199 protein-coding genes, 1 tRNA gene and 8 pseudogenes (2 of these 208 cut by a window edge) are annotated in these 230,221 nt (G+C 70.9%); 99 read left to right on the forward strand and 109 right to left on the reverse strand.

The annotated features are described in order from the left end of the window. The 3 genes from ACN28G_RS14865 to ACN28G_RS14875 form a co-directional block, all read right to left on the reverse strand. Nucleotides 1–612 carry the 5' portion of a phosphotransferase gene (locus tag ACN28G_RS14865; RefSeq protein ID WP_421479428.1) on the reverse strand. The gene continues 102 nt to the left of window position 1, outside the view, so the window shows 612 of its 714 coding nt (coding positions 1–612); the start codon lies at nt 610–612; its stop codon lies off the left edge, out of view. Between the two features lie 80 nt (nt 613–692). Next, the gene (locus ACN28G_RS14870; protein ID WP_421479429.1) at nt 693–1,226 is read right to left on the reverse strand and encodes a hypothetical protein; all 534 of its coding nucleotides are present in this window, start codon (nt 1,224–1,226) and stop codon (nt 693–695) included. 1,158 nt (nt 1,227–2,384) lie between these two features. After that, entirely contained in the window at nt 2,385–2,870 is a 486-nt protein-coding gene (locus ACN28G_RS14875; protein WP_421480911.1) for a class IV adenylate cyclase, read from the reverse strand. Here ACN28G_RS14875 and ACN28G_RS14880 point away from each other — a divergent pair. After that, a complete protein-coding gene (locus ACN28G_RS14880; RefSeq protein ID WP_421481004.1) occupies nt 2,753–3,724 on the forward strand; it encodes a hypothetical protein in 972 nt (323 codons plus the stop codon). The genes ACN28G_RS14875 and ACN28G_RS14880 overlap by 118 nt on opposite strands. Nucleotides 3,725–3,766: 42 nt before the next feature. Here the strand turns inward: ACN28G_RS14880 and argS are convergent, their stop codons facing one another. After that, nucleotides 3,767–5,485 carry an arginine--tRNA ligase gene (gene argS, locus ACN28G_RS14885; protein WP_421479430.1) on the reverse strand — a complete coding sequence of 573 codons (1,719 nt, stop codon included), beginning with the start codon at nt 5,483–5,485 and terminating at the stop codon, nt 3,767–3,769. Nucleotides 5,486–5,610: 125 nt separating this feature from the next. Then, nucleotides 5,611–7,014, reverse strand: a complete 1,404-nt coding sequence (gltX, locus tag ACN28G_RS14890; protein ID WP_421480912.1) for a glutamate--tRNA ligase — start codon at nt 7,012–7,014, stop codon at nt 5,611–5,613. Nucleotides 7,015–7,392: 378 nt separating this feature from the next. Between gltX and ACN28G_RS14895 the strand changes: the two genes are divergently transcribed. After that, nucleotides 7,393–7,611, forward strand: coding sequence for a hypothetical protein (locus ACN28G_RS14895; protein WP_421479431.1), 219 nt, complete (start codon nt 7,393–7,395; stop codon nt 7,609–7,611). 4 nt (nt 7,612–7,615) lie between these two features. Then, on the forward strand, nt 7,616–9,109 hold the full coding sequence (locus ACN28G_RS14900; RefSeq protein WP_421479432.1) for an IMP dehydrogenase: 1,494 nt from the start codon (nt 7,616–7,618) through the stop codon (nt 9,107–9,109). Nucleotides 9,110–9,264: 155 nt separating this feature from the next. On the opposite strand, the gene ACN28G_RS14905 is transcribed toward ACN28G_RS14900, so the two are convergent. The 4 genes and pseudogenes from ACN28G_RS14905 to ACN28G_RS14920 form a co-directional block, all read right to left on the reverse strand. Continuing rightward, a complete protein-coding gene (locus ACN28G_RS14905; RefSeq protein ID WP_421479433.1) occupies nt 9,265–9,714 on the reverse strand; it encodes a SitI3 family protein in 450 nt (149 codons plus the stop codon). 15 nt (nt 9,715–9,729) lie between these two features. Further along, a complete protein-coding gene (locus ACN28G_RS14910; protein WP_421480913.1) occupies nt 9,730–10,116 on the reverse strand; it encodes a hypothetical protein in 387 nt (128 codons plus the stop codon). 227 nt (nt 10,117–10,343) lie between these two features. Next, nucleotides 10,344–10,622: pseudogene (locus ACN28G_RS14915) on the reverse strand (DUF6244 family protein); the annotation flags it as partial. 397 nt (nt 10,623–11,019) lie between these two features. Continuing rightward, entirely contained in the window at nt 11,020–11,625 is a 606-nt protein-coding gene (locus tag ACN28G_RS14920) for a DUF6624 domain-containing protein (RefSeq protein WP_421479434.1), read from the reverse strand. 183 nt (nt 11,626–11,808) lie between these two features. Here ACN28G_RS14920 and ACN28G_RS14925 point away from each other — a divergent pair, with 183 nt between their 5' ends. The 5 genes and pseudogenes from ACN28G_RS14925 (at nt 11,809) to ACN28G_RS14945 (ending at nt 14,938) form a co-directional block, all read left to right on the forward strand. Then, the gene (locus ACN28G_RS14925; protein ID WP_421479435.1) at nt 11,809–12,459 is read left to right on the forward strand and encodes an AfsR/SARP family transcriptional regulator; all 651 of its coding nucleotides are present in this window, start codon (nt 11,809–11,811) and stop codon (nt 12,457–12,459) included. A gap of 371 nt (nt 12,460–12,830) precedes the next feature. Then, nucleotides 12,831–13,358, forward strand: coding sequence for a DUF6244 family protein (locus ACN28G_RS14930; protein ID WP_421479436.1), 528 nt, complete (start codon nt 12,831–12,833; stop codon nt 13,356–13,358). 167 nt (nt 13,359–13,525) lie between these two features. Next, entirely contained in the window at nt 13,526–13,954 is a 429-nt protein-coding gene (locus ACN28G_RS14935; RefSeq protein WP_421480914.1) for a hypothetical protein, read from the forward strand. Next, the gene (locus ACN28G_RS14940; protein ID WP_421479437.1) at nt 13,954–14,406 is read left to right on the forward strand and encodes a SitI3 family protein; all 453 of its coding nucleotides are present in this window, start codon (nt 13,954–13,956) and stop codon (nt 14,404–14,406) included. The genes ACN28G_RS14935 and ACN28G_RS14940 overlap by 1 nt, the downstream gene beginning before the upstream one ends. Before the next feature lie 82 nt (nt 14,407–14,488). Further along, a pseudogene (locus ACN28G_RS14945) lies at nt 14,489–14,938 on the forward strand (SitI3 family protein). Nucleotides 14,939–15,090: 152 nt separating this feature from the next. Here ACN28G_RS14945 and ACN28G_RS14950 read toward each other — a convergent pair. Further along, nucleotides 15,091–15,690 carry an excalibur calcium-binding domain-containing protein gene (locus ACN28G_RS14950; protein WP_421479438.1) on the reverse strand — a complete coding sequence of 200 codons (600 nt, stop codon included), beginning with the start codon at nt 15,688–15,690 and terminating at the stop codon, nt 15,091–15,093. A gap of 158 nt (nt 15,691–15,848) precedes the next feature. Next, nucleotides 15,849–16,085 (reverse strand): hypothetical protein, encoded by a 237-nt coding sequence (locus ACN28G_RS14955; protein WP_421479439.1) that lies wholly within the window; start codon nt 16,083–16,085, stop codon nt 15,849–15,851. Between the two features lie 240 nt (nt 16,086–16,325). On the opposite strand from ACN28G_RS14955, the gene ACN28G_RS14960 reads away from it, so the two are divergent. Further along, nucleotides 16,326–16,751 carry a hypothetical protein gene (locus tag ACN28G_RS14960; RefSeq protein ID WP_421479440.1) on the forward strand — a complete coding sequence of 142 codons (426 nt, stop codon included), beginning with the start codon at nt 16,326–16,328 and terminating at the stop codon, nt 16,749–16,751. A gap of 180 nt (nt 16,752–16,931) precedes the next feature. Here ACN28G_RS14960 and ACN28G_RS14965 read toward each other — a convergent pair whose 3' ends face one another. The 9 genes from ACN28G_RS14965 to ACN28G_RS15005 form a co-directional block, all read right to left on the reverse strand. Next, nucleotides 16,932–18,230, reverse strand: a complete 1,299-nt coding sequence (locus tag ACN28G_RS14965) for a hypothetical protein (protein ID WP_421479441.1) — start codon at nt 18,228–18,230, stop codon at nt 16,932–16,934. Continuing rightward, nucleotides 18,227–18,931 carry a diguanylate cyclase domain-containing protein gene (locus ACN28G_RS14970; RefSeq protein WP_421479442.1) on the reverse strand — a complete coding sequence of 235 codons (705 nt, stop codon included), beginning with the start codon at nt 18,929–18,931 and terminating at the stop codon, nt 18,227–18,229. The genes ACN28G_RS14965 and ACN28G_RS14970 overlap by 4 nt, the downstream gene beginning before the upstream one ends. Nucleotides 18,932–19,123: 192 nt before the next feature. Next, nucleotides 19,124–19,600, reverse strand: coding sequence for a hypothetical protein (locus tag ACN28G_RS14975; protein WP_421479443.1), 477 nt, complete (start codon nt 19,598–19,600; stop codon nt 19,124–19,126). Between the two features lie 50 nt (nt 19,601–19,650). After that, nucleotides 19,651–20,070, reverse strand: a complete 420-nt coding sequence (locus ACN28G_RS14980; protein ID WP_421479444.1) for a hypothetical protein — start codon at nt 20,068–20,070, stop codon at nt 19,651–19,653. Between the two features lie 18 nt (nt 20,071–20,088). Next, nucleotides 20,089–20,601, reverse strand: coding sequence for a hypothetical protein (locus ACN28G_RS14985; RefSeq protein WP_421479445.1), 513 nt, complete (start codon nt 20,599–20,601; stop codon nt 20,089–20,091). A 303-nt stretch (nt 20,602–20,904) separates the two neighbouring features. Beyond that, nucleotides 20,905–21,873: a DUF4192 domain-containing protein gene (locus ACN28G_RS14990; protein WP_421479446.1), complete on the reverse strand. Its 969-nt coding sequence runs from the start codon at nt 21,871–21,873 to the stop codon at nt 20,905–20,907. 134 nt (nt 21,874–22,007) lie between these two features. Continuing rightward, the gene (locus ACN28G_RS14995; RefSeq protein ID WP_421479447.1) at nt 22,008–22,913 is read right to left on the reverse strand and encodes a hypothetical protein; all 906 of its coding nucleotides are present in this window, start codon (nt 22,911–22,913) and stop codon (nt 22,008–22,010) included. Nucleotides 22,914–23,292: 379 nt separating this feature from the next. Beyond that, nucleotides 23,293–24,177, reverse strand: a complete 885-nt coding sequence (locus tag ACN28G_RS15000) for a TRM11 family SAM-dependent methyltransferase (protein WP_421479448.1) — start codon at nt 24,175–24,177, stop codon at nt 23,293–23,295. Further along, nucleotides 24,161–24,736: a hypothetical protein gene (locus ACN28G_RS15005; protein WP_421479449.1), complete on the reverse strand. Its 576-nt coding sequence runs from the start codon at nt 24,734–24,736 to the stop codon at nt 24,161–24,163. Before ACN28G_RS15005 ends, ACN28G_RS15000 begins: the two co-directional genes overlap by 17 nt. Before the next feature lie 413 nt (nt 24,737–25,149). Here ACN28G_RS15005 and ACN28G_RS15010 point away from each other — a divergent pair, with 413 nt between their 5' ends. After that, nucleotides 25,150–25,932, forward strand: a complete 783-nt coding sequence (locus ACN28G_RS15010) for a hypothetical protein (RefSeq protein WP_421479450.1) — start codon at nt 25,150–25,152, stop codon at nt 25,930–25,932. Nucleotides 25,933–26,128: 196 nt separating this feature from the next. Here ACN28G_RS15010 and ACN28G_RS15015 read toward each other — a convergent pair whose 3' ends face one another. The 3 genes from ACN28G_RS15015 to ACN28G_RS15025 form a co-directional block, all read right to left on the reverse strand. Continuing rightward, entirely contained in the window at nt 26,129–26,806 is a 678-nt protein-coding gene (locus ACN28G_RS15015; RefSeq protein WP_421479451.1) for a hypothetical protein, read from the reverse strand. A 274-nt stretch (nt 26,807–27,080) separates the two neighbouring features. After that, complete coding sequence (locus tag ACN28G_RS15020; RefSeq protein WP_421479452.1) at nt 27,081–27,659, reverse strand: hypothetical protein; 579 nt, start codon at nt 27,657–27,659, stop codon at nt 27,081–27,083. A gap of 237 nt (nt 27,660–27,896) precedes the next feature. After that, complete coding sequence (locus ACN28G_RS15025; RefSeq protein WP_421479453.1) at nt 27,897–28,340, reverse strand: NUDIX hydrolase; 444 nt, start codon at nt 28,338–28,340, stop codon at nt 27,897–27,899. 412 nt (nt 28,341–28,752) lie between these two features. Here ACN28G_RS15025 and ACN28G_RS15030 point away from each other — a divergent pair, with 412 nt between their 5' ends. From ACN28G_RS15030 to ACN28G_RS15050, 5 genes are all read left to right on the forward strand, one after another. Beyond that, the gene (locus tag ACN28G_RS15030; protein WP_421479454.1) at nt 28,753–29,511 is read left to right on the forward strand and encodes a hypothetical protein; all 759 of its coding nucleotides are present in this window, start codon (nt 28,753–28,755) and stop codon (nt 29,509–29,511) included. 383 nt (nt 29,512–29,894) lie between these two features. Then, nucleotides 29,895–30,182: a pilin gene (locus ACN28G_RS15035; protein ID WP_421479455.1), complete on the forward strand. Its 288-nt coding sequence runs from the start codon at nt 29,895–29,897 to the stop codon at nt 30,180–30,182. 13 nt (nt 30,183–30,195) lie between these two features. Beyond that, nucleotides 30,196–31,104: a conjugal transfer protein TrbL family protein gene (locus ACN28G_RS15040; protein ID WP_421479456.1), complete on the forward strand. Its 909-nt coding sequence runs from the start codon at nt 30,196–30,198 to the stop codon at nt 31,102–31,104. 40 nt (nt 31,105–31,144) lie between these two features. Next, nucleotides 31,145–32,038 carry a PrgI family protein gene (locus ACN28G_RS15045; protein ID WP_421479457.1) on the forward strand — a complete coding sequence of 298 codons (894 nt, stop codon included), beginning with the start codon at nt 31,145–31,147 and terminating at the stop codon, nt 32,036–32,038. Nucleotides 32,039–32,082: 44 nt separating this feature from the next. Continuing rightward, nucleotides 32,083–33,795 carry a VirB4 family type IV secretion system protein gene (locus ACN28G_RS15050; RefSeq protein ID WP_421480915.1) on the forward strand — a complete coding sequence of 571 codons (1,713 nt, stop codon included), beginning with the start codon at nt 32,083–32,085 and terminating at the stop codon, nt 33,793–33,795. Nucleotides 33,796–33,834: 39 nt separating this feature from the next. On the opposite strand, the gene ACN28G_RS15055 is transcribed toward ACN28G_RS15050, so the two are convergent. After that, nucleotides 33,835–34,212, reverse strand: a complete 378-nt coding sequence (locus ACN28G_RS15055) for a helix-turn-helix domain-containing protein (RefSeq protein ID WP_421479458.1) — start codon at nt 34,210–34,212, stop codon at nt 33,835–33,837. A gap of 334 nt (nt 34,213–34,546) precedes the next feature. On the opposite strand from ACN28G_RS15055, the gene ACN28G_RS15060 reads away from it, so the two are divergent. From ACN28G_RS15060 to ACN28G_RS15100, 9 genes are all read left to right on the forward strand, one after another. Further along, nucleotides 34,547–37,009 carry a type IV secretory system conjugative DNA transfer family protein gene (locus tag ACN28G_RS15060; protein ID WP_421479459.1) on the forward strand — a complete coding sequence of 821 codons (2,463 nt, stop codon included), beginning with the start codon at nt 34,547–34,549 and terminating at the stop codon, nt 37,007–37,009. A gap of 215 nt (nt 37,010–37,224) precedes the next feature. Further along, nucleotides 37,225–38,067, forward strand: coding sequence for a replication-relaxation family protein (locus ACN28G_RS15065; protein ID WP_421479460.1), 843 nt, complete (start codon nt 37,225–37,227; stop codon nt 38,065–38,067). A 299-nt stretch (nt 38,068–38,366) separates the two neighbouring features. Further along, entirely contained in the window at nt 38,367–39,056 is a 690-nt protein-coding gene (locus ACN28G_RS15070; protein ID WP_421479461.1) for a hypothetical protein, read from the forward strand. Between the two features lie 76 nt (nt 39,057–39,132). Next, nucleotides 39,133–39,852: a hypothetical protein gene (locus ACN28G_RS15075; protein ID WP_421479462.1), complete on the forward strand. Its 720-nt coding sequence runs from the start codon at nt 39,133–39,135 to the stop codon at nt 39,850–39,852. A 14-nt stretch (nt 39,853–39,866) separates the two neighbouring features. Further along, nucleotides 39,867–40,460, forward strand: coding sequence for a hypothetical protein (locus tag ACN28G_RS15080; RefSeq protein ID WP_421479463.1), 594 nt, complete (start codon nt 39,867–39,869; stop codon nt 40,458–40,460). A gap of 170 nt (nt 40,461–40,630) precedes the next feature. Beyond that, nucleotides 40,631–41,956 carry a helix-turn-helix domain-containing protein gene (locus ACN28G_RS15085; RefSeq protein ID WP_421479464.1) on the forward strand — a complete coding sequence of 442 codons (1,326 nt, stop codon included), beginning with the start codon at nt 40,631–40,633 and terminating at the stop codon, nt 41,954–41,956. Nucleotides 41,957–42,031: 75 nt separating this feature from the next. After that, nucleotides 42,032–43,021, forward strand: a complete 990-nt coding sequence (locus tag ACN28G_RS15090; RefSeq protein WP_421479465.1) for a DUF932 domain-containing protein — start codon at nt 42,032–42,034, stop codon at nt 43,019–43,021. A gap of 113 nt (nt 43,022–43,134) precedes the next feature. Then, nucleotides 43,135–43,524 carry a hypothetical protein gene (locus ACN28G_RS15095; RefSeq protein WP_421479466.1) on the forward strand — a complete coding sequence of 130 codons (390 nt, stop codon included), beginning with the start codon at nt 43,135–43,137 and terminating at the stop codon, nt 43,522–43,524. A 627-nt stretch (nt 43,525–44,151) separates the two neighbouring features. Beyond that, the gene (locus ACN28G_RS15100) at nt 44,152–45,195 is read left to right on the forward strand and encodes a C40 family peptidase (protein ID WP_421479467.1); all 1,044 of its coding nucleotides are present in this window, start codon (nt 44,152–44,154) and stop codon (nt 45,193–45,195) included. Nucleotides 45,196–45,248: 53 nt separating this feature from the next. Here ACN28G_RS15100 and ACN28G_RS15105 read toward each other — a convergent pair whose 3' ends face one another. The 3 genes from ACN28G_RS15105 to ACN28G_RS15115 all read right to left on the reverse strand — a co-directional run bounded on the left by ACN28G_RS15105 (nt 45,249) and on the right by ACN28G_RS15115 (nt 49,025). Further along, nucleotides 45,249–45,923 carry a hypothetical protein gene (locus tag ACN28G_RS15105; protein WP_421479468.1) on the reverse strand — a complete coding sequence of 225 codons (675 nt, stop codon included), beginning with the start codon at nt 45,921–45,923 and terminating at the stop codon, nt 45,249–45,251. Nucleotides 45,924–46,086: 163 nt separating this feature from the next. Further along, nucleotides 46,087–48,258, reverse strand: coding sequence for a hypothetical protein (locus ACN28G_RS15110; protein ID WP_421479469.1), 2,172 nt, complete (start codon nt 48,256–48,258; stop codon nt 46,087–46,089). After that, nucleotides 48,255–49,025: a hypothetical protein gene (locus ACN28G_RS15115; protein WP_421480916.1), complete on the reverse strand. Its 771-nt coding sequence runs from the start codon at nt 49,023–49,025 to the stop codon at nt 48,255–48,257. Before ACN28G_RS15115 ends, ACN28G_RS15110 begins: the two co-directional genes overlap by 4 nt. A gap of 347 nt (nt 49,026–49,372) precedes the next feature. Here ACN28G_RS15115 and ACN28G_RS15120 point away from each other — a divergent pair, with 347 nt between their 5' ends. After that, on the forward strand, nt 49,373–49,759 hold the full coding sequence (locus ACN28G_RS15120; RefSeq protein ID WP_421479470.1) for a hypothetical protein: 387 nt from the start codon (nt 49,373–49,375) through the stop codon (nt 49,757–49,759). Between the two features lie 83 nt (nt 49,760–49,842). Continuing rightward, entirely contained in the window at nt 49,843–50,535 is a 693-nt protein-coding gene (locus ACN28G_RS15125; RefSeq protein ID WP_421479471.1) for a Crp/Fnr family transcriptional regulator, read from the forward strand. A gap of 47 nt (nt 50,536–50,582) precedes the next feature. On the opposite strand, the gene ACN28G_RS15130 is transcribed toward ACN28G_RS15125, so the two are convergent. Beyond that, a complete protein-coding gene (locus ACN28G_RS15130) occupies nt 50,583–53,270 on the reverse strand; it encodes a transcriptional regulator (protein WP_421479472.1) in 2,688 nt (895 codons plus the stop codon). Between the two features lie 168 nt (nt 53,271–53,438). Between ACN28G_RS15130 and ACN28G_RS15135 the strand changes: the two genes are divergently transcribed. The 6 genes and pseudogenes from ACN28G_RS15135 to ACN28G_RS15160 form a co-directional block, all read left to right on the forward strand. Further along, complete coding sequence (locus ACN28G_RS15135; RefSeq protein WP_421479473.1) at nt 53,439–55,367, forward strand: hypothetical protein; 1,929 nt, start codon at nt 53,439–53,441, stop codon at nt 55,365–55,367. 954 nt (nt 55,368–56,321) lie between these two features. Further along, nucleotides 56,322–57,827, forward strand: a complete 1,506-nt coding sequence (locus tag ACN28G_RS15140) for a DUF2637 domain-containing protein (RefSeq protein WP_421479474.1) — start codon at nt 56,322–56,324, stop codon at nt 57,825–57,827. A gap of 435 nt (nt 57,828–58,262) precedes the next feature. After that, on the forward strand, nt 58,263–58,667 hold the full coding sequence (locus ACN28G_RS15145) for a hypothetical protein (RefSeq protein ID WP_421479475.1): 405 nt from the start codon (nt 58,263–58,265) through the stop codon (nt 58,665–58,667). Between the two features lie 51 nt (nt 58,668–58,718). Then, nucleotides 58,719–59,480 carry a hypothetical protein gene (locus tag ACN28G_RS15150; protein WP_421479476.1) on the forward strand — a complete coding sequence of 254 codons (762 nt, stop codon included), beginning with the start codon at nt 58,719–58,721 and terminating at the stop codon, nt 59,478–59,480. Then, a complete protein-coding gene (locus ACN28G_RS15155) occupies nt 59,477–60,943 on the forward strand; it encodes a hypothetical protein (protein WP_421479477.1) in 1,467 nt (488 codons plus the stop codon). The genes ACN28G_RS15150 and ACN28G_RS15155 overlap by 4 nt, the downstream gene beginning before the upstream one ends. A 123-nt stretch (nt 60,944–61,066) precedes the next feature. Next, nucleotides 61,067–61,303, forward strand: a pseudogene (locus tag ACN28G_RS15160) (DUF6444 domain-containing protein); the annotation flags it as partial. Between the two features lie 170 nt (nt 61,304–61,473). On the opposite strand, the gene ACN28G_RS15165 reads toward ACN28G_RS15160, so the two are convergent. Together ACN28G_RS15165 and ACN28G_RS15170 are read right to left on the reverse strand one after the other, a co-directional pair. Next, entirely contained in the window at nt 61,474–61,731 is a 258-nt protein-coding gene (locus ACN28G_RS15165) for a hypothetical protein (RefSeq protein WP_421479478.1), read from the reverse strand. Further along, nucleotides 61,731–62,093 carry a hypothetical protein gene (locus ACN28G_RS15170; protein ID WP_421479479.1) on the reverse strand — a complete coding sequence of 121 codons (363 nt, stop codon included), beginning with the start codon at nt 62,091–62,093 and terminating at the stop codon, nt 61,731–61,733. The genes ACN28G_RS15165 and ACN28G_RS15170 overlap by 1 nt, the downstream gene beginning before the upstream one ends. A 494-nt stretch (nt 62,094–62,587) precedes the next feature. Between ACN28G_RS15170 and ACN28G_RS15175 the strand changes: the two are divergent. Both ACN28G_RS15175 and ACN28G_RS15180 read left to right on the forward strand, forming a co-directional pair. Next, a pseudogene (locus ACN28G_RS15175) lies at nt 62,588–62,989 on the forward strand (recombinase family protein); the annotation flags it as partial. A 236-nt stretch (nt 62,990–63,225) separates the two neighbouring features. Next, nucleotides 63,226–64,263 (forward strand): recombinase family protein, encoded by a 1,038-nt coding sequence (locus ACN28G_RS15180; protein ID WP_421480917.1) that lies wholly within the window; start codon nt 63,226–63,228, stop codon nt 64,261–64,263. Here the strand turns inward: ACN28G_RS15180 and ACN28G_RS15185 are convergent. Beyond that, nucleotides 64,219–64,302 (reverse strand) — tRNA-Leu (locus tag ACN28G_RS15185). The two genes, ACN28G_RS15180 and ACN28G_RS15185, sit on opposite strands and share 45 nt — an antisense overlap. 409 nt (nt 64,303–64,711) lie before the next feature. On the opposite strand from ACN28G_RS15185, the gene ACN28G_RS15190 reads away from it, so the two are divergent. Further along, nucleotides 64,712–65,566, forward strand: a complete 855-nt coding sequence (locus ACN28G_RS15190) for an SDR family oxidoreductase (RefSeq protein ID WP_091440186.1) — start codon at nt 64,712–64,714, stop codon at nt 65,564–65,566. A 27-nt stretch (nt 65,567–65,593) separates the two neighbouring features. Beyond that, entirely contained in the window at nt 65,594–66,217 is a 624-nt protein-coding gene (locus ACN28G_RS15195; protein WP_421479480.1) for a TetR/AcrR family transcriptional regulator, read from the forward strand. A 45-nt stretch (nt 66,218–66,262) separates the two neighbouring features. Here the strand turns inward: ACN28G_RS15195 and ACN28G_RS15200 are convergent. Then, a pseudogene (locus tag ACN28G_RS15200) lies at nt 66,263–66,502 on the reverse strand (hypothetical protein); the annotation flags it as partial. Nucleotides 66,503–66,811: 309 nt separating this feature from the next. On the opposite strand from ACN28G_RS15200, the gene ACN28G_RS15205 reads away from it, so the two are divergent. The 6 genes from ACN28G_RS15205 to ACN28G_RS15230 all read left to right on the forward strand — a co-directional run bounded on the left by ACN28G_RS15205 (nt 66,812) and on the right by ACN28G_RS15230 (nt 77,388). Further along, the gene (locus ACN28G_RS15205) at nt 66,812–68,833 is read left to right on the forward strand and encodes a tetratricopeptide repeat protein (protein WP_421479481.1); all 2,022 of its coding nucleotides are present in this window, start codon (nt 66,812–66,814) and stop codon (nt 68,831–68,833) included. Nucleotides 68,834–68,996: 163 nt separating this feature from the next. After that, nucleotides 68,997–71,621 (forward strand): fibronectin type III domain-containing protein, encoded by a 2,625-nt coding sequence (locus ACN28G_RS15210; RefSeq protein ID WP_229688189.1) that lies wholly within the window; start codon nt 68,997–68,999, stop codon nt 71,619–71,621. Between the two features lie 25 nt (nt 71,622–71,646). Then, complete coding sequence (locus ACN28G_RS15215) at nt 71,647–72,642, forward strand: AAA family ATPase (RefSeq protein ID WP_091440194.1); 996 nt, start codon at nt 71,647–71,649, stop codon at nt 72,640–72,642. 8 nt (nt 72,643–72,650) lie between these two features. Continuing rightward, entirely contained in the window at nt 72,651–73,832 is a 1,182-nt protein-coding gene (locus ACN28G_RS15220; RefSeq protein ID WP_091440196.1) for a DUF58 domain-containing protein, read from the forward strand. Next, a complete protein-coding gene (locus ACN28G_RS15225; protein WP_421479482.1) occupies nt 73,826–76,069 on the forward strand; it encodes a transglutaminaseTgpA domain-containing protein in 2,244 nt (747 codons plus the stop codon). Before ACN28G_RS15220 ends, ACN28G_RS15225 begins: the two co-directional genes overlap by 7 nt. A gap of 107 nt (nt 76,070–76,176) precedes the next feature. After that, nucleotides 76,177–77,388 (forward strand): low temperature requirement protein A, encoded by a 1,212-nt coding sequence (locus ACN28G_RS15230; protein ID WP_421479483.1) that lies wholly within the window; start codon nt 76,177–76,179, stop codon nt 77,386–77,388. Nucleotides 77,389–77,411: 23 nt separating this feature from the next. Here the strand turns inward: ACN28G_RS15230 and ACN28G_RS15235 are convergent, their stop codons facing one another. Further along, entirely contained in the window at nt 77,412–78,299 is an 888-nt protein-coding gene (locus ACN28G_RS15235; RefSeq protein ID WP_175440587.1) for a phosphatase PAP2 family protein, read from the reverse strand. Between the two features lie 87 nt (nt 78,300–78,386). Here ACN28G_RS15235 and ACN28G_RS15240 point away from each other — a divergent pair, with 87 nt between their 5' ends. Continuing rightward, nucleotides 78,387–79,148 (forward strand): DUF3159 domain-containing protein, encoded by a 762-nt coding sequence (locus tag ACN28G_RS15240; RefSeq protein WP_091446670.1) that lies wholly within the window; start codon nt 78,387–78,389, stop codon nt 79,146–79,148. 264 nt (nt 79,149–79,412) lie between these two features. On the opposite strand, the gene ACN28G_RS15245 is transcribed toward ACN28G_RS15240, so the two are convergent. Further along, entirely contained in the window at nt 79,413–82,316 is a 2,904-nt protein-coding gene (locus ACN28G_RS15245; RefSeq protein ID WP_421479484.1) for a glycoside hydrolase family 48 protein, read from the reverse strand. A 908-nt stretch (nt 82,317–83,224) separates the two neighbouring features. Here ACN28G_RS15245 and ACN28G_RS15250 point away from each other — a divergent pair. Continuing rightward, nucleotides 83,225–84,715: a GH1 family beta-glucosidase gene (locus tag ACN28G_RS15250; protein ID WP_421479485.1), complete on the forward strand. Its 1,491-nt coding sequence runs from the start codon at nt 83,225–83,227 to the stop codon at nt 84,713–84,715. Nucleotides 84,716–84,772: 57 nt separating this feature from the next. On the opposite strand, the gene ACN28G_RS15255 is transcribed toward ACN28G_RS15250, so the two are convergent. The 3 genes from ACN28G_RS15255 to ACN28G_RS15265 all read right to left on the reverse strand — a co-directional run bounded on the left by ACN28G_RS15255 (nt 84,773) and on the right by ACN28G_RS15265 (nt 89,326). After that, a complete protein-coding gene (locus ACN28G_RS15255; RefSeq protein WP_175440789.1) occupies nt 84,773–85,186 on the reverse strand; it encodes a roadblock/LC7 domain-containing protein in 414 nt (137 codons plus the stop codon). 8 nt (nt 85,187–85,194) lie between these two features. Next, a complete protein-coding gene (locus ACN28G_RS15260) occupies nt 85,195–87,816 on the reverse strand; it encodes a nitrate- and nitrite sensing domain-containing protein (RefSeq protein WP_421479486.1) in 2,622 nt (873 codons plus the stop codon). 97 nt (nt 87,817–87,913) lie between these two features. Then, nucleotides 87,914–89,326, reverse strand: a complete 1,413-nt coding sequence (locus ACN28G_RS15265) for an FGGY family carbohydrate kinase (protein WP_091440212.1) — start codon at nt 89,324–89,326, stop codon at nt 87,914–87,916. 251 nt (nt 89,327–89,577) lie between these two features. On the opposite strand from ACN28G_RS15265, the gene ACN28G_RS15270 reads away from it, so the two are divergent. Continuing rightward, complete coding sequence (locus tag ACN28G_RS15270; RefSeq protein WP_421479487.1) at nt 89,578–91,500, forward strand: anthranilate synthase family protein; 1,923 nt, start codon at nt 89,578–89,580, stop codon at nt 91,498–91,500. Nucleotides 91,501–91,560: 60 nt separating this feature from the next. Here the strand turns inward: ACN28G_RS15270 and wrbA are convergent, their stop codons facing one another. Continuing rightward, the gene (wrbA, locus tag ACN28G_RS15275; protein WP_091440220.1) at nt 91,561–92,181 is read right to left on the reverse strand and encodes an NAD(P)H:quinone oxidoreductase; all 621 of its coding nucleotides are present in this window, start codon (nt 92,179–92,181) and stop codon (nt 91,561–91,563) included. 117 nt (nt 92,182–92,298) lie between these two features. Between wrbA and ACN28G_RS15280 the strand changes: the two genes are divergently transcribed. The 3 genes from ACN28G_RS15280 to ACN28G_RS15290 all read left to right on the forward strand — a co-directional run bounded on the left by ACN28G_RS15280 (nt 92,299) and on the right by ACN28G_RS15290 (nt 94,856). Beyond that, nucleotides 92,299–92,787, forward strand: a complete 489-nt coding sequence (locus ACN28G_RS15280) for a GNAT family N-acetyltransferase (RefSeq protein ID WP_091440221.1) — start codon at nt 92,299–92,301, stop codon at nt 92,785–92,787. 74 nt (nt 92,788–92,861) lie between these two features. After that, entirely contained in the window at nt 92,862–93,449 is a 588-nt protein-coding gene (locus ACN28G_RS15285; RefSeq protein ID WP_308472670.1) for an HAD family hydrolase, read from the forward strand. Between the two features lie 246 nt (nt 93,450–93,695). After that, a complete protein-coding gene (locus ACN28G_RS15290; protein ID WP_373868309.1) occupies nt 93,696–94,856 on the forward strand; it encodes a winged helix DNA-binding domain-containing protein in 1,161 nt (386 codons plus the stop codon). Between the two features lie 237 nt (nt 94,857–95,093). Here the strand turns inward: ACN28G_RS15290 and ACN28G_RS15295 are convergent, their stop codons facing one another. The 4 genes from ACN28G_RS15295 to ACN28G_RS15310 are packed head-to-tail and all read right to left on the reverse strand — an operon-like array spanning nt 95,094 to nt 99,440. After that, on the reverse strand, nt 95,094–96,296 hold the full coding sequence (locus ACN28G_RS15295) for an ABC transporter ATP-binding protein (protein WP_421479488.1): 1,203 nt from the start codon (nt 96,294–96,296) through the stop codon (nt 95,094–95,096). Nucleotides 96,297–96,305: 9 nt separating this feature from the next. Beyond that, nucleotides 96,306–97,139 (reverse strand): carbohydrate ABC transporter permease, encoded by an 834-nt coding sequence (locus ACN28G_RS15300; RefSeq protein ID WP_091440227.1) that lies wholly within the window; start codon nt 97,137–97,139, stop codon nt 96,306–96,308. Nucleotide 97,140: 1 nt separating this feature from the next. Continuing rightward, nucleotides 97,141–98,154, reverse strand: coding sequence for a carbohydrate ABC transporter permease (locus tag ACN28G_RS15305; protein ID WP_091440229.1), 1,014 nt, complete (start codon nt 98,152–98,154; stop codon nt 97,141–97,143). Beyond that, complete coding sequence (locus ACN28G_RS15310; RefSeq protein WP_091440232.1) at nt 98,151–99,440, reverse strand: ABC transporter substrate-binding protein; 1,290 nt, start codon at nt 99,438–99,440, stop codon at nt 98,151–98,153. The genes ACN28G_RS15305 and ACN28G_RS15310 overlap by 4 nt, the downstream gene beginning before the upstream one ends. Before the next feature lie 241 nt (nt 99,441–99,681). Between ACN28G_RS15310 and ACN28G_RS15315 the strand changes: the two genes are divergently transcribed. From ACN28G_RS15315 to ACN28G_RS15325, 3 genes are all read left to right on the forward strand, one after another. Then, complete coding sequence (locus ACN28G_RS15315) at nt 99,682–100,260, forward strand: DsbA family protein (RefSeq protein ID WP_421479489.1); 579 nt, start codon at nt 99,682–99,684, stop codon at nt 100,258–100,260. A 218-nt stretch (nt 100,261–100,478) separates the two neighbouring features. Further along, nucleotides 100,479–100,652, forward strand: a complete 174-nt coding sequence (locus ACN28G_RS15320) for a hypothetical protein (RefSeq protein ID WP_175440588.1) — start codon at nt 100,479–100,481, stop codon at nt 100,650–100,652. Beyond that, complete coding sequence (locus ACN28G_RS15325) at nt 100,649–101,095, forward strand: type II toxin-antitoxin system VapC family toxin (RefSeq protein ID WP_091440245.1); 447 nt, start codon at nt 100,649–100,651, stop codon at nt 101,093–101,095. The genes ACN28G_RS15320 and ACN28G_RS15325 overlap by 4 nt, the downstream gene beginning before the upstream one ends. Before the next feature lie 16 nt (nt 101,096–101,111). On the opposite strand, the gene ACN28G_RS15330 is transcribed toward ACN28G_RS15325, so the two are convergent. Beyond that, nucleotides 101,112–102,071, reverse strand: coding sequence for a helix-turn-helix domain-containing protein (locus ACN28G_RS15330; RefSeq protein WP_421479490.1), 960 nt, complete (start codon nt 102,069–102,071; stop codon nt 101,112–101,114). A 423-nt stretch (nt 102,072–102,494) separates the two neighbouring features. Here ACN28G_RS15330 and ACN28G_RS15335 point away from each other — a divergent pair, with 423 nt between their 5' ends. Then, on the forward strand, nt 102,495–102,731 hold the full coding sequence (locus tag ACN28G_RS15335; RefSeq protein ID WP_091440251.1) for a GntR family transcriptional regulator: 237 nt from the start codon (nt 102,495–102,497) through the stop codon (nt 102,729–102,731). Here the strand turns inward: ACN28G_RS15335 and ACN28G_RS15340 are convergent. Further along, on the reverse strand, nt 102,623–103,057 hold the full coding sequence (locus tag ACN28G_RS15340) for a hypothetical protein (RefSeq protein WP_421481005.1): 435 nt from the start codon (nt 103,055–103,057) through the stop codon (nt 102,623–102,625). The genes ACN28G_RS15335 and ACN28G_RS15340 overlap by 109 nt on opposite strands. A 317-nt stretch (nt 103,058–103,374) precedes the next feature. Between ACN28G_RS15340 and ACN28G_RS15345 the strand changes: the two genes are divergently transcribed. The 5 genes from ACN28G_RS15345 to ACN28G_RS15365 all read left to right on the forward strand — a co-directional run bounded on the left by ACN28G_RS15345 (nt 103,375) and on the right by ACN28G_RS15365 (nt 107,040). Further along, nucleotides 103,375–104,148 (forward strand): aminotransferase class IV family protein, encoded by a 774-nt coding sequence (locus ACN28G_RS15345; RefSeq protein ID WP_421479491.1) that lies wholly within the window; start codon nt 103,375–103,377, stop codon nt 104,146–104,148. A 64-nt stretch (nt 104,149–104,212) separates the two neighbouring features. After that, nucleotides 104,213–105,142 (forward strand): SUMF1/EgtB/PvdO family nonheme iron enzyme, encoded by a 930-nt coding sequence (locus tag ACN28G_RS15350; RefSeq protein WP_421479492.1) that lies wholly within the window; start codon nt 104,213–104,215, stop codon nt 105,140–105,142. A gap of 184 nt (nt 105,143–105,326) precedes the next feature. Further along, entirely contained in the window at nt 105,327–106,031 is a 705-nt protein-coding gene (locus ACN28G_RS15355) for a VOC family protein (protein ID WP_091440254.1), read from the forward strand. Nucleotides 106,032–106,220: 189 nt separating this feature from the next. Next, nucleotides 106,221–106,652 carry a hypothetical protein gene (locus ACN28G_RS15360; protein ID WP_091440258.1) on the forward strand — a complete coding sequence of 144 codons (432 nt, stop codon included), beginning with the start codon at nt 106,221–106,223 and terminating at the stop codon, nt 106,650–106,652. Nucleotides 106,653–106,758: 106 nt separating this feature from the next. Then, on the forward strand, nt 106,759–107,040 hold the full coding sequence (locus tag ACN28G_RS15365) for a hypothetical protein (protein ID WP_091440263.1): 282 nt from the start codon (nt 106,759–106,761) through the stop codon (nt 107,038–107,040). A gap of 19 nt (nt 107,041–107,059) precedes the next feature. On the opposite strand, the gene ACN28G_RS15370 is transcribed toward ACN28G_RS15365, so the two are convergent. The 4 genes from ACN28G_RS15370 to ACN28G_RS15385 all read right to left on the reverse strand — a co-directional run bounded on the left by ACN28G_RS15370 (nt 107,060) and on the right by ACN28G_RS15385 (nt 112,529). Then, complete coding sequence (locus ACN28G_RS15370; RefSeq protein ID WP_091440266.1) at nt 107,060–107,785, reverse strand: HAD family hydrolase; 726 nt, start codon at nt 107,783–107,785, stop codon at nt 107,060–107,062. Then, nucleotides 107,782–108,564, reverse strand: coding sequence for a TetR/AcrR family transcriptional regulator (locus ACN28G_RS15375; protein ID WP_421479493.1), 783 nt, complete (start codon nt 108,562–108,564; stop codon nt 107,782–107,784). The genes ACN28G_RS15370 and ACN28G_RS15375 overlap by 4 nt, the downstream gene beginning before the upstream one ends. Before the next feature lie 82 nt (nt 108,565–108,646). Beyond that, entirely contained in the window at nt 108,647–109,417 is a 771-nt protein-coding gene (locus ACN28G_RS15380; protein WP_421479494.1) for a L,D-transpeptidase family protein, read from the reverse strand. A 391-nt stretch (nt 109,418–109,808) separates the two neighbouring features. Continuing rightward, nucleotides 109,809–112,529: an MGH1-like glycoside hydrolase domain-containing protein gene (locus ACN28G_RS15385; RefSeq protein ID WP_229688191.1), complete on the reverse strand. Its 2,721-nt coding sequence runs from the start codon at nt 112,527–112,529 to the stop codon at nt 109,809–109,811. Between the two features lie 87 nt (nt 112,530–112,616). Between ACN28G_RS15385 and ACN28G_RS15390 the strand changes: the two genes are divergently transcribed. From ACN28G_RS15390 to ACN28G_RS15440, 11 genes are all read left to right on the forward strand, one after another. Further along, on the forward strand, nt 112,617–114,563 hold the full coding sequence (locus ACN28G_RS15390) for an amylo-alpha-1,6-glucosidase (protein WP_091446673.1): 1,947 nt from the start codon (nt 112,617–112,619) through the stop codon (nt 114,561–114,563). A 144-nt stretch (nt 114,564–114,707) separates the two neighbouring features. Next, nucleotides 114,708–116,036 (forward strand): glycosyltransferase family 4 protein, encoded by a 1,329-nt coding sequence (locus ACN28G_RS15395; protein WP_421479495.1) that lies wholly within the window; start codon nt 114,708–114,710, stop codon nt 116,034–116,036. 85 nt (nt 116,037–116,121) lie between these two features. Continuing rightward, entirely contained in the window at nt 116,122–116,700 is a 579-nt protein-coding gene (locus tag ACN28G_RS15400) for a DUF1707 SHOCT-like domain-containing protein (protein WP_421479496.1), read from the forward strand. A 101-nt stretch (nt 116,701–116,801) separates the two neighbouring features. After that, nucleotides 116,802–118,634: a protein kinase domain-containing protein gene (locus ACN28G_RS15405; RefSeq protein ID WP_421480918.1), complete on the forward strand. Its 1,833-nt coding sequence runs from the start codon at nt 116,802–116,804 to the stop codon at nt 118,632–118,634. A 504-nt stretch (nt 118,635–119,138) separates the two neighbouring features. Continuing rightward, nucleotides 119,139–119,948 carry a metal-dependent hydrolase gene (locus ACN28G_RS15410; protein WP_091440283.1) on the forward strand — a complete coding sequence of 270 codons (810 nt, stop codon included), beginning with the start codon at nt 119,139–119,141 and terminating at the stop codon, nt 119,946–119,948. Nucleotides 119,949–120,181: 233 nt separating this feature from the next. Further along, nucleotides 120,182–121,273, forward strand: a complete 1,092-nt coding sequence (locus ACN28G_RS15415) for a LacI family DNA-binding transcriptional regulator (protein WP_421479497.1) — start codon at nt 120,182–120,184, stop codon at nt 121,271–121,273. 82 nt (nt 121,274–121,355) lie between these two features. Then, the gene (locus tag ACN28G_RS15420; RefSeq protein ID WP_091446674.1) at nt 121,356–122,654 is read left to right on the forward strand and encodes an ABC transporter substrate-binding protein; all 1,299 of its coding nucleotides are present in this window, start codon (nt 121,356–121,358) and stop codon (nt 122,652–122,654) included. A 55-nt stretch (nt 122,655–122,709) separates the two neighbouring features. After that, nucleotides 122,710–123,666 (forward strand): carbohydrate ABC transporter permease, encoded by a 957-nt coding sequence (locus ACN28G_RS15425; RefSeq protein ID WP_091440291.1) that lies wholly within the window; start codon nt 122,710–122,712, stop codon nt 123,664–123,666. Then, nucleotides 123,666–124,559, forward strand: a complete 894-nt coding sequence (locus ACN28G_RS15430; RefSeq protein WP_091440295.1) for a carbohydrate ABC transporter permease — start codon at nt 123,666–123,668, stop codon at nt 124,557–124,559. Before ACN28G_RS15425 ends, ACN28G_RS15430 begins: the two co-directional genes overlap by 1 nt. Beyond that, nucleotides 124,556–126,790: an alpha-xylosidase gene (gene yicI / locus ACN28G_RS15435; RefSeq protein WP_421479498.1), complete on the forward strand. Its 2,235-nt coding sequence runs from the start codon at nt 124,556–124,558 to the stop codon at nt 126,788–126,790. Before ACN28G_RS15430 ends, yicI begins: the two co-directional genes overlap by 4 nt. Further along, nucleotides 126,791–128,203: a GH1 family beta-glucosidase gene (locus tag ACN28G_RS15440; protein ID WP_421479499.1), complete on the forward strand. Its 1,413-nt coding sequence runs from the start codon at nt 126,791–126,793 to the stop codon at nt 128,201–128,203. 116 nt (nt 128,204–128,319) lie between these two features. Here the strand turns inward: ACN28G_RS15440 and ACN28G_RS15445 are convergent, their stop codons facing one another. The 6 genes from ACN28G_RS15445 to ACN28G_RS15470 form a co-directional block, all read right to left on the reverse strand. Then, nucleotides 128,320–128,913: a nucleotidyltransferase family protein gene (locus ACN28G_RS15445; RefSeq protein WP_091440304.1), complete on the reverse strand. Its 594-nt coding sequence runs from the start codon at nt 128,911–128,913 to the stop codon at nt 128,320–128,322. 78 nt (nt 128,914–128,991) lie between these two features. Further along, nucleotides 128,992–130,701 (reverse strand): bifunctional 3'-5' exonuclease/DNA polymerase, encoded by a 1,710-nt coding sequence (locus ACN28G_RS15450; RefSeq protein WP_421479500.1) that lies wholly within the window; start codon nt 130,699–130,701, stop codon nt 128,992–128,994. A gap of 125 nt (nt 130,702–130,826) precedes the next feature. Beyond that, complete coding sequence (locus tag ACN28G_RS15455; protein WP_421479501.1) at nt 130,827–131,777, reverse strand: carbohydrate ABC transporter permease; 951 nt, start codon at nt 131,775–131,777, stop codon at nt 130,827–130,829. A 15-nt stretch (nt 131,778–131,792) separates the two neighbouring features. Further along, nucleotides 131,793–132,734, reverse strand: a complete 942-nt coding sequence (locus ACN28G_RS15460; RefSeq protein ID WP_091440313.1) for a carbohydrate ABC transporter permease — start codon at nt 132,732–132,734, stop codon at nt 131,793–131,795. Nucleotides 132,735–132,774: 40 nt separating this feature from the next. Further along, nucleotides 132,775–134,187: an N-acetylglucosamine/diacetylchitobiose ABC transporter substrate-binding protein gene (gene ngcE / locus ACN28G_RS15465; protein ID WP_421479502.1), complete on the reverse strand. Its 1,413-nt coding sequence runs from the start codon at nt 134,185–134,187 to the stop codon at nt 132,775–132,777. 25 nt (nt 134,188–134,212) lie between these two features. Further along, a complete protein-coding gene (locus ACN28G_RS15470) occupies nt 134,213–135,175 on the reverse strand; it encodes a MurR/RpiR family transcriptional regulator (RefSeq protein WP_421479503.1) in 963 nt (320 codons plus the stop codon). A gap of 229 nt (nt 135,176–135,404) precedes the next feature. On the opposite strand from ACN28G_RS15470, the gene ACN28G_RS15475 reads away from it, so the two are divergent. Together ACN28G_RS15475 and ACN28G_RS15480 are read left to right on the forward strand one after the other, a co-directional pair. Continuing rightward, nucleotides 135,405–136,796: an acyltransferase family protein gene (locus ACN28G_RS15475; RefSeq protein ID WP_421479504.1), complete on the forward strand. Its 1,392-nt coding sequence runs from the start codon at nt 135,405–135,407 to the stop codon at nt 136,794–136,796. A 1,377-nt stretch (nt 136,797–138,173) separates the two neighbouring features. Next, a complete protein-coding gene (locus ACN28G_RS15480; protein WP_139135719.1) occupies nt 138,174–138,434 on the forward strand; it encodes a hypothetical protein in 261 nt (86 codons plus the stop codon). 368 nt (nt 138,435–138,802) lie between these two features. Here ACN28G_RS15480 and murD read toward each other — a convergent pair whose 3' ends face one another. Further along, the gene (gene murD / locus ACN28G_RS15485; RefSeq protein ID WP_421479505.1) at nt 138,803–140,152 is read right to left on the reverse strand and encodes a UDP-N-acetylmuramoyl-L-alanine--D-glutamate ligase; all 1,350 of its coding nucleotides are present in this window, start codon (nt 140,150–140,152) and stop codon (nt 138,803–138,805) included. A 77-nt stretch (nt 140,153–140,229) separates the two neighbouring features. Here murD and ACN28G_RS15490 point away from each other — a divergent pair, with 77 nt between their 5' ends. From ACN28G_RS15490 to ACN28G_RS15500, 3 genes are all read left to right on the forward strand, one after another. Beyond that, nucleotides 140,230–141,573 carry a hypothetical protein gene (locus ACN28G_RS15490; RefSeq protein WP_091440329.1) on the forward strand — a complete coding sequence of 448 codons (1,344 nt, stop codon included), beginning with the start codon at nt 140,230–140,232 and terminating at the stop codon, nt 141,571–141,573. A 186-nt stretch (nt 141,574–141,759) separates the two neighbouring features. After that, complete coding sequence (locus tag ACN28G_RS15495; RefSeq protein WP_421479506.1) at nt 141,760–143,253, forward strand: SulP family inorganic anion transporter; 1,494 nt, start codon at nt 141,760–141,762, stop codon at nt 143,251–143,253. 34 nt (nt 143,254–143,287) lie between these two features. Beyond that, a complete protein-coding gene (locus ACN28G_RS15500) occupies nt 143,288–143,686 on the forward strand; it encodes a MerR family transcriptional regulator (RefSeq protein ID WP_421479507.1) in 399 nt (132 codons plus the stop codon). Nucleotides 143,687–143,801: 115 nt separating this feature from the next. Here ACN28G_RS15500 and ACN28G_RS15505 read toward each other — a convergent pair whose 3' ends face one another. The 11 genes from ACN28G_RS15505 to ACN28G_RS15555 all read right to left on the reverse strand — a co-directional run bounded on the left by ACN28G_RS15505 (nt 143,802) and on the right by ACN28G_RS15555 (nt 156,878). Next, complete coding sequence (locus ACN28G_RS15505; RefSeq protein ID WP_421479508.1) at nt 143,802–144,530, reverse strand: GntR family transcriptional regulator; 729 nt, start codon at nt 144,528–144,530, stop codon at nt 143,802–143,804. Nucleotides 144,531–144,617: 87 nt separating this feature from the next. Next, nucleotides 144,618–145,820, reverse strand: coding sequence for a dipeptidase (locus ACN28G_RS15510; RefSeq protein WP_217628850.1), 1,203 nt, complete (start codon nt 145,818–145,820; stop codon nt 144,618–144,620). Nucleotides 145,821–145,853: 33 nt separating this feature from the next. Beyond that, on the reverse strand, nt 145,854–146,843 hold the full coding sequence (locus ACN28G_RS15515) for an ABC transporter ATP-binding protein (protein ID WP_091440338.1): 990 nt from the start codon (nt 146,841–146,843) through the stop codon (nt 145,854–145,856). Further along, nucleotides 146,827–147,813 carry an ABC transporter ATP-binding protein gene (locus ACN28G_RS15520; RefSeq protein ID WP_091440340.1) on the reverse strand — a complete coding sequence of 329 codons (987 nt, stop codon included), beginning with the start codon at nt 147,811–147,813 and terminating at the stop codon, nt 146,827–146,829. Before ACN28G_RS15520 ends, ACN28G_RS15515 begins: the two co-directional genes overlap by 17 nt. Further along, nucleotides 147,813–148,646 carry an alpha/beta fold hydrolase gene (locus tag ACN28G_RS15525; RefSeq protein ID WP_421479509.1) on the reverse strand — a complete coding sequence of 278 codons (834 nt, stop codon included), beginning with the start codon at nt 148,644–148,646 and terminating at the stop codon, nt 147,813–147,815. Before ACN28G_RS15525 ends, ACN28G_RS15520 begins: the two co-directional genes overlap by 1 nt. Beyond that, nucleotides 148,643–149,818 (reverse strand): M24 family metallopeptidase, encoded by a 1,176-nt coding sequence (locus ACN28G_RS15530; protein WP_091440346.1) that lies wholly within the window; start codon nt 149,816–149,818, stop codon nt 148,643–148,645. Before ACN28G_RS15530 ends, ACN28G_RS15525 begins: the two co-directional genes overlap by 4 nt. Before the next feature lie 3 nt (nt 149,819–149,821). Then, nucleotides 149,822–150,709, reverse strand: a complete 888-nt coding sequence (locus ACN28G_RS15535) for an ABC transporter permease (RefSeq protein ID WP_229688194.1) — start codon at nt 150,707–150,709, stop codon at nt 149,822–149,824. A gap of 115 nt (nt 150,710–150,824) precedes the next feature. Then, a complete protein-coding gene (locus ACN28G_RS15540; protein WP_091440350.1) occupies nt 150,825–151,778 on the reverse strand; it encodes an ABC transporter permease in 954 nt (317 codons plus the stop codon). Between the two features lie 33 nt (nt 151,779–151,811). Then, complete coding sequence (locus ACN28G_RS15545) at nt 151,812–153,443, reverse strand: ABC transporter substrate-binding protein (protein WP_091440353.1); 1,632 nt, start codon at nt 153,441–153,443, stop codon at nt 151,812–151,814. A 2-nt stretch (nt 153,444–153,445) separates the two neighbouring features. Beyond that, nucleotides 153,446–154,648, reverse strand: a complete 1,203-nt coding sequence (locus ACN28G_RS15550) for a dipeptidase (protein WP_091446681.1) — start codon at nt 154,646–154,648, stop codon at nt 153,446–153,448. A gap of 160 nt (nt 154,649–154,808) precedes the next feature. Further along, nucleotides 154,809–156,878 carry a PucR family transcriptional regulator gene (locus ACN28G_RS15555; RefSeq protein WP_373868311.1) on the reverse strand — a complete coding sequence of 690 codons (2,070 nt, stop codon included), beginning with the start codon at nt 156,876–156,878 and terminating at the stop codon, nt 154,809–154,811. A 174-nt stretch (nt 156,879–157,052) separates the two neighbouring features. On the opposite strand from ACN28G_RS15555, the gene ACN28G_RS15560 reads away from it, so the two are divergent. Then, the gene (locus ACN28G_RS15560) at nt 157,053–157,892 is read left to right on the forward strand and encodes a M23 family metallopeptidase (protein WP_421480919.1); all 840 of its coding nucleotides are present in this window, start codon (nt 157,053–157,055) and stop codon (nt 157,890–157,892) included. A 211-nt stretch (nt 157,893–158,103) separates the two neighbouring features. Here the strand turns inward: ACN28G_RS15560 and ACN28G_RS15565 are convergent, their stop codons facing one another. Then, nucleotides 158,104–158,913 (reverse strand): TrmH family RNA methyltransferase, encoded by an 810-nt coding sequence (locus tag ACN28G_RS15565; protein ID WP_421479510.1) that lies wholly within the window; start codon nt 158,911–158,913, stop codon nt 158,104–158,106. A 191-nt stretch (nt 158,914–159,104) separates the two neighbouring features. Between ACN28G_RS15565 and ACN28G_RS15570 the strand changes: the two genes are divergently transcribed. Further along, nucleotides 159,105–160,976 (forward strand): thiamine pyrophosphate-requiring protein, encoded by a 1,872-nt coding sequence (locus ACN28G_RS15570; protein WP_421479511.1) that lies wholly within the window; start codon nt 159,105–159,107, stop codon nt 160,974–160,976. A 45-nt stretch (nt 160,977–161,021) separates the two neighbouring features. Here the strand turns inward: ACN28G_RS15570 and ACN28G_RS15575 are convergent, their stop codons facing one another. The 7 genes and pseudogenes from ACN28G_RS15575 to ACN28G_RS15605 form a co-directional block, all read right to left on the reverse strand. Then, a complete protein-coding gene (locus ACN28G_RS15575) occupies nt 161,022–161,729 on the reverse strand; it encodes a hypothetical protein (protein ID WP_091440363.1) in 708 nt (235 codons plus the stop codon). Nucleotides 161,730–161,955: 226 nt separating this feature from the next. Beyond that, a complete protein-coding gene (locus tag ACN28G_RS15580) occupies nt 161,956–162,870 on the reverse strand; it encodes a hypothetical protein (protein ID WP_091440366.1) in 915 nt (304 codons plus the stop codon). A 78-nt stretch (nt 162,871–162,948) separates the two neighbouring features. Then, entirely contained in the window at nt 162,949–165,150 is a 2,202-nt protein-coding gene (locus ACN28G_RS15585; protein WP_421479512.1) for a transglycosylase domain-containing protein, read from the reverse strand. Between the two features lie 182 nt (nt 165,151–165,332). Further along, nucleotides 165,333–166,106, reverse strand: coding sequence for a hypothetical protein (locus ACN28G_RS15590; protein WP_421479513.1), 774 nt, complete (start codon nt 166,104–166,106; stop codon nt 165,333–165,335). 172 nt (nt 166,107–166,278) lie between these two features. Beyond that, nucleotides 166,279–167,388 (reverse strand): SPFH domain-containing protein, encoded by a 1,110-nt coding sequence (locus ACN28G_RS15595; RefSeq protein ID WP_091440374.1) that lies wholly within the window; start codon nt 167,386–167,388, stop codon nt 166,279–166,281. A gap of 78 nt (nt 167,389–167,466) precedes the next feature. Further along, nucleotides 167,467–167,928 (reverse strand): annotated as a pseudogene (locus tag ACN28G_RS15600) (NfeD family protein); the annotation flags it as partial. 297 nt (nt 167,929–168,225) lie between these two features. Further along, nucleotides 168,226–169,047 (reverse strand): DUF3097 domain-containing protein, encoded by an 822-nt coding sequence (locus tag ACN28G_RS15605; RefSeq protein ID WP_091446682.1) that lies wholly within the window; start codon nt 169,045–169,047, stop codon nt 168,226–168,228. A 240-nt stretch (nt 169,048–169,287) separates the two neighbouring features. Here ACN28G_RS15605 and ACN28G_RS15610 point away from each other — a divergent pair, with 240 nt between their 5' ends. Further along, complete coding sequence (locus ACN28G_RS15610; protein ID WP_091440380.1) at nt 169,288–170,082, forward strand: hypothetical protein; 795 nt, start codon at nt 169,288–169,290, stop codon at nt 170,080–170,082. Nucleotides 170,083–170,107: 25 nt separating this feature from the next. On the opposite strand, the gene ACN28G_RS15615 is transcribed toward ACN28G_RS15610, so the two are convergent. From ACN28G_RS15615 to ACN28G_RS15645, 7 genes are all read right to left on the reverse strand, one after another. Further along, nucleotides 170,108–170,887, reverse strand: coding sequence for an HAD-IIA family hydrolase (locus tag ACN28G_RS15615; RefSeq protein WP_421479514.1), 780 nt, complete (start codon nt 170,885–170,887; stop codon nt 170,108–170,110). A gap of 28 nt (nt 170,888–170,915) precedes the next feature. Then, nucleotides 170,916–171,944: a ferrochelatase gene (locus ACN28G_RS15620; protein ID WP_091446684.1), complete on the reverse strand. Its 1,029-nt coding sequence runs from the start codon at nt 171,942–171,944 to the stop codon at nt 170,916–170,918. 192 nt (nt 171,945–172,136) lie between these two features. Beyond that, complete coding sequence (gene fabI / locus ACN28G_RS15625; protein ID WP_421479515.1) at nt 172,137–172,907, reverse strand: enoyl-ACP reductase FabI; 771 nt, start codon at nt 172,905–172,907, stop codon at nt 172,137–172,139. Between the two features lie 21 nt (nt 172,908–172,928). Beyond that, nucleotides 172,929–173,633, reverse strand: a complete 705-nt coding sequence (gene fabG, locus ACN28G_RS15630; RefSeq protein WP_421479516.1) for a 3-oxoacyl-ACP reductase FabG — start codon at nt 173,631–173,633, stop codon at nt 172,929–172,931. Nucleotides 173,634–173,729: 96 nt separating this feature from the next. Next, the gene (locus ACN28G_RS15635) at nt 173,730–174,680 is read right to left on the reverse strand and encodes a VWA domain-containing protein (RefSeq protein WP_091440604.1); all 951 of its coding nucleotides are present in this window, start codon (nt 174,678–174,680) and stop codon (nt 173,730–173,732) included. After that, on the reverse strand, nt 174,677–175,735 hold the full coding sequence (locus tag ACN28G_RS15640; RefSeq protein ID WP_421479517.1) for a DUF58 domain-containing protein: 1,059 nt from the start codon (nt 175,733–175,735) through the stop codon (nt 174,677–174,679). The genes ACN28G_RS15635 and ACN28G_RS15640 overlap by 4 nt, the downstream gene beginning before the upstream one ends. Beyond that, nucleotides 175,714–176,898: an AAA family ATPase gene (locus ACN28G_RS15645; protein WP_091440612.1), complete on the reverse strand. Its 1,185-nt coding sequence runs from the start codon at nt 176,896–176,898 to the stop codon at nt 175,714–175,716. The genes ACN28G_RS15640 and ACN28G_RS15645 overlap by 22 nt, the downstream gene beginning before the upstream one ends. A gap of 532 nt (nt 176,899–177,430) precedes the next feature. On the opposite strand from ACN28G_RS15645, the gene ACN28G_RS15650 reads away from it, so the two are divergent. The 3 genes from ACN28G_RS15650 (at nt 177,431) to ACN28G_RS15660 (ending at nt 179,948) form a co-directional block, all read left to right on the forward strand. Continuing rightward, the gene (locus ACN28G_RS15650; RefSeq protein ID WP_091446686.1) at nt 177,431–177,655 is read left to right on the forward strand and encodes a hypothetical protein; all 225 of its coding nucleotides are present in this window, start codon (nt 177,431–177,433) and stop codon (nt 177,653–177,655) included. Nucleotides 177,656–177,678: 23 nt separating this feature from the next. Then, the gene (locus tag ACN28G_RS15655) at nt 177,679–178,230 is read left to right on the forward strand and encodes a PH domain-containing protein (RefSeq protein ID WP_373868320.1); all 552 of its coding nucleotides are present in this window, start codon (nt 177,679–177,681) and stop codon (nt 178,228–178,230) included. 404 nt (nt 178,231–178,634) lie between these two features. Beyond that, complete coding sequence (locus ACN28G_RS15660; protein WP_091440619.1) at nt 178,635–179,948, forward strand: PH domain-containing protein; 1,314 nt, start codon at nt 178,635–178,637, stop codon at nt 179,946–179,948. An 80-nt stretch (nt 179,949–180,028) separates the two neighbouring features. Here ACN28G_RS15660 and ACN28G_RS15665 read toward each other — a convergent pair whose 3' ends face one another. Continuing rightward, complete coding sequence (locus tag ACN28G_RS15665; RefSeq protein WP_421479518.1) at nt 180,029–181,183, reverse strand: phosphatase PAP2 family protein; 1,155 nt, start codon at nt 181,181–181,183, stop codon at nt 180,029–180,031. A gap of 115 nt (nt 181,184–181,298) precedes the next feature. Here ACN28G_RS15665 and ACN28G_RS15670 point away from each other — a divergent pair, with 115 nt between their 5' ends. The 3 genes and pseudogenes from ACN28G_RS15670 to ACN28G_RS15680 all read left to right on the forward strand — a co-directional run. Next, complete coding sequence (locus ACN28G_RS15670) at nt 181,299–181,694, forward strand: thioesterase family protein (protein ID WP_421479519.1); 396 nt, start codon at nt 181,299–181,301, stop codon at nt 181,692–181,694. After that, nucleotides 181,691–182,521, forward strand: a complete 831-nt coding sequence (locus ACN28G_RS15675; protein WP_421479520.1) for an MBL fold metallo-hydrolase — start codon at nt 181,691–181,693, stop codon at nt 182,519–182,521. The genes ACN28G_RS15670 and ACN28G_RS15675 overlap by 4 nt, the downstream gene beginning before the upstream one ends. 3 nt (nt 182,522–182,524) lie before the next feature. Next, nucleotides 182,525–183,736 (forward strand): annotated as a pseudogene (locus ACN28G_RS15680) (threonine/serine ThrE exporter family protein); the annotation flags it as partial. 228 nt (nt 183,737–183,964) lie between these two features. Here ACN28G_RS15680 and ACN28G_RS15685 read toward each other — a convergent pair. Beyond that, nucleotides 183,965–184,897, reverse strand: coding sequence for a carbohydrate kinase family protein (locus ACN28G_RS15685; protein ID WP_091440628.1), 933 nt, complete (start codon nt 184,895–184,897; stop codon nt 183,965–183,967). Nucleotides 184,898–185,286: 389 nt separating this feature from the next. On the opposite strand from ACN28G_RS15685, the gene ACN28G_RS15690 reads away from it, so the two are divergent. Continuing rightward, a complete protein-coding gene (locus ACN28G_RS15690; RefSeq protein WP_229688197.1) occupies nt 185,287–186,405 on the forward strand; it encodes a lytic polysaccharide monooxygenase in 1,119 nt (372 codons plus the stop codon). 144 nt (nt 186,406–186,549) lie between these two features. On the opposite strand, the gene asnB is transcribed toward ACN28G_RS15690, so the two are convergent. Beyond that, nucleotides 186,550–188,511, reverse strand: a complete 1,962-nt coding sequence (gene asnB / locus ACN28G_RS15695; RefSeq protein WP_091446696.1) for an asparagine synthase (glutamine-hydrolyzing) — start codon at nt 188,509–188,511, stop codon at nt 186,550–186,552. A gap of 113 nt (nt 188,512–188,624) precedes the next feature. On the opposite strand from asnB, the gene ACN28G_RS15700 reads away from it, so the two are divergent. Further along, nucleotides 188,625–190,106, forward strand: coding sequence for an aminopeptidase P family protein (locus tag ACN28G_RS15700; RefSeq protein WP_421479521.1), 1,482 nt, complete (start codon nt 188,625–188,627; stop codon nt 190,104–190,106). A gap of 569 nt (nt 190,107–190,675) precedes the next feature. After that, nucleotides 190,676–192,373: a hypothetical protein gene (locus tag ACN28G_RS15705; RefSeq protein ID WP_421479522.1), complete on the forward strand. Its 1,698-nt coding sequence runs from the start codon at nt 190,676–190,678 to the stop codon at nt 192,371–192,373. Nucleotides 192,374–192,475: 102 nt separating this feature from the next. Here ACN28G_RS15705 and ACN28G_RS15710 read toward each other — a convergent pair whose 3' ends face one another. Together ACN28G_RS15710 and ACN28G_RS15715 are read right to left on the reverse strand one after the other, a co-directional pair. Beyond that, a complete protein-coding gene (locus tag ACN28G_RS15710) occupies nt 192,476–193,150 on the reverse strand; it encodes a cellulose binding domain-containing protein (RefSeq protein ID WP_229688198.1) in 675 nt (224 codons plus the stop codon). Nucleotides 193,151–193,447: 297 nt separating this feature from the next. Next, nucleotides 193,448–194,164, reverse strand: coding sequence for a hypothetical protein (locus tag ACN28G_RS15715; protein WP_091440639.1), 717 nt, complete (start codon nt 194,162–194,164; stop codon nt 193,448–193,450). Between the two features lie 19 nt (nt 194,165–194,183). Between ACN28G_RS15715 and ACN28G_RS15720 the strand changes: the two genes are divergently transcribed. Both ACN28G_RS15720 and ACN28G_RS15725 read left to right on the forward strand, forming a co-directional pair. Then, a complete protein-coding gene (locus ACN28G_RS15720) occupies nt 194,184–194,354 on the forward strand; it encodes a hypothetical protein (RefSeq protein WP_175440384.1) in 171 nt (56 codons plus the stop codon). Nucleotides 194,355–194,809: 455 nt separating this feature from the next. Further along, a complete protein-coding gene (locus tag ACN28G_RS15725) occupies nt 194,810–195,469 on the forward strand; it encodes a C39 family peptidase (protein ID WP_091440645.1) in 660 nt (219 codons plus the stop codon). Nucleotides 195,470–195,517: 48 nt separating this feature from the next. Here ACN28G_RS15725 and ACN28G_RS15730 read toward each other — a convergent pair whose 3' ends face one another. Beyond that, complete coding sequence (locus tag ACN28G_RS15730; protein ID WP_421479523.1) at nt 195,518–196,306, reverse strand: DedA family protein; 789 nt, start codon at nt 196,304–196,306, stop codon at nt 195,518–195,520. Nucleotides 196,307–196,543: 237 nt separating this feature from the next. Here ACN28G_RS15730 and ACN28G_RS15735 point away from each other — a divergent pair, with 237 nt between their 5' ends. Beyond that, nucleotides 196,544–199,417 carry an aconitate hydratase gene (locus ACN28G_RS15735; RefSeq protein WP_091440650.1) on the forward strand — a complete coding sequence of 958 codons (2,874 nt, stop codon included), beginning with the start codon at nt 196,544–196,546 and terminating at the stop codon, nt 199,415–199,417. 68 nt (nt 199,418–199,485) lie between these two features. On the opposite strand, the gene ACN28G_RS15740 is transcribed toward ACN28G_RS15735, so the two are convergent. The 3 genes from ACN28G_RS15740 to ACN28G_RS15750 are packed head-to-tail and all read right to left on the reverse strand — an operon-like array spanning nt 199,486 to nt 200,881. Further along, a complete protein-coding gene (locus ACN28G_RS15740) occupies nt 199,486–200,085 on the reverse strand; it encodes a GTP-binding protein (protein WP_091440654.1) in 600 nt (199 codons plus the stop codon). Beyond that, complete coding sequence (locus ACN28G_RS15745) at nt 200,066–200,452, reverse strand: DUF742 domain-containing protein (RefSeq protein ID WP_091440657.1); 387 nt, start codon at nt 200,450–200,452, stop codon at nt 200,066–200,068. The genes ACN28G_RS15740 and ACN28G_RS15745 overlap by 20 nt, the downstream gene beginning before the upstream one ends. A 6-nt stretch (nt 200,453–200,458) precedes the next feature. After that, nucleotides 200,459–200,881 carry a roadblock/LC7 domain-containing protein gene (locus tag ACN28G_RS15750; protein ID WP_091440660.1) on the reverse strand — a complete coding sequence of 141 codons (423 nt, stop codon included), beginning with the start codon at nt 200,879–200,881 and terminating at the stop codon, nt 200,459–200,461. Nucleotides 200,882–201,289: 408 nt separating this feature from the next. Between ACN28G_RS15750 and ACN28G_RS15755 the strand changes: the two genes are divergently transcribed. Next, nucleotides 201,290–201,535 (forward strand): DUF2630 family protein, encoded by a 246-nt coding sequence (locus tag ACN28G_RS15755; RefSeq protein ID WP_421479524.1) that lies wholly within the window; start codon nt 201,290–201,292, stop codon nt 201,533–201,535. Nucleotides 201,536–201,642: 107 nt separating this feature from the next. Here the strand turns inward: ACN28G_RS15755 and ACN28G_RS15760 are convergent, their stop codons facing one another. Then, on the reverse strand, nt 201,643–202,578 hold the full coding sequence (locus ACN28G_RS15760; protein ID WP_421479525.1) for a serine protein kinase RIO: 936 nt from the start codon (nt 202,576–202,578) through the stop codon (nt 201,643–201,645). Nucleotides 202,579–202,796: 218 nt separating this feature from the next. Further along, nucleotides 202,797–203,441: an HAD family hydrolase gene (locus ACN28G_RS15765; protein WP_091440672.1), complete on the reverse strand. Its 645-nt coding sequence runs from the start codon at nt 203,439–203,441 to the stop codon at nt 202,797–202,799. A 153-nt stretch (nt 203,442–203,594) separates the two neighbouring features. Here ACN28G_RS15765 and ACN28G_RS15770 point away from each other — a divergent pair, with 153 nt between their 5' ends. The 5 genes and pseudogenes from ACN28G_RS15770 (at nt 203,595) to mug (ending at nt 207,459) form a co-directional block, all read left to right on the forward strand. After that, entirely contained in the window at nt 203,595–204,167 is a 573-nt protein-coding gene (locus ACN28G_RS15770) for a TetR/AcrR family transcriptional regulator (RefSeq protein ID WP_091440676.1), read from the forward strand. A gap of 122 nt (nt 204,168–204,289) precedes the next feature. Then, nucleotides 204,290–205,213: a TIGR04222 domain-containing membrane protein gene (locus ACN28G_RS15775; protein WP_421479526.1), complete on the forward strand. Its 924-nt coding sequence runs from the start codon at nt 204,290–204,292 to the stop codon at nt 205,211–205,213. Then, a pseudogene (locus ACN28G_RS15780) lies at nt 205,210–206,025 on the forward strand (DUF692 domain-containing protein); the annotation flags it as partial. The gene ACN28G_RS15775 and the pseudogene ACN28G_RS15780, both read left to right, overlap by 4 nt. Before the next feature lie 218 nt (nt 206,026–206,243). Continuing rightward, nucleotides 206,244–206,756 carry a hypothetical protein gene (locus ACN28G_RS15785; RefSeq protein WP_373868312.1) on the forward strand — a complete coding sequence of 171 codons (513 nt, stop codon included), beginning with the start codon at nt 206,244–206,246 and terminating at the stop codon, nt 206,754–206,756. Between the two features lie 43 nt (nt 206,757–206,799). After that, a complete protein-coding gene (gene mug, locus ACN28G_RS15790) occupies nt 206,800–207,459 on the forward strand; it encodes a G/U mismatch-specific DNA glycosylase (RefSeq protein ID WP_421479527.1) in 660 nt (219 codons plus the stop codon). Nucleotides 207,460–207,577: 118 nt separating this feature from the next. On the opposite strand, the gene ACN28G_RS15795 is transcribed toward mug, so the two are convergent. The 4 genes from ACN28G_RS15795 to ACN28G_RS15810 form a co-directional block, all read right to left on the reverse strand. After that, complete coding sequence (locus ACN28G_RS15795) at nt 207,578–209,560, reverse strand: ABC transporter ATP-binding protein (protein WP_091446699.1); 1,983 nt, start codon at nt 209,558–209,560, stop codon at nt 207,578–207,580. Nucleotides 209,561–209,733: 173 nt separating this feature from the next. Then, the gene (locus ACN28G_RS15800; RefSeq protein WP_091440685.1) at nt 209,734–210,501 is read right to left on the reverse strand and encodes an enoyl-CoA hydratase/isomerase family protein; all 768 of its coding nucleotides are present in this window, start codon (nt 210,499–210,501) and stop codon (nt 209,734–209,736) included. Nucleotides 210,502–210,544: 43 nt separating this feature from the next. Continuing rightward, entirely contained in the window at nt 210,545–210,772 is a 228-nt protein-coding gene (locus ACN28G_RS15805) for a helix-turn-helix domain-containing protein (RefSeq protein ID WP_007462679.1), read from the reverse strand. Nucleotides 210,773–211,087: 315 nt separating this feature from the next. Further along, nucleotides 211,088–212,692, reverse strand: a complete 1,605-nt coding sequence (locus ACN28G_RS15810; RefSeq protein WP_091440688.1) for an ABC-F family ATP-binding cassette domain-containing protein — start codon at nt 212,690–212,692, stop codon at nt 211,088–211,090. 243 nt (nt 212,693–212,935) lie between these two features. Here ACN28G_RS15810 and ACN28G_RS15815 point away from each other — a divergent pair, with 243 nt between their 5' ends. Next, entirely contained in the window at nt 212,936–213,850 is a 915-nt protein-coding gene (locus ACN28G_RS15815; protein ID WP_421480920.1) for a neutral zinc metallopeptidase, read from the forward strand. An 89-nt stretch (nt 213,851–213,939) separates the two neighbouring features. On the opposite strand, the gene ACN28G_RS15820 is transcribed toward ACN28G_RS15815, so the two are convergent. Both ACN28G_RS15820 and ACN28G_RS15825 read right to left on the reverse strand, forming a co-directional pair. Further along, entirely contained in the window at nt 213,940–214,587 is a 648-nt protein-coding gene (locus tag ACN28G_RS15820; protein WP_091440691.1) for an acVLRF1 family peptidyl-tRNA hydrolase, read from the reverse strand. A 431-nt stretch (nt 214,588–215,018) separates the two neighbouring features. Then, nucleotides 215,019–215,924 (reverse strand): sulfurtransferase, encoded by a 906-nt coding sequence (locus ACN28G_RS15825; protein ID WP_421479528.1) that lies wholly within the window; start codon nt 215,922–215,924, stop codon nt 215,019–215,021. On the opposite strand from ACN28G_RS15825, the gene ACN28G_RS15830 reads away from it, so the two are divergent. Then, nucleotides 215,877–216,488, forward strand: coding sequence for a glyoxalase (locus ACN28G_RS15830; protein WP_421479529.1), 612 nt, complete (start codon nt 215,877–215,879; stop codon nt 216,486–216,488). The genes ACN28G_RS15825 and ACN28G_RS15830 overlap by 48 nt on opposite strands. A 338-nt stretch (nt 216,489–216,826) precedes the next feature. On the opposite strand, the gene ACN28G_RS15835 is transcribed toward ACN28G_RS15830, so the two are convergent. The 8 genes from ACN28G_RS15835 to ACN28G_RS15870 form a co-directional block, all read right to left on the reverse strand. After that, nucleotides 216,827–217,384: a metal-sulfur cluster assembly factor gene (locus ACN28G_RS15835; RefSeq protein ID WP_421479530.1), complete on the reverse strand. Its 558-nt coding sequence runs from the start codon at nt 217,382–217,384 to the stop codon at nt 216,827–216,829. Further along, complete coding sequence (sufU, locus tag ACN28G_RS15840) at nt 217,381–217,857, reverse strand: Fe-S cluster assembly sulfur transfer protein SufU (protein WP_091440698.1); 477 nt, start codon at nt 217,855–217,857, stop codon at nt 217,381–217,383. The genes ACN28G_RS15835 and sufU overlap by 4 nt, the downstream gene beginning before the upstream one ends. A gap of 38 nt (nt 217,858–217,895) precedes the next feature. After that, nucleotides 217,896–219,212: a cysteine desulfurase gene (locus ACN28G_RS15845; protein WP_421479531.1), complete on the reverse strand. Its 1,317-nt coding sequence runs from the start codon at nt 219,210–219,212 to the stop codon at nt 217,896–217,898. Nucleotides 219,213–219,219: 7 nt separating this feature from the next. After that, nucleotides 219,220–219,993 (reverse strand): Fe-S cluster assembly ATPase SufC, encoded by a 774-nt coding sequence (sufC, locus tag ACN28G_RS15850; protein WP_421479532.1) that lies wholly within the window; start codon nt 219,991–219,993, stop codon nt 219,220–219,222. After that, nucleotides 219,993–220,337, reverse strand: coding sequence for a non-heme iron oxygenase ferredoxin subunit (locus tag ACN28G_RS15855; protein ID WP_421479533.1), 345 nt, complete (start codon nt 220,335–220,337; stop codon nt 219,993–219,995). The genes sufC and ACN28G_RS15855 overlap by 1 nt, the downstream gene beginning before the upstream one ends. Further along, on the reverse strand, nt 220,337–221,479 hold the full coding sequence (sufD, locus tag ACN28G_RS15860; protein WP_421479534.1) for a Fe-S cluster assembly protein SufD: 1,143 nt from the start codon (nt 221,477–221,479) through the stop codon (nt 220,337–220,339). Before sufD ends, ACN28G_RS15855 begins: the two co-directional genes overlap by 1 nt. A gap of 67 nt (nt 221,480–221,546) precedes the next feature. Next, entirely contained in the window at nt 221,547–222,977 is a 1,431-nt protein-coding gene (sufB, locus tag ACN28G_RS15865; protein ID WP_091440713.1) for a Fe-S cluster assembly protein SufB, read from the reverse strand. Continuing rightward, a complete protein-coding gene (locus ACN28G_RS15870; RefSeq protein ID WP_421479535.1) occupies nt 222,974–223,744 on the reverse strand; it encodes a helix-turn-helix transcriptional regulator in 771 nt (256 codons plus the stop codon). The genes sufB and ACN28G_RS15870 overlap by 4 nt, the downstream gene beginning before the upstream one ends. A gap of 98 nt (nt 223,745–223,842) precedes the next feature. Between ACN28G_RS15870 and ACN28G_RS15875 the strand changes: the two genes are divergently transcribed. Continuing rightward, nucleotides 223,843–224,823, forward strand: a complete 981-nt coding sequence (locus ACN28G_RS15875; protein WP_421479536.1) for a COX15/CtaA family protein — start codon at nt 223,843–223,845, stop codon at nt 224,821–224,823. On the opposite strand, the gene ACN28G_RS15880 is transcribed toward ACN28G_RS15875, so the two are convergent. From ACN28G_RS15880 to ACN28G_RS15890, 3 genes are all read right to left on the reverse strand, one after another. Next, nucleotides 224,751–225,668: an ATP-grasp domain-containing protein gene (locus ACN28G_RS15880; RefSeq protein ID WP_421480921.1), complete on the reverse strand. Its 918-nt coding sequence runs from the start codon at nt 225,666–225,668 to the stop codon at nt 224,751–224,753. The two genes, ACN28G_RS15875 and ACN28G_RS15880, sit on opposite strands and share 73 nt — an antisense overlap. A gap of 5 nt (nt 225,669–225,673) precedes the next feature. Beyond that, nucleotides 225,674–226,006, reverse strand: coding sequence for a hypothetical protein (locus tag ACN28G_RS15885; protein WP_091440721.1), 333 nt, complete (start codon nt 226,004–226,006; stop codon nt 225,674–225,676). 157 nt (nt 226,007–226,163) lie between these two features. Further along, entirely contained in the window at nt 226,164–227,120 is a 957-nt protein-coding gene (locus ACN28G_RS15890; protein WP_091440722.1) for a heme o synthase, read from the reverse strand. 267 nt (nt 227,121–227,387) lie between these two features. Between ACN28G_RS15890 and tkt the strand changes: the two genes are divergently transcribed. Beyond that, complete coding sequence (gene tkt, locus ACN28G_RS15895) at nt 227,388–229,526, forward strand: transketolase (protein ID WP_421479537.1); 2,139 nt, start codon at nt 227,388–227,390, stop codon at nt 229,524–229,526. 14 nt (nt 229,527–229,540) lie between these two features. Beyond that, nucleotides 229,541–230,221 carry the 5' portion of a transaldolase gene (tal, locus tag ACN28G_RS15900; protein ID WP_091440729.1) on the forward strand. 498 nt of this gene lie beyond the right edge of the window, so 681 of the gene's 1,179 nt are visible here — the first part of the coding sequence; its start codon is at nt 229,541–229,543; its stop codon lies beyond the right edge, outside the window.

The raw sequence follows: 230,221 nt of genomic DNA on the forward strand, positions 1-230,221 counted from the left end.
GGCGTTCCTCACCGCGAAGCCGTCCAGGACCTCGGTGCCGGCCGCCGGCCAAGCGGAGAACCTTGCCAACCAGTCCTCCGCCTGCTGCGGAGTGTGGCCGCTGCCGATCAGCCATGGAACGAGGAGCGCGAGTTCCACCCACGACGCCGCCTTGGTCGTGTACGCCCAGTCCACGATCCGCAGGCCGCCGGCGGTGACGATCAGGTTGGTGGGATTCAGATCGGAATGCACGAGCATGTCCCCGGCCATCGCCGGCAACTCGAACCCGCACCGGGCGGCCGGGTCGTACCAGGTGCCCTCCGGCGCTGGAGTGTCCTGCAGCACCTTCAACCCGACGGCGAGTAGTTCCAGGTCCGGACTGTCGGGGGACAGATCGGGGTGGGGACCCTCGAGGTGATCGGTCCCCACCACCAGCCAACCGGCAGACTCGAAACTCCATCTCACCGCAGGCGCAAACCCGCCGACAGCCCTCGTCGCCGACAGCTCGTAGCGCAGTGACCGGATGCCCACGTCGGTGGAAGCTGCCTTGACGAAGAGCCGACCACCTCGCCCCACGACGGACGCAGCGATCTCCGCGTGATCACCGTGGCAGGCCGGCACCACGTCGATCACTCCGCCGAGACGCTCGGCGATCGCGGTGGTGACGTCCTCCGGCAGAATGGTCCAGTCACGGCGCACCGATCACTCCTTCGTCAGATCATGCCCGGCTGAGGCGGGTTCGGCGGACAGCACGACTCGGCCTCACCACCCCAGAATTCCATGTCGAGTTGGAAACCGGTGGCCTGCAACGCGGCCAGCGTGTAGACGATGGCGGTGCCGTCCCGCATGGCCTCGGTCAGGATCGGCCGGTGATGCACGAAGTGGCCCGCGATCTCCTCGCAGACGGCGGCGTACGGCTCGCTGATCTGGAGCGCGGCATGCCAGACAGCGTCGACCGGGCGGGTCGGGACGACGCGGTACGACTCGCCGGACGGCAGCAGCAATCCGAAGTCGGGCTTGTGCTGCGCGTCGGCATAGGCCTTGAGGAAGACGAGGAACTGCCCGACTGCCCGTTCGGCGTAGAGGTGAGTGACCTCCTGCCTGGCGGCGAAGTAACGGGTGATCTTGTCGAACACCTCGGCCGAGACGAGAGTTCGGGGGTCGGCGGCACTGGGTGCCGGGTTCGATGCGGCAGTGTCCGACAGTGCGCTGCCGATCGTTGTCGGCCTGTCCACGGTGACGGTCACAAGCTCCTCCTTGAATCCTTGCGAGTCGGCAGCTCTGTTGAATCGCGAGGCGAAGCACTTTTCCGATGCGGGTCCAACTCTTGGTGTTCTGCGACGACCGACTTCGCTACGGCTCTTGCAGCAAATTCGAGCAAGTCGCCCCGGCTGTCGGCAAGTCCGCAGCGCACGCTCCGACATTGACTTGACAACGAAAATGCTGCACAAGCGCGAGCAGTTCCCTCACTGAGTCGAACAGGGAAATTGTGATGGTGTTACCCCGGCCTCCACACGCCCGTTCGACCTTGCGGGCCCGGCGTGATCCGTTCGGGCATGACCGCTGTCAGGGACGAGGACAGTTCGGCTGCCGTTGCGGGCGGGACGGTCCAGGCCTTGGGAGTTGGCAGGTCATCGTCGTCAGGAGAGGATGAACGCGTGCGGTCCTTCCTGTCGACGCCACCGGCCATTCCCGCCGGTGCCCTTGCCGCAGATCCGCAACCGTTGCTGTTCGCCCCGGGTGGCTTGGTCCTGCGGCCGTGGGAGGCTTCCGACGCGTCGGTCTTCTTCGCCGCGTACCAGGACCCTGAGATTTAGCACTGGCACACCCGTCAACCCGCCTCCGAGGACCAGGCCCGTGAGTGGTTCGAACGGTACCGCCAGGCCTGGGACAGGAGACGGGCGCAAGCTGGGCGGTGACGCACGACGGTGGGAAGGCACTGGGGCGCATCGCCTTGGGCAGCATGAACCTCGATGACGGCGTCGCGGGGTGCGCGTACTGGGTCCTCCCAGCCGCCCGTGGGGCAGGCGTGGCCTGCCGGGCGCTGACGGCCCTGAGCATCTGAGCACTCGGCAAAGCCGGCTTCCATCGCCTGCACCTGGACCACTCCACCCGCAACCATGCCTCCTGCCGGGTCGCCGTCAACGCCGGATTCCTCCTGGAGGGCACCAAACGCAGCGACGCCATCCACTCCGACGGCCGCCACGACATGCACCTGCACGCCCGAATCCGTGATCACGAATGACTCGGCTCGCTCCGGCTCGGGTCGCAGATGGGCGCCACCTGCAGAATTCTGTCGACAGGGCCCCGTCGACAACACGGCGGTCGACATCGATCTCCAACTCAAGGTCCGCATGTTCGGCGCACGCCCCGACCCTCCGCTGCTGTAGCCGGCGAACCGTTGACTACACCCCGGCCTGGGCCGCCCTGATCAGTGAGTCGTAGGTGTCGGTGATGCGTTCCAGGGACACGCCCAGCGTGGCGGCGAACCGGTCGAGGTCGGCCTGGACCCGCCCGCCCTGCTCACCGGCGGCGACGATCTGCTCGATCTCCAGGAACGCCCCGAGGCCGTCCACCTCGTCGAGGCACAACGACATCGGCCCGAGCACCGCCGTACGGCGGAACTTGCGGATACGTACCGTCGGATAAAAGCCCATCTGCCGGAGCGCGGCGTCCATCTGCTGCCGATCCGCCACCTCGGTCTCATGCTCGACACACGACAACTCATTGACCACCGGCGTCTTGACCGTCAACAGATGCCGCCCCCCGCTCGGTGCGCAGCCGGGCGAACGGAACCCCGATCGATGGCACCGTTGACCTCGCGATGCTCGGGGCGATTGTCGACCAGGGCACCGGAGTCGTCTGCTCCTGCCAGCCCAGGGGTGCCGCACCGTCGGCCGGCGGCGACGGCATCTGGTGGTGGCGTGACGGCCCACCACCGACGACCATCCCCGCCACCGAACCCGGAACCTGGCGCGTCCGGCTGATGCCACTCCTCGAAGGAATCCCGGTACGCCTGCACGGGATGGCCCTCGCCACCAGGATCATCCCGTTTCCGCCCATGGAACTCGTGACGCTTCCCCGCCCCGAGCAGGGGACCTTCCTGTGCGCCGGCGCCGTCCCGATGCTCGGCGACACGGCCGCCCTCGTCACCGAGACCGAGCGGATCGGAGTTGGTCTGCGCGACCGCCTCGGCTACCGCGGTGGCTTCTCCGTCGACGGCATCCTCACCCGCACGGGGTTTCAGCCCACCGACTTGAACGCTCGGCTCACCTCCGCCATGGAAGCGGCACCGTCGGACCGCCGGGTCCTGCTGCACGCGGTCAACCTGCTCGCGCGAGAAGGAAACGAACCCGACACCGGCGCGGTCGCGCAACTCGCGGAGGACATGTTCTCCATCGGCAGGACATGCACGATCTTCGGCGCGGCCTCGTCTGCAGACGAGAGGGCCTCTCGGAAGGCGTGGGTTCGCTGGGACGGCGACCAACTGGTCCCCGCCGCAAGCAATGACGGAGACGGAAACCTCGTCATCCTCCCGTCCCCACGCGGTTGGCTGCTGACCACGACCCTTGCCACCGCCCGGCTCCCCCGCGGTGGCCGGGTCGGACCATGGGCACCCGAGGCCTTCCGGCTCAGCGACGAGACCCTCGGTACCAACTTCGGCCACCTCGCACCGCCATTTGGCACCCGGTCCCGCATCTGTCTGCCGGAAGCACGCCTCAGTGCGGAGTGGGCTCGGGAGTAGACCTGCGGTCCGCCGAGCACACGTGGTCCAGCCGACGATCGGCTACATACGGTCCGGGGTGGCGATGCCCAGCACGTACAGGCCTTGGTGCAAGACCCGGGCGGTGAGGTCGCACAGGGCCAGCCGGCTGTCGCGTACCTCGTCGGCGGCGCGCAGGACCGGACAGTGCTCGTAGAAGCCGCTGAAGGTGGCCGCGAGGGTATGCAGGTATCCGGCGAGCCGATGGAACTCCAGGGTCTGCTCGACGCCGGTGACGACGGTGCCGAAGTTGACCAGCTCAAGGGCGAGGGCGTGCTCGGCCGGATGCGTGATCAAGATCGATGCCGCAGTGAACTGCCCGATCCCGGCGCGGCGGAAGATAGACCGGATCCGGGCGTGGGCGTACTGGAGGTACGGAGCGGTGTTGCCATCAAGGGAGAGCATCCGCTGCCAGTCGAAGACGTAGTCCTTGATCCGGTCGGTGGACAGGTCGGCGTACTTGATGGCACCGATGCCGACCGCGCGGGCGACGTCGGCGACGGCCGCCTCGGACAGGTCGGGGTTCTTCTGCCGGGCCAGTTCGGCGGCCCTGGCCACGGCCTCGTCGAGCAGTCCGACGAGCTTGATCGAGCCGCCGGCCCGGCTGCGTAGCATCTTGCCGTCCGAGCCGAGGATCGAGCCGAAGCCGATGTGCTCGGCCCGCGCGGGTGGGCTCAGCCAGCCGGCCTGCCGGGCAACCGCGTACACCATCTCGAAGTGCTGACGTTGCGGCAGACCCACCACGTAGAGCAGCCGGGTCGCGCCGAGGTCCCGGGTCCGGTGCCGGATCGCCGCGAGGTCGGTGGCCGCGTAGCCGTATCCACCGTCCCGCTTGCGCACGATGACAGGCAACGGCTGCCCGTCGCGGCCGGTGAAGCCCTCCGGGAAGACGCAGGCGGCGTCACCGCTGTCCCGCAGCAACCCGAGCCGGTCCAGTTCCTCGGTCACCGGGGCGAGCATGTCGTTGTAGTAGCTCTCGCCGTGGAAGTCCTTCTCGGTGAGCAGGACACCGAGCTGCTCGTAGACGGTCAAGAAGTACTTCTCCGACTCGACGACCAGCAGTTGCCACAACCGCAGGGTCAACTCGTCGCCGCCCTGCAGGGCGACCACCCGCCGCCTGGCCCGCTCCTTGAACGCGTCGTCGACGTCGAACTTCGCCCTGGCAGCCTTGTAGAACGAGTCCAGGTCACCGACGGACAGCTCGTGGACGGCCTCAGACTCGCCCAAGTCGAGCAGGTGCTCGATGAGCATCCCGAAGGGGGTACCCCAGTCGCCCAGGTGGTTGGCCTTGATCACCCGATGCCCGAGCCACTCCAGCAACCGGACGGCGGCGTCGCCGATGACGGTCGACCGAAGGTGCCCAACGTGCATCTCCTTGGCGACGTTCGGTGCCGAGTAGTCGACGACCACCGTCTGGGGCTCGGCGCTCACCGCGATGCCGAGCCGGGGGCCCGTGGCCATCCTCGACAGCAGGGCGCCGAGAGCCGGGTCGGCGACCGTCAGGTTGATGAACCCCGGGCCGGACACCTCCACGGCTGAACAGAGGTCCGCCAACTCCACCCGGCCGAGGACCTCGGTGGCGATGTCCCGGGGCGGGCGGCCGAGCCGACGCGCCAGGCCCAGGGCGGCGTCGGACTGGTAGTCGGTGTGCTGCGAGCGCCGCACGACCGGGTCGACCGGCATGCCGGCCACGGCTGAGAACGCCTGCGCCAGCCGGTCGGCCAGCAGCTTTTCAAGATCCATCGGGGTACGCCAATCTCGCTCCGATCCGCCTCACGCCGGAGGCGGATCTGCCGGGAAATGCTCGGGGAGCGGATCGATCGACGACCAGGTTGACCGGCGGAATCGATCCGCCGGTCGCGAAGAGGTCAGCTCAGGCGGTCTAGGGCGGCTCGCAGGCGAGCCACGGTTCGCTCACGTCCGAGCATCTCGATCGACTCGAACAGCGGCAGCCCGACCGTGCGGCCGGTCACCGCGACCCGTACCGGAGCCTGGGCCTTACCGAGCTTGAGCCCCCGCTCGGCGCCGATCGCCTCCAGCGTCGACTTCAGCGCCCCGGCCCGCCACTCGCATGTCTCATACGCCTCGACCACTGCGGCCAGCAGCTCCGGGGCATCGGCCTTCATGGCCTTCGCCCAGGCTGCCTCGTCGGTGACCGGCTCGTCGAGGAACAGGAAGTCGACCATCGGCACGATCTCGGAGAGCACCGCGATCCGGGTCTGCGCCAGTTCGGCAACCGCAGCGAACACCTTCGCGTCGTACGCCTCCGGCCGCCACGGCGCGGTCCCGCCAGTCAACCACGGCTGGCACGCTTCGATGAACGCCTCCACCGACAGCGCCCGGATGTAGTCCCCGTTGAACGCGCGGAGCTTCTTCACGTCGAAGAACGCCGGCGACGGGTTGACATCCTCCAGCCGGAACTCCGCCACGATGTCGTCCCAGGGCAGGATCTCCCGGTCGCCGGACGGCGCCCACCCGAGCAGCATCAGGTAGTTCCGCATCGCCTCGGCGAGGTAACCCTCGGCGCGGAAGTCTTCCAGGGCCACGCGGTCGCGACGCTTGGACAGCTTCTGCCGCTTCTCGTTGACCAGGATCGGCGCGTGCACCCACACCGGCGGCTCAGCGCCCAGCGCTTCCCACAGCAGTTGCTGTTTCGGCGCGTTCGGCAGATGTTCCTCGGCCCGGATCACATGGGTGATCCCCATGACCATGTCATCGACGACGTTCGCCAGCAGGAACACCGGGGACCCGTCACCCCGGGCGATCACGAAGTCCTCGACCAAGGCGTTGTCGAAGGTCGGCTTACCGCGCACCAGGTCGACGACCACCGTCGAACCGTCGTCCGGCGTACGGAAACGCAGAGCGCGGCCTTCCCCGGCGGACAGGCCGCGGTCGCGGCAGAAACCGTCGTAGCCCTTGTGCTCGCTGCCCGTACGCGCGACGACCTGCTCCCGGGCGCAGTCGCAGTAGTAGGCACGCCCTGCGGAAAGGAGCCGATCGACGGCCTCCCGGTGGTGCGGGGCGTAGTCGGACTGGAACAACGGACCCTCGTACTCGCTCGGGCCGATGCCAAGCCACTCCATCGCGTCGAGGATGCCCTGGACCCACTCCGGGCGGCTCCGCGCCGCGTCCGTGTCCTCGATCCGTAGCACCATCGTTCCGCCCGACTGTCGGGCCAGCACCCAGTTGAACAGGACAGAGCGGGCGTTGCCCACGTGGAACATGCCCGTCGGAGAGGGTGCGAAACGAACGCGGAGACTCGAGTTGGCCACGAACAGCAGGCTACCCAACGACAGGCGGGCGGCCTCACCGATATCCGGCGAACATCGCCGACCCGCATCATCGAGTCATCACCGTCCGCTTCATGCGGCGCAGTTACGACCGAAGCGTCGAAGCATCTGCAGTACTGGACAGACCTATGGTCGGACTACCACCCCTCCAGCATCCCCGCTCACAGGATTCTCCATCGATGGCGTGTCGCCGATGGCCTTCCGGCAGCCTCATGGTCAAGTCGGACCGTAGGTCGGCACTCCGGCCCGTTCTCACCGGCGAGAGCCCCCACCCAGTCTTTCCTCGTCTACCACTGGCGACCTGGGCACCGTGTTCCGACCGGTAGCGACGACCGACCAGGCAGGCAGGGTGTTGACCTTATGACCACGATGAACGAGAAGGGCACCTCGGCACTGCGGGCAGCGATGGTCTCCGAGTTGCGCGGGGACACGATCTCATCGGCGGCCGTTGCTGCTGCCTTCTCGGTCGTGCCCCGTCACCTGTTCGCCCCCGCCCGGGCGTTTTCGGGTAAGACGCACTTGCCTGATAGCGTCTTCCGATCGCCCACGCTGTGCGGCATCCAGTTCTTCAAGGAGTAAAGCAGTGCGGATCCTGCCCGAGATCTCCCGCACCTTCGGTGAATACCTGCTCCTGCCCAACCTCACCGACGAGGAGTGCACGCCGGACCGGGTGGATCTGTCCGCCCCCGTGGTGCGACACCAGGTCGGGGAACCCTCGGCGCTGCGGATCGCCGTGCCGATGGTCAGTGCGATCATGGGGGCGGTGTCCTCACCCCGGCTCGCCATCGCCCTGGCGCAGTGCGGAGGGCTGGCGTTCATCCACCAGAACCAGCCGATTGCCGAGCAGGCCGAGATGGTGGCCGCGGTCAAGCGACACAAGGCCGGCTTCCGGCACAGCGACATCAACATCAAACCGTCCGCGACCCTCGGTGAGGTCGGTGACCTGCTGGCCGCCGCCGAACGCGATGTCGCGGTCGTGACCGACGACGGAAGCCCCGGCGGCATGTTCCTCGGTCTGATCTCCACCAGCGACTTCAACGTTCACCGCCACGACCTCGGTGACAGCGTCGAGACCCGGATGCGCCCCGCTGCGGGACTGGCCACCGCACCCACCGGCATCTCGCTGTCCGAGGCGAACACCCTGATCTGGGACGCCCGCCAGGACGTCCTGCCGATCGTCGACGAGGACGGTCGGCTCACCTCGATCGTGCTCCGCCGCGACTACGAACTCCACAAGCAGTTCCGCAAGGAGAGCATCGACCAGGACAAGCGGTTCATGGTCGGTGCCGGGGTCAACACCCACGACTACCGTGAGCGGATCCCGGCCCTGGTCGCCGCCGGGGCCGACGTCCTGTGTCTGGACTCCTCCGACGGCTACTCGACCTGGCAGCGCAGCGTGCTCCAGTTCGTCCGTGAACAGTACGGCGACACGGTCCGCATCGGGGCCGGCAACGTCGTCGACGGACGCGGTTTCCGCTACCTCGCCGAGGCCGGCGCCGACTTCGTCAAGGTCGGCATCGGCGGCGGCTCGATCTGCATCACCCGCGACCAGAAGGGCATCGGTCGCGGGCAGGCGTCCGCCCTGGCCGACGTCGTCCGCGAACGCGACGCCTACGCGCGCGAGACCGGCCAGTACGTGCCGCTCTGCTCCGACGGCGGGGTCCTGCACGACTCCCACATGGCCATCGCCCTGGCCTTCGGTGCCGACTTCCTCATGCTCGGGCGCTACTTCGCCCGATACGACGAAAGCCCGTCCCCCCTGGTGAAAGTCGACGGGCAGCTCTTCAAGGAGTACTGGGGCGAAGGCAGCCAGCGCGCCCGCAACGCCGCCCGCTACGGGCAGGGCAAGGCCCTCGTCTTCGAGGAAGGCGTCGACGGATACGTCCCCTACGCCGGCAGCCTCTACGACAACGTCTCCGTCACCCTCACCAAGATCACCTCAACGATGATCAGCTGCGGCTCCACCACCCTGCCGCAGTTCCACGACACGGCGACCCTCGTCGAGGTCTCCCACCAGAGCTACCTGCAAAACCGGGAAGACGTACGGCTACGGGATCGCCCCAGCGCCATCAGCTGAGTTCGCGGCCACGTGTTCGGGCAGGCTTGTACTGGCAGGCCCGCCGCTGTCGCCGGTCGGGCCACGAAGGGCGTCTTCGGCATCGGGTTCGAGGGGCGGCCAACGGCCATCCACGGTGAGCACGTCGGCGTCATCCAAAAACGTGGGGGGTGGGGTCATGGGAAAAGGTTGTTGACGCCGTAGTTGTCCCACCACGAGGGTTGGTGCTTGTGTAGGGCTCTGGCGACTCGGGTGAGCAGTAGCCAGTTGCCGTTCAGAACGAGCGCGGCGTCTCCTGGCTCTTGGGTGAGTATGCGGGCTACCGCCTTGACCATGTCGGGTGTGGATCGGCCGGAGGGGTCGTTCTGCGGCATGTGAAAGGTGATGTTGACGTACTGGTCGGGTTCCCACTCCCAGTGGGATCCGTCGTCGTTCTCGGCGTCGAAGTAGCCGTTGCGGCCTGCGAGGATGCTGATCGTGTAGCCGGAGGTGTCCTGGAGGTCCGCGCTGAGGAGCCGGGGGTAGCCCGGCAGGTTCGACTCCTCGACGCCCGCAGGGGCGACGAGCGCGGCCACCTGTTCCAGCGGGATGTCTCGTGCCAGCGTCAATCGATACTCGATAGCCATGCGCGCGCCGTCCTCTCAGCCTCGCCGGACGATCTGAATGATCTCACCCTTGCGGGTCACCGCCGTGAGTTCCTTGAGCTGCGGAATCGGCCAATCGTCGAACTGCCTCTGAAGGGCTGCGAGGTCGCCACGCCAGTCGTGCAGGTTCAACACCACACGCTGGGTCTGTTGGTTGGCCACCTTCCCCGACACCTCCGTCCAGACGCCCCGTACGGCCTTGGCGGGCGTCGGTGAGTAGCAGTCGAAGACATGGCCCTCGATCAGGTAGTCCGGGTCCTTGTCCGGCTTACCGATGTCGCCGGTGCTCTGCCGCGCCTCGGCGATCTCCCGCCTGGTCGGGTTCTGATGAACCCGGTAGCCGTGTGCGGCGGTCGTGTCGGCGCAGGCGTTCTCCAACTCCAGTGCCCGCTGGACTCTTGCGTCCTCCCGGGGTGGAATTCGGGTTCGCGGGCCGGTCGGTGATCCGCCGACGACACCGGTCGGTGGACGGGTCCATGGAATGCCGCGCACATCGGAGATGCCACCGTCGAGGCTGGGGGCGTGGCGGGTCGGGGCGCTGGTGTCAGGCGGGACCGGGCTGGTCGGTGCGTGGCCGCCAGCCCCAGGAGTTTTCCCGAGGATCCGAGCTGCCGTGCTTCGGCGACCGCTGCTTCGACGTACTGCCGAATGCTGTCGATTCGCTGGACCACCACGACCAGAACCTGCTTGATGCTCTCCAACGACTGCAGCAGTGGCCCGGGCTGCCCACCCTGAAGCACTGCGGCGACGACCTGCTGCACCTCACCGACCAGGGCGACGGCGGCTACCGCCGCGTCACGACAGTTGCCGACCCCGGTCTGGACCACCGCCAACACGGCGACAGCCTCGGAGGATATGACCGCACGATCAGTGGTGGTAAACCGACTCATGGTCTCCCCCACCACTGGTCAGGGCCCAGGCCGACCGGACGCAACGCCAGCGCCCCACCCCGCCGGCACGCCGTCTCGGTGTGCAACCGCAACAGCAGACTGTCCAGCACCGGATCGTCACCGGTACTGGCGCCTACATCAAATCCAATGAGGACACTGGCTTGGATGCGAGGGCAGCGATTGTCCGCAATCTGACAGGATTGCGCCGGACAAGCTCGTAACGCAGTGACCGGACGCCCACGTCGCTGGACGCCGCCTTGACGAAGCCCGACCACCCCATTCCACGACGGTCAGCGGGGTTGTGATCCTTGCCGGCCGTCGTGGCTGGGCCTGGCGTCCGAGCACCCATGGAGTTACCGCGTCGACAGGCACCGATTGGGAAGTCAGGCCAGCCCGGTCATGCGGAGGCTGCATCGGCCCGGCGAGCTCGGGCCCGATCCTCGTCGGGGGACTCACGCTGACGCATGAGGGTTACGTACTCCGCGAAGGGCCCCATCCCGACGCTGCGGCGCCGCTCGTCGAGTTGGTCGGGGTCCTCGATCGGCTGCGGCTGCAACGGCCCCCCACCATCCGGTCCGTACCAGAACTGCGTTCCGTACAACTGCGGCCTCCCGTCGGCTCGACGCATCCGGTCGGTCAGGTAGGCCAAGTGGGAAGGCTGTGCCTCACCGTCCCGCACCGCCTGATCGAGGAGGCTCAGGCAGCGGCGCTGGAACTCCCGGTCACGATCGCCGTGCTGCGCGATCAGCCACGCCGCCGTCGCGGCATCCGAACCCACCTCACTACGCCGAGGCCACCCGTACTCGTCGAGAACCTCGGCGAACCAGGCTGCGTTGTCGGCGTCGACCTCCGCCACCCGCGCCCAGAACTCGTCAGACGGCTCGCGACCCGTCACCTCGGACCTCACCCGTTGGTCAAGACCCATCCGCTCCACCAACTCGGCAGCAAGCCCACCAACTTCCACCCCCTCAGCATCCCCGCCCTCGGACACAATTTGGTACATGATCCACTTGGGTTTCCTGAGCGGACACGATCCGGGCGGCTGGCCGGGTAGGTCACGCCCACCACGGCGACCCCGCCGACAACGGAGTCCGGACGAGCCCAGCTACGGGTCCTCGGCCCACCGCACATCGAGAACATCGCCGCGTCGGGGCGCCCGCTACGGGCCAAAGCGCTGGAACTGGCGGTGTACCTCGCCGTCCACCCCGACGGGGCCACCACCCGCGAGGTCGGCGAATACCTCGAACCCGACGCCCGCCTCAGCCAGGCCGACCAACGGGTACACACCAACGCCTCGAACCTGCGGCACGTCCTCGGCCGAGCCGGCACCGCGGAGTCGAAGAACGCCTACCTCATCAAGTCCTCCGGACGGTACCGCCTCGACCCTGCCACCGTGGACGTCGACGTCTGGCGGCTCCGCGACCTGATGCGCACCGCCACCATCGCCACCGGGGCGCGCCGCCGCGACCTGCTCACCGCCGCCTGCGACCTCTACACCGCACCCCTGGCCGACGGCCAGGACTACGAATGGCTCCAACCGCACCGCGAGACCGTCCGCAGGTGGGGTACCGAAGCCCACCTCCTGCTCGCCGACGACCTGCTCCCCGCCGACCCGCAGGCCGCCTCCGACCTGCTCGACAAGGCCATCGTGCTGGACCGTTACAACGAGGCCCTCTACACCCGGGCGATGCACGCCCGCCACGCCCTCGGCGACACCGACGGCATCCGCACCCTGCTGCGCGCCCTCACCAGAGTCTTGGTCGACCTCGACGCCGCACCGCAGGACGAAACAGTCACCCTGGCCGATCAGCTCCGCATCAGTCTGCAGGCGGAGTGACGAGATCCCCTGTCACCGTGGCGGGATTGGGTGTTCCCGAACGGGCGATCAGTGTGCGGGGTCCACCTCCACGGCTTCACGCAGTCCATCGATGTCCCGAACGATGATCTCGCGGTAGCCGGTTGCCACGATCCCAGCCTTGCGCAGGCTGCTCACCGCCTTCGAGAGGTGTTGAACGGCTCCGCCCAGGCGTGCACGCCGTACGCGGTGCGAGCGTTGACGCGGCCTGCTGCGGCTCGGACAGCCCACCGAGCGAGACAGGTCCGTTCCGGGGGATGCCCTGCCGTGCTGGGGTGTGGGGATCGTCGGGTGTCGAGAGGGCGGGTAGGTTGCAGGCGTCGGAATTCGTTCTCGGTCAGGGTGGCCCGTACGTGTCGAGCATCGAAGAGATCACCGGTGAACTGCGTACCCTGGGCACCGGAGTCGAACGGGCACAGAGCCTGACCGCTGCGGCCGACAACCAGGCCCGGGAGATCGCTGCCCGCGCCGCCGGCACCGGCTTCACGGCGGTCGCCGCCGGCATGGCCCGGGTACGCGCCGCGATCGCCACCATCCACAGCGGCCTGGGCGGCCTCGCGGGCGCCGTCGGTGAGGCGACCACCGCCACCACGAACGTCCCCCGGGAGGCCACCCCGCAGGAGAGCATCGCCGCGCTGGCCCCGGTCGGGCAGGGCATCGCCAGCGCCCGCGAAGCCGCCACCGCGACGATCGGGCACGTCGACCAGGCCCGGCAGCTCGTCGGCGCGCTCCTGCAGGGCGGGCAACCCGGCCCGCTCCTGCAGGCCCTCGACAGCGTCAAACAGGTCCTGGTGCTCCTGATACAGCGCGGCACCGCCGCCCAGCAGGCCGTCGAAGCGGCGATCAGCCAGGCCCGACAGTTGGGGTCGGCGGGAAACTGACCGGGGCTGACCGCAGGGTGGCGGTCAGCCCTTCACCCACCACCAACGGCGACTCGTCTCGCCCGCCGTCCGGACAGGACACCCAGGCTGTGTTTCCGCCCTGGGGCAGGACACCCACGGGGGTTGACAACGGCAGGCCGACCGGGCCGCGTACCAGAATCGGACCCCTGAACGACCAGAGCACGAGACGCGCCCTCGAACTGGAGAACGAGTGCGCCGACACGATCGCCGACAAGGGTTACCGGGTGCACCAGAACCCCACCCCACCGGAGATCGGCACCGCCCGGGAACGCACCGGCGACAGCGGAACCCCGGACAAGGACCCCGACTATCTCATCGAGGGCCACGTCTTCGACTGCTACTCCCCGCAGGCCACCACGTCGGTGCGCAACATCTGGACCCAGGTCCAGGAGAAGATCGACGACGGGCAGACCCAACGCGTGACGCTGAACCTCACCGATTGGCGAGGCGACCCGGCGGCCCTGCGCCGCCAGTTCGACAGCTGGCCTATCGACGGGCTGAAGGAACTGGTCGCGGTCACCCGCGACGGTAGGATCGTCCAGATCATCCGGCAGGACCGAGAAGGGAAGACCTGATGGCCGTCGAGTTCCGTCTGGTCCTGGCCGGCGATCCTCCCGTCGGCGAGGTGGCCGCACTGACCGCCGCCGAGCCCGCCGAGACACCACAGCCGGCGTTCAAGCCGGGCCTGCTCACCGCCCGCCTCTACGACCAACGCGGCTACGCCGTCGCCGTCCGCTCCGGCAGCCACGGCTACTACGAGGCCGAGACCGACGACGACGCCCGCTGGGAATGGGAACCGGACACCTACGTCAACGTCACCTTCTCCATGCGCGCCGACGACCTCGCCGACAAGGGAATCCCCAACATGGTGGCGGCGGTCGGGAGGGTCCTGGCCGGCCGAGCGGAGGACGCCGCACTGATCCAGGACGGCAACTACCTCTACCTGACCCGCATCGACGGCGTCATCCGCAAACACCGCCCAAGCTGGTGGACCCACTACCACCTCGACCACCTCATCACCGGCTGACAGACCTCGGCCATGGATGCGGCGAACCGGTGAGTCTCCTGCCGAGTGGGCCACCGATCCACCAGGAGCGGGAGGCCGGGACATAGGTATCGCCTACCAGCTGACCCTGGCCGCGGACGTTCCGCTGCAACAGGCGGCGGGGCTCGTCGCACCGGACGGGTTCGAGCAGTCGACCGAACCGGGTTACCCCCGTCTACTCAGCGCTGACCTCACAGCGCGGTGGGGATACCACGTCAGCGTCCTCGGGGGTGTCGACGGTTACGTCGACGCCGAGGACGACGGGGCCCAGTAGGAATGGGAACCCGACAGGTACGTCACGGTCATCTTCGACCTGGCCAGGAACGAACCGCCGGAGACCGCGACCGCTCACATGGTGGCCACCGTGGCCCGTATCCTGACCGACCGTCCGGAGAACGCGGCACTGGTCCTCGACCACAACTGGCTCCTGCTCATCCGCACCGACGGCATCCTGCGGAAACACCGATCGACCTGGTGGGACAACTACGGACTGGCTGACGCCTTCACCGAGTAACCGGGTCCCCACACCTGCGGCGGGGCACACCAGAGGGCAGAACCGAGCCCGAGCACCCGACACCGATTCAAGGACGAAGCGGGCCCGAACCGCGCACCCCATCTGATGCGGCACGGACGCGCCGGACCCGCACTCCTCGGTGGGCCGACCTGTCATTCGCAGGCGATGCCGTCGCCGTCGCGGTCCAGTCGGCGAGAATAGCCCGGGTCGCCGCGTCGGATCGGTGCCTTTCCGGCGGCTCGTACCGCAGTGCAGTTGGCGTAGTGGACGCCGCCGTCGTCGTGGTCCAGTTCGCCCCGGTCGCCGTTGCCGCGTCCCGGTTCGCAGGCTTCGCCGTCCCCGTCGCGGTCGAGTTCCGGCCGGTACCCGGGTTCGCCCTGAAACAGGGGTGCCTCTCCGGCGGCCCGGACGGCGTCGCAGTTCTTGTAGAACGGGGCCGGTCGCCGGGTGGTCGGCTTCGTGGCCGGCCTGCGGGTGGTCGGCTCGGAGACCGGCGTCGGTGTCGGTGGCTGTGACGGCTCGGCCGGTTGCGTCGGCGACGGCCGTACCGGGACAGCCGTCGTCGGGGTCGGGCTGGGCGTGGCATCGAGCCCGTCTGCTCCCTGGCGTGCCTGCACCGTCTGCGACGCCGTGGGTGGCTCGTCGTCGTCGCCGAGCAGGGCTGTCGCTCCACCGCAGCACATGATGGCCACCAGAACGGCGAGACCGACGAGTGGACTGGGATTCTTCTTGGCGGGCGGTCTTCTGATCACGCCGTGCAATCTCTGTCCCTGCGGCGGTCGGCCGTTACCGGCCGATCGGACGGCGACAGTGTCAACAAACTGACGACATCGTCAGACGTGAACCGCCGGACTCAGCGGTGGCCGTTACCTCAGCCCACTACGTACACGAGCGGCCACGGCCTGTTCGGCTAGTCCGCAGCCTCGGTGTCATCCTGGGCTTCCACGGGATCGTTGTTCCCGCTTGCCGGGCCGGTGTAGCCGATCGCGAGCAGGTGGCTGTCGAGGATCTCGTAGAGAAAGTGCCCCTCACCGACCCACAACCGGCGGGTACTGCCGTCGGCTCGCGCGACAACAAAGTGAATCTTGTCGGTCTGGTTCCGGTGCCGCCAGGCCCGTAACACCACACGATCCGAGATGATCGGCATAGTAGCCCTCCCTTGTAGATCACAGAGGATGCACGATCCATCCCATGGTCGGCACCAGCCGGGTAGACGGCAGGCCTCGTCCGCTCGGTTGCCTCTCATGGGCTCGATGGGCGCCCATGATGTGAGCGCCACACCACCACCTTGCTGTCGGAGCGAGTCGTCGATCCGACAGTGAACGCTTTGCGGCAAATCAGGGCATCTGCCCTTCCCCTGCCGCGTTGACGAGGCGACACTGGGTCGATGCACTCGGGCCCCTCAGAGATCATCTTCGACGTACCGGGATGGCCACCGCTCAAGAACGAGGCCAAATCCATGCTGGCCGGCGGTCATCCGCACGCCGGCAGTGTTCGGACTCTGTTGGAAGCAGCTGCCGCAGCATCGCAGCGCGTCGGCTGGACGACAGTGGATGTCGACATCGCGCTCGATGTCGTGGTCCGGACGCCGGCGGGCCGTCCTCCCGGAGACGCGACCAACTATCTGGGTGGAATCGGGGACGTCCTGCAGGGCAAGAGTCACCGGGCCGACATCGACCTCTCCCACCTCGCAGCACTCCGAGACGTCGCACTCTACGTGGATGACCGGCAAATATGCCGGGTGACCTACCTTGTCGAGCATGCCGCGAGCGCTTCCTACTCTGTGCGGGTCTCAATCCTGGCCAACCAATGAACGACTCGCGTTAGGGCTGCGACAGGACAGTGAGTGTCTTCTGCTGCTGCCGATGTCCTAGACCCGTGCGGAGCTGGCACGACCTTCACCGAGGCGGCTGGCGCCGAGGTGCTGGTGAAAGGAGAAAGAGGCGTTGTCTGCGTGGTGGTGGGCAAGCCCACCACCACGCCGTGTCGAAACCTAGGAGCCTTCGGTGTTGCCTTCCCTCTCGGTGGTCCGGCTACCGAGTACCCGGACGGTGGTGCTCAACTTGATCGGTAGGTTGTCGTCTCCCTTGAGGAACGGTGCGATGTCGATGCGGCGGCGGAGGGTGCGGCCGGGGCCGTACGCCTGTTGACGTTCGTGTCCGGAGACCCAGAATCGGTGGTCGGGTTTCGCGGGGCCGCCGGTCCCGGGGGCCGGGGTGTGTGGTGGCGGCGTGGTGGTGTTCGAGGCTTTGATCCGGACGATCCTGACGTCGGGGGTTGCACGCCGGTCGCGTCGGTAGGCCCTGGTGGTGCTTTTGCGGAGTTTCGCCGGTACGGCTTCGGCCAGCTGTTGTGTGATCAGCAGCCAGGTGGTGATGAGGGGTCCGAGTGGGTGGCGTCCGTCGATGGTGGTGCGGCGGATGAGGTGTTCGGCGTGGATCGGTGTGAGCCAGCCGATGTCGTGTCGCAGTGCGGGCATCAGGTCGTCGTCCAGGGCGGTGCCGATGCTGCGGTAGCCGATGAGGTGCCAGCCGTCGCGGTGGGGTGTCCAGGAGACGGCTGCGAGGTGCCTGTCCCTGCCGACCGGTTCGGGCCAGGCGAGCAGTCCCGCCGGTGATGCCGTCAGGTCGTGGGTGATCGTTGCCGGGGGTTGTGCGCTGCTGACCTCGTTGACCATGTCGGTGAATTCTTGGTTGATCCAGTACATGGGTGCGAGGTCGAGCTGGTTGGCCAGGGCCTGGCGTTGTTCCCTGTCGTTGAGGGGTCCGGGCAGGTCCGCCGGGCTGTGTAGGAGGCGGGTGAGCCGGTCGCGGATCTTCGGCAGCATGTCGGCGGTGAGCCGGGCCGGTGGCCACGCGGTGGTCGTGAGGAGCGTCCTGCCCTCGCGGCCGATGACGATTCCGCGGTGCAGCGTGCGCAGGACCGTGTACTCGGCGGTGTGGGGCGGCCAGAGCATCGCGGCGGCGCAGTGGGCGGTGAGGGCCTCGGAGTCGTCGGCCTCGATGAAGTGGGCGCACCGGTAGCAGACGTGCCACTGGTCGTTGTAGGTGGCCAGGACGCCGGTGGTGAGGTCGGCGATCTGGATGCGGCCTGTGCGGTAGTTCCAGACCGGCTCGCTGGTGGTGCAGGTGTGGCAGCGGTTGAAGACCTGTGGGACGTGGTGGGCCGCGACGGGGACGACGTCGTGTCGGTCTTCGGTGACCGGGTGCCGGTAGATGGTCCGGTTGCCCTCCGGATGCTCGGTGAGGGCATGGCGGCAGGTGGCGCAGGCCATCAGGGTCGCGAGGTTCATTCGGCGCTCCCCCGCTGCTGGCGGCGCAGGTCACGCAGCCGGAGACCGCGGCGGCGTCGGCGGTCGGGCATGGTCATGCCGGGGGTGTAGATGACGTGGCGGCCTCGTCCCTGGTGCTTGGCGTGGTACATCGCGACGTCTGCCCGGTGCAGTGCGGTGCTCTCCAGCGGGTCGGTGCTGGCTACACGGGCGACGCCGATGCTCGCGGTGACGGTGACCGGGACGGGGCCGGTGTCGGCCTGGACCTGGACGGGCGTGGCGATGGTCTGGCTGATCCGGTGGGCGATGGCGTCGATGGGGTGGGTGTGTACGGGCAGGAGAATGGTGAACTCGTCGCCGGAGAGGCGGGCGACGACTCCGCCGTAGGTGGAGGCGGTGTGGGTGAGCCGGTTGGCGATGTCGGTGAGCAGGTCGTCGCCCGCGTCGTGGCCGTGGGTGTCATTGACCTGTTTGAACTGGTCGAGGTCGACGAGCATGACGATGATCGGCTGTGGTCCGCCGGTGGCGGTGATGGCGGTGTGGACGGCGTGCAGGCCGGTGCGGTTGAGCAGGCCGGTGAGGGGGTCGTGGGCGAGTTGCCAGGACGCGTCGGCCAGTTCGCCGCGCAGCCGTTCGGTGGTCGGCCGGGTGGCCAGGTAGCCGACGGTGGCTCCGAGGATGGCGGCCACGACGGTGGCGATCACGAGGAGTGTGGTGAACACTGGGTTCCTCCATTCGCTGGAGGGCCCGGGACGCGACGTATGAGGCGCGGCGTCCCGGGCCGAAACGACGACGGCCCGCCTGGTGGCGGGCCGTTCTTCGTGCTCGCTGCCCTTGTCGTGCGGGCAGCATGGGCGGGTTCGGCGTTGCGCGGGGTCGACGGGATCCGCCAGGTGTGTGCGGTCGGGAGTCGGTCAGTCGGTGGTGGCCTGCCGTCGTGCGCGCCGGTAGGTGGCCATGGGTGTCGGCATGTCGCGCCGGAGGTGGTGGGTCAGCCACGAGCAGGCGGTGGGCAGGACGATGACGTATGTCGCCCCGAGGCGCTGACTGTGTACCCGGACCCGCGTGTCGAGTGGGTTGACCGAGGCCACGACGAGAAGGCCGCGGCAGGTCAGGGGTTTCCGGACGCGGGCGACGAGATCGGTGCCGACGATGATCAGGGGACGGTGGCGGGCGTAGCGGCGGCCGGCGGCGACGGTGTCGGCGTACTCGATATCGAAGCCGGACTGCTCTTCGACGGCGCGCAGTTCGGCGCGCAGCAGTCGACTACCGGTGATGGCGATGGGCGGGAGCCATTGGGTGGGCATGAGGGGAACCTCCGTGGGGATGCGCCCGGTCGACGTGGTCACCTGGCCACGACGGTGGGATCGGTTGACGACGAGCCGGTGCATGGTCAGATGGTGGGACGGGCACCCGGCAGTGCCGGGTGCCCGCAGGGTGGTCAGGCGGGGCGTCCTCGCCGCAGATGATGGTGGACGGTGTCGGCGGTGAACGGGCCGCCGGTGACGACCGTCGGGACGTCGATGCGCTTCCAGCCGATGGCCTCGCAGGCCAGCCAGGTGGTGTGGCCGTCGGCGGTGACGGCCACGACGTCGCCGGTGGAGACTGACCGCAGGCGGAGCAGCCGGTAGGTGCAGGCGATGAGGAAGTCGGCCTCGCCGGCAGGCGTCGCGCGGGCGTTCTCCAGGTGGTCGAGGTCGATGTTGAACAGGCCGTAGATCCAGGTGGCGGTCTTCTCCGCGGTGGCGGTGTCGGGCAGATGCCGCCAGTGGGAGATGACCTGGGTCAGTGCCTGTCCGGCCTCGTACGGCAGGAACCGGCTGTCGGTGTTGTGGTAGACCGCGATGACGTGCAGAGGCATGGTGGAGCTCCGTTCGGGTCAGTGGTGGTCGGCGGGTCGGGGGCCGATCGGGCGCACGCGCAGGATCTGCTCGGGCAGGACCATCGCGGCGGGCTGGTCGGTCAGCGGGTTGGTGAAGGGCCGGTAGCCGGTGGCCCAGACCAGGTTCCAGCGCTCGGCGGGCGCGGCCGGGCGGGCGCCGGTGGGATCGCCGTGGCTGGTGACACCGAGGTCGGCCAACTGTGCGGCGAGCGGGGTGGCCTGGTAGTGGCTCATCCGGCCGGCCAGCATGGGGCAGCTGGTCGCGGAGTAGGCGGCGCAGACTGGGTGCATGCCCGGCTCGTGGCTGATGAACATCCGCAGGTCGCTGTCGCGCATCGCGAAGACGAGCCGGGCCGGTTCCAGTGGGGTGCCGCAGGTCTGGCAGAGCCGGTCCCGCATAGCGTGGGCCTGGCGGTGGTAGTCGACGTGGCCGAAGCGGTACCGGCCCTGCGGGGTGCGGGCGGTGATCCACGGGACGACGAGCCCTCCGATGACTGGTTGTCGGGCCAAGCACACCGGGACGGCGGGCGGCGCAGCCTCGCTCCCCTGCTGCTCTGCCGCGGCGGGGCGTGGGTCGGATGGGTGGAAGCCGTGCGCTGGCATGGGATTCCTCCGTGTCGGGATGGAGCGAATCCGGGCACGGCTGGCGGCCGTGCCCGGATTCGCGTGTTCGGCTGGGCACTGGCCAGGTAGTACAGACGGTGGGACATCCGGTGCCGGGCCACGAGCCCTCCGGCAACGGCCGGCAGGCTTCCGCCACCGGCCGGCTGGTCGAGGTGTCCGCCGACCGGCTCGGGACGTACGGGCGGTGGCCTACGCGAAGGTGGACGGTGGCAGTCCGACGCGCAGCGCCTCCAGCACCAGACCGGCGAGCTGGTAGTCGGGGTTCACCTGGAGGGCACGTTCGGCTGCCAGGCCGGCCAACGCTCCGTCCCCGCAGCGCCACGCGGCGATGGCCAGCACGGTGGCCGGTGCCGGCACGAGGGCCTCGTCGGCGCGGCGGGTGACCTCGACCCAGAGCGTGACGTGCCGGTCGTGCGGCTCGGTGAGTTGGACCGCGAGATCCCGCACCGACGTACGCGTCAGAAGCACGCTGAGCCAGGCCACCTCGTCGTCGGTCAGACGTCGGGCCCGATCACGCAGCGCCTCCCGGAGCGCTTGCGCGCCGGCCGCTTCCACGGCCCTCGCGCCGACGGTGTTTTCGGTGGCCTGCAATCGGGCGATCGCCACGCGGGTGGCCTCCTGGATGGCGTCGCGGGCGGCACCGGAGACCGGCGCGAACCGGGCCGCGATGGCCGCCCGGTCCGGTAGCGCGACCATGCCGGCGGCCGTGGCCTGCACGGCGACCAACGAGGTGCTCGGGTCGAACGGGATTCCCTCGGGCGAGCAGCAGGCCGGGTCGTGACACACCAGATTGAAGAACCGGGTACCGGCCACCCGCAGCACCTCACGGACGACCATGCCGCTGCCGGTCAGGACCTCATCGATGGTGCGCAGGGCCGCATCGACGTGATCGGCCTCGCCGTAGCCGGTGAGCACCAGGTCGTTGATCGGCTGCTGTCGCCGCAGGACAGGAACCAGGTGCCCCACGAGGTCGAGAAGATGCTGGGTGGGGGCGTCGGCTGCGGGCAGGTCACACCGGGCGGCGAAGACGACCCGGCCGTCCCTGACGGCGATCACGACCACACTGCCGTCGGCAGGATGGAACCCGAGCAGGTACGGCACGGCGGCCACGAAGTCGCCCGGGGAACGGACGGTCAGCTTGTTGTCCGGGAAGGACACGGTGAACTCCCATACGATTCTCGATGGATCAGGCGAGTTGCCCAATGGCGGTGGGCCGACGTACGCCGGCACGGGCCGGGCCCGACGCGCAACGGCAGGAAGACTGCCGGTCCGGGGCGTCCGAGCCGGCCGGTTCAGTCGCGCTCAGGGTCCAGCCACCGGTCGATACCGGCCGGTTCGACGGTGGCAGTCACCATGGTCAGGCGATGATCGACGCCGGCCAACGCGCACGTCAGGTCCGTACGCACGAGAGCTTCGGCCGCCGTTCCGGCGCCCTCCAAGGTGATGTGGCCACGCAGCAGCATCTGGTACTCGTGCTGCCACGGCATCCGCCAACCGTCGCGGTCGCAGGTCACGGCATCGTGAATCGTCCAGCCGTAGGCCGTCCACGGCCGTGCCGTATCAGGAACGGTCCTGCCGACTGCCCGCATCGTGGCCCGGGCCGCGTCGTAGGCATCCTGCACGGTGCCCTCACCGACCCGCAGCATCAGATCCGCCAGCACCGAGACGGGGTACGCCCGAGGCAGCGGATCGAGCCCGAGACCAACCAGGAACCGGTCGACCAGCAGCGCGTAGTGCCGGAACCCGCCACCGAACTCGTCATCGACCAGCGCCCGGATCGCGCGAGCCCGGATGCTGCGCCGCAGCCCGGTAAGCGCCGTGACAGCCGCGTCCCGTGCCGCCGTCGCCGTGGCAAGCTCACGGACGTCAGCACCTGATCCCATCCCTGCCGGGGCGGGCGGGTGGACGTCAACGTCGTTCGGCATGTTGGCGGGTCCGCCGACGGTGTGCGCCGTCAGCTGCGGCTGCGGCTGCGGCTGCGGCTGCGGCTGCGGCTGCGGCAGGTAAACGGGCGGCAGCGGGTCCAGACCCCATGCCGCGAGGGCGTCCTCACAGCTGGGGCGGCAGATCAGTTGCTCGCGAAGCGCGACGATGAGAGCGGAACGGGCTGCGCCTGCCAGGGCCCGCCGCTGCTGGATCGCCGAGGTCGTTTCGATCACCACCAGGCGAAGCTTCTCCGCCGCGGCCGGGCCGGTCATTGCGGTGCCGCCGCATCACCGACGGTGAAACAGTCGTGGGCTCGACGGTGCTCGGTGTCGACCAGACACCACGGGGATTGGGACATGTGTCCTCCTTGGGACATGACAAGACGACCACCCGGAGGTGGTCGTCTGAAGGGATGGGAGGGCCCACCTCAGTCGCACAGAGGCGACGAAGGTCAGGCAGTGAGTGCTGGGGGTAGACGGCGGTGCGTGCGGCGGCCGACCGGGGAAGGTGGGCGCGATGCCGTCGCGGACGCGTCAGAACAGCACAAAGAACAAGAGAAGAGCCTTCAGGCTAAACGCCAGGCGACCGGTGTAGCGGTGCTGTCAGGTTGACCATCCGGACAGGACCTGACAGCACCGCCAGCCTCTGCTGTCAGCCCGCGACGGCCGCCGGCGACGGCCCTTGCAGTCCCCGCCTGAGAACCAGCACGTCCTCGTGCGCAATCAGATGCACGGGGATGCCCGCGTTCCTCGACCTCCGTACGGACATCAGCCCGAACGTCGACGCGCGGTGCACGATCTTCCCGTCCCGCACGGCGGCGAGCAGCGCCGCGCACCGCTGCACCGGCTCCAACCCCACCGACCGGGCCACCGCCAACAACTCACCCGGCAGGTCGATCAGGTCGTCCCGCTGGCGACGTACCGGCCGGCAGCTGATCACCACGAACCCGCCCGGACGCAGCAGCAGGTAACAGGCGGCCAGGATCGCGGCGAACCCGTCGAGAAGGCGGGCCCAACCGCCGTAGGCAAGGTTGCCGCGCTCCCGGTCCCCGTACAGGTGGTCACGCTTACGCAGCCCGCTGCTCGTCATCTGGATCAGACCGTGGGTCCCCCGCCCGTACGGCGGCGAGGTCAACACAAGCCCCACCCGACCCACCACCCAGGCCGGCACGATGTCCAGCAGACCGGTGGCATCGCCCGTGAACACCCGCCCAGACCCGGACGCGCCCTGCCCGGCGGCGAGAGCAACGTTGGCCTCGGCCAGCGCGGTGAACCGGGGCTCGATGTCGATCCCGAGCCCCTGCCGACCCAGATGCATCGCCTCCACCACCGTCGTGCCGGACCCACACATCGGATCGAACACCACATCACCCGGCATCGAGTACGCGCCGATCGCGTACGCGGCCAGATGCGGCAACATCTTGCCCGGATGGCTCGACGTCGCCCGCACATACCGGCCCCGCCGCTGATCCCGCGCCGGCTGCTGACAGGTCAACCACACCGACGTGACCGAAAAACCGTCAGCCACCGACACCACCCACCCCGGAGGCGCTGCTCATCATGATCAGCACGTCGGTATGGATGTCGAGCTGCGTCCGCTGCCCAGGCCGAGGTGGCCGGTCAGCCGCCACGACATGCTGCAGGTACGCCAACCCGACCCGCCTGGCAGCGATGACAACATCAACCGGCAAGGCCACGTCCCCGTGAGGCAGCAGCACCGCCACACAACCACCCGGCACCAGGGCGCCACGGCAACGTTGAAAGAACTCGACCGGACCGGCTGCGTCGTCGACCGGCCAGCCGGTGACGATCAACGCCGCCTGTTCCCTTCCCCACCCGGCCACATGAGCCAGAGGCAGGTGGCTACGGCGACGTGCGGCGATGACCGCGCGGGCCAACTGCGGCCCCGCCGCCAGGTCAACGACCAGATCGGACGGATGGGTCAGGTTGTGGACCAGCCGCACCCCCATCGCGTTGGACATGGTCTCGCCCTGCTGCGGGGCGGGAACCGGCCAGACGGTGATCGGCACGGGCGGATCACCGGGCACCACATCCCCCACAGGGACCGGCGCACGAAACGGAATCTTGTCGGCCATAGGCACGGTGGCCCCCGGACCGGCGGACGTACTGACGACCCCCAGAGCGCCACCGACAGCCCGATCGAACCCACCCCCGCCCTGACAGAACCCGTCAGCGCCCTCACGTCTCAGCCTCGGAGCGAAAGTCAGCTGCAGCTCGGTGAGCGCACCCTGCCACGGATCCGATCTCGGAGGTCGACCGAGCGACTACAAGGCCTGAGGAGGCCAGTCTCGTTGCTCGGTCGGACCTGCACCACCTGGCGATTCGACTTCCGGTAGCCGAGAAGAGTGTGTTGTGGGGTTCCGGGCGCGTCTGCGAGCGGGCGTGCGGGGCGAGCGCCGGTGGTAGATTGCCAGGCATATACGTTCTTGGTGATCCGAGCCTGTCTGGCCGTGCTCGGGCTTTTCTCGCCCGACGTTCTCGCCGCCGGATGCCGCACCTGGCCGCTACCGACATTCGCTCGATAGCCGCCCTGCGCGTCGACGGCCGGATCGAGGCGGTGCCCGACGAGCTGGTCAAAGCGATGATCAGGTTCGAGGAGCGCTTCGGGGGACTTTGGTACCCGGTCATTGGACCTAACGGCATGGAGTACGGCCTTGATGGTGATTCGATGGTTCATCGCAGCCCGCTCGGGCTGGCCTTCACCGGAATCGTGGACGGCGACTGGACCTGGGGCGTCGACGTTCTTGCTGACGGCCGCACCGCTATGGGACCCGGCCAGTGGTCCTACCGCGTGATCGACCGCTCCGTCGATCAGCGTCTGGAGAGCCACGCCATGCTCGTGATGGTCAGTGGCTGGTTCCATCGGACCTTCACCTGCTGCACGCCGCGCGAGGTGGCCCCTGTAGTCGACGAGCGGCGTCTACCCGAGCGCGTGCCGGAAGCGACCGGCCCGACCGAGTCCTGGTGGCTGGACGACGACGCCGGTGTCGCCGTCCAGGCCCAGCTGAGCGCCTGGCCGCACGACCGAGACGAGTGGACCATCCGGTACTTTTCCCGGGCACCGAAGCAGGCTGCCGAGGCGAACCCAGTCGCCTTCCGGGCAACAATCCATGAGACCGTACCGGCGCTGTGGTGCACGCTGTGTTCCCACCGGGTCGAACCGGGAGGCACCTGCCACCGTCCACGATCCCTGATCGATGCGAGTGGAATCACTGGTCCTTCTGCCGATCCTTCCGGCCAGGAGAACGAGGTGCGCAGGTGTCCCACCTAGCAATCCGCCCGCCAGTATCCGGATCTTGCCGCCGGTCGTGCGCGCGCCGGTGCCGGCGCCTTCGGTAGCCGCCGACTTCGGGCGTCGACAGCTGCGAGGGCGCACGAACGAGTCGAGATCCGGGCGGTCCGGCCAACTGACCGGATGCCGATAGCGACCAGCGTGCTGCCGAGGCTGTCCCGGCATGGGCCTGACGTCACACCGGCACGATCGGATATCCAGTTGCGACGATGTCCCCGTGCAGCCTGGCAACGGTTACTTCCGGGTTCAAAGCCTGCACAACGACGTCGGTGAGCGGGCGGTGCGCGACGACGTGCTCGATCACCATCGGGTCCACCTCGATCCCGTAGTGGTCCTTGGCAAAGATGACGTACCGGTCGACGATGTCGTCGAGCAGGATCTCCAGCCGGTGAGAGCCGTCCGGGTCGGTGTCGTACGGTCCGCGGGGCGGGGGGAAGGTGATGTCTTCGCCGGTGTGCCAGCGGGCGTCATCGGAGAGTCGCCAGAGCACAGCGGTGGCGAGGAACTTTCCCTGCTCGTCGCCGAACGCTGGTTCCTCGATCTGCGGACAGAACACCGCCGGGATGCCCTCGAGCAGCCCGGGCCACAGCTCGTGCTCCGGATCGCGGTACGGCGTCATCGCCGACTCGTGGTCGAGCACGCGGATGAAAGCGCCGTCGGCGGTGAACACGACCGCCCACTCGTCGCCGCTGCCGTTGCTCATCAGTGCGGCCTCATCGTCACCCCAGGCGCGGGTGTAGGCGTAACAGGGCTCACCACCGTCGACGATGCACTCGAGAACGGCGAGTGCCCTACAGCGGTCCCGCAGCACGCCGATGGACGGCAGCTTGGCGGCGATGTCGTACACGGTCACTCGGTGAGCCTATGCTGAAAACAGCACGGATGCCGTCACGCACCTTCAGGACATGCACAGGACCTCGGCGACCATGCACGCTCACGCGCGAGCACCTCGCCGTGGCCTCGGAACGACCCTTAGCACTCATAGCGAGCAAGTTTCGCAACTCGGCAGCGTGCCCCGAAGAGTCACCCGGCCAATACGCCTCGCTCTTCAGGTGCCGAGTCCTGCGGCGCTCATGCCGCTGATCGTGCTCACCTGATCCCACCCATGTGCCGATGCGGTAGCGGCGTCACAACCACTGCTCATCGATGTTGCCGGCGTACAGGTAGGCGGTGCGGTAGGACGGCCGCGCGAACAACTCCGACTCACCGGAGTACACAGCAGCGAGTAGACCCGGCCGGTACCACCAGCCGTTCGTGATGCCACCAACCTCTGCGACCGGTTGCATCGCGGTCAGGTCGAGTTGACCGACGGCTGAACCGGTCAGCCTGGTGACCCTGTCCGCGATGTCCATCGCCGCGTACGCCAGAGCCAAGGCCTCCACCCAGCCGTCGATGCTGCGATACAACGGAACCCACTGCCCATCGTCGCCACCGGCGATACCGAACGTGCCGTCCGGACCGATCAGGAACGCGTACGGCACAGCGGTGCGTTGCGGCCCGGCCTCGAAAAACCACCCCGGGGGAACAAAGGTGTCTTCCCACTCCGGCGTGCCCACGCTGAGCATCCGCGGGCCCGCGGCATCCTCGGGCATGCCCGGCGCGGACGGCAGGACAAGGCCACCCCACCGAGCCCGATACGCCTCGCCTCGGTCGATGACCTCGTCAGGAATATGGGCCTCCCGCCACGCGCCCCGAAACTGACTCACCGGCACGTCGAGCCGAACTCCATGAACGCTGACGAACGAGCTGGCCCGGCTACTCAAACCCGCCGGCGACCGACACAACCCCGACACACGCACATGTTATCCAGCTATTGGATGCCCGCTCATACGGCGATTCGCGCTACGCAGCGTCACGTCGAGCGGGGCCCGGTGGCCTTCCGGACGTGCCGATGACCGGATGGAGGGAATGCAACCGGACGGAAGTGCCGAGCGGCGATGGATCTACGGGCCGCTCGGCGATGCGGTTGTCCGTGCCTTCTCGCAACACAACCGGTCAGACCCAGGCAGGGAACGAAGCAGTGCCGGCAGGGCGCCAAACACGAGGGGAAGGCCGTCCAGCTCACCGCTCCCGACCCAGGCGATGTCGTCATGCTCCTCAGGTGCACGGTTGGTGGGAGACCCGACCCAGTCTCTGATCTGCCAGACGCCCACGTGGACGGCGTCCTCGCCACTGCCGGCATGCAGGTCACCCGACCGTGACGAGGATTCCACCACAATGTGAACTCCTAGCTCCTCGTGCATCTCACGCGCGAGGGCCTGTAGTTCCGACTCACCCGCTTCGACGTGCCCGCCGGGCAGATCCCAGAGATCCGGGTATGCCCGGCGCGTCGGGCTGCGGTGCACCAGCAGGACCGCGCGTTCTCCACTGCGCGCCACAGACGACATGCGACGGGATTAGAGCACAGGGATAGGACAAGCTCGGTCCGGCCAGAGGGCAAGGGCAGACATCCGGCTCTGCCGCGATCCGCGTTCCACCGGTACCAGAGCCGTCAATCCTGACAAGACCGGCGGTCGGGGCTGAAGTTGCGCGTCGAGGCTGTCGAGCGCTGTCACCGCACCGCCTGCGCGACGACGACCAACAGCGCCAGTCCGCTGGCGGGGTGGCTCGTACGACGGACGACGTCGCTTGTCGGACCGCGATGAACACGGGCAGCGGCAGACCTGTCGTGGTCGGACTCGACCTGACGCGATCTGACAACGGCGTCCGGTGTCAGGTCGAGGTGTCCCAATCGGTGGCCTCGGAGGCCCACGCAGTCGGCGATGGGCCCCTGTCGAGGAGGACATGATGGTGACGACGATGCGTACCCGCACGACCGACACGGCGTTGACCACCGCCGAGACGGCGTTCGGGTTGTTGACCTGCCAGCCGGCGCCGTTGGTGTTCGATGCCCGGCCGGTGCCGGGGCTGCCGGACCGGACGATGCCGTTGGACGAGCTGCGGGCGCTGCTGGTCTTCGAGCGTCACGACAGCGATACGACCGATGCGCTGTGGCGGCAGCTCGCCTGCCAGGCGCGGGAGTGGGGATCGGCCTGGGTGGCCGGTGCGATCGGTGTCGCGTTGCCGGCGTTGACGCATCTGGCGGCGAAGATCAGCCGTGGGCAGGCCCGGCACGCCGACGACGTCGATTCCGAGGTGCTCACCGGTTTCCTGCAGGCTCTGCGGACGGCGGACCTGGCGGCACCCCGGCTGTGGCTGCGGTTGTGCTGGGCGGCGTGGCGGGCCGGAGTCACGGTCGTCAAGGGAGTCGACAGTGAGGAGTTGCCCCTGGACCTGCCGAGTGGGTCGCGGTCGCCGCGGATGCCGTACGGGCATCCGGATCTGCTGCTCGGCAGGGCTGCCGCCGCCGGCCTGATCAGCGCCGACGCCGCCGAGTTGATCAGCGCGACCCGGTTCGGTGACGCGTTGATCGAGCAGTTGGCCGTCGAGCAGGGTGTGACCGCCCCGGCGTTGCGGATGCGCCGCCGCCGCGCCGAGCGGATCGTTGCCGCTGCGCTCGTGTGCGGTGACCTGTCCAGCCCGTGGCGCTCCCCCGGCCCTGCGGCCGGCATCGTCTGACAGGACTGCGTCGTACGAGACCGAGGGCCGTCCCGGGCTTGCCCGGGACGGCCTCGTCGTGTCCCGACTGGTTCCGCCGATCGGCCCCGCCGAAGCCCGGTGAGCTGGTCCGGCCATGGCGTTGACCGGCGGTGTCAGACCGGGACAGGCAGGGAGCGGGTTCGATCGGCCGGACAGTCGAGATCTGGGCGGTGCATGTCCTCCACGGCATGCCCGCCCGGTGGGGGCCATCCATCGGCGGGGCCCACGGTTCGGCACGGCTGGCGCGGCGTACTGACACCGCGATCCCTTCGTCCTACGCAAGGGAGGAGCGCCCCCACCGGACCAGCGGTTCCGCTTGGCTCCCACCGCGGCGGCCCACCTGATCGCGTGTGGAGCGCCCCATGGATACCACTGTGCATGTCCTGTCCGAACTCGCCGCCGCGCAGCCACTGGCGGTGAACAGCATCAACCAGGTCATCTCCAACATCACTGGTTGGATCATGGGCATCATCGCGTTGGTCGCGACGATGTTCCTGGTCGTCGGTGGCCTGCGGTACATGGCGGCCGGAGGCGACCCGGCCCAGGTCGAGCAGGCCAAGGGCAACGTCAAGTCGGCTCTGGTCGGCTACGCCCTCGCGGTGCTGGCCCCGGTGCTTCTGCAGGTGCTGCAGGGCATCCTCGGCGGCTGACATGACCCCGGCAATGACCATCTGGCTGATGGACGGCCTGGTCATCTGGCTCGCCGAGAAGGTCGTCGACCTTCTCGGCGGCCTGCTGGCCTTCCTGACGACATCTCTGTTCGTCTCGCCGGACGTCACCGTCCTGCCGCAGGTGCAGTCGATCGCCGGCAGGAGCAGTGTGGTCGTCAACGCCTGCTTCGTCCTTGCGATCATCGCCGTGGGTGTCGCCCTCATGCTCGGCGACTCGGTCGGAACCCAGTACCAGCTCAAACAGCTACTCCCCCGCCTCGTCGTCGGGTTCGTCCTGTCAGCGTTCGCGGTCCCCCTGACGAGTCTGCTCATCGGCGTCGCCAACACCCTGACCACGACGATGGCCGGGACGTCGGCACCGACCACCGAGACGCTCACCTTCGTCCGACGGCGCGTCACCTCGGCGTTGATCGACGAGAGCGCCGCCCTGTTGGTCGCGGTCATCGGGCTGATCATCGTCGTGTTGATGTTCATGCTCGTCGGCAGTTGGCTGGCACGCATCGGATTGCTGGTCGTGCTGGCCGGGATCGCACCGGTAGCGCTGGCCTGCTACGCCACCCCGTGGACGCAGGGTGCCGCCGACCTGTGGTGGCGCACGCTGCTCGGGTGCCTGGCCACGCCGGCACTGCAGGCGGTCGCCTTCTCGGCGGGCATCAACCTGATCGTCGGCCCCGACACGAACCTGCCGATCCTGCTCGGCTTACCCGGCTCGGACACCCTCAACCTGCTGCTGGTGATCGTGGTCCTGTGGACCACGATCCGCATACCGAGCCTGATGCGCCGCTTCGCCGCCCCCCTTGGCCGGGGTTCCGGTATCACTTCGCTCATCCTGCGCATCGCACCGCTGCCCAGACTCCCCCGCTCCGGGGGACGGCTCCGGCCTGGCCGTCGGGACATCTGAACCATTACGCCTACCGTCGACCCCTGATCAGGAGTGGCCTGTGCACAGTCTCGACGACACCACACCCCGCGCGGTCGTCCCGGCCGACATCAACGAACCCGACCACATAGCGTTTGGGTTGACGTTCCGGCAGCTCGGCATCATCGGCGGTACCGGTCTGGCCGGCTTCGGCCTCTACCGCAGCCTCGGGCCCCTGCTGCCGCCGGTGGCGTGGATCGCCGCCGGCCTGCTCGTGTTCGCCGTCGCGACCGTGGTGGCCCTCGGCCGCCGTGACGGCCTGCCCCTGGACGTGTGGCTGCGACACGCGGTCACGCTGGCGCACCGTCCCCGGACCCTCACCCCCGGCGCGGCACGGACGAGCACGGTCGCCGTCGTGGCCGGCACGCCGCCACTGCCGGCACCGCTGCGGTCGCCGGCCACGAAGGTCAGCCCGGCCGGCGTCCTCACCAGCGACGGCACCGACAAGGTGCTGATCGCCTGCGGCACCACCAACATCCACCTACGAACCGGCAGCGAACAGAACGCACTGTTGACCGGCTTCGGCCGGTTCCTCAACAGCCTGACCGGCCCGGCGCAGATCGTCGTCACCGCACGCCGACACGACCTGACCCCGTACGCGCAGGCGGTCCTGGACCAGGCAGCCCGCCTGCCGCAGCCGGCGTTGCAGACGGCAGCTGGCGACTACGCCGCCTTCCTGGTCGACCTTGACCACCAGCGCGATCCACTCCGCCGCCAGGTCATCGCCGTCGTCTCCGGCACCCACGCGGCCGACACCGCCGTCCGGGCCCTGTCCGGCCTCGGCGTCGAAGCCACCGCGATGGATGGCCCGGCCGTCACCTCGGCCCTCGCGGGCGCCGTCGACCCCTTCACCCCACCGGTGCCAGGGCCCCGCGCGGTACCCGGCACCCCGATCACTCTGCGGAGCACACCGTGAACCTGCGCAAACACCGGTCGACCAGCAGCACCCCGGCAGACGCCATGCCGTCCCCCGCCGCCCTGTCGGTCACCCCACGCCACGTCCGGGTCGGCGACGGATACGCCGCCACCTACATCGTGTGCGGCTACCCCGCCGAGGTCGGCCCCGCCTGGCTCGACCCGCTGCTGTCCTACCCCGGCCGCGTCGACGTCGCCGTCCACCTGGAGCCCGTCGCACCACCGGTGGCCGCGCCGATGCTCAAACGTCAACGGGCCCGCCTCGAATCCACCCGCCGCCTCGACGCCGACCAGGGACGCCTCGGTGACCCCGCCGTGGACGCCGCAGCCACCGACGCCGCCGACCTCGCCGACCGGGTCGCCCGAGGAGCAGCGAAACTCTTCGAGGTCGGCATCTACGTCACCGTCCACGCCCGCACCCTCGACGAACTCGCCACCATCACCGCCGGCGTCACCTCGGCCGCCGCCAGCGTCCTCCTGGACCTGCAACCGGCGACGTTCCGCCACCAACAGGGCTGGATCTCCACCCTCCCCGTCGGCGTGGACCCGCTACGCATGCGCCGCATCCTCGACACCACCGCCCTGGCAGCAGCGTTCCCACTCGCCTCGGCGGACCTCGCCGCCCCCGCCCCCGGCACCACCGCCACCTCCGAAGGGGTGCTGTACGGGGTCAACACCACCAGCAACGGCGTACTCATCTGGGACCGGTGGGCCCAGGACAACCACAACAGCGTCATCCTCGCCCGCTCCGGCGCAGGCAAAAGCTACTTCGTCAAACTCGACGTGCTCCGCAACCTGTACCAGGGCACCATCGTCAGCGTCATCGACCCCGAAGACGAATACACCGCCCTCGCCGAACACGTCGGCGGCACCGTCGTCCAGCTCGGCAAACCCGGCGTCCGCATCAACCCCCTCGACCTGCCCGCCGACCACCGCCCCGACACCCTGACCCGACGCGGCCTGTACCTGCACACACTGATCACCGTCCTGCTCGGCGCAACCCCGCCACCAGCCGAACGTGCCGCCCTGGACCGGGCCATCACCGCCACCTACCACCGCGCCGGCATCACCACCGACCCCGCCACCTGGACCCGGCCCGCGCCCCTGCTGCGCGACCTGGCCGAAACACTCGCCACCGACACCGCAGACCCGGCCGCCGGGCAGCTCGCCGCCCGGCTCACCCCCTGGACGGTCGGAAACTTCGCCAGCCTCTTCGACGCCCCGACATCAACCCGACCGGAGGGCCACCTGGTGGTGTGGTCACTGCGGCACCTGCCCGACGAACTACGGACCGTCGGCACTCTCCTGGCCCTCGACTCGATCTGGTCCGGCATCGACACACCCGCCCCGGGCATACGCCGACGGCGCCTCGTCGTGGTCGACGAAGCCTGGCTGCTGATGCGCGACGGCGAAGGCGCACGGTTCCTGTTCCGGATGGCCAAGGCCGCCCGGAAACGATCCGCCGGACTGTGCGTCGTCACTCAGGACGCCGCCGACGTCCTCTCCACCGACCTCGGTCTCGCCGTGGTCTCCAACGCCGCAACACAGATCCTGATGCGGCAGAGCACCCAGTCCATCGACACGGTCTCCGAGGCGTTCAACCTCACCACCGGCGAGTCACAGCTGCTGCTGTCCGCACCTCGAGGCGAAGGACTACTCGTCGCCGGACGCAGCCGTATCCCGTTCCGCAGCATCGGGTCCACCACCGAACACCGAATCGCCGTCACAGGCCACGAACTGGAGGAATGCGATCGGTGACCGGGCACCTCATCCGGTTGATGAATGGTGACCTCGGCGTCACGGCCACCTACGAGAATCATGATCCCGATCCTTCGATCTGAGCGCCCTCGCATGCGTGATGAGCTGTTGGACCTGCTCCGGTGATAGCCAGCTGGCGACAGCTACCAGGCTGCCGATCTCCTGACTCGCTTCGTAGGGGCCTTTCCTCGGGCGCAGATCGTCGACCGGCAGCCCCGCAATCACCGTGAGGTCAGCCACCGGCAGTTGCATCGCAGGCGCGATGTCCTGAAGAACTTCGAGGCTCGGCGGGATCGCACCACTGAGAAGTTGCCGGATCGTCGATTCAGCGCGGCCGGAGGCACGGCTCACCGCTTGTGGGGTGAGACGACGGTTCGCCATGAGGCCACGCAGGATCATCGCGAAGTCACGGCTCATCCGCACACGCTACCGCTGGAACATGCTGGTTGATCGACACGGCGCTTCCCGGCTCACCAACAGCGTGCCGGGGTCTGTCTCTTCCTCGATGACCGGTTCGGTGCCACGTGAGTCGCGAGGGCACAGGTCAGGTCGGCTCCGCATCAATCACTAGAGATCGGCAGGAAGTCATGGCGTCAGAAGACACAGTAGAGCCTGCTACCAGTGGGCTGTCTCCCGTCACGTCGACGAGCACGGCCAGATCCGAGGGCTGGCCGCCGGTGGCTCATCCGGCCTGGAGGACCGGTGCCGATCCGCTGGCCATCGGGCCGATACCGGAGTGCGGGGAGAACCGGTGAGTCCGCTGACCAGTCCGGTGTGGCCGGCGCAGGTGTGGCAGTGGGTCGTCGTACGGCCGTGGCTGGGGCTCGTCGCCGCTGCCGTGCTGATCGTCGCGGTCCTCGGCCACGATCTGGTGCTCGCCTGGCGGCACCGGCGGTTGACCGCCGGCGCAAGGTGGTTGACGGTCGCCGCTCCACCCGAGGTCACGGCGGAGTCCGCCGCCGTGTTCTGGACCGTCCTGATGGGGGTGCTGACGCCGTCGGTGTGGCGGCGCCACCTGTTCGGTTATCCGCACATCGGCTGGGAGTACACCTGGTCGGGGCGGGCTCTGACCGTGCGGGTGTGGGTGCCGGGGACGGTGCCGCCCGGCGCGGTCGAGGCGGCGGTGCGGGCGGCCTGGCCGGCGGCGACGGTGACGACCACGGACGCCGCCGCGCCGATCCCCGCCGAGGTTGGGGAGCAGGTGGGTGGGGCGCACTGGCCGCAGCGGCCCGACGGGCTGCCGCTGCGCGTCGACCACGATGCCGATCCGCTGCGGGCCCTGCTCGCCGCCGGGGCCGAGGTCCGCCACCGCGAGCACGCCTGCGTGCAGGTTCTGGCCCGCCCGGCACCGGCACGGCGGATCCGGTTGGCCCGACGGGCGGCGGCCACCGCCGCCCTGCATCCGCACGGGCGCCCTGACGCGGCCACCCGAACCATGTCGGGTGTCGCGCACCTGGTGGTCGAGCCGCTGCGGTGGATCCTGGACGTGTTCACGCCCGGCTCGTCCCGGCCCCGGACGCCGGCACCGTACCAAAGGGGCGCCGAGCGGGATCCGGTGGCCACGGCGGATGCCCGCACGGTGGTGGAGAAGGCGGTGCGGGTGCCGCACTTCGAGATCGCGGTACGGTTCGCCGTCGCCTCGGACCCCACCCGCCCGGGCCAGGGCCGGTCACCGCAGGTCCGGGAACGCCTGACCGGGTTGGCGCACACCGTCGCCTCGGCCGCCGCGGCGTACACCGGCCCGAACCGGCTGCGGCGGATGAAGATGCCACAGCCGGTGGCCACCCTCGCCGGCCGCCGACTACGTCGCGGTTTCCTGGCCAGCGTGCCGGAGCTGGCCGCGCTCGCCGCACTGCCGCAGGATCTGGCGGTGCCGGGCCTGGACCGGGCGCGGGCCAAGGCCGTACCGGCGCCCGTGCAGGTGCCCTCCGGTGGCCGGGGGGTGAAGGTACTGGGTCGTTCGCAGGTCGGCCGGCACAGTGTCGGCCTGCGGGTGACCGACGCCCGCCAGCACGCGCATGTGGTCGGCAAGACCGGCGTCGGCAAGTCCACGCTGCTGTTGAACATGATCCTCGGGGACATCAGGGCCGGCCGGGGCACGGTCGTCATCGACCCGCGTGGGGACCTGATCACCGACGTCCTCGACCGGCTGCCCGTGTCGTACGCGAAGAAGATCGTGCTCATCGACCCGGACCAGGAGAACCCGGCCTGTTTCAATCCGCTCGACGACGGCGGCGACGCCCATCTGGCGGTGGACAACCTGGTCGGGATCTTCGCGAAGATCTTCGCCGGGCAGTGGGGTCCCCGGATGGACGACACCATGCGGGTGGCGTGTCTGACCCTGATGCGCCACGCCAAGCCGACGCTGAGTCTCGTGCCGTCGTTGTTGCAGGACCGGGAGTTCCGGGGCCGGTTCACCCACGGCCTGGACGATCCGGACGGGCTCGGCGGGTTCTGGGTCTGGTACGACGGCATCAACGAGCAGTTCCGTGGCCAGGTCATCGCCCCGGTGCTCGCCAGGCTGCGGGCCTTCCTGCTGCGGGATTTCGTCAAGTCGGTGATCGGCAACGCCCACTCGTCGTTCGACATGGGCGCGGTCCTCGACGGTGGGGTGCTGCTGTGCCGACTACCGAAGGGCATCCTCGGTGAGGAGACCAGCCGCATCCTCGGTTCGCTGATCGTCGCCCGGGTGTGGCAGGCCGCCATCGCCCGGGCGACGGTGCCGGAGGACCAGCGGCGCGATGCCGTGCTGTATGTCGACGAGTGTCAGAACTTCCTGACCCTGCCCGGAAGCGTCGGCGACATGCTGGCCGAGGCGCGTGGCTTCCGGCTCGGGCTCGTCCTGGCTCACCAGGATCTCGCCCAGTTGCCCCGCGACGTGGCGGCGGCGGTATCGGCCAACGCACGGTCGAAGCTGTTCTTCACCGTCGACCCGGCCGACGCCCGGGAGCTGTCCCGGCACACCCGACCGGAGGTGGACGAGCACGACCTCGCCCACCTCGACGTCTACACGGCCGTCGCCCGGCTGCTGGTCGGCAACCGGGAACTGCCCGCGTTCACCTTCACCACCAACCCGCCGGCCCCGATCGTGGGTGAGGCGACCGCGATCCGCCAGGAATGCGCCGCCGCCCACCGCCGCAGCGACGGTGAACCACCGATGCAACAGCTCGCCCGTACGGCGATGAAGCGGCGCATGAACGCCCGAAACCCCTGACCGATCTCGTCCGGTGCGGCCCTCGTGTCAGGGCTCGGCTGGCTACGGCATCGGGGGCTCGCCTGGGGGTGTCAGCGACACGAGGTCCCAGACGAGCCTGCCGGGCCCGGCCTGTCAGGTCCCTGGCCTGCCCGAACCCGCCAGCCGACCGACCCCCGACCAAGATCGACTCATCCAGACTCCCTACGGGATTCTCTCTCCACGGGGTGACCTTCATGCCACCATCGCGTGTCCCCGGCCTGCTGGCCATCTACCCCCACATCACCGACCGGGACCGGCTGCTCCTGCAGCTGCTCGACGACCACCAGGTCCTCACCACCGACCAGATCCACCGGATGCTGTTCCACGCCCGCCGTACCTGCCAGATCCGGCTCAACGAGCTGGCCGCCCTGGGCCTGCTGGACCGGTTCCGGTTCGCCCGCGCCGGCGGCGGCAGCCACCCGTGGCACTGGACCCTCGGCCACCAGGGGCACCGGTTCCAGGCCGCCACCCGCCGCCGGCCCGAACCGACGCTGCGGGCCTCCCGGCAGGCCGTGCACCGGATGTCGGCCAACCCGCGCCTACCCCACCTGCTCACCGCCAACGAGTTCTTCGTCCGGCTCACCGCCCACGCCCGCCACCACCGGCCGGCCCGGTTGGACCGCTGGTGGTCCGAGACGACCACGACCCGACGGTTCCGGACCATCACCGCCGACGGACACGGCGTGTGGAGCGTCGACGACACCACGGTCGGGTTCTTCCTGGAAGCCGACACCGGCACCGAGCCGCTGCCGCGGCTGGTGGCCAAACTCGACCGGTACGCCCAACTGACCCGCCGAGGCGGCCCCCGATACCCGGTGCTGTTCTGGCTCGCCAGCGAACGCCGCGAGGAACACCTCCACCGGTTTCTCGACGGTGACGTGCCGGCCGCCACCGCCACCCACGACACCGACCCGGCCACAGCGGTGTGGCTCCCCGCCACCGCCACCGGCCGGGTCACCCTCACCCGGCTGCCCAGCGACCACGGCCAACCGGTCGCGGACAACCCGAACTACGACGACGGCGTCTTCAACCTCTGACAGACCCTGACACACCTTCGGCGAGCCCTGTCACCGCAGCTCAACAACCCGACCGCCGGACCTGACAGAGCTGCTGCTGTCAGGTCACGGCGCTACGGTGCAGCTTCCTTTCTTTGCTCGCACCGCCGCCCGTCCCCACCCGGACCTGCCCGCGCCAACGCGATCACCCACAGCCCACCCCGGTCGGCCCGTGATCACGCCCGCGTCTTCTGGCAGCCCACCGATTCCGGACGCCGCGCCCGGTGGCACCACCGCGCACCCACCCATGCCCCAGCCTGCCCGCGAAGGGAGCACCCGCCATGCCCACCCACACCCCGACCGCTGCCACGGTGGTCACCGTCTGCTTCGCCCCCGGCGACGACGCCGACTGGTTCGCCGCCTCCGAGAAGGTCAACGACCTCATGCACGCCAACGGCACCCCGGCCCGCCGCTACCACGTCCGCCACCGCCGGCTGATCGGCTGGCTCACCCGCTTCTTCGGCTACTACCTGCTCGACGCCGCCCGCCGCTTCGGCACGGTCACCCTGGCCGCCGGCGGCCGCAAGAGCCGACTCGACCTGACCGGCACCGCCGCCACGGCCACCCACCACGCCGGTCTGCGCTGGCGGGCCTGGAACACCCACATCAACGCCACCACCAAACCCGCCCGCCCGTGGGAGGACTACCTGGCCCAACACCACGCCGACCCCACCAAGGTCACCCTCAACGAAGCACGCCGACGCTTCGAGCAACAGCCCCGCGTCCTGGCGATGCTCGCCCACTCCTTCGACCCCTACGAACTGTCCATCTACCAGGCCGGCGAAGCCACCTACGTCGGCCTGCACTGGCGTACCGCGCTCATCGGCGACGCCCTGATCACCACCGACGGCCGACTCCTCACCCCGGCCAGCAGCTCGGCAGCCGACCGGTTCCGGTTCCTCAACCACGCCTGCGGCTACCTGCGTGCCCTGCGCTCCGACGCGCACCTGTGCGCCGTCACCATCGCCTGACCCACCACCCACCCGGAGGCCGGCCGCCGCACCTGCGACCGGCCTCCCCCGTACCCACCGCCGAAGGAGATTCCCGGTGTTCCTGACCGATCCCGCGTTGCGGCGCATCGCCGCCGACACCAACGACGTCCTACCCGAACAGCTGTGGCGTCACGACACGGCCACCCTCGACCCGGTCGGCGACCTCGCCCGCATCCTGCACAAAACCGCCCGAGAGTTCACCACCAGCAGCGCAGCCCTCGACCAGGCCCTCTCCCGCCTGAAAACACTCGCCACACACGCCCGCCGCCGGCTGGCCACCCACGCCGACCTGCCCGTGGCCAGCTACGACCGCACCGCCGGCGACGCGCTCGCCGCCCGCGAACGCCACATCTTCCTCGGCGCGCTGCTCGTCACCGCCTACCGCGCCTGGCGCAACCACCGGCCGATCAGCACCGGCACCGAGCAACACCTGCTGCTGTACCCCGGCGACCCGGCACACGGCGTCGCCACCCTGCACCTGCACCACGACCGCACCTGGCTGATGGTGCCCGACACCGAGGCCGCCGACGCCTTCGCCGTCGCCCACCCCGGCCAGGTCATCGGCGAGCTCACCGAAACCTCCCAAGGCTGGACACCGACCGCCCACCCCACCGGGACAACGAACCAGCCCGACACGACCTGGCCACTGCCGGCCTGCGACGACCTCCCGTCGGCCTGCCGGTCGCTGCTGCGCTGGCGGCACCTGCACCACTCCGGACGCAAACGGACCCCCGACCAGCTCACCCCCGACGAACTCGCCCAGCTCCGCTCCTGAACCAGGAGATCCCCATGCAGCATCTCGACCCGATCGGCCGCCGGATCACCGAGGCCACCGGCCGCACCCTCGACCAGCACGCCGCCGACCCCGTCCCCGCCGCCGCGCACCTACCCGAAGCCGCCGCCAACCTGCGGCACCTGCGCACCGAACTGCTCCACACCGTCGACGGGCTCCGGACCCTGCTCATCAACGCCGACGACCTCGGCGGACCCGCCACCGCTGTCAGCGGCACGGTGAAGACGATCACCGACCTGAGCCGCGACTACCGCCACGCCCACGATCGAATCGACGCCCTCATCGCCGACGCCGCACGCACCGCGTACGCGAAGGCACACCCGGGCCGGCAGGTGCACCGCCGCTACGTCACCCCCGGCGACACCATCCTGGTCGTCCTGCCGCACACCGACACCTGCCGCCGGCAGAACCTCGCCGGGCAACGCGCCCACATCCGGGTCGGTACCGCCGACGCCCGGCTCCGCCTACCCGGCAGCATCAACCCGCTTCGGCTGTCCCACGCCGACGCCGGCATCTACCGCGACCCCACCGAGAACCGCCTCTACACCCTGCAGGTCGCCGCGCCGAGAAGCACCGTCGACGGCCGCTGAGCCCCGTACGGCGTCGCCCCGGCCCACAACCACCGGGCCGCAGCCCCACGCCACACCGGCACCGCAGCGCGCCCCGCGCCTGCCGTGCCGGCTGCTGCCCACGGCCCGGCGCACCACCGGCCGCACCCCCTTCCGGTGTCGGCCGATACCCCACGAGAAGGGAAATCCTGATGCCACACCAGCCCCTGACACCTGCCACACAGGCTGTCCTCGACGCCCTCACCGAACTCGGGCAGGGCGATGTCCACGCGCTGGCCGATAAGGCCGGCAAAGCCCGTTCCACCACCGAAAAGGCGATCAAGACCCTGGTAGACGCCGGATTGGTCTCCGCAGTGGACACCGGCCCGGAGGCGGCCGACGGCACCCCCACACGGTGGACCCTGACCGAGGTGCCCGAAGGCGCGGACAGTACGTCGCAGGACACCAGCCCCGACGAGACGCCCGCCGGTCCGGACGCGCCCACCGACGCGGGCCCGGCGGCCGACCCGGACACCGTTCACACCGAGCCGGACGCCGAAAGCGGACCGGACGGCCCCGACGATGAGCCAGCGGGGCAGTCCGCCGACCCGGTCGACACCGAGGCGCAGGATCCGGCCGACCGGGAAGCCGAGGCCGACGACCCGCAGAACACGGCACCGGGCACCGAGCCGGGCGACGACGATCCGGAGGGGCCCGACGAGCCGACCGACCCGAACGGGGACACCGACGCCACGGCAGGACCGCAGGGCGAGCCGAACACCCGCGGCGACGAGGTGCTCCGGCCTGTCGCCGCGCTCACCCCGGTACGGCCCGGTGACCGAAAGATCATGGCCATCAAGGGCGTACTGGCCGACCACGGCGATGACGCCGCGACCCTGGACACGATCGTCGCCGAGAGCGGCATCGGCCACGCCACCGCCACCCGGCTGCTCACCGCGATGGAACAGGCTGACGCCGCCCGCCGGCTACCCGGCCTTCCGCAACGGTGGGTCACCGGCCCGACCAAAGCCAGCGAGGTTGACCCGAACCCGGAACCGCCCCGCTGCCCGCTGTGCCGCCAGGTCCTCCGTGGCCTCGCGACCGCACCCCACACCACGACGGCGGTGGAGCCACTGATCCGCCCCGACGGCACCCTGCACATCGCCGGCCCCGACGGCGACATCCACGTCGTCACCCTGCCCGCCCGCACGTCCCCGCGCACGACGGGCCTGCCCCGCTACGCCGGCCGACACGGCGGCGAGGGCACCGTCAACGCCGACGGCAGCCAGCCGTTCGGCCGAGGCGAGCTGGAGAAGCACACCCTCGACGTGCTGACCGGCAACCCCGGCATGGCCATGACCCCACAGGACATCGCCACGGTCCTCTCCGGACAACTCAACCGGGCGGTCAGCAACGGCGCCGTACGCAACAACCTCACCAAGGCCGCCGCAGCCGGGCGCATCCTCCTGGCCTCCGACGCCCCACTGACCTTCGTCTACCCGGCGCAACCCGATTCGGACACCACCACGCAGCCCTGACCCACAATCCCCGACCCGCGGTGGGGGCCGAGCCACATGCTCAGCCCCCACCGCAGCATGGAGAGAAGAAACCCTGTGCCGCACGAACTCGAAACCTTCGCCGACGGGACGACCGCCTTCGCGTCCGCCCGCCTGTCGGCCTGGCACCAGCTCGGCACCGTCACCCAGGACACCATGCGCGCCGAAGAGATCATGGCCGCCGCCCGTCTCGGTGACTGGGGCGTGCGCACCATCCGCACGGTCGGCATCGACGTCGTCAACGGCGTCGAGGTACAGATCCCCGCAGACGACAAGCGGATGACCGTCCGCCGTAACCCCGTCACCGGTGTCACCGAGTACCTGGGTGTCGTGGGCACCGATTACACGGTGGTCCAGAACGAGCAATGCGCGGAACTCCTCGACCGCCTCGTCGACCAGGTCGGCGGTGCCCACTTCGAAACCGCCGGCAGCCTGCGCCGCGGCAAGAGCGTCTTCGTGACCATGAAACTGCCCACCAGCATGCACATCGCCGGCGTGGACCGCCTGGACCTCTACCTGATCGGCACCACCTCCCACGACGGCACCGCCGCCCTACGGGTCGACGCCAGCCCGATCCGGGTCGTCTGCGCCAACACCCAACGCGCCGCCTTCGCCCACTCCGTCGGCCACTACACCTTCCGACACACCTCCAACGTCAACGCCCAGATCAGCCAGGCCCGCGAAGCCCTCGGCCTCATGTGGACATACATGGAGACCTTCGAACAGGCCGCCGAACGGATGATCCAGACCGACCTGACCATGCGCGCGTTCGAGAACGTCGTCGCCCAGGTGTGGCCGGTCAAGGACACCGCCTCCGACCAGACCCGCAACAACGCCAAGCAACGCCTGGGCACCCTCAAGTACCTCATCCGCGAGGCCGACACCCAGAAAGCCATCACCGGCACCCGATGGGCCGGCTACCAGGCCATCACCGAATACCTAGACCACTACCAGCCCGCCAAGAACGCCACCGTCCGCGCCAACCGCGTCGTCACCGGCAACGCCGGCGACCTCAAAGTGACCGCCTTCGACCTGCTCAAGGTCTGACCACTCCGCAACCTGTCGGGGCAGCGGCCGTCGCAGGCCGCTGCCCCGATCTGGCATCGAACTGGGGAACCCGTGAGCACCATCCGGTACGGCACCAACCAGGCGGACAGCCGATGAGCAGCCACATCCGCCACCCCCGCGACCCCCGGCAGTCGGTCTGCGGAGTACCCGCCAGCGACATCCGACGGTGGGAGACCGAGAACCCACCACGCCACGACCACACCTGCGAGGACTGCTACACCCTGCTGCCCGAAGCCGCCCGCCCCGACGACGCCCACCACCCGCCCGGCGACGCCACCCTCATCGACACCCTGCGCCACATCGTCGCCAACCGTCAGTACGCCAAGATCGACGGCGTCCTCGTCGACGTATGGTCTGCCTCCGTCACCATCCTCATCTGGGACCAGCTCCGCGACGACAAACGCCAACGGTTACTGACCCTACTGATTCTGCGCTGCGTCGCCATCTACAGCCGCCTGAGCGAGAACCACGGCAGGCAGTGACCGCGCCCCGACCACCGACCTGACTCGCACCACCCCCACGCACCGTCGTACGCCTCGGACATCGTCCAGCCACGGCGGTGGCCGCAGGCGTGCGCCCGTGCACCACCCCGGGAGGACTCCGATGGCATACACCCCGCCCTGGCAGAGAACCTGCGACTGCCGCTGCATCCTCCACCACCACCGAACGCGCACCAGCTACAACGACCCCGACTGCGCCTGCACCATCACCTGTGCCACCCAGCCCCTCACCCTCCTGGCCGGCCGCCGGAACGGCGCCTTCTTCCTCAACCCCCACGGCGACCACTCTGGCACGTCCCCACCATCACCAACGGCACCTGGGACTGGGCCGGCGCGGCACCAGTCGACAGTCAAGCCGACCTACGCGATCCCAACCGACTCATCGAGCACCTGCTACGCCACATCGCCCCGGTGCTCGCCACGCCCGTCGTCTGACCCGGAGCACGGTGCGCCGCCCACGTGGGCGGCGCACCGCTCTTTCTGCGTATCCGTGACCCGGTGCAATCGCCCAGGGTGCCGCCGCCGAAAAGGCTCCAGTCCGAACCGCGCACCCACCCCACCGGCCGGGAACTCACGCAGACCCGGCCCCTGCCCGAAAGAGCCGTCACCATGACCAGGATCGTCACCGCCGTTGTCACCGTCGTCGTCGTAGCTTGCCTCGGCCTGCCCGCACTCCTACTGCCGGCCGCCACCGGTGGCAGCTCCGGTCGTTGCGGCTCCACCTTCACATCCGTCGCACGCCCCACCGGGCATCCACTCGAAATCGGCAGGTGGGACAGCGAACAAGTCGAGATTGCCGCGACCATCGTCGATGTCGGCGTCACCCGAGGCGTACCCCGCTGGGGCTGGGTCGTCGCCCTCGCCACCGCCATCCAGGAATCCGGCCTCCGCAACCTGCCCCACCTCGGTGACCGCAACGACCACGATTCCATCGGAGTCTTCCAACAACGCCCGAGTCAGGGCTGGGGCACTCTCGCGCAACTGTCCGAACCGGCTTACCAGACCGGCAAGTTCTTCACCAAGCTCCTGGCAGTGCCCGGATGGGAGTCGATGCCGCTCGCCGAGGCCGCGCAGGCGGTCCAGGTCTCCGCCTTCCCCGAGGCGTACGCCACATGGACTGACGAGGCCCTACGCCTGGTGGAACACCTGACCGGCACCCTCACCGATTGCAGCACCGACGCGTTCACCGCGCTGCCGGACGGATTCACGCTACCGGCTGACACCCCGCCGCCCGTGACCACGGCCGTCCTCTGGGCCGTGAACCAGCTCGGCACCCCGTACCACTTCGGCGGATCCTGCACCGACCCCCACTCCGACGACCCCGCCAAGCAGTGCGACTGCTCCTCCCTCATGCAGGCCGCCTACCGGGCCGCCGGCATCATCATCCCCCGCGTCACCACCGACCAGGCCAACAGCGGCCGACCAGTCGCCAACCCGGGTCTCCTCCTGCCAGGCGACCTCATCCTCATCCCCGGCAGCCTGGGAACGCTCTCGAATCCCCGCCACGTCGGCATGTATCTCGGCAACGGACTCGTCATCCACGCTCCGAGCACCGGTGATAGTGTCAAGATCATCTATTTGGATGCCTGGCTGAGCCGGATCGCCACGATCCGGCGGGTTGTTGCTGGTGAGAGCACTACTTCTGTCCGATGACCCCCGGCGTCGATTGGTGCCATCGAAGGCCTGCCTGTCAACTTCGGCCGTCATCACACGGCCCCATTGCGTCCCGCTCCCGCCGCCTTGTGATTGGCCCTCCGCCGCTCGGCGAGAATATCGAACGAGGTGGCCCGTTCGTAGGCGTCGTCACTGTCGAGACGATCGACCAGCAAGTCGTCCAATCGTTGATCGGCAGCGTGGCGTTCGGCGAGAAGATCCTGAACGACAGCCGCCAGAGCTTCATCGGTCAGGCGTGCCGCACCACCGGCCATCGGGCTGTCGACCAGCTTCTCCAGGACCGTCAACCAGTGCTGGCTGAGCCGATCCGCATACTGCGCCTTCATGGTGTCCACATCGTGCTCGCAGTCGAGTTTGATGAGCTGCTCCCAGTAGGGACGGACAGCCTGTTTCACGCCCTCATCCAACTCAACCCAGACGTACGGGTGACACGTCAGGCGCGCACTTCCGCGTTCGAATCGCCAAGGGCCATCCTCGGCCAACCGACGCTGCAGCTCCACCTCCAGCTCTCTCGCTCGGTGGGCCGGGTAGTTACGTGCCCGAGCTGCGGCAAGCCGTGTCAACGCCCGCACCGCGTACGGCGTGCACGCCTGAGCAGAGCCATTCAACACCTCTCGGCTGATGCCATCGGAGGACCACACAAGAGCAGCCCGAATATTGAAGGTGAAGACATGACCTCGGGCAGAAACCACAATCGGTGTCGCCACGGAGTGGCGCTCTTTGAGCCGGCCCGGCGGAGGTGGCGGCGGCGAATGAACGGGCTCGGGCCCCCGCAGTATCAGGAGCATGCGTTGCCACGTGCGGCGCAGCCACCTCGTGACATGACGCCAGCGTCCACTCTGGCCTGATGTTGCGGTTCTCAGGAACATTCTACCAATCCTTGATCGTTGGTTCGAGCCACTCCGGCAGCCCTTCCGGCGATTCCCTCATCCGGCCAAGGTGGAATTGGAGTCGACGACGCAAGGTCAGATCCTCCGCCATCTCGTTGACCATCGCACCCACTGACTTGCTGCAGCTCTCCTCCTGTTCGGCCTGGTGAAGCCACTGACCGAACAGGTGCCAGGCGGTCTTTGACATGCCAGTGGCAACCAGCGACACCCGCCAGAGGCGGACAAGATCTCCGACCTCGATGGCGCCTCGGTTCAGGCCTGCCATCAACTCCGGTAGGTCGCTCGGCAGATCGGCAACCGGCTTGGCAGCTAGCCGGAGGAAGGCATCAGCCGCATGTCGCTGCAGTGGGACATCCGCCGACCACTGGGCAAGTTCGGCGATGATCTGATGCGCCCGCTGGGGCTGGTACAGCTGATGTACGCCCTCAGCGACCGTGGAGTCGTACTGTTGCATCTGATCATGCGCGATCCGACGCAGGTCCGTGAGACTCCAGCTCAGATCAGGTTGCCGCAGTCCACTTGCGTACACCCGCGCGGCGGTGTCCCGTTGGTAGTTGCGCTCACCCTGGGTCCAGTCGCGCAGCTTCCAGCGGACCAAGTGCCCCACCCGACCTCCCATGTCCGCCGTCACCACCGCCCATGCTGCGGCCTGCCGAACCCGCGCCCGAGGCGCGGAGGCCCAGCCGTCAACGAGATCGGCGCAGACGCGGTGGAAGTCATGGTGGAGCAGTACGCCGGCGGTCGCTGCGGCGGCTCGCCGGACCGGCTCATCGGCGGAAGCGAGGGTGTTCAGCCAGCTGAGCAGTGCCGGCCTGGTGCTGTCGAACTCGTGCCATGCCTCGTCGATGATGGCGCCCCTCAGAGCACCGTCCCGCAGCCAGGCGGTCCGCGATGCCCCATCGCGCGGGCGCGCCTTCTCGCGGCCATCGTGCCAGTCCACGGCGAGTGGGCCGAGCAAATCGGCAACTGGATACTGCAGGGCCATCCTGCCCCAGCCGGTACGTTCGGCCTGGTCGTCGATTTCGGTCAGCAGAAGCCCTGCGGCTTCGAAGACGTCATGCAGCGGTTCTCCTACGCACACGGCGTACGCGATTCGGAAAGCACGTTGATGCTGGTCGGTCCGACGCGGTGGCCGTTGGTCCTTCAGGCAGTCCGACCGCAGTATCTCGGCCGCCCGGCTCCGACGCCGGGGTTGCGAAAGTTCGAGGACCTCGTTCAGTTCGTCTTCTTGCGCCGGGAACCGCTCGGCCACCAGTTTTGCCATCTCCACCACCTCGCGGGGCCCGTAGCTGCTGTTCAGCACGGAGGCGAGGATGGTTTGGGACCGGGCCAGGTAGTCGGCCACCGCTTCCGAGTTGTGGTGCCCCGCCTTGTGAAGCAGGTGGCGTAGGCGTCTGCCGAAGACAGCCGAAGGGACTGCCGCTGTGAGGTACACCTCTGCGCTATGCGTCAGATCAGCCGGCCGACCAGCATCACGAATGAGCAGAAAGCTGGCCTCCCGGCGGCGGAACACCTCCCCCACGCGGCGCATCGTCTGCACGTGGTCGTGGTCAAGCAGCCGTAAGAGATACCCGTGATCCGGCTGAATGCTGTCGACGGCACGGTGCAGTACGTCTGGGTCGACATCCGTGGGCAGGAGAATCTCGTGGATGCGGTCCGGTGCGTGCCGCCGAGCCAGAGCGATGCAAGCGGTGCTGAACCGGCCGGTATGCGATCGACCGGTCAAGCAGGCCGTCGATCGGAGGCTGAGCAGGTCCACCAGAGTCTTCTCGGTCGTCGTGTCCGCATACACTTCCGTGAGCTCCGGCACGCCAACGAGATCTCTGATGATCGGTTGCTTCGGTGGTTGCCCCTCCACGTTTATGACGCGGAGGACATTGTTGTTGCCGAAGGCGTTGACGCCGCTGGCATGGACGCCCGAGTAGTAGGCCGAAAACCCTGCACCGAACAGGTCCTCGCCAATCTGGGGATCCAGCCGAAGCGAGTCAGGGGCAATATCATCCTCACGCTCCCTGAGGTGCTCGGGTGCGTCCTGTGACGGCTCTTGTGGATCCTCTTTGCCACCATCGGGCCGGGCAAGCGCCTTCTGCTCCTTATCTTCCTCCGAGGAGGCAGAGGCTTCGTCAGGCTTTTCGGGATCGGGCTCACTCATGAATGAGGCCGCCAGGAATCACTGGGCAGAGCTGCCGGAGCTGAGATCGAGTTGCCGTTGCCGAACACGTTCGTGCCGTGCGAGGTGATGTCGCGAAACACCTGTCCACCGGCGGGCGGATACGAGTGCGACGTAGAGTGCCTCGCCTCGGCCGACTCACCCGCCCTGCCCCTGGGCCCCTGGTCACCGATTCCACTGCCATCCGCCGAGGACAGGGCAGCAGCCGCATTCTCACCAGGGACGTAGATCCAGGCGACTGCCTCGAACCCCTTCTCCGGCAATCTCGCGATCACTCGCAGGAACTGGTCAGGACGGGGGTCCCGGTAGTTCTGCACGATGTCCTGGTAGATCCTGTCGGAGACCATGAGGGCGATCTGCGCGCCGGGATGCCGACGGAGCACTTGTCGCAGCTGCGGCGAATCAACCAGTCGGCAGACGAACACCACCGCGTCGCTGGGAAACCCACCGACGCCGCTCAGGTGTACCGGGCCTTCGTGAACAGCGAGCCGAAGACGGATCCGTGCCTCATCGCTCAGACCCCGGTTGTACTCGCGTAGCAGGCGATCCAGCGTGGGGGTCAACCGTGCGACCACTACCCGTTCACTTGTATGCGGGGGGAGGATTGCAAGTTCTCCGTCCCCGCCGTGTTGGATCTTCCAACTGTCTCGGTCCAGGCCAAGCTCGGCACAGGCGCTCTTCATGATCTCCTGAAAGCCCAGTTGGGCACGGTACTGCAGGACGTTGTCCCGCTTGCTGTAGCTCTCCATGTCCACTGTGATGACGATCCGCCGGTCCGGATCTGCAACCTCAACCACCCGTGACTCCTCCCGTAAGACGACGCTCGATCAGGAGATATATCTACCGGCTACACACCCTGAGAACTCCATACAAATATGGGATATCCACAATCTGTCGACTCGCCGACACCCCGTAATTCGATCGGTTGCCCTGCGCTGCCGTGCAGTTCACTCAAGGTATGAGACCTACTCGGAGCACGGACCGTCATGACGGCTTCGACTGCTGGCGCGACCTACAAATCGGCCTACTGGTAGCCGCATCGGTGCAGAGATCCATCCGACACGCCGACACCAAAGCCGTCGCCCTACTGGGCGTCGTGGGCACCGTGGGTACGGTTGCCATGGACCGAGTACTGCCGGCACTGCCGACCACCACGATCGCCCTCACCGTCACCGCTGGCCTGCTGATCGCCGCAGTGGGCAGCCTCGCAGTCGCCGCCTGGCACCTGCTCCTAGCGGTGCTGCCTCGGCTCGATACACCCGCTGGCACCAACCGCTTCGCCTTCCCCAGCCTGGTAGCAGCAGGTTCGCCGGCACACGCCACGCTCGACCTGCAACGAGACGAGGCATGGGACTACGCCGTGACCATCGCTCGTATCGCCGCCGAGAAACACCAGCGGGTACGCAGAAGCATGTCGTGGCTCGTGGTCACAGCCCTCTCGACCGCCGGCCTCGTGGCTCTCGTCCACATCGCGGCCTCCTGACCCACAACAAGGCAGTATCTCAGGGTGGCGATTTCGACGCGGAACGTGAATCATGGTCTCGCACAGGGAGCCTGGGAGGCAAAGTGCAGGAGAAGACCTGGCTCGCCGGTACGTTCCTCGGGCGCCTCAGCCACACCGCCCGCAAGCAGCTGTTCGCTGCCGGGGTCCGCCGCTCCGTCCGCGAGGCCCAAGTCGTACTACGCGAGGGTGACCTCGAAACCTACGTCGTGGTGCTCGAAGATGCCCTCGCCAAGGTTACCGCCGCGATGTCCGACGGCCGGCAGGCCTTGTTGGCGATACGGATGTCCGGCGACATCGTCGGTGAGACCTCCGCAATCAACGCCACGCCGAGAACAGCCACGGTGACCGCCTGCCGACGATCCACCATCCAGATCGTGCACCGGGACGCATTTCGTGCCTTCCTTCATGCCAACCCGGAGGCGGCCATGGAGGTGGCTGGCATCGTCGCTGATCGGCTGCGCTGGGCCGACACCCGGCGTGTCGACTTCGCATCCTGCTCGGTCAAGGTCCGACTGGCCAGGGTGCTCTTGGAAATCGCTGTGGCTTATGGCCGGCGAAGCACCTCCGGTGTGGTCATCGGTGTCGGGCTGAGTCAGGCGGAGATGGCGACCCTCTGCGGCGCGGCCGAGATCACCGTCCAAAAGGCGGTGAGCAGCCTGCGCAAGGCTGGGATCGTGGCAACCGGCTACCGCGAGATCATCGTTCGGGACATCGATGGACTACGTGAAGTCGCGGAGGTGGACCTCGCGCATTGATCGCCCGTTCGGAAGCACCCGATCCCGGCACCGTGATCGCGATCCCTTCACTCCTCCTGCAGGCTGATTCGAAGTTGGTCGGCCAAGGCGATCGTGTCCGCCTGAGGTTCGGCGTCGAGGTCGGCCAAGGCTCTGGTGAGGGCGCGGAGCAGCGTGCGGATGCCGTCGGTGTCGCCGAGGGCGTGGCGGGCGTGCATCGCCCGGGTGTAGAGGGCCTCGTTGTAACGGTCCAGCACGATGGCCTTGTCGAGCAGGTCGGAGGCGGCCTGCGGGTCGGCGGGGAGCAGGTCGTCGGCGAGCAGGAGGTGGGCTTCGGTACCCCACCTGCGGACGGTCTCGCGGTGCGGTTGGAGCCATTCGTAGTCCTGGCCGTCGGCCAGGGGTGCGGTGTAGAGGTCGCAGGCGGCGGTGAGCAGGTCGCGGCGGCGCGCCCCGGTGGCGATGGTGGCGGTGCGCATCAGGTCGCGGAGCCGCCAGACGTCGACGTCCACGGTGGCAGGGTCGAGGCGGTACCGTCCGGAGGACTTGATGAGGTAGGCGTTCTTCGACTCCGCGGTGCCGGCTCGGCCGAGGACGTGCCGCAGGTTCGAGGCGTTGGTGTGTACCCGTTGGTCGGCCTGGCTGAGGCGGGCGTCGGGTTCGAGGTATTCGCCGACCTCGCGGGTGGTGGCCCCGTCGGGGTGGACGGCGAGGTACACCGCCAGTTCCAGCGCTTTGGCCCGTAGCGGGCGCCCCGACGCGGCGATGTTCTCGATGTGCGGTGGGCCGAGGACGCGCAGCCGTGCCTGGGCAGGTTCTGCTGCCCTCGGCGCGGTGACGGTGGTTGGTGTGACCGGACCGGTGTCGGTGGGGGTGTCGGCGGTACGGCTGTCGTGCAGGGGCACGGTGGTGACCGTGACGGTCGGTGGGGCGGAGGGTTGGCCGGTCTGGGCTTCGCGCAGGGTGGTGAGGATCTGCACGGCGGTGTCCGGTTCGAGGACGGACAGCCGGGAGGGCAGCGTCTCGGCGGGCGGGCCGGCGGTGTGGTGGTGATGACCGGTCGGGGTGACCTCGATGGTGGGACCGTGTTCCCATTCGCCGAGCAGCAGCGCGGTGATGTGCAGGTCTCTGCCGAGGCCGAGCGCGGTGCGGGTGCGGGTGCCGGCTCCGGCGGGTGGGGCGGGGGTGATGAGGACGACCGGTGGTTGCGCGGCGGGGGCGTGCGCAGGTGGGCTGTCCAGGTCGGTCAGGGTGTGTTCGTCGAGGATGCGGCTGTGGTGCAGGAGCCGGGCTTCGATCGTGGTGAGTGCGGCGTCGACGGTGTCGACGATGTGCAGGCGGGGCCATGGTGCGAGGCTGGTCGCGTCGGCGCCGAGGAGGGTGTCGAGGGTGGAGGCGTCGATGACGATCTCGCCTCGGGCGTGGGGGTGGTGGCGGTCCCCGGCGGCCAGGACTGCGACAAGCACGGCCCGGGCGGCGGCGTGGGCGCCGTCGCCGACAACGCCGAGTCCGCCGGCGGGCAGTGTCGCGAGTTCCGGTGGGTCGTCGGTCGGGCCGGCAGGTGCGGGCCCGTTCTCGGTGGGCTCGGCGGGGCGAGCGGCCACGGCGCGGCGCAGTTGGGTCACCGCGGCGGGTAGGTCGGTGGGTGGGTCGGCGTCGGGAGAGCCGGTGTAGCGGCGGCGGCGGTGGAGCCAGACCAGGGTGACGGTGGCGCTGATGGCGGCGGCGAGTGTCCAGGTGAGCCAGGTGGCGGTGGACAGCTGCACCCCGTGTTCGTCTGTGGTCACCGACGGCCGGTGGGTGTCGGTGGCCTCCGGCGCGGGCCGGCGCGGGGTGGCGGGCGGGGCCTGCGCCGACGGTGCAGATTCCTCCGGGGCGGGCGTCGACGGGTGTGAGGGTTCGGGTGCGGGATCCGACGGCGCGGTACTGGGCGGCGGAGGTGGTGCGGGTGTCGAGGGTGGCGTAGGTGGTGCGGCCGGTCGGGCTGTGCGTGGGGGGCGGGCGTCGACGGGGAGTCGGAGTTCCCAGCCGGGGTAGATGAGGTCGCAGTCGCGCAGGGTCCCGCCGACATCCGGGAAGTGGCGGTGCTTGTTCAGGCGGCAGATCTCCGACCATCGGCCGCTGTCGCCGAGCCATTCCTTGGCGACCTTCGACATGGTGTCGTGGCGTTCGACGGTGTAGACGTACCGCTGGTCACCGACCTGGATGACGGCGAGATCCCGAGGGGCTGGTTGCCGGGGGATGTCGGTGCGGACCGTCGCCACGGCGAACGCAGTCGGCGTCTCCGGGGCTGCACTCCGGTCGAGGGGGCCCGTGGAGGTGATCGCGATGGCGGCCGAGCCGGCCAGGCCGAACACGAGCCGGTGCAGCGGCGCCGGCAGTCGGGGTACCGGAATGCGCCAGCGGGTGAGCACCGCGACGATCTCGGCGAGCAGGAGCAGCGCGAGCACAGCCCACAGCAGCCACATCACCCACAGCGCCACGCCGATCAGCACGGTGGGGGTGAACCGTCCGCTGATGTCGTCGAACCAGGCCGGAACCTGCGACCACGTCGGTAGCCGGTGAACGGGGTTACCTCCGACCAGCCACAGCAGACCGGGAACCGCCACCAGCAGTACGGCAGCACTGACCACCGCGCGAGCGGCGTGGGCCAGTCGACGCGACAGGGTCACCCGGCGGGCGGGCGTCTCCCGAGGTTGGTGGACCGTGGCCCGCACCCCGTACTCCGACCGTGGATCGCCTCTGTCTGGGGACATCTGCGGCACCCGTGTCTCCCCACCGTTGATCGTCAATCTTCCCGGGGTACACGAGATCGGCGATCATGGCTATCACACCGAGAGGAATTCTCACTATCCGCGTACAGAAGATCACCGGAGTGGATCGTGGTTGACGGCACCGCGCCCCCACCGGCAAGACTGCCCGTCATGCCGACCGGGGGCGCCAGGGCGTCGATTGACCTCACTTCCTCGGCCATCGCCGTGACCGTGCACCGGCAGGGCGCGCGGGTCCCGATCCTCATCGACGGCCGCGTCACCATGCCCACCGGCGTCGCCGTCGGCCCGGCAGGGCAGCTCTACGTGGGCATCGATGCCGCAGCCGCACGATCCCTGCCTGCCGACCACCGGTACGTCGAGGATCCGGGCCACCTGCTCGGCGCTGCTGCTTCCGCTGACGACACCGCGCGACCGGGTCCGGTGGATCTACTCGCGGCCGTGCTGCGTCACGCCGTCCTGTACGCCGCCCACCAGGTCGGGCAGCCGGTCACCGAACTGACCCTGACCGTGGCTCCACAGTGGGGGCCACGACGCCGGGGACAGCTGGCGGACGCCGCCGCGAGGGCGGGACTGCCGTCGCCCACCCTGGTCACCGCGCCCGCCGCGCTCACCGGCTACGCCACGACGATCGGTCTCACGGTGCCCGATCACGGCTGTGTCCTGGTCTGCCAGGCCGACCGGCAGCCGCCCACCCTCACCGTCCTGCAACGCCACGGCGACGACTACCGTGAACTCGCCACCCGGCAGATCACCACCGCCGACGACGTCGACCACCTCATCATGCAACGGGTCATCGGCGCCGCCACCGGCATCGACGATCCACTCCGAAACACGGGACACCCAGCCTCGGACGGACGGCTTGACCTCGTCGAGTCGGTCCGCGCCGCCCGTCAACTCCTCGCCGGACAAGACCGGGTACCCATTCTGCTACCCGCCCCCCGACAGCCAGCCATCATCACCCGCGACGACGTCACCATCGCCGCCCAGCCCTACCTCGACCAGGTCACCCGCACCATCGACGACATCCTCGACGCCGCCGACGTCGACCGCACCCACCTGGCCGGCGTCGTCGTGCGACCCACCCACGGCCTGCCGGCACTGACCGAACGAATCGCACAGGCCACCGGCACCACCCCCGGCGTCATCGACCACCCGCACGCCCTCGCCGACGGAGCCCTCACCCTCACCACCGCCAGCCAGACCGAACAACGCGCCGCCGCCACCCGGCTGCCCCGCGTCCGGCTGCGCATCAGCGACCTCGCCGGTGTCCTCCTGCTCGGCGCATGCTCCCTGGCACTCCTGCTGCAGGCCGTGCTGACCGCCGAGATCACCACCGTCGACACCTGGATCATCGGCGTGCGCACATCCCTGCCCCAGATCGGCACGGCCGGCGCATTCGCCATGCTGGCCGCGCTCGCCGTCGCCTACCTCACCCCCACCACCTGGCTCGCCGGCACCCGCGACACCGCCGCCCCCGAACCCACCACCGGCAGCCTCATCCGCCAGGGCTACCTCGCCGCCGCCGTCGGCGGCATCATCACCGCCACCCTCTACGGCCTCGCCACCGGCACCGCCTTCGAGTTCGACTACACCCCGTACCTCAAGTGGACCCTCGGCGCAGCCCTACCCCTGGCCACCTGCACTGCACTCATCGCCGTCACCGCACCCCGCATCCCCGCCGAAGCCCTACCCACCTGGCTCACCCTCACCCGACCCGCCCTCACCCCCGCCATCCTCGCCGTCACCGGCATCTTCCTCATGCGCGCCGCCCTCACCCTCACCATCCCGGTCGACCTCACCGGCATGCCCGGCCTCATCGGCAGCCTCGGCGCAGCCCTGCTCGGAGCAGCCACCATCCTCACCCTCACCGGCAGCAGCATGCTCCGGCTCATCGCCGCGCCCGGTCTCGCCATCGGCTACGCGCTCGTCTTCACCCACGCCACCACCAGCGCACTCATCGTCGCCTACCTCGTCACCCTCACCTGGTGGACCATCCGCATCACCACCACCACGCTGCGACTGGCCTTCCCCGGCACCGGAGCAGCACTACACCGCCTCCTCGACCGCCCCAGCAACTGAGACGCCTGCCGACCACCACCTTGCTGCGGCACCGACCGTGGACGCCTTCGACGCCGGCCAGACCCATCAACCGGACCACCCCCTTGCGGCCCCACCGGTGCCCGCGCTCGCGCAACCCGGCGGTGACCCGTCGAACTCCACACACCTGCGGCGTCCTGCCCCGGCATCCCGGTCGAACTCAACTCGGTGATCGTCGTGACGCTCCCGGTCCACGGCACACTGCCGGCCTGCCCGGAGCCACCGGTAAAGAGCGCGGGGGCGATGCCGGAGAAGGCGCCAAAGCAGACGGTGCCTTCCCGCAGTGATGAACCAGCACATATTGGGCCGATTCACCGCTGCATCTCGCGTGCGAAGAAGACCGTGGCTCTTCAGGATCTCCTCCACCGGCTCCCACTGCGCGACCTGACGCCGCGACCGCACCAGGCCGGCCCGAGCACACCCTGGGCGGCTACGCCTCACTCGGCTACGGCAACCTGACCTGCCCCTGCGCCCCAGCAGGGTCGAGCGGTGGCGGCGTGGCTGACCCTGCCCACCCCGAGATGAATCCTCTCCCCATCGAGGCGACCAGCCCCTCGACCGCCCCGATCCGCGCCGTGCACGGCTTGCTCGTCACGGAGTAGGCCCCCGACACCCTCACCGAGGCCGGCCACCGCCGGTTGCCGGAGTTTCCCGCCCCACCGAAGGAACTGCCTTGATTAACCACACCTACAACCGCCCGTCCAAACCGACCGGCGTCACCCCCGGCGACGCCATCGGCGGTGAGGTCTTCGCCGCCCACCGGGACATGCTCCGGCAGTCGCTGCAGCCGGCCTGCTGCAGCCGCGGACCGCTACGCCACATTCACGACCACATCGATGAGCACTGCTGTCTCCACGCCCACCCGCCCTGCCTGAACGGCTACCCCATCGGTGACGGCGACTGCCGCCATGTCCCTACGAACCGAGAGGCCAGCCTATGACCGCCCCCGCCAGCATCTACCCGAGGTCCGTCGAGGAGCTGCTGCCCACCGCCCGGAAGCTGGCCGCCGAGCTGGGCACGATACCCAGCCGGAACAAGCTGATGGGCACCCTCAGGATCGGGGCCGCGAAGGCCAACGAGCTGCGTGACCGGCTGGCCCGGGAGCAGGTGGGCGAGGCGACCGGCGGCGACCAGGACGAGCGGGCAACCACGACCGCCGAACAGACCGCCGATCCGGCCGGCATCGGAGGCGACCAGACCGAGGAGGTACACGCCGTCGTCGCCGGTGCCGGCGGCTCGTGGGACTACGCCGAGCCCATCGGCCCGAACCCGGCCACCGACCGCCACGAGCAGATGCGGAAGCATATCGACGGGAAGCTGGACGAGGCCAAGCAGGCCGGTCAACTGTCGAGGCCCGGCATCCACCCGGACGACCCCGGCGGACCCGAGACGAACCCAGGTACCACCGACGCGAACCCAGGTACGACTGAGGCGAACCCGCTTGGCATCGCCCTCGACGACACCACCGAATCGGACGTCGAACCGGACCGGTCCGAGACGCCGTCTATCCCGATGGCCCCGCCGGGCGGTCTCACCGAGCCCACCCCGGGCAACAACGAGACCACCCCGGCAGACCCGGGTACGGCCCAGCCCGACGCGAAACAGAAGCGCCACCGGAAGTGGTTCCGGCGACGCAAACGGCCACAGGCGTCGCCGCAGATCCGGATGAACGGACACCCGGGTACGCCACCCGCCGCCGAGCCGGCCCCGGCCGCTCCGGCGGCCGAACCCACCCCGCCCGGCAACGGGCCGGCCACTGCCGGTGAACTCACGTCACTGCTACGGATCCGGTGGGCGGTCCGAGCCGTACTCGTCCTCGGCGTCGCCGCCTCCATCGCCGGCAACGTACTCCACGCCCGCGACGAACTGATCTCACAGATCATCTCCGCCTGGTCGCCCCTGGCGCTGCTACTGACCATCGAGCTGATCTCCCGGGTTCCGGTGCACCGCCGGCACCTCGCCATCGCCCGGTGGGCGGCCACCACCCTCATCGCCGGCATCGCTGCTTGGGTGTCGTACTGGCACATGGCGGCGGTCTCCGCCCACTACGGGGAGACCAACGGGGCCCAGTACCTGCTGCCCCTGTCCGTTGACGGCCTCGTGGTCGTCGCCTCGATCTCCCTGGTCGAACTGGGTGGCCGCATCGCAGCCGGTAAGGCGGCGAACGATGACCTGCCGAAGGTATGCAACACGATCACCAACAGCAGACGGCCCGCCTCCAGCATCACACCGGGGCCGTCGAACCCCAGTGGTTCGCGTCGAGGCGATCAGCCGGCGAATGACGTCGTCGGCCAGCAGAGCAAGGCCGACCAGACCGGCCGGCCGGCACACGAAAATGCTCCTGTGAAGTGCTCAATTTGCCGTACCGCGAAGGCCGCCCGCCGCGTCACCGAAACCAGCACCAAGGGTGAGCCCATACCCTCACGCCGATTTCGAGGCTGATCTTGGTCGAGACACCCAGTCCAACCGGATCGCGTGAGTCCATCTGTTCGTGGTCAGGCCCCAGCTTCAGTGGGACGGCGTCCGGCCCAGTCCATCGTGCGCCAACCCCGTCCATCGCGCCTGAGCACCCACGGAGCACCCCGTGAGACGCCGCACGGATGATCACCCGTCAGCCGGCCATCAGTCACGATCGGCCCTGGACCGTCGTGACGCAGCACCATAACAGGGACAGAACCCTCGGCGAGAAACTACCCATCAGCTGCGTCTACAGGGCTCCTGGCATTATGCCTAGTGCCGTGACCACGATCATCCAGGGCGCTGGGGCCAGGGTGTTGAGGCCCGGCTGTGCGGGTCGCCGCTCAAATCACCTGCACCCCAAACCGGTCCACTATGGACCTGATACTGAGCTATGTGACGTCCTTTAGCATTCCAGCTATGGCGATCACTCCGTCGCGTCAGCGCAACGCAGTCTCCGAGGGCATGGCCCTCGGCCTCATCATGTGCGACCGCTTCACGCTGCCGTGGGACAAGGTCGCCATCGACCTGTCCTTCGAGGGCGCATGGCGGTCGTGGGAGTACCGGCTCCGCTTCTCCCAGGTCGACACCGACATCTGCCATGGTAGCGGTGGCGCCCGGGTGATGACTCGTGCCGATGAGGGTAAGCACACCTTTAACTTCTACTGGGACACCAGCGGACGCGAGATTGCCATCTACCCGCGAAACGTCTGGTCGGACGGCGAGGTCGACGTCGACCAAGCGGCGGGTTGGATCGACGGTGACGTCCCGGCCGAAGGCTGGCAGGATCTGGCCACAGACTTCCTCCAACGCTTCAAGAAGTGACCAACAGGCCGACGCGCCAAATCTGTCCGCCTTTGATGATCGGATTGCTCTATGACTGTGAATGTTCGGCGTGCTGTTCTTCAGCGTCTCGGCAGCGGAGGTGCATCACGATTCGGTCGTCCGTACCTCGTGGGCGCCATCCATCAGGAGACTGGCTGCTCCGAGGCAGAAGTGTGGGAAGTACTGTGGGGTCTCGTCGGCGACGGTCTGGTCTACCTAGACACCGCCGGCCAGGGCTCAGGCACTGACAACTGGCAGTGGCGCCTCTCGGCTGATGGGCAGCGAGTCGCCGGGGGCGGCAACTGGGAGCCTCGTGATCCGGATGGCTACCTGGATCGTGTCCGCCACGAGATCCCAGACCTCGACGACCTCATCGAGCTGTACCTCACTGAGGCACTGCGGTCCTTCAACGGGCGGTGCTACCTCGCCACTTCGGTCATGCTCGGCGTCGCCGCCGAGCGCGCTTTCCTGGTCATGGCCCAGTCCTACGCCACCTCCTTCGTGGCCGGCGCACCGGCTATGGCCAAAGAGCTTGCCAAGCCACGCAGTAACTACTTCGCGCTGTGGACGGAGTTCCGAAAGCGCATCGAGCCGGTTCGACAGGATCTGCCGGACGGGCTTGCTGACGCTCTCACGCTCGACGCCATCGCTGACCTGATTCGCTTGACTCGCAACGAGGTGGGTCATCCGACCGGGCGGCAGATCGACGAGGACACGGCTCGGGTCCATCTGACGATCACCCCGGTGTACCTGCGCAAGATGCAGCAGCTCACCGTTCACTTCGCTGGTCCGTATGCCGGAGCTACGGCATGACACAGCTTCCGATCCCGGTCCACGTCGGGGTTGAGCCGCCTGACCACTGGGACGACATCGAGGCCAGGCAGCGCCAGTTCGGTGAGGAAGCAGCACGGTGGCTGCAGGAGCAGCGTCGCCCAACGATTGCCAGTGCGACTTTCGCGTGGGCTGCCCTTGGCTTTGAGCCCCGATGGGTGGGGTTCGACACCGCCGACTGTGCAGTAGCTCTGCAGCCGAGCGTCTACTCCGGGCATGGCGCCGACGAGTTCAACCGCTTCCGGCAGGGTGCTGAGGGCCGGGGCGAGACAGCCCTGGTGATCAGCCCGATCGGTGACCTCGAAGACAAGCCACGCAGTGTTCTCTTCCAACACGATGACTCCGTCTCTATCGGCCAGAGCTATACGAGCGTCAGCAGTCGGCCGATCGGCAAGGGTGCGCGGGTGCGGGCTGCCGAGGATCTCGGTGACGCCGACGGCCAGCTCGCACTACGGATGCTGAACTGCAACCCGGCACCCCGGTGGCGCAGTCTGTCGCTTAGCGGAGCGACGCTTGAGTCATACAACGGGCGAGTCCCGCATCCCGCCGAAGGCACCCTGGTGCCGATCTTGGAGACTGAGCTCGGTGAGCCAGCCGTGGCAGCATGGATCTCGCCGGATGGTGTCGAGCGGCGTTACGTCGTGCCCGTTGAGACGCCGTGGCCACTTCTCCTGCAGTGGTTGCGGGAGCAGGCGCTGCCGGAGTTCGTCCCAGGCGCGATGCGTCGGGCGAGACGCCAGCTCGCGACCGACCAGACCCTTATGACCCGCCGTGAACGTGATGCGCGAACCGCGCTGGCCGCGCTTGAGGCGGACTACGTCACTCGCCGGAGCGCACTGGAGCTCGATCTCGAGGAAGCCCAAACTGGGGCGAGGACAATCCGCGAGGGCCTACTTTACGGCACCAGCAAGCAGCTCGTCGATTCCGTCCGCGCGGTACTGGAGTCGGCCGGAGTCGATGTCGTCGACCTCGACGAAGAGCTCGGCGGCACCACGAACGCTGATCTGCTCTGCACCTACTCCGGTCGCGCACGACTGGTCGAGGTGAAGGGTTTCAGTGGCAGCGCTCCGGAGCGCGCCTACCAGGATCTCGTTCGTCACCTTCGGGAGTGGGAAAAGCTACCAGGTGCCACTCCAGTGGCGGGCGGCGCGCTGATCCTAGGTCACCAGCTCCGGGTCGCCCCGGGGGAACGAAGTAGGCAGCCATACGGCCGCCCGGAGTTTCTGGCCGCTCAGGCCGAACCGGTGATCACGACGCTAGATCTCTTCGATGCCTGGCGTGAGGAGGACGCCGAGGAGATTCGAAGACTGCTGTTCGGTCCTGCAACGAAGGAGGTGGCTCAGCCTCTGCCCGGTGACGCGCAGCCGGTGCCCTCGGCGGGGCAGGATGGTTTACGACGCTGGCCATTGACACTTGGCCGGCGTCGTTGGTTCCGGCGAGGTTAAGGACGACCTGGTGCGCCGGTTTTGACAACACTTGTGATATCCCCCTCTCGTCCCTGGGTAACGAATCAGGTCGTTGGTCGGGCGTAGATTTGATCTTGGTGGGGTGGTCGGCAGGATGTCCGGATGCCCGAGACGCCGTCCATCGTGGAGTTGTTGGAGCGGCTCGTTGCGTTGGAGAGGGCTGTCGCGGAGCGTGATGTCCGGATCGAGGCCTTGGAAGCGGAGAACGCCGAGTTGCGCCGCCGGTTGGGTCAGACTCCGCGGAACTCGAACATGCCGCCCTCGGCGCAGGGTCTGGCCAAGCCTGCGCCGAGTTCGTTGCGGGGTCGTTCGGGGCGCCGTCCGGGTGGTCAGGGCGGGCATGAGGGGCGCACGCCGCGTGGTGGCTGTTGTCGCAGCTCGACGCCACGATGCTGGCCGGCCAGCAGGTCGACGGCCTGGTCCTGGACATCGACGCCACCATCGTGACCTGCGGCACTTTGATGACCTGACCATCCGCTCTTCCGGTGCCTTCGGTTTCTCTGCAGACCTCATTGCCGTTCGGCTGGCTGACTGCGGCTGTTGGCGTATTCCCAAACCGTTCTGGTGGGAATCGAGTGATGGGTGCTCGGTGGTCTTTCGACGAACAGCAGGTGCCGCAGTTCCTCGGCCGGATCCTGTTCCGCCAGCAGCCACGCCCGCAGCAGTAAGTCACCGGACCCCAGGACCTCCGCGGTCTGGTCGAGAACGACCACACGGTTCAGCAGAGGAAGGATCCGAGGCATCGTCTCGTCCAGACGCTGCCCCATTAGTGTAGACACCTCGTACGCGGTGTCGTCGTCTGCAATCCGCCACTGGTCACCAGCCGGCGAGAGACGGTTGAACCCGAGCCCCACAGGCCATTGAAGTGCTGCGGCAGCACCGAAGCGGATCGCCTCGTACGCTGCCGGTCCCACTCCCACTTGGGTGCCAGCACCAAGGCCACATTGAGGTAGAAGACCTTCTCGTGCCTGCTGGAGTGCTCCGAGATCTGCACCTCGACGATCAACGCGTCACCATCAGGGGAGAACCGGCGGAAGACGAGCCCTCCCTCACCCTGCTCGAAGCCGTACCCGGCGAGCTGAGCCGCCAGATCCTCGACGAAGCCGTCAAACGACGTCTGCACGGACATCCGCAACTCCCTCCACGCTCGCCGCGACGGCGACGCGTAGATGACCATCCTGCGGCGGCCAAGGCATCGCCGATGGCGCCGACGTCAATGACGATTCCATACTCGTCCGCAGTAGTGACCGAACGGTAAGCATCCCATGGTTTCTCGAACTGGCTGCGGCCACTCCACGAAAGGAGGCACTCATGACCCTCCCACTCGACTTCACGATTGCGGATTATCCCGCATCCCGGAGCGCCCATGAATCAGTACCAAACAGATTTCCCCGATGACCCGGACAACGAATACAATCACGTCGGCAACCGACAGAAGAGAATCGGAAAATATGCACCACCCACCGTGATCACCCCATCTGATCCACCCACAATGAATCCGGCTGCCGCCCGTGTCCTTCTGCGGATAGTCCTCTCCGCATATCGGCGGCTGCCGCACCCCGACAGTGAGGAACGACCACCATGAACTGGAACACCCATCGCTCCGGCGAACCGCCGGCCCGGATGCGTTTCGCCTTCTACGGGCGGGTCTCGACAGAGGACCAGCAGGACCCGGAAGCGTCACGGGCCTGGCAACTGTCCCGGTCACGAGCCCTGATCGAACCGGCCGGCGGACACGTGGTCGAGGAGTTCTTCGACGTCGGCCTGTCCCGCTCACTACCCTGGAAACGGCGCCCTCAGGCAACCCGGCTCCTCGCGGCGCTGCGAGATCCCCGGCGAGGCTTCGAGGCGGTGGTGATCGGCGAGCCACAGCGCGCCTTCTACGGCAACCAGTTCGGGTTGACGTTTCCCCTGTTCGAGCACTATGCCGTCGGGCTGTGGGTGCCGGAGGTCGGTGGAGCCGTCGACCCGGGCAGCGACGCCCACGACCTCGTCATGGCCCTCTACGGCGGCATGAGCAAAGGCGAACGCAACCGCATCAAGGTCCGCGTCCGTAGCGCCATGGCCGCCCAAGCCGCAACCGAAGGCCGGTTCCTGGGCGGAAGCCCTACGGCTACCGCCTCGCCGACGCCGGCCCACACCCCAACCCCGCAAAAGCAGCCGACGGCCGACGGCTGCACCGCCTCGAACCCGACCCACTCACCGCAGACGTCGTCCGACGCATCTACACCGAGTACCTCGCCGGACACGGCTTCTTCGCCATCGCCGAAGGACTCACCCGCGACGGCATCCTCTCCCCCTCGGCCTACGACCCGCGCCGCAACCCACACCGCACCACCACCGCGTGGAGCAAAAGCGCCGTCCGGGTCATCCTCACCAACCCCCGCTACACCGGCAGGCAGGTCTGGAACAAGCAACGCAAGACCGAGATCCTCATCGACGTCGACGACGTCGCCCTCGGACACGAAACCAAACAACGCTGGAACCCCAGCGACGAATGGATCCACTCCGCAGCCCTGGCCCACGAACCCCTCGTCAACGACGACACCTTCAACCGCGCCCAGACCCTGATCACCGCCGCCGGCAGACGCCCCGACGGAATCAGGAAACCCCGGGCCAGCAGCCGCAACTACGTCCTGTCCGGCCTCCTGCACTGCGGCATCTGCAAACGCCGCATGATCGGCAGCTTCAACAACGACCGCAACAACTACCGCTGCACCTACGCCGCCGAGTACGCCGACGCCAACCGCGTCGCCCACCCCCGCAGCGTCTACGTCCGCGAAGACCACATCCTCGAACAACTCGACCCGTGGCTCGCCAAGGTCCTCTCACCCGACCGACTCACCGACACCGTCCAGGCCATGACCGACGCCCAACACGACGACACCGACCACCAGGCCATCGCCGCAGCCCGGGAAACCCTCGCCACCTGCACCACCCGACTCGACCGCTACCGCGCCGCCCTCGACACCGGCGCAGACCCCGCAGTCGTCACCCGATGGATCGCCGACGTCCAAGCCGAACAGGTAACCGCCGAAGCCGACCTACGCCGCCTCACCGGACGCCGCACCATGAACCCCGACGAGATCCGCCACATCGTCAAGAGCCTGGGAAACATCACCAACGTGCTCCGCGACGCAGACCCCAAAGACAAGGCACGGATCTACCGCGAACTAGGGCTAACCCTGACCTACCGGCCAACCACCCGGATCGTGTCCGCTCAGGCAACCCCAAGTGGATCATGTACTAGTTTGTGTCCGAGGGGGGACTTGAACCCCCACGCCCTATACGGGCACTAGCACCTCAAGCTAGCGCGTCTGCCATTCCGCCACCCGGACCTACTCGCGCAGCCTACCCTGTCGGCGACAGGTGATTTCACCGCCTGTCGCCGGCCCCGGAAAGCCGCACGGGGCATTACTGTACACGTCCCGGTGTGGCCGCGCACATCGCCTTCAGGCCTTCCGGACGGTGTCGGATCCGTCGTGCGCCCACGGCGCACCGGCACCGGTTCCGGCGCCCAATCGGGGTGCGTTCGTGGCCGAAGGCCTACCCGCCCGGACGCTGCGAGCGGGTCTACCCCCGCCCGTTCACCGCCGACGAACAGGACGTCGTTGGCGACGTGGACGGCCATCGCCGGTAGCACGGGTGGGTTCCCCCGCCTCGTCAGATCACAGCCACCGCGAGGCAGGTTCGCGACACAGTGTCGCAACCTTGACGACAGGTTGTCGCATAAGGCAGGGTGCGGGCATGCAGAAGCTGATCGTGGTCACCGGTGCTTCCACCGGCCTGGGTGCCGCCACCGCCCGTGACCTGGCCCGCCGAGGTTTTCACGTACTGGCCGGTGTGCGACGCGATCGCGACGCCGACGCCATCCGCGCGGCCGGCGTCGAGCCGGTCATCCTCGACATCACCAACTCCGAGCAGGTGGCGGCGCTCGCCGCCCGGATCGGCAATGACCCGCGTACGTTGCATGCCCTGGTCAACAACGCGGGGATCCAGGTGAACGCGCCGGTCGAGGCACTGCCGATGGCGCAGTGGCGGTGGGTGTTCGAGGTCAACCTGTTCGGCCACGTCGCCGTCACCCAGGCACTCCTACCCCAGCTGCTGCACGGCAGGGGCCGCGTGATCAACATCAGCTCGATCGGTGGCAAGGCCGCCATGCCGACGTACGGGGCGTACGCCGGTGCGAAGTTCGCCCTGGAGGCGGTGAGCGACGCGCTGCGGCGGGAGGTCGCGCCGCTGGGCGTACCGGTGGTCGTGATCGAGCCCGGCGGCGTCCGCACGAAGATGGCCGCCCGGGGGATCGCCACGGCCAACCAGCTGGCCGCCGAGATGACGCCGGAACACCACGCCCGGTACGGCAGCCTGGTCCAGGCGATCAACACGATGATGGACACGGGTACCTCCTCGGGCGTGACCGCCGACGCCGCCGCCCGGGTTATCGCGAAGGCCGTGACGGCCCACAGACCGCGTACCCGGTACACCATCGGCCGCGATGCCGCCCTGGTCATCGGCCTGACCCGGCTGCTCTCCGACCGGATGCTCGACCGCGTCATCGCCACCACCGTGCGCCGCCACTACCCGAAGGCAGCCACCGGATGACCCGCTGCCGTAGGGGAGGATGACCGGATGCCGCGCATCCGGGGAGCCAGCATCGGCCAACACCACGAGCTGGTCTGGGCCGACCTCGCCGAGGCGATGCGGCAACTCCTGCTCGAACGCGACTACGACTCGATCACCATGGGCCACCTCGCGACCCGGGCCGGACTCGCCCGCAACACGCTCTACAACTACGCCCCCGACCGGACAGCGCTGACCCTGGCCCTGACCCAGCGGGTGGGCCAACCCACCGTCGAGCGGGTGGCCACCATCGCCGCACGGACCACCGACCCGGCCGCCCAGCGGCTGCGGGAGATCATCGAAACGGTCCTGACCGCCTTCCAGGACCAGGTCCTACAGCTGATGTTCCGCCCCGGCGTCGGTCCGTCCGACGACGCACCGAAGGGACCGGACAGCCCGTTCCACGCGATAGTCGTCGAAGTCGAAACCGTGGTACGCGACGGCATCGCACGCGGCGAGTTCCACGACGTCGGCGACGTGCACCTGACGGTGGAACTGCTCTCCGGCATCATGCGCGCGGGCGCGGAACGCATCGGCCGAGACTCGACCACCTACCCACCCACGCTCCACGCCGCGCGGGAACTCATCCTCGCCTCCCTCGGCTCCCGTCCGGACCAGCCCTGCGGGTCATAGCCCGTACCCGCTGCGGAAACGGCGGTCCACTGCCCCGGCCGGGCGTCACGGGATCTCCCTGGCCGTCCGTGCCGGTACCGGCGTGACTCCGGCTGGTGGCGCGGCTCGACACCGGCCGGTCGTCGGGAGCAGTGGTTCCGCCAGGAGCAGGAGCAGCGCCAGGGCGGTCAGGGCCGCGCCGAGGAGGAAGCCGGCCCGGGCGTCGAAGGGTGCCAGCAGCAGCCCGCCGAGCAGCGCGCCCAGCGCCACCCCGACGTTGAACGCCGCGGAGTTCGCACCCGATGGGCAGGTTCTCCGTGGTGTTGAAGACGAACGCCGACAGGGCCAGTGCCACCAGGGCGGTTACCCGGCGCCAGAGGTCGGACCGCATACCCGAGAGACCCCTCTCGAAGGAAGGACTCACCCGACGTCCACCCAGTGGCCGCCGTCGAGCCCACGTCACACCAGACCAGCAGAGCGTCACCTGCCGACCCCGTACCCGGCCCATCCGCCCTGATCGGGCCGGTCGACCCCGGTTCCGGCAGGATCACCGGTGGCTCGCGGCTGCGGAGGACGGGTAGCGGGCGGAGGCGTTTCACCGGCAGCATGGGTCGGGTGTCCCACCCCTCTCCCCTGACCGCCGCCCAACGTCGAGCGCTCGCCCTGCGTACCTCCGGTGACCTTGCCCAGGCGCGCGCCCTGTTGACCGACGTCATCGAGTCGGTTCGGCCCCGGTACGGAGGGGACCACGCCGAGGTGCTGAGCACCGCCCGGCTGCTGGCCCAACTGCACCGGGAGGCGGACGATCCGGCGGCGGCCCGGCGGGTCCTGGAGGAGGCGTTCGCCGACGGCGAGCGGATCCGGGACCTGGCGGACCCGCTGATGGTGGCCATCGCCTTCGATCTTGCCTCGGTCGCCGGGGAGCTGGGCAACCGGCACGAGGCCCGCCGCAACTACACCCGGGTGGCCACCCACGGGCCTGCCGCCTTCGGGACGGACCATCCACTGGTCCGGGCCGCCCGCGACTACCTCGGCGACGCCGCACCGACCGTCCCGGTGAGCGACCCCGGTCCCCCACCGCCGGCGCTGCCCGAGCCGCCTCGGACCGCGCCCGGGTCCACTGTCGACTCCGGCGTCACGGCCGGTTCCGGGTCGCCGCAGGTCTCGTCGTCCTGGGCACCGCAACCCGGCACCGGGGCGTGGGCCGACGACCGGCTCAGCCCCGGCACGCCACCCCATCCGGCCACCGGACCTCAGGAGTCCTCCGGACCTCAGCCGCCCACCGAATCGCCGCCGCCCGCCGGACCGCTACCGCCTGCGGTACCGCCTCGGCCCTATCCGGTGCCGTCGCCCCCGACCGGCGCGACACCGGTACACGGCGCGGCGCTACCGATCTCCCGCCCGCCGACGATGCCGGCCGGGCCGGGCCGGACCGTCTCCGCACCACCCGTCCCCGCACCCCCTGTTCCCGCACCCCCTGTTCCCGCACCGCCCGTCAACGCACCGCCCGTCAACGCACCGCCCGTCAACGCACCGCCGGTCCTCGCACCGCCCACCGGCACACCGTGGGTCAGCACGGACGCCGTCGCCGCGCCGCCCGTCAAGGCAGACGCCGTGGCCGCTCCACCCGTCGGCCCGGACGCCGTCGTCGCACCGCCACCGCGTCCCGGCCCCGCACCGGGACCGGGCCAACCGCCGGTGGTCCGGCAGCCGGACTGGGACGATCCGACGGTCCAGGTGACACAGATCGGGCCGTTGCTGGCCGAGGAGCAGGGCCGGCCCGATGCCGCGTTCCCGGCTGCGGAGCAGACCGTCGCTCCGGTCAGTGGGATACCAGTTTCCGGGGAGCGGGTACCACCCCGGGAGGCGACCGGGCCGCCGTGGCACCGCTCCGCGCCCCGGCCGCCGATCGATCCGCCCGCTGCGACGACGCAGGCAGCACCGCCGGGCCCGGTACCGCACGGGCCAGCGGCACCACACGGGCCAGCGGCAGGGCACGATCCCGAACCCCGGGCGGGAGCCGGTGCGGCACCGGAGTCGCACCAGACGAAGATCGGCCCGGCATCAGACCGGGCGGCCGAGACACCGATGGTGGCCCCGCCGAGCCGGCAGGCCCCGGTGCCGTACCCGGGTGTGGCGCCGGTGGAGTCGTACCCGGGTTATTCGGCGGAGCCGGTGGCGGCGCAGGTGCCGGGGGGTCGCAGCCGGGCGATGGTGGTGCTGGCCGTGGCCGGGACGGTGCTCGCGGTGGCGGCGGTGGTCGGGGTGGGGGTGCTGGTCGTCGGTGGCGGGCCGGCGGCGGGTCCGCAGCCGGGCGCGGGGGCGTCGGTGGGCGCGCCGGTGACCAGCGGGCCGCCACCGGAGGATCTCCGGTTACGTGACGATTCGACCACGATCACGATCACCTGGTCGGATCCGACCGACGGTACGGTGCCGTTCATGGTGGCCGGTGGCCGGTCCGGCAAGCCGCTCGGGGTGATGGCCACCGTGGACCCGGGTGAGACGACGTACACGGTGAACGGGCTGAACTCCAGGATGGACTACTGCTTCACGGTGCTCGCGGTGTACTCCACCGAGGCGTTCGCCACCTCGGGTCAGGTGTGCACCGAACGGCGCAGGACCAGCCCGCCGGGTTGACCGATCGCCGCGTCCGGGGTGTACACGCAGGGTGTCCGGCGGCGGACGGTGCGGGTTTCCCCACTGTGGAGTGGGCCATATGATGGCACCCGGCTCCGGGCGGGTCGGACCGCCACCGGAGGCGTCATCCGCCACGACGCACGACACGGGAAGGCAGTCGGCTGTGGCCACGATCGACGAGAGCGAGAAGGCCGGGGCCGGCGGCTCACGGCCTGGCCGGCGACTGCGCGGTGGCCTGGTGACCATCGGTACGGTGGGCGCTTTGCTCGCCGCGATGGGGCTGACCGTGTTGGGTCTGGGTGCCGCCGACAACGCGGTGGCCAGCTTCGACGCTTCCTCCTGGTTGTGGAGTTCGTCGCGCAGCGAACTGGCCCGGGTCAACGGGGTCACCGCCCGGGTGGACACCCGGATGGAGGTGCCCGACGCCCGGCGGCATCCGGTGCAGGTCACCCAGACCGACCGGCAGCTGATCCTGCGGGACCTGCACACCGGCCAGGTCAGTTCGCTGGACCTGGCGACGTTGCAGATCACCGCGACCACGCCGACGACGCCGGGGCTGGGGGTCAGTGTCGCCCTGCACGAGGAGGCCGCGTTCGTGGTCGACGCCGTGCAGGGGGTGGTGCGGCAGCTCGACCCCCGATCGTTGACCCCGGTCGGGGAGCCGGTGCGGTTCCCGCCGGGGATCACCGGTGGCTCCTTCGACGGTGAGGGCCGGCTCTGGATCGCGGTGCCGAGCGAGGGCACGGTGTCGGCGATCACCGCCGCGGAGTTACCCGCGACGCCGGGTGAGGCCGGTTCGGGGTTGAGCCCGAAGCAGGTGGCCAGCTACGACGTCGCCGAGGGCAGCCACGAGCTGGTGCTGTCCACCCTGGACGAGGGGGTCGCGGTGCTGGACCGGACCCGGGGTGAGCTGGTGACGGTGCGGGGTGGCAGGACCGAACGGGTCAGGTTGGAGTTGACCGGGGCGGGCACCCTGCCGGCGCGGACCAGCGGGCCGGTGGTGCCGGTCACCGTCGTGGGCGAGCGGCGGGTGCACGTGGTCGACGGGGCGCGGGTGCGGCAGTTCACGGTGCCGGGTCGGGGTGACCGGCTCAGTCCGGTGGTCGCCTGGTCCGGCCGGTTCTACGCCGCCGACGAGGCCACCGGGACGGTCTACTCCTTCGACGCCGACGGGCAGCTGGTGCAGACGGTGCGCACCCGGGGCATGTCCGGGCCGCTGGAGCTGGAGGTCCGGGAGAACCACCTGTTCATCAACGCACCGGAGTCGGCGCGGGCCCGGGTGGTCAACGACCGGCACGAGGTGCGTGAGGTCGACAAGTACGCCAACGACGTGCTCGGTGGGGATCCGCCGGAGGAGCCGCCGCCGCCCCCTCCGCCGCCGCCGAAGCCGAAGGTGGGCAAGCCGGGTGCGCCCCGGGACGTGACCGCCGCCGCCGGGAACGCCCAGGCCCGGGTGAGCTGGCGGCCGGCCGCGGCCAACGGCGCCGAGATCGTCCGGTACGTGGTGCGGGGTGGCGGCCAGCGGCTGGAGGTGGGTGCCAACCAGCGGGCGGTGGAGATCACCGGGTTGACCAACGGTGAGACGTACCGGTTCTCCGTGCACGCGGTCAACGCCAAGGGCGACGGTCCGGACCGGGAGAGCAACCCGGTCACCCCGACCGCCGAGGTGCCCGATCCGCCGGCGGGTGTCAGCGCCCGGGAGCGGCCCGACGGTACGGTGCTGGTGACCTGGCCGGCGGCGGACGGGCAGGGCAACGTGATCGGGTCGTACACGGTGACCGCGACCTCGGCCGGGGCGAACGCCCCGGTGGGTACGGCGAAGAAGACGGAGCTGGTGGTGCCGGCCGGGGAGCTGGAGTACGGCACCCAGTACGCGTTCACGGTGGTGGCGGTGACCGAGCGGGGTGCCGGTTCGAAGGCGTCGCCGGTGAGCAACACGGTGGTGCCGTTCACCGCGCCGGGGCAGCCGGGTGAGCTGACCGCGTCGACGGTGCCGGACCGGCCGGGCACCGTCACGGCCCGCTGGTCGCCGGCGCCGGCCAACGGCCGGCCGGTGACCGGGTACCGGGTGGACGTGGCGGGTCGGCAGAGCGTGGTCACCGACCCGCAGGTCACCGTGGACTCCCTCGGTGACGGCCAGAACGTGACGGTGACCGTGGCGGCGGTCAACGAGGCCGGCGAGGGACCGACGGCGACCACCACGGCCCGGACGGTGGCCGAGCCCCGGGTCACGGTGACGGGTACGTCGGCCACCGCCACCTCGGCCACGGTCAGCTTCACCGTGGACGCCGGCGGCGGGCAGGCCACCTGTTCGGTCAGCGCCCCGGGCACGGCGACGACGTCGGGGTCCTGCACGAAGCTGACAGTGCCGGAGCTGAAGCCGGGCACGGCGTACACGTTCACCGTCACGGCGTCGAACGCCGCGGGCAAGGGTACGGCCACCCGCAAGCAGAGCACTCCGGCCCTGTACGGCATCGCCACCTGCAAGAACGGCTCCGAGCCGGAGCAACGCGACTACTGCGACAAGGATCGTGACGGGCGCAACGGCAACGAGGTCTTCGAGGTGCCCCGGCAGGACGACGACCGGCAGGCCGGCTGGGCCAAGCCTGGCACCCGGCTGAAGGCGTACTGCCGGAAGCAGGGCGAAGAGGTGTACGCCTACGTCTACAACAACGACAAACGCAGCACCTGGTGGGTGCAGGTCGAGTACCGGGGGAAGAACTACATCCCGTGGGCCTGGCTCAACCTGGAGGGCGGCGACAAGATCAACGTGCTGCCCACCTGCTGACGACCGAGGAGCCCTGACCCCAGACGTGAACACGCACGAGCCGCTCGGTCAGCCGGAGGTGCAGGGCTTCGCCGCCCTGGCCGCCCGGCTGGCCGAGAACGTCAACTCGGTGGTGCTGGGCAAACCACAGGTGGTCCGGCTGGCGTTGACCGCCCTGTTCGCCCAGGGTCACGTGCTGCTGGAGGACGTACCCGGGGTGGGCAAGACGACCCTGGCCCGGGCGGTCGCCGCGACCGTGCGCGGCGAGTGGCGGCGCATCCAGTTCACCCCGGACCTGCTCCCCTCCGACGTGGTCGGGGTGACCATCTTCAACCAGGCCACCCGGGGTTTCGAGTTCCACCCCGGCCCGGTCTTCGCCAACATCGTCATCGCCGACGAGATCAACCGGGCGTCGCCGAAGACCCAGTCGGCGCTGCTGGAGGTGATGGAGGAACGCACCGTGACCGTCGACGGGGTGCGGCACCCGGTGCCGCAACCGTTCCTGGTGGTGGCCACCCAGAACCCGGTGGAGATGGACGGCACGTACCGGCTGCCCGAGGCGCAACTGGACCGGTTCCTGGTGAAGCTGTCGGTGGGCTACCCGGACGAGGCCGTCGAGGTGGAGGTGCTGCGGGGGGCCACCGTCCGCTCCCCCGAGGCGCTGACGGCGGTGACCGACACGGCCACCGTCGGGGAGATGGTCCGGATGGCCCGCCGGGTGCACATCGCCGAACCCCTCTACGCGTACGCGGTCCGGCTGGCCGCCGCGACCCGAACCCACCCGCACGTGCGGGTCGGGGTCAGCCCCCGGGGGGTGATCGCGTTGACCCGGGCCGCCTGCGCGTACGCCCTGATCGACGGCCGGGGCTGGATCATGCCGGAGGACCTGAAGGCGCTCGTCGAACCGGTCTTCGCCCACCGGCTGCTGCTCACCCCCGAGGCGCAGGTGCGGGGCGTCAGCGCCGCAGAGGTGCTGCGGGAGGCGGTCGCCTCGGTGCCGGTGCCGCTGCCGTCGGGGCAGCCGGCCCCGTCGCGGAGCTGACCGGCGGCGTGGGGATCACCGCCCGGGGTGCCGGGTTGCTCGTCGCTGCCGTCGCGCTGCTGGGCGTCGGCTTCCGGTTCGCGTACCCGGAGTTGACGGTGCTCGGCGCGGCGGCCGGCGCGGCCCTCGGGCACGCCCTGCTCACTGCGGCCTGGCGGCCCCGGCTGGTGGTACGCCGGCACGCCGACCCGGACCGGGTGGCCCGGGGCGAACCGGCCCGCATGGCGGTGACCGTGGCCAACACCGGGCGGCTGCGGGCGGCGAACCTGGTGGCCGAGGACCGGTGCGGTGACCGGGTGGTGCCGGTGCCGCTGCTGCGGTTGCGCCCCGGCCGGGACACCCGGGTGGGCTACGACGTGCCGACCGGCCGGCGGGGGGTGGTGCCGGTGGGGCCGCTGCGGGTGACCCGACGCGACCCGCTCGGGCTGGTCTCGCTTACCCGCCCGTACGGCGACACCGTGCCGGTCTGGGTGTACCCGCGGGTGCATCCGCTGACCGCCGCGCCCACCGGTGCCGGGCGCAGCCTGGACGGCCGGGTCGACGCGGTACCGCAGGGTTCGATCACCTTCGACTCACTGCGGGAGTACGTGATCGGCGACGAGTTGCGGCGGGTGCACTGGCGCACCAGCGCCCGGGTCGGTGAGCTGATGGTCCGGGAGAACGTCGACACCAGCCTGCCCCGCATCGTGGTGGTGCTGGACAACCGGGCACCGGCCCATCCCGACCTGGTCGACGGGGTGGCCGAGTCGTTCGAGGCCGCCTGTGAGGCCGCCGCCTCGGTGGTCACCGCGGCGGTGCGGGCCGACCTGCCGGTGGTCCTGCTGCTGGTGGCCCCGGACGCGACCGTACTGCCGACGCCGGCCGACGATCGCGGACCCACCGGCGGCGGACCGCTGGACCTGCTGGCCGCCGCCGACCTCGACCGGGGCGACGGCGCGGCGGGGCTGCGGACCGCCACCGCCCGGCTGCGCCAGGAACGTCTCGGCGACACCCTGGTCTTCCTCACCGGCCCCGGCGGCCGGGCCGACCTGGGGTTGGTCGGGGCGTTGCGCGGCGGCTACCGGTCGGTGGTGGTGGGGGTGCTCGGTGTCGGGCAGCCGACGGCGGCCTCGGCGACCGGCCCGCTGCTGATCGAGGCCGCCGACGCCGCCCGGTTCGCCGCCGAGTGGGACCGGATCCGCCGATGGTGACCGGCACCGCGCTGGCCCGTGGCCTGCGGGCGACGGTGTTGCCGCTGGTCCTGGTCGCCATGGTCGGCCTCGCCGGGGTGGTGCTCGGCCGGGTCTACGCCGGGCCGCTGCTGACCCGGCTGATCCTCGGCGCGGGCATCGGGGCGGTGCTGGTCAGCCTCGCCGCCCGCCGGCTGCGGTCCTGGCTGGTCGCCCCGCTGTCGGTGCTGGCCCTGGCCGTCTTCACCGCCTGGTCGTTGCGCCTGGCCGCCGGGCACGCCGAGGTGCCCGGTGGGCTGGCCGAGGTGAGCCTCGACGCGGCCCGCAACGGCATCCCCCGGCTGTTGACCGCGATGATCCCGGTGGAACCGGCCCCGGACACCGTGCTGGTGCCCCTGGTCGCCGCCTGGCTGGCCGGGTTGACCGGCGCGGAGGTGGCGCTACGTGCCGGCCGGGTGCTGCTCGGCTACCTGCCGCCGGCGCTGCTCTTCGCCGGGGCGGTGTACGTGGTGGGCCCCAACGCCGACGCGGCGGTCTGGCCGACCGTGGCGTTCACCGCCGTCGCCGCCGTCGGCCTGGCCGTACCCGGTGGCCGGGCCACGCCGACCACCGGGGTGGCCGCCACCGGATCGGACGACGGGATCCGCGCGGCGGTGCGGGCCCGGCTCGCGGTCACCTCGGCCGCCGGGGTGGCGGCGGTGGTCGCGGCCACCGCGCTGCTCGGCCCGGCGGTCGCCGCCCTGGTCGACCGGCGGCCGGTGGACCCCCGCCGGTACGTGGAACCGCCCCGGGTGGAGTCGCTCGACGAGAACCCGCTGATCCGGATCTCCGGATGGGCGTTGAACCCGCAGCAGCGGCTGCTGGAGGTCCGCACGACTACTCCGACGACCCGGGAGGTCCGGGTCCGGTTGGCCGTGCTCAGCGACTACGACGGGGTGACCTGGCGGGTCGGCGCGACCTACCGCAACGCCGGGCGGATCCTGCCGGTCACCGACCCGGCCGTGCACAGCATCGTCGAACCGGTCCGGCAGGAGATCACCGTGGTGGACCTCACCGGCCGGTTGCTGCCGGCCGTGGCCACCCCGCGAGAGGTCACCGGGGCGCGGGTGGCCTACGACCCGGCGACCGGCACGCTGATCCGACCGGAGGGCCTCAGCGCCGGGCTGCGGTACACGGTGGAATCGGCCCGGGAACGTCCGGACGCGAACCTGCTCGGCCCGGCGCAGGTGCCCGCGGGCGACGAGGTGGCCCGGGTGCTGCGGGTCGCCGACGGGGCACCGGAGCCGTTGACCCGGCTGGCCGGCCAGTTGGCCGAGGAGAACAGCGCACCGTACGCCCGCGCGGCGGCCATCGAACGGTTCCTGGCCGAGCACTACCGGGTGGTGGCGGACGCCCCGAGCGGGCACGCGTACCCGAATCTGGCCTTCTTCCTGTTCGGGCCCCGCGACGGCGGCGGGCAGCGCGGTACCTCCGAGCAGTTCGCCGCCGCGTTCGCGGTGCTGGGCCGGCTGACCGGGCTGCCGACCCGGGTGGTGGTGGGTTTCCGGTCCACCGGCGACGGTCCGGTCCGGGCCGCCGACGCGATCGCCTGGCCGGAGGTGCTCTTCGACGGCCTCGGCTGGGTGCCGTTCGACCCGATGCCCCGCCCCGACGACGAGCCGCGTCCGGTGGAGCCCGACGTCCGCCCGCAGCCGGAGGAGACCCCGCCGCCGGACGTGCCGGAGCCGTCCCTGGCGCCGACCCCGACCCCACCGCCGGTGGCCGCACCGGGAGCCGACGACACCACCGGTGGCGTACCGGTGCCGGTGCTGGTCGCCGGCGGCGTGGGTGCCCTGTCGGCGGTGCTGGCGGGCCTGCTGCTGGTGCTGCTCGTGCTGCGGCGGGCCCAGCGGCGGACCCGGCTGGGCCATGGCGACCCGGCGCAGCGGATCACCGGGGCGTTCCGGGAGGTCACCGACGCGCTGCGGTTGGCCGGCCAGCCGGCCGGCGGCGACCTGGCCGCCACCGAGGTCGCCGCGCACGCCCGCCGGGTCGCCGCGCGGGTCCCGGTCGCCGCCGGTACGTCACCGCCGGCCGTGGACGAGCTGGCCGACCTGCTCAACCGGACGGCCTTCGCCCCCGGCACCGCGACCGAGGCGCAGGCCGACCGGGCGGCGACGGTGGCCGGCGGGTACGTCGACGCGCTGCGCGCGGCCCGCCCGTGGTGGCGGCGCCTGCTCTGGTCGGTGCACCCCGGCCCGCTGCGCTGGCATCGGTAGCCGACCCGCCGGCCGCCGCGCCCGGTTACCGGCGAACCGGCCCCGACCGCCCCGCGCGGGTGCTAGGACGGACGGGTGGCATCCGGCCGGTGGTGGGGACCGCCGCCGTGACGACCGGATCGGGCGGTCCCGTCGCGGCGGCCGGTGCGACGACCCGGGCGACCTTCCTGGAGCTCTTCTTCGATCTGGTCTTCGTCTTCGCGCTCACCCGGATCTCCGCCCGCGCCTTCTCCGACCTGGCCCTGGAGACCGGCGGCAACGTGGGCTGGGCCCCGGTCACCGGTGGCGGGAAGACGCTGCTGCTCCTGCTCGCCCTCTGGTCGGTCTGGCAGGGCACCGCCTGGACCACCAGCCGCTACGACCCGTACCACAGCTGGTTGCAGACCATGGTGATCGTCGCGCTGTTCTGCAGCATGGTGATGGGGGTGGCCATCCCGCACGCCTTCAGCACCACCGGGTTGGCCTTCGCCGTCGCCTACGTGGCCGCCCAGCTGTCCCGGCCGTTGATCCTGCTGCTGGCGGTGCGGGTACGCCGGTACCGGGGCCTGAAGCTGCGGATGCTGGTCGGCTACGGGTGCTGCGCGGTGCCGTGGATCGTCGGCGCGCTGCTGCCGGTGCCGTGGCGGGTGATCCTCTGGGCGGCGGCCCTGGCGGCCGAGTACCTCTGGTCCCGGCTGGGCTGGCCGGTGCCGGGCCTGGGCCGGTCGACCACCAACCGGTGGCAGGTCGTCGGGGAGCATCTGGCCGAGCGGTACCAACAGTTCTTCCTCATCGCCCTCGGCGAGACGGTGCTGGTCACCGGCCTGGCCTACAGCGGCGGAAATTACGACCTGCCGCGGACCGCCGCCTTCGCGGCGGCGCTGGTGACCTCGGTGCTGCTGTGGCGGATCTACTTCCAGCGGGCCGGTCAGATCCTGGCCGAGGCGGTGTCGAAGGCCGCCCACCCGGCCACCATCGGCCGGTCGGCGGCCGACACCCACCTGCTGATGGTGATCGGGGTGGTGGCCACCGCGATCGGCTACGAGTTGAGCATCGAGCATCCGTTGGAACGCGCCGAGACGGCCTGGGTGGTGCTGATCGTCGGCGGGCCGGTGCTGTTCCTGCTCGCCCGGGCCCGCTTCGAGTACGAGGTCTTCGGCCGGGTGTCGCCGGCCCGGTGGGTCGCCGCCCTGGCCCTGGTGGCGCTACTGCCCCTGCTGCTGCGTGCCCGGCCGCTGCTGTCCAGCGCGGTGACCGCCGCCGTACTGCTCGCGGTGGCCCTCGCCGACGCCCGCCGAGCCCGGGGCGCGCCACCGGAGCGGGCGGCCCCACCGTTCTGAGCCGGCCCCGGGTGGGTCGCCGGTCAGCCCTTGTGTCGGGGAACCAGCCGGTGCACGACGACCAGCACCAGCGCCGTCACCACGGCCATCGTGCCGACGATCCCGGCGGCGCTGCCGGCGTAGCCGACGAACAGCGGCCGGCGGGTCAACTCGCCGACGGCGACCCGGGGCAGGTCCACCAGCCAGGCCAGGGCGAGCGCCGACACGCCGATCGCCACCAGACCGATCACGCCGAGCACCGCCGTGGCGACCCGGTGCGCGTCCTCGGCGCTGATCTGGGCCTGTTCCCGTTGGGTGATCAGCAGCAGCAGACCGGCCAGCGCCGCCCAGACCCCCACGACCAGGTAGGCCGCCACGGCGTCGCTGGGACGGTGCCAACCGGCGGAGAGGGTGGCCACCCCGGCGGTCGCCGCGTACCCGGCGGCGAGGAACGCCCCGAGGACCCGGACCTTGGGCGGCAGGACCAGCATCAGCGCCATCGCCACCGACGCCGCCACGGTGGTGTGACCACTGGGCAGGCTGTTGCCGACGAAGGCACGTTCCGGGTCGACGCCGAAGTCCGGGCGGGGCAGTCCGTACTTGAGCAGTTGCGTGGTGACGTTGGCACCGGCGATGAGCAGGGTGGCGGTGATGGCCAACGCGACCCGGCCACGGATCAACGCGATGAACCCGATGACCGCGGTGGCCGCCAGCAGGGACACCACCGACATGGCGTTGAGGATCCGGTCCACCGGCCCCTCGATGCGGTCCTGGCCGATCCGGTTGCCGGTCAACGCCACCGTGTCTATCCACTGACCGAGCTGGGTGTGCACGGCCAGCCGCCAGACCACGACGAAGGCCACCGCCTGCGCGAGGGCCAACACGACCAACCAGACCGCGGTCCAACCCCTAGCCGTCTCTCGCACCCGCACACCGTAACGGCACGACACCGCCGGCCGTTCGTTGGCCCGCCGGCACGTTCGGTGTTTAGGTGGGTGCGACCACCGAGGAGGGTGACGGTGACCGGTACACCGCAGCGGGATCGACCCGAATCCCTGGCGGATCTGCTCGGCGGCCGCCGGGGCGCGCTCGACGCGACCCTGCCCGCAGTGGCGTTCGCGCTCGGCTGGGTGCTCAGTGGCCGGTCACTCGGTGGCGCGGTGGCCGCCGCCGTGCTGACCGGCACGGCGGTGGCCGGGTGGCGGCTGCGCCGCGGCGACCGGCCCCGCTCGGTGCTGATCGGCCTGCTCGCCGTCTGCGTGGCCGCGCTGATCGCGGTACGCACCGGCCGGGCCACCGACTTCTTCCTCGTCCAACTGCTGTCCAACGCCGCCAGCGCGCTGGTCTGGGTGGTCAGCATCGTGGTGCGCTGGCCGCTGCTCGGGGTGATCGTCGGCGTGCTGTTGGGCCAGCGGGGCAGCTGGCGTCGGGATCCGGCGCTGCTGCGCGCGTACGGCCGGGGCAGTGCGGTGTGGGCGGCGACCTACCTGCTGCGGTTGCTGGTCCTCGTGCCGTTGTGGCTCAGCGGCCAGGTGCTCGCCCTGGTCGTGGCCCGGGTCGCGTTGACCTGGCCGGTGGTGGCCGCGGCGTTGGCGGTGAGCTGGCTGGTGATCCGCCGGTCGCTGCCGGCCGGACATCCGGGGCTGCGCCACCCGGTGACGCCGGACGGGACCGGGCTGGACGCCGACGACGGCCGGGGCTCGGCGGCCTCCGGCGGACACTCGACGGCCTCCGGCGGACATAGGGAGAGGCCGCCACGGGGGGAGCGGCCTCTCCGGTGATGTACGTTACTCCGTCGCGGGCTGTCCCGCCGTCCCGCAGCGCCCGGTTTTCTCCGGTCGTCGCGGAATTTTCTCTGGTTCTCGCGGATTGCTGCGCTGGTGTGCGGTGTGGTGGGCCGACCGAACCGCTGCGTTGGCCGGACGGCCGGCCCACCACGGCCTGACCGTGGGAATCAGGCCGCTCGCCGACCGGATGTCGTCCATCCCCGGACCCGGTCGGCGCCTCCGGGTGGACGGACGCCGCCGTCCACCCGGAGAGCTGGATCACCCGTTCGGGAACAGGTTTCCGTAGTCGGCGTAGGCCATGGCCACGTCGGCCTGGGCCCAGAACCGGTGGTAGTTGAACGTCGGTTCCGGCCCACCGTCGAGGTACGCCTGCACCTTCGGCCAGTCCGGGTCGGACTTGTAGAAGGACCGGATGTCGAGGAAGCTCTTGCCGGCGGTGATCGGGTCACCGTTGGGCATGGTGCCCGTCCAGCCCGGCGGGACGTAGAGGCCCTGACCGGTCGAGGCGTTGTAGGTGTCGTCGAAGCGCTGGTAGTCGCCACGCTTCTCCGGCCTCGACACGCCCTTGGCGTCGCTGGCCGCGTGCAGCGCGTCCAGCAGCCCCTTGGCGGTGGTCTTGGCCGCCGCGTTGCCCGACTTGGCCGCGTACGCGATCAGGGTCCGGGCGTAGGCCGCGGCGACGCCGACGTCCTGGCCCTTCACCGTGACCTCGACGTGCAGGTTGGTGTTCGGCTGCGGGTTGGTCGGGTTCCAGTTGTTGGGCTGGCCGGTCCACTTCATGTCCGACGGGATGGACCAGTTGGTGCCCAGCGTGGTGTTGGCGATGGCCCACGGCGCCCACTTGTCCAGCAGCGCCTTGGCCTTGGCGTTGCCGGTCTGCAGGTACAGCTCCGCGATCCGCTGCATCGACCAGACCTGCATGCCGAACCACTGGTTCGACGGCGGGTCCTCGTACACCGGGTCGACGTCGTAGAACATGCCGTAGAAGGTGGCGGTGCCGGCCGGGGGCTGGCCGTAGTTGCCGCCCCAGCTGTTGGTCGCGCCACCGGCGATGCCGCCCTCGGCCGACTGCAGCCAGGTGTAGAACTCCAGCTGCCGCTCGAAGCTCTTGGTCCAGTCCGCCGCCGCGGTCGGCGACTTCGGGGCCAGCTCCGGGGTGTTGGTGAGCGCCCAGGCCGCGAACGGGTTCTGGTAGCCGAAGTGGCTGTGACTGGAGCCGATCCGCCACGACCAGTTCTGGTTGGCCTCGTACGCGCCACCCCAGGCGTAGTACCAGGACATCAGGTAGTGCGCGGAGTCCTTGCCGTTGGCGGCCGGGCAGGCGGTGGCCCCGACACAGTTGCCGATCTTCTTGAAGTACTTGTCGAACATGGCGTACCGCAGGTAGTCGCCCATCTTGGCGGCCTTGGCCACGGTGGCGGCCACGTCGGCCTGCTTGTTCTGCGCCTTGGCCCAGGTCAGCGCCCAGTACGCGGCCTGCACGGCGCGGGCGTCGGCGTCCGGGGCGTTGGTGTACTTCCACTGCTTGGCCGGGGCGTTGGCCTCCTTGACGAACAGGTCCAGGTAGCCGTTGCGCCCGCCGTGGGCGAAGGTGTCGCAGGAGGGCTGCGGGATGGTCTCCCACACCGACTCCTGGGCGCCGCGCTGGAAGGTGTTGATGTACGCCGGGCGGGTGGTGCCGTCGCCGCACCGGCCGAAGCCGTAGACGTTGTCCACGTCCAGCAGCCAGTGCATGCCGTAGATGTCACCGGTGCCGTAGGTGGACTGCAGCTCGCTGCGCAGCGGGTCCTTGCCGACCGGGACGTTGGCCTCCAGGGCCGACGGGTACCGGTTGGGCAGCGGGTGCTCGGCGGCGTACTGGGCGTCCCCGGCCGAGCCGGCGGTGGCCTGGTCGGCGTGCGACGGGATGATGTACTTCTCCATCACCGTCCAGGCGTTGTTGAACGGCGCCCAGTTCTGGGTGACCCGGCCGTAGTGGGCCTCCAGCCACAGCCAGAAGCTGAACGCCTCGGAGGTGGTCTCGTGGCCGTGGTCGGGGGCCTCCACGATGAGCGTCTCGATCGAGTGGTACGGCACGCCCTCGGGGCTGAAGTACCCCGAGTTCTTGATCTTGCCGTACTGCTCCAGGAACCGCTCGGTGTAGACGTTGTCCCCGCCACCGGGTACGTCGTTGTCGATCTCGGTGGCGGTGATGGCCAGCGGGGCGTACCCGGTGGCCGAGGCGGTGATCGTGGCGGTGCCACCCACGGTGTCGGCGTCCTCGGCGGCGGCGACCGTGACGTTGGCCCCGGTGCTCCAGTTCGCCGTGGTCAGCGTCACCGACGTCGGGGAGACGGTGATGTCGCTGTCACCGGTACGGGTCAGGGTGACCGGCACGTTGCCCGCCGGCGCGCCACTGAGCTTGAGGTTGACCGAGGCGGTGCCGCCCTCGTTGACGCTCACCGAGGAGGGGGTGGCCACCAGCCGCGGCCCGGAGGCGGGGCTGACGGTGAACGCCTTCTCCGACACCGCGCTCAGGTTGGCGTTGTCGTAGGCCTTGGCCTGGACGGTGTACGCCCCGGCCGGCAGGTCCTCCAGGGTGTAGGCGTACGGCGCGGTGGTGTCGGTGTTGACCAGCAGGCCGTTGCGGTAGAACTCGACCTTGCTGATCGTGCCGTCCTCGTCGGCGGCGGTGGCCGTCAGCGGCACGTCCGCCGGGGCCACGAACGGCCCGGCCGGCACGGTGAGGTTGACCGTCGGCGGCTTCTGCGCGGCGCCGCCGCAGGTGACCCCGTTGACCGAGAAGGAGGTCGGCTTCGGGTTGCTGCCGGTGTGGGAGCCGTTGAAGCCGATGCTGGTCGAGGCGCCGGTGGCCAGGTTGCCGTTGTAGGACTCGTTGGTCGCGGTCACCTCGTTGCCGGACTGGCTGAACCTGGCCGACCAGCCCTGGACGACCCGCTGGCCGCCGGGGAAGGCGAACTTCAGGGTCCACCCGTTGATCGGGTCGCCGAGGTTCTTGATGGTGACGTTGGCGGTGAAGCCGTTGCTCCAGTCGCTGGTGGCGTAGACCACGTCGCAGGCGGGGGCGGCCTGCGCGGCGCCGGCGGGCAGGGTCACCCCGCCGACGACCAGCGCGGCGGCGGCGAGCATCGCCAGAGGGCGACGTCTTGCCTTGAGTCTCATGTGCGCGGTGTCTCCTCGGGCCGAGCCGGGGCGAATCCCGGCGGAGCGCCTCCACGCGTGGTGTCGTACGCGGGGGGACGGAGGCGCCCGGAATGGTGGTCACCCGGCGGCTGGGCCGGGCTCGGGGATCGGGGGATCCCCGCTCGGGTGCCGTACCGGTCGGCAGACCGGGTGCCCTCGGCGACCCACGTTCGCGCGTACTGGCTCCGCGACGCGGTAGTTCGACAGTCTCGCATGGAAGCGCTCCCATCGACAAGAGAAACACCCGTAGATGTTTCGATCTCGTGTAGGGGGTTTCACAAACCCGTGACGGGCGTTACAGTCGCTGCATCGCCGATGGGAGCGCTTCCATCGACGGAGATGGTAAGTAACGTTTGCTGGGGACCGTCCTCGGACGATCCCCGACATCAGCCCGAGGGCTGACGGCGGGCCAGCCCGGACGCCGCCGCCAGCCGATGCCCACCGGCATGGAGGGAGGTGGAAACAGAGCCACTCGCGTGGCCCGGCTCCCGCGCAAACGCACGCAGATCCCACAGTCATCCGTGCGTGTGCTGTACCACCGCTGGGGACGGGGGTTGCCCTCCCCCGTCCCCACACTAACCCCCCGTATCCGACGGGAAAAGAGGCCGACGGGACAGGCATCCGCCACCCGGCCGGCCTCGCTCGCTGTACCGGCGCACCCGACCGACCTCGGCCGCCTCCGGCAGTACCCCGCGCCGGACGCCTCGACCTCGGCAGACGCCGTCGACTGGCTCCACCCCTTCCCCGCCCGGCCGCCGACTGCGGGTCGATCCGCCGCCACCTGAGCGGCCGACCGCACGCGGTGCCGCGGGCCGGCCGCGCCTACCCTATTCTGGGAGCGCTCCCGGTCGTCGGTGGCAGGCAACCTGCTGTGAGGAGAACGCAGAATGTCGAGACTCACCCGGCGGCGCCTGCTCCAACGCGCCGCTTCGTCCCCCGCACCCACCGGTGCGACCGGCACCCCGCTGGGTGCCGCGGCCGCCATGACGGCCGGCGCCACCGTGGCCAGTGCGGTCGCCGCACCCGAGGGCGGGAGCGACCCGGCCGCCGAGCCGCGGACGGCGCTGCGCTTCCCGACCGGCTTCGGCTGGGGCGCGGCCACCTCCGCGTACCAGATCGAGGGGGCGGCGAAGGAGGACGGCCGGGGCGAGTCGATCTGGGACACCTTCAGCCGTACCCCGGGACGGACCAGCAACGGTGACACCGGTGAGATCGCCGCCGACCACTACCACCGCTGGGCCGAAGACCTGGACCTGATGCGCGACCTCGGGTTGGACAGCTACCGGTTCTCCATCTCCTGGCCCCGGATCCAGCCCGACGGCACCGGCCAGCCCAACCAGCGTGGCCTGGACTTCTACCGCCGGCTCGCCGACGGACTGCGGGAGCGGGGCATCGCCCCGATGGCCACCCTGTTCCACTGGGACCTGCCGCAGGCGCTGCAGAACAACGGCGGTTGGGAGTCCCGCGACACCGTCGAACGCTTCGCCGACTACGCCGACATCGTCTTCCGGGCCCTCGGCGAGCGGATCCCGGTCTGGCTCACCGTCAACGAACCCAAGACCGTGGTGCAGAACGGCTACCTGCGCGGCCACCACGCGCCCGGCCGACAGGACCCGGACGCGGCCTACCTGGTCGCCCACCACCTGCAGCTGGCGCACGGTCGGGCCGTGCAGGCGTTCCGGGCCACCGGCCAGCCGGGCCGCATCGGCCCCGCGCTCAACCTGCACCCCTGCTACCCCGCCGACGACTCCCCCGCCGCCGCCGCGGCGACCCGGCTCTACGACGGATACGAGAACCGCCTCTACCTCGACTCGGTGCTCACCGGCAGCTACCCCGCCGACGTGCTGGCCGACCTTGGCCCGCAGAGCCGGCTGGCCAGGGGCATCGTCGACGGTGACCTGGCGGTGATCTCCGCACCGGTCGACCTGCTCGCGGTGCAGTACTACACCCCGATCTACGTCACCGCCGACGGCGGCACCGAGCAGCGCTGGCCCACCTCGGTCGCGGCCTGGCAGCAGATCTACCCCGACGGCATGTTCGACATGCTGACCCGGGTGACCCGCGACTACGGGCCGATCCCGCTCACCATCACCGAGAACGGGCTGCCCACCGCCGATATCCTGGCCGCCGACGGCACCGTCGAGGACACCGGACGGGTGGAGTTCCTGCGCGACCACCTGACCGCCGTGCACCGGGCCCTCGCCGCCGGAGTGCCGCTGGAGAGCTACCACGTCTGGTCGCTGATGGACAACTTCGAGTGGGAGGTCGGCTACGACCAGCGCTTCGGCCTGGTCTACGTGGACTACGCCACCCAGCGCCGGATCCTCAAGCGCAGCGCCCACTGGTACCGGCAGGTCATCCGGGACAACGGCTTCTGACCGCCGGCCGGCCGTGCGGTGGCCCCGGTCCGCACCGGGGCCACCCAGCCCGCCCGATCAGCGCGGCAGGGCCTGCTGGAGCTCGGCGCGCAGCGCCGGGGTCAACATCTCCCCGGTCTGCTTGACCAGCCGGGCCATCTCGTAGCCGACCACCCCGATGTCGGCGTCACCGGCGGCGAGGGTGGCCAGGATCGAGCCGTCCCGGATCTGCATGACCAGGAAGTAACCCCGGCCCATCTCGACCACCGTCTGCTTGACGATGTCACCGTCGAACATCTGCGCCGCACCGGCGGTGATGCTCATCAGACCGGAGGTCACCGCGGCGAGCTTGTCGGCGTGGTCACGGGGCAGGTGGTCGGAGATCGCGACCAGCAGGCCGTCGGAGGAGACCACCACGGCGTGCGCCACGCCCGGCACACGCTCGGCAAACGCGCTGACCAGCCAACTCAGGTCCCGAGCCTCCTGGCTCAACGTGGTTGTCACTGTGCTCCCCCTTCACTGCGCACACCCGCCGGCGGCATGATCATTTCAGTGGTCTCCTCGTTCTCGGCCTGTCGTACGCCACTGTAGAAGCGCGACAGCATCCCGCCCACGGCCTCCGGGTCCGGCTCGTGCCGCGGCGCGGCCTCCACCGGCCGGGCCGGTTGGGTGACCGCGGAGAGCTGCGCCATCGGTACCCGCACCGGCAGACCGCGCGCGTTGGTGCCGCCGGTCACCGGCCGCTCCGGTGGCGCGGCCGCCGGCCCGGTCCCCGGAGTCGGACCCTGCCGCGACCACCAGCCGCTGTCGGGGGTCTGCCGGGCCTGCGGGGCGAGCACGTCCTCGGCGCGCACCGACCGGGCCGGCATGGCCCGCTCCGCCGCCGGACGGGCCGGTCGCGGCACCGTCGTCGGGCGGGGCCGTCGCCCCGCCACCGGCAACTCCGCCGTGCCACCGGCCACACCGTTGCCCGCCTGCGGCAGGCCGACCGCACCGTTACCGGCCTTGGGTAGGCCGGCCACACCGTTACCGACGGCCGCCGGCACGCCGATCGCGCCGTTGCCGGCCGCCTGGCGGGGCAGCATCCGCGGCACCGTCGGCGGGTCCAGCTCCATCGCCTCGACCGGGGCGAGCAGGGCCCCCGGCAGCCGCATCCGGGCCACCAGACCGGACGACTCCCCGAGGTGCAGTCGCACCTCGACGCCGTGCCGGGCCGCCAGGTGGCTGACCACGAACAGACCCATCCGCTCGGAGGCGGCCACGTCGGCCGCCGGCGGGCTGGCCAGGATCGCGTTCGCCTCGGCCAACGCGGTCGGGCTCATCCCGAGACCCCGGTCCACGATGTCGATCAGCGCGCCGTCGCCGTCGTTCCACGCGGTGACCACCACCATGGTGTCCGGCCGGGAGAACGCCGTGGCGTTCTCCAGCAACTCGGCCAGCAGGTGCACCAGGTCCCCGATCACGTGCCCGACCAGCTGCAGGTCCGCCACGGAGTCGTGCCGGATCCGCTGATACTGCTCGATCTCGGCGCTCGCGGCCAGCAGGACCGCGCCGAGCCCGACCGGCCGGTTCCACCGCCGGGTCGACTCGGTACCGGCCAACACCAGCAGGCTCTCGTCGTTACGGCGCATCCGGGCGGCGAGGTGGTCCAGCTTGAACAGGTTCTCCAGCTGGTCCGGGTCGGCCTCCTCCCGCTCCAGGTCGTCCAGGAGCTTCAGCTGCCGTTCCACCAGCACCTGGCTCCGACGGGCCAGGTTGACGAACATCGCGTTGACGTTACGCCGCATGGTGGCCTGCTCGACGGCGACGCTGACCGCGCTGCGGTGCACCGCGACGAACGCCTCGGCCAGCTCACCGATCTCGTCCAGGGAACGCACCACCGCCGGGGCGACCTCGATCTCGGGCACCCCGCCGCTGACCGTCCGGAGCCGGTCCAGCGCGTCCGGCAGCTCGACCTGGGCGATCCGCAGGGCCTGTCCGCGCAGCTGGCGCATGGACCGGGCGATGGAGCGGCCGATCAGCACCGAGGTCAGGACCGCCGCGCCGAGCACGATGGCGATCGCGCCGGCGACCAGCAGGGTACGACGCAGCTGGCCGCTGCTGGCCCCGTCGGCCTGGACCACCGCGTCCTCGAGCACCTCGGCCAGCACCTGACCGAGCAGCTCCTGCCGCTGTTCGCTGGCCGTCCACCACTGCAGGGCGGGCAGGACGATCGGCTCCGCACCGCCGGTCGGCAGACCCTGCTCCTCCAGCACGGTGGCCGCGGCGAAGGCGGGGTTCACCGAGGCCTGGTCGTAGCGGGCGATCTGGGCGTTGTTCGCGGCGACCCGGAAGGCACCCAGGGCGGTGAGCTGCTGCGCCCGCAGGTCGGTCAGGATGACCTGGTCCTCCAGCCCGTACTCGCCGGCCCGGGCCGCCTCGAAGAGCTGGGAGCTGACCCGGGAGGACAGCTCCTTGACCCGGGCCAGCTGCACGTAGCGCAGCACGGCGTCGGTGAGCACCGACTCCCCCTCACCGGGCGAGGGCTCGGCGAGCAGGTTGAGCAGCGAGTCGATGGCGCGGTGGTAGTTGCTGAGGATGGTGTCGCTGCTCAGCACGGCCGCCGGCACCGCAGCCCGGATGAAGACCACCTGGTCGGTGGCCTCCTGCACCTGCGAGTACGTCACCTGCCAGGACGCGTCGGCGTCGAGCAGGGGCTCCGCCGCCCGCCGCAGGTCGGCCAGGGCCCGGTCGGTGTTCTCCTGCAACGGCCGCAACGCGGCACTGGCCTGCTCACCGCTGTAGCGGCGCTCCGCGGCCCGCAGCTCGGCCAGCTCACCGGAGGTCCGGTCGCGTTCCTGCTGCAGCGCGTGCACCGCGGCGTTGATCTCGCGGCCGATGCCTACCTGCGCCGCGAAATCACTCAGCGTGGTGGTCTGTCCGATCAGATTGGCGGTCTGCACGCTGGCCAGCACCAGGAACGCCAACGAGGGGATGATCAGCACCGCGGCGAGCTTGGTGCCCATCCGCCAGTCCTTCAACCGCAGCGCAGACCGCCGTCGGTGGGGTACGACCCGCACGTCGAACCTGCGCCGGCGGTGGCTCGACACCCCGCCGGGATTCGAGTCGGGACGTGTGCCCACTCTGCCTCCTTGATCCCCGCGCACGCCGATCCCCGGCGGGCGGGGTCCATCCAACCAGGCCTGTGAGCTGTGTCAACGCCCTGGGTTAAGGAAGACTTCAGGAAGCAGCCCCCGAGGGTGCGGAAGCTGGCACGGTCGGTGGATCCGACTCGTCCGTCCGGCCGATGTCGACCGGTTGCGCAGCGTCACCAAAGCGTCCCGACGCCGCCAACGCGGCACCACTGGCGCCGATCTCCGGATCGGGTTGGTGGCGTACCGTCCGGGGCGCGAGCGTCGCGGCGAAAGCCCGCCGCCACCAGGGCGAAGCCGCCACCGCACCGCCACCCAGCACCACCTCGACCCGGCTGTCCACCGTGGACTCCAGCACCGCCAGGTCCTCGGCGACCAGGTCACAGAGGCCCCGCATCAGCCCGGCCAGCAGCTCGACGCCGGTGGTGCCGAAGCTGATCCCGCTCAACTGCCCGGAACCGGCCGGTGCCAGACCCGGCGGCCGGTCGCCGCCGAGGCGCGGGTCCGCCGCCGGTCCACCGTCGAACGGCACCCGGTCCAACGCGGCCGCCAACTCCGCGCCGCGAGGCAGCCGCAGCTCCCGATCGGCCCAGGCGAAGAGGTTGCCGCCACAGGAGTACGCCGCGCCGGTCACCACGTGCCCGTGGTCCACCCGGTACCGCCACAGCTGCTCGGGCAGCGGAGGCAGCGGCGCACCGGCCGGCACCGGCTGGATCAACCGGACCGCGGCCGAGGTGCCGACGGTCACCGCCGCCCGGCTCTCGTCGACGCAACCGGACCCGACGTTGGACGCCGCGCCGTCGCCCACCGGCGCGTGCCACGAGACGTCGGCCAGGTCCGGCCAGCGGCGGGCGTGCTCCGGACGCAGCCGGCCCCGCCAGTCCATGTCGGCCAGGTGAGGCAGCTCACCCGGGCGGACCCCGGCCAGCTCGCACGCCTCGGCGTCCCAGTCCAGGGTGCGCAGATCGAGCAGCCCGGTGCCGGAGGCCTGCGAGATCGACATCGGCATCTCGTCGAGCAGCGCACCGAGGACGTACTCGACGAGCCCGGCGAAGCGGGTCACCGGGGTGTCGGTCCGCGCCCGCAGCCAGGGCAGCCGCATCGACCAGTAACAGCGGTGCCACCAGGTGCCGGTGCGCTGGTGGAAGGCGTCGGCATCGGCCGGGCCCGGCGCACCCGGCGCCGGCACGGCCCGGGTGTCCAGCCAGGTCAGCACCGGCCCGAGCGGCTCACCCCGGGCGTCCAGCGGCACCACCGAATGCCACTGGGCGCAGGTGGCCACCATGGTCACCCCGCGCAGGTGCCCGCCGGCTGCCAACTCGTCGAGGCACTCGACCAGGCCGGTCAGGTACTGCCGACCGTCCAGGGTGCCGGTGCCGTCGTCGTGGGTGCTCAGCCGCATCCTGCGGCGGGCCAGGGCACCGGAGACGAGGTCGCCGTCGGCGTCCAGCACCAGGCCCCGCACCGACGAGGTGCCCAGATCGAGAGCGAGAATCTTCATCGCGGCTCACGGTACCCAACGGGGCCGGTGTCGTACCCCGATCGGCCACCGGTACCGACGACCGCTTCCGGTGCCTGGGTGCGGCGGCGTAGGGTGTCGGCATGCTCGCGCCGTTGTCCTTCTGGTGGCCCGCCGACCCGGCGGCCAGCACCCGCGCGTAGCTTCCCGACGCGGCCGCCGACGAGGCGGCCGCCGGTCCTCCCCGGCTCCCGGGCCGCCCCGGAAGCGGCAGCCGAGCCCGAGGAGAACCGATGTCCTGCCTGTCCGACCTGCTCGACGCCGTCGCCGACGGCCGCGACCCCGGACCCTTCGCGCTGCTGCACCGGGCCGGCACCGAGCACCTGGAACTGTTCACCGGCACGCTGCGCACGGTCGACCGGCTCGCCGACATCCCGCTGCCCGACGACGCCGCCGGCCCCCGCACGTTGGCCCTGGTGCCGTACCGGCAGATCACCGAACGCGGGTTCGCCTGCGTCGACGACGAGCTGCCGCTGGAGTGCCTGGTCATCGAGGAGGAGCAGCGGATCCCGGCGGCGCTGGCCCGCGGCGTGCTGCCGGCGGGTCCGGTGGTCACCGGCGGCGCCGCGTTCGACAGCACCGACGAGGAGTACGCCGCCGCGGTGGACCGGGTACTGGCCGACGAGATCGGCCGGGGCGAGGGGGCGAACTTCGTCATCCACCGGACCCTGCGGGCCCGGGTGGAGGGGTCGGTGCTGGTGGCGGCGCTGGCCGCGCTGCGCCGGCTGCTGCTGGCCGAACGCGGCGCGTACTGGACCTTCGTGGTGCACACCGGCACCCGCACGCTGGTCGGGGCGAGCCCGGAGCGGCACGTGAGCGTCGACGACGGCCTGGTGATGATGAACCCGATCAGCGGCACGTTCCGGCACACCGGGGCCGACGCCGACCGGGACGCGCTGCTGCGGTTCCTGCACGACCCCAAGGAGGTCGAGGAGCTGTACATGGTCCTCGACGAGGAGCTGAAGATGATGGCCCGGGTCGCCGAACGCGGCGGGCAGGTCGTCGGCCCGTACCTCAAGGAGATGGCCCACCTGGCGCACACCGAGTACCTGCTGGCCGGGCGGGGTTCCCTGGACGTGCGCGAGGTGCTGCGCGAGACGATGTTCGCCCCCACCGTCACCGGCAGCCCGATGGAGAACGCCTGCCGGGTGATCGCCCGCCACGAACGCACCGGCCGCCGCTACTACGCCGGCGTGCTGGCCCTGCTCGGTCGCGACGACGCCGGCCGGCAGACCCTCGACGCGCCGATCCTGATCCGTACCGCCGAACTCTCCGCCGACGGTGACCTGCGGGTGAAGGTCGGCGCGACCCTGGTGCGGCACTCCACCGCCGACGGCGAGGTGGCCGAGACCCACGCCAAGGCCGCCGGGGTGCTGGCCGCGTTGGGCCTCGGGCCGCAGGCCCCCGACCACGGCCCCCGACCGCCGGTCCGGCTCGCCGACGACCCCGAGGTACGCGCCGCGCTCGCCGCCCGTAACGCGCCACTGGCCCGGTTCTGGCTGGACCAGCGTCCCCCGGGCAGCACGGTGCTGCCCGGCCTGGTCGGCCGGCGGGCGCTGATCGTGGACGCCGAGGACACCTTCACCGGCATGCTCGCCCACCAGCTCGCCGCCCTCGGACTCGCCGTCGACACCCGACCGTGGCACCGGCCCGGCCCCCTCGACGAGCACGACCTGGTGATCGTGGGTCCCGGACCGGGCGACCCCGCCGGTGACGAGCCGAAGATGGTGGCGCTGCGCCGGTTGCTGACCGGGCTGCTGGCCACCGGCCGGCCCACCCTGGCGGTCTGCCTGGGCCACCAGGTGCTGGCCGGGCTGCTCGGCCTGCCGCTGCACCGGCGACGGACGCCGTACCAGGGGTTGCAGCGGCGGGTACGGCTCTTCGGCGTGCCACGCCGGGTGGGTTTCTACTCGACATTCACCGCCCTGGCCGACGTCGACCGGCTGCCCACCGGGTACGGCCCGGTGGAGCTGGCCCGCGACGACGCCGACGGCGCGGTGCACGCGCTGCGCGGGCCGGGCTTCGCGGGGGTGCAGTTCCACCCGGAGTCGGTGCTCAGCCCGGACGGCCTGGCGGTCCTGGCCGATCTGCTCGGGCACCTGCTGGACCGGCCGGACCGGACGTTGGCCGGGCATGGTTTCCCGGAGCGGGGGTAGGAACCGTGACGCCCGGGGCCGGGCGGATTCGAGAGCCTCCGCCCGGTCCCGGGTCCACGCTCAGCCGGCGGCCAGGCCGGCGCGCAGCGCGGTGCCGATCCGCACCGCCCGCTTCGCGGTCAACGCGGTGGCCGCGAGCGCCACGTGGTCCGGCGGCACCTCCCCGTTGTTGCTGGTGTGCGAGGCGCCGTACGGGTTGCCGGCGACGAACTGGCTGGGGTCGGTGTAGCCGGGGGTGACCACCACACCGCCCCAGTGGTAGAAGACGTTGAAGAGCGCCAGCAGGGTGGACTCCTGCCCGCCGTGCGAGGTCGCCGTGGAGGTGAACCCGGAGTAGACCTTGTCAGCCAGCGCGCCCCGGGCCCAGAGCGGGCCGGTGGTGTCGATGAACTGCTTGAGCTGCGCGGCGATCATCCCGTACCGGGTCGGCGACCCCATGATCACCACGTCGGCCCAGTCCAGGTCGTCGGGCTCGGCCTCCATCACGTCCTGGGTCTCCAGGCGGTGCGCCTGCCAGCCGGAGTTGGCCCGGATCGCCTCGTCGGGGGCGAGCTCGCGAACCTTGCGCAGGCGAACCTCGGCCCCGGCCTCACCGGCGGCCTCGCAGGCAGCCTGGGCCATCTGGTACGTGATCCCGGTGGCGCTGTAGTAGATCACCGCGACTTTGGTCTGGCCGTCCATCAGGTAGTCCTCCCTGTTTTGTGGATCAACTCCGGCGACTACCCGTTACTTGCGTCGTCAAACACCGCGGGGAAATCCCTGGACAGCGCCCCACCCCCGGCTGGCATCCTCGGCGACATGCAGATCCGGGACGCGACCCCCGACGACTGGCCCTCGATCTGGCCCTTCCTGCGCGAGATCGTGGCCGCCGGCGAGACGTACACCTACCCGCGCGACATCACCGAGCAGCGGGCGCGACAGATCTGGCTGCCCGCCCCACCGGGACGCACCGTGGCCGCCGTCGGGGCCGACGGCACCGTGGTCGGCTCGGCCAAGCTGGGCCCCAACCAGCTCGGCCCCGGCTCCCACGTCGCCAACGCCAGCTTCATGGTCGCCCCCCACGCCGCGGGGCGGGGCGTCGGCCGGGCCCTGGGCCGGCACGTGCTCGACCTGGCCCGCGCCGAGGGCTACCGGGCGATGCAGTTCAACGCGGTGGTGGCGAGCAACCACCGCGCGGTGGCGCTGTGGCGCTCGCTCGGCTTCGCCGTCGTCGGCCGGGTACCGGAGGCCTTCCGGCACCCCACCGAGGGCTACGTCGACCTGCTGGTCATGCACCAGCGGCTCTGAACCGACCGGCCCGTTGGCCGGGCGTGTCGGGGCGCGCCGGGCCGGTCGGGGGTGCGCGGTAGCCTGGCCCGGTGATGCTGCCCCTGCCCGCCGGCGAGTTCCAGGCGTACCTGTTCGACTGCGACGGCACCATCGTCGACTCGATGCCCCAGCACTACGCCGCCTGGCAGCAGACGCTCGACGAGTGGGGCTACGCCCTGTCGGAGGAGCTGTTCTACGCCTGGGCCGGCCGCCCCAACGCCGACATCATCGCCGAGCTGAACCAACGCCACGGCCTGACCATGCCCCTGGCGGAGGTGGTCGCCCGGCGGGAGGCCCTCTTCCACGAGCTGCTGCCCACCGCCACCGGCATCCCCGGCGTGCTGGCGCACATCGACGACGCGCACGGGCGGATCCCGTTCGCGGTGGTCTCCGGCAGTACCCGGCCGGCCGTCACCGCCTCCCTCGACGCGCTCGGCATCCTCGACCGCTTCGACGTGCTGGTCTGCGCCGGCGACTACACCCGGGCCAAGCCCGACCCGGAGCCCTTCCTGCGCGCCGCCGAGCTGCTCGGCGTACCCCCGCAGGACTGTCTGGTCTTCGAGGACGCCGACCTGGGCATCGCCGCCGCCGAGGCGGCCGGGATGGCCGTCGTGCGGGTGCCGCAGCCCCGCCGGGGCTGACCCCCGCACGCCGCGCGCTTGCTCAAGATATCCGCAAGGTGTCCGGAGTACGGTTCCCGGTCGGCCCGGAAAGCGCCATCCTGATGGGTGCCGGTGCTCGCCACCGCGTTGCTGGACCTGAACGGGGGATCGCGCTGGGCCGCAACGACGCTGGCACAGCGCGATCAGGGGGTGCGGCGGCTTCCGGCCGGGTGTCGGTGCCCGTGCCTATGCTGCGGTCGACCACCGGCGGAAGGCGGCATCCTCGTGGCACCCGTTTCGACTGCGCTGACCCGCGCCGAGGCGCTCGCGCTGCGGATGGCCGCGCTCCGGCTGCGCCCGCACCCCACCGCCGCCCCGTTGGCCACGGTGGCCGAGGTGGTGGAGTGGTTCGGTGCCATGCAGGCGCAGGACCTGGCCAGCGGCATGTGGTCGTTGGGCGTACGACTGCCGGGGTCGACCCACGCGGACGTGCACGCCGCGCTCGAGCGCCGGGAGGCGCTGCGGACCTGGCCGATGCGCGGCACCATCCACCTGGTGCCGGCCCGCGACGCCCGCTGGCTGCTGGAGCTGACCGGGGTACGGGCCCTGGCCGGCGCGGCCCGCCGGCGCGCGTTCCTCGGGCTGTCGGAGGCCGAGGCGGACCGGGCCGCCGACGTGCTGGGCGGCGTCCTGGCCGGCGGCGGCCGACTGACCCGCACCGAGTGCGTGGCCGCGCTGGTCGCCGCCGGCATCGACGGCGCGGGCCAACGCGGCTACCACCTCCTCTGGTACGCGGCCCAGCGCGGCGTCACCTGCATCGCCCCCAACGTCGGCAGCGAGCAGACGTTCGCGCTGCTCGACGAATGGGCGCCGGGCCAACGTCAGCTCGACCGGGACGAGGCGCTGGCCACCCTGGCGCTGCGTTACTTCCGGGGCCACGGCCCCACCACGCGGCAGGACTTCGCCGGCTGGACCGGGCTGACCGCCGCCGACGCCAAGCGGGCCATCGCCGCCGCCGGCGACGAGCTGACCACGGTCGACCTCGACGGCGTGCCTGCGGTGCTGTCCGCGCCGCTGACCGACACGCCCCACACACCGGCCGACGCGCCCGGCACCCCGGTTGACACGCCCCACCTACCGGCCGACGACGTGCTGGCCCTGCCCGGCTTCGACGAGTACCTGCTCGGCTTCAAGGACCGGGCACTCATGCTCGACCCGGAGCACCGGCAGGCCATCGTTCCCGGCGGCAACGGCGTCTTCCAGGCCACCGTCGTCGTCGGCGGCCGGGTGGTCGGCACCTGGAAGCGCAGCCTGACCAAGACCCGGGTCACCCTGACCGTGCACCCTCTCGTCGATCTCACTGCGGCCCGCCGCGAGCAGGTGGAACGGGCCCTCAGCCGGTACGCCGACTTCCTCGCCCTGCCACCCCGGGTGACCTGGGCCTGACCCCGCCAACGCGGACGGCCCGACCCCACCCGACGGGCTGACCCCGCCAACGCGGACAGCCCGACCCCACCCGACGGGCTGACCCCGCCAACGCGGACAGCCCGCCCCCGCCCGACGGGCTGACCCCGCCGACGCGGATGGGTGGAGCAGGCTGGACAGCCCGCCCCACCCGTCAGCGGTTCGTGGGTGTGAGAAGGGGACCCTTCTCTACCGAAAGCGTTAACAAGGGGCCCTTCCTTACAGGGCGCCGGCGGCTCGGCCCTCGTGCAGGGTGAGGTTGCGCCCGTCGGACGGGTTGAACAGGTGGATCTTCTCCAGGTTGAACCAGACCCGGTGGTCCTGCCCCTCGGCCACCGTCGACTCCGCCGACAGCCGGGTGACCAGGTTCGAGCCGCCACCGGCGAAGTCGGCGGCACCGGCGTCGGCGGCCAGCTCCTCCAGTTCGGCGGCGGTGGCCTTCTCCCCCTCGACGGTGAAGTAGACGTACTTGTCCGAGCCCATGGATTCGACGATGTCGACAGGCGCGGTGAACTCCACCCCCCGGCGGCGGGTCTCGTCGTCGATCAGGCCGGCGTCCTCGAAGTGCTCCGGGCGGATGCCGAGGATCAGCTCGCGCGGCGCGTCGGCGCCCTCCAGCTCGCGGCGGATCCGGTCGCCGATCGGCACGTCACCCAGGGCGGTCCGTAGCGTGCCGTCGTCGACCGCGGCGTGCAGGAAGTTCATCGACGGTGAGCCGATGAACCCGGCGACGAAGAGGTTGCGCGGGTTGTCGTACAACTCCTGCGGGGGGCCGACCTGCTGGATCGCGCCGCCGCGCATGATCACCACGCGGTCGCCGAGGGTCATCGCCTCGGTCTGGTCGTGGGTGACGTAGACGGTGGTGGTGCCGAGCTGCTTCTGCAGCCGGGACACCACGGTACGCATCTGCACCCGCAGCTTGGCGTCCAGGTTGGACAGCGGCTCGTCCATCAGGAACGCCTTGGGTTTGCGGACGATCGCCCGGCCCATCGCCACCCGCTGCCGCTGGCCGCCGGAGAGGTTGGCCGGTTTGCGGTCCAGCAGCGCGGTCAGCTCCAGGACCTTCGCCGCCTCCTCGACCTTGGCGTCGATCTCCTGCTTGTCGAGCTTGGCCAGCCGCAGCGGGAAGGCCATGTTCTCCCGCACGGTCATGTTCGGGTACAGCGCGTACGACTGGAACACCATGGCGATGTCCCGATCCCGGGGGGCCTTGTCGTTTACCCGTTGCCCGGCGATGCGCAGCTCACCGGAGCTGATGTCCTCCAACCCGGCGATCATGTTCAGGGTGGTGGACTTGCCGCAGCCGGAGGGGCCGACCAGGATGACGAACTCACCGTCGGCGATCTCCAGGTCCACGTCGGACACCGCCGTGGTCCCGTCCGGGAACTTCTTGCTCACCTTGTCCAGCACGATGTCAGCCATGAGTACCACCTATCCCTTGACAGCGCCGGAGGTCAGGCCGGAGACGATGCGGCGCTGGAAGAAGAGCACGAACAGGATGATCGGAACGGTGATCACCACGGCGGCCGCGCAGATCGCCCCGGTGGGGTCCTCGAACTGCGACTCGCCGGTGAAGAACGACAGCGCCACCGGCACCGTGCGGGCCCGCTCGGTGGAGGTAAGCGTGATGGCGAAGAGGAAGTCGTTCCAGCAGAAGATGAAGACCAGGATCGCCGTGGTGAACAGCCCCGGCGCGGCCAGCGGGGCGATGACCCGCCGGAACGCCTGCGCCTGGGTGGCGCCGTCCATCTTCGCCGCCTTCTCCAGGTCCCACGGGATCTGCTTGAAGAACGCCGACAGCGTGTAGATCGCCAGCGGCAGGGCGAAGGTGATGTACGGCAGGATCAGCCCCGGCCAGGTGTCGAAGAGGCCGAGCTGCCGCTCGATCTCGAACAGCGGCGACACCAGCGACACCTGCGGGAACATCGCGATCAGCAGGGAGACGCCGACGAGCAGTTTCTTGCCGGGGAAGTCCAGCCGGCTGATCGCGTACGCGGCCATCGCGCCGAGCACCACCGCGATCGCGGTGGCGATCAGGGCGATGCCAATCGAGTTGATCAGGGCCCGGACGAACTGGTCGGTGGCGAAGATCGACCGGTAGTTCTCCAGCGTCCATTCCCGGGGGATGAAGTTGCCGTCGGTGAGCGTCGCCGGTGTCTTGAACGACAGCGAGGCGATCCAGAGCACCGGGACCAGGGCGAAGACCACGACGATGGCGTCCATCAGACCCCAGCGCAGCTTGGCCCGCGTGGTGGTGTCGGCCATGTCAGCGCCTCTCCCCGTCGTCGCTGCCGGGGGCAGCGGTACCGAACAGCTTCACGAAGACGAACGCGATGATCGCCACGGTGATGAAGATCAGCACCGACATCGTCGACCCGATGCCGAGGTTCAGGCCCCGGATCAGGTTGTTGTAGGCCAGCATCGACACCGACGAGGTGTCGTTGCTGCCGGCGGTCAGCACGAAGATGTTGTCGAAGACCCGGAACGCGTCCAGGGTGCGGAACAGCAGGGCGACCAGGATCGCCGGCTTCATCACCGGCAGCATCACCTTGGTGAACCGCTGCCAGGCGGTGGCCCCGTCGGTGGAGGCCGCCTTGAGCAGGTCCTCGGGCACCAGGGCCAGACCCGCCATCAGCAGCAGCGCCATGAACGGGGTGGTCTTCCAGATCTCTGCCAGCATGATGATCGCCAGCGCGCTGCCCCGCTCGGTGAGCGGCGCGCTGCCGTCGAAGAGGTTGGCCAGGTATCCGGTGCCCGGCGTCCAGGCGTACCGCCAGGAGAAGGCCGCCACCACCGTGACGATCCCGTACGGGATCAGCGCCGCGGTCCGGACGATGCCCCGGCCGACCAGCGTCCGGTGCATGATCAACGCCAGCCCCATGCCGAGCACCAGCTCGACGGCGACGGTGACCACGGTGATCAGCATGGTCACCCCGAACGCCGTCCACCAGAACTCGTTGGTCAGTACGGTGACGTAGTTCTCCAGCCCGATGAACTCCCGCTCGTCGGGGAAGCGCAGGTCGAAACGCTGCAGCGACAGCCACACCGAGTACAGGATCGGGTAGGCGGTCACCAGCACCATGACCAGCGCGGCCGGGGCGCAGAGCAACCAACCGAGGCGGCGTTCGGCCCGCTTGTTCTCGCTCAGCGGGGCCCGGTCGCGTCGGCGTTTGCGCGGCGGTGGGGCGAAGGGGTGCCGCCCGGTGGGCGTACCCCCGGTGGTGTCGCTCTCGGCGGTGGCGGCGGCCTGCGCGCCGGCCGGCGTGGCGGGCACGCTCATGGCAGCACCCCTCTCGACACCAGGGCGTCGGCGATGGCCTCACGCAGTTCCTTGGCGGTCTGCTCGGGCCGGATCCCCGACGGCGGCGACAGGTAGGCCGACATGACCGTGGAGATGTTCTGGTAGGCCGGGGTCAGCGGCCGGGTCGCCGGCTCCTGCAGCTCCTCCAGGATGGTCTCCTTCATCGGGTACGCCTCGTCCATCTCCGGGTCGTCGTAGATCGCCTCGATGGTCGGCGGCACGCCGTCGTTGATCGCGGAGAACTTCTGGTTCTCCTCGTTGCGCAGGCACTTGGCGGCCTCGAACGACTCCTGCGGGTACCGCGAGTACGCGCTGACGGCGAGGTTGTACCCGCCGACGGTGACCTTGCTGGGGGTGCCCGGGTCGACACCGGGGAAGCGGGCCCAGCCGACCTGCTCGGCCAACTGCGGGTTCGCCTCCTGCAACGCCGGATACACGAACGGCCAGTTGAGCTGGAACGCACCGTTTCCGGACTGGAACTCCAACCGGACCGGGTCCTCGGTGGCGTTGCTGAACGACGGGGAGGTCACCCCGGAGGTGGCGAAGCGCTGCAGGGTCTCCAACGCCCGTACGGCACCGGCGTCCATCACCGCCTCGGTGCCGTCCTCGCTGAGGATGCGGCCACCGGCGCTCTCGGCCAGGGTGTTGTAGAGCACGACCAGCCCCTCGTACTGGGCGCCCATGGTGAGCACCTGGTACGGCTGGCCCTGGCTCTTGAGCTCCTGGGCCATCTTGATCATCTCGTCGAAGGTGGTCGGCGGCTGCTGCACCAGGTCCTTGCGGTACCACAGCAGCTGCACGTTGGTGTTCTTCGGCGCGCCGTACAGTCGGTCCTCGTAGCTGGCGGTCGCCAGCGGCCCGGCGAGGGTGCCCTGCTCCACCTCGGTACGGTCCGACCCGGTCCACTCCCGGATCCAGTTCGCGCTGGCGAACTCCTGGGTCCAGGTCACGTCGAGCCCGAGCACGTCCATGCCGGTGTCCTCGGCGGCGAGCCGGCGGACCATCTGCACCCGCTGGTCGTCGGCCTCGCGTGGCAACGTCCGGTAGACGATCCGGTACCGTCCCTGCGCTTCGGCGTTGCAGTTGTCGACGACCTGTTGCAGGTTCTGTTCGGGCCCGTAGTACAGGTTGATCGTGGGAACTCCACCGGTGTCGTCCGAGCCGCACGCGGCCAGCGGTCCCAGCAGTGCCAACGCCGCCGTCGCGGCAACCACCCGTACCCGTGGCCGACGCCGATGTCGCGCCTGGTCAGCGTGTGTCGTCATCCGCCCCTCCCCTCATGTGCTACGGCGAGAGCCGGGGAGGGGGTCCGTGCCCCGGCGCACGGCGAGACGGACGGCGGCCGTACCGATCCGATCCGGCCCGGCCCCGGGCGTTTCGTGGCGCTAACACTGCCCGACCTGCGAAGCAGCGAAACCTGATATCTGGTCCGGTCCGAAAAATACTGACATTTACCCTAAGGTTATCGCCGCTGTGGACCGGCCGGGGTCACCGTAGGCTCAGGGGATGGACGCGACCTTCTTCTTCGACCCGGCCTGCCCCTGGACCTGGCGGGCCTCCCGCTGGCTGGTCCGGGTCGCCGACGCCCGGGACCTGACCATCCAGTGGCGTGCCTTCAGCCTCGCCATCCTCAACGATGGTCAGGTTCCGCCGGCCTTCGCCGAGATGATGGCCGCCTCCAGCCGGGCCCTGCGGCTGGTCGAGGCGCTGCGGGCGGCCGACCGCAACAACGACATCGGCCGCTTCTACACCGAGCTCGGCACCCGCACCCACGACGCCGAGGAGCCGCTGTCGGACAAGACCGTGACGGCGGCGGTGGAGGCGGCCGGGGTCCAGGACGCGGCGGCGGCCCTCGACGACGAGCGGTGGGACCGGGCGGTCCGGGAGTCGCACGACCTGGCGTACGCCTCGGCCGGCCCGGACATCGGCGCGCCGGTGCTGATGGTCCCGGGTGTGGAGCGGGGCATCCACGGTCCGATCCTCACCGAGGTTCCGGAGACCGCAGACGCCCTGACGATCTGGGACTCGATGCTGCCCCTGCTGCGGATCCCGGCCTTCCACGAGATCAAACGCGGCCGCCGCTGACCGCCCCGGTGGCGGACGGCGATGCGACCGTCCGCCACCTACAGGGCTGACGTGGGAGTGCCTGCCACCGCCCATTCGGACCTGCACTGTGGCGGGGCACCTGCGTCCCCCGAGTCACGGGCAGCAGATCAACGGAACCCGCCTGCGGTTGGTGGAGATGCTGGCCACGACGGTCGTGCCGCACCCTGCCGCAGCGCGAGGTGGTCTACCGTAAGAACGTGGACAACGTGTTTTCGATCGACTACGAACCGGTCCGACAGCGGTTCCCGTGGGTCGGGCTGGTCAACACCGGTGAACATGATCTCTCGGGACGCTACCGAGACATCATGGCCGAGGCACAGCGCGACCGCGCGATCGTCGAAGCGATCGATTCGATCCGACGTAGCGCATGAGGCAGCTGCTCTGCGACTCGGGGCCGCTGATCGCCACCTTCGACCGGGGCGACCGCCATCACGCCGCCGCCACCCGGCTGCTCGCCGAGTGGCCAGGACAGCTCCTCATCCCGGAGCCGGTGCTCGGCGAGACCTGCAACTTTCTGCGTAATCATGTCCGTGGCGGACCGGCGCTGGAGTTGCAGTTCCTGGAGGCTGTCACCCGCAGCGGTCCGGACTACACAGTGATCGTGCCCACCGAGGACGACCGACGCCGAGCAGCCGAGCTGGTTCGCCAGCTCGTCACGGCACCCCTCGGCTACGTCGACGCGACGGTCATCGCGTTGGCCGAGCGGCTCAGTGTGCCAGACATCGCCACGGTCGACTTCAAGTTCGTCGGCATGGCCAGTCGGGTCAGCACCGTCAAGTCCCTGCGCTGGGTGCTTCAGGAAGGTTGGTCGTAACGGAGGTCGGCCAGGCTCAGGGGTTTGGCGCTGTCGAGTCGACACGGCTCGGTAGGGCGTGGGATGGGATCCTCGTGCCGGTCGGCTCCGGCTCGCCCTCACCCGCGCCGTGGTGGACGTCTTCCAGGATCGTCGTGATGAGTCGGGCGGACTGGGCCTCGTCCAGCGCCAGGGCGTCAAGGCTGGCCCAGATCCGTTCGTACGCCGCCACCTCGCCCGGCCGGTCGAGGTAGAGCGCGCCGGTGAGGGCCTCGCGGTAGATGACGGGTGGTGCCGGTTCCACCCGGTTGCCGGGCGGGAAGCCCAGCAGCACGAACCCGCCCGCGACGGTACCGGCGTGCGGGCCGGCGGCCAGCGGCACCACCCGGATCGACACGGTCGACTGCCGACCCACGGCCAGCAGATGCCGAAGCTGGCCGGCCATCGCCGCCGGGCCACCGACGGGACGCAACAGCACCTCCTCGGCGAGCACCGCCTCGAAGCGGGGCGGCGCGGGCAACCGCCGCCGCAGCAGCCCCTGCCGACCCAGCCGCGCCTCGACCAGCCGATCCCGCTCACCGTCCGGACGATGCTGGCAGGCGACCGCCGCGTACTCCCGGGTCTGCAGCAGCGCGGGAACCAACGCCGGCTGGTACTCGCGCAGCCGGCCGGCGGTGGCCTCCAGGGCCGCGTACAGGTCGAACCAGTCGGGGACCGCCCCGCCGTAGGCGTGCCACCAGCCCTTGGCCCTCGTCTCCCCGGCCAGGCCGACCAACGCGGCGCTCACCGGGCCCGTCGCCCCGTACAACTCGCACATCGCCCACACATCCGAGCCACGGACCGGGCCGGCACCACCCTCGACCCGCCACACCCTCTGCGAACTGCACCGCAACGCACCCGCCGCGCCCTCCACCGTCATCCGCGCCTCGGTACGCAACTCCCTCAACACCCGCCCCAACACCCGCCGGGGCACACTCGACGCCACGTCCCCGCTCACCGCTCCCGCCTCCCCCGCCACCAGGCGTCCGCCGCCGGAGACCACACCGGCCGACACCCCACGCGCTGGTCGCCACCCCGCCCACCGGGCCGCTCCGCACGCCGGTTCACCCGCCGCCCCGGCCGTTCCGCCGGCATCTCGTAGACCACCGCGCCGTCACACCGCAACGTCACCACCGATCCGGGTACGCAAGCCTCGCCATCCACCCGCCGCCACCTCCCCGGCGAGACCCCGCCGGACACCACCCGCCCGATCAGGCCCGCCCCCGCCTTCCCCACCCGCAAGAACCACTTCCACCGCCTGGCCACGTGCCCTCCCCGGGTAGCTGATCGCAACGCAGGAACCTTACCTCACCTATAAAGCCTGTAAAGACAGATGGGGGATGCTTTATGAGTCGCTGGAACCGGGTGTTTCGCTGGCGGCATGCCGTACGCCCAGCCGCTGTGGCGCCAGATCAGGGACGATCTTCGCGCCAAGATCAAGGCTGGCATCTACCCGCCCGGCAGCAAGCTTCCCTCCACTCGACTTCTGGCCGAGGAGTACGAGACAAGTCACATGACCGTCCGCCGCGCTCTCGACTCGATGATCGAACACGACGAACTCATCGGGCGGATGGGCCTCGGTGTTTTCGTGACCGAGGCCCGCGACCAAGACCCATAGGAGCAGCCGGCCGTACGGCAACCCCGACGGCCCACCCCAGGAGACCGCCGACAGATCACGTTGGCGCCGAGGGCGTGGACCCCGATCGCCGTCTCGATCATCTCGGCCGCTGTCTGGTGGAACACCGCGTTGGCGCGGGTGTTGGAGCGCCGCATCGGACAGAAGTCGCAGTCGACCCGGCACAGGTTCGTCACCTCAACGACCGCGCGTACCACCACCCGATCGCCGTACACACCGGCGCGGGTGGCGCGGGCCTGGCAAAACAGTTCTTCTCGCTCGGAGCCTCGCAGGGTGAGCATCGCTCGGATATCGCGTTCGTCGAGCATGGGAATCTCCTCTTCGTCGAGCGCGGTGGCGCGGAAAGGGAGGCACATCGGCCTGCCCCCGTGGGAGCGGGACAGGATGGAGGCAACGCCGCTGGGGGGGCGTCGCCTCCGGCTTCCGGCCCAGAGTTGCGCCGAACGGCCGGACTGACGGTGGTCAGCAGTGCCTCATAGATCGATTGCACATAGCGGAACGTAGCCATGTTCGCGCGTCTTGCAATCATCGGTAAATGCCGCTATGCCACCCCAGCGCTGAACTTGTGCCGAACTTGCCAGGCCCAGTAGTGACGGACGCCGAGGTAATGGGAGAGACTGGCGCCATGCTGCTGAATGGGAAGCCCGTTGATTTGGATGAACTGAAGATCCTCGGTCTCACCAACTACGGTCACTTCACGTCCATGCGAGTGGACGGTGGCCGAGTGCGAGGGCTTACGCTGCACCTCGACCGGCTGTCGAGGGACTGCCGCACGCTTTTCGGCACGGAACTCGATCAAGATGAGGTGCGGCGCTACGTCCGCCGCGTCGTGGACGGTTTCGCCGGGTCGATCGTTGCCAGGGTGACGGTGTTCGACCCGGATCTCGATCTGGGGCACCCTGTCGACGCATCAAGCCCTCAGGTGCTCGTCACGATGCGGGTTGCGTCGAAGGTTCCGCCACCGCCGTTAGTGCTCACCGCCCACCGGTACGAGCGGGAGGTTCCAACTGTCAAGCACGTCGGCCTGTTCGGGACGGTATTCCACCGGCGTCAGGCTCAGCTCGCAGGCTTCGATGATGTCCTGTTCGTGGATGAAGAAGGGCTCGTCTCCGAGGGGGCGACCTGGAACATCGGTCTGATCGAAGGCGACGAGATCGTGTGGCCGCAGGCACCGGTGTTGCCGGGAGTCACGATGGCGTTGATCCAGCAGGAGCGTGCAGGGCTCCAGCGCCGCGTCAACGTGACGGAGTTGGATCGCTACACCGGAGCGTTTGTCACCAACGCCGCGATTGGAGTCCGGGGTATCGCCGCGATTGACGCCGTCCGTTTTGCCGACGCGGTACCGCTGGTGGAACAGATCCGGAAGGAGTACAGCGCCATCCCCGGCGAGCTGCTTTGACGAGCTTTACATCGGCGTATGCAGCGGTATGCTGACCCGCGACATCAAACTGGAGGAGTCGCAGGTGACCACCGTACGCCAGTGGTCCGGCAGGGAGGTCCGGGCACTACGCGAAGCACGCAGGATGAGCATTCGCGACTTCGCCAGGCATCTTGGCGTGTCAGACCGCATGGTGTCCAAATGGGAAGCTGGCGGGCAATCGATCAAGCCACGCCCGATGAACCAGGCTGTTCTCGACACCTCACTAGAGCGCGCAGGCGATGACGCGCAAGCACGATTTGTGTTGCTGATCGATGCATCGGTCATCGCATCCATACCCGAGCAGACTTCAACGCCCGAGGCGACTCATGTGCGCCATCCTGCGGACGGCAAGCTGATGGCGCTCGTTGACGCCGGCGTATACCTAAGCGGACCCGCCAACGAGCCAGTCTGGCTTCCCGCATTCTACATCGATGTCTATCCCACGACGAATGCAGACTACTCACGGTTCGTCAGAGCAACCGGCTACCGGCCCCCCTCCCACTGGCCGGAAGGCATCTGCACCTCGGAGTTGTCCGACCACCCAGCGACCTTTGTGAGCTGGAATGACGCGAGCGCCTATGCACGCTGGGCGGACAAAAGCCTGCCGAGTTCGCAGGAGTGGGAGAAGGCAGCGCGCGGCCCGAGAGGCAACGTGTACCCCTGGGGTGACCGGCCGACCCCTGCCAAGTGCAACGTCCGAGAAGGCAGCATTAGGAACACCACGCCCGTTGGGCGTTACCAAAGCGGAACGAGCATCTACGGGATTTTTGACCTGTGTGGAAATGTCTGGGAATGGTGTCGAACCGAGACTACGCCGGGGCGTTTCGAGCTCAAGGGAAGTGCCTTTACCAGCGGTTTTGAGCGAGCCACTCCCTCGAACTTCAATGACGCCGATGCCTTGATGCTTGACGACGACACCGGATTCCGGTGCGTCGTGGTAGCAGACGCCATGCAGGCCCTGTTGGCTGCCTGATGCGCGGCTCGCGTCCCGACGTACTGCCGGGCGTTGCTCGTAGATCTGCTCGGCAACAGGCCAGACGGCCTCTATCGCGTGCGGCCGTAAGAGGGACTCACCTCGCGAGCGGGGGCAATCACGGCCCGAACCTCACCGAGGTCCCGGAGACTACCGACGCCGGACCGGCCGGCATGATGGTGCGATGATCGCCCGTTTCAAGGACCTCTGCCTGGACGCCACCGACCCGTACGCGCTGGGTGCCTTCTGGGCCCGGGTGCTCGACGGCGAACTGGCGGACCTCGGTGACGGGGACGTCCGGGTCGACCCGGGTACGGCCGGCGCGGGCGCGGAGTCCATCTGGGTCAACGCGGTGCCGGAGCCGCGTACCGGCAAGACCCGGGTCCACCTCGACCTGCGGCTGGCCGGGGCCGGCCCGGACGTCCTGCTGGCCGCCGGCGCCCGGCTGGTACGCGAACCGGACTCGGAGATCGACTGGTGGGTGCTGGCCGACCCGGACGGCAACCTGTTCTGTGCCTTCGCCGCCCGCGAGGGTCAGCCGCCCGGCCCGTTCGAGCTGGTCGTGGACGCGGCCGACGCGGCCGGACAGGCCGCCTGGTGGGCCGGGGTGCTCGGCGGTCGGATCGAGGCCAGCGAGAAGGGCCCCGCCTCGGTGGTCGGCGGGGCCGGCTTCCCGTGGGACTTCCTGGTCTTCGACCCGGTGCCGGAGCGCAAGACCGTCAAGAACCGGATGCACTGGGACGTCGATCTGCTGGAGCCCACGCCCGCCGCCCTGATCCGGGCCGGCGCGACGCTGCTGCGCGAGCCGGACACCGAGATCGGATGGTGGATCCTGGCCGACCCGGAGGGCAACGAGTTCTGTGCCTTCGGACCTGATTCCAATCAGTGACCACGCGGAGGTTCCGAGTCACCGCCGGGTGCACTAGCGTCTCTTGCCAAGCGCCGCAGCGGGCGCATCGCCGTCGACGTCGATCCGCCTCCGGCCGTCCCCAGCTCCGCCCGATCGGCTGGTAATCCCGGGATCCCCCTCCTACCGCCTCACCGGTTGGGCAGGATCGTTCCACGAGGAGGTGCCGTCGTGCAGGACACCCGCGCTCTCGCCCTGACATTCGAGGTGAGCGGCCTGCCCCCGGTCAAGACCGAAGCCCTGTCCATCTTCGCCGCCGGCCACCGCCAGGCGACGAGGGTCCGGACCCTCCTCCAGGCGGCCCTGGTGGCGGCCCAGCGTACCGGCTGGACGTCGCTGCCCGGGCCGGTCGAGGTGGACCTGACCCTGCGCTGTCCACCCGGGCACCGCACCTCCGACGCCAGCGGACTGCTGGGCGGGGTCTGCGCGGTGCTCCAGGACAAGAAGCGGGTGTCCAGCATCGGCCTGACCCATCTCGGGGTCCTGGTCGACGTCGCCCTCTACGACGACGACCGGCAGATCCGCCGGCTGTCGTACACCGAGGAGCCGGCCGAGGACTTCTCGTACCAGGTCCGGGTAGCCGCCGTACCCACGGCGGTGTGAGGCATCGCCGCCGTACCCACGGCGGTGTGAGCATCGCCGCCGTATCCACGGTGGTTTGACCGACGGTCGCGGTGGGGTACCGCGGACGCCGACGAAGGGAGCGCCGATGTCGGAGCCACATGTCACGCTCGATCCGAGCGGGCTCGACCCCGTGCAGCGCAAGCTGCGCGGCCCGCTGGAGGATCAGCTGACCTCGGCCCTGCAGGCGGCGACCGGTCGCGTCCGCGCCAGCTACGCCGGCGAGCCGGTCGAGCAGGTGTGCCAACGGCTGCTCGACGAGACCCGCTCCGGCCTGCACCCCGACATCGCGGCCGGCTTCACCCCGGACATGGACGAGTTCTGCCGCGTCGCGGTGGCGATCGTCCGGGGTGAGGTCGGCCAGCCCTGACCGGCGTGCCGGTGACCGCTCAGAAGTGCCGGGTCAGGTCGGTGAAGGCGCCCAGGTGCAGCACTCCGGCGTCGGCCGGGTCCAGCACGTCGTGCTCCAACACCCAGGTGTAGGTGTTGGGGATGAACACCGCGTTCAGCCCGGCGGCCCGCGCGGGCAGGATGTCGGACCTCGGGGAGTTGCCGATCATCCAGGCCCGCACCGGGTCGAAGCCGTGCTCCCGGGTCAGCCACCGGTAGGTCGCCGCGTCCTTCTCGGCGACCACGTGGGTGGCGCGGAAGTGGTGCGCCAGGCCGGACGCCTCGATCTTGCGGCGCTGCTCGGTGTCGTCGCCCTTGGTGAGCAGCAGCAGGTCGTGCCGGCCGGCCAGGTCGGTAAGCGTGTCGGCGACCCCCGGGATCAGCTCGACCTGCCGCTGTTCGAGCGCCCACGCCAGGCCCTCGATCTCCTGCCGTTCCCGGTCGCTGGCCGGCCGGGCACGCAACCGCTCCATGCACTCCCGCAGACTGTTCAGGAACACCCGGCTGCCGTAGCCGTGGGTGACGACGTTTGCCCGTTCGATGTCGTCGAGGATGTGCCGGATCTCGACCCGGTCCAGCGTCGGGTGGTCCAGCCAGTCGAGGAAGTCGTCGATCACCCGCTCGAAGAGGACGTTGTTCTCCCAGAGGGTGTCGTCGGCGTCGAAGACCAGCACCTGCCCGACCGTCCGCTCACCGCCCCCACCGCCGCTGTCGTGGCCCGTCATGCGTCCTCCCCCGTCGTCGGTTCCGGCTGACGAGGGTACGGAACCGACGGCGGAGACGGCACACCGGTTTCTGGTCGGGCCGGCGGTGGCGTGCCGAACAACCCGGCCATGATCAGGGTCTCCCGCTGGTCCTGCCGGTCCGGCCGGAGCCGGCCACCCCGGGTGAGCATCACCATGCCGTGCAGGACGCTCCAGCCGACCTCGGCCAGCGCCTCCGGGTCCCGCCCGGCGGCCAGCGGGGTGAGCGCCGAGCGGAGTTCGGCGAAGACCGCGTGCAGCGCGGGTGGCCCCTCCGGCACGCCGAACGGCAGCTCCGCGGTGAGCAGGAACATCGCGTCGTAGACCTGCGGGTGGGCGTAGGCGAAGTCGAGGTACCGCTGCACCACCCGCGACCAGGCCACCACCGGCCCGTCCCGCTCCACCGCCGGCGGCGGCTCAGCGGACGGCTCGGGCCCGGCCGGCGGGCAGGACGGGGCCGGCGGCGGCTCGGACCCGGCCGGCGGCTCAGCCGGGGTTCGGGCCTCGGTCAGACTCCGGGCCAGTTCGGCGAAGCCGTCGACGGCGACCGCTGCCACGATCGCCTCCCGGCCGCTGAAGTGCTGGTAGATCGTCACCTGGGAGCAGCCCAGCCGGTCGGCCAGCCGCCGGGTGGTGACCCCCTCCCAGCCTTCGGACTCGGCCAGTTCCCGGGCGGCGTCGACGATCCACCGGCCGGACTCCGCCGCCTCCCGTCCTGCTTCGTCACCGGTGGTGACGGGTTCCTCGACGGCTGCAGACACGCGGTGGATGGTAGCCACCCCGGCACCCACAGTCACGGCCTCGATCGGAGATCCGCCACCCGCCGCTCCGGCGCCCGCGGCGTCAGTAGCGGCCGAGCTGCTCGTACGGGCTGAGCACGATGCGCGGCGCGGCAGCCGGATCCAGCCAGGTCAGCACCCGTACCAGGTGGTCGCGGGAGAGGCTGACGCAGCCCGCGGTGGCGTTGCCCGCCGCGGTGCTGAACTGGTGCAGGAAGATGCCGCTGCCGGCGTTCGGCACCGGCTTCGCGACGTTCGGCGGCATGTTGTAGGTGATCACCGCGAAGTGGGTGTACGCCGGCACCTCCTTCCACAGCGCCTCGCTGTAGCCACCCGGGTTCGTGGCGGTGTGCTGGAAGGTGTTGTACGCCGGCGACTTCGGGTTCTCGTTCCACCAGTCGTTGGTGACCAACCGGTGGTACGGGTACCGCACGCCCGGGTCGGCCGAGATGCCGTACATCGTCGGACCGACCGAGTAGACCCCGGTCGGGGTGGTCGCCACCCCCTCGACGTGGTTGTCGCTGAAGCCCTTGGACCCGATCCGGGCCGGCAACGCTGCGGTGACGGGGGTCCAGCGGCCCCGGATCCGCTCGAAGGTCTCCAGGGTGGCGTGGGTGGTCGCGTACCCGTTGCCCGCCACGACCACGACCTGCCGGGTCTGGCTCGGCAGGGTGGTCAGCCGGTCGGCCCGGTTGGCCGGCGTCGGGTCGCCGCGCTTGTCCGACGGGGCGACGGCCGCCCCACCGGCGGACCGGGTCGCGCCGGCGGTGGTCGCGGCACCGGCGGGTACGACCGCTCCGACGGCCGCGCCGAGGATCAACGTCCTTCGTTTCATTCCGGAGATCCTGGCACCCGCCGGGCCCCGACGGAAGCCACCACCCGGCAACGGGTCAGGACCGGGGCCGCAACTCCCCGGTCCTGACCCGCGACGCTCCGGCGCGGCGGCGGATCCCGCCGCCGACACGGCCCGGCGGGGCGTGGCACGCCGCCCACGCCGGGTCCCGACGCCGGGTCGGACCGCTCGCACTCAGCTCCACGGTGCCCGCGCCGGAGGTCGACACGCCCTCGGCCGGCCCCCCGTAGGCCGGCCGTGACGCGGGCATCACGCTAGATCCACCGCGGCCCGCCGGACAAGGTGACCGGTGCCGCCGACGGTGCCGATTCGCGGTATGGGGCGAAACCGGCGTACGGGCGTAACGGGACCGCCACCGGCAGCGCTGTTCGGGTCAGCGCCGCAGGGTGAGGATGAGGTCGAGGACCAGGGCGGTCCAGCCGGTCTGGTGCCAGGCGCCCAGCCCCGCCCCGTTGTCACCGTGGAAGTACTCGGGGAAGGCGATCAGGTCCCGCCAGTCCGGGTGGGTCTGGAAGAGCTGACAGGCGCCGTAGATCGGCCGGCGTCCCCAGCCGTCGCGGGTGAACAGCGAGATCAGCCGGGCCGACAGGTCGTCGGCGATCTCGTCCAGCGACCGTTGCGTCCCGGACCGGGTCGGGTACTCCACCCGCAGGTCGTCACCGAAGAACGCCGCGTAGTCCCGCAGGGCGCTTACCAGCAGGAAGTTGGTGGGCATCCAGATCGGCCCGCGCCAGTTGGAGTTGCCGCCGAAGAGTCCGCTGGTGGACTCGGCCGGCTCGTAGCCGACGCTGAACTCCAACCCGCCGAGGGTCACCGAGAACGGCTTGTCCAGGTGGGCCCGGGAGAGCGTGCGCAGGCCGTACTCGCTGAGGAACTCGTCGGGGTCCAGCATCCGGGCGAGCAGCCGGACGACCTGGTCGGGGCCGACCATGGAGAGCAGCCGCTGCTGACGGCCGTCCGGACCGATCCGCCGGGCGTCCATCACGTGGGCGTACTCCGGACGGTTGGTGAGGAACCACCGGATCCGGGCCCCCAGCTCCGGCAACCTGTCCAGGGTGCCGGCGGTGAGCCGGGTGGTGGCGGCCAACGGCAGCAGCCCGACCACCGAGCGGACCCGCAGCGGGACCTGGCTGCCGTCGGCCAGCCGCAGCACGTCGTAGAAGAACTCGTCCTCGGCGTCCCAGAGCCCCTGGGAGTACGCGGCGGCGGCGATGTAGACGAAGTGCTCGAAGAACTTGCAGGCGGTGTCCACCCAGGTCCGGTCCTGCTCGGCCAGGACGATGGCGATGTCCAGCAGGTTGAGGGCGTACATCGCCATCCAGCCGGTGCCGTCGGACTGCTCCAGCACCCCGGCCACCGGCAGCGCCGCCGAACGGTCGAACGGGCCGACGTTGTCCAGTCCGAGGAAGCCACCCTCGAAGACGTTGTTGCCGCCGGTGTCCTTGCGGTTGACCCACCAGGTGAAGTTGAGCAGCAGCTTGTGCATCACCCGGGCCAGGAACGCGTGGTCGGTGGAGCCGTCGATCTCGAAGACCTTCAGCGCCGCCCAGGCGTGCACCGGCGGGTTCACGTCGCCGAACGCCCACTCGTACGCCGGGATCTGCCCGTTGGGGTGCAGGTACCACTCGCGCAGCAGGAGCAGGATCTGCTCCTTGGCGAAGCCCGGGTCGACCCGGGCGATGCTGACACAGTGGAACGCCAGGTCCCAGGCGGCGTACCAGGGGTACTCCCAGGGGTCGGGCATGGAGATGACGTCGAAGCTGGTCATGTGCCACCAGGCGCTGTTGCGCCCGTGCCGGCGGCCCGCCGGGGGCGGCGCGGCCCCCGGATCGCCGGAGAGCCAGCGGGTGACGTCGAAGTGGTAGAACTGCTTGCCCCACATCAGCCCGGCGATGGCCTGCCGGGCGACCAGCGCCTCGTCGGGGGTGGCCGTGGCCGGGACGACCCCGGCGAAGTAGTGGTTCGCCTCGGCCCGGCGGGCCCACACCGTGGCGTCGAACCCGTCGCCCAGGTCGAGCGCCGGCGCCGCGCCGGTGGCCGGAGGCGGGGCGGTACGGGTGAGCCGCAACCTGATCTGCCGCCGCTCGCCGGCGGGCACCTGCAGGACGTAGTGCAGGGCGCCCTTGGTGCCCTCCCGGGCCGGGTTGACCGTGGCCGCGCCGTTGACCACGTGGTCGTTGATGCCGTCCTTGGGGTACTTCGAGCGGCCGGGCAGCCCCCAGAGCCGCTCGGTGTTGGAGTCGTTGTCGCAGAGCAGCGGGACCGGCTCGCCGTCGCCGGCCAGCACCAGCTGACCGAGGACGTGGTGCTGGCCGACCAGGCGGGCCGGGGTGGCCGGGCCGGCCGGGCCCCGGGAACTGGCCCGTTTGCGGCCCCGGAAGGCCGGCTCGCCGACCAGTCGGGGCACCCGGTCGCTGCCGGGCAGTCCCCACGCCCAGGTGTTGCGGAACCAGAGGCTGGGCAGCACGTGCAGGGTCGCCGCCCGGTCACCCTGGTTGGCCACGGTGACCGTCATGCACAGGTCGGTCGGGGAGGCCTTGGCGTAGTCGACGGTCACCGCCCAGTACCGGTCGTCGTCGAAGATGCCGGTGTCGACCAGCTCGTACTCGGTGTCGTCGCGGCCCCGCGTCGCGTTCACCGAGACCAGCTCGTCGTAGGGGAAGGCGGCCTGCGGGTAGTGGTAGCGCCAGCGCATCCAGGAGTGGGTGGGGGTGGAGTCCTCGTACCACCAGTAGTCCTTGGCGTCCTCGCCGTGGTTGCCGCCGTCACCGCCGAGGCCGAACATCCGCTCCTTGAGGATCGGATCCTCGCCGTTCCACAACGCCAGGCCGAAGCAGAACGTCTGCCGGTCGTCGCAGACGCCTGCCATGCCGTCCTCGTTCCACCGGTAGGCTCGGGAACGCGCGTGGTCGTGGGGGAAGTAGTCCCAGGCCGTGCCGTGTTCGCTGTAGTCCTCCCGTACCGTCCCCCACGCACGTTCGGACAGATAGGGACCCCATGCGCGCCAGGCCTGTTCACCCGAGTCGGCCTGGGCGAGCCGGAGCCGTTCGGCATCGGGGGGCGTCTCACGGGAAGCCGACACGTCAGTGAACATCTGCCTATCTTCGGTGCCGTTGGTGTCCTTGACCACAGCGGCCATTCTCGTCGTGGCGTGTTACACCTCGCCGCCGGTGGAGGAAAGTTGATCGACATCAGTTTCGGGCCCCAGGTCTGTGGTGACGTGACGACCGGCGGCGCGAGCCGCGAGTGGTTGGTCACCGACGGGGTCGGCGGGTACGCCATGGGCACCGTCAGCGGGTTGCGGACCCGCCGCTACCACGGCCTGCTGGTGGTGGCCGGTGACACCCCGGCGACCCGCAACGTCGGTCTGGTGAGCCTGGACCCGGCGGTGCTGCTGCCCTCCGGTGCGCAGGTCCGCCTCGGCGCGCACGAGTGGTCCTCGGGTGAGGTCGACCCGCGCGGCTTCGAGCTGCTGGAGCACTTCGCGCTGATCGACGGCGTGCCCCGGTGGCGCTGGCGGATCGGCGCGACGGTGATCGAGCGGGAGGTGGCGATGCTGCCCGGCCGCTCCTGCGTGGCCGTGGTGCACCGGTTGGTCGCCGGCGGCCCGGTCCAGCTGGACCTGGCCGCCGTCTGCACCTGGCGCGACGCCCACGGCGAACGCCGGTCCGACGGCCCGGACCTGCGGGTGGAGCCGGTCGGGCAGGGCGCGGTGGTCGAGGGGGCGTTCCGGCTCGCCGGTCCGGGCTGGAGCCCGCAGGGGCAGTGGTGGCTCGGGGTGCACCACCGCGAGGAAGCCACCCGGGGCCTGCACCCGGACGAGGACCTCTGGTACGCGGGGCGGTTCTCCGGCGCGCTGGAGCGTCCCGGCGACACCGTCTCGGTGCTGGCCTGGGCCGACCAGCTCGACGTCGAGCCGATGCCGGCCACCGACGTGGTGGCCGCCGCCCGGCGGCGCAACCGGCAGGTGGTGGCGGCCGCGAAGCCGGTCGACGACACCACCGCGACGCTGGCCCTGGCCGCCGACGCGTTCGTGGTCCGCACCGCCGCCGCGCCGGTCGAGGTGGTCGCCGGGTACCCGTGGTTCGGTGCCTGGTCGCGGGACACGATGATCTCCTACGAGGGGCTGTTCCTCTGCACCGGCCGGGCCGACGAGGGGCGCGAGCTGTTGCGTTCGTACGCGGCGACGCTGTCGGAGGGGATGCTCGCCAACACCGCCGACACCGGCCGGGTGGAGTACAACACGGTCGACGCCACGCTGTGGTTCCTGCACGCGGTCAGCCGGCACGTCACCGTCACCGGGGACACCGACCTCGGCGACGAGCTGCTGCCGGCGCTGCACTCGGTGGTCGGGGCCCACCTCGCCGGCACCCGGTACGGCATCGTCGTCGACCCGGCCGACGCGCTGCTCACCGCAGGTGCCCCGGGTGCCGCGCTGACCTGGATGGACGCCCGGGTGTACGGGGTGCCGGTGACCCCGCGGATCGGCAAGCCCGTCGAGGTCAACGCCCTGTGGGTCAACGGTTTGGCCGGGTTGGCGGAGCTGACCGAGCTGGCCGGGCAGGACGCGACCGAGCTGTGGCGGCTGCACGGGCGGGCGCTGGCCTCGTTCCGGCAGCGCTTCCCGGCACCGGAGCTGGGCTGGCTGCACGACGTGGTGGACGCGCCCGCGCCCGCGTACCCGTTGGGAGGTGCCGCGCACCACGACGACGACCTGCTCCGGCCCAACCAGCTGCTGGCCTGGTCGCTGCCGTACGCGCCGCTGGAGCCGGACCCGCAGACGCTGCGGCGGGTGGCCGACGGCCTGCTCACCCCGCTGGGGCCGCGCAGCCTCTCGCCGGACTCCCCCGGCTTCGCCGGCCGGCACCGGGGCGGGCCGGCCGACCGGGACGGCGCGTACCACCAGGGCACCGTCTGGCCGTGGCTTACCGGTCCGTACGCCGACGCCTGCCGGCGGGCCGGGATCGACGTCGACGACCTGTTCACCGGCATCGACGGGCACCTGCGCGAGTACGGGCTGGGTTCGGTGAGCGAGACCGCCGACGGGCTGGCCCCGCACCGGGGCACCGGCTGCCCGTTCCAGGCCTGGTCGGTGGCGGAAACGCTGCGAGTCCGACGGATCGGATAGGGGCGCTTTACACGACCGCAACGGCGGCGTCGCCAGCGGTTATCCGGGCCGCGAAAGGATGGGGGCATTCCACCCGGCCGAGTTGGCCGGCACCCGGTACGGGGTGCCGGCCCGGCCGCCACGGGACAACTCCAAGGGGGCCGCATGTCACCGGACGCCGACGTGATCGACATCCACCCCAACCGCCGGCAGCGCATCCTGATGCTCTCCTGGGAGTACCCTCCGCTGCTGGTCGGCGGCCTCGGCCGGCACGTGCACGCCCTCTCCGTGGCGCTGGTCGCCGCCGGGCACGACGTCACCGTGGTCACCCGGCACACCGAGGGCGCGCCCATCGAGGAGTACGCCGACGGGGTACGCATCGTGCGCGCCGCCGAGGACCCGGTCACCTTCCCACTGGCCACCAGCAGCCTGCTGGCCTGGACGATGGCCTTCAACCACACCCTGACCCGGGCCGCCCTGCGCGCCACCGAAGCCGACAGCTACGACGTCGTGCACGCCCACGACTGGCTGGTCGCGCACACCGCGATCACCCTGGCCGAACACCTGGACCTGCCGCTGGTCACCACGATCCACGCCACCGAGGCCGGCCGGCACCAGGGCTGGCTGCCCGAGGAGATGAACCGCACCATCCACGGCGTCGAGCACTGGCTCAGCACCGCCTCCGGCCGGGTGATCGCCTGCTCCGGGTACATGCGCGAGCAGGTGACGACCCTGTTCGGGGTGCCGGCCGAACGGATCGACGTGGTGGCCAACGGGGTGGACGACCGGGCCTGGCGGGCCCGCCCCCGCGCCGTCGCCTCGGCCCGGGCCCGGTTCGCCGGCGAGGGGCCACTGATCGGGTACGCCGGCCGCCTGGTCTACGAGAAGGGCGTGCAGCACCTCGTGGACGCCGTGGCGCAGTTGCGCGGCCGGCACCCGGGACTGCGGCTGCTGATCGCCGGCGACGGGCCCTACCGGGGCGAGTTGGAGGAGCGGACGCAGCGGCTCGGCCTGGGCGGCAACGTGCACTTCGCCGGGTTCCTCGACAACACCCAGCTACCGGCGGTCCTCGGTGCCACCGACGCGACCGTCGTACCCAGCCTCTACGAGCCGTTCGGCATGGTGGCCCTGGAGGCCGCGGCGGCCGGCGCGCCGCTGGCGGTGGCCCGCACCGGTGGGCTGGCCGAGATCGTCGAGCCCGGCGTCACCGGCGTCACCTTCCCGCACAGCGACCCGTCGGCCCTGGCCGGCGCGGTCGACCAGCTCCTCGGCGACGAGGTCTTCGCCCGCCGGGTCGCCCGCCAGGCCCGCCGCATGGTGGGCCAGCGCTACGGCTGGGCCACCATCGCCGCGCACACCGCGCAGACGTACGCCGTCGCCCGCCGCGAGCACGGCACCACCCAGGCCCGGCGGGTCGCCGAGCTGCCCTCGCCCCGCCGGGCACCGGTCATCCCGACCGGCAACCTGCTCGCCGTCGGTGGCGCCGCCTGCTGAACTCCGCACGCCGGCCGGCCGCTGCCGGCACGATGGCCCAGCGGCTGCGGCCTGGCCTGCGGGTCGCGGCAGCTACCCTCGACGGGTGGAACCGGAACGGTACGACGACACCGACCGACTGCGCGTCTCCGACCGGGAGCGGGAGGAGGTCGTGCAGCTGCTCGGCCAGGCGGCCGCCGAGGGCCGGCTCACCCTCGACGAGTACGCCGACCGGGTGGGCGAGGCGCACGCCTCGCTGACCAGGGGCGAGTTGACCCGGGTGACCCGGAACCTGCCGGACGCACCGGGCCGGGCCGTCGCCCGCCCGACCGACGCGGCCGCGGAACGGCTGCTGGCGGTCTTCGGCAACGAGGTACGCAAGGGCGTCTGGGCGGTACCGGAACGCATCGAGGCCCGCGCCGTCTTCGGTGACTGCCGCATCGAGCTGCACGAGACCGAGCTGCACCGGCGGGTCACCACGATCGACGCCGACGCCATCTTCGGCAACGTCACCGTCGTGGTGCCGGAGGGCACCGACGTCCGGCTGACCGGCTCGGCCGTCTTCGGCTCCAAGCGGTCCAAGCTGTCCGGGCCGGTCGTCCCCGGCGGTCCGGTGATCGAGGTACGCGCCCGGGCGATCTTCGGCGACGTGACCATCCGCCCACCGCGTCGACGCTGGTGGTGACCCTGGTTATGGTGTACGACACGTAGCCGAGGGAGTTCGTGGTGCAGCAGGAGCTGATCGCCGGTCGGTACCGGCTGTTGGACCTGGTCGGCTCCGGCGGCATGGGACGGGTGTGGCGGGCCCGTGACGAGATGCTGCACCGCGACGTGGCGCTGAAGGAGATCATCCCGCCGGTCTGGCTGGCCGAGGCCGAACGCGACGAGATCCGCCTGCGTACGCTGCGGGAGGCCCGCACCGCGGCCCGCCTCGACCACCCCAACGTGGTCCGGATCTACGACGCGCTTGTCGACCGGGACAGCCAGTGGCTGGTCATGGAGTACGTTCCGTCCCGCTCGGTGCAGCAGATCATCGCCGCCGACGGGCCGCTCAGTCCGCCGCACGCCGCGCGGATCGGCCTGGCGGTGCTGACCGCGCTGCGGGTCGCCCACGCCGCCGGGGTGCTGCACCGCGACGTCAAGCCGCACAACGTGCTGGTCACCGAGGGTGGCCGAGTGGTGTTGACCGATTTCGGCCTGGCCACCTTCGTCGGCGGGGACGCCGCGATGACCGGCCCCGGCATGGTGCTCGGCTCCCCGCAGTACGTCGCCCCGGAGCGGGCCCGCACCGGCGCGTCCGACCCGCGCAGCGACCTGTGGTCGCTGGGCGCGACGCTCTACGCGGCGGTCGAGGGCCGATCGCCGTACGCCCGCGCCAGCGCGATGGCCACGTTGAGCGCGCTGGCGGTCGAGCCACCCGACCCGCCCCACCGGGCCGGCCCACTGGAACCGGTACTGGCCGGGCTGCTGCGGCGTGATCCGGCCCGGCGACTCAACGCCGCCGAGGTGGAACCGATGCTGCGCGCCGTGGCCGACGGCGAACCGGCCTCGCCCGGCCCGCCGCCCTCCGGGCCGCCCGCGCCGACCTCCGAGCCGGCATGGGCGGCGCGATCCGGCACGCCCGTCGAGCCGCGGTGGGCCGCCGATGACCGGACGGCCGGGACCACGGTCAGCAACCCGACGCCCGCGCGGCGGCGGGCGACGGTCGCGGTGGTGGCGGCCGTCGTGTTGCTGGCCGGGGCCGGTGGCGCGGTGGCGTTGAGCCGAGCCGGGAACGGGCCGGCCGGGCCGGATCCGGTGGCCGGCCCGCCGCCGACGGCCACGGTTCCGGCCGCACCGACGGCGTTCGCCTGTGCGGGCCCCCCACCGGCCGGTGCGACGCCGGTCCGGCCGATCCCCCCACCGGACGGGGAACTCGCCCTGATCGCCGGCTGGACCTGGCACCTCGACCCGACCGGTTTCCGGATCGCCGTACCGGTCGGCTGGCTGCGCTGGACCGAGGAACCCGACCGACCGGCCACCACGAGCGCCCCGACCCAGCCCGCCGACACCGAGGGTCCCGCACGGACACCGTCCGCGGTGGCCTCCGCGCGACCGGTAGCCGCCACCGCCGCCGGACAACCGGCAAACCCCACCGCCCTCGGCCGACCGGCCGCCGCCACCGCGGAAGAACCGGCAACCACCACCGCCCTCGGCCGACCGGCCGCCGCCGGGTCCGCGCGATCGGTTGCCGCAGTGGATCCGGCCCGGGCCGGCACGACGCCGGTGACCTGTTTCCGGGAGCCGGGTGGGTCGCGGCTGCTCAGCATCGCCCCGGGGGCGGCACCGGCCGACCCGGTGCGATACTGGCGGGCCGAGGAACGCCGGTTGACCCAGGCCGGCCTGCTGCGTGACTACGAACAGATCGACATCTCCGGGCTGGACCTGTTCGCCGGTGGCGCACTGTGGGAGTGCCGCTGGCGCGACGCGCGCGGCGAGCAGGTGCACTCGTCGCGGCTGTTGGTCACCGTCTCCACCGGGCGGGCCTACACGGTCGCCTGGCAGACCAATGAATTCGACTGGCAGGTGAACACGCCGTACCTCCTGATGATCCGGCAGAGCTTCCGCCCCACCCCCTAGCAACGCGGCACCCCACCCCACCCCACCCACCCCCGCCTCCCTCCCCCACCCCCGCCAAGGCGGGCGTCGAAGTGAATCTTGGACATTTACCGTTCTATTTGGACGGTAAGTGTCCAAGATCTGAACCCCGACCGGGTACGGAGGGAGAGCAAGGCGTATCAGTCGCGGGAGGGGGCGGGAGCGGGGGCGTTCGACGGGTCGGAGTTGGTGGTGGTGACCGGGAATCCGTCGAGCCGGCGAGGAGTCGACAGCAGGCCGGTGATTGGACGAAAGTGGCCCCTGAGGGCGCGACACCCTGCCTATCGCAGATGCCTCACAAGCCCGCAAAAAGCGCAGTTTGGTGCAAGATGGTTCGGTCAGATCCTTCAGCCCGGCCGGAGCCTGAGCGGACCCGACCGAGGCTTACCGGAGTCGTCCATCCTGGACCCGAGCGATCCCCCTCGACGTCGACCCGACACTGTGGCGTAGGTTGTGGATCAAGCTTTTTGGGGAGGGTGACGCGAGATGATGGGACCGTCCCACGCGCTGTCCGGCGCGGCGGTGTGGCTGGCCGGCTCGTGGGGGCTGTACCAGTTCGCCGACTACGAGCAGTCGCCGCTCGCGCTCGCCGTCGGGACCGCGGTCTGCGCCGGTGGCGCGCTCTTTCCCGACCTGGACCTCTCCGGCAAGGTCACCCGCAACCAGGGCGGCGCGACCGTCGCCCGGACCTTCGGCGTGGTCAGCCTCTTCGCCGCCGAGGTGATGGAGAAGATCTCGCTGGGCGTCTACTACGCCACCAAGTTGAGCAAGGATCCCAAGCGCAACAACGGCCACCGTACGCTTACCCACACCATCCCGTTCACCGTCCTGGTCGGCTGGGGCACCACCTGGCTCTGCGCCACGTACGGCAAGTGGGCCGTGATCGGGATCCTGTTCTTCATGATCGGTCTGGCTCTGCGCGGGTTGTTCGACAAGTGGGCCGAACGGGCCGGCTGGGTGATCGTGACCCTGGTGTCGGCCGCCGCCGCCTGGTTCACCTTCGCCAACCTCCCCGGTGACCGGGGGTATCCGCTGCTCGGGCTGGCGATGGGGGTGGGCTGTTTCGTGCACATCCTCGGCGACATGATCACCCGGGCCGGGGTGCCGATCCTCTGGCCGATCCCGATCAAGCGTCGGATGTGGACGCCGATCCGGCTGCCGAGCAAATTCGCCCTGCGTACCGGCAGCAAGACCGAGACGGTCGTGCTGCGTTCGATCATGACTGTCGTCGTGGTGCTCTCCGCGATCGGCCTGGTCGCCCCCTCGGTGCTGGAGCGGTTCACCACCGAGCTGTGACCCCCGCCCGGCCCGCGCCGGGACGCACCGGGACACGCCGCCCCAGGTCGGGAGGTGTCCTACCGGTCGACGGAGCCGGCTCCGTCGACCGGTTGCGAACATCCGTCATCCGCTATTGACGTCCCGGTAACACGTGGCCTAGTTTCTGTCGAAACGCTTCGACGAACCGCTTCGACAGGTGGTCCGGGGCCGGCCCGACCGGGCCGGTGGCGGGGCGGACCGGGAGGTGCGCGATGGCGAACATGCAGGATGTCGCCCGTCTCGCCCAGGTCTCGGTCAGCACCGTGTCGTACGTGCTCACCGGCGCCCGCCCGATCTCCGCGGCCACCCGGGAGAAGGTCCGCGCCGCCATGGCCGAGCTGGGTTACCAGCCGCACGCGATGGCTCGGGGGCTGGCCAGCCGGCGCAGCCGGATCCTCGGGCTGCTGCTGCCGATCGACGAGCGCGGCCTCGGGGCGACCGAGACGGCCTTCGTCACCGGCGCCGCGACCGCGGCCAGCGCGGCCGGCTACCACCTGGTGCTCTCCCCCGTCGACGCCGGTGACCTCGACGGGCTGCGCCAGCTGGCCAGTCAGCGGATGCTCGACGGGGTGCTGCTGATGGAGGTGCAGCTCGACGACCCACGGGTCGGGGTCCTGCGCTCAGCCGGCGTCCCGGTGGTGCTGATCGGGCGTACCGCCGACACCACCGGCCTTTCGTACGTCGACATCGACTTCGACCGTACGGTGCACGACGCCGTCGGGTACCTGGCCGACCTCGGGCACCGGCGCATCGTCTACGTCAACCACTCGGCCACCGCGATCACCGAGGGCTACGGTCCGGCACTGCGCTCCCGGGACGCCTTCGCCACCGCGACGGCCGGTCGCCGCATCGAGCCGGTGATGATCCCGGCCGAGGACAGCCCGGGCGGTGGCCGGGCGGCGCTGGCCAGCGCCTTCGACCGGGCCCCCGAACTCACCGCCGTGCTGGCCATGAACGAGAGCGCGGTCTTCGGCATCCTCGGTGGGCTCGCCGCGCACGGCCGTACGGTCCCCGACGACGTCTCGGTGGTCTCGATGGTCACCTCGCCGCAGGTGGCCGAGTTGGCCACCCCCGCGCTGACCACGATGACCTCACCGGGCACGGCGGTGGGGCGGATCGCCGTCGAGCAGCTGCTGCGCCACCTCGGTGCCGGGAGCACCGACAGCGCCGGGAGCACCGGGAGCACCGACAGCGCCGAGATCCACCAGCAGTTGCTGCCCTGCACCTTGGAGGTCCGCGGCTCCACCGGACCACCACCGACCCTGACACCCGCACCGACCGGCCGGCGCAGCGCGCACCCATGACGACCGGGCCCGCGCCGCGACGCGACGACGGGCCAGCGCCGCACCGACCCGACCCGACCCGACACCCACGAGGAGAATGCTGATGCGACGACTGCGTACCCTCGCCGCGATGGTGGCGCTGGCCACCCTGACGGCCGGCACCCTCACCGCCTGCGGTGGTGACGACGACGCCGGCGACGCCAACGTGCTCAAGCTCTGGCACTACGAGGGCGAGAACAGCGCGATGAGCATCGCCTGGGACCGGGCGATCGAGGTGTTCAAGGACGAACACCCCGGCGTCGAGGTCCGCTTCGAGCGCAAGGCGTTCGAACAGATCCAGCAGAACGCGGCGATGATCATCAACTCGTCCGAGGGCCCGGACGTGATGGAGTACAACAAGGGCAACGCCACCTCGGGACTGCTGTCCAAGCAGGGCCTGCTCACCGACCTGACGGCCGAGGCGACCGAACGGGGTTGGGACAAGGCCCTCAGCCCCAGTCTGCAGACCACCGCCCGGTACGACGACAAGGGCGTGATGGGCTCCGGCAACTGGTACGGGGTGCCGAACTACGGCGAGTACGTGATGGTCTACTACAACAAGGACCTCTTCGCCGAACACCAGGTGGCGGTGCCGACCACCCTCGCCGAGCTGACCGCGGCGATGGACACCTTCGTCGCCAAGGGCATCGTGCCGCTGGGCACCGCCGGCGCCGAGTACCCGGCCGGGCAGCTGTTCTACCAGCTCGCGCTCGCCGGAGCCGACCGTTCCTTCGTCGACGACTACCAGCTCTACCGCAACCCGGTCGACTTCGGCAGCGGCCCGCTGCGCGACGGTGCGCAGACCTTCGCCGACTGGGTCCGCAAGGGTTACGTCGCCAAGGACTCGGCCAGCGCCAAGGCCGAGGACATGGGCACCGCGTTCATCGCCGGGAAGACCCCGATGATCGTCTCCGGCAGTTGGTGGTTCGGCCGGTTCGCCACCGAGATGAAGGCCGACTGGGACACCTTCCTGTTCCCCGGCAACACCCTGCACGCCGGTTCGTCGGGCAACCTGTGGGTGGTGCCGGCCACCAGTAAGGCCAAGGACCTGGCGTACGACTTCATCGACATCACCATGCGACCGGAGATCCAGGCGCTGATCGGCAACAACGGCGGCGTCCCGGTTGCCGGCGACCCGGCGACCATCACCGACGCCAGGGGCCGCAAGCTGGTGGAGAGCTTCAACGCCGTCAGCGCCGCCGACGGGCTGGCCTTCTATCCGGACTGGCCGGTGCCCGGCTACTACGACGTGCTGGTCTCCGGCTTCCAGAGCCTGATCAACCAGTCGAAGTCCCCGGCCGAGGTGCTCGACGCCATCGCGAAGCCGTACGCCGAGGGCGTGGCGGAGATCCGACGCGGCTGACCGACCACGGGCGGGCGGGCCGACGGCTCGCCCGCCCGGCACCGGAGGGACCCTGATGGCCGTACCCCGATCCCCCGTCGCGCCGGAGAGGCGCCCGCCGCGTCGCGGCACCGCCCGCCGGGGCCGCGACGGCACGTACTGGCTCTACCTGATCCCCGGCGCGGTGTTGTTCGCGCTGGTCATCGGTGGCCCGTTGCTGTTCACCGGTTACCTGTCGCTCACCCGCTGGTCGGGCATCGGCGACCCGAGTTTCGTGGGCCTGGAGAACTACCGGCGGCTCCTCGACGACCAGGTGTTCTGGTTGTCGTTCCGCAACACCCTGTCGATGATCGTGGCGATGGTGCTGGTCCCCACCGCACTCGGGCTGCTGCTGGCCACCGTCCTGTTCGACACCATCGGTCGACGGTTCCGGCCGCGTACCGCCGCCGCCCTGCGGGCCGCGTTCTACCTGCCCCAGGTCCTGCCGGTGGTGGTCGCCGGCATCGTGTGGGGGTGGATCCTGCGCCCCGACGGGGCGCTCAACGGGCTGCTCACCGCGGTCGGCCTGGACGGGCTGCGCCACGACTGGCTGGGTGACCCGGACACCGCCCTGCCGGCGGTGCTGGGGGTGATGATCTGGGTGCAGATCGGCTACCCGGTGGTGGTCTTCATGGCCGCGTTGCAGCGGGTCGACCCCGAGCTGTACGAGGCGGCGGAGCTGGACGGGGCCGGCTGGTGGCACCGGTTCCGGGCGATCACCCTGCCGCAGATCCGGCCGGAGACCTTCGTGGTGGCACTCACCTGCACGATCGCCGCGATGAAGGTGTTCGGCCCGATCTACGCGCTGACCCGGGGCGGGCCGGAGAACGCCACGATCGTGCCGTCGTACTTCGCGTACCACACCTTCTTCAACAAGCTCCAGGTCGGCTACGGCTCGGCGATCTCGACAGTCCTCACCGCGATCATCGTGCTGGTGGCGTTGGTCGTCCTGGCCGCCCAACGCCGCGCCGAGCGTGCCGACGGAGGCAGCTGATGTCCCTCACCACCGCACCGGGCGGCACCCCGGTCGACACCGCGCCGCGGGCCCGTACCCGGGACCCCCGCCGGCACGGCTCCGGCGGCTGGCTGGCGCTCGGCCTGGTCAGCGCCGCCGCGCTGCTGATGCTGGTGCCGTTGGCCATCATGCTGCTCAACGCGTTCAAACCGCCGGGGCAGTACTCCACCGAGGGGCCGCTGAGCTGGCCGACGGAGTTCTACACCGACGGCCTGCGGGCGTACTGGACGCGGGTGGACTTCCCACTGAAGCTGTGGAACTCGACGCTGATCGCCGGCTCGGTGGCGGTCTTCGCGGTGGCGGTGTCGCTGCTCAACGCGTACGCGCTGGGTATCGGTCGGGTCCGCGGCCGGCTGACGATCGTGGGCCTGTTCCTGCTGGCGAACATGCTGCCGCAGGAGTCGCTCGTCTACCCGCTGTACTACCTGGCCAAGGAGGTCGGCCTCTACAACACCCGACTCGCCGTGATCATCATCTTCACCGTCATCCAGAGCGCGTTCGGCACGTACCTGCTCGCCTCGGTGCTCGGCACCTTCCCGCGTAGCCTGCTGGAGGCGGCGGCGTTGGACGGGGCCGGCTCCTGGACGATCCTGCGCCGGGTCGTGCTGCCCAACGTCCGCCCGACCCTCGCGGTGCTGCTGGTCTTCTTCTTCGTCTGGACCTGGAACGAGTTCCTGATCCCGCTGGTGATGCTGATCGACAACCAGACCCAGACGATCCCGGTGGCCCTGGCGTCGTTGCAGGGCGACCGGCTGATGGACGCCCCCACGACGAACGCCGGGGCGCTGGTCAGCCTCGTCCCGGCGATCGTCTTCTTCCTCATCTTCCAACGCACGCTGAGCCGCGGCATCACCGTAGGAGCCGAGAAGTGAAGTTCACCGACGGGTACTGGCAGCTGCGTCCCGGGGTCAGCGTGCTGCGCCCCCGGGTCGTCGAATCGGTGGAGGTCGAGGAGCGCGGCTTCACCGTGTACGCCCCCACCGGGGCCATCAACGGACGCGGTGACACCCTCAACCGGCCGGTCGTGACGGTACGGTTCTTCTCCCCCGCCGCCGGCGTGGTGGGGGTGACCATCGGACACCACGCCGGCGGGCTGCCCCGCGAGCCGCGGTTCGGGCTGCACACCGGCACGGACCACCCGGTCACCGTCGACGTCACCGGGTTGACCGCCTCGTTGACCACCGGTGGGCTGACCGTCCGGGTCCGGCTGGTCGACGCCTGGCAGGTGGACTTCCTGCGCGGCGACGAGGTGGTCACCTCGTCCACCGAGCGCAGCGTCGGGGTGGTCACCGACGGCCAGGGTCGCGCGTTCGTGCACGACCGGTTGGCCCTCGGCGTCGGCGAGACCATCTACGGCCTGGGCGAGCGGTTCGGCACGTACGTCAAGAACGGTCAGGTGGTCGACGTCTGGAACGCCGACGGCGGCACCGCCAGCGAGCAGGCGTACAAGAACGTGCCGTTCTATCTCAGCAGCGCCGGCTACGGTCTCTTCGTCGACCACCCGGAGCACGTCTCCTTCGAGGTCGGCTCCGAGGTGGTGTCGCAGACCCAGTTCAGTGTGGCCGGACAGTCGCTCACCTACCACGTGATCGACGGGCCGACCGGCAAGGACGTGCTGCGCCGGTACACCGCGCTGACCGGCCGGCCGGCCCGGGTACCTGCCTGGTCGTACGGGCTCTGGCTGTCCACCTCCTTCACCACCTCGTACGACGAGAAGACGGTCACCGAGTTCATCGACGGGATGGCCGAACGGGACCTGCCGCTGTCGGTGTTCCACTTCGACTGTTTCTGGATGCGCCAGTTCCACTGGGTCGACTTCATCTGGGACCCGCAGACCTTCCCCGACCCGGCGGGAATGCTGCGCCGGCTGCACGAGCGGGGTCTGAAGGTCTGCGTCTGGATCAACCCGTACATCGCCCAGCGGTCGTACCTGTTCGAGGAGGGCCGGCAGGCCGGCTACCTGGTACGCAACCCGGACGGCTCGGTCTGGCAGTGGGACAAGTGGCAGGCCGGGATGGCGCTTGTCGACTTCACCAACCCCGACGCGGTCGCCTGGTACGCCGGCAAGCTGAAGGCCCTGCTGGACATGGGGGTGGACTGCTTCAAGACCGACTTCGGCGAGCGGATCCCCACCGACGTGGTGTGGCACGACGGCGCGGACCCGCAGCGGATGCACAACTACTACTCGTACCTCTACAACCGGGCCGTCTTCGAGCTGCTGGAGCGCGAACGGGGCGAGGGTGAGGCGGTGCTCTTCGCCCGCTCGGCCACCGCTGGCGGACAGCAGTTCCCGGTGCACTGGGGCGGCGACTGCGAGTCGACCTTCGTGGCGATGGCCGAGTCGCTGCGCGGCGGGCTCTCCCTGGCCGCCTCCGGCTTCGGCTACTGGAGCCACGACATCGGCGGCTTCGAGGGCACCCCCGATCCGGCGGTGTTCAAGCGCTGGATCGCCTTCGGGCTGCTCTCCTCGCACTCCCGGCTGCACGGCTCCGGCTCGTACCGGGTGCCGTGGGCCTACGACGCCGAGGCGGTGGACGTGCTGCGCCACTTCACCCGGCTCAAGCTCGCCCTGATGCCGTACCTGGCGGCGGTCGCCGAGCAGGCGCACACCGAGGGGCTGCCGATGATGCGGCCGATGATCCTGGAGTTCCCGGACGACCCGGCGGTGGCGCACCTGGACCGGCAGTACCTGCTCGGCCCGGACGTGCTGGTCGCGCCGGTGATGCGCGCCGACGGCCGGGTCACGTACTACCTGCCGGCCGGCACCTGGACCAACCTGCTCAGCGGTCAGCGGCTGACCGGACCGGGGTGGGTGACCGAGGAGCACGACTTCTTCGGCGTGCCGGTGCTGGCCCGCCCCGGCGCGGTGCTCCCGTTCGGTACGGTCTCGGACCGACCGGACTACCCGTGGGCCGACGGCGTACGGCTGCGGCTCTACGCTCCCACCGAGGGACAACGCACCCGGGTACGCGTACCCGCGCCGGACGGCGGGCCGGGAGCGGAGTTCGAGGTGACCTACGACGGTCAGGTGGCGGGCGTCTCGTTGATCTCCGGGGAGTCATCGGGGTACACCTGTGAGGTTGTGAAGGCGGAAGGACAGTAGATGACAGCGCGCAGTTTTCCCGAGGGTTTCCTGTGGGGTTCGGCCACGGCGTCGTACCAGATCGAGGGAGCGGCCACCGAGGACGGGCGGGGGCCGTCGATCTGGGACACCTACAGCCACACCCCCGGCCGGACCCTGAACGGGGACACCGGTGACGTGGCGGCCGACCACTACCACCGGTGGGCCGAGGACCTGGACCACCTCAAGGAGTTGGGGCTCGGCGCGTACCGGTTCTCGATCGCCTGGCCCCGGGTGCAGCCCGGCGGTTCGGGGGCGTTCAACCAGGCAGGCATCGACTTCTACTCCCGGCTGACCGACCGGCTGCTGGAGCTGGGCATCCAGCCGGTGGCCACCATGTACCACTGGGACCTGCCGCAGGAGTTGGAGGACGCCGGCGGCTGGCCGGCCCGGGACACCGCGCTGCGTTTCCAGGAGTACGCCGCCGGCATCGTCGGCGCGCTCGGCGACCGGGTGCACACCTGGAGCACCCTGAACGAGCCGTGGTGCTCGGCGTACCTCGGTTACGCCTCCGGGGTGCACGCGCCGGGGCGCACCGAACCGGCGGCGGCGCTGGCCGCCGTACACCATCTCAACCTGGCGCACGGTCTGGCCGGTCGGGTGGTGCGCGAGCTGGCACCGGCCGCGCAGCTGTCGGTGACGCTGAACCTGCACGTGATCCGGCCGGCGTCGGACTCGGCCGCCGACGCCGACGCGGTCCGGCGCATCGACGCGCTGGCCAACCGGGCGTTCCTCGGGCCGATGCTCGACGGCGCCTACCCGGCGGACCTGCTCGCCGACACCGCCGAGGTCACCGACTGGTCGTTCGTGCGTGACGGCGACGAGCAGACCGCCGCGGTGCCGCTGGACGTGCTCGGGGTGAACTACTACTCCACCACCCTGGTCCGCGCCTGGGACGGCGTCGCGGCCCGCTCGGACAACGACGGGCACGGCCGCTCGGCGCACACCCCGTGGGTGGGCGCCGGTGACGTGGACTTCCTGCCGCAGCCCGGCCCGTACACCGCGATGGGCTGGAACATCGACCCGAGCGGGATGACCGAGCTGCTGCTGCGGCTCAGCCGGGAGTACCCGAACCAGCCGATGATGATCACCGAGAACGGGGCGGCCTTCGCCGACGAGGTCTCGGCCGACGGACGGATCCACGACGAGCCCCGGGTCGACTACCTGTACCGGCACATCGACGCGGTGGGCGAGGCCGTCGACGGCGGCGCGGACGTGCGCGGCTACTTCGTCTGGTCGCTGCTTGACAACTTCGAGTGGGGCTACGGCTACGACCGCCGCTTCGGCATCATCCGGGTCGACTACGACACCCAGGTACGCACCTGGAAGGACAGCGCCCACTGGTACCGCCGCCTGGCCACCACCGGAGTCCTCCCGGATCGGAAACTCGACTAACCCCGCCGCCTTCCGCCCCCGGCTCCGGGCCCCCGCCTTCCGCGTTGATCATGAAGTTGTTGCCGACAGACCTGGCATTCCGCGGCAGCAACCTCATGGTCAACCGGGCGGGGGGCTCAGGCGCCGATGCGTTGGGGTGGGATGGTGAGGCCGTAGAGGGCCATCAGCTCGGGGGTGTCCACTCGGCTGCCGTCGGCCACCGTGTCGCAGGCGATGTCGACGATCTGGTCCTTGTGCGCCAGCAGGTACGGCCGGGCCCCGACGTCGGCGCTGGCCAGCGTGGCGATCCCCGGCCAGTGCCGGCGTCCGAACAGCATCGGGTAGCCGCGCAACCCGTCGTAGGTCGCGCAGACCAGCACATCCGGGTACGGCAGCGCGGCGACCCGGCGGACCGCGGCGACGGTGAGCCCCGGCATGTCCACCGGCACCACCACGACCGCCTCGATACCGTCGTCGGCCAGCGTGGCCAGGCCGGCCCGGATGGACGAGCCGACGCCGGTGCCCCAGGCCCGGTTGACCACGACGGTGGCCCCGGTCAGGTCCGCCGTCTCGCGTACCTGGTCGGCCGAGGCCCCGAGCACCACCACGACCTGCGCGCAACCCGCTTCGGCCAAGGTGTCGATCATTCGGCGCACCAGTGGCTTCTCCCCCTGGTGCAGGAGAGCCTCGGGGCCGCCGATGCGACGACCGCCACCGGCGGCGATGATCATTCCTGCGATCCGCACACCGGGTGCAACGAACACCGCCACCCCGGAGTGTCGGGGCGAAACGGATATTCTGCGCATAACTCAGCTGGCGTCGGCGTAGCAGTCCACGATGCTCAGATCCAGCGGAAAGCGGACCGGGGTGTCGCCGAAGAGCAGTGCGGTGGCCCGTTCCCCGCTGCCGGTGACCGCCTCGGCCACCCGATCGGCCAGCCCGGCCGGACAGTGCACCACCACCTCGTCGTGCTGGAAGAAGACCAGCTCCGCGTCGGTGCCGGCCAGTGCGGCGCGCAGCGTGGCCAGCAGGGTCGAGGCCCACTCCGCGGCGGTGGCCTGGACGACGAAGTTGCGGGTGAAGCGGCCCCGGGACCGGGCCGCGCGGGCCCGGTCCGACCGCGGGTCGACCGGCTCCGGGTCGGCCTGGCCCACCCCGTCCAACCCGGCGAACCCGGCCGACCCCGGCGGGCAGGTCCGGCCCAGCCAGGACCGGACCAGACCACCGGCCTCACCGGTCCGGGCCGCCGTCTCCAGGTGGGCGAACGCGGTCGGGTAGTGCCGGCGCAGCACCGCCAACGCCGGTGCCGCCTCGCCACCGGTCTGCCCGTACATCGCGCCGAGCAGGGCGACCTTGGCGCGGCCCCGGTCACCGGCGAAGGACTCCCGGGCCAGTGCCGCGTACAGGTCGCCCGCCCCGCCGGCTGCGGCCAGCCGGGCGTCACCGGAGACCGCCGCGAGCACCCTCGGCTCCACCTGACCCGCGTCGGCGACCACCAGCCGCCACCCGGGGTCGGCGACCACCGCCCGCCGGATCACCTTGGGAATCTGCAGCGCGCCACCGCCCCGGGTGGCCCACCGTCCGGAGACCACCCCCGCGGGTACGTACTCCGGGCGGAACCGGCCACCGGAGACCCAGGCCTGCCGCCACGCCCACCCGTGGGCCGTCCAGATCCGGTACAGCTCCTTGTAGGTAAGCACCAGCGGCACCGCCGGATGGTCCACCGCGCGCAACACCCAGGCCCTGGTGTTGGGCAGCTCGAAACCGGCCCGGGCGAAGGCGCGCAACAACTCAGCCGGGGAGTCGACGTGCAGCTGCCGCAGGCCGAACGCGGTGGCGATCCGGGCCTGCAGCTCGGCCAACCGGCGGGGCTGCCCGCCGGTCGCCGACGGCTCACCGAGCAGCTCGGCCAGGATCTCGTCGTGCGTCTCCACCCGCCAGGGCAGCCCGGTGGCCCCCATCTCCACCGCGACCAGCGCGCCGGCCGACTCGGCGGCCACCAGCAACCGGAACCGGTACGGGTGCCCGGTGCGCCCGATCCGGGTCAGCTGGTCGGCGTACACCCTGCTCAGGTCGGTGAGGTCGGCCGGCGGCGGGCCGGGCCGGGCGTCGAAGAGCGTGCCCTGGGCCTGGCCCGGCGGCTCGACCGGGCGCGGCGGCGGGTCGGGCGGGACCGGCCCGCCGGTCTGCCGGGCCAGCGCCGCCGCGACCGACCGGGGCTCGCCCCACCGGCCGGCGTGGCCGAGCAGCAGCGCCTCGGTCAGCTCCAGGTCGTGGCAACGCTCGACCCGCGCCCCGCCACGCAACAACGCCGGGTACGCCGACGCGGCCGACGCCCACAGCCACCGGGGCCGATCGGCGGCCTCCCGGGCGGCCACGGCGGCCACCAGGTCGGTGGCCTGCTCGACCGGCCCGGTGGGGCGGCCGCCCGGATCGAGCGGTTGCAGCATCCCGCCGCCCCGCCCGTCGGCCACCACCGCCACCAGCACGAACCTGATTCTGCCCGCCCGGTACGACATCCCGCGCCGGCGCCTCCCCGCTCCCGCCCCACCGCCCGCGCCCGGCGGCGCACCACCGCCGGCCGAGCCGGTGAGAGGGGAACCCCGCTATACCGTATGCGTTTGGAGGGGGCCCTTCCTTACACCTACTTGCCGACGCCGGCGGTAAGGCCGGACTGGACCTGGCGCTGGAAGACCAGGTAGACCACGAGCACCGGGAGCATCGCCATGGTCACCCCGGCGAAGAGCCCACTCCAGTCCGACCGGTAGCCCTGGTTGACCGAGATTTCGATCAGCCCCTGGGCGATCACCTGGTTCTTCGGCTCCCCGGCGACCGACTGCATCAGCAGGGTCGGCAGGTACCACTGGTTCCACTGGCCGAGCACGTTGAAGATGCCGATGCTGATCAGGCCGGGTCGGGCCATCGGGAGCATCACGCTGAAGAAGAGCCGGCTGTGCGAGGCCCCGTCCACCAGTGCCGCCTCGGCGACCGCGGTCGGCAGGGTCCGGAAGAACGAGTGCATGAAGAAGACGGTGAACGACAGCGACCAGGCGACGTAGACCAGGATCAGCATCAGGTGGCTGTTCGGGCCGAGCAGCGGGAAGACGATCCCCATGTTGTAGACGCCCTTGAACAGCGGCACCGCCGCCAGGTAGATCGGCAGGGTCAGCCCGGACAGGAACAGGTAGTAGATCGCCCGGTTGCCGGGGAACTCGTAGCGGGCCAGCACGTAGGCGGCCATCGAGCCGAGCAGCATGGTCAGTCCGACGCTGCCGACCAGCACCAGCAGGGTGTTGCCGAAGAACGAGCCGAGCTGTCCGTCGAACCAGGCCCGGGAGAAGTTGTCCCAGTTGAGCTTCTCCGGGATCAGCGACAGCGGCTTGCGGATCACCTCGGCGTCGGACTTGAACGCCGACATCACCACCCACAGCAGTGGGTAGATCACCATCACCGCCCAGACCACCAGGAAGACGTGCGAGAAGCCGTTGAAGACCCGCCCGCCTAGGGTGTCGCCGGTCGGTTTCCCCGCCGCCGGGCGCGCCGGGGAACCCCCGTCGGGGTGGGCCGGCTCGGCCGCCCGGGTGATCGTGCTCATCAGACCGTTCTCCTTCTAGTACTCGATCCGCTCACGGCGGGTGATCCGGAGCTGGAGCGCGGCCAGCAGGATGGTGAACAGCGCCAGCGCCACACCCATCGCGCAGGCGTAACCGAACTGGCCCTTCTGGAACGCGGTGAAGTTGAGCACCGAGGCGAAGATCTCGCTGGCGTGGTCCGGCCCGCCCTGGCTGGGTGTCATCACGAAGACCAGGGCGTACATGTCCAACGCGATGAAACCCAGGTACACCCAGGCGACCGAGACGGTGTCGCGCAGCAGGGGCAGGGTGATCCGGAAGAAGGTGTGCAGCCGGCCGGCGCCGTCGAGCAGGGCCGCCTCGTAGATGTCCTTCGGGATCGACTGCATCGCCGCCGAGAAGAGCACCATGTAGAACCCGGCCCCGCTCCAGACCGCGATCAGCAGCAACCACCAGAGCACCGCCGGTACGCCGAGGAAGGGCACCGGGTCGGCGGTGAAGGCGATCGGGTCGGCCTCGTCGACCAGCCCGATCTTCATCAGCAGGCCGTTGATCAGGCCCTGCCCGTCGCCCCGGTAGATCTGCTGCCACATCACCGCGATCACCACGAGCGACAGCACCTGCGGGAAGAAGAACACCACCCGGTAGAAACCGGAGCCGAACACCCCCCGTACGCCGGCCCTGTCCTCCCGCCCGCCCACGTTGAGCAGGAAGGCGAGGAACAGGGCCAGCGCGATGGTGAACAGCGGCACGGTGACCAGGAAGAAGACGTTGTGCCAGAACGCCTTGCGGATCAGCTCGTCGGAGAACAGCCGGACGTAGTTGTCCAGCCCGACGAAGTCCTGCCGGTCGGAGTACCCGCCCCAGTTGGTGAGCGAGTAGCCGGCCGCCTGCGCGAACGGCCACACCACGTACAGCAGGTAGAGCGCGACGGGCAGGAAGAGAAAGCCCGTCACGAACCGCCCGACACCGTGCCGCATGGAACCTACTCTCTCGAACTGTTCGCCGGGTACGCCGTGCTCAGGACCGGGTCTGCTTGGTGATCGACGAGTCCTTGGCGACCTTGTCGGCCGCCTTCTGCATCCGGTCGACGAACCCGGCGGCGGTGAGCCGTCCGGCCATCAGCTCGGCGGAGAGGTTCTGGCTCTCCTTGTCCAGGTCGGCGTAGAAGTCCCAGAATTTGGTCTTGATCAGGTCGGCCGGGGCCTTGCTCATCAGCTCGTTGGCGCTGGCCAGGGCGGTGTCCTGGATCGCGTCACCGGAGCCCTTGGTGGAGGCCAGCGACTTGGTCAGCTCGGCGAACTTCGCCGAACCGGACTTGGACAGAACCGCCCGCAGGAACTCCTTGGCCGCCGCCTTGTTCGGGGCCTTGCTCGGCACCACCAGGCCCTCGCCGGCACCGGCGAAGACGTCCTTCGGGGCCTTGTCGGAGGCACCCAGTCCCCAGTAGTCCGACAGCTTCATCTCGAAGCCCGGCGGGATGGTGGCGGCCATCTCGTTCTTCAGCCAGGTGCCTACCTGGATGAAGGCGGCCTTGCCGTCCAGCCAGGCCTGCTGGGACTGGGTGTGGTTGAGGTTGCCCGGCAGCAGCAGCTTGTCCTTGACCAGCTTCTCCCAGGCCTCAAGGGCGGGCAGGATCCCCTCGGCCCGCCAGGCGTTCTCCTTCAGGTTGTCGATGTCGTACACGGCCTGCTTGCCGGCGGACTTCCAGATGGTGGCCATCAGCGCCCAGCGCGGGTAGTAGCCGTGCACCGCGTCGTGGACGTACGGGGCGATGCCCTTGGCCTTGATCTTCGGGGCAAGGGTGAAGAACTCGTCGAAGGTGGTCGGCGGGGTCCAGCCCTCCCGCTCGAACAGGGCGCTGTTGTACCAGTTGCCCCAGACCGTGAAGGCCACGTTGACCACGTAGAACTTGCCCTGGAAGGTGCCGTCCTCGCGGGTGCCCGGCAGCAGCGAGTCGCCGACGGTGCCCTCGCCGTCCCAGGCCGGGGCGTCGAGCAGGTCGTCGAGCGGTTCGATGGCGCCCTCGTTGACCAGGGTGCTGACGTCCATGATGTCGGCACCCGAGTTCATCACCAGGTCACTGGGCTGGGTGGCCATCTTCGGCTGCTCTTCGGTCTTGATCTTCTGGGTGGAGCTGAGGTTGACCGTCACGCCAGCGTGCTTGGCGGCGAAGATCACCTGGTCCTCCTTGGCCCACTGGTCACCGAGGCCACCGTTGAAGATGACCACCTTGACCGCGCTGCCGTCGGCGACCCCGAACGGGTTGTCCTTGTTCTTCGCGCCCTCGTTCTCGGCGGGTCGGTCGGGCTCGCTGCCCGCGCAGGCGCTGAGCAACCCGGCCGCCGGGGTCACCAGCAGGCCCACGGCGGCGGCCCGGCGCAGCAGCGTACGACGGTTGAGGTCGGCCACGTTCTCGGGGTAGTCCGGCATCGTCTTCTCTCCTTGTGTGGTGGGATCAGGTGCTGGTTGCGGTGGTGGCCTTGTGTCCGCCGACGGCCTGGGCGGTCCGCCGGAAGGCCGCGTGGGCCCGGTCGTGGGTGCGCTGGGCAACGGCGATGTAGAGCAGGTCCAGGACGACCAACTGGGGATGCCGGGCCGACAGCGCGTCGGGGCGGAAGCTGGTGGACTGGCTGGCGGTGAGCAGCACCACGTCGGCCAGTTCGGCCAGGGCGGAGCGGGGGAACCCGGTCAGCGCCACGGTGGTGGCGCCCCGGCTGCCCGCCTCGGCGAGCATCTCGACGGTCTCCCGGGTCTGTCCGGTGTAGGAGATGCCGAGCGCCACGTCACCCTCACCGAGCAGCGCCGCGCTGGCCAGCCCGTCGTGCACGTCGTTCCACGCCCACGCGGCCACCCCGATGCGGTGCAGGCTGAGCTGCATCTCCTGGCCGACCAGGGCGCTACCGCCGGCCCCGACGATGGTGACCCGGCCCGCACCGGCCAGCGCCACCGCCGCGCGCTCCACCTCGGCCAGGTCGAGCAGGGCGGCGGTGTCGTGCATCGCGCGGGTGTCGGCGGCCATCAGCTGACCGAGCACCCGGTCCAGCGGATCACCGGGCAGGATCTCCCGGCCGATGTCGACGGTCCAGCCCGCCGACCGGGCCCGGCCGGTCTCGGCGGCGATGCCCAACCGCAGGTCGGCGTAGCCGTCGAAGCCCATCGCCCGGCAGAACCGGGTGATGGTGGCCGGGGAGGTGCCGCTGCGCTCGGCCAGCTCCACGATTGTCGACCGGGCGGCGGCCTCGGGGTCGCTGAGCACGTGGTCGGCGACCCGCCGCAGTGCCCCGGTCAGTTCGTCCACTCCGGAGCGGACCCGGGCCAGCACGCTGTCGTTGATGATGGCGGGGGCGAGTCGTCGGTCGGTCGACGCGGCCTCGACCACCGCGGTCGCCGCGGGAGTGTCCACCTCGGGGTCGGCCATCGATCGCCCTTCTTCGGGAAAGAGTGTTAACTGTTAGTGGTAAAAGTTCTTACTAACCGACCCTTCCTGTCAAGGCCATGGATGAAGTTTTCAAACTGTTACCTGGGCGGCGATCTGGCCGCTGACCCGGGAAACACCCTCCTACCTGCACGGACCCCGGTCGAGCACACGCACCGCCGATCCGCCGCGTCCGGCCCCGACCCGGTCACGCTGGCCTAGCCTGAGGGGCATGGGTCGCCTGCGACAGCTCGCCGACCGTACGCCGCCGGAGCGCGAGCGCTACCTGGACCTGCTGCGGGCGCTGGCCATCGTCATGGTGGTCCTGGGCCACTGGACGGTCACCGTCATCGGCTACGACGCCACCGGCGCGCCGGACGGGCACTCCGCGCTGGCCGAGCTGCCCTGGGCGTACCCGCTCACCTGGCTGGCCCAGGTCATGCCGGTCTTCTTCCTGGTCGGCGGGTACGCCAACGCCGCCAGCCTGCACTCGTTCCGGGACCGGGGCGGCGACGGGGCCGGCTGGCTGCTGGACCGCAGCGTCCGGCTGGTCCGCCCCACCACCGTGCTGCTGGTGGTGCTGGCCGTCGGCGCGGCCGGGTCGTCGCTGGTCGGCGCGGAGGCGACCCGGGTCCGGACGGTGGTCTGGTTCGCCACGATTCCGCTGTGGTTCCTCGCCGCCTACCTGGCCGTCGTCCCGCTCACCCCACCGATGTACGCGCTGCACCGCCGCCTCGGGCTCGCCGTGCCCCTGGTCCTGGTGCTGCTGGTCGCCGCCGGTGACCTGGCCCGGCTCGCCGGGCACGAACGGCTCGGCCTCGGCGGCTACGCGTTCGGCTGGCTGGCCGTACACCAGCTCGGTTTCGCCTGGTACGACGCCCGCCAACGGGCCGACGCCGCCCGCCGACCGGGCGAGGACCGTGCCGGCGACGCCGGCCTCCGACGCCGACGGCTGCCCACCGGCCGGCCGGCCGCCCTCGCCCTGCTGGCCGGCGGACTGGCCGCCACGATCGGACTCACCGGCCCCGGGCCGTACCCGGTGAGCATGCTCAACGTGCCCGGTCAACGGCTGGACAACGCCTCCCCGCCCAGCCTGGCCCTGCTCACCCTCTTCGCCGCCCAACTCGGCCTGATCCTGCTGCTGCGGGACCCGGTGGAACGGTGGTTGCACCGGCGTCGCCCCTGGCAGGCGGTGATCGCGGTGAACTCGGTGGTGCTGACGGTATTCCTCTGGCACCTGACCGCCGTACTCCTGCTGGTCGGCGCGCTGGACGCGGTGGGCCTGCTGCCCACCCCGCAGGCCGGGTCGGCGGCCTGGTACGCCTGGCGGGTGCCGTGGCTGCTGATGCTCGCCGCCGTGCTGGCCGTCCTGGTGGCGGCCTTCGGCCGGGTCGAGGCCCGCACCGTACGCCGGGACCGCACCACCGCCGAGCCCACCTCCCCGGTACGCGGCGTGCTGATCGTCGCCGGCTACGCCGCTGTCGTGGCCGCCCTGGTGGTCAACAGCCAGACCCCGAAGGCCGCCCCCGAGCCGCTGGGGCTGCCCGTCGCCGCCCTGGTGACGTACCTGGCCGGGGCCGGCCTGCTCCGCCTCCTCACCTGGATTCGTCCGTCACCGAGGTGAACCGGACGCCCTCGGCGAACGCGTACCAGTGAAACCCGAACTGGGATTCAACTCCACCCGACGCCGCGGTCCGTGATCAGGGCCCGGGTCGGGGCGACGGTGCGGGCTGCCGCTGCCCCAGGTGGGGTGCCGAATAAGTCAGCGACGAGTGCGCCGAAGAACCAGACGACACATGCTGACCTCCCGGTGACGACAGCGAGGCCAAGAAAGCAACGGCAGGAGAAGCAACAGAGGAACCACCGACACGACCCCCCAGACCCTCGTCGAAAATCGCCCGGTTCATCCCGCCCGGCGGAAGGAACCGCTCCAACCAGGCACCACGGGACCTGAAGAACACCACCTCCTCGGGCGTCACCCGAACCCCACCCGCCCAGAGGTTCCGGAGACGATGGTCGCTAGCGAGGTCATCGGCGCTCTGCTGCGGCCGGACTGATGGCACCTCGCCCCCACACCGCCGGAAGTACGCCTCGTGCAACACCACCCACTCGGCCCCCGAACGCAGCATTCTGCGGCTGGCGACTCCCTCGAAACCCTTGTCGAAAATCGCCCGGTTCACCCCACCCGGCGGAAGGAACCGCTCCAACCAGGCACCACGGGACCTGAAGAACACCACCTCCTCGGGCGTCACCCGAGCCACGGCCGCCCGGAGGTTCCGGAGACGACGGTCACTAGCGAGGTCATCGGCGCTCTGCTGCGGCCGGACTGATGGCACCTCGCCCCCACACCGTCGGAAGTACGCCTCGTGCAACACGGCCCAATCGGCACCGGAACGCCGGGTCCTCTTTCGTGGTTTATCGACTGCCGGAGCGTGGCTGGCGGATCCCTGCTCCTGGGTCAGCACCATCACATCAGCATCGGCTGACTGCGACGACCCGGGCACGACCACACCGTCAGGCCCATCAAAAAGGTCAGCATCGGCACTCCCGTCGAACTCGGCCAACGGCCCAAACATCGCCTCCCAGTAGGAATTTTCGTCGCCACCGAAAGACGATCCACCGACACCAGCAGCATGATCCCAACCACCAGCCCCGTCGCCGTACTCCTGAAGAGCAGAGCCCCCCAAACCATCGGTCAAGCTGCAATCAATCTCGTCACACACGATCCCCGATCGCCCGGCGGGATCCTTGGACGGGTCCGTCACGGCTCCTCCTTCACGTCGACCTCCCCACCATGACGACCACGAACCACCCACGGTTCACCCGCAGGGCTTCGGCGAGGTGCCTCGGACGACGAGGACGGCCTGGCGAACTCCCGTCAACCAACGCACCCTGGCCGGGGCCGGACTGCTCCGGCTCCTCACCTTGCGTCGTCCGTCACTCAGGTGAACCGGACGCCCTCGGCGCCCGTGGGGACGACGACGTCCACCGTGGAGGCAAGATGACGAACCCGTGGGAATTCACCCCCGAACAAGTTGACGACATCAACTCAAGTTATGTGGAGGTGATGGGGAATCCGACGCTGAACGCCCGGCCGGCCACGCCGGAACGCGAACTCAACCCACGGCAGCAGCCGGCGTCGACAAAGCCCGAACGGGGCGACAACTCGCAGTGGGTGCCCGAATACCACCGACTCCGAGCAAACGGAGAGATCGACAACAACGGAAAATCCCATCTCTACCAAGACCATTATGTCAAATAAGACGTTTACAGATGACTTCGGAAGGGAATCCCGATGCGAGTTCAGAACGACGACAAAGAGATCGTCGAGGCCCTACTCGCCGACCGTCACCTAGGACGCCTGTTCCCGGTCAACGAAAGGTCCCGGAACACCCGGACTGGAGAGGAGCACTTCCTGCCCCCGGGACGTGCAAACCGCAGGATTTACGAACAGCTACTGGCGCAACGACGGGGCGGGGAACTGCCGGCACCCGGTCCTGCCACGGCGACAGCGGGGCAACCCGCCCCGTCTCCGATGCCTGCCGGACAGGCATCCTGGGACCCCACCCGGTCCGTCGCCGGCGCTGCCGCAAGACCGCTGCCAGGCACTACCCAACCTGCGGCGTCAGCTCAGCCCCGGGTGTCGGCGACCGCCTGGGCGAACACCTCGGAGCGGTGCTCGAAGTTGCGGAACCGGCCGTAGCTGGGCGCGGCCGGCGACAACAGCACCACCCCGCCGGTCGGGGTCACCTCCCGGGCCAGCCGGACCGCATCCACCAGGTCCTCGACCACCTCGGTACGCACCTTCGGCAACCCGGCCAGCGCCTCGACGATCCGCCGACCGCTGTCCGGCACCCCGATCACGGTGATCTCCCGCTCGGCCAGGTGGTCCCGGAACACGGTGTAGTCCAGCCCCCGGTCGGTGCCGCCGACGATCACCGTCAACGGCCGCCCGTCGTACGCGTCGATGGCGTGCATGGCCGCGTACGGGCTGGTGGCGAGGGTGTCGTCGACAAAGGTCAGCCCGGCCTCGGCGTCGACGATCTCGGTGAGCCGGTGGGCCAGCCCCTGGAACTCCGCGACCGCCACGGCCAGGGTGTCCCGGGCGGCGACGACGTCCACGCCGAGCGCGTCGAGCACGGCCAGTGCGACGCAGAGGTTGCCCTCGTTGTGCCGGCCGACCAGCGGCAGCACCGCCCGGGGAAAGAGCGGCCGGTCGCCGAGGTGGAACCAGGGCGTCCCGTCGGCGCCGCCGGCCACGTTGGTGCTGCCCGGGGTGCCGGCCCGGATCGCCGCCCGGTCCCCCAACTCCACGGCGAGCCGGGGGTCGTTGCCGTTGACCACGACCGTGCGGGGGCCGTGCGCGATCAGGTTCAGCTTGTCCCGGTAGTACTCCCGCTCCCCGCCGTGCGCGTCGAGGTGCTCGGGGAAGAGCGAGGTGACCACCGCGACCCGGGGCGAGTCGGTCAGGTCGCTGCACTGGTAGCTGGAGAGTTCCAGCACGTACCGCTCGGCCTCGGGCAGGTCCAGTAGCGGCACCCCGATGTTGCCACCGAAGGCGTTCGGCCGGTCCACCGCGGTGAGCAGGTGGCTGATCAGGCTGGCGGTGGTGCTCTTGCCCTTGCTGCCGGTGACCCCGATGGTCCGGTCGGCGTGCTCGGCCATCCAGAGCGCGGTGCCGCTGGTCACCGTGGCACCCCCTTCGCGCAGCCGGAGCAGCCACGGGTGGGTCTGCGGCACCCCCGGGGAGCGGACCACCACGTCGGCGGCGGCCAGCCGGGCGTACCCCTGCTCGCCGGTGACCACCGGCGCGGCCTCGGCCAGCTCGCCCTCCCAGGGCAGCGCGAGGAAGTTGGCGCTGTCGTCGACGGCGACCAGGTCGGCCGGGGCGTGGGCGGCGACCGCGGTCACCGCGGCCCGGCCCTCCCGGCCGGTCCCCCAGACAGCGACGGTACGTCCGCGCAGGTCAGACAGGCGCACAGGTGATCTCCTCCACGGTGGGCGGCGGTTGGCCCGCACCCGGCACGGTGGGCCGGACCAGGGGCCTAGTATGGCGTGTGCCCAACGATCAGCTCCGGCGGATGGACGCCTTCACCTTCCCGTCCTACTCGATCGATCTCGCCACCGGTGAGGCGTTGTTCGACTACGCTCTGACCGGCCCGGCGGGCGAGCAGCGGTTCACCGAGGTGATCACGCTCCCGCTGCCGGACGCGCCGCCGTCGGACGCCACGGTCGCCACCCTGGACCGGGTGCTGGCCCTGCTGCACCTGGTCGCCGGGGTGAGCTACTACAAGACCGCCGCGCCGGCCCGGCTGGTGCTGCCGGCGCCGCTGGGGTCCGACGCGGTGGCGCTGGTCACCGCCGTCTACACCAAGGGCCTGGCCGAGTACGCCTACCGCAACCAACTGCCGCACGTGCTGGAGCTGACCCCCGAGGTACCCCCGGGTGAGGTGCCGGCGGCCCGGGTCTACGACAACTCCGAGCTGCGGCCACTGAGTGCGGTCGGCGGCGGCAAGGACTCCATCGTCAGCCTGGAGGCGCTGCGCCGGGCCGGCTTCGACCCGGTGCCCTTCTCGGTCAACCCGAACCACGTGATCGTGGCGGTCAACGAGGCCTCCGGGCTCACCCCGCTGGCCGCCCGGCGGCGGATCGACCCGGTGCTGTTCGAGCTGAACGCGGCCGGGGCCCGCAACGGCCACATCCCGGTCACCGCGATCAACTCGCTGATCGCGGTGGCCACCGCCGTGCTGCACGGGCTCGGCCCGGTGGTGATGTCCAACGAGCGCTCCGCGTCGGACCCGAACCTGGTCTGGAACGGCCACGAGATCAACCACCAGTGGTCCAAGGGTGTCGAGGCCGAGGGGCTGCTGCGGGCGGCGCTGGCCGGGCACGCCGGGCTTACCGAGCCGTACTTCTCGCTGCTGCGCTCGCTGTCGGAGCTGCACATCGCCCGGCTCTTCGCCGCCATCGACCGGTACGACGCGGTGGTGACCAGCTGCAACGCCGCGTTCAAGCTGCGCGACGCCAGCGAACGCTGGTGCCGGAACTGCCCGAAGTGCCGGTTCGTCTTCCTGGCCATGGCACCGTTCATGCCCCGCGAGCGGGTGGTCGGCATCTTCGGCGGTGACCTGCTGGCCGACGAGAGCCAACTGCCCGGCTACCGGGAGCTGCTCGGCGTGGACGGCCACAAGCCGTTCGAGTGTGTGGGCGAGGTGGAGGAGTCGGTGGTGGCCCTGGGGCTGCTCGCCGAGCAGGACCAGTGGCGCGACGCCCCGGTCGTCCAGGCGCTGGTCGCCGCGGTCCCGGAGACCGCCTGGGCCACCGCCGCCCGCTCCGACGTCTTCACCCCCGGCGGCCCCAACTTCGTCCCCGCCCCCTACGCCAAAACCCTCCAGGCGTAAGGAAGGGCCCCTTCTTAACGCTTTCGGTAGAGCGGGGTACCCCTTTCACATCGCCGGTGATGCATCCCACGCCGACGGGGAAGAACTCTACTCTCACGAAAGGGTAGGTTCAGGATGCTCCAAGCCGTGGGGCCACCCCAGCGCGTACGCCCGTGACGGTGTCCGCCTCGAACGGAAATGAGCTGCATGTCCGCGCTGCTGTCGGCCGCCCGCCGCCCCTCCCGCCCGTCCTGGCTGTCACCACGGGTGCTGCGTGTCGAGGTGCTCGCCGGCCTCGTCGTGGCACTGGCGTTGATCCCGGAGGCGATCTCGTTCTCGATCCTGGCGGGGGTCGACCCGCGGGTGGGGCTGTTCGCGTCGTTCACCATGGCGGTCACGATCGCCTTCTGCGGCGGTCGGCCCGCGATGATCAGTGCGGCCACCGGAGCGATCGCGCTGGTCGTCGCGCCGCTGGCCAAGGAGCACGGCCTGGGCTACCTGGTCGCCGCGGTCATTCTCGGCGGGCTGATCCAGGTGCTGCTCGCCGTCCTGGGGGTCGCCAGGCTGATGCGGTTCATCCCGCGCAGCGTGATGGTCGGTTTCGTCAACGCCCTGGCCATCCTGATCTTCACCGCGCAGGTACCGCATCTGGTCGGGGTGCCGTGGTTGGTCTACCCGATGGTCGCCGTCGCGGTGGCCATCATGGTGTTCCTGCCGAGGGTCACCACCGCCGTCCCGGCACCGCTGGTGGCGATCGTCGCGCTCACGGTGTTCACGGTCGTCGCGCACCTCGCCGTGCCGAACGTCGGTGACGAGGGAACCTTGCCGGACAGCCTTCCGGTGTTCGGGCTGCCCGACGTGCCGTTCACCCTGGCCACCCTCCAGCTGGTCGCCCCGTACGCGCTGGGTATCGCCCTGGTGGGGCTGCTTGAGTCGCTGATGACCGCCAAGCTCGTCGACGACATCACCGACACCCACTCCAACAAGACCCGCGAGTCCTGGGGCCAGGGTGTCGCGAACATCGTGACCGGCTTCTTCGGTGGCATGGGCGGCTGCGCGATGATCGGCCAGACGATGATCAACGTGAAGGCGTCAGGTGCCCGGACCCGCCTGTCGACGTTCCTCGCTGGCGTGTTCCTGCTCGTCCTCGTCGTGGCGCTGGGCGACGTGGTGGCGCTGATCCCGATGGCCGCCCTGGTCGCCGTGATGATCATCGTATCGGTGGCGACGTTCGACTGGCACAGCGTCGCGCCGGCCACGCTGAAGCGGATGCCGTGGGGCGAGACCATCGTCATGGTGACCACCGTCGCGGGGACCCTGGCCAGCCACAACCTCGCCATCGGCGTCGTGCTCGGGGTGCTGGTCGCGATGGTCGTATTCGCCCGTCGGGTCGCGCACCTGGCCGAGGTCACCAGCGTGCTGGACCCCGACGGCGCCACCCGCGTCTACTCGGTGCACGGCGAGTTGTTCTTCGCCTCCAGCAACGACCTCGTCTACCAGTTCGACTACGCGAACGACCCCGACGACGTCGTCATCGACCTGTCGGGGGCGCACATCTGGGACGCGTCCTCCGTCGCGGCCCTGGACGCCATCACCACCAAGTACGCCGCCAAGGGCAAGGCCGTCACCATCGTCGGTCTCAACGAGCCCAGCGCCGCCATGCACGGCACCCTCGCCGGCACCCTGAGGGTCGGGCACTGATGGTCGCGGCATCCCGGTCGGGCAGACTGGTCGAATGACCGGACGGCACATGCAGATCGGCGAGGTCGCCGAACGCGTCGGGTTGAGCATCCGCACCATCCGGCACTACGAGGAGGTCGGCCTCGTCCCGCCCTCGTCCCGCAGCGACGGCGGGTTCCGCCTCTACACCGAACCCGATCTCGCCCGCCTCGCCGTCGTCAAACGCATGAAGCCGCTCGGGTTCACCCTCGACGAGATGCGTGACCTGCTCACCGTCCTCGACGGCCTCGCCGACGGCAGGACGCCGGACACCGAGCGGGCCGCGCTGCGTGAGCGGCTCGCGACGTTCCAGACCGCCGCCCAGACCAGGGTTAGCGCGCTACGCGAACAACTGGCCACCGCCGAGGGCTTCGCCCGGCAGATGCAGGACCAGATCGACAGGCACAGCACCTGACCCCCGCCGTCACGCGGCCACGGGTCACGCCCGGCACCGCTCGCACAGCCGCGCCGCACCGGGCCGGACCCGCGACCGGTCGCCCCGGCCCACGAGCGTCACCCGGGTACGCCGGTCAGCTGCCCCGACTGATCCGCAGGGTCAGGATGTCGGTGCGTACCGTGATGTGACCGTGGAACAGGGCCAGGTCGCCGCTGCCGTACCCGATCTGGGTGGCGTTTATCAGCGGGTGACCGGCGGGGACGCCGAGCCGGGCGACCAGCTCGTCGTCGGCGAGCACCGCGGCGAACTCGATCTCGGCGCGGCGCACCGGCATCCCGGTCGCGCCGGCCAGGAACTCGAACATGTCCAGGTCGATGCTGACCAGCCCGGACGGGTCGAGTTCCCGGTCGGCGACGCGCAACGGCAGGTGGTCGCGGATCCACACCGCCGGGACCTCGTCGACGGCGAAGAGCCGGTCGACCCGCCAGCACGGGTCGCCGGGGGCCAACCCGAGCACCTCCGCGCAGTCCCCCGGGCAGCTCACCCGGCTCACCGCGGCGTCCTGCAGGGCGGGGCGGTGGCCGGAGGCGGTGATCCGGTCCCGCAGGGCGGTGACGTCGCCGATCGCCACCGGTACCCGGCCGGTCGGCTCGTGGACGAAGGTGCCGATGCCCCAGGTGCGTTTGACCACGCCCTCGGCGGCGAGCTGCCCGAGGACCTCGCGCACGGTGGCCCGGCTGACCTCCAGCAGGTCGGCCAGCTCACGCTCGTTGGGCAGCTTGTCGCCGGCCTGGAACTCGCTGCCGATGAGTTCCATCAACCGACCCTGTGCCGCCTGGAGCGCGGTCTCCCGCCGAGCCATCGACTCTCACCTCTCGCTCCCCGCCGCCGGTTCGGCGTACGGAGTGTAGTAGTTACCGGCGGCCGGCCGGCGTGGTCGGTCGGGTGCTCACCACACCTGCTCCAGTACCCGGACCGTGTTGCCGCCGATCACCTTGGCGATCTCGTCGTCGGAGTAGTCGTGTGCGACCAGCCAGCCGACGATGCTGTTGAACGCCTCGGCGGGGTTCTCCACTCCGGACACGTACTCCACCCGGGGGTGCTCCGGCCGGTTGCCGGCGTCGTGGGCGTAGTTCGCGGCGTACGTGTCGTGCACCCCGACGTGGTCGCCGAACATGGTGTCCGGGCCGAAGGTGACGTGGTCGATGCCGACCAGGTCGACGCAGTACGTGAAGTGGTCCATCACCGACTCGATCGAGTGGTGCGGGTGCTTCTCCGACAGCGTGGTGTGCGGTGCGGCCTCGATGCCGATCACCCCACCCCGCTCGGCACAGGCCCGGATCACCTCGTCCGGCTTCATCCGGGCGGTGTCCCAGACCGAGCGGGCTCCGGCGTGGGTGATGAAGACCGGCACCCGGGACGCCTCGATGGTGTCCAGGCAGGTGCGGTCGCCGGAGTGGGAGATGTCGATGGCGATGCCGAGCTTGTTCATCCGGTCCACCGCGCGGCGACCGAAGTGGGTCAGCCCACCGTCGTTGCGCTCGGACAGGCCGCCGCCGAGCATGTTGGCCTGGCTGTAGGCGATGCCGAGCTGCCGGATGCCGAAGCCGTAGAGGATGTCGATGCGGTCCAGTTCGTTCTCGATCGGGCTGCTGCACTCCAGGCCGGCGACCAGGGCCAGCCGGCCGTCCCGCTTGGCGGCGTGGATGTCGGCCAGACTGGTGGCCAGGGTGACGTAGTCCTGCTGGTAGACGTCGGAGAGCCGCATCCCGACGGCGTAGACCAGGTCGTTCCACTTCCAGCCGTTCTCGCTGGTGACGCAGGACGCCCCGGCCATGAAGTTGTCGAACACGGCGGTCAGCCCGGAGCGGGACAACCCCTCGTACCCGGTGCGCTGGCGGGCGGTGCGGTTGTACGCCCGCAGCTCCCGGACGTCCTCCGGCAGGATCACCGGATGCTCGTGTAGTGAGATCGCGACGTGCTCGGTGAGCAGCCGGGTCACCCGCTGCCGTTGGGCGTCGGTCAGGCCGAGGTCGTGTTCGGGCACCCGACCGAGCTCCGGCGCCAGGGCGAACACCCGGTAGTCCGAGTGCGGCTCCAGGTACTCGTAGGACTTGTGGCCCTGGTACCGCGGCGCGGGTTCTTGCAGCACGATGGTCTCTCCTTCGTCGACGGTGCCGGCGCGTCAGGCGGCCAGCGGGTAGTGGCAGGCGACCGGATGGTCCGGCCCCGCCAGGGGTGGCTCCTCGGTGGCGCAGGTGTCGGTGGCCTGCCAGCAGCGGGTGCGGAACCGGCAGCCCGAGGGCGGGTCGACCGGGCTGGGCGGGTCACCGGCGAGCAGGATCCGCTGCCGCTGGGCCCGCCGGCCCGGCTCGGGCACCGGCACCGCCGACAGCAGCGCCTTGGTGTACGGGTGCCGGGGCGTGTCGTACAGCCCGGCCCCGGGACCGCTCTCGACCAGCTTGCCCAGGTACATCACGGCGACCCGGTCGGAGATGTGCCGGATCACCGACAGGTCGTGGGCGATGAAGACGTACGCCACGCCCAGTTCCTTCTGCAGCCGCTCCAGCAGGTTGACCACCTGGGCCTGGACCGAGACGTCCAGCGCGGAGACCGGCTCGTCGCAGACCACCACGTCGGGTTGCAGGGCCAGTGCGCGGGCGATGCCGATGCGCTGGCGCTGGCCGCCGGAGAACTGGTGCGGGTAGCGGTCCAGGTGCAGGCTGGCGTCCAGGCCGACCAGGTCGAGCAGCTCCCTGATCCGGTCCAGCCGGCGGGCCTTGGGCAGCACGTCCGGGTGGATCTCGAAGGGCTGGAGCAGGATCTCCCGGACCGAGCGGCGCGGGTTGAGCGAGGTGTACGGGTCCTGCAGCACGATCTGGATCCGGCGGCGCAGCTCCCGCAGCTCCCGGCCCCGGGCGGTGTGCACCGTCGAGTCGCCGAAGCGCACCGCGCCGGAGGTCGGCTTCTCCAGCCCGACCAGGGTCCGGGCCAGGGTGCTCTTGCCGCAGCCGGACTCGCCGACCACTCCGAGGGTCTCGCCGCGGCGCAGCGTGAAGCTGACCCCGTCGACGGCCTTGACCACCCCGCCGGCGCGCAGCGAGCCGCGTCGCTTCAACGGGAAGTGCTTGACCAGGTCCTCGACCCGCAGCACGACGTCATCGCTGGGTGGCATGCAGCACCTCCGTGCGGTGGTGGCAGGCGCTGGCCCGGCCGGCGGGCAGCGCCTCCAGGGCGGGCAGCGTCGTCCGGCACTCGTCGGTGACCCGGTGACAGCGCAGGTGGAACGGGCAGCCGGACGGCAGCCGGGCCGGGTTCGGCGGTGCGCCCGGGATGGCGTACAGCTGCTCGTCGGTGCGGTCCACCCGGGGCATCGAGGCGAGCAGCCCCTCGGTGTACGGGTGCGCCGGCCCGTCGAAGATCTGCTCGACGGTGCCCCGTTCGACGATCCGGCCGGCGTACATCACCGCCACGTCGTCGGCGACCTCGGCGACCACCCCGAGGTCGTGGGTGATCAGCAGCAGGGCCATCCCGCTGTCCCGCTGGATCTCCGCGATCAGCTCCATCACCTGCGCCTGCACGGTGACGTCCAGCGCGGTGGTGGGCTCGTCGGCGATCAGCACCGCCGGTTCCAGGGCGATGGCCAGGGCGATCATCACCCGCTGGCGCATCCCGCCGGAGAACTGGTGCGGGTAGTCCTTGACCCGGTCGGTGGCGGCCGGGATGCGTACCCGGTCGAGCAGTTCCACCGCGCGGCGGCGGGCGTCGGCGCGGGACAGCCCACGGCGGACCCGCAGCAGCTCGGTGAGCTGGTCACCGACGGTGAAGACCGGGTTGAGCGCGGCCATCGCGTCCTGGAAGACCATCCCGATCTCCTCGCCGCTCACCCGGTCCCGGTCCCGTGGGGACAGGGTGAGCAGCTCCCGTCCGCGCAGGGTGACCGAGCCGGCCACCCTGGCCGGCGGTACGTCGAGGATGCCCATCACCGCCTGGGCGGTGACGCTCTTGCCGGAGCCGGACTCGCCGAGCACGGCCAGGGTCCGGCCGGCGGTCAGGGTCAGCGACACCCCGTTGACCGCGTGCACCGGCCCGCTCCCGCCGGGGAAGGACACCCGCAGGTCGGTGACCTGAAGCAGCGGGTCCATCAGCGGATCCCGGCCTCGTCGAGGAAGTCCCGCACCACCTGCTGGAACCGCTCGGGCTCCTCCAGCTGCGGGCTGTGCCCGGAGTGCTCGAAGACCACCAGCCGGGCGTCCGGCACCAGGTCGGCGATGACCTGGGAGGCCTCCACCGGGGTACGCCAGTCGTGGCGGCCCACGGTGACCAGGGTCGGGCAGGCGATGCCGGGCAGCTTCGGCTTCAGGTCGTAGCCCGGCATGTTCTGCCCGAAGGCCGCGTTGTGGGTCCGGTAGTGGAACCGGGTGGCGGCCAGCCGGGCGGCGTCCTTGGCCGGGTCGTGCTGGTGGTCGTAGAGCGGCAGGATCGCCTGCCAGTAGTCGCGCAGCTGGTCGTTGCTCTCGAACCGGCCGGTGCCGATCCGGTCGACGGCCCACTGCGGGATCACCGTCCGGTCGGTGCTGCGGGCCCGTTCCACGGCGAGGTGGTCGTGGGCGGTGTCGGCGGCGGTGTCCCGCAGGATCAGCGCGCAGACCCGGTCGGGGTGGGCGATCGCGTACTCCAGGGCGATGAACCCGCCGTACGAGCCGCCGGCCATGACGATCTTCTCGTAGCCGAAGTGCTCCCGGATGGCGTCGACGTCGGCGACCCACTGCTCGTGGGTGAAGGGCTCGTCGTCGCTGGACTCCCCGGAGCCCCGGGCGTCGAAGACGATGACCCGCATCCGGTCGGCGAACGGCCCGAAGGAGCGCTTCGGCTCGCTGCGGGAGCCGAGGCCGGGCGCGCCGTGGTGGACGATCATGGCCGGGGCGTCCTCGGGGCCGAACGCCTCGACCACCAGCTCGGCACCGTTGATCTTCATCGGACTCCCTCGATGATGTTGGCTTCCAGGTCGCGGGGGTAGCTGGTCAGCCGGCGCGGGCCGGCGTCGGTGACCAGGACGGTGTCGGAGATCCGGTAGCCGGCGTGGCCGGGCACGTAGACGCCGGGCTCGCTGGAGAGCAGCATCCCGTCGGCCAGCACCGTGTCGTCGCCGTCGGACACCCAGGGCGGCTCGTGGTTCTGCAACCCGATGCCGTGGCCCTGCCGGTGCCGGATGTACTCACCCAGGCCGTGCCCGCGCAGCACGTCCAGGCAGGTCCGGTTCACCTCGGCGCAGGTCCGGCCGACCAGCATCGCCTCGGTGCCTACCTGCTGGGCCTCCCGGTCGGCCTCGTAGTAGCGGCGCTGCTCGGCGGTGGGCTCACCGATCACGAAGGTCCGCTCGCTCTCCACGAACCGGCTGGCCACCGCCGCGCCGAGGGAGAGAATCAGGGTGTCGCCGGGCTGGACCCGACGCCGGGTGGGCAGCCCGTGCGGCAGCGCCGAGTTGGGACCGGCGTAAACCAGGCCACCGGCCAGCTTGGTGGTGTAGACGACCAGGTCGTAGTCGGCGTACATCCGGTCGGTGCCGTACCCGATGACGTGCCGGGCGATCTCGTCCTCGCGCGGCAGCTCCCGGCCGGCGCGCAGCGCCTCGGTGATCAGCTCCCGGCCGGCGGCGAGCATCTCGTCGCAGATCCGGGCCGCCGCCTCGTGCAGCGGGATCTCCTCGGGAAACTTGCGCAGCCGCAGCTGGGCCACCGCGTCGGTGACCACCAGCTCGGTGTTGGGCAGGGCGGCGTCGAGCTTGGCCAGGGTGCCGACGGTGAGCCCGGCACCGAACCCGACCCGCCGGGTACGGCGACCGGAGAGCGCGGCGGCCAGGGTCTGCTCGGCGGTGACCACCCCGGGGAACTCGGGATAGCTGACCGTGTCGATCGTGACGCCCTGCTGGGCGGCGTACTCGACGTCCAGGTGCGGCAGGACCAGCAGCGGGTCGCCCTCGGCCGGCATCCAGAGGTAGACCGGCCGTTCGGTGGCGATGTAGAAGAACCCGCTGAGGAAGGCGACGTCCGCCGGGGAGCTGGCCAGGAAACCGTCCAGCTCACGGTGGTGCAGCGCCTCGGTCAGCCGGGCACGCACGGTCGAGTAGAAACTGTCGGGCAGCCGCACGGGTCAGCCTCCGTTGCGTCGGGGGTCACGGGTGTCGTTGAAGCGCATGCCGGCCACCGTGGCGGAGAGCACCAGGAACAGGATCGCCAGCGACGGGAAGAGCGTCTGCCACCAGGCGATGGCGACCACGCCGCTGCGCTGGGCGTTGAGCAGGATCCGCCCCCAGGACCAGGCGTCCGGGTCGCCGAGGCCGAGGAAGCTCAGCCCGGCCTCGGAGATCACCGCCCGGGAGGCGGTCAGCAGCACGCTGACCACCATCAGCGGGATCACCGCCGGCAGGATCTCCCGGGTCACGATCCGCCAGCCGCTGGCCCCGAGCACCCGGGCCCCGTCGATGTAGGGCATCGCGGTCACCACCAGGCCCTGCGACCTGATCAGCCGGGCCACCTCGGGCCAGGCGAAGACCCCGATGATGATCGTCAGGGTCACCACGCTCGGGCTCACCACCGCCGCCAGCATGATCATCAGCGGCAGGGTGGGCAGCGCCAGCATCACGTCGGTGACCACCGTGCCCACCGCGTCGACCCCCCGCACGTACGCCGAGGCCAGCCCGATCGCGGTACCGAGCAGCAGGGCGATCAGCGAGGCGGCCACCCCGATCACCAGACTGGTCCGGGTGCCCCAGACCACCTGGGCGAAGATGTCCTGCCCGAGGTCGTCGGTGCCGAACCAGTGCCCGCCCGAGGGCGGTTGCAACACCTCGGCGCTGGTCCCGCTGGGCTCGTCGGCGATCAGCGGCGCGAAGACGGCCAGTAGCACCATCACCGCCAGCACCAGCATCGACAGCAGCGCCGACGGCTGGCGCAGCCAGTTCCGCCAGGCCGCCCGGGTGGCCCCGACCTGGGGCTCGGTGGGCGGCACCGTCTGCTCGGTCAGCACCGGAGCGCTCACCGGACTCTCCTTCCGTCGACGACGGCCGTCAGGGCTGGACGGCCGGGGCCCGGTGCGCCGGCCGGCCGGTGCCGGGCCGGGTCCGGCCGCCGGGCCCCGGCCGGGAATCGGAGGATCACAACCGGATCCGGGGGTTGAGTACGGCGTAGAGCAGGTCGGTCAGGGTGTTGGCGACCACCACGGTGACCGCGAGCATGATGAACGCGCCCTGCAGCACCGGATAGTCGCGCTGACCGACCGCCTCGAAGATCAGCCGCCCGACACCGGGGTAGGCGAAGACCGTCTCGGTGAGCACCGCGCCGCCGACCAGGGTGCCCAGTTGCAGGCCCATCAGGGTCAGCGCGGGCAGGATCGCGTTGCGCAGCCCGTGTTTCCACACCCGACGCCGGGTGGAGAGCCCCCGGGCGCGGGCGGCCCGGATGTAGTCCTCGCCGAGGACCTCGATCATGTTGGTCCGCAGGGTCAACGCGTACGGACCGAGCTGCACCAGCACCAGCGAGGCCACCGGCAGCACCAGGTGGTGCGCCAGGCTCAGGTAGGCGCCCAGGCCCCGGGTGTCGGGGTCGATCGCCCCGCCGATCGGGAACCAGCCCGCCTGCGCGCCGAGGTAGACCAGCAGCAGCATCGCCACGCTCGGCACGAACAGGGCGTGCCCGCCGATCCCGGCGGCCTGCAGGATCTTGTCCGGCCAGCGGCCCCGGTGCACCGCCGCGTACACCCCGATCGGGATGCCCACGGCGATGGTCACCAGGAACGCCGTACCGGCCAGCAGCAGGGTCCACGGCAGCCGTTCGACCAGGATGTCGGTGACCGGTTGGATCTGCCGGAACGAGATGCCGAAGTTGCCCTGGGTCAACTCCCGCAGGTACGACACGTACTGCTCCCACAGTGGCCGGTCCAGGCCGTAGGTGCGCAGCAGCGCCTCCTGCATCTCGGGGGTCATGTCCCCCTCGACCATCAGGGTCGTGGGGTCCCCGGGCAGCAGCCGGAGCAGGAAGAACGTCGCGGTGATCGCGATCCAGACGGTCAGGACGGCCTTGACCGCCCGGCTGAGCACGAAGCGTGCCACGGGAACCCCCTCCCTTCTCTACGGTGGGTCGGCTCAGCCGACCGGCTTGACCTGGGCCAGCGAGTACGCGGTGACCATGCCGAGCAGGTCCGACGGCGACGCGACGAAGCCGGTGAACTTGCTGGCGTTGTAGGCGAACTGGAAGTTCTCCACGTACAGCGGGGTCAGGTACGCCTGCTCGTGGACCACCTTGTCGATGTTCTTGATCTTCTCGGCGAAGGCCGCCTGGTCGGTGGTGGCCGCCGCGTCGTTGATCAGCCGGTCCATCTCGTCGGACTTGAGCAGGTTGTAGTTGATGCCACCCGGGTTGCTGGACAGGTAGGTGCTGCGCAGCTGGTCCATCGGGTTGTCGAAGACCCCCCACTGGGAGGCGTCGATGTCGTACTCACCGCTCTTGGTGCGGGCCAGGAAGGTGTTGCGCTCGACGCACTCGTTCTCCAGCTTGATGCCGGCCTTGGCGGCGCTCTCCCGGAACAGCTGCACCACCCGGGTGATGTTGGCGTTGGACTGGTCGCAGGCCACCCCGAAGGAGAGCGCGTCGAAGAACCCGTCGCCGTTGCCGTCGGTGTAGCCGGCCGCGCTGAGCTTGGCCTTCGCGCCCTCCGGGTCGAACGGGTACGGCTGCAGCTCGGTGTTGTCGTAGTCGCCGAAGATCGGCGAGATCGGGCCGGCCATCTGCTGGGCGTCGCCCTGCAGCACCGAGTCGATGATGGCCTTGGTGTCCACCGACATCGACAGCGCCTGCCGGACCTCCTGCTTGGCCAACTCCTTGTTGGTCATGTTGTAGGTCAGGTGGGCGAAGCCCAGCGCGCCGACCTTCTCCAGCTTGATCTTGTCGTCGTTCTCGAAGGTCTTCGCCGCCGACGCCGGCACCGGGTTGCCCATCAGGTCGATGTCACCGTTGCGCAGGGCCAGCATCATCGTGTTGACGTCCGGGTAGACCCGGTACTCGACCTGGCTGATCGCGGGCTTGCCGCCGGGGGCCAGCGGGTAGTTGTCGTTGCGCTTCATCACGTACCGCTGGCCCTTGGTGGAGCTGTCCAGCACGAACGGTCCGGCGCCGACCCAGTCCGAGTCGTTGGCGAACTTCGACAGGTCACCGGCGTTCTCGAAGACGTGCTTCGGGACGATGGACATCCAGAAGCCGACGCCCTCGGCGAACGGCGCGTACGGCTGGGAGAGCTTGAACTTCACCGTGGTGGCGTCCGGGGCCTCGATCGACTCGACCCAGGTCAGCTTGGCGGCCACGTTGCCGAGCTTGTATTCCATGATCTTCTCGGCGCTGAACTTGACGTCCTCGGCGGTCACCGGCTTGCCGTCGGTCCACTGGAAGTCGTCCCGCAGGTTGAACACGGCGGTCTTGCCGTCGTCCTCGTACCCGTAGTCCTTGGCCAGCTCCGGTGCCTTCTGCGCGTTCTCGTCGATGCGCAGCAGGTGCGGGTACATCGCGTTGAGGATCCAGGAGTCGGTCTTGCTCAGCGACTGCAGCGGGTTGAAGTTGGACACGTCGGTGGTGGTGCCGATGCGCAGCACCGTGTCACCGCCCGAGGTGTTCCCACCGGAGTCGTTGCCCTCGTTGAGACCGCAGCCGGACAGCGCCAGCGCGGCGGCCGCGCCGACCGCGACGGCGACCCGCCAACGGCCGGGCCGACGGATGTTGGACATGGTCACCAGACCTCCCGAAGTACGCGAATGATGTTGCCGCCGATGACCTTGGCGATCTCGTCATCGGAGTAGTCGTGCGCTACCAGCCAGCCGACGATGTTGCTGAAGCACTCCGCCGGGTTCTCCATGCCGGAGACGTACGGCACCCGGGGGTGGTCCACCGCGCCGTGGGCCTGCCCGATCGCCAGGTGCTGGGTGAAGCTGTCGTGCAGTCCGACGTGGTCACCGAAGTTGGTGTCCGGGCCGAACGCGACGTGGTCGATGCCGACCAGGTCGACGCAGTAGGTGAAGTGGTCCATCACCGACTCGATCGAGTGGTGCGGGTGCTCGGCCGACAGGGTGGTGTGCGGAGCGGCCTCGATGCCGATCACCCCTCCCCGCTCGGCACAGGCCCGGATCGTCTCGTCGGACTTCATCCGGGGGGTGTTCCAGACGCTGCGGGCCCCGGCGTGGGTGATGAAGACCGGTACCCGGGACGCCTCGATCACGTCCAGGGACGTCTGGTCCCCGGAGTGCGAGACGTCGATGGCGATGCCCAGCTTGTTCATCCGGGTCACCGCCCGGCGGCCGAAGTGGGTGAGCCCACCGTCGGTGACCTCGGAGAGCCCGGAGCCGAGCATGTTGGCCTGGCTGTAGGCGATGCCCATCTGCCGGACGCCGAAGCCGTACAGGATGTCGATCCGGTCCAGCTCGTTCTCGATCATCGTGGCCGCCTCCAGCCCGGCCACCAGGGCGAGCTGGCCGTTGCGCTTGGCGGTGAAGATCTCCTCCAGGGTGGTGGCCACCACCACGTAGTCCTGCTTGGCCACGTCGGCGAAGCGCAGGCCGATGTCGTAGATGACGTCGTCCCACTTCCAGGCGTGCTCGCTGGTGACGCAGCCGGTGCCGTTCATGAAGTTGTCGAAGACCGCGGTCATCCCCGAGCGGGCCAGGCCCTCGAAGCCGAAGGAGTTGCGGCCGGTGCGGTTGTAGTCACGCAGCTGGGTGACGTCGGCCGGCAGGATCTTCGGGTGCTCGTGCAGCGAGATCGCGAACTGCTCGGTGAGCAGCCGGCTGACCCGCTGCCGCTGCGCCTCGGTCAGACCCAGGTCGTGCGCCGGCACCCGGCCCAGCTGCGGGGCCAGGTCGAAGACCTTGTAGTCGACCCGCGGCTCCAGGTAGTCGAACGACCGGTATCCGTCGTATCGGGGGGCTACGTCCTGCACCAACCAGCTCACCTCGGTCCACTCGGAGGCATGAGGATGGAGGTCTGACCTCCTGCCTTCGAGGGGCACGCTATGCGAACGTGAAACCTCTTGGGAAGATCCCGTTATCCGACCGTTACCTCGCCGGGCGAAATTAATCCGCCAGCAACAAACGCCCTGCTCAGCTGCGGCGGACCGCGTCCAACGCGAGCAGCGCCACGTGCAACGACAGGCACACCTGGACCGAGTCGAGGTCCACGTCGAGAATGCGGCTGATCCGGGCCAGCCGCTCGTAGAACGCCGGCCGGGACAGATGCGCCGCGGCGGCCGCCGCCGACTTGTTGCGGCCCTGCTCCAGGTACGCCCGCAGGGTGTCCACCAACTGGTCCCGGGGGTGCCGGGCGTCATGGGCCAGCAGCGCGGCGAGTTCCCGCTCGACGAAGGTCTGCACCCGGGGTTCCTCCCGCAGCAGGTGCAGCAGCCCGGCCAGCCCGATGTGCGGCAACCGGAAGATCGGCAGGTCCCGGCGGTCCCGGCGGGCGGCGTCGGCGACCTGCCGGGCCTCCACCAGCGAGTGCCGCGCCTGCCGCAGACTCGCCACCCCCGCCCCGACGGCCACGATCAGGGCGGCGGAACCGGCCGGCACCGCCACCCGGTCGGCCCTGGGAGCCGCCGGACCAGGCCGCTCGGGGCCGGGAGCCGGCGGGCCCGACCGCTCGGGACCGGGAGCCGCCGGACCAGGCCGCTCGGGACCGGGAGCCGGCGGGGCCGACCGCTCCGACCCCGCAGCCAGCGGGGCACGTTGGCGGGGCAGCGGACCGGCCGGGGGCGGCGGCGCGGGGTCGGGTCGGAGGCGGCGCAGCGCGGCAGCGAACGCGGTGAGCGCCCGCTCCTCGGCCGCCGGGTCGGGCAGCGCCAGCAGCACCCCGACCGCCTGCTCGTCCACCGCGCTGTACAGCCCGACCAGCCTGGTCTCGCGCAACGCCTGCCCGACCGCCTCGGCCAGATCCCGTAACCGGGCCGCCCCGGCATCCGGCCGGGGCCCACCGGTGACGTCAGTGCCGGGCCCGCCCACGACGCCGACGCCGACCGGCCCACCCACGACGCCGGTGCCGCCCGGCCCGCCCACGGCGCCGGTGCCCGGCCAACCGCCGACGCCCGGCCAGCCGATCGCGCCGGCCTCCCGGGGGGCGACACCGTTGCCGGCCCAGGACGCGGCGTCGCCGGTGCCCGCCGGTCCGTCGCCCCGGGGACGGACCACCACGCCCACCAGGTGCCGACGCTCCAGCACCACACCGAGCGCCCGGGCGCGCAGCGCCACCTCGTCCACCGGCAGGGAGTGCTCCAGCAACGCGGTGAGCAGCGTACGGTGGATCTGTCGTTCCAGGCCCTCGGCGTCCCGCTGGATCAGCCGGCCCAACGCCAGGGTGGAGGCGGCCCGCTCGACCAGGATGGTCAACCGGTTCGGCGGCAGCTGGTCGACTCGGCCACCCGCACCACCGGCGGCGATGGTGGTGCCCGCGGCCGGCCAGCGCAGCAGCAGCCGACCCCAGTCCTGCCCCCGAGCGCCGACAATGGTCACCAACCAGCCGTTGTCCGGGTCGTACGCCGTCCGCCCGGCCGGCCGGATCCGCCGCGAGTGCTGCTCCCAACCGGCCAGCAACGGCTCCGCGTCCTCCCCCGCCGGGTCGTACCCGAGCACCTGGCGGGAAAGGTTCTCCAGCACCACCGGGCAGCCGGAGAGCTCGGCGGCCTGCCGGAGCACCTCCCCCGGCCCGGCCCCCTCCACACTCAGCTCGGTGAACCGCTGGTGGATCTCCTCGGTGGCCCGCAGCTCGGTGAGCTGGGCGTCCACGATCAGCGCGTGCACCGCCTCGGTGATCCGCACGAACGGCGTGGCCCGGCGCAACTCGACCAGGGGCAGCCCACGCCGCTGCGCCGCCGCCACCATCGCCCGCGGCGTCCCCTCGACGTACCGCCGGCCGAGCTCCACCACGAGACCGGAGACACCGACGTCGACCAGCGCGTCGACGAAGGCGCGCAGGCCGGCGTCGGCACCGGGCAGCCCGATGCCGGTGGTCAGCACCAGTTCGCCACCGCCGAGCTCGGGGGCGATGTCCGGTACCTCGGTCACGTGCACCCACCGCACCGGGCGGTCCAGCCCGGCCTCCCCGGCGACCAGCCGAGGGGCACCGTGCCGCACCGACGACAGCGCGAGCACCTCACGGACGGTAGGAAACACGGGCGACACGCTACCCTCCGTGATCTGACGTCGGATACCCCCGGCGCTCGCCGTACGCCGCGAGCCCTTGAACACACACTCATGTACGCCGCGAGCTGTAAACCCCGCGCCCGCGTACGCCGCGGGCCGGCACCCGGCTCGCCCTGGTTGCCCCGTCTTCGTAGATTGGTCCCCGTGTCCACGATGATCGAGTCACTGCAACGCGCCGCCCGTCGCCTGCTCGTCGGCGGGCTGGGGCTGGCCGTAGTGGCAATGTTGATCATCTGGAGCTGGCCGGGTGCGGGAACGGTCTTCGAGATCGCCCTGTTCACCGGCACCGGCGTCGGGCTGCCCGGTGCCGCCGGGATCTTCCTGCCCGTCGGCGACTCGACCGCATCGGTACGGGACGTCCATCCCCCGGTCGCCGGTCGGTGGCTGGCCCTGAACAGCCCGGCCAGCCGGGTACCCAGCCACGGCACCCGCAGCTACGGCCAGGCGTACGCGATCGACCTGATCCACGACCCCCTACCCGGCGCACCCTCCACCCGGCCGGTGCCGGGTGAGGGGCCGGGGATGCGGCCGGCCAGCGACTATCCCGGCTTCGGCCAGCCGGTGCTGGCCATGGTGACCGGCACCGTCGTGCGGGTCACCGACGGTGCTCGCGACCACCGCAGCCGTACCCGGGTCTGGTCGTTGCTCTACCTGTACGTCGAGGGCGCGCTGCGCGACATCGCCGGCACCCGTCAGGTGCTCGGCAACCACATCGTCGTCGACGCCGGGGACGGCTGCTTCGCCCTCGTCGCCCACCTGGCCCGGGGCTCCGCGCTGGTGCGCGTCGGCGACCGCGTCGAGGCCGGGCAGCCGGTCGGGCGGTGCGGCAACTCCGGCAACAGCAGCGAACCCCACGTACACGCCCAACTGATGGACCGCGCTGAGGCGACGAGCGCCCGAGGCCTGCCGCTGCGGTTCACCGGCATCCGCATCGACGACGCCCCGCCGGCCGACGGGCTGCCCGCGACCGGCCAGCACCTCACCACCAGTTGAGGCCCCGCCACCTCGCTCGCTTGCGCCACTCGGCACCCGCCATCCGCCCCTCGGCACCCGCCCCTCGGCCACCCGCCACCCGCCACCCGCCACGTGCCACTCGCTCCTCGGCACCCGCCACCGCCGCCTGCCACTCGTCGCGCGCCACGAGCCCGCCGGTGGGTGAGAGGGGTGCCCCGCTATACCGAAAGCGTTAAGAAGGGGCCCTTCCTTACAGGGGGTCGGCGCGGGTTAGCTCCCAGCAGGCGACCGCCGTCGCGGCGGCCACGTTGAGCGAGTCGACGCCGCGGCGCATCGGGATCACCGTCCGGACGTCACTGGCGGCCATCGCCGCCCCGGTCAGTCCGGCCCCCTCCGCCCCGAACAGCAGCGCCGTCCGCTCCCGCTGGTCGGCGGTGAGCCGCTGGATCGGCACCGCGTCGTCGGCCGGGGTCATCGCCAGCACGGTGAAGCCGGCCGCGCGTACCTCGGTCAGCGCCTCCGGCCAGGGCGCCAACCGGGCGTACGGCACCGCGAAGACCTCCCCCATGCTGACCCGTACGCTGCGCCGGTACAGCGGATCGGCGCAGGACGGGGAGAGCAGTACCGCGTCCACGCCCAGCGCCGCCACCGCCCGGAAGATCGCGCCGAGGTTGGTGTGGTTGTTCACGTCTTCGAGGATCACCACCCGGCGGGCGTCGGTGAGCACCTGCGCGACGTCCGGCAGCGGCCGGCGGTGGAACGAGGCCAGCACCCCCCGGTGTACGTGGAAGCCGGTCGCCTGCTGCAGCACGTCCGGGGTGGCCGCGTAGACCGGGGCGTCCCCGGTGTCGAGGTCGGCGAGCTGGTCGGCCCGTTTGGCGTCGACCAGGAACGACCGGGGCGGGTAGCCGGCCCGCAGCGCCCGCCGCAGCACCAGCTCCCCCTCGGCGATGAACAGCCCGTGCGGGGGCTCCCACCGGGTACGCAGCTCGACGTCGGTCAGGGCGCGGTAGTCGGCGATCCGGTCGTCGTCGGGGTCGGTGATCTCGTGGACGGGCACGGCGACGATTCTGCCGGACCCGGCTGCCCTGTCCACGGGGCGGTGGCGGTCGGGGCGGCGATGCGACCGGGGTGGCGATGCGACCGGGGGCGGCCGATGTGCCCGGCGGGTCAGGGGCCGGAATCGGGGTTTCTCCGGCCGTGGGCGGGGAAGGTGCCGGCGACAGGCAGCCGAGGCGGAGGGCGGACACCGTGGGCGCAGCGGACGACGGCGCGGCCGGTGCCGGCCAACCATCCGACGGCGCGGCCGGTGCCGGCCGGCTACCCGACGGTGCGACGGTCGCCGACCACATCGTGGCCCGGCTGGCGCAGTGGGGCGTGCACCGGTACTTCGGCTATCCCGGGGACGGCATCAACGGCATGACCTCGGCGTTGCAGCGGGCCGGCGACCGGGTGGAGTTCGTCCAGGTACGCCACGAGGAGACCGCCGGCTTCGCCGCCAGCGCCCACGTCAAGTACGGCGGCGGCCCGCTCGGCTGCGCCCTGGCCACCAGCGGACCGGGCGCGATCCACCTGCTCAACGGCCTGTACGACGCCAAACTCGACCACCAGCCGGTGGTGGCGCTGGTCGGCAACACCGCGTTGACCGCCGAGGGCGGCGGCTACTACCAGGAGGTCGACCTGCTCGCCCTCTACAAGGACGTGGCCGCGGACTTCCTGGCCCAGCTCGACCACCCCTCACAGGTACGGCACCTGGTGGACCGGGCCTGCCGCACGGCGCTGGCCCGGCGTACCGTGACCGCCCTGGTGCTGCCGTTGGACGTGCAGGACGAACCGGCGGTGCCGGACCCGCCGCACGCGCACGGCTACTACCACACCAGCGCCGTGCCGAGCAGCGCCAGCACCGTGCCACCGGCGGCCGACCTGCGGCGGGCGGCCGAGGTGCTGCGCGGCGGTGAGAAGGTGGCGATGCTGGTCGGCCAGGGTGCCCTCGGCGCCGAGGAGGAGGTACGCGCGATCGCCGACCGGCTCGGCGCCGGGGTGGCCGTGGCGTTGCTCGGTTACGCCGCCGTCGACCACCGCGAACCCTGGGTGACCGGGGCGATCGGGCTGCTCGGCACCCGCCCGAGCTGGCAGCTGATGAAGGAGTGCGACCGGCTGCTGATCGTCGGCAGCAACATGCCCTACTCGGAGTTCTATCCGCCGCAGGGGCAGGCCCGCGCGGTGCAGATCGACGTGGACGGCACCCGGATGGGGCTGCGCTACCCGACCGAGGTCAACCTGACCGGTGACGCCGGGCCGACGCTGCGGGCCCTCCTCGACCAGCTCGGCGACCAGCCGGGGCCGACCCGGTGGCGGGAGACCATCGCCCGCTCCACCTCGGCATGGCGGGCCGCCCAGCGGGACCTGGCCGGGCAGGCCGCCGACCCGGTCAACCCGCAACTGCTCTTCAGCACCCTGAACGACGTACTGCCCGACGACGTGATGCTCGCGGTCGACTGCGGCACCGCCACCGCCTGGTACGCCCGGCACCTCCAGGTCCGCCCGCCGATGCTGGCCAGCCTGTCGGGGACCCTGCTGTCGATGGGCGGCGGGATGCCGTACGCGATCTCGGCGAAGTTCGCCCACCCGGACCGCCCGGTCGTCGCGCTGCTCGGCGACGGCGCGATGCAGATGAACGGGGTCAACGAGCTGATCACGGTGGCGAAGTACTGGCGTCGGTGGTCCGACCCCCGGTTCGTGGTGCTGGTGCTGAACAACCGCGACCTGGCCTTCGTCAGCTGGGAGCAGCGCTCCACCGAGGGCACCCCGAAGTACCCGGCCAGTCAGGACCTGCCCGACGTGGCGTACCACCGGTGGGCGGAGGTGCTGGGGCTGCACGGCGAACTCGTCGACTCCCCCGACCAGGTGGCCGGCCTGTGGCACCGGGTCCTCACCGCCGACCGCCCGGTCGTCATCAACGCCATGGTGGACCCCGCCGAACTGATGCTCCCCCCACACTTCACCCTCGACCAGGCCCGCAAGACCGCCAGGGCGGTCCTGAGCGGCGACGCCGACCGCGCCGGCATCATCCGCCGCGGCATCCCCTCCACCCTCGCCACCTACCGCCCCCGCCGGACGTAAGGAAGGGCCCCCTGTTAACGCTTTCGGTATAGAAGGCTTCCCCTCTCACAGCCGCCCCTCCCGCACCGCCCCCGCAAGCTCCGGCGTTGGGGGCATCGGGCCGGTGGGGGTGGACGGCAGGTCCGGATCGGCAGGCCAGGTGGGGGCGGGCAGCGGCCGGTGTGGGGAGGTCGGCAGGGCCTGCCGTACCGCCGACCCGAGGTGGGCGAGGCAGTCCGTAGCAGCCGCCTCCAGGCTGGGCCACCAGGGCTGACGTAGGTCGACCTCGGCCGCAGGGCCGGTGACGTCGACGCGCCAGCGTACGCCGTGGAGTCGGGTCGGGTCGGCGGCGTCGTGCCGGTGGTCGCAGGCGACGACGGTGACGGCGAGGTCGAGCCCGACGGCGAGGCGGATCAGCTCCACCACCGGGGGTGCCGCCGGTGGCTGGGCCAGCACGAACAGCCGGGCACCGGGGGTGGAGCGGGCGGCCCGGGCCACGTACCGCTGGGCCGGCCCGTCGCCGAACGAACCACCACCCGAACCACCGAACGAACCACCGAACGAAGAACCACCCGAACCACCACCCGAAGCGTCGCCTGCGTCGGTGACCGTGCCGTCGAGCAGGTGCTGGTCGAGGGGGTATCCGCCAGGTTGGTCGAGGCGGGTCAGGTGCTCGGGGCGTACGCCGAGAAGGTCGGCGAGGCCGGCGACGCGGTAGTGCGGAGGGAGTTGGACGATCGGCGTACCGTCGGGGTTGCTGCCGACCTTCGACATCTACGGCCTCTGGTCGTTCTCGTGGCGTGACCCCGACCTGTGGCAGTCATGCGGTCCGGTACCCGCGTCGGCACCCGTCCCGAGCCTCACACAGCTGCCAGTTGTGACGCCTCCCTAGCACCAGGGGGACACCTCTGTCACAGATTTTCCACAGAATCCAGGATGTTGTCCCCACCCACCCGCCCGAGCTCACTACAACCAGGAATGTGCAGCCTGGATGCCGGCCTCAGGGGCCTCCCCGGCCCTGCGGTCGGCCGCCCGGGAACTGCGGGCCGAAAGCCCCCTGGCCGCCGTACGGCAGGGTCGCCGAAGCTGCCAAGCTCTGCGTCCCGCTCGGTCCCGGTGCCGTCCGGGCCAACTCACGCTCGTAGGCCTGGCTGAAGGCAGCGAATCTCACCTTGTTCATCCCGGAGGCAAGATACTTCTGCTGCTCCGGGTTCTCATAGAAAACCTGGAACTGCGCGTCACCCAGCGCAGCGGTACCGCCATGACGGATTCTTTTGCGCGCGCCACGAGAGGTATGTGGATGTTCTTGAATGTCTTTCCTGAGGACCTCAGCCGCTTTCCGGTCCTGGTAAACCCACGTCCGGCTGGGGAAGTAGGAGCCAGCAGACTTCTCGTTCAGCGCACGATACAACTCGGGGCATACTTCGATCACGCGGGCCGGGACGCCGTCCTTCGCCCACCTCAACACGCTCTCCCGAGCACCTTGCGGCACCGCGTGCGAGTTAAGAATCGATCGGGCATCGGTAATCTGTGCGGCCACAAACTTGATCTCATCGTCTCTGAGCAATTTCAGGATCTCAAGAAACGGACCCCGGTCAACCCATCCCTTTTCATCGAGCGCGGCGACGAAGGCTGGATCGTCGACGCCCCGTGCCAGTGACAACAGATCGCCGGTGGTCGAGCCGCCCGGATGTGTTCCGGATAAGCCCGGTCTGAGCTGCGCCGAGGTCGCGACGGAGAGGTCGCCGTAGCCGGCCGGGGTGGCGGGCCAACTGGGCCGCACATCCGGGAGAGCACTCCCAAACAACACCTCGCGCTGCTGCGGGGTCAACGCGGCCAGGCTCGCTTCGAGGTAGTCGTCGGGGAGTGGCACGTCCGACAGCGACAGATCGCCGGTGTTCCAGGAATTGCTCACGCCGTCCTCCGGGAGGGTTGATTGCGCCCTCTCTGACGATCGGCGGCCCGGTTCGGTTCACTCCGTCCCAGGATTCGGTCAGCCCCGACGGCCCTGGAGCCAGCGCAGGATGTCGGCGGGCTCGGGGCGCTGCGGTTCGACGGTGGGGGCCGGCGGCGGTGGCGGGGCCGGGCGGGTCGGGTTGCCGACCAGGTCCCGGCTCGGGGCGGTGAACTGCCGGACCTCCCGGCCGTCCACGGCGGTGGAGATGACCTCGGCGACACCGGTGATCACCCGGGCCTGCACGGCCGCGCCTACGTAGTCGCCCGGGTCGTCCGGGTTGGCGGCGATGCCGGCCACGGCGACCTGCGGGGTGAAGCCGACGAAGCTCTCCGTGGCGGCCTGCTCGGAGCTGCCGGTCTTGCCGGCGACCGGGCGGCCGTCGAGGATCCGGTTCACCGCAGTGGCCGTACCGCCGTTGCACTGGCCGAAGGCGGACTGCTGGCCGACCGGGCAGCGGGCCGCGTCGGTGGCGGCGCGGGCCACGTCGGCGTCGAGCACCCGCCGGCAGGACGGGTCGCCGACCGGCACCCGGGTGCCGTCGGGCGCGGTCACCGACTCCACCGGCGTGGGCGCGCAGTACGTCCCCTCGGCGGCCACGGTGGCGTACGCGTTGGCCAGGTCCAGCGGGGTGGTGGCGGCCACGCCGAGGGTGAAGGAGCCCCAGTCCGCGGCGTTGTTCTCGGCGAAGTTCGCGTCGGCGGTGGAGCGGAAGGTGATGCCGAGGCGCTGGGCCATCTCCACCACCTTGTCCTGGCCCACCTGCTCGGCCAGCCAGACGAAGTAGGTGTTGACCGAGCGGCCGAAGCCGTCCCACATCATCCGGTACCCGTCCATCCAGGACGGATTGGAGTTCGCCGGACACCAGCGGCCGTCGCAGACGGCGTCACCGGAGTCGGCCGGGTAGCGGGTCGGCAGCCGGCTGGGCGCGTCGAAGCCGGTGGACAGGGTACGGCCGTTCTCCAACGCGGCGAGCATGGTGAAGAGCTTGAACGTCGAGCCGGCCTGGTAGCCCTCGACCCCACCGCCCCCGGCGACGAGCTGGTTGACCGTGTTCGGGTGGTTGTCCTGCCCGTCGGGGTTGGCGGCGACGCTGTAGTGCCGGTTCACCGCCATGGCGAGCACCTTGCCGGTGCCCGGCTCGACCGCCGCGATCGGCAGCGCCCGCTTGTTGTCGTAGTCGTACACGTCGGTGGCCTGACGTTGCGCGGTGGCCTGGATCTCCGGGTCGAGGGTGGTGACGACCCGGTACCCGCCGCGGCGCAGGGCCTGCTCACGCTCCTCGACGGTGTCGCCGAAGGCCGGCTGGGTCAGCCACCAGCCGCGCAGGTAGTCGCAGAAGAAGCCGTACCCGGTGTCGCTGCCGTCGGGGGCGGCGGTGCAGCCGTTGGCCTGGGCGGTCGGCTTCAGCGTCAACTCCTCGGCCTTGGCCTGCTCGGCCTGGGCCGGGGTGAGGTCACCGGTGGCGACCATCGAGTCCAGCACGTAGGCGCGCCGGGTGAGCGCCGCCTCGGTGTCGCCGTCGATCGGGCTGTACTCGTCCGGGGACTGCACCAGACCGGCCAGCAACGCCGACTCGGCAAGCGTCAGCTCCGCCGGGGACTTGGCGAAGTAGCGCTGGCTGGCCGCCGCGATGCCGTACGCGCCGGAGCCGAAGTACGCGATGTTCAGGTACCCGTTCAGGATCTCGTCCTTGCCGAGGCGCTGCTCCAGCGCGGAGGCGTACCGGATCTCCTGGAGCTTGCGCCCGACGGTCTGGTCGGTGGCCGCCTGGCGCTCCTCGGCGGTGAGGTTGGGGTCGTTCTTGAGCACGTTGCGGACGTACTGCATGGTCAGCGTGGAGCCGCCCTGGGTGCCGCCGTCGGTGACGTTGGCGACCAGGGCGCGGGCCAGGCCGCGCAGGTCGACGCCGCCGTGGTCGTAGAAGCGCCGGTCCTCGGCCGCCACGATCGCCTGCCGCATCACCGGCGCGATCTCGGCAAGCGGCACGTCGCTGCGGTTGACGTCGTAGAACGTGGTGATCAGGGTCTCGCCGTCGTTGGCGTACAGGTACGAGCGCTGCGGCGTGGCCGGGGTGCGCAGCGAGTCGGGCAGGTCCGCGTACGCCCCGACCGCCGACTTGGCGGCGATCCCGAGCAGCAGGTTGCCCGGCAGCGCGGCGACGGCGACGACCAGGCCGACGAGCACACCGGTGAGCAGCACGGTGACCAGCCGCGACAGCGTGGTCCGGGATGACGGCATGTCAGCAAGCATCGCCGCGAAAGCCGCGATCCGACCACCCTCGGCGGGCACCTGTCGCCCACCTCACCCTCGGACCGGAGATCCGGGTCACATCCGGACAGGTTCTCCGCTCAACGGGTAGGTGGGCTGCTGGGCAGGCTGGCCGCTCAAGGGGTAGGTGGGCTGCTGGGCAGGCTGACCGCTTACGGGGTCGGCGGGCTGCTGGGCAGGCTGGCCGCGGCGGCGTCGCGGGCGATGGCGGCCGGGACCAGCCGGCCGGAACGGTAGCCGATGCCGATCCCGGCGATCAGCACGAAGATCGCGCCGAAGGTCTGCAGCGAGCCGATCAGCGCGCCACCGAGGCCGAGCAGTGGGGCGGCGATCATCAGCATCCCGCCGTCGCCGTAGCTGAAGGTGCCGGAGCGGGCCACCGCCCAGCCGGTGAGGAACCAGCCCACGCTGTAGCAGGTGGCGCCGACCAGGACCAGCGCCCGCGCGGTGGTGCCGAAGACCGGGGTCTGCTCGGCGAGCCCGGCGAACGGCAGCATGAGCACCGTGCCGGCGATGCTGACCAGCAGCCCGGCGGCGGCGGTGCGGCGGCTGCGGGTGGCGGCCAGCAGGCCGGTCAGCGCCAGCAGGGCGAGCAGTCCCAGCCAGATCGCGGCCACCCAGCCGACCAGGTACACCGCCCGGCCGTCGGCGGGGTACGGGTCGTTGCCCACCCCGCCGTCGCTGGCCATCGCCACGATGCCGTAGAGGACGGCGTACGCCGGCAGCAGCCAGACCGCCGCGCGGGCGAAGCGCCGCACCGACCAGGCCCAGGTGGCGTTGGTCGCCGGTCCGGCCGGCGTCGGGTCGACGAGGAAGGGCAACACCCCGAACCCCCCGCCGGTACGCCGGGTGCCCAGCGGCCCGGCGGGATCGTGCGCGCCGGGCACCGCGGCCGAGGAGCGCACCCTGTTCGCCGGATCCTTCATGCGTCACCTCGCTCCACCAGGAGCGGTACGCCGAAACGCATCCGGCGCCCCGGCTCCCGCTCACGACCCGTCCTCGGACCGATCGTGGCAGGCGCCGGAACGCCGCATGAGTGTTTCTCGCATTTCTCCCGGGGTCGGCCGGGACGTGCCCGACCCCGGTGTCACCCAGGAGTCAGCCCAGGGTGCGGTGTCTCGCGGGGTCGTCGACGAGGCTGTCCGGGGCGACCGGCTCCGGCGCGGGCAGCCCCTTCGGGGCGTTGTTGCCGGTGGCCTGCGCCTCGGCGACGCGTACCTCGTCGTGGATCTCCTGGGCCGCCGCGGCGGCGGCCTGGGCGGCCTCGGCGGCCTCCCGCTCGACCTCGCTCGCGGTCTGCGAGGCCTCCTGGGTCGGGACGTCGCCGACCATCTGGCTGAGCCCGCCCAGCGCGCCGCCCATGCCCTCCAGGGCCCGGGTCAGCTCGGTCGGGATGATCCACACCTTGTTGGCGGTGCCGTTGGCGATCTGCGGCAGGGCCTGGAGGTACTGGTAGGCAAGCACCTTCTGGCTCGGGTTGGCCTTGTGGATCGCGTCGAAGACGGTACGCACCGCCTTGGCCTGCCCCTCGGCCTGCAGGATGCGGGCCTGCCGGTCACCGTCGGCGCGCAGCACCGCGGCCTGCTTCTCACCCTCGGCGGAGAGGATCTGCGACTGCTTGTGCCCCTCGGCGTTCAGGATCGCCGCCCGGCGGTCCCGCTCGGCGCGCATCTGCTTCTCCATCGAGTCGCGGATGCTCGGCGGCGGCTCGATCGCCTTGATCTCGACCCGGGTCACCTTGATGCCCCAGCGGCCGGTGGTCTCGTCCAGCACCCCGGAGAGGTGCCGGTTGATCTCCTCGCGGCTGGTGAGCGCGCGCTCCAGGTCCAGCGAGCCGATCACGTTACGCAGCGTGGTGACGGTGAGCTGCTCGATCGCCTGGAGGAAGTTGGAGATCTCGTAGGTGGCCCGAACCGAGTCGACCACCTTGAAGTAGAGGACGGTGTCGATCGACACGACCAGGTTGTCAGAGGTGATCACCGGCTGCGGCGGGAAGCTGACCACCTGCTCGCGCATGTCGACCTTGGTCCGCACCGCGTCGACGAACGGGACCAGCACGTTGAGACCCGGGTTCAGGGTGCGCTTGTAGCGGCCCAGCCGCTCGACCACGTCCTGACGTTGCTGCGGCACGATCCGCACCGACTTGGCAAGGGTGATCACCCCGATCAGGGCGAAGGCGATCAGCAACATCGGCAGAATAAATTCCATCTATTCACCTTTCTTCTCAGGTAGCTCATCGGTCTTTCCAGGCAGCTCACCGGTCTTGTCACGTAACTCGCCGGTCTTGTCAGGCAGCTCACCGGGCGACAGGATGTCGTCCCGCCAGACCAGGGCGGTCGCGCCCCGGACCTGGATCACCTGCACCCGCTCACCGGGTGCGAAGACCTGGCTGGCGTCGTAGGAACGGGCGCTCCACAACTCGCCGTCAATTTTGATCATGCCGTGGTCGACGTCGACCTGCTCCAGCACCAGCGCGGGCGAGCCCTCGATGGCCTCGATGCCGAACGGCTGCTCGCCGCTCTCCCGCGCGGAGAGCCGGTGACGTTGGATCGTCGGACGGGCCAGCAGAGTGGTCAGCGCGGAGACCACCGCGAAGACCACCGCCTGCACCTCCACCGGGGCGCCGAGCGCCGCCGCTCCCGCGGCGGCGAACGCGCCGACCGCGAACATGATCAGGAACAGCGTCGCCGTGAAGATCTCGGCGACCGCCAGCACCACTCCCAGTACGATCCACAGCACGGCGTCCACCCCTCGATCGTGACACGTCCGCGCACCTGCTGCCGACTTCCATGATCATTTCGATGAATTTGTCATGATCAGCCTGTGCCGGTCCCGCCGGAATGCCGGTCGGCACTCCCGGTCCGCCGCCGGCCAGGGCCGGCCGAGACGCCCGGTCCGCCGCCGGCCAAGGGCGGGCGGTCTCGTGCGGTCCGCCGCCGGCCAAGGGCGGGCATCCTCGTCCGGTCCGCCGCCGGTCAAGGGCGGGCGGTCTTGTCCGGTCCGCCGTCGGCCAAGGGCGGGCATCCTCGTCCGGTCCGCCGCCGGCTAGGGACCGGTGGTGGGCTCGGTCACGAAGTCGATGAGGCGTTCCATCGCGTTGATCAGCGGGGTCTCCACGTCGGCGAAGCTGTCCACCCGGGACAGGATGCGCCGCCACATGTCGGCCGACTCAGCCACCCCGAGGGCCGCACAGACACCCTCCTTCCACGGCCGCCCCGGTGGCACCACCGGCCACGCCCGGATGCCCAGCGCCGCGGGCTTCACCGCCTGCCACACGTCGACGTACGGATGGCCGGTGACCAGCACGTACGGCGAGTTCACCCGGGCCACGATCCGGCTCTCCTTGCTGCCGGGGACCAGGTGGTCGACCAGCACCCCCAGCCGCCGGCCCGCGCCCGGGGCGAAGTCGCGCACCAGCGCGTCGAGGTCGTCGATGCCGTCCAGGGGCTCCACCACCACCCCCTCGACCCGCAGATCGTCACCCCAGATCCGCTCCACCAGGGCGGCGTCGTGGATGCCCTCCACCCAGATCCGGCTGGCCTTGGCCACCTGGGCCCGGACGTCGTCGACCGCTACCGAACCGGAAGCGGTCCGGCGGCGGGCCGCCGGCACCGGCGCGCGCACCGGCCGGCGCAGCGTCACCGGCTGGCCGTCGAGCAGGAACGCCGCCGGCAGCAACGGGAAGTTGCGCCGCCGGCCGTGCCGATCCTCCAGCACCACCGCCCCGGACTCGAAACCGACCACCGCACCGCAGAAGCCGGAGTCGGCGTCCTCGACCACGAGATCGTTCTCGGCGGCCACCTCGGGGATGCTGCGCCGCCGTCGCCAGTCCCCGGACAGCACGTCCTCGCCGTATCGCCCCGCCATGTCGATCACGGTATCCCGGCCGCCAGCGGCGTCAGCCCCGACGCGCCGCCCAGCCCACCCCAGGGGTGAAAGGAAGGGCCCCTTCCTATCGCTTTCTGGATAGGAAGGGGCCCTTCCTTTCACTCGGGCAGAGCCCTACAAAGGGTGCAGGAAAGGGCATCACACGCATCGACGACCGAGCGTGGACGGGCGGGTCGGCAGTCGAGACACGGGCGGCGCTCACCACGTACTCTTCTCTGCATGTCCTCCCCAGCAACGGGCGCAGACACCCTTGCTCCGCGCCGGTCGAGCCGGTTCGTTGCCTGGGTCCGCGCGTGGCGGGCCGGTCTGGTGCCCTACGACGACGTCGCCGAGGAGATCGCCGGAGGTGAGGAGCACCTGGTCGCCGACGCCCCCGGCACCTGGACCGACGTCCCGCTCTCCGCCGCCCTGCCCACCCTGGCCAAGCTCTCCCCGGACGAGATCCGGCTGGTGCTGCCGGCCCCCGGCGACCCGCGCGGGCTGCCCGGCCCGGGTGACTTCACCGGTGCCGCCCTGCTCGCCGGTGAGGCCGTCGTCGCCGGTGAGCTGGGACTGATCCCCCAGGTCCGCACGCACACGTCCGGGTCGGGGATGACCTTCGAGACCGTACTGTGGCGGGTCTGGCCGTTGCCGGCCACCGCGTCCGCCGCCGCGCTGAGCGCACCCTGCGCGGCCGAGGCGGAGGCCGAACTGGCCGCCGCGCTGGCCGAGACGACCGCCGCGCTGACCCGGCTCGACGTCGCCCAGTGGCGGCCCGAACTGGCCGGGGCGCTGGCCGCGCTGCGCCGCCCCGACGGCACCACCGACCTGCCGCCGGGCTTCGACCCCCGCGCCCGCCGCCTCTTCGCCCGCGCCGCCGTGCTGGACCGGGTACTGGCCCTGGCCGGGCACGCCGCCCCCGGCGGCGCGGTCAACAACTACGAGGCCCAGCAACGCGACGCCGCCCTACGACCGTTGACCGCCGCCTGCCGGCAGGCCCTGGTCGCCGCCTGCAACGCCCCCCTGCGCCTCTGACCGGCAGCGTCGCGCGGCGGGGCGGTCAGATCTCGTCGATCAGGTCGGCCACCGAGTTGACGATCCGCGACGGCCGGTACGGGTAGCGCTCCGCCTCCGCCCGGGTGCTGATCCCGGTCAGCACCAGGATCGTCTCCAACCCGGCCTCCAGACCACAGAGGACGTCGGTGTCCATCCGGTCGCCGATCATCGCCGTCGTCTCCGAGTGCGCGTCGATGGTGTTCAACGCCGAACGCATCATCATCGGGTTGGGCTTGCCCACGAAGTACGGCTCCACCCCGGTCGCCTTGGAGATCATCGCGGCCACCGAGCCGGCGGCCGGCAACGCCCCCTCCACCGACGGACCGGTCACGTCCGGGTTGGTGCAGATGAACCGGGCCCCGTTGTTGATCAGACGGATCGCCTTGGTGATCGCCTCGAAGCTGTAGGTGCGGGTCTCCCCCAGCACCACGTAGTCGGGAGCGAAGTCGGTCAACACGTAGCCGACCGCGTGCAGGGCCGTGGTCAGCCCGGCCTCCCCGATCACGTACGCGGTGCCGCCGGGCCGCTGGTCACCGAGGAACTGGGCGGTGGCCAACGCCGAGGACCAGATCGCCTGCTCCGGTACCTCGAACCCCATCCGGGTCAATCGGGCCCGCAGGTCCCGCGGGGTGTAGATGGAGTTGTTGGTAAGCACCAGGAACGGCTTGCCCGACGCGCGTAGCCGGTTGACGAACTCCGGGGCACCGGGCACCGGCTGCCCCTCGTGCACCAGCACCCCGTCCATGTCGGTCAGCCAGCTCTGCACCGGCTTGCGCTCGTTCATCGTCTCGTCCCAGGGCAGTCGGAGTGGCTCACGGGCGGCCGGCCGACACGCAACACACCGTCGGGCAGGTGTCCCACATCGGCAGCTCACCGAGGCGGCGGCGCAGCCCCACGCCGTCCGGGTCGGTCCGCTCGGCGACCAGCTCACGCACCATGGTCACGAAGCGGGGGTCGACCCCCGGGGTGCCCGCCCGGACCAGGTCCAGCCCGAGCTGCTTGGCCGTCTCCCGCGCCTCGGTGTCCAGGTCCCACACCACCTCCAGGTGGTCGGAGACGAAGCCGATCGGGCTGACCACCACCGAGGTGGTGCCCGCCTCGGCCAGCGTACCGAGGTGGTCGTTGACGTCCGGCTCCAGCCACGGTACGTGCGGCGGGCCGGAGCGGCTCTGCCACACCAGGTCGTACGGCAGGTCCGGGGCGGCAGTGGCGGCCACCAGCCGGGCGGTCTCGGCCAACTGTGCCTCGTACCGGCCGCCGTGCGGGCCGGCGTTGGCCGCCATCGAGCTGGGGATCGAGTGGGCGGTGAAGACCAGCCGGGTGGTGTCCCGGCGGGCCGGGTCGAGCTGGGCCAACGCCGACCGGACCGCGTCGGCGTGCGGCTCGACGAACCCGGGATGGTCCCAGAACTGGCGCAACTTGGAGATCACCGGGGCGTCCGGGCCGACCGCCGAGCGGGCCGCCACGATGTCCTCCTGGTACTGCCGGCAGGAGGAGTACCCACCGTAGGCGCTGGTGACGAAGGCGAGCGCCTGGCGCACCCCGTCGTCACGCATCTGCGCCACCGTGTCGGCCAGCATCGGATGCCAGTTCCGGTTGCCCCAGTAGACCGGCAGGTCGACGCCGTGCGCGGCGAAATCGGCCCGGACCGCGGCGAGCAGGTCCCGGCACTGCTGGTTGATCGGGGACACCCCACCGAAGTGCTGGTAGTGCTCGGCCACCTCGGCGAGCCGCTCCGGGGGGACCCCGCGCCCCCGGGTGACGTTCTGCAGGAACGGCAGCACGTCCTCGGGCCGCTCCGGACCACCGAAGGACAGCAGCACCACCGCGTCGTATCCCATGGTGACCATTCTTCCCCGCCCCCCACACCACCCCACCCCCGGGGGTGAAGGAAGGGCCCCTTGTTAACGCCTGCGGTAGAGAAGGGCACCCCTCTCACCGCCGGGCCGGGAAGCTGCGCCGGACCAACGCGGAGTGTGAGAGGGGTGCCCCGCTATACGGAATGCGTTAACAAGGGGCCCTTCCTTACACCCTCAGGCGGCGCCTAGGGCGTGGTAGCCGCCGTCGACGTGGACGATCTCGCCGGTGGTGGCCGGGAACCAGTCGGAGAGCAGGGCCAGGCAGGCGCGGGCGGCCGGCTCCTGGTCGGTGAGGTCCCAGGGCAACGGTGCCCGCTCGGACCAGGTCTGCTCGAACTTCTCGAACCCGGGGATCGACTTCGCCGCCATGGTGCGCAGCGGGCCGGCGGCGACCAGGTTGCTGCGGATGCCCTTCGGGCCCAGGTGCATCGCCAGGTAGCGGGAGGCGGACTCCAGCCCGGCCTTGGCCACGCCCATCCAGTCGTAGACCGGCCAGGCCTTGGTGGCGTCGAAGGTCAGCCCGACCACGGCGCCGCCCGGCTGCATCAGCGGGAGCGCCGCCATGGCCAGCGACTTGTACGAGTACGTCGAGACGTGCAGCGCGGTCGCCACGTCGTCCCAGCCGGCGTCGAGGAAGCCGCCACCGAGGCAGCTCTGCGGGGCGAAGCCGATCGAGTGCACCACCCCGTCGAGGCCGTCCACGTGCTGGCGGACGGAGTCGGCGAGACCGGCCAGGTGCTCGGTGTTGGTGACGTCGAGTTCGATCACCGGGGCCGGCTCGGGCAGCCGCTTGGCGATCCGCTCGACCAGGGAGAGCCGGCCGAAACCGGTGAGTACGACCTGCGCACCGTTCTCCTGGGCGAGTTTCGCCACCGAGAAGGCGATCGAGGCGTCGGTGATGACGCCGGTGACCAGCAGTCGCTTACCGGCGAGCAGTCCGGACATGTAGTGGTTCCTCCGTTTTTCTCAGTGACCCATACCCAGGCCGCCGTCGACCGGGATGACGGCGCCGCTGATGTAGCTCGACGCGTCGCCGGCCAGCCAGGTGACCACGCCGGCGACCTCCTCCGCGCTGGCCAGCCGGCCCGCCGGGATGGCCTTGACGTACTCGGCGCGACGCTCCTCGGGCAGCGCGGCGGTCATGTCGGTGTCGATGAAACCGGGCGCGACGACGTTCGCGGTGATGTTGCGGCTGCCCAGCTCCCGGGTGATCGAGCGGGCCACGCCGACCAGGCCGGCCTTGCTCGCCGCGTAGTTGACCTGGCCGGGGCCGCCGTACAGGCCGATCACCGAGGAGATGAAGATCATCCGGCCCCACTTCGCCCGGAGCATCTTCGCCGAGGCCCGCTTGGCGCACCGGAACGAGCCGGTCAGGTTGGTGTCCAGGACCGAGGTGAACTGTTCCTCGGTCATCCGCAGCAGCAGCGTGTCGGCGGTGATCCCGGCGTTGGCGACGAGCACCTCGACCGGCCCCAGCTCCGCCTCGACGGCGGTGAACGCCACGTCGACCGAGGCCGCGTCGGTGACGTCGCACCGCACCCCGAACAGCCCCTCCGGCGCGTCCCCGGAGCGGTGGGTGACCGCAACCCGGTCGCCCTGCTTGGCGAAGGCCTGCGCGATGGCCAGGCCGATCCCCCGGTTGCCGCCGGTCACCAGCACGGTACGGGCCACGGGTCCCCCTCGTTGTTCAGCTGATCCACGTCGGTGGGAGCCTAGGCGTTACCGACAGGTAAGCGCTAACGCAGCGCGCCGTGCCCCCGCCCGCCCTCAGACGATCCGGGAGGTCCAGAGCAGACTGGTCGCCCCGGCGCAGAGCGCCAGCAGCAGTGCGATCCCGGCGTACCACTGGGTGATCTCCCGGGCCTCGGTACGGAACCCGATGGAGCTACCCATGTCCTGGTACACCTGCTTCAGCTCGCTGACCGAGGCCGCCTCGTAGAAGTAGCCCTCGGTGGACTCGGCCAGGTCGGCCAGGGCCATCCGGTCCACCGGCACCCGCTGCGACTGGCCGCCGATGTCCACCCGGCCGGTGTCGGTGCCGAAGGCGATGGTGGAGACCGGCACGTTGGCCGCCTGCGCCGCGGCGGCGGCCTCCTCGACCGACCGGCCGGAGGTGCGGAAACCGTCGGAGAGCAGCACGATCCGGGCCGGTGGGATACCGGCCGCGCCGTCGGCGGGCACCGACCGGATCGCCTCCAGGCAGGTGAAGACCGCCTCACCGGTCGCGGTCGCCTCGGCCAGCACCAGCCCGTCGATCGCGCCGGTCACCGCCGCCCGGTCCTTGCCCGGCGGCACCAGCACGTTCGCCGCCTTGGCGAACGAGACCAACCCCAGGTTGTAGCTCGGGGGCAGCTCGCCGACGAACTGCTTGGCCGCCTCCTGGGCGGCCTCCAACCGGTTCGGCGCGACGTCGTCGGCCTGCATGGAGAGCGAGACGTCGATGGCCAGCATGATGGTGGCCCGCTCCAGCGGCTCGCGGGTGTCCAGCGCCGGCCGGGCCAGCGCGGTGGCGAGCACCAGCAGGCAGAGCAGGAACGCGGTGGCCGGCACGTGCCGGCGCCACCCCAACCCCTTCGGGGCGAGGGTACGCAGCAGGTCGACGTTGCTGAACCGCACCGCGTACGCCCGGCGGTGCAGTTGCCGCCAGAGGTACGCCCCGGCGAGGGCGAACACCGGCAGCACGGCCAGCAGCCACCACGGTTGCAGAAAACGGATCATCGTGTCGTCCCCCTGGTGCGGGCGTGCCGCTGCGCGGCCACGAAACGCACCATGTCGAGCAGCCAGTCGGTGTCGGTACGCAGCCGCAGGTGGGCGGCTCCGGCGGTACGCAGCTCGCGGGCGATCGCCGACCGTTGGGCGGCGGCCGCCTCGGCATACCGCTGGCGCAGTCGTGGGTCCGCGGTCTGCACCTCGTGCAGCTCACCGGTCTCCGGGTCGACGACCGGGAGCACCCCGACGTCGGGCAGCTCCAGCTCCCGCGGATCGACCACCTCGATGGCCAGGACGTCGTGCCGGACCCGCAGCTTCCGGACCGGCCGCCCCCACTGCTGCGGCGGGGCGAGGAAGTCGGAGATGACCACGGCCACCCCCCGCCGACGCGGCGGCCGGTTCAACATGTCCACCAGCACACCCAGGTCACTGCGGCCGGGCCGGACCGGGGTGGCGGCCACGGCCCGCAGCAGCCCCTGCGCCTCCTTGCGTCCGGAGCGGGCCGGTAGTCGCTGGATCGTCCCCGGCCCGGTCGACGTGCGGCCGGCTGGCATGGCACCGGCTGGCGTGGTGCCGGCTGGCGTGGAGTCTGCCGAGGCGGGGCGGCGCCACCACCGGCGGGCCGGCGCGGCAGGCTGGCCGCCGCTGCCGATCACCGCGCCGATCCGGTTTCCGCCCCGCACCGTCAGGTGTGACATCGCCGCCACGGCGGCCACCGCCAGGTCACGCTTGAGCCACCGGCCGGTGCCGAAGTCCAGACTCGCCGACAGGTCCACCGCGAGCCAGGTCTCCAGCTCCCGGTCGGCCACGGTCCGCCGGACGTGCGGGGTCGTCGTGCGCGCGGTCACCGGCCAGTCCATCCGGCGTACGTCGTCACCGGGCCGGTACTCGCGGGACTCCCCCGCCTCGCTGCCCGGACCGGGCAGCAGGCCCGCGTAGTCACCCTGGAGCAGGCCGTCGAGCTTGCGGGAGACCATCAACTGCAGACGGGCCAACACCGCCTCGGTACGCGGCTCGGCGGCCACCGGTCGGGTGGGACCGGTCACGGCAGCTGCCCGGGCCAACCGGCACTACCCGGCGCGCCGGTCGGTGCCGGCGTGGCCTGTTGCCGGGGGGCCACCGACGGCAGCGGGATGGTCGACATCACCCGGTGCACCACGTGGTCGGCGGGTACGTCGTCGGCGAGCGCGTCGTAGCTGAGCACCAGCCGGTGGCGCAGAATGTCGGGGGCGATGTCCTGCACGTCCTGCGGCAGGGCGTAGTCGCGGCCCCGCAGCAACGCCAACGCGCGGGTGGCCCGGACCAGACCGAGCGAGGCGCGCGGACTGGCACCGTACTGGATCAGTTGCGCGACGTCGGGCATGCCGTGCTCCGCCGGGGTACGGGTGGCCAGCACCAGCCGGACCGCGTAGTCGACGAGTGCGTTGTGGACGAATACCTGATCCGCCTTGCGCTGCAGGGTCAGCAGGTCGGTGGTGGTGAAGACCGGCGCCGGCACGGGCGGGGCCACTCCCATCCGGTAGACGATCTCCCGCTCCTCGGCATCGGTCGGATACCCCACCACGATCTTCATCAGGAACCGGTCCCGTTGCGCCTCCGGCAGCGGGTACACGCCCTCCTGCTCGATCGGGTTCTGGGTGGCCATCACCAGGAACGGGTCCGGCACCCGGTGGGACTCGCCGCCGATGGAGACCTGCCGCTCGCTCATCACCTCCAGCAGGGCCGACTGCACCTTGGCCGGGGCCCGGTTGATCTCGTCGGCGAGCAGGAAGTTGACGAACACCGGCCCCAGCTCGACGTCGAACTTCTCGCTTGACTGCCGGTAGATCCGGGTGCCCATGATGTCGGCGGGGACCAGGTCCGGCGTGAACTGCACCCGGGCGAAGGAGCCACCGACCACCCGGGCCATGGTCTCCACGGCGAGGGTCTTGGCCACCCCGGGCACCCCCTCCAGGAGGCAGTGCCCCCGGGCGAGCAGCGCGACGAACATCCGCTCGACCATCCGGTCCTGTCCGACGATCACCCGCTTGATCTCGAAGAGCGCCCGCTCCACCAGGGTGGCGTCCTGCGCCGGCGTCGTCTGCGGTACGGCTCCACCCGGGTACGGCCGCGGGCCGGACGCCCCCGGCTGCGGCCCGGACGCGTCCGGCGTCGGCTGCGGGGCGGACCCGTCCGGCGTGGCCCCGTCGGCCGGGGTCGGGGCGTCGGGTGTGGTCGGCTGGGCCACCGGTCCTCCACAGCGTGATCGGTTGTCGCGGCGTCGTGCCCCACAAGACTCGCATGCCCGGCTGAGAGCCGAGACGCCGGAGAAGCCTTTTCCGCCACGCCGTCCCGACCTGTCCGAAACGCCGACGCGGGTGGACACGAAGGGGTTCGGCGTGTGTACGATTCACCCCGTCGCCGGGCGGCTCCCCCCGTGGTCGCCCGGCGCTCAACCTTCTCCCGAGCGCATCGAGCCGAGTCCTCACGGCCGAGTGCTCACAGCTGAGTGCTCACCGCCAGGGCGCTTCGATCTGAGTGCAGCGATTTGAGCGCGCCGGCCCGCCGAAGCACGCCGATGGTTCCGGGTCCTCGGGCCTGGCCCACCAGAAAAGATCTTGAGGAAAATGCCCCTCCGGGGGTCGTTTTCTTCCAAGATCTTTTGCGTCGACGAGTCCACATCCCGGCAGGTGTCGTGCCACCCGGCAGGGTGTCGTGCCACCCGGACACCTGATCTCCGCGCAGTGCCGGCGACGCGTGGCGCGGATAGAGTGGTCGTGATGACCAGCCCCGCCGAAGAGATCCCGATCTGCTCTGCCCGTGGCTGTCGGGCCCCGGCCGACTGGGCCCTGCGGTGGAACAATCCGCGTCTGCACGACGCCCAGCGGCGCAAGACCTGGATGGCCTGTCCCGAGCACCGACCCACCCTCGCCGACTTCCTCGACGCCCGGGGCTTTCTCCGGGAGGTCGCGCCGGTGGCCGGATCGCCTACCCTCGACACGTGAGCACACCCGACAGATCACCGAAGGTGAGCGACGACGACCTGGCCGGGGTGGCTCCCGCCCCGATCGGTCCCCCGGAGCACGCCCCGATCAGTCCCCTGGAGCCGTGGCCGGCCACCGTACGTTGGCAGTCGATCTCCCGAGACCTGGTCTGGGTGGAGTTGATCCGGCTGGCGATGACCATGGCCTTCCTCGTGGTCGGCCTCGCCGTCGGGTGGGCCCTCACCGGCCACTGGCTCTTCGGTGCCGCGCTCGGCGCCCTCGGCGTGCTCGTCGTCCTGCGGGTGGTGACGATCGTGCGGGCCGTCCGCGCCTGGGGGTACGCCGAACGCGACGACGACCTGCTGGTCCGGCACGGCCTGCTGGTCCGACGGCTCTCCATCGTGCCCTACGCCCGGATGCAGTTCGTCGACGTCAGCGCCGGCCCGCTGGAACGCGCCTTCGACCTGGCCACCGTGCAGCTGCACACCGCCGCCGCGGCCACCGACGCCCGGGTGCCCGGTCTGCGTCCGGCGGAAGCCTCCCGGTTGCGCGACCGGCTCACCGCCCTCGGTGAAGATCGCGCGGAGGGCCTGTGACCGCCCCGCACGGACCTGACGGGCCGACGGGTGATCGTGATCCCGCCGGGGCGGCCTGGCCGGTGCACGGCACCACCGACGCCGACCGCCCCACCACCGACGCAGGCTGGCCCACCGAGGGGAGCACCGACACAGGCCGGCCCACCGACACAGGCTGGTCCGCCCACGGCAGCACCGACACCGACCGCCCCGCCGCTGGCGTCACCGACGCAGGCTGGCCGGCGGGTCCGCCGGAACAGCCCGGGCCGCCCGGACCGCAGGCGCCACAAGGACAACAAGGACCACATGGACAGCCCCGACCACAGGGACCGCAAGCGCCACACGGACAGCAAGCGCCACACGGACAGCAGGCACCACACGGACAGCAGGCGCCACATGGGCAGCCGGGGGCGTACGGGCAGCCGGTGGTCGAGCCCCGGCAGCGGTTGCATCCGCTGAGCCCGGCCCTGCACGGGGCCAAGTCGCTGGTCGTGGTGATCGCGGGGCTGTCCTGGTCGACGCTGTCCCGGGTGGGCTTCGGCTGGTTCGCGGCGATGGTCGCCGTGCTGGCCCTGGGGGCCACCGTGCTCGCCGTGGTCAGCTGGTTCAACACCGGATACCACGTGGTCGGGCGCGAGCTACGGGTCTACGAGGGCCTGCTGTGGCGTCGTACCCGGGCCATCCCGCTGGAACGGCTCCAGGCCGTCGAGGTGGTCCGGCCGTTGCTCGCCCAGCTCACCGGGTTGGCCGAGCTGCGCCTGGAGGTGGTCGGTGGCGGCAAGACCGAGGCCCCGCTGGCCTACCTGAGTGTGGCCGACGCCGCCGCGTTGCGCGGTCGGCTGCTCGCCCTGGCCGGTACCGTCCACCCGGTGTCGCCGGCCAGCACACCGGACGAGACGCCGGGTGCCGCGCCCGTCCCGCCGGTCGGTCGGCCCCTGCACGCGGTACGCAACCAGGATCTGCTGGTCAGCCAGCTGCTCACCCCGCAGGCGTTCCTGTTGCCCTTCGGCGTGGCCTTCGTCGTGGCGCAGTTCCTCTCCGAGGGGTCCTGGTCGTTCATCGCGGTGGCCAGCACGCTCACCGCGATGGCCGGGGTGCTGCTGCAACCGGTCCGCCGGGTGCTCGACGACTGGTCGTTCCGGATCGGGCACGACGGTGAGGTGCTGCGGATCCGCAACGGCCTGGTGGAGACCCGCGCCCAGACCGTGCCGCTCAACCGGGTGCAGGCTCTCGGGGTCACCTGGCCGTTGCTCTGGCGGATGAAGGGCTGGCTGCGGCTGCGGCTGGAGGTCGCCGGCTACTCCGCGGGCGAGGCCGACGACCGTAACCGGCCGGACCGGCTGCTGCCGGTCGGCGACGTGGCCACCGGCGAGATGATCGTGGCCGAGGTGCTGCCGGGGGTGCGCCTGGGCGGGTTGCCGTTGACCCCGCCGCCGCCCCGGGCGCGGTGGCTGAACCCGCTGAGCCGGTCCCGGCTCGGTGCCGGCCTCACCGACGAGGTGTTCGCCAGTCGATCCGGCCTGCTCACCCGGCAGCTCGCGCTGGTGCCGTACGCCCGGATCCAGAGCGTGCGGGTGGTGCAGGGCCCGGTTCAGCGCCGGCTCGGCCTGGCCACGGTGCACGCGGACACCGCCGGTGGGGCGGGCGCGGCGGCCCAGGACCGGGACCTGGCCGAGGCCTGGGCGTTGGCGGCGGAGCTGACCGCACGCTCGCACGCCTCCCGGCGCATCGTCCGCTGATCCCGCCGCAGCCGCACCCGGTCGTCCACGGCAGCGGCCGTACCGGTGTCGTTCGCCTGAGCCGCGCCGGCGGGCGCGGACTACTTCGCCGGGCTGGACGCCGGCTCGCCGGCGTCGCCGGTTGCCGTCGTGGCCGAAGTCGGCGTCGAGGTCGGTGCAGTCGGTGCAGTCGGTGCAGTCGGTGCCGACAACGCAGGAGCCGGCTCCGACGCCGGTGGTGGCTCCGACGCCGGTGGTGACTGCGGGTCGTGGTCGGGGCCCGGGGGGCCGTCGGCCGGCCTCCGCCGACCGCGTCGGGCCGCCCACCAGCGTTCGGCCAGCCCGACCACCAGGAAGGTCAGCCCCACGTACGCCCAGCCCACCAGGACGTCGATCACGTAGTGCTCACCGGAGTAGACCAGGGTCAGGGTCATCGCCAGCGGGTACGCGAACAGCAGTGGCCACCAGCGCCGGCGTACCGACGGCAGGAAGAAGACCACGACGAAGAGCGCCCAGGCGGTGTGCAGCGACGGCATGGCGGCCACCGGGTTCGAGGCGATCTGCCCGGCGTTGAGCAGGTTGCCCGCGCCGCCCATGCCGAAGGCCCGCCAGCCTCGGGTGGAGATCCGGGCGACCTCTTCCAGCAGGCCGTACTGGGCCGCCCACCACGGCGGCGCGGCCGGGTAGAGGAAGTAGGTGGCCAGGCCCGAGGCGCAGAGGAACCCGAACCGGCTCATGTACGCGATCCAGCGTTCCCGGTTGCGCATCCAGAGCACCGCGGCGGCGGCGAGGGCCACCACGAAGTGCGAGAAGTAGACCCAGCTGGCCGCGATGTCCCACCACTGCAGCTCCGGCCGGTAGAAGCGCTCCTGCAGCCAGATGGTGGGCACCTCGCCACCGGTGGCCCAGCCGAACATCACCAGGTCGGCGACGATCAGCTCGTACGAGTGCGGGGTCGCGCCGTTGTCGGCGAAGCCACGGGAGAGGTTGTAGAGCGCGAGAAGAATGACCACCGGCGCCCAGTCCCGGCCGAAGCGGAGATGGTCACGCCACGGGCGGGCCGAGTTCCAGGCGATGGTCCCCGCCCAGATCCAGACGAAGGCGTACACCGGGTCGGTGGGCAGACCGATGGTCAGCCAGCAGACGACGAAGGCGACGCTCCAGATCGCCATGGCGATCACGCGGCGTCGGCCTCCGTCGGGCGACGCCGACGGGTCCGTGCGGGCGGGGGGCTGGGGGTCAGTCACGACGGCCATCGCGGTCAAGGTTAACGGCGTGGGTCGCATCGATGGACGCCGACCACCGGGTTGGCGGATGACGGCAGGTCCCACGGCTACCCCGGGCACGGTCGGCCGGCCTAGGCTGGTGGCCATGCCGGAGCATTCCCTCACCCCCGGACTGGGCGCCCGCGTCGAGCTGACCGTGACCGAGGCCGACACCGCGCAGTCGGTCGGTTCCGGCGACGTGCCGGTGCTGGGTACGCCCCGGGTCCTGGCGTTGGCGGAGGCGGCGACGGTGGCGGCGACCGTGACCGGGCTGCCATCCGGCCTGACCAGCGTCGGGGTCCGCGCCGAGCTGACCCACCGGCTGCCCACCCCGGTGGGCCGTACGGTGGTGGCGCAGGCCCGGCTGGCCGAGGTCGACGGGCGGCGGCTGCTGTTCGAGGTGACGGTCAGCGACGGCGACGAGGTGGCGGCCCAGGTACGGATCGAACGGACGGTGGTGGACCGGCAGCGTTTCGTCGCCCGGGCCACCGGCTCGTCGTGACGCTGCGGTTCACCGAGGCCGCCGACCGGGTGTACGTGCTGCGCGAGCCGATGCTGGAGGTCAACGTCACGCTGGTCGTCGGCGACGGCGCGGCGCTGCTGGTGGACACCCTCTCCACCGCCGGGCAGGCCGCCGAGCTGGCCGCCGCCGTCCGGACGGTCACCACCGGGCCGTTGACGGTGGTCAACACCCACCACCACTTCGACCACTGCTTCGGCAACCGCACCCTCGCCGCCGACCCGCCCCGCCCGGTGTACGCGCACACCTCGGTCGTCGCGGCGCTGCGGGACCGTCCGGACCGGGTACGCCGGGCCGCGGTCGAGGAGATGCGCGCCAGCCAGCCGGCTCTCGCCGTCGAGCTGGCCCGCACGGCGCTGCTGGCCCCGACCGAGCCGGTCGAGGTCCAGACGGTGCTCGACGTGGGCGGCCGGCGGGTGCTGCTGCGCCATCCCGGCCCCGGGCACACCGCCGGTGACCTGGTGGTGCAGCTGCCCGACGTCGACGTGCTGGTGGCCGGGGACCTGGTCGAGTCGGCCGGCCCGCCGGACTTCGCCGACGCGTACCCCCTGCGGTGGCCGGACGCGGTCGCGGACCTGCTGCGGCTGACGGGCCCGGGGACGGTCGTGGTGCCGGGGCACGGCCCGCTGGTCGACGTCGGGTTCGTCCGCACCCAGCACGCCCGGCTCACCGAGCTGGCCGGGCTGATCCGGGCCGCGCACGCTGCCGGCGACCCACCGGAGCGGGTGGCCGAGGTGGCCCCGTTCGGCACCAGGGCCGGCCTCGACGCGGCCCGGCGGGGCTTCGCCCAGCTCGACGGGGTCGACTGAGCCGTGGCCAGGCAGACCGGCCGGTCGGGCCCGAGAGCCACGCGGGGCACCCTGGAGCTGGCCCTGCGGGTCGGTGAGGCGCTGCTGACCAGCGGTGCCGGATCGGCCGACGTGGTGGCGGCGATGCTGCGGATCGCCGCCTCCTACGGCGTCTCCTCCTGCACCGTCGACGTCACCTTCACCTCGATCACCGTCGCCGCCGCGCAACCCGGTGACGAGCCGCCGTTGAGCCTGCTGAAGGTGGTGCAGGTCCGCGCCACCGACTACACCCGACTGGACCGGCTGCACGAGTTCGCCCACCGCCTGGGCGCGGCCCGGCAACCATTGGATGACGCCCACCGTGAGCTCGACGGCATTCTCGCCCCGCCGCCGGCGTACCGGAGCTGGTTGGCCACCGCGGCGGCGGCCGGCCTGGCCGCCTCGGTGGCCGTGCTGCTCGGCGGCGGGGCCCTCACCGCGGTCGTCGCCGCCGTGGCCAGTGCCCTGGCCGACCGGACGCTGCGCCTGCTGACCCGGTTCGGCCTGCCCTCGTTCTTCCAGCACGCCGCCGGAGCGGCCATCGTGTCGCTGGCCCCGATCGTCCTGCTCCTGTTCACCCGGCACACCGGCGTCGCCCTGGACGCGCCGCCGTCGCTGGTGGTCGCCGCCGGCCTGGTCGTGTTGCTGGCCGGATTGTCCCTGGTCGGGGTGGCGCAGGACGCGATCAACGGATACCTGGTGACCGCCTCGGCGCGGGTGCTCGACGTCCTCATCCCCACCGCCGGCATCGTCGCCGGCATCGGCACGGTGCTGGACCTGGCCCAGGCCGCCGACGTGCCGCTGCGGCTGGCCGCCGTGCCGGGACGGGCGGTGCCGTTGTGGGGACAGGCCCTGGCCGCAGCCGCCGCAGCGGCCTGTTGGGCGCTGTCCGGGCACGCCCGTCGGCGGGCGGTGCTGCTGGCCGCGGTGGGCGGGGCGGGGGCCCAACTGACCTACGTCGCCGCTTTCCGGGCCGGTCTCGGCGCGGCGACCGCGAGCTTCGTCGCGGCGCTCGTGGTGGGCATGCTGGTCACGGTGGTCACCCGCCGCCTGTCGATGGCTCCGGTCGTCGGGTACGCCTGCTCGATCGTGCCGTTGCTGCCCGGCGTGGCGCTCTACCGGGGCATGTTCGAGGTGGTGCACGGCACCCCGCTGGGCGGCACCCAACTCGTGCAGGTGGCCATGGTCGGGCTCGCCCTCGGCGCGGGGGGTGACGCTCAGCGAGTTCCTGATCACGCCGCTGCTGGGCCGGCAGGACCGGTGGGACCGGTGGGACCGCCGGGTCCGGCGTCGGGCCAGGGGCTCCCGGTACTGACCCGCCGGACCACCGGCGGAGGGCTCACCCGCCCGGCCAGCCTGTTCGGGTCCAAGACCGGCGTCCCCGCTCAGCCAGGAAGCCTGTGCGGTACGGGACCGGCGTCCCGCTCAGCCCGGGAAGCGGGCCTGCACCTGGGCCCGGGTGGGCATGGCGGTGGCCCCGCCCGGGGACTCGCAGACCGTGGCGGCGACCCGCAGCGCGAACGCCACCCGGTCGACCCACCCGTCCGGTCCGGCCGGCTCACCGTCGGCCAGCAGGTCGGCCATCAGGGCTGCCATCACCGAGTCGCCGGCGCCGGTGGCGTCCACCGCCTCGATCTTCGGTGCCGGCACCCGGACCAGCTCCGGACCGGAGGCGACCAGCGCGCCGTCCGCGCCGAGGGTGACCACGACGGTTTCCGCGCCCAACTCCCGCAGGTACGCCGCGACCGACTCCACCGGCTGGTCGGGATAGAGCAGCTCGGCGTCGGCGGTGCTCAGCTTCACCAGGTGGGCGCTGGCGGCGAACTCGGCCACCACCGCGCGCAGGTCCGCCAGCGCGGTCGGGCCGGTCAACAGCCGGGGCCGGACGTTCGGGTCGAAGACCCGCCGACCGGTGTGCAGCGACCAGGCCCGCCGGGCGGCGGCGAGGGTGGCCGGGCAGAGCAGCACGATCGACCCGCAGTACAGCACCTCGGCGCCGGAGACCAGCTCCGCGTCCAGCTGGTCGGCGTCGAGCAGGCCGTACGACGGCGGCTCGCCGTAGAAGCGGAAGTCCGGCTCCGGACCGGAGAAGGTGGCCACCGCCAGGGCGGTCGGCGCGGCGACGGTCACCGCTCCGGCCAGGCCGACGCCCGCCCCGGTCAGGAAGGCACGGATCCGCCCGGCGAGCACGTCGTCGCCGAGCGAGCCGACGAACTGCACCGTACCGCCGAGGCGGGCCACGCCGACGGCCACGTTGAGCGGGCCACCACCGATCGCCTGCCGGTAGACGGGCGCTCCGTCGTACTCGGTGTCGAGCAGGTCGACCAACGCCTCGCCGAGCACCACCGCGTGTCCCATCCCGGTCCCTTCCTCGCCCTGGCGTCCCGGATGCCCTCGTCCGTTCCCCGCCGAGGTCACCGTACCGGGGCGGGGGCGGGCACCCGGCGGACGGGTTGACTGTCGCCCCGGCCGGCGATCCGCAGCATCCGTGGCATCGAAGGCGGACTATTGCGGGTGACGTGCTCGGCGTGGTGAGATGGGGTCAGTCGGATGGTGCGGGGGGCTGCCGCGCCATCGATCCGGGTTGAGTCACACGCGAGGGCATCCGGTCCGTGATGCGGGCCGCACGCGACACGTGCTCGTCCGGCCCCCTCATCGGGCCGCAGCGCGTCACCGCGAACATCACCACCGTTCGTCACAGCGGGGCTGGTCCACCACGGCCGCCCCCGCGAGTCAGGAGAACCCCTGTGACCCGTTCCCGCACGGCCGCCCTGCTCACCGCGGCCGCCACCCTCGCCGTCGGCGCTCTCACCGTGGTGATCAGCCCGTCGCCGGCCGCCGCACACGGCGCCGCCATGACCCCCGGCAGCCGCACCTACCTGTGCTGGCAGGACGGTCTCAGCAGCACCGGTGAGATCCGGCCGCAGAACCCGGCCTGCACCGGCGCGGTCAACGAAAACGGCGCCAACTCCCTCTACAACTGGTTCAGCGTGCTGCGCTCGGACGCCGGTGGCCGGACGACCGGCTTCATCCCGGACGGCAAGCTGTGCAGCGGCGGCAACCCGGGCTTCAGCGGCTACGACGCGGCACGCAACGACTGGCCGCTGACCCACCTCACCGCCGGCCGGCAGATGGAGTTCAAGTACTCCAACTGGGCGCACCACCCGGGCACCTTCTACTTCTACGTCACCAAGAACAGCTGGAGCCCGACCCGCCCGCTGGCCTGGAGTGACCTGGAGGAGCAGCCGTTCCTGCAGGTGACCAACCCGCCGCAGCGCGGCGCGGTGGGCAGCAACGACGGCCACTACTACTTCAGCGGCAACCTGCCGGCCAACAAGAGCGGCCGGCACATCATCTACTCCCGCTGGGTCCGCTCGGACAGCCAGGAGAACTTCTTCGGCTGCTCGGACGTGACCTTCGACGGCGGCAACGGCGAGGTCACCGGGATCCGGGGCGGCAGCAACCCGCCCACCACGCCCCCGACGACCCCGCCGACCACTCCCCCCACGACCCCGCCGACCACTCCCCCCACCACGCCGCCGACGACCCCGCCGGGGCACAGCGGTGACTGCATGGCGGTCTACAAGGTCACCGGCAGCTGGTCCGGTGGTCTCCAGGGCGAGGTGGAGATCATGAACCACACCGCCTCCACCTGGTCGGGCTGGACGGCGAGCTGGACCCTGCCGCCGGGCCAGACGATCCAGAGCGTGTGGAACGGCACGTCGAGCGTCTCCGGGTCGACCGTCACCGTGACCAACGCCGGCCACAACGGCAGGATCGCGCCGGAGGGCAAGACCTCCTTCGGCTTCGTCGCCGGCAACACCGGCCAGGGCGGCCTGCCGACCGTCACCTGCAGCGGCAGGTGAGCTGACAGACCCGTCACCTGCAGCGGCAGGCGAGCTGACCGGTCATCACCCGCCGCAGCGGGTGGGCTGAGCAGCAGTACGGCACGACGTGGGGGCCGCTCCGGCAACGGAGCGGCCCTCACTGTCAAACAACAACTCGTCGGCTCAGCGCACCATCGAGCCGACCACCGGCTTGGTCAGCAGCGCGGACTGGTTGCGTTGGATCCCCGGGTCGAGGGTCTTCGCCACGAAGATCGCGTGCCAGACGCAGAAGATCAGCACCGTCCACACCTTGCGGGAGTGGTCGGCCTCCTCCCGCTTGTGCTCGTCCAGCAGCCGCATCGCGTACTGCAGGTCGATCAGGTCACCGGCGCCGGAGTTGGACAGCACCCAGCGGGCCCACTCGTACATCTCGCCGCGCAGCCAGACCCGGGTCGGGGTCGGGAAGCCGAGCTTCTTGCGGTTGACGATGGCCGGCGGGACCACCCCCTGCAGGGCCTGGCGCATGGCGTACTTGGTGGCCTCGGAGCGCGGCGGCAGCTTCAGGTCCACCGGGATGGTGGCCGCCACGTCGAAGACCTCCTTGTCCAGGAACGGCACCCGCACCTCCAGCGAGTGCGCCATGGAGATCCGGTCGGCCTTGACCAGGATGTCGCCGCGCAGCCAGGTGTAGAGGTCGACGTACTGCATCTTGGTGACGTCGTCCAGCTCGGTGCACTCGGCGTAGATCGGGGCGGTGACGTCGGTGTAGCGCACCGAGGGGTCGTAGCGACGCAGCAGGTGCTGCTTCTCCTCCTCGGTGAACATCCGGGCGTTGCCGTAGTACCGCTGCTCGATCGGGGTGGTGCCGCGCTCCAGGAAGCTCTTGCCCTTGACCCCCTGCGGGATCGCCTTGGAGACCGCCCGCAGGCCCTTCTGCACCCCGCCCGGCAGGCCGTTGACGGAGCCCAGCGAGAGCGGCTCCCGGTAGATCGTGTACCCGCCGAAGAACTCGTCCGCGCCCTCACCGGAGAGGACCACGGTGACGTGCTCGGCGGCCTTCTTGGCCACGAAGTAGAGCGGCACCAGGGCCGGGTCGGCCACCGGGTCGTCGAGGTGCCAGATGATCTTCGGCAGGGCGTCGATCATGTCCTGCGGCCCGATCTTGGTCGGGATGGTGGTGACGTCGAGGTGCCGGGCGGAGTCCTGGGCGACGTCGATCTCGGAGTACCCGGGCACGTCGTAGCCGACGGTGAAGGTGAGGATGTTCGGGTTGAACTCCCGGGCCAGGGCCACCACGGCGGTCGAGTCGATCCCGCTGGACAGGAAGGAGCCCACCGGCACGTCGGAGCGCATGTGCATCCGGACGCTCTCCCGCAGCGTCTCCCGGATCTCGTGGTACAGCCGCTGCTCGTCGGAGACCGGGGCGGGGCGGAACACCGGCCGGTACCAGCGGCGCACGTCGAGCCGGCCGCCGGGGCTCCAGCTGAAGTACTCCCCCGAGCCGATCCGGTTGATGCCCCGGTGCAGGGTGCCCGGCTCCGGCACGTACTGCAGGGTCAGGTAGTGCGAGAGGTTCGCGGTGTCGATGCCGGCGTCCCCGGCGTACGCCGACTGGGCGAAGGGCAGCAGGGCCTTCTTCTCCGAGGCGAGGTAGAGCCCGTCGGCGGTCTCCAGGTAGTGCAGCGGCTTGATGCCGAAGTTGTCCCGGGCACCGAAGGCCCGGCGTTCCTGGCGGTCCCAGATGACGAAGGCGAACATCCCGCGCAGCCGGGTGAGCACCTGCTCGCCCCAGTAGTGGTAGCCGGCGACGATCACCTCGCCGTCACCGGCGGTGGCGAACTGGGCGCCGTACTGGCGGATCAGCTCCTCGCGCAGCTCGATGTAGTTGTAGATCTCACCGTTGAAGGTGAGCAGGTAACGACCGCCCGCGTACGACAGCGGCTCTTGGCTGGAGGCCACGTCGATGATGGCCAGCCGCTTGTGGGCGAAGACCCCGTCCGCGTACCGGCCACTGGCGTCGCCGACAACCTCCACCCCTGTCTCGTCCGGTCCGCGGTGGTGCAGGCATTCCAGCGCCCCCGCGATGTGGTCGCGGTGGGCGGCGGCGTTGCCGTTCGCGCTGAAGAAGGCCAGGAGTCCGCACATGGTGGACATCTTTCCACGCGTCCACAGCGACCGTCGCAGCACCGCAGGGTCTCCGCCCGGGCGCGGGCCCGGGTACCGTCTGGACAGCGAGGCGACGCGAAGGAGCTCTGATCATGACCGAGCAGCGCACCGGCGGCCAGCCGGCGGACGGCACCGAGTCACACGACCCGGACTTCCCGGAGGCGTTCCTGTCGTTCATGCGGCAGGGCTGGCAGGACAGCACACTGCCGGTCCAACCCCGGTCGGAGGTGCCCGACCACGCCAAACGCCGCGCGGCGCTCTCCGCCGCCTTCCCCGGGGAGACCCTGGTCATCCCGACCGGCGGCGAGAAGGTACGCGCCAACGACACCGACCACCCGTTCCGCCCGGGCAGCGACTTCGCGTACCTGACCGGCGACCACGACCCGGACAGCGTGCTGGTGCTGCGGCCCAACGGCTCCGGGCACGACGCCACCCTGTTCATGCGGCCCCGCTCGTCCCGGCTGACCGACGAGTTCTTCCGCAGCCGCCACGGTGAGCTGTGGGTGGGCCGCCGGCACACGCTGGCCGAGAAGTCGACCGAGCTGGGGCTGCCGACGGCCGACCTGACCGAGCTGGAGGCGACGCTGGCCCGGCTCGCGCCAGCGCGTACCCGGGTGTTGCGGGGTTTCGACGCCGAGGTGGACGCGGCCGTACGTCGCTACGACGGCCCCCGTGAGGACGGGCAGCCGAGCCGGGACCGGGAGCTGGCCATCGCGATCTCCGAGCTGAAGCTGGTCAAGGACGAGTGGGAGATCGCCCAGCTCCAGGACGCGATCGACGCCACGGTACGCGGCTTCGAGGACGTGGCCCGGGTGCTGCCGGCCGACCGGGGCGTCTCCGAGCGGCTGCTGGAGGGCGTCTTCGCGCTGCGGGCCCGGCACGACGGCAACGACGTCGGCTACAGCTCGATCGTCGGTGCCGGCGAGCACGCCACGATCCTGCACTGGGTGCACAACCACGGCGTCACCCGGCCGGGTGAGTTGCTGTTGATGGACATGGGGGTGGAGGGACGCAACCTCTACACCGCCGACGTCACCCGGGTGCTGCCGGTCGACGGCCGCTTCACCGCGCTGCAGCGCCAGGTCTACGACATCGTGTACGCCTCACAGCAGGCCGGCATCGACGTCATCAAACCGGGGGTGGCGTTCAAGGACGTCCACCTGACCTGCATGCGGGTGCTCGCCGAGGGGCTGGCCGAACTGAGGCTGCTGCCGGTGAGCGTGGACGAGGCGATGGACGAGAAGTCCCAGGTCTACCGGCGGTGGACGCTGCACGGCTTCGGCCACATGCTCGGGCTCGACGTGCACGACTGCGCCAACGCCCGCAAGGAGCGCTACCGCGACGGCACCCTGGGCGAGGGGTACGTGCTCACCGTGGAGCCGGGGCTCTACTTCCAGCCGGAGGACGAGCTGGTCCCCGCCGAGCTGCGCGGGGTGGGCATCCGGATCGAGGACGACGTGCTGGTCACCGCGGACGGCGCGCGGAACCTGTCGGCCGGCCTGCCGCGCGCCGCCGACGAGGTGGAGAGCTGGCTGGCGCAGCAGCGCGAGGCAGGTCCCCGGCTGCCCGGCTGACCGCACCGACCGTCCGGTCACCAGGCCCCGCTCCGGCAACGACGGAGCGGGGCCGTTCGGTATGCCCGTGTATCGTCCAACACGGGTTTTATTCCGGTTAGCGCCACCTTCGTGACGATTGGCCGACTACGGTGGTTTTCAGAACGCTGGTCCCGTTGGTGCCCGTCCGGCACCTTCGCCCCTCGTCGGCGACGAACCGGCGAGCCGCGTCGAGCCACCCGGTGCTCGGCTGATCCACATAGGCCAGGGGCCCTGCCGCGCGCCACGGCCACGGCACGGGCCCCTGGCCCGTGGTCAAGGCCACGGCACGGGCCCCTGGCCCGTGGTTGAGGTGCACGGCACGGGCCCCTGGCCCGGGTGTGGCCGACCGTGCCGTCTGCGCCGACCGTCCCGACTGCGGCACTCCCGGGCATCAGATCCCCTATGTGGGCTTTTTTCAGATATGACCACGACGCGAGGAACGCTCTCCTACGGTGGGTTTCAGCAGCTACAACCGATTTGTAGCCAGGGGCGCCTCCCGTCACGGCGGGGTGACCTTGTCCTATACAAGGAGAGGGCAGAGAGCACCGATGTCCAATCACCTTAGAAAGAGCGGTGTCACCGACACGGCACCGCGCAGCCGCAGCAAGAAGTGGATCGCCACCGGCATCGCCGGGCTGACCGGCGTGGTCGCCCTCGGCATGGTGGCCGGGTCGAACGCCGGGGCGATGACCCGCCTCGACGACATCGGCGGGCAGCAGAGCCAGAAGGACGGCTCGGGCTGGGAGGGACGTGAGGGCGCCGAGCGGAGGCCGCACGCCACGTCCGTTCCCTGTGACGCCACCGCCCTGGTCGCCGCGATCAACACCGCCAACCAGTTCCTCGGCGGCACGTTGAAGCTGGCCCGTGGCTGCACGTACGAGTTGCGCAACGGCACCGCCAACAACGGGCTGCCGCCGATCACCACGGACATCACCATCCAGGGTGAGCACTCGACCATCGAGCGGGCCTTCGACCTGGCCAGCGCGGCTCCGACGCTCTTCCGCATCTTCCAGGTCAACGCCGGCGGCAACCTGCGCCTGGCTGACGTCACCCTGCGCAACGGCCTGGTGACGTCGGTTCCCGGCGGCGGGGCCATGCTGGTCCAGGCAGGCGGGCGGGCCGAGGTCAAGAACGTCAAGTTCGCCCAGAACAACGCCCGGGGCCCGGGTGGGATCAACGGCGGCGCGCTGACGAACCTCGGCACCACCGTCATCAAGGACAGCAAGTTCACCCTGAACAACGGTGGACAGAACGGTGGTGCCGTCTACAACACCGGCACGCTGACCGTGGAGAAGTCCCACTTCGAGACCAACCGGGTCTCGGGTGCGGCGAACAACGGTGGCGGTGGTATCGCCAGCGCCGGTGGTTCGGTCGTGGTGCGGGAGAGCACCTTCGTCGGCAACCAGAGTGCCGGCGACGGTGGCGGCCTGCTGCTGACCTCCGGCACGGGCGAGATCAGCGACAGCACGTTCCGCCTGAACGTCGCCATCAACAACGGCGGTGGCGTCGCCAACGACGGGGGCACCCTGTCGTTGCGCAACGTCAAGTTCCTGGAGAACACCGCCGCGGCCGGGGCCGGCGGTGGCCTGTACACCGCGGCCGGCACCACCACCACCATCCTGCCCGCCGAGGGCGAGTGGCCCGGCAAGTTGTCCGAGTGGGGGCACTCCGAGTCCGGCAAGGACAAGGGTGGCAAGGAGGAGGAGTCCAAGAAGGACGAGAAGGCCAAGAAGGAGGACGGCGGCAAGGGCAGCACCGCCACCGACAAGACCGAGAAGTCCGAGGGCCACGGCGGCGGCGACGGCGGCAAGCCGGTCGACGACGAGAAGTGGGCCGCGGGTGAGAAGTCGGCCGAGGGTGACAAGCTGGCCGACTTCGCCGGCCCGGACGCCGACGAGAAGCTGGCGCAGCACCGGGGCACCATCTTCTACGGCAACGTCGCCGGCAACGCGGTCACCGGCGGCGGCGCGATTTACAACGCCGGCACCATCACGATCGCCGACAGCCTGCTGCTGCGCAACCAGGCCGGCGCCAACGGCGGCGGCCTCAACAACGCCGTCACCGGCGTGGCCGTGATCCAGCGCAGCGTCATCACCGAGAACCAGGCCAGCAACACCGGCGGCGGCATCTTCAACCTCAACGCCACCGCCGGGTCGGTCACCATCGACACCAGGACCCTGGTGTTCCGCAACAACCCGAACAACTGCGCCGGACCTGGCACCCCGATCGCCAACTGCCAGGGCTGACCACATCCGCTCGACCGGTGAACCACCGGCCGACGGAGCACCGAACCGGCCCCGCCGGACGCGACCGACCAGGTCGCCTCCGGCGGGGCCGGCCGTACGGGATCAGAACCCGACGCAGTCGGCGCCGTTGACGGTGCAGGTGACCGGGCGGGTGGTCGAGCCGGTCCGTTCCAGGTGGAAGCGCAACGACACAGCCGCGCCGGGAGCCAGTTCCGCCCCGCCGGTGTAGCTGAAGACACTGCCGGTCATCTCCGCCCGCCCCTGCTCGGCGCTCTCCACCCAGGCGGTCACCAACCGTCCCTGCGGAAAGACCAGTCGGGTCCGCCACTCCTCGGCCCGCGATCCGGTGTTGGCCAGCCGGACCTCGGCGATGAACGCGTCGCCGTAGCTGTTCATCAGCTGGTAGGTGCCGGTCACCGGCGAGCGCCTGGCCGGCGGGGTGGTGGCGCGTGCGCTCGGACGCGACGGCTGCGTCGACTCGGCCGGCGAGGGCACCGGAGACGGCGGTGGTGGCGGTACGGCCGTCTCGGTGGGCGGCTCCGGCGCGACCTCCAGATCGGTCGAGCGCGGCGAGAGGCCGGGCACCACCGGCGGTGGCGGCGTCGGCGCGACCACCTCGGGCGTCCGGGGCGGCTCACCCTCCGACGGCGGTAGCGCCGGCAACGACACCGTGCTGTCCGCGGAACCGAAATACCCGTCGGCGTCGGGCCCTCGCCCCTGCGCCGAGCAGAAGGCGACCACCATCAGCACCATCATCACGATCACACCGGCGGACACCACGATCCACGGTGAGGACGCGACAGCACCGCCACGAACCGAATGCTGGGTACGACGCCGCATGCCGGACATAAGCCTCCCCGGTCCGTCCTGTCCGGAGAGCGTAGCGATCAACGGCAATGTCGGAAAGTACCGGGGTCATCCCGGTGGGTTTTCCACCACCGTGCCGGCCGCGATCCGTGCTCCACAGTGCCCGGTACGGCCTCGACCGGCTCGTGGTGCGCGACGCTCCACACCGGTCGGCCGGTACGGACCGCCGACCCACCGGCGGTCCACGCGGCGCGGTAACGATAGCGCTCACCGGGGCGGGATGCGCACCTCGATCTCGGCGCCGAGTCGGGCCGGGCCGGCCAACCCGAGGTCGTCGCCGCTCCAGAAGCGGCCGGGGTCGTACCAGTTGGGCCGGCGCCCCTCGGGCAGCAGTCCCATCGCCTCGTAGGTCACCGCGACCACCTCGGCGCAGTACGCCGTCTCCAACGCCCGGTCCGACGGCGCGGCCGGATCGTCGGCACGACCCGGAACGGGAGCGGGGGCCCACCGCCCCGGCAACGGCAGCCGTACCTGCGGCACCCGGCCCCGCGCCCAGCGCCAGGCGAGTTGGGCGGTGGACGGGAACGGCGTACCGTCCAGCCGGGCCACGGTACGCAGCGCCGCCTTCTCCATCTCGGCGTCGGCGGGCGGTTCGAGCTGACGCAGCCAGGCCCGCTGGCCGTACCGGTTGGCCCAGACGCAGACCGCGTCCCGCAGGTCGTGCAGTTGCACACCCCGGTGGTGGGTACCGGTCCACATGTCCGGCAGCGACCGGCCCAGCTCGGCGTGCCACATCAGCGGCGGCATGTCGTCCAGCACCAGCGCCATGCCGACGTGGTTGACCGGACTGTTCGTGGTGAGCTGGATGGCCCGGTCCGGCACGCTACGTCCGCGGAACACCCAGACGTCACCGGTGCGACTCAGCTCCACGGCCTCGTCCAGGCTGATGCTCGTGCCGCCCCGCCGTCCGCTCTGCTCGCTCATGGGGGTCTACCCTAGGCGGATGCGGCAAGGGATGCGGTGGTGGAAGGTGCTCGGTCTGGCCGGTATCGCCGGGGTCGCGGCCTCCGGCGTGGTGATCGCCCGGGCGGAGCGGCGGCGTCGGGCGTACACCCCGGAGGAGATCCGGGCCCGGCTGCGCGACCGGCACGCCGAGGCCACCGCCGACGAGTAGGGCAACCAGACAAACGTGCCATTTGGGCGTTTTGTGGGGTTTTGGGGTGTCGGCGAGTGGGCCGGGCCACCCGGCCGGCGGAATCGCTGCCGGGGGCGGGGCGTTATACCTGGCATACCCCGGGCGCTCCGCCGCCCACCGCAGGCGCTCCACGGGCTGCGGCACGGGGCCCGGAAGCCACCGGGCACGCGATCCCGCGGCCCACGGCAGCCGGCCGGAATGCCACCGGCCCCCGGGTCGTTACATCCCCCGGACCCCGAGCGACCGGCGCCCAGCACACCGGATCGCAGCCGGCCGGAATGCCTCCGGCCCCCGGGTCGTTACACCCCCCGGACGCCCGAGCAGGTCACCACGAGATCGCCGGGTCGTCCCCCCTAGCTGAGACATCCCCCGCCAGCGCCCGCGTCACCCCCGGCGCGCGGTGCGGCACACCCCCGAACAGAGAGGCACACATCATGCGTACCGATCTGCTTCGTAAGACCGCTCTGACCGTTGCCGGCCTGGCCCTGACCGGCGGCACCATCGCCGGCCCGGTGACCACCGCCATGGCCGCCCCCGCCACCACCACCGGCGTCGCGTCGGTGCAGGCCGACCGCAAGCCGGCCGGCGAGCGTCAGCTCAACGTCCGGTACGAGGCGCAGCCGAACTTCTACTACTGCGGCCCGGCCGCCGCGCGTAACGCGCTGAGCGTCCAGGACAAGGTCATCGACATGGACGCCATGGCCAAGGAGATGGGCACCACCGAGGCGGGTACCGACTCCGTCAACGACATCACCCCGGTGCTGAACAAGCACAGCGGCAAGGACGCGTACCGCAGCGTCGAGATCCGCAGCAGCAAGGCCGACGACAAGCAGACCGACACCCTGCGGGCCGACATCGTCCGCACCGTGGACAACGGCCGGGCCGTGGTGGCCAACATCGCCGGCACCGCGACCGACACCGACGGCACCGTCCACTCGTTCGAGGGTGGCCACTACATCAGCGTGGTCGGGTACTCCGACGACGGCAAGACGGTGACCATCGCCGACTCGGCCAACCCGGACCAGGCCTCCTACCGGATGAGCGTGGACAACCTGGCCGACTGGATCGCCAGCCGCGGCTACGCGACCTCCTGACCCACCGCACACCACGAGCGGGCCGACCCCACACCGGGGTCGGCCCGCTCAGCGTTGCGCGTCGGCACCCACCGGGTCTGCGGCCGGCGGGTCAGCGGCCGGCGGATCGGCGGCCATCGGGGCGGCCGCGTCGGCGGCCGGCGAGTCGGCTGCCGGCGAGTCGGCTGCCGGCGAGTCGGCTGCCGGCGAGTCGGCTGCCGGCGAGTCAGCCGGGTCGGTCTCGTCGGACGGCTCGGGGTTGCGGGTCCGGCTGCGCAGCCACCAGGTGCCGCCCAGACCGACGAGCACCGCGACAGCCAGGGCGATCCAGGAGAAGTCCTTGAGCCAGTGCTCGGCCACCCGCCCCAGGGTGTAGATCAGGTAGGTGGTGCCGAAGGCCCAGACCAGCCCGCCGGCCGCGTTGGCCACCAGGAACCGGCGGTACGGCACGTGCAGCATGCCGGCGAGCGGGCCGGCGAGGATCCGCAACAATGCCACGAACCGGCCGAAGAAGACCGCCCACACGCCGTACCGGGCGAAGGTCCGTTCGGCCTGGGCCAGGTGCGCCGGCCCGAGGTGCTTCGGGAACCGCCGACCCAGCCGGTCCAGCAGCGGCCGGCCGCCCCGACGGCCGATCGCGTAGCCGACCGAGTCGCCGACGATGGCGCCGAACGCGGCGAAGCTGGCCAGCCAGAGCGGGTCCACCGCCCCGGTGGTGGCGGCCAGCAGCGCGGAGCTGACCAGCACGATCTCACCCGGCAGCGGAACGCCCATGCTCTCCACGCCGATCACGCCGGCCACGATCAGATAGATGGCGGCCGGCGGCAGCGCGGCGAGCCAGTGTTGTACGTCGACCACGACCCACCCCTTGCGATCCGGCCCCGAACCCTACCCGCGCCGACGGCCGGGTGAGTGCCCGATAGCGGACCGGTCGGCGGTGGTGGATCATGGCTGCACCGCGTGCCACGGGTTGCGTCCTTAACAAGACGGACGTACGGTTTTGTTGGAAGCGGGAATCGGCGGTAAGTGTCACCTAACCGGGGCGTCGCCCCGGGCGGTGCGACAGACTGCCTAGGACTACTCACGGTCGCTGGTGTGAAGGAGTACGACGTGGCGAGCCTCGACACCTTCGGTGCGAAGACCCAGCTACGCGTCGGAGACGCGAGCTACGAGATTTTCAAGGTCGACAAGGTGGACGGTCACGACCGGCTGCCGTACAGCCTGAAGATCCTCCTGGAAAACCTGCTGCGGACCGAGGACGGCGCGAACATCACCGCCGACCACATCCGGCAGCTCGGCGGCTGGGACCCCACCGCCGACCCGAGCGTGGAGATCCAGTTCACCCCGGCGCGGGTGCTGATGCAGGACTTCACCGGCGTACCCTGCGTGGTCGACCTGGCCACCATGCGCGAGGCGGTGCGTGACCTGGGCGGCGACGCCACCAAGGTGAACCCGCTCGCCCCCGCCGAGCTGGTCATCGACCACTCGGTCATCGCCGACCTGTTCGGCCGCGAGGACGCCTTCGAGCGCAACGTCGAGCTGGAGTACGAGCGCAACAAGGAGCGCTACCAGTTCCTGCGCTGGGGCCAGACCGCGTTCAACGAGTTCAAGGTGGTCCCGCCCGGCACCGGCATCGTGCACCAGGTCAACATCGAGTACCTGGCCCGTACGATCATGGAGCGCGGCGGTCAGGCGTACCCGGACACGGTCGTCGGCACCGACTCGCACACCACCATGGTCAACGGCCTCGGCGTGCTGGGCTGGGGCGTGGGCGGCATCGAGGCCGAGGCCGCGATGCTCGGCCAGCCGGTCAGCATGCTGATCCCCCGGGTCGTCGGGTTCAAGCTGCACGGCGAGATGCCGGCCGGCACCACCGCCACCGACCTGGTCCTGACCATCACCGAGATGCTGCGCAAGCACGGTGTGGTCGGCAAGTTCGTCGAGTTCTACGGCCCCGGGGTCAGCGCGGTGCCGCTGGCCAACCGGGCCACCATCGGCAACATGTCCCCGGAGTACGGCTCCACCGTCGCCATCTTCCCGATCGACGCCGAGACCGTGCGCTACCTGGAGCTGACCGGCCGCGACCCGCAGCAGGTGGCGCTGGTCGAGGCGTACGCCAAGGAGCAGGGGCTGTGGCACGACCCGGCCGCCGAGCCGGCGTACTCCGAGCGCCTGGAGCTGGACCTGGGCACCATCGAGCCGTCCCTGGCCGGCCCGAAGCGCCCGCAGGACCGGGTGCCGCTGGGCAGCGCCAAGACCCTGTTCCGCGCGGCCCTGTCCGACTACGTCGCGGCCGACGAGACCGGTGGCGACCCGAGCCGCAAGCCGGGCGTGCCGCAACAGCAGAAGCCGTTCGGCACCGCCGGCCCGGCCGATGAGGCCAGCGCCGAGTCCTTCCCGGCCAGCGACGCCCCGGCCAACGGGGTGAGTGACCCGGCCGACGCCCCGCGCGAGCTGACCACCGCCGCCGTCGGCTCCGGCGGCCGGGCCAGCAACCCGATCCGGGTCACCGGCGACGACGGGGTGGAGTACGAGCTGGACCACGGCGCGGTGGTGATCGCCGCGATCACCTCCTGCACCAACACCTCCAACCCGCAGGTGATGATCGGCGCGGCGCTGCTGGCCCGCAACGCCGTCGACCGGGGCCTGGCCCGCAAGCCGTGGGTGAAGACCACCCTCGCCCCGGGCTCGAAGGTCGTCATGGACTACTACGAGCGCGCCGGGCTGACCCCCTACCTGGACAAGCTCGGCTTCCACCTGGTCGGGTACGGCTGCACCACCTGCATCGGCAACTCCGGTCCGCTGCCGGAGGAGGTCTCCGCCGCAGTCAACGAGGCCGACCTCGCCGTGGTGTCGGTGCTGTCGGGCAACCGGAACTTCGAGGGCCGGATCAACCCGGACGTCAAGATGAACTACCTGGCCTCCCCGCCGTTGGTGGTGGCGTACGCGCTGGCCGGCACCATGGACATCGACCTGGCCAACGAGCCGCTCGGCTCCGACAGCAAGGGCGAGCCGGTCTTCCTGCGCGACATCTGGCCGAACAGCGCCGAGATCCAGGAGGTCATCGCCCAGGCGATCGGCGCCACCGGTTTCAGCGCCGCCTACGAGGACGTCTTCGCCGGTGACCAGCGGTGGCAGTCGCTGCCCACGCCGACCGGCGACACCTTCGCCTGGGCCGACGACTCGACGTACGTGCGCAAGCCCCCGTACTTCGAGGGCATGGCGCAGGAGCCGACGCCGGTGGTGGACATCAGCGACGCCCGGGTGCTGGCCAAGCTGGGCGACTCGGTGACCACCGACCACATCTCGCCGGCCGGCTCGATCAAGGCCGACTCCCCGGCCGGCAGGTACCTCGCCGAGCACGGGGTGCCGCGCCACGAGTTCAACTCGTACGGCTCCCGCCGGGGTAACCACGAGGTGATGATCCGGGGCACCTTCGCCAACATCCGGCTGCGCAACCAGCTGCGGGTCCCCGGGGCCGACGCCGCGCTGCCCGAGGGCGGCTTCACGGTCAACCACCTGACCGGCGAGCAGAGCACCATCTACGACGCCTCCACCGCCTACCAGGAGGCGGGCGTCCCGCTGGTCATCCTGGCCGGCAAGGAGTACGGTTCCGGCTCCTCGCGGGACTGGGCGGCCAAGGGCACCATGCTGCTCGGCGTCCGGGCGGTCATCGCCGAGTCGTACGAGCGGATCCACCGCTCCAACCTGATCGGCATGGGCGTGCTGCCGCTGCAGTTCCCGGTGGACACCACCGCCGAGTCGCTCGGCCTCACCGGCGCCGAGACGTTCTCCATCACCGGTGTGACCGCGCTGAACGACGGCGACACCCCGCGTACGGTGCGGGTCACCACCGACACCGGCGTGGAGTTCGACGCGGTGGTCCGGATCGACACCCCGGGCGAGGCGGACTACTACCGCCACGGCGGCATCCTGCAGTACGTGCTGCGCCGGATGATCGCCAGCTGACCCGCTGACCCCCCGGTACGCCAGCAGGGCCCCTCGTTCGCGAGGGGCCCTGCTGGTTTTTGTCCCGCTCAGCCCGCCCGGCTCTCCCGCAGCTTCATGGCGTGTTCCATCAACGTGATCAGCACCTGCTTGCCGGACTCCCGCTGGCGGGCGTCACAGAGCAGCACCGGGACGCCCGGATCCAGGTTGAGGGCGGCCTGCACCTCGTCGAGCTGGTAACGCCGGGCCCCCTCGAAGCAGTTGACCGCCACCACGAACGGGGTGCCCCGGCGCTCGAAGTAGTCGACCGAGGGGAAACAGTCGGAGAGCCGGCGGGTGTCGGCCAGCACCACCGCACCGATCGCCCCGAGCGCCAGCTCGTCCCAGACGAACCAGAACCGGTCCTGCCCCGGCGTACCGAACAGGTAGAGCACCAGGTCGTCGCTGATGGTGATCCGACCGAAGTCCATCGCCACGGTGGTGGTGGACTTGTCCTCCACCCCGGAGAGGTCGTCGACCGCGACGCCGCTGGCGGTCAACACCTCCTCGGTACGCAGCGGTTTGGTCTCGCTGACCGCGCCGACCATCGTCGTCTTGCCCACCCCGAAGCCCCCGGCTATCAGGATCTTGATCGCGGTGGGTAGCAGGGGTGCCGCGTCCGCGGCCGGGTCAGAGTGCCCGTAGTCCATGGAGAACCGCCTCGAGGATGCTGTCGTCAGGAAGGTCGGCGGGGATGAGTGGCTCCCGGACCTGGACCAGGCCACGGGCGACCAGGTCACCGAGGAGGACCCGGACCGCCCCCACCGGCAGGTCGAACTGGGCGGCGATCTCGGCGACCGAGCACACCCGCCGGCAGAGCTCGATAATCGCCAGGTGCTCCGGCCCCAGCCCTGCCGGGGCGGGCGGGGCGGCGGGAGTGGTCATCACCAGCGAGATCAGATCGAAGGTGCCGGTGACCGGGCGGCCCCGACCCCGGGTGACCGCGTACGGGCGCACCACCGGCCCCGCCTGCTCGTCGACCCACCGGTCGTCCCACGATCCGTCCGCAACGGCCACCGTGGACTACCGCCCGTCGGCGGGCAGGTCGAGGCCCCGGGCCGGTGAGTTGACGTACTTGCCGACCCGGGTCACCAGCATCGCCATCTCGTACGCGATCAGACCGACGTCGGCCTCCTCACCGGCGAGCACCGCCAGGCACGCGTTGCGCCCGGCCGCCGTGACGAAGAGGAACGAGGACTGCATCTCGATGATCGTCTGCTGTACGTGGCCGCCACCGAAGCGCTTGCCGGCCCCCCGGGCCAGGCTCTGGATCCCGGCGGCCATCGCCGCGAGGTGCTCGCCGTCGTCGCGGCTCAACCCCTGCGAGGATGCCATCAGCAGCCCGTCGGTGGAGAGCGCGACCGCATGCTCAGCCTGCTTCACCCGACTGACCAGGTCGTCCAGCAGCCACGTCAGGTCTGCGCTCGGAGCCGTCTTCTGCACCACTCGTCGTCCTCTTCTCCCCGGCTGGTGTCGCCGTGCTCGTCTCGGGCTTCCCCACGTACCCAGGGCGGTCGCACCCGCCCCGCGGTCGGCTCAACGCGCCATCGGTCGGCGGTGCGGCCTTCCCGGCGGACCGGAGCGTCCACCGGCCACCAGTTCGGTGCGGACGGACCGCACCCATGCCGTACTCCATTATGGACCGCCGGCCGAGACACCGGTCCGCCCGGTCCCGGCGAGCGGGATCGGCGATGGCCGACCTTCGGGGTTCCCGGCCCCGACCCCCGCAGCCGCCCGACCGGTGGACGGTACCCGTTCCGGGTTTCGGACGGGTGCACGGGCGACGGTACGCCGGACGGGCGGCCTATCCGGTCCGGGCGACAGTGGCCGGTGTGCTGTGCCACGCTCAGGGGCATGGACGACAGGAACATCTTGAAGCGCATCTCGGAGCTGGTCGACGAGGAGCACCGGCTCCGGTCCACCGCGCAGGTCAACGAGGCGGGCACCGCGGACGAGCAGGACCGGCTACGGGAGTTGGAGGAGTCCCTGGACCAGTGCTGGGATCTGCTGCGCCGACGTCGGGCCGCCCGGCAGGCCCACGGCGACCCGGAGGCGCAGGGTGCCCGGCCGGTCTCGGAGGTCGAACGCTACCTGCAGTGACGTCCGCCGGCTCGGCGCTGCCGCATCCGCCGGTGGGCGCCGGGTGGCCCGGACCCGAAGATCGGTTTCCGGGCCACCCGCGCCCAACGGATGCCGGCCTCCCGCGCTCAGCGGATGCCGGCCTCCCTCAGCAGCAGCTCGGTCAGGGCGGCCGGATCGGCGGTGCCGCCGGGCAGTCCCCGGGCGGTGAACCAGGCGGCGACCACCCGGACGTCGCGGGCCAGGAACTCCGGGCCCTGCGGGTTGGCCACCACGTCGACCACCTGCGGAAGATCGATCATGACCAGTCGTCCGTCGTGCACGAGCAGGTTGTACGGGGAGAGGTCGCCGTGGGCGTACCCGACCCGCGCCAGCACCACCAGGGCGTCCACCAGCTGCTGCCAGAGCGCCCGCAGCTCCACCGGCCCGGGACGCAGCTGGGCCAGTCGCGGCGCGGCGTGGCCCTGCTCGGCGTCACCGAGGAACTCCAGCATCAACTCCGTGCCGAGCACCTGCACCGGGTACGGGACGGCGATCGTGCCGAACTCCGCGCCGATCCGCCAGAGCCGACCGAGCGCGTCGAACTCGGCGGCGGCCCACTGCCCCGCTATCAACTGCCGGCCGAAGTCGGTCCGCCCGGCCATCGCCCGGTTCTCCCGGGACCGGCGGACCCGACGGCCTTCGAGATAGCCGGCGTCGCGGTGGAAGAGCCGTTGGTTGGCGTCCCGGTAGCGCTTCACCGCCAGCAGGCAGGACCGGTCGGTCCCCGGCACCGCCCGGCGGAGCAGGTGCACGTCGGCTTCCTTGCCGGTCTTGAGTACCCCGAGTTCGGTGTCCCGGGCGGCCGACTCGGTGACCACCCAGTCGGGGTACGGCTCGGGGCCGTGCACGGCGGTGTCCCAGGACGACCACCGGTCGCCGGTCTGGGGATCGGGCTCGTCGCCGGGGTCGGCGGTGACCGGTGGGGCCGGTCGACCGCGGTTCAGGAGGTAGGGCTCGTCGTCGTCGAAGCGGCTCCGGCCGCGGGCACGGCGCGGCTGCGCCGGTAGGTCGTGTTCACGCACTTGTCTGGTGATCCCTTGATCGAGGCTGGTGGGGACGGACGGGAAGAGCCTGCGAAAACAGCCATGACCGACCTCCTCTCCACTCGACCGGGCGTCACCCGGGCACGTGCCACACGCGCGCCGACCATCCTCACCGCCGCCGGAGCGGACGGTCAACCGATTTATCCACCGACCGGTCGGTTGCGCGCTCCGGCGCCTGCGGCGAGGCCGCCCGGCGGTCAGCTGCCGAGCACGACCGCGACGGCGGCGATCAGGCCGTCGACGACGTGGGTGGGTGCGAACCGGGAGTCCGACCAGGTACGCCCCCGGTGCAGCCAGACGCTGGGCAGCCCGACCGAGGTGGCTCCGCCGATGTCCGCCTCCGGACCGTCACCGATCACCCAGGCTCCCCGCAGCGGCATCCGGACGCGTTGGGCGGCGAGCGCGAAGATCCTCGGGTTGGGCTTGCTCACCCCGGCCTCCTCGGAGATCACCCAGTCGGCCACGTACCGGTCCAGCCCGGTGCGCCGGATCAGGGCCTCCTGCTGGCGTACCACGCCGTTGCTGACCACCACCGGCAGCCAACCGGCGTTGTCGGCGATCCGCAGCGCGCACGCCACCAGCGGGTCGAGCCGGGTGTACGACAGCGCCCCGTCGTGCAGCTCCTCGACCAGGTCGATGGAGGGAATGAGCAGGCCGTAGCGGTCCCGGATGGCGTCCGCGACGTCCCACCGGTCGGTCAGCCCGTCCGCGTCGATGGCGACCAGCCAGTCGATGTCGCCGGGCGGGGCACCGACGGCGTCCAGGAAACGCTGTCCCCAGGTACGGAACGACCCGGCCCGATCAAGCAGGGTGTTGTCCAGGTCCAGCAGGAGCAGCGGCACCCGCCGAAGGGTACGGGACCACGCTGTGTCATGGACAGGGCCGGTTGGCCCACCGTGGCGCTGCGGTACCGCCGCGTACCGCCCCGGTCACCCCAACGCACCAAGCCGTACGTACGGTTTGCACCGGTCCACCGCACCTGACACGATCGTCAGGTGCCCAGAGTAAGTCAGGACCAGCTTGACGCCCGACGACAGGAGATCCTCGCCGCGGCGCGGGACTGTTTCGCCCGACACGGGTACGAGGGGGCCACCGTCCGGCGGCTGGAGGAGGCCACCGGCCTGTCCCGGGGGGCGATCTTCCACCACTTCCGGGACAAGGACTCCCTCTTCCTGGCCGTCGCCGAGGACGACGCGGTGGCCATGGTGGAGACGGTGGCGCGCAACGGTCTGGTCCAGGTGATGCGCGACCTGCTGGCCCGTGCGGTCTCCCCGGACACCACCGGCTGGTTGGGCAGTCAGCTGGAGGTCTCCCGCCGGCTGCGTACCGATCCGGCCTTCGCCCGCCGGTGGGCCGAGCGGTCGGCGGCGATCGCCGAGGCGACCCGGGACCGGCTGACCCGCCAGCGGGAGGCCGGCGTGCTGCGCGAGGACATCCCGATCGACGTCCTCGCCCAGTTCCTGGAGTTGGCCTACGACGGCCTGGTGCTGCACCTGGCCATGGGGCGGCCCGCCGGCGACCTGGCCCGGGTGCTCGACCTGGTCGAGGAGGCGGTCCGCCGCCACTGACCCCGGTCCCGGGCCAGCCGCACCGACCTCCGGTCCGCCGGCACCGACCGGCGGGACCGTGGGTGGCGGGGCTGACCCACAATGGGCGCACCCCTGCCACGTGCGACCACAGGAGCCGACACATGCTGGTTCTCGCCGCCCCGGACGACACCTGGGGCATCTCCGGTCCGGTCTTCCTCGGGAGTTATCTGACGGTGGCCGTCCTCATCGTCTGCTGGTCGCTCGTCGACCGGGCCCGTCTGCTCGCCGGATCGCCCGGGTACGGCCCGCTCGGCGCGCAGCCGGTCGCCTACCTCAACGGCGGCGAACAACTCGCCGTCTGGGCCGCCCTCGGCGGGCTGCGCGGCAGTGGTCTGGTCGGCGTCACGCCGGACCGGCGGCTGGCGGTCACCGGCAGCCTGCCCGCCGGTGCCACCGGCCTGGACGTGGCGGTGCACCACGCGGCGTACCGCCGGTTGACCGCCCGGCAGCTGCGCCAGGACCCGGCGGTGCGTCAGGCGCTGGACGCGCTGCGGGAGGGGTTGCGGCGACAGGGCCTGCTGCTCACCCCGGCCCAGCGTCGTCGACTGCGTCGGGGCGCGGTACTGCTCGGCGTGCTGCTCCTGGTCGGCCTGGTCCGGGTCCTCGCCGGCCTGGCCAACGACCGGCCGGTCGGCTTCCTCCTGCTCGGCATGGCGGTCATCGGGGTGACCGCCCTGCTGCTGACCCGGGCGCCCCGGCGGACCAGGGCCGCGACGGCCGCGCTGCGCGCCCATCGCCAGCAGCACGTCCATCTCGCCCCCACCAACAATCCGGCGTACGCCACCTACGGCGCCACCGGGGCCGCGATGGGGATCGCCCTGTTCGGCACCGCCTCGATCTGGGCCGCCGACCCCACCTTCGCCGAGCAGGCCGACATCCAGCGGCAGACGGCCACGGGTGGTGGCTCCACCGGCGGCTGCGGCAGTGGCTCCTCCGGGGACAGCGGTGGTTCCTCCGGCGACAGCGGCGGTGGCTCCAGTTGCGGTGGTGGTTCCAGCTGCGGCGGCGGGGGGTGTGGCGGGTGACCGGACCGGCCGGGGTGGGCATCGGCTGGCGGCCGGAGATCGCCGGCTTCGTCGCCGACCTGCCCGGACTGCGTTTCGTCGAGGTGGTCGCCGAGTCGATCCCGTCGACCGGGCCGCTTCCCGCCGCCCTGGCCGAGCTGCGTGGGCGGGGTGTCACCGTCGTACCGCACGGGGTGCGACTCTCCCTCGGCGGCGCGGAACCGGTCGAGGCGGCCCGGGTGGCACACCTGGCCCGGGTCGCGGAGCTGACCGGGGCCCCGCTGGTCAGCGAACACATCGCGTTCGTCCGGGCCGGCGGCCTGGAGGCCGGGCACCTGCTGCCGTTGCCGCGCAGCCGGGAGGCGGTGGCCGTCACCGTGGCCAACGTGCGGCGGGCCCAGGCCGACCTGCCGGTCCCGCTCGCCCTGGAACCGATCGCGGCGCTGTTCGACTGGCCGGACGACGAACTGGACGAGGCGGACTTCCTGACCGAGATCCTCGACCGGACCGGCGCGCAGCTCCTGCTCGACCTCGCCAACGTGTACGCCAACGCACGCAACCGGGGCACCGACCCGGTCGCCCTGCTCGACCGGCTGCCGTTGGAACGCGTCGCCTACGTGCACGTCGCGGGCGGCGCCGAGGCGGGCGGTTTCTACCACGACACGCACACCGATTCGCTGCCCCGGCCCGTACTCGACCTGGTCGTTGCGCTCTGCGCGCGCCGGCGTCCCCCGGCGCTGCTGTTGGAACGGGACGGCCACTACCCGCCGGCCGCCGAGCTACGCGCCGAACTGGACGCCATCGCCACCGCCTCCGGCCACCCGCCCGTAACCCCCACCGGTAAGGAAGGGCCCCCTGTTAACGCTTTCGGTATAGAAGGGAACCCCTTTTGCCTGCCGAGTGGCGGAGCCGAACTCGGTCATCCGGCGGCGGGCGCACCGGGCCATCCGGCGGCGAGCACACCAGGCCCGGCGACGGGCACACCAGGCCGGCCGGCGACGGGCACACCGGGCCGGCCGGCGACGGGCACACCGGGCCGGCCGGTGGCGATGTGAGTACGCCGGAGGGGACCGGCGCGGCGCGGGCCGCCGACGGGCCGAGCACCCCTGACGGTGCCGGTGACCTCGCGGTCCGGCAGGCCGCGCTGGTCGCCGCCCTGGTCGCGGGTCGACCGGCCCCGCCGGGCTTCGCGCCGGAGCCGCTGGCCGCCGCCCGCGCCGCCCTGCTACGCAAGCGGGCCGGGGAGGTGGCCCGACACTGGCCCCTGCTCGCCGCCGGCCTCGGTCCGGCCTGGCCGGGCACCTTCACCGGGTGGGCCGCCGGCCGCCCCGGCAACGGTTCGCTGCGCGACGGCTGGGACCTCGCCCGGCACCTGCTCCAACGGGACGCCCTGCCCCCGTTGGGCGCCGACGAGTTGGCCGTCCGGGAGGCCACCGTCGGCTACGACGGGCAACGACCCCCGCGTACGCGGCGGCTGCCGGCGGTGGGCCGGGCCGGCGGTGCCGTCGCGCTCCAGGTCGCCGGTCGGGTACGCCTGCTGCGGGCCGCCAGCCGTTCGCGGTGACCTCGACCGCGACCCCGGTCACCGGGTACGGCAGGATCACCACATGGCCGAGCTACCTGACCGGACTCCCTCCCCCGGTCGACGGTCGGGCACTGCGCAGTCGTCGCCTACCGTGCGGCCGGCGCCTCCCGCACCGCGCCGGGCACGCGCGGGATCGCCCACGCCGAGCCGGGAGGAGTTGGCGGCGGCGGCCGACCGGACCATCCCGGACGTCGTCGCGCCCGGCCTGGACGTGCTCTTCGTGGGGATCAACCCGGGGCTGTGGTCGGCCGCCACCGGCCGGCACTTCGCCCGACCGGGCAACCGGTTCTGGCCCGCCCTGCACCGGGGCGGCTTCACCCCGTACCAGCTTGCCCCGCACGAGCAGGACGACCTGCCCGGCTACGGCCTGGGCATCACGAACATGGTGGCCCGGGCCAGTGCCCGCGCCGACGAGCTGACCGCCGCCGAACTCGTCGCCGGCGCGGAGATCCTGACCGATACCGTCGAGCGGTACCGGCCCCGCTGGGTGGCGGTGGTCGGGGTGACCGCGTACCGGACCGGGTTCGGCCGGCCGAAGGCCACCTACGGACCGCAACCGGAGACGCTGGGCCCGGCCAAGCTGTGGGTGCTGCCCAACCCGAGCGGCCTGAACGCGCACTTCACCGCCGAGACCCTGGGTGCCGCCTTCGCCGAGTTGCGGGCGGCGACGGCATCCCGGTGACCGGTTCGCCACCGGGCGGCGGAGTGGCCGGTTCGCCACCGGGCGGCGGAGTGACCAGTTCGCCACCGGGCGGCGGAGTGACCGGTCCGCCGCTGGGCGGCCGGGCTGCTCCTGCTGGTCAGTTCGCCGCGGCTGGCGGCAGCGCCTCCTCGGCGAGGTACTGGCTCGTCGGCACGGTGGTGATCACCGGCTCGGGGCCGGTGGCGTCGGCGTACGGGCTGGGCGAGTCGGCGACCGCGAACTGGGTCCGGTACAGCTCGGCGTAGAGCCCGCCGACGGCCACCAGCTCCTCGTGCCGGCCCCGCTCGACGATGCGTCCGCCGTCGAGGACGAGGATCTGGTCGGCGTCGCGGACGGTGGAGAGCCGGTGCGCGATCACCAGCGCGGTACGCCCGGTCAACGCCACCGACAGGGCCCGCTGCACCGCCGCCTCGCTCTCGGAGTCCAGGTGTGCGGTGGCCTCGTCGAGGATCACGATCGACGGGGCCTTGAGCAGCAACCGGGCGATGGCGATGCGCTGCTTCTCCCCGCCGGAGAAACGGTAGCCGCGCTCCCCGACCGTGGTCTGCAGGCCGTCGGGCAGCGTCCGGACCAGGTCGGCGACCTGGGCGCCGGCAAGCGCCGCCCAGATCTCGTCGTCGGTGGCGTCGGGTTTGGCGTAGCGCAGGTTCTCCGCGATCGTCTCGTGGAAGAGGTGCGAGTCCTGGGTCACCACCCCGATCTCGTCCCGCAGCGAGGCGAGGGAGGCGTCGCGGACGTCCACCCCACCGACGAGCACCTGGCCGTCGGTGACGTCGTAGATCCGGGAGACCAGCATGGACAGGGTGGACTTGCCGGCACCCGAGGGCCCGACCAGGGCCACCATCTGACCCGGCTCGACGCTGAACGAGACCCCCTTGAGCACCGGCTCGTTGATGGTCCGGTCCAGCGTGGTGACCTCTTCGAGGGAGGCCAGGGAGACTTCGGCGGCGCTCGGGTACCGGAACCGGACGTCGCGGAACTCGACCCGGCCGTTGCCCGGCGGCACCGCCACCGCACCCGGCTTCTCCTCGATGCCCGGCCGCAGGTCGAGCACCTCGAAGACCCGGTCGAAGGAGACCAGGGCGCTCATCACGTCGACCCGGACGTTCGACAACGCGGTGAGCGGGCCGTACAGGCGGGTGAGCAGCAGGGCCAGCGTCACCACGGTGCCGGCGCTGACGCTGCCGGTGACCGCGAGCCAGCCGCCGAGACCGTAGGTGAGCGCCTGGGCCAGCGAGGCGACCAGCAGCATCGCGACGAAGAAGGTCCGGGAGTACATGGCGGACTGGATGCCGATGTCGCGGACCCGTTCGGCCCGCCCGGCGAACCGGCGGGCCTCCTCGTCGGGGGTACCGAAGAGCTTGACCAGCAGCGCGCCGGCCACGCCGAACCGCTCGGTCATCGTCGCGTTCATCTTGGCGTCGAGGTTGTACGACTCCCGGGTGATCTCGGCCAGCCGCTTGCCCACCCGCCGGGCCGGCACGATGAAGATCGGCAGCAGCACCAGCGAGAGCACGGTGATCTGCCAGGAGAGGGTGAACATCACCGCGGCGGTGAGCACCAGCTGGATGACGTTGCTGACCACCCCGGACAGGGTCGAGGTGAAGGCCCGTTGGGCACCCATCACGTCGTTGTTGAGCCGGCTGACCAGCGCACCGGTCTGGGTCCGGTTGAAGAACTGCAGCGGCATCCGCTGCACGTGGTCGTAGACCCGGGTCCGCAGGTCGAGGATGATCCCCTCGCCGATGCGGGCGGAGTACCACCGTTGGGCCAGCGAGAGCAGTGCGTCGAGGACGGCGAGCCCGGCGATGAACAGCGCGAGGCGGACCACCGCCGCCCCGGCGTCGGTGCCGCCCCGGTTGATCGTGTTGATCACGTCGCCGGCGAGGACCGGCGTGGCCACCCCGATGATCGCGGCGAGCACCACCGTGACCAGGAAGACCACGATGTCGCGGCGGTAGGGCCGGGCGAACGCCACGATGCGCCGGGCGGTGCCGTTGCTCAGTCGGTGGGCGGTGACCTGGTCCCGGTCGCGCATCGACCGGAGCATGCTCCATCCGCCCATGCCGCCGCCGGGCATCGGGTTCGCCACGTGTCACCTCCGGGTCGTCGGGCCGCCAGGTCCATTCTCCCGACGTGTACGACAACCTCGGCGGTAACCTGGCTCTTCCCGAGCGGTCCTTACTATCCGGCACGACCGAAACGGCCGCCAGTCGGGGCGACCCGGCCCGTGCCCGGGCACGTCCGGCTCGGCTATTCCCCGCGTCCGGCCAGGTCACGCAGCCGACGGGTCTGCGCCTCCCGCTCGGCCCGCTGCTGGTCGGCGGCGTTGCGGTTGACCGCGCCCGCCAGCAGGGCCTTGATCTCGACCACCGCGTCGCGGTCGTGGGCGAGCAGGCCGGCGGTGAGGTCCCGGACCGCGTCGGTCAGCTCGGCGGTGGGCACGACGAGGGTGGCCAGGCCGATCCGGTCCGCCTCGGCGGCGTCCATCCGTCGACCGGTCGCGCAGATCTCCAGGGCCCGGGAGTAGCCGACCAGGTCGACCAGGCGCTTGGTGCCGGCGAGGTCGGGGACCAGCCCGAGGGTGACCTCGGCCATCGCGAGCCGGGCGTCCTCGGCGAGCACCCGCAGGTCGCAGGCGAGGGCGAGCTGGAAGCCGGCACCGATGGCGTGCCCCTGGACGGCGGCGACCGAGACGATGTCGGGCCGGTGCAGCCAGGTGAACGCGGCCTGGAACTCGGCTATCCGCTGCGCGCACTCGGCCTCGGGCAGGGTGGCCAGCTCGGCGAACGAGCCCGGCCCGGTGGCACCGGCGACTGCCAGGTCGAGGCCGGCGGAGAAGGCCCGCCCCTCGCCGCGTACGACGACGACCCGGACGTCACCGGGCAGCTCCCGGGAGATGTCGACGAGCGCGCGCCACATCGCCGGCGTCTGGGCGTTGAGCACGTCGGGCCGACACAACGTCACCGTCGCGACCGGCCCGGCGCAGTCGATCCGTACCCCGTCCGAACCGGCGGTCACCGGCGAAGCCTGGGGACGGCGTTGATGGGCGAGACCGGGTGGGTCACGCCTTCTTGCGACGGCGGGCACCGCCGCGCTGACGCAACTGCACGCCGGACTCGGTGAGCACCCGGTGGATGAATCCGTACGAACGGCCGGTCGAGGCCGCGAGCGCACGGATGCTCTCCCCCGAGGTGTACCGCTTTACCAGGTCCTTGGCGAGCGTCTGACGCTCGGCTCCGACGATCCGGCGACCCTTCTCAGTGCTGGTGGCTGTGCCAGTGGCTGCCATGCTGATTCCTCACGTCCCAGACTGTGCGGTTCGGATACGGTCAACACCTATTAGACCGTCTCGAACGATCATGCGCCAGATATCAACTCATCGCCAACCGACACGCTCTGCATTGTCAGGAACCCGATAGAGTGACGCCGCCGGCCCGACGGGAAGCGCACGCTGCGGATTCCCACCGGAGGCCGGTCTCATCCGACGCGACGCAATGTCCAGGACCGGACACCGACCGTCAGCGCAAGGTCGCCCGGGGGCCGCACCGGCCGGCGGGCGACAGCCCTGCTCCGGGCCGCATCGGCCGGCGGGCGGCGGCCCGACTCAGGCCAGCTCCACCAGCTCCAGCAGGTCGTCGCTCCAAGCGTCCTCGTCGCCGTCGGGCAACAGGATCGCCCGGTCCGGCTTGAGCGCCGAGACCGCGCCCGGGTCGTGGGTGACCAGCACGATCGCCCCCGGGTACCGGGCGATGGCGTCGAGCACCTGCTCCCGGCTGACCGGGTCGAGGTTGTTCGTCGGCTCGTCGAGCAGCAGCACGTTCGCGCCGGAGCAGACCAGGGTGGAGAGCGCCAGCCGGGTCTTCTCCCCGCCGGAGAGCACCCCGGCCGGCTTGTTGACGTCCTCGCCGGAGAAGAGGAACGCACCGAGGATCTTGCGCAGCTCGGTGTCGGTCTGCTCGATCGCGGCGGCCCGCATGTTCTCCAGCACGGTCCGCGAGACGTCCAGCGTCTCGTGCTCCTGGGCGTAGTAGCCCAGCCGCAGCCCGTGCCCGGCGTGCACCTCACCGGTGTCCGGCTCCAGCAGCCCGCCGAGCATCCGCAGCAGGGTGGTCTTGCCGGCGCCGTTGAGGCCGAGAATGGCCACCCGGGAGCCCCGGTCCACGGCCACGTTGACGTCGGTGAAGATCTCCAACGAGCCGTACGACTTGGACAGGCCGCTGGCGGTCAGCGGCGTCTTGCCGCACGGCGCGGGGTTCGGGAAGCGGACCTTGGCCACCTTGTCGGAGACCCGGACCTCCTCCAACCCGGAGATCAACTTCTCGGCACGGCGGGCCATGTTCTGCGCGGCGACGGTCTTGGTGGCCTTGGCCCGCATCTTGTCGGCCTGGGCCATCAGCGCGCCGGCCTTCTTCTCGGCGTTGGCCCGCTCCCGGCGGCGGCGGCGCTCGTCGGTCTCCCGCGCCTCCAGGTACGCCTTCCAGCCCAGGTTGTAGACGTCGACCACCGATCGGGTGGCGTCGAGGAACCAGACCTTGTTGACCACCGACTCCAGCAGGTCGCCGTCGTGGGAGATCACGATCAGCCCGCCCTTGTGGTTGGCGAGGAAGCCGCGCAGCCAGGTGATCGAGTCGGCGTCGAGGTGGTTGGTGGGCTCGTCGAGCAGCAGGATGCCCCCGCCGTTCTCGCCCGCGTCGCGGAACAGGATCCGGGCCAGCTCGATGCGACGGCGCTGGCCGCCGGAGAGGGTGCCGATGGTCTGGGCGAGGGCCCGGTCGGGCAGCCCGAGGTTGGCGCAGATCCGGGCGGCCTCGGCCTCGGCGGCGTACCCGCCGAGGGCGGCGAACTGGTCCTCCAGGGCACCGTACCGACGGACCAGCTTCTCGTCGGTGTCCTCGGCGAGCCGCTGCTCCAGCTCGTTCATCTGGGCCATCAGCACGTCCAGGCCCCGGGCGGAGAGCACCCGGTCGCGGCCGGTCACCTCCAGGTCGCCGGTACGCGGATCCTGCGGCAGGTAGCCGATGGCGCTGCGCCGGTCGAGCTGCCCGGCGTACGGCTGCCCCTCCCCCGCGAGCACCTTGAGGGTGGTGGTCTTGCCGGCGCCGTTGCGCCCGACCAGGCCGATCCGGTCCCCCGGCTGCACCCGCAGGGTGGTGTCGGACAGCAGGATCCGGGCGCCGGCACGCAACTCCAGGCCGGTGGCAGTGATCATTTCGGGGAACTCGCTCTCGGGGTCCGGAAGGGCTGACTCGGGGCACGCGAAAGCGCCGGCGGGCGCGGGGCCCGTCGGCGCGGGGCGGTTCAGCCTTCGCAGAGCAGCACCCGACAAGTGTACCGGGCGTCGATCGGCGCTTCGTCCGGATTACCCGGCAAGATCATCGGGTACCGGAGCGACGTGGCGGACCCGGTCCGATACCGCAACCACACCCACGCCCAGACGTTGATCGAGGTCGACATGGAGCTGAACGAGAACGCCCGCATCGACACCAGCCAGGTGGACGACCGGCGAGGATCCGGCGGAGGTGGCGGGATCAGCGGGATACCCATCCCGATCAGCGGCGGCCGGGGAGGGATCATCGGCATCGTCGTCGCGGTGGTGGTCGCCCTGGTCGGCGGCGGTTTCGGGCTGAACTCCGCGTTCAGCGGCGGCGGCGAGGCCGGCGACAACACCGCCCTGGAGCAGCGCTGCTCGGGTGAGGACGCGCTGGCCCAGCTCGACTGCCGCAACACCCTCTACGTCAACTCGATCCAGGCGTACTGGCGTACCGCGCTGCCGCAGGCCCTCGGTGAGCAGTACCGTCCGGCCAAGACCGTCTTCTTCAGCCAGGGGGTCAGCACCGCCTGCGGGCAGGCCGACTCCGGCGTCGGCCCGTTCTACTGCCCCGCCGACAGTCAGATCTACATCGACCTGACCTTCTACCAGGTGCTCGCCGAGCAGCTCGGTGCCGCCGGCGAGTTCGCCCAGCCCTACGTGCTGGCCCACGAGTACGGCCACCACGTGCAGAACCTGCTCGGCACCAACGAGCAGGTACGCCGCCAGCAGCAGCGCGACCCGGGCAACGCCAACGAGCTGTCGGTCCGGCTGGAACTGCAGGCCGACTGCTACGCCGGCGCCTGGGCGAAGAACGCCACCGGCACGGCCGACGACACCGGCCAGAAGATCTTCACCAGCATCACCGAGCAGGACATCCGGCAGGCCATCGACGCCGCCGAAAAGATCGGCGACGACGCCATCTCCGAGCGGGCCAACCGCCCGGTCAACCCGGAGGAGTTCACCCACGGCTCGTCGGCCCAGCGTCGGGACTGGTTCACCCGGGGCTACGAGTCCGGCGACCCCACCCGCTGCGACACCTTCTCCACCCCCCTCTGAGGGGTAAGGAAGGGCCCCTTGTTAACGCTTTCGGTAGAGAAGGGTTCCCCTCTCACTATGGGGCGTTAACAAGGGGCCCTTCCTTCGTGTCAGGTGGGGTCGCGGATGAGGATGTGTACCGCGCGGGCTGCGGTGATCGCCTCGACCAGGACGGTCCGCCGGGGCTCGGGTACGTCGAGCAGCCGTTCGGCACGCAGTGCGGCCAGCGGGGCCAGCCGCCGGTCGGTCAGGACGATGTCCACCGCCCGCCGGTCCCCGCCGCAAACCAGCGTGGTCAGGGTGGCGACCTCCGGCAGCAGCAGCCGTACGGCCAGCTCGGCGGCGTCGGCCAAGGCGGCTTTGGCCTGATTGTCCCGCCGTCGGGCGAACCGCTGCTGCGACCAGCCGCCCGCGGCGGTACGCCCCTGCACGTACCGCGTGTCGACCTTGGAGATGATCAGCTCCTCGCCGGCCGCCACGCCCACCGCGACCGCGCCCTTGCGGGCCAGCAACAGGCCGATCCGGCGGGGCGCGGTCGCCGCCGCCGCGAAGGCGACCAGATCCGGGGTACGACGCACCCCGGGCGGGGCGTACAACTCGGCGGTGGCCCCGTCGGCGGCGGTGAGCAGCAGGCCGTGCGAGAGCGCGGTGGTGCTCGGCGGGCCGTGCCGGTCGGCGAAGCCGTCGACCCAGCGGGCGACGCGGGCCGGGTCGACCTGCACCCATCGGCCGCCACCGGCGGCGGGTCGGCTGGACATCACCCGACGGTACGGCACCCCGGGCGGGCCACTACCGGCCCGGCGGCCCCGTCGCGCCCGATCGGGCAGGCGGCGGCGGGGCCGGACAGCGCAGCCGGGCCGGAGAGCAAGCCGGGCCGGACAGCGCAGCCGGGCCGGAGAGCAAGCCGGGCCGGACAGCGCAAGCCGGGCCGGACAGCGGCCGGGCCGGACAGCGGCCGGGCCGGACAGCGGCCGGGCCGGACAGCGGCCGGGCCGAGCGGGACGGCGGCGGGTAGCGGGCCGAGCAGCGAGCCGGGCCGGGCCGGACGGCGCCGGGTAGCGGCCGAGCGGGACAGGACGGCAGCGCCGGCGGGCGGCCGGTCCAGGCAGCGGCGGGCGAACCGCGCTGACGAGACGGACGGACCGTAGTCGGCACTCGGGTGCCGGCTACGGTCCGCCCACGGCCGTGCTCAGCCCACCTCGAGCGGCAGGGTGGGGTCGCTGGTCCACTCCCGCAGCGAGCCGTCGTAGACCGCCACGTCGGTCTCGCCGATCAGGTGCAGGGCCAGGGCGTCGCCGGTGGCGGCGATCCCGCCCCCGCAGTACGTCACCTTCCGGCCCGATTCGGCCTGTACGTCCCGGAAGATCTCCCGCAGCTCTGGTACCGGCCGGAACGTCCCGTCGGCCGGGTTGAGCAGGGCGGCGACGAAGACGTGCCGGCTGCCCGGGATGCGCCCGGGGCGGGGGTAGCTCAGCGTCTCGGTGGCGTGGAAGTCCTCCGGCGACAGCGAGTTGATCAGGCAGGCGCCGGTGCCGCTCTCGACCACCCGCCGGACCTCGTCGAGGTCGGCGAAGAGTTCCGGTCGGGGGGTGCCGACGAACTCCGCCGGCGGGTAACTCTCGGTGCCGGAGCGGGTCGGGCGGCCCTCGGCGGTCCACTTGCCGAAACCGCCGTCGAGCACCGCCACGTTGTCGAAGCCGTTGGCCAGCAGCAGCCACCAGACCCGGGTGGCCCAGAACACGTTCACCGCGTAGACCACGACGGTCGTGTCCGGGCCGATGCCCAGCCGGCCGGCCGCGGCGGCGAACCGTTCCGGTGTCGGCTTGGTGAACCACCCACCGTCGGGCTCGGAGAGCTCGTCGATGATGTCGGCGAAGGCCGCTCCCGGGATGTGGGCGGCCTCGTAGTCGGGGCGACCGGAGCTCTGGCTCCAGTCCGCGCCCGCCTCGGTCGGCGGGGCCAGGTGCACGGTAGCGTCGAGGATCCGCAGCTTCGGGTCGTCGAGATGCTCGGCCAGCCACTCGGTGGAGACGAGCGGGGTGGTCAGGTGGGCGGCGCCTGCCTGGCGTTCCGGTGGAGCGGCTTCGAGCTGCACTACTACGCGCCGAGCGCGACGGCCCCGTCCCCCGGCCAGCCCGGCGGCTGCCTGGTGATGGTCGACGCGGTCGCGCCGTACCACGCGGTGTTCAGCACGGCGATGCGCCACGCCTACTGCAGGGTGCTGGCCAGGGGCGAGCCCAGGATCACCCGGTTCCGGCCCGGCGCGTCCCGCTTCACCGTGGTCGATCCCTCCGGAAACTCGATCACCTTCATCCAGCGCGACGAGCCGGCCGACCTGGAGTACGGCGGCGCGAAGGATCTGACGGGGTTGGCCCGGTCGCTCGACAACGCCCGGATCCTGCGTGACTTCAAGCGGGACGACCGGGCAGCCTTCCGGGCGCTCAACTCCGGGCTGCGCCGGCACGGGGACGCGGCTCCCGCCGTCGAGCAGGCGTCGGCGCTCGCCGCGCTGATCGAGCTCTCGGTGGCGCTGGAGGAGCCGGAACGGGTACCCGGGTGGGGTGCCCGACTGCGGACTCTCGGGCTGACCGATCCGGAGCGGCAGCAGGTGACACGCTCCGTATCCGACCCCGAGGTGCTGGCACCCTGGCTGCCCTGATCCGCTGCTCGACACGGTCAAGGTCCTGGCCTGCGTCGCTCCGGCGACGCTGTCCGGCGCCCAGTCCGGTGTCCCGCGCTCGGCCAGGTCGAGAGGTTCAGGTCACGCCTGCGAGGCCGATGCGCCTCGCTCTCTCCGTACCCGATCGGAGTGTAGATCTTGGACACTTACCGTCCAAATAGGACAAAAAGTGTCCAAGATCCACCTCGGGGCCCGCTTGGTGCGGTGACGGGAGGGGTGGGGTGGGGGTGGGTGGGGAACGGGGCCCGGAAACGCGTCGAGCGCGGCACCCTGGTCGGGTGCCGCGCTCGGACGATGCCACGCTCCGAGGGGAACGCTCAGACGTTGAAGCCGAGGGTACGCAGCTGGTCGCGCCCCTCGTCGGTGATCTTGTCGGGGCCCCACGGCGGCAGCCAGACCCAGTTGATCCGGATGTCGCTGACCAGTCCCCCGCCGGGGCCGGTGGTCAGCGCCGACCGGGTCTGGTCCTCGATGACGTCGGTCAACGGGCAGGCCGCCGAGGTGAGCGTCATGTCCAGGGTGGCGACGTTCTCGTCGTCGACGTGCACGCCGTAGAGCAGGCCGAGGTCGACCACGTTGATGCCGAGCTCCGGGTCGACGACATCCTTCATCGCCTCTTCGATGTCGGCGGTGGCGGCCTTGCCACCCCCGTTGCCGGCCGATGCCACCACGCCGTTGCCGGCCGATGCCACCGCGCCGTTGCCGGCCGATGCCACCGCGTCGTCGCCGGTCGGCGCCACCGCGCCGCTGTCTGCCGTAGGCGCCACGTCACCGGCGGCGTGCGGTGCCACGGTGCCGTCGACGGCCGGCGTCGTCGCGCCGTCGGTGGCCACGGTGCCGCCCTGCGGCGTGGTGGCCGTTTCCTCGCTGCTCATGCCTTCACCTCCGGGCTCACGCCCACCCCGGCGCGTGCCGCGGCGTCCTTGAACGCCATCCACGGCAGCAGCGCGCACTTGACCCGGGCGGGATAGCGCGCGACACCCGCGAACGCCACCCCGTCACCGAGTACGTCCTCGTCCGGCGTGACCTCGCCACGCCCGGACATCAACTCGACGAACGCCTCGTGCACCGCGAACGCCTCACCCGCGTCCCGCCCCCGCAGCAGCTCGTGCAGCACGCTCGCCGAGGCCTGGCTGATCGAGCAGCCCAGCCCGTCGTACGAGATGTCGTGCAGCACGGTGCCGTCGCTGGCGACCCGTACGGTGACCTCGTCGCCGCAGGTCGGGTTGACGTGGTGCGCCTCGGCGACCCGGTCGGCCGGGTCGTCGGCGTCGCGCAGACCACGGCCGTGCGGGTGCTTGTAGTGGTCCAGGATGATCTCCTGGTAAAGAGAATCAGGATGCGTCACGCTGACCTCCCGTCGATCGCGGGCTCCTGCGTCGCCGCTCACGCGAACACCTTCCGCACCTGCTCCAGACCACCCACCAGGGCGTCGATCTCCGCGGTGGTGGTGTAGAGGTAGAACGACGCCCGGGTCATCGCCGGCACCCCGAACCGGGTGCAGACCGGCTTGGCGCAGTGGTGGCCGACCCGCACCTGCACGCCGAGGGAGTCGAGGACCTGCCCGACGTCGTGCGGGTGGATGTCACCCAGGGCGAACGAGATGGTGCCGCCCCGGCCCACCGGCACCGTCGGACCGAAGATCCGCAGGCCGGGCACGGTGGCCAGCGCCTCCAGCGCGTACGCGGTCAGCTCCTTCTCGTGCCACTGCACGGCCCGCATGTCCAGGCCGGTGAGGTAGTCCACGGCCGCACCGAGCGCCACCGCCTCGGCGATCGGCGGGGTGCCCGCCTCGAACCGGGCCGGCGGCGCGGCGAACGTGGAGCCGCTCATCCGTACCGTCTCGATCATCGAGCCGCCGCCGAAGACCGGTGGCATGGCCGCCAGCAGCTCGGCCCGCCCCCAGAGCACCCCGATGCCGGTCGGCCCGCACATCTTGTGGCCGGTGAAGACCACGAAGTCGGCGTCCAGGTCGACCACGTCGACGGGCAGGTGCGGCACCGACTGCGAGCAGTCCAGCAGCAGGAGCGCACCCACCTCACGCACCCGCGCGGTGATCCGCGAGGTGGCGTTGACGGTGCCGAGGATGTTCGACATGTGCACCAGCGAGACCAGTTTGGTCCGCTCGTTGACCAGGTCGGTCAGGCCCGACTCGTCCAGCCGTCCCTGCTCGGTGACCGGGAACCAGCGCAGCGTCGCGCCGGTCCGCTCGGCCAGCAGCTGCCACGGGACGATGTTCGAGTGGTGCTCCATCTCGGAGATCACGATCTCGTCGCCGGGGCCCAACCGGAACCGCTCGTCGGTCGCCGCCGACGCCGCGGCGGGCAGCGAGGCGTTGGAGAACGCGTACGCCACGATGTTGATCGCCTCGGTGGAGTTCTTGGTGAACACCACCTCGTCCACGCTCGGCGCGTTGACGAACGCGGCGATCTTCGCCCGCGCGCCCTCGTACGCCTCGGTGGCCTCGGTGCCCAGGGTGTGCACCGAGCGGGACACGTTGGCGTTGTGCCGGGCGTAGTGCTCGGCGAGCACGTCGAGCACCTGACGCGGCTTGTGCGAGGTGTTGGCGCTGTCCAGGTAGACCAGCGGGTGCCCGTTGACCTCCCGGTCCAGGATCGGGAAGTCCGCGCGCACCCGCGCCACGTCGAAGCGGGGCACGTCGTCGTACTGCGGCATGCCCGGCGGGATCGCGATCGAGGTCATGGTCAGGTCAGGCCCGCGCCGAGCCGGCCCCGGCGACGTACCGCTCGTAGCCCTCTTCCTCGAGCTTGTCGGCCAGCTCCGGGCCGCCCTGCTCGACGATCCGGCCGGCCACGAAGACGTGCACGTGGTCCGGCTTGATGTAGCGCAGGATCCGGGTGTAGTGGGTGATCAGCAGCAGGCCGGTGTCGCCGGTGTCGCGGACCCGGTTGACGCCCTCGCTGACCACCCGCAGGGCGTCGACGTCGAGGCCGGAGTCGGTCTCGTCGAGGATGGCGATCTTCGGCTTGAGCAGCTCCAGCTGCACGATCTCGTGCCGCTTCTTCTCACCACCGGAGAAGCCCTCGTTGACGTTGCGCTGGGCGAACGCCGGGTCCATGTGCAGGCGCTCCATCGCGCCGCGCAGCTCGCCACCCCAGGTACGCAGCTTCGGGGCCTCGCCGTCGATGGCGGTCTTGGCGGTGCGCAGGAAGTTGGCCACCGAGACGCCGGGCACCTCGACCGGGTACTGCATGGCCAGGAAGAGCCCGGCGCGGGCCCGCTCGTCGACGGACATGGCCAGCACGTCGACGCCGTCGAGGGTCACGGTGCCGCCGGTGATCTCGTACTTGGGGTGACCGGCGATCGAGTACGCCAGGGTGGACTTGCCGGAGCCGTTCGGGCCCATGATGGCGTGGGTCTCGCCGGAGCGCACGGTCAGGTCGACACCGGCCAGGATCGGCTTGAGCTCACCCTCGGGCAGCTTGACCGACACCTGCAGGTCGCGGATCTCCAGGGTGCTCATTATCGGGTCACTCCATTGCTCGGCAGCGGACGGCCCTCGCCGTCGACGGGAAGGTAGATGTCGCCGTCGCGCACGTCGACGGGGTAGACGGGTACGGGTTCGGTGGCGGGCAGCCCGGTGGGCTCACCGGTACGCAGGTCAAAACGGGATCCGTGCAGCCAGCATTCCAGCGTGCACCCGGATACCTCGCCCTCGGACAGCGCGACGGCGGCGTGCGAGCACTCGTCCCGCACCGCGTAGAACCGGTCGTCCTCGGCGTGCACCAGGGCGATCGTCGTACCACCGACGTCCGCGCTGATCACGCTGCCCTTCGGCACGTCCTCCGTCGAACAGATCCTGATCATCAGGCACCGGCCCGGGTGAGTCGGGCCTCGATGGCCTCGCCCAGCCGCTCGCGCAGCTCCTCGACCGGGATCTTGTTGATCATCTCGGCGAAGAAGCCCCGGACCACCAGACGACGGGCCTCGGCCTCCGGGATCCCCCGGGCCATCAGGTAGAACAGCTGCTCGTCGTCGAAGCGGCCGGTCGCGCTGGCGTGACCGGCGCCGGCGATCTCGCCGGTCTCGATCTCCAGGTTGGGTACGGAGTCCGCCCGCGCGCCGTCGCTCAGCAGCAGGTTCCGGTTGATCTCGTAGGTGTCGGTGCCGGTGGCATCGGCCCGGATCAGCACGTCGCCCACCCAGACGGTGTGCGCGTCGTCGCCCTGCAGGGCACCCCGGTAACCGACGTGGCTGCGGCAGTCCGGCACGGTGTGGTCGACCAGCTGGCGGTGCTCCAGGTGCTGGCCGGAGTCGGCGAAGTAGAGGCCGTACAGCTCGGCCTCGCCACCCCGGTCGGTGTACTCCACGCTGGTGTACTGCCGGACCAGGTCACCACCGAGGGTGACCTGCACGTGGCTGACCCGCGCGTCGCGGCCCAGCCTGACCTTCAGGTGCTGGGCCTGCACCGCGTCGGCGGCCCAGTCGGCGACCGTGACCAGGGTCAGCTTCGCGCCGTCGGCCACCGCCACCTCGACGTTGTCGGCGAGCGTGGTCGATCCGGTGTGCTCCAGCACCACGGTCACCTCGGCGAACCGGCCCACCTCGACGAAGGTGTGCCCGAAGGCCAACTGCTCCGCACCGTCGCCGGTCACCCGTACGGTCACCGGCGCGTCCACCACGGTGTCCGCGGCGACCGCCAGCAGCAGCGCGTCGGTGGCCCCGCCGTAGGCCAGCGCGCTGATCCGGTCGACCGGGGTGAGCACGCTGCCCACCCGCGCGTCGCCGGTGTCGATCCGCTCGACGGTGACGCCCGCGGGCAGGTCACCGTGGGAGTGCCGGACCGCGCCGGTGGCGGTCTGGTCGTCACCGACCAGACCGCGCAACCGCTTGAGCGGGGTGAAGCGCCACTCCTCCTCCAGGCCGGTCAGGGCCGGGAAGTCGGCGACGTCGTACGAGCGGAGCGCCTGGGACTTGGTGCTGGGCGGCGCGGAAGCCTGAATGGTCATCTCTTCCTTGGTCTTCTGTCAGTGCGACGACGGTGTCCGGGGTGCGCGGACGGCGGTGCGGGCGGCCTCAGCCGACCGCGCCCTCCATCTGCAGCTCGATGAGGCGGTTGAGCTCCAGGGCGTACTCCATCGGGAGCTCCTTGGCGATCGGCTCGATGAAACCGCGCACGATCATCGCCATCGCCTCGTCCTCGCCCAGACCCCGGCTCATCAGGTAGAAGAGCTGGTCGTCACTGATCTTGGAGACGGTGGCCTCGTGCCCCATCGAGACGTCGTCCTCGCGGATGTCGACGTACGGGTACGTGTCGGAGCGGGAGATCGTGTCGACCAGCAGCGCGTCGCACTTGACCGTGCTCGCGCTGTGGTGCGAGCCCTCCAGCACCTGCACCAGACCCCGGTACGAGGTCCGGCCGCCGCCCCGGGCGATCGACTTCGACACGATGGACGAGGAGGTGTGCGGCGCGGCGTGCACCATCTTCGCGCCGGCGTCCTGGTGCTGACCCTCACCGGCCATCGCCACCGAGAGCACCTCGCCCTTGGCGTGCTCACCGGTCATGTAGACCGCCGGGTACTTCATGGTGACCTTGGAGCCGATGTTGCCGTCGACCCACTCCATGGTCGCGCCCTCGTGGCACACCGCGCGCTTGGTGACCAGGTTGTAGACGTTGTTCGACCAGTTCTGGATGGTGGTGTACCGGCACCGGGCGTTCTTCTTGACGATGATCTCCACGACCGCGCTGTGCAGCGAGTCGGAGGAGTAGATCGGCGCGGTGCAGCCCTCGACGTAGTGCACGTACGCGCCCTCGTCGACGATGATCAGGGTCCGCTCGAACTGGCCCATGTTCTCCGTGTTGATCCGGAAGTAGGCCTGCAGCGGGATGTCCACGTGGACGCCCTTGGGCACGTAGATGAACGAGCCACCGGACCACACCGAGGTGTTCAGCGCGGCGAACTTGTTGTCGCCGACCGGGATCACCGTGCCGAAGTACTCCTTGAAGACGTCCTCGTGCTCGCGCAGCGCGGTGTCGGTGTCCAGGAAGAGCACGCCCTGCTCCTCCAGGTCCTCCCGGATCTTGTGGTAGACCACCTCTGACTCGTACTGGGCGGCGACCCCGGCGACCAGGCGCTGCTTCTCCGCCTCGGGGATGCCCAGCTTGTCGTAGGTGTTCTTGATGTCCTCGGGCAGGTCCTCCCAGCTGGCGGCCTGCTTCTCGGTGGAGCGTACGAAGTACTTGATGTTGTCGAAGTCGATCCCGGTGAGGTCGGCGCCCCAGGCCGGCATCGGCTTGCGGCCGAACAGACGCAGGCCCTTGAGCCGCAGGTCGAGCATCCAGGCCGGCTCGTTCTTCTTGGCCGAGATGTCCCGCACCACCGCCTCGCTGAGGCCCCGCTGGGCGACCGACCCGGCGGCGTCGGGATCGGCCCAGCCGTACTCGTAGTTACCCAGGGCGGCGAGCTGCTCCTCCTGGGTCAGGGGGGCGACGATCTGCTCGGTCATCTATCTGTCCTCACAGTGGTGACGGGCTTTCCGGACTGGTCACGCCCCGGCTGGGCGGGAATGTGCGTGGTGCACACCCCGTCGCCGTGCGCGATGGTGGCCAGGCGCTGCACGTGGGTGCCGACCAGACGGGAGATCACCGCGGTCTCGGCCTCGCACAGCTGGGGGAACTCGGCGGCCACGTGCGCCACTGGGCAGTGGTGCTGGCAGAGCTGGCCGCCGGAGGCGATCGTGGTCGCGTTGGCAGCGTAACCCTCGGCGGTCAACGCCGCGGCAAGTGCCTCGGCCCGCGCCGGGAGATCGTCGCCGGCGTCCTCCATCGCGGAGCGGCAGCGGGCCTCCAGGGCGGCGACCTGGTCGGTGGCGAACGCCTCGACCGCGTCCGAGCCACCGGTACGGGCGATCCACCGCAGGGCGGCGGTGGCCATGTTGTCGTAGTGGTGGGTGCCGCAGCGGACCCGGGCCGCGTCGGTCAGCCCGAAGAGCTTGGCCGGTCGGCCCCGGCCCCGGTGCCCCCGGACGGTCTGCTCCCGGGCGGCCACGTCACCGTCGGCGAGCATCGCGTCGAGGTGCCGGCGGATCGCCGCCGGGCTCAGCCCGAGCGCGGCGCCCAACTGCGCGGCGGTGGTCGCCCCCTGCTCCAGCAGGAGCCGGGTGACCCGGTCCCGGGTCGAGACGTCGGCCGCGGGCGCGCTGCCGGACGGGGCCGCACCGGCGGCCGGACCGGCCGTCGGCCGGTGCCCGTGGAGCTCCGCCGCGTATTTCACAACGCCAACGTTACGTATTTCCGGCAGGGGTGGCAAACCCGGGTCCGGGTGATCCGAACCACCGGCGCCCCGGAGCCGCCCGGACCCCGAGCACTACGGTGCGTAGGATTTGCGCCGTGACGCCCTCTGCCCGGCTTCCGGTATCCGCCACACTGCTCCGCCGCCTCGCGTTCGCGTCGATCGTCGCGAACGTCGCGATCGTCGGCACCGGCGGGCTGGTCCGGCTGACCGCCTCCGGTCTCGGCTGCCCCACCTGGCCCCGGTGCACCGACGACTCGTACACCACCACCGCCGAGATGGGCATGCACGGGGTGATCGAATTCGGCAACCGGCTGCTCACCTTCGCGGTGGGGGCGATCGCACTGGCCGTAGTGGTGGCCGTGCTGAGCCACCGTCCCCGCCGGCCGGAGCTGGTGCCGCTGGCGGTCGGGGTGCTGCTGGGCATCCCCGCCCAGGCGGTGATCGGCGGCATCACCGTGCTCACCGACCTCAACCCGTGGGTGGTGGGGCTGCACTTCCTCGCCTCGATGGTGGTCATCGCGGTGGCGTACGCGCTCTGGCGGCGGATCAAGGATCCGGCCGGTCCGGTGGTGCCGGTGGTGCCGGGGCCGCTGCGCACCCTGGCCCGGCTCACCGCCGTGGTCAGCGCCTCCGTGCTGGTGGTCGGGACCTGGGTCACCGGCAGCGGCCCGCACGCCGGCGACCACGGCGCGGCCCGCAACGGCCTGGACCCGCAGACCATCTCCCAGCTCCACGCCGACGGCGTCTTCCTGCTGATCGGGCTCTCCGTGGCGCTGGTCTTCGCCTTCCGCGCCGTGGGCGCGGCGCACGCCGCCCGGGCCGCCGGGATCCTGGTCGCGGTGGAGCTGGGTCAGGGCCTGATCGGTGTCGTGCAGTACCTCACCGACCTGCCCGCGCTGCTGGTCGGCGCGCACATGGTCGGCTCCTGCCTGGTGCTACTGGCCACCCTGTCGATGCTCTGGTCGACCCGCGAGCGCCGCCCGGTTCAGCCCGGCCGCGACGACGACAGGCGGCCGGCGATGGCCTCGGCCAGCCGGTCGGCGGCACCCTCGGCGTAGCCGAGGAAGAGCGACGGCTCGGCCAGCTCCAGCTCGACCAGCACCGGCGCGCCGTCCGGACCGGCGATCAGGTCCACCCGGGCGTAGAGCAGCTGGTCCGGGCCGCCCGGCACGGTCGCCAGGGCCTTCCCGGCAACCGCCAGCTGGTCGGCGGTGGCGCTGCGGGCGGTGATCTCCTCCGGCCGGTACAGGCCGGGCGCACGAAGGTCCGGGCCGGTGAGGATCGGGCCCTTGCGGATCGCGTGGCTGAAGACCGGGCCGTCCGGGCCGGCCAGGAAGAGCAGCGCGGTCTCGCCGTCGGTGTCCACCGCGCTCAGGTACGGCTGCACCATGACCGTCCGGCCGGCCGCCGTGAGCCGACGGACGTGGGCCACGGCCAACTCGCGGTGCCGGGGGTCGGCCGGGTCGTACCGGCCGGTGTCCTGGCTGCCCGCGCTGACCGCCGGCTTGACCACGTACTCGCCGGGCCCGGTCGGGGGTTGCCAGTGCTGACCGGGCTCGACCCAGCTGGTGGGCACGGTGGGCACCCCGGCCCGGTCCAGCTCGGCCAGGTACCGCTTGTCGGTGTTCCAGCCGACCACCCCGGCCGGGTTGGCCAGCCGGGGCACCCGGGTCGCCCAGGCGACGAAGTCGTCCCGGCGTGGCACGTAGTCCCACGGGGAACGGAGCACCACCAGGTCGTAGCCGGCCCAGTCGACCCGTGGGTCGTCCCAGACCTCCGGTACGGCGGTGACGCCCCGGGCGGCCAGCGGGGCGATCACCAGGCGGTCGTCCGCCTCCAGCTCCGCGAACTCGGTGCAGGTGACCAGGGCGATCCGCGCCCCGGCCCGGGTGCCGCCGGTCATCGCGGTCAGCGGGCCATCGTCCGGCGGGCCATCGACCGCCACAGGTCGTTGCTCGGCCGCATCTGGTCCATCAGCTCCCGCTCCCAGGCGTTCTCCACGTCCACTCCCGCCTCGGCGCAGGCCTGGCGGGCGGTGACGGTGTCCTCGGCGAACTGGTCGCCCCAGGCACCGTCGGTGCCGACCAGGACGATGCGCGCTCCACGCTTGCCGACGTACTCGACGACCGCCTTCGCGCCGCCGTGGCTGGCGGCGAACGACCGGATTCCCGCGACCAGGCCGTTGGGGGCCGGCGCGGGGGTCTGCTCGGCGGTCAGGGTTGTATCGGAACCATCTGCCATGACGCGAAGCCTAAGCAGACTTCGGATGACACGCGGCGGAACCATCAACTATTTGTGATGCCGATTACGAAAAGGTTTAGCCTTGCTCCGCAGCGTAATGCCCGAATATATCCGCTTATGACGGGACCAAATGCACCAGAAACGGTGCCGGCGTGGCTCAGATCAGCGCGTCCAGGGCGACCGCGGCGAAGACGATGGTCAGGTACGTCGTCGACCAGTGGAACAGCCGCATCGGCCGGACCGCCTCGCCACGGGTCACCCGCCCGCAGAGCCGGTGCGCCTCCAGCAGGAAGATGCCCCCGACCACCAGGGTGGGCACGCCGTAGATGGCGCTCATGCCCAGCGGCCAGAGGGCCAACGAGGTCAGCACGGTGAGCCAGGCAAAGATCAGGATCTCGGCGTTGACCCGACGGGCCGAGGCCACCACCGGCAGCATCGGGATGCCGGCCCGGGCGTAGTCGTCCTTGTACTTCATGGCCAGCGGGTAGAAGTGCGGCATCTGCCAGAAGAAGACCACCGCGAAGAGCACCCAGGCGGCCGGGGCCAGCGACCCGGTCACCGCCGCCCAGCCGATCAGCACCGGCGCGGCCCCGCACGCCCCACCCCAGAAGGTGTTGGCCGTCGTGGTGCGCTTGAGCCAGAGCGTGTAGACCAGGTCGTAGTAGAGGATCGCGGCGAGGGTGAGCCCGGCGGCCAGCAGGTTGGTGAAGACCGCCATCAGGGCCACCGACACCGCCGCCAGCACCAGCCCGAACACCAACGCGCTGCGCGGCGACACGGTGTGCGCGGGCAGCGGGCGCCGCTTGGTGCGCCGCATCAACTGGTCGATGTCCCGGTCGATGTAGCAGTTGAGCACGCTGGCCGCGCCGGCGGCGAGCGAACCGCCGACCAGCACCACCGCCACCAGCCAGAGCGAGGGCAGCCCGCCGTGCGCCAGCATCATCGCCGGCACCGTGGTGACCAACAGCAACTCGACGATCCGGGGCTTGGTGAGCGTGACGTAGGCCGAGACGACCGCCCGCACGTCCCGCCGTACCACCGGCGGCGCGTCGTCCGTCCGCACCGGCGGTGGCCCGGCAGGTTTGCTGACGGGGCGCTCGGTGATCATGCTCACGGATTGCCACCTTCCGGCATCGGCAGGGGGAGTTCGAGTCGGTCGGGGCCCGGATTCCGGGGCCACACACCGACCGACAGCCTACGCGTCGCCGTTTGCGCTGCCCGGGCGACCCGACAACGGTGCGCCCGTCGTCACAGTACGAGATGAACGATCCACCGGGTCCGTCCCGTACCTCAGACCATGCAGAGATCCCTGGGCGGATGTTTAGAACCGCTCGATAGGGTCATCACCGAGGGTTCCGCCCAACCGAGGAGCACATGCATCGTGGCTGCCAACCGACCCGCGCACTCGACACTGAACTGGACCGACCTCGACCGGCGGGCGGTGGACACCGTCCGCGTACTGGCCATGGACGCCGTGGAGAAATCCGGCAACGGCCACCCCGGCACCGCGATGAGCCTCGCTCCCGCGGCCTACCTTCTGTTCAACCGGGTCATGCGGCACAACCCGACCGACCCGAACTGGCCCGGCCGGGACCGCTTCGTGCTCTCCGCCGGGCACTCCAGTCTGACCCTGTACATCCAGCTCTTCCTCGCCGGGTACCCGTTGAGCCTGGACGACCTCAAGGCGCTGCGGCAGTGGGGCTCGCTGACCCCGGGTCACCCGGAGCACGGCCACACCCCGGGCGTGGAGACCACCACCGGGCCGCTCGGCCAGGGGCTGGGCAACGCGGTCGGGATGGCGATGGCGGCCCGCCGCGAGCGGGGGCTGTTCGACCCGGACGCCGAGCCGGGCGCGTCGGTCTTCGACCACCAGATCTGGTGCATCGCCTCCGACGGTGACATCGAGGAGGGCATCAGCCACGAGGCCAGCGCGCTCGCCGGCCACCAGCAGCTGGGCAACCTCACCCTGATCTACGACGACAACGAGATCTCGATCGAGGACGACACCCGGATCGCGATGAGCGAGGACGTCGCCGCCCGGTACGCGGCGTACGGCTGGCACGTGCAGACCGTCGACTGGCGCACCGGCGACGCCGACCAGGGCGACTACCACGAGAACGTCGAGGCGCTCTTCGAGGCGCTTACCGCCGCCCGGGCCGAGACCAACCGGCCGTCGTTCATCGCGCTGCGCACCATCATCGGCTGGCCCGCGCCGAACAAGCAGAACACCGGCAAGATCCACGGCTCGGCGCTCGGCGCCGACGAGGTCGCCGCCACCAAGCAGATCCTCGGCTTCGACCCGGCCCGCACCTTCGACGTCGACGAGGAGGTCCTCGGCCACGCCCGGCAGGTGGTCGGCCGGGGCGGCGAGGCCCAGCAGGAGTGGCAGCAGGCGTACGACAAGTGGGCCGAGGCCAACCCGGAGCGCAAGGCGCTGCACGACCGGCTGGCCGGGCGGATCCTGCCCGACGGCTGGACCGAGGCGCTGCCGACCTTCCCCGCCGACGCCAAGGGCGTGGCCACCCGGGCCGCCTCCGGCAAGGTCCTGGAGGCTCTCGCCCCGGTGCTGCCCGAGCTGTGGGGCGGCTCGGCCGACCTGGCCGAGAGCAACAACACCACCATGAAGGGCGAGCCGTCGTTCGTCCCGGCGGTGCACGCCACCAAGGACTTCCCCGGTCACGAGTACGGCCGCACCCTGCACTTCGGCATCCGTGAGCACGCCATGGGCGCGATCCTCAACGGCATCGCCCTGCACGGCGGCACCCGCCCGTACGGCGGCACGTTCCTGGTCTTCAGCGACTACATGCGCCCCTCGGTGCGGCTGGCCGCGCTGATGAAGCTGCCGGTCACCTACGTCTGGACGCACGACTCGATCGGGCTGGGCGAGGACGGCCCCACCCACCAGCCGGTGGAGCACCTGACCGCGCTGCGGGCCATCCCCGGCCTGGACGTGGTCCGTCCCGCCGACGCCAACGAGACCGCCTGGGCGTGGCGGCAGGCCCTGGAGCACACCGACCGGCCGACCGCGCTGGCGCTGAGCCGTCAGGCGCTGCCGACCCTGGACCGCGCGGTGGTGGCCGGCGCCGAGGGGACCGCCAAGGGCGGTTACGTGCTGGCCGAGGCGTCCACCGGCAAGCCGCAGGTGATCATCATCGGCACCGGTTCCGAGGTGCAGCTCTGCCTGACCGCCCGGGAGCGGCTGGAGGCCGAGGGCACCCCCGCCCGGGTCGTCTCGATGCCCTGTCAGGAGTGGTTCTTCGCCCAGGACGAGGCGTACCGCGAGTCGGTGCTGCCCCGTGGGGTAAAGGCACGGGTGAGCGTGGAGGCCGGCATCGCGATGTCCTGGCGGGGCATCGTCGGCGACGGTGGCGAGTGCGTGAGCCTGGAGCACTACGGCGCGAGCGCTCCGCACTCCGTGCTCTTCGAGCAGTTCGGTTTCACGCCCGACCGGATCGTCGCCGCCGCGCACGCGGCGTTGAGCCGGCAGGGCGACATCACCGGTTTCACCACCGGCAACTGAGGGAGCGGCAGCGCATGACAGACAGACTGGGTGAGCTCACCGCCGCGGGAGTGGCGGTCTGGCTCGACGATCTTTCCAGGGTGCGGCTCAGCTCGGGCGGGCTGGACCAGCTCCGCCGGGAGCAGCACGTGGCCGGGGTGACCACCAACCCGACCATCTTCGCCAAGGCGCTCAGCGACGCCGACGAGTACAACTGGCAGTTGCGGGACCTGGCCACCCGGGGCGTGGACGTCGAAGAGGCGGTCCGCATGCTCACCACGTACGACGTGCGGTGGGCGTGTGACGTGATGCGGCCCTCGTACGACGGCAGCGCCGGGGTCGACGGCCGGGTCTCCATCGAGGTCGACCCCCGGGTGGCCCACGACAGCGACAAGACCCTCGCCGAGGCCAAGGCGCTGTGGTGGCTGGTGGACCGGCCCAACCTGTTCATCAAGATCCCGGCCACCGAGGCCGGCCTGCCGGCGATCACCAAGACCCTGGCCGAGGGGATCAGCGTCAACGTCACGCTGATCTTCGGGCTGGACCGCTACTCGGCGGTGATGGAGGCCTTCCTCGCCGGGCTGGAGCAGGCCAAGGCCAACGGCCACGACCTGTCCAAGATCGGCTCGGTGGCCTCGTTCTTCGTCTCCCGGGTCGACTCCGAGGTCGACAAGCGACTGGAGAAGATCGGCTCCGAGCAGGCCAAGGCGCTGCGC

The organism is Micromonospora sp. WMMA1923, from assembly GCF_049179195.1.
Taxonomy (GTDB): domain Bacteria; phylum Actinomycetota; class Actinomycetes; order Mycobacteriales; family Micromonosporaceae; genus Micromonospora; species Micromonospora yangpuensis.

Excerpts from the sequence above, each read along its gene's own strand:
- ACN28G_RS15855 (WP_421479533.1), bottom strand. The coding sequence starts at position 220,337 with ATGATCAGGATCTGTTCGACGGAGGACGTGCCGAAGGGCAGCGTGATC.
- sufD (WP_421479534.1), bottom strand. The coding sequence starts at position 221,479 with ATGACCATTCAGGCTTCCGCGCCGCCCAGCACCAAGTCCCAGGCGCTC.
- ACN28G_RS15635 (WP_091440604.1), bottom strand. The coding sequence starts at position 174,680 with ATGATCCGTTTTCTGCAACCGTGGTGGCTGCTGGCCGTGCTGCCGGTG.
- ACN28G_RS15455 (WP_421479501.1), bottom strand. The coding sequence starts at position 131,777 with ATGAGCACGATCACCCGGGCGGCCGAGCCGGCCCACCCCGACGGGGGT.
- ACN28G_RS15885 (WP_091440721.1), bottom strand. The coding sequence starts at position 226,006 with ATGGCAGATGGTTCCGATACAACCCTGACCGCCGAGCAGACCCCCGCG.
- ACN28G_RS15520 (WP_091440340.1), bottom strand. The coding sequence starts at position 147,813 with ATGGACCCGCTGCTTCAGGTCACCGACCTGCGGGTGTCCTTCCCCGGC.
- ACN28G_RS15250 (WP_421479485.1), top strand. The coding sequence starts at position 83,225 with ATGTCGAGACTCACCCGGCGGCGCCTGCTCCAACGCGCCGCTTCGTCC.
- ACN28G_RS15100 (WP_421479467.1), top strand. The coding sequence starts at position 44,152 with ATGACCAGGATCGTCACCGCCGTTGTCACCGTCGTCGTCGTAGCTTGC.
- ACN28G_RS15725 (WP_091440645.1), top strand. The coding sequence starts at position 194,810 with ATGCGTACCGATCTGCTTCGTAAGACCGCTCTGACCGTTGCCGGCCTG.
- ACN28G_RS15170 (WP_421479479.1), bottom strand. The coding sequence starts at position 62,093 with ATGTCCGTGCAGACGTCGTTTGACGGCTTCGTCGAGGATCTGGCGGCT.
- ACN28G_RS14920 (WP_421479434.1), bottom strand. The coding sequence starts at position 11,625 with ATGTACCAAATTGTGTCCGAGGGCGGGGATGCTGAGGGGGTGGAAGTT.
- argS (WP_421479430.1), bottom strand. The coding sequence starts at position 5,485 with ATGGATCTTGAAAAGCTGCTGGCCGACCGGCTGGCGCAGGCGTTCTCA.
- mug (WP_421479527.1), top strand. The coding sequence starts at position 206,800 with ATGGCCGAGCTACCTGACCGGACTCCCTCCCCCGGTCGACGGTCGGGC.
- ACN28G_RS15420 (WP_091446674.1), top strand. The coding sequence starts at position 121,356 with ATGCGACGACTGCGTACCCTCGCCGCGATGGTGGCGCTGGCCACCCTG.
- ACN28G_RS15010 (WP_421479450.1), top strand. The coding sequence starts at position 25,150 with ATGCCGCACCTGGCCGCTACCGACATTCGCTCGATAGCCGCCCTGCGC.
- ACN28G_RS15195 (WP_421479480.1), top strand. The coding sequence starts at position 65,594 with ATGCCGCGCATCCGGGGAGCCAGCATCGGCCAACACCACGAGCTGGTC.
- ACN28G_RS14960 (WP_421479440.1), top strand. The coding sequence starts at position 16,326 with ATGCACTCGGGCCCCTCAGAGATCATCTTCGACGTACCGGGATGGCCA.
- ACN28G_RS15345 (WP_421479491.1), top strand. The coding sequence starts at position 103,375 with ATGCTGCTGAATGGGAAGCCCGTTGATTTGGATGAACTGAAGATCCTC.
- ACN28G_RS15140 (WP_421479474.1), top strand. The coding sequence starts at position 56,322 with ATGACCGCCCCCGCCAGCATCTACCCGAGGTCCGTCGAGGAGCTGCTG.
- ACN28G_RS14965 (WP_421479441.1), bottom strand. The coding sequence starts at position 18,230 with ATGAACCTCGCGACCCTGATGGCCTGCGCCACCTGCCGCCATGCCCTC.
- ACN28G_RS15665 (WP_421479518.1), bottom strand. The coding sequence starts at position 181,183 with ATGGCCGTCGTGACTGACCCCCAGCCCCCCGCCCGCACGGACCCGTCG.
- ACN28G_RS14955 (WP_421479439.1), bottom strand. The coding sequence starts at position 16,085 with ATGCCGATCATCTCGGATCGTGTGGTGTTACGGGCCTGGCGGCACCGG.
- ACN28G_RS15080 (WP_421479463.1), top strand. The coding sequence starts at position 39,867 with ATGCAGCATCTCGACCCGATCGGCCGCCGGATCACCGAGGCCACCGGC.
- ACN28G_RS15430 (WP_091440295.1), top strand. The coding sequence starts at position 123,666 with ATGTCCCTCACCACCGCACCGGGCGGCACCCCGGTCGACACCGCGCCG.
- ACN28G_RS15135 (WP_421479473.1), top strand. The coding sequence starts at position 53,439 with ATGCCGACCGGGGGCGCCAGGGCGTCGATTGACCTCACTTCCTCGGCC.
- ACN28G_RS15505 (WP_421479508.1), bottom strand. The coding sequence starts at position 144,530 with ATGGCTCGGCGGGAGACCGCGCTCCAGGCGGCACAGGGTCGGTTGATG.
- ACN28G_RS15190 (WP_091440186.1), top strand. The coding sequence starts at position 64,712 with ATGCAGAAGCTGATCGTGGTCACCGGTGCTTCCACCGGCCTGGGTGCC.
- ACN28G_RS15070 (WP_421479461.1), top strand. The coding sequence starts at position 38,367 with ATGCCCACCCACACCCCGACCGCTGCCACGGTGGTCACCGTCTGCTTC.
- ACN28G_RS15335 (WP_091440251.1), top strand. The coding sequence starts at position 102,495 with ATGCCGTACGCCCAGCCGCTGTGGCGCCAGATCAGGGACGATCTTCGC.
- fabI (WP_421479515.1), bottom strand. The coding sequence starts at position 172,907 with ATGTCCGGACTGCTCGCCGGTAAGCGACTGCTGGTCACCGGCGTCATC.
- ACN28G_RS15145 (WP_421479475.1), top strand. The coding sequence starts at position 58,263 with ATGGCGATCACTCCGTCGCGTCAGCGCAACGCAGTCTCCGAGGGCATG.
- ACN28G_RS15050 (WP_421480915.1), top strand. The coding sequence starts at position 32,083 with ATGCCGTCCCCCGCCGCCCTGTCGGTCACCCCACGCCACGTCCGGGTC.
- ACN28G_RS15715 (WP_091440639.1), bottom strand. The coding sequence starts at position 194,164 with ATGAGCGAGCAGAGCGGACGGCGGGGCGGCACGAGCATCAGCCTGGAC.
- ACN28G_RS15480 (WP_139135719.1), top strand. The coding sequence starts at position 138,174 with ATGACGAACCCGTGGGAATTCACCCCCGAACAAGTTGACGACATCAAC.
- ACN28G_RS15095 (WP_421479466.1), top strand. The coding sequence starts at position 43,135 with ATGAGCAGCCACATCCGCCACCCCCGCGACCCCCGGCAGTCGGTCTGC.
- sufB (WP_091440713.1), bottom strand. The coding sequence starts at position 222,977 with ATGACCGAGCAGATCGTCGCCCCCCTGACCCAGGAGGAGCAGCTCGCC.
- ngcE (WP_421479502.1), bottom strand. The coding sequence starts at position 134,187 with ATGCCGGACTACCCCGAGAACGTGGCCGACCTCAACCGTCGTACGCTG.
- ACN28G_RS15445 (WP_091440304.1), bottom strand. The coding sequence starts at position 128,913 with ATGATCATCGCCGCCGGTGGCGGTCGTCGCATCGGCGGCCCCGAGGCT.
- ACN28G_RS15670 (WP_421479519.1), top strand. The coding sequence starts at position 181,299 with ATGCCGGAGCATTCCCTCACCCCCGGACTGGGCGCCCGCGTCGAGCTG.
- ACN28G_RS15755 (WP_421479524.1), top strand. The coding sequence starts at position 201,290 with ATGGACGACAGGAACATCTTGAAGCGCATCTCGGAGCTGGTCGACGAG.
- ACN28G_RS15315 (WP_421479489.1), top strand. The coding sequence starts at position 99,682 with ATGGACGCGACCTTCTTCTTCGACCCGGCCTGCCCCTGGACCTGGCGG.
- ACN28G_RS15065 (WP_421479460.1), top strand. The coding sequence starts at position 37,225 with ATGCCACCATCGCGTGTCCCCGGCCTGCTGGCCATCTACCCCCACATC.
- ACN28G_RS15245 (WP_421479484.1), bottom strand. The coding sequence starts at position 82,316 with ATGAGACTCAAGGCAAGACGTCGCCCTCTGGCGATGCTCGCCGCCGCC.
- ACN28G_RS15380 (WP_421479494.1), bottom strand. The coding sequence starts at position 109,417 with ATGAAACGAAGGACGTTGATCCTCGGCGCGGCCGTCGGAGCGGTCGTA.
- ACN28G_RS15440 (WP_421479499.1), top strand. The coding sequence starts at position 126,791 with ATGACAGCGCGCAGTTTTCCCGAGGGTTTCCTGTGGGGTTCGGCCACG.
- ACN28G_RS15585 (WP_421479512.1), bottom strand. The coding sequence starts at position 165,150 with ATGCCGTCATCCCGGACCACGCTGTCGCGGCTGGTCACCGTGCTGCTC.
- ACN28G_RS15410 (WP_091440283.1), top strand. The coding sequence starts at position 119,139 with ATGATGGGACCGTCCCACGCGCTGTCCGGCGCGGCGGTGTGGCTGGCC.
- ACN28G_RS15165 (WP_421479478.1), bottom strand. The coding sequence starts at position 61,731 with ATGGGGCAGCGTCTGGACGAGACGATGCCTCGGATCCTTCCTCTGCTG.
- ACN28G_RS15590 (WP_421479513.1), bottom strand. The coding sequence starts at position 166,106 with ATGAAGGATCCGGCGAACAGGGTGCGCTCCTCGGCCGCGGTGCCCGGC.
- ACN28G_RS15030 (WP_421479454.1), top strand. The coding sequence starts at position 28,753 with ATGCGTACCCGCACGACCGACACGGCGTTGACCACCGCCGAGACGGCG.
- ACN28G_RS15365 (WP_091440263.1), top strand. The coding sequence starts at position 106,759 with ATGTCGGAGCCACATGTCACGCTCGATCCGAGCGGGCTCGACCCCGTG.
- ACN28G_RS14940 (WP_421479437.1), top strand. The coding sequence starts at position 13,954 with ATGGCCGTCGAGTTCCGTCTGGTCCTGGCCGGCGATCCTCCCGTCGGC.
- ACN28G_RS15845 (WP_421479531.1), bottom strand. The coding sequence starts at position 219,212 with ATGACCTCGATCGCGATCCCGCCGGGCATGCCGCAGTACGACGACGTG.
- ACN28G_RS15450 (WP_421479500.1), bottom strand. The coding sequence starts at position 130,701 with ATGTCGTACCGGGCGGGCAGAATCAGGTTCGTGCTGGTGGCGGTGGTG.
- ACN28G_RS15385 (WP_229688191.1), bottom strand. The coding sequence starts at position 112,529 with ATGTTCACTGACGTGTCGGCTTCCCGTGAGACGCCCCCCGATGCCGAA.
- asnB (WP_091446696.1), bottom strand. The coding sequence starts at position 188,511 with ATGTGCGGACTCCTGGCCTTCTTCAGCGCGAACGGCAACGCCGCCGCC.
- ACN28G_RS15085 (WP_421479464.1), top strand. The coding sequence starts at position 40,631 with ATGCCACACCAGCCCCTGACACCTGCCACACAGGCTGTCCTCGACGCC.
- ACN28G_RS15270 (WP_421479487.1), top strand. The coding sequence starts at position 89,578 with ATGTCCTGCCTGTCCGACCTGCTCGACGCCGTCGCCGACGGCCGCGAC.
- ACN28G_RS15685 (WP_091440628.1), bottom strand. The coding sequence starts at position 184,897 with ATGGGACACGCGGTGGTGCTCGGCGAGGCGTTGGTCGACCTGCTCGAC.
- ACN28G_RS15820 (WP_091440691.1), bottom strand. The coding sequence starts at position 214,587 with ATGTCCAGCCGACCCGCCGCCGGTGGCGGCCGATGGGTGCAGGTCGAC.
- ACN28G_RS15460 (WP_091440313.1), bottom strand. The coding sequence starts at position 132,734 with ATGCGGCACGGTGTCGGGCGGTTCGTGACGGGCTTTCTCTTCCTGCCC.
- ACN28G_RS15115 (WP_421480916.1), bottom strand. The coding sequence starts at position 49,025 with ATGGAGAGCTACAGCAAGCGGGACAACGTCCTGCAGTACCGTGCCCAA.
- ACN28G_RS15150 (WP_421479476.1), top strand. The coding sequence starts at position 58,719 with ATGACTGTGAATGTTCGGCGTGCTGTTCTTCAGCGTCTCGGCAGCGGA.
- ACN28G_RS15620 (WP_091446684.1), bottom strand. The coding sequence starts at position 171,944 with ATGGGATACGACGCGGTGGTGCTGCTGTCCTTCGGTGGTCCGGAGCGG.
- ACN28G_RS15040 (WP_421479456.1), top strand. The coding sequence starts at position 30,196 with ATGACCATCTGGCTGATGGACGGCCTGGTCATCTGGCTCGCCGAGAAG.
- ACN28G_RS15025 (WP_421479453.1), bottom strand. The coding sequence starts at position 28,340 with ATGTCGTCTGTGGCGCGCAGTGGAGAACGCGCGGTCCTGCTGGTGCAC.
- ACN28G_RS14895 (WP_421479431.1), top strand. The coding sequence starts at position 7,393 with ATGACCACGATGAACGAGAAGGGCACCTCGGCACTGCGGGCAGCGATG.
- ACN28G_RS15405 (WP_421480918.1), top strand. The coding sequence starts at position 116,802 with ATGGGACGGGTGTGGCGGGCCCGTGACGAGATGCTGCACCGCGACGTG.
- ACN28G_RS15720 (WP_175440384.1), top strand. The coding sequence starts at position 194,184 with ATGCGGCAAGGGATGCGGTGGTGGAAGGTGCTCGGTCTGGCCGGTATC.
- ACN28G_RS15650 (WP_091446686.1), top strand. The coding sequence starts at position 177,431 with ATGACCAGCCCCGCCGAAGAGATCCCGATCTGCTCTGCCCGTGGCTGT.
- ACN28G_RS15740 (WP_091440654.1), bottom strand. The coding sequence starts at position 200,085 with ATGGACTACGGGCACTCTGACCCGGCCGCGGACGCGGCACCCCTGCTA.
- ACN28G_RS15415 (WP_421479497.1), top strand. The coding sequence starts at position 120,182 with ATGGCGAACATGCAGGATGTCGCCCGTCTCGCCCAGGTCTCGGTCAGC.
- ACN28G_RS15295 (WP_421479488.1), bottom strand. The coding sequence starts at position 96,296 with ATGGCTGACATCGTGCTGGACAAGGTGAGCAAGAAGTTCCCGGACGGG.
- ACN28G_RS15610 (WP_091440380.1), top strand. The coding sequence starts at position 169,288 with ATGTCCTCCCCAGCAACGGGCGCAGACACCCTTGCTCCGCGCCGGTCG.
- ACN28G_RS15305 (WP_091440229.1), bottom strand. The coding sequence starts at position 98,154 with ATGAGCGTGCCCGCCACGCCGGCCGGCGCGCAGGCCGCCGCCACCGCC.
- ACN28G_RS15525 (WP_421479509.1), bottom strand. The coding sequence starts at position 148,646 with ATGAAGATCAACGGTGCCGAGCTGGTGGTCGAGGCGTTCGGCCCCGAG.
- ACN28G_RS15835 (WP_421479530.1), bottom strand. The coding sequence starts at position 217,384 with ATGAGCAGCGAGGAAACGGCCACCACGCCGCAGGGCGGCACCGTGGCC.
- ACN28G_RS15500 (WP_421479507.1), top strand. The coding sequence starts at position 143,288 with ATGACCGGACGGCACATGCAGATCGGCGAGGTCGCCGAACGCGTCGGG.
- ACN28G_RS14995 (WP_421479447.1), bottom strand. The coding sequence starts at position 22,913 with ATGACCGGCCCGGCCGCGGCGGAGAAGCTTCGCCTGGTGGTGATCGAA.
- ACN28G_RS15425 (WP_091440291.1), top strand. The coding sequence starts at position 122,710 with ATGGCCGTACCCCGATCCCCCGTCGCGCCGGAGAGGCGCCCGCCGCGT.
- ACN28G_RS14980 (WP_421479444.1), bottom strand. The coding sequence starts at position 20,070 with ATGCCTCTGCACGTCATCGCGGTCTACCACAACACCGACAGCCGGTTC.
- ACN28G_RS15395 (WP_421479495.1), top strand. The coding sequence starts at position 114,708 with ATGTCACCGGACGCCGACGTGATCGACATCCACCCCAACCGCCGGCAG.
- ACN28G_RS15355 (WP_091440254.1), top strand. The coding sequence starts at position 105,327 with ATGATCGCCCGTTTCAAGGACCTCTGCCTGGACGCCACCGACCCGTAC.
- ACN28G_RS15615 (WP_421479514.1), bottom strand. The coding sequence starts at position 170,887 with ATGAACGAGCGCAAGCCGGTGCAGAGCTGGCTGACCGACATGGACGGG.
- ACN28G_RS15705 (WP_421479522.1), top strand. The coding sequence starts at position 190,676 with ATGTCCAATCACCTTAGAAAGAGCGGTGTCACCGACACGGCACCGCGC.
- ACN28G_RS15005 (WP_421479449.1), bottom strand. The coding sequence starts at position 24,736 with ATGGCCGACAAGATTCCGTTTCGTGCGCCGGTCCCTGTGGGGGATGTG.
- ACN28G_RS15310 (WP_091440232.1), bottom strand. The coding sequence starts at position 99,440 with ATGACGACACACGCTGACCAGGCGCGACATCGGCGTCGGCCACGGGTA.
- ACN28G_RS14905 (WP_421479433.1), bottom strand. The coding sequence starts at position 9,714 with ATGGCTATCGAGTATCGATTGACGCTGGCACGAGACATCCCGCTGGAA.
- ACN28G_RS15110 (WP_421479469.1), bottom strand. The coding sequence starts at position 48,258 with ATGAGTGAGCCCGATCCCGAAAAGCCTGACGAAGCCTCTGCCTCCTCG.
- ACN28G_RS15370 (WP_091440266.1), bottom strand. The coding sequence starts at position 107,785 with ATGACGGGCCACGACAGCGGCGGTGGGGGCGGTGAGCGGACGGTCGGG.
- ACN28G_RS15795 (WP_091446699.1), bottom strand. The coding sequence starts at position 209,560 with ATGCCCGGCGGCGGCATGGGCGGATGGAGCATGCTCCGGTCGATGCGC.
- ACN28G_RS14975 (WP_421479443.1), bottom strand. The coding sequence starts at position 19,600 with ATGCACCGGCTCGTCGTCAACCGATCCCACCGTCGTGGCCAGGTGACC.
- ACN28G_RS15810 (WP_091440688.1), bottom strand. The coding sequence starts at position 212,692 with ATGATCACTGCCACCGGCCTGGAGTTGCGTGCCGGCGCCCGGATCCTG.
- ACN28G_RS15805 (WP_007462679.1), bottom strand. The coding sequence starts at position 210,772 with ATGGCAGCCACTGGCACAGCCACCAGCACTGAGAAGGGTCGCCGGATC.
- ACN28G_RS15560 (WP_421480919.1), top strand. The coding sequence starts at position 157,053 with ATGATCGAGTCACTGCAACGCGCCGCCCGTCGCCTGCTCGTCGGCGGG.
- ACN28G_RS15325 (WP_091440245.1), top strand. The coding sequence starts at position 100,649 with ATGAGGCAGCTGCTCTGCGACTCGGGGCCGCTGATCGCCACCTTCGAC.
- ACN28G_RS15300 (WP_091440227.1), bottom strand. The coding sequence starts at position 97,139 with ATGGCCGACACCACCACGCGGGCCAAGCTGCGCTGGGGTCTGATGGAC.
- ACN28G_RS15700 (WP_421479521.1), top strand. The coding sequence starts at position 188,625 with ATGACCGAGCAGCGCACCGGCGGCCAGCCGGCGGACGGCACCGAGTCA.
- ACN28G_RS15035 (WP_421479455.1), top strand. The coding sequence starts at position 29,895 with ATGGATACCACTGTGCATGTCCTGTCCGAACTCGCCGCCGCGCAGCCA.
- ACN28G_RS15575 (WP_091440363.1), bottom strand. The coding sequence starts at position 161,729 with ATGTCGAAGGTCGGCAGCAACCCCGACGGTACGCCGATCGTCCAACTC.
- ACN28G_RS15775 (WP_421479526.1), top strand. The coding sequence starts at position 204,290 with ATGCTGGTTCTCGCCGCCCCGGACGACACCTGGGGCATCTCCGGTCCG.
- ACN28G_RS15475 (WP_421479504.1), top strand. The coding sequence starts at position 135,405 with ATGGGTCGCCTGCGACAGCTCGCCGACCGTACGCCGCCGGAGCGCGAG.
- ACN28G_RS15605 (WP_091446682.1), bottom strand. The coding sequence starts at position 169,047 with ATGGCGGGGCGATACGGCGAGGACGTGCTGTCCGGGGACTGGCGACGG.
- ACN28G_RS15340 (WP_421481005.1), bottom strand. The coding sequence starts at position 103,057 with ATGCTCGACGAACGCGATATCCGAGCGATGCTCACCCTGCGAGGCTCC.
- sufC (WP_421479532.1), bottom strand. The coding sequence starts at position 219,993 with ATGAGCACCCTGGAGATCCGCGACCTGCAGGTGTCGGTCAAGCTGCCC.
- ACN28G_RS15470 (WP_421479503.1), bottom strand. The coding sequence starts at position 135,175 with ATGGCCGACCCCGAGGTGGACACTCCCGCGGCGACCGCGGTGGTCGAG.
- ACN28G_RS15545 (WP_091440353.1), bottom strand. The coding sequence starts at position 153,443 with ATGTCCAACATCCGTCGGCCCGGCCGTTGGCGGGTCGCCGTCGCGGTC.
- ACN28G_RS15130 (WP_421479472.1), bottom strand. The coding sequence starts at position 53,270 with ATGTCCCCAGACAGAGGCGATCCACGGTCGGAGTACGGGGTGCGGGCC.
- ACN28G_RS15880 (WP_421480921.1), bottom strand. The coding sequence starts at position 225,668 with ATGACCGGCGGCACCCGGGCCGGGGCGCGGATCGCCCTGGTCACCTGC.
- ACN28G_RS15225 (WP_421479482.1), top strand. The coding sequence starts at position 73,826 with ATGGTGACCGGCACCGCGCTGGCCCGTGGCCTGCGGGCGACGGTGTTG.
- ACN28G_RS15265 (WP_091440212.1), bottom strand. The coding sequence starts at position 89,326 with ATGAAGATTCTCGCTCTCGATCTGGGCACCTCGTCGGTGCGGGGCCTG.
- ACN28G_RS15595 (WP_091440374.1), bottom strand. The coding sequence starts at position 167,388 with ATGGAATTTATTCTGCCGATGTTGCTGATCGCCTTCGCCCTGATCGGG.
- ACN28G_RS15515 (WP_091440338.1), bottom strand. The coding sequence starts at position 146,843 with ATGCCACCCAGCGATGACGTCGTGCTGCGGGTCGAGGACCTGGTCAAG.
- ACN28G_RS15280 (WP_091440221.1), top strand. The coding sequence starts at position 92,299 with ATGCAGATCCGGGACGCGACCCCCGACGACTGGCCCTCGATCTGGCCC.
- ACN28G_RS15495 (WP_421479506.1), top strand. The coding sequence starts at position 141,760 with ATGTCCGCGCTGCTGTCGGCCGCCCGCCGCCCCTCCCGCCCGTCCTGG.
- wrbA (WP_091440220.1), bottom strand. The coding sequence starts at position 92,181 with ATGGACGGCCAGACCAAAGTCGCGGTGATCTACTACAGCGCCACCGGG.
- ACN28G_RS15055 (WP_421479458.1), bottom strand. The coding sequence starts at position 34,212 with ATGAGCCGTGACTTCGCGATGATCCTGCGTGGCCTCATGGCGAACCGT.
- ACN28G_RS15155 (WP_421479477.1), top strand. The coding sequence starts at position 59,477 with ATGACACAGCTTCCGATCCCGGTCCACGTCGGGGTTGAGCCGCCTGAC.
- ACN28G_RS15815 (WP_421480920.1), top strand. The coding sequence starts at position 212,936 with ATGGAGCTGAACGAGAACGCCCGCATCGACACCAGCCAGGTGGACGAC.
- ACN28G_RS15285 (WP_308472670.1), top strand. The coding sequence starts at position 92,862 with ATGCTGCCCCTGCCCGCCGGCGAGTTCCAGGCGTACCTGTTCGACTGC.